This window comes from Marinihelvus fidelis (genome assembly GCF_008725655.1).
In the GTDB taxonomy this organism is placed as follows: domain Bacteria; phylum Pseudomonadota; class Gammaproteobacteria; order Xanthomonadales; family SZUA-36; genus Marinihelvus; species Marinihelvus fidelis.
In genome coordinates this window covers 195695-369848 of sequence record NZ_VYXP01000006.1, presented here as the reverse complement: position 1 = coordinate 369848, position 174154 = coordinate 195695, and the positions used below count along the sequence as shown (strand labels likewise).

The window sequence follows — 174154 nt, the reverse complement described above, 5'->3', positions numbered from 1 at the left end:
GGGGGTGGGGTGGGCTTGGTCCAGGACCTTCCGCGGCCATGGATGGCCGCGGAAGAGCGCCACATGGATGTGCTTGAGCGCGTCCTGGACCAAGCCCACCCCACCCCCACGTACGCGGCCTACGCCAGCGCGCGGTAGCGCAGGTTGCGGAATCGCACTTCGCCGTCGCCGGCCGCCATCAGGCCGGGGCGCAGGCTGAGGAAATCCCAGGCCACGTTGTGGTGGTAGCCGGAGACCTCCATCTGCACGTAGAACTTGGTCCAGTTCTTGCCGTCGGGGCTGTGGTGGATGGTGACGATGTTGTGGTCGTTGGTGATGCGCAGGTGCAGCTTGCGGCCCAGGTCTTCCGGGGCGCGGACATTGCGCTGCAGGCCGTAGCGTTGCATGACGAAACCGTCTTTCGAGAAGCTCAGGCCGCAGTACAGGCGGCGGTTGTAGAACAGCAGGATGCCGGCTTCGGCGTCATCAATCACCTCGCACTCCACTTCCACCTCGTAGGCCAGGTCGCCGCAGATAAAGCACAGCGGTGAAGAATCAGAGGGGGTGGAACCCTTGCCCTTGATCACCAGCGCCTTGTCCTCGTAGCGGACGCGGTCCATTTCGTTCTCGGCCGGGTCGTAAAAGCCCCACTGCGTGCCGAACTTGTTGGTGGAAAAATCATCCGACAATGCCGCGCCGTGCGGGACGGCTTCGCCGCCTTTGGGCATGGCGATGGGCGCCGACAGGTCGCCGCCACCAGCCTCGATCCAGCCGTCATCCGTCCACGTGATCGGCGCCAGCAGGCACTGCCGGCCCAGGGTCCAGTAGTTGTTCTCGTAACCGTGGTAGACCATCCACCAGTCGCCGTCCGGGCCTTCCACCGCGGTGGCATGGCCGCGCGACCACCATTTCTCGTTGCGGCTCTCGGTACGGACGATGGGGTTGTTGGGCGCGTCTTCCCAGGGGCCGTCCAGTGATTTCGAGCGCGCGACGATGACCATGTGACCGGTCGGCGGGCCGGCCGTGCCGCCCACGGCGGTGATCATGTAGAAGTAGTCGCCGCGGCGCAGCATTTTCGGGCCTTCCGGCGAGAAGCTTTCAACCACCCAGTCTTCGGGATAGCGCCACGGGTCGTAGACGTGCCGGACCGGGCCGGCAGTGGCCAGTCCGTCCGGGGTCAGCGGCACGATGTCGCCGCCGGACAGGCACAGGTAGCGGTCGCCGTTGGTGTCGACAATGTGGCCGGGGTCGATGTGGTCGGGCAGTTCCAGGTCGATCGGGTCGCTCCAGGGGCCTTCTATGTTGTCCGCCCAGATGACGTAGTTGGAGCGGTAATCCGGAAAGCGAGCGGGGATGTACATGTAGTAGCGCCCCTCGTGCTTGCACAGTTCCGGCGCCCAGACGGCGCCGATCGGCTTGGTCAGCGCAGCAGTGACCGGCTGCCAGTTGACCAGGTCTTTCGAGTGCCAGATGACCAGGCCGGGATAGGCGTCGAAAGACGAAAACGTCATGTAGTAGTCGTCGCCGTCCTTGATGATGGACGGGTCCGGGTGGTCGCCCGGCACGATGGGGTTCAGGAACGTGCCGTTGCCCAGGTCGGCCTTGCGCTGGCCTTCAATACCGCGCGCCCATTCCAGGCTGGACCAGTCACCGGGGGCGATACAGTCAGCGGCTGGCACGTTTTCGGCCAGGACGCGGGTGCCCGGCGCACCCAGCAATGGGATCGCTGGCAGGGTGGACAGCAGGGAACGGCGGCGGAATTTCATGTCATCAGTGCTCCATTCGAACGTTTAGCAGAAAAAAGAATCCCCGCCGAAGCGGGGATTCCTGGTCTTGCGAAAGTGCGTTTCCAGCATCAGAACTGGTAGCGCAGGCCCATCTTGTAGATGCGGCCGGTGTGGTCGTACTCGTAACGACGACGGGCGTCGATGTCGGTCCAGCGATCCTGGTACTCGTCGGTCAGGTTCTGGGCTTCCAGCAGGATGGTCAGGCTTTCGGTCATGTCCCACCCGGCCGAGAAATCGACGTATGTGGTGGCCGCGTAACCTTCGAAGCGGTTGCTGTTGCCAGAGGTGCCGGTCAGGTACTCGTCACGGTAGGACGCCGAGATACGGGCGTTGAACGTGTCACGCTCGTAGTAAAGCGTGGCGTTCCACGAGTCGTTCGACAGGCCGAACAGGCGTTCGGTGACAATGTCGCTGCCGAAGGTGTAGTCCACGCTCGAGTCGACGTAGGTGTAGTTGGCGATCACACCCAGGTCACTGAGGAACGGCACGTTCTCGGTCATCACGCTGAAAGGCATCTGGAAGGCGATTTCGAAGCCGTCCAGGTCGCCGCCCGGGCCGTTGTCGATGGACGAGATCGTCCAGGGCATGCACTCGGGGCACTGGCCCGCCGGAGAGGTCGGGTTCAGCAGGTCCAGCGGCAGACCGGTGGAGGCGTAGGTGCCTTCACGCTCGCTGCCAATCGGACGCGACTCGATGTCCTTGTAGAAGTATGCGAAGGACAGCACGGCCTCGTCGGCAAAGTACCATTCCAGCGAGGTGTCGAACGACGTGGCGCGGGTCGGGTCCAGGTACGGGTTGTCGTAGCTCACCCGGTAGTTGAACGGATCCACGCTGCCACCCGGTGACAGGTTGCCGAGGCCGGGACGTGTCATGACCTCGGCGGCCGAGAAGCGCCACACCAGGTCCGGCGTGATGTCCAGGGCCAGGTTCAGGGCCGGCAGTACGTCGTCATACGGGTCGCGGTCGACGGTGACCCACGTGCCGGAGTTGTAACCGGACGAAGACTGGTCGGTTTCAACGTAGCGTACACCTACGTCGAAGCGCAGGCGCATGCTGCCCAGGTCGACATCACCGTTCAGCTGAACGAAAGCGCCCAGGTTTTCCTCGGTCACTTCGCTGGTGCCACCCTGGTCCAGGTTGGCCGGCAGGTTGTACAGGTCGAAGTAGTCGATCCACGCGTCCAGGCTGGGGATCACCCAGCTCTGCGTCGAGCCCGGACCCATGGTGTCGTTGAACGTGTAGATCTCGCTCATTTCCGGGGTTGCCGGTACACCGACCAGGTCGTCGACGCCGTCGCCATCTGTATCACACTCGTACAGCCCGGCGGCACAGACGCCGGTATCACGACGGTAGCCGATGGTGTCGAAAGAAAATTCCTTCCAGCTCACACCCGCCTCGATGGAGAAGTTCTCGTGGAAGTCCCAGACAATGTCGCCGGCCACGGTGTCGAAGCCGTGCTTGGTGTTGGTCGGGCGATCACGCAACTCGGTCAACTGGAAGTTGGTGGCATCCGTCACATCAGGGCCGTTGAAGGCGATGGTCGGGAACTGGTCATCACGGTAGTCGACCAGGAAGTTGTTGTAGTCGCGGTCGTCGTACATGAACGTGATCTCGTGCTTGAAATCCAGTTCAGACTGGGACGTGCCGACCAGCAGGTTGCCACTGAAGTTGTCGGAGAAATGATGCTCCAGGTCCAGGCCCACCTGGTAAAAGTCCGTGGTCCACGCCTTTTCGAAGTTCTCGTTACGAACCCAGGCGTTGTCCATGGTCAGGTAGGGGATGTTGTTGGTGGCCGAATCGTAGATGTAGTCGGTCACCGTCATGAAGCGCTCGTTGCCGCGCATCAGCACCTCGCCCCACTTCTCGGCGCGGGATGCGTCGTACTGTGAGTAGAGCGCGTCCAGCGTGATGGTGGTGTCGTCGCTGGGTGCGAACTGCAGTGATCCCGTCAGGCCCAGGCGCTCGCGATCGTACTGGATCAGGCCGTAGCGCGGGATTCGGGTGTGGAACGCGTTGGCGACTTCGGCACAGTTGGCATCGGTCGGGTTGGCCGGGCAGTCGACGCCCATGACGTTGGCGAATTGCGCCTGCGCCCAGCGAACGGTGTTCTGGCCCAACTCGTCGGTGGTGTTGTCAGAGTAAGCGGCGGACAGGGAAAGGCCCCAGTTGCCGGCATTGTGTGACCACAGCGCGGCGGCGCGCGGGCCCCAGTCTTCGCTCAGTTCGTTGAACTGGGCTTCGCCGCTGACGACGAAGGTCGTGCCTTCTTCGTACTGCAGCGGGCGGCCCGTGTTCAGGTCGACCACGGCACCCAGGGAGCCTTCGTCCAGGTTGGCGGACGCGGTCTTGTGCACCACCAGCTGGTTGAACAGTTCGGAAGCGAAGACGTTGAAGTCGAATGAACGACCACGGTTCGGGCCGCCTTCACCACCGGTGGCGGCGACGGACTCGATGCCGTTGACGCGCACGCGGGTGAACTCGCCGGACAGACCGCGAACCGAGATCTCACGGCCTTCGCCGGAGTCACGGGTGATGGTCACACCGGGAATACGCTGCAGTGATTCGGCCAGGTTGGAATCCGGGAAGTCGGCAATGTCCTCGGCGAAAATCGCGTCGACGGCGCCGACACTGTCACGCTTCAGGTCTAGAGCGGCTTCAAGAGACTGCCGGAAGCCGGTGACGACGACTTCTTCAAGTACGTCTTCGCTGGCGTCGGAGTCCGGGGCGGTAACAGGCTGTGCCAGGGCGGCGCTGCTCATGGCGGCAACGTAAGATGCCGTCGCAAGCTGCAGTGCCCTTTTATTAAAAGTAGTTCTGAACATTTTGGGTCAGTCCTCCTCGACTATAGGTCATGGCGCGGACGACATCCTGAATAAATAGATACCGGTGTCATTTTTTGACCTGGTTCCTCGTCCAGGTCTTGGGGCACCGAATCCATGGGGCGAGCTCTACCCCGGATGTCTTGGTGACCCGCCCCGTCGCGAGGGTTTTCCCTCGTCATTCGGGCCTGGAGTCACCTAAGCGCCTGGTTTTATTGATAAACCATTATTCTCATGAGTGGCATGCCAATCCCGCGTTAAACATCAGATCTACGCGCCTCGATGGACCGGGTGCCTGGAAGAACGGGTCATTGCCGTTCATTTCTCACGGAGCCTCGTTATTCATACTGGAACAGATGAATCGGGAATTCAAGAAAAAATGACACCGGTTTCACTATTTCTTCACTTGGCGCGAGAAGCCCGGACAGAAAAAAGGCGCAGACACCAGGGCGTCTGCGCCAGTTCCGGAGCGGCGAGGACCGCTCCTGTGTCGGCTAGGTGAAGCTCCGCAAGATCAGAACTTGTACCTGAAGCCGAGGAGATAGTTGGTGCCGTAGGTCGAGTAGTCGAGGCGACGGCGGGCGTCGGTATCGACATAGTTGTCCAGTGGCTCGTCGGTGACGTTCAGGATCTCGAAGGTCACGTCGAAGTTTTCGTTGAAGCGATAGCGGGTGGACAGGTCGACGAAGGTCGCCGGATCCACGAACTGCCACAGGTTGCCACTGCGGTTCGGACCACTCTCCAGGTAGTCGTCGCGCTGGGAAATCGCCACACGGGCATCAAAGGTGCCGTTCTCGTAGTACATCGTGAAGTTGTACGACGTGTCCGACTGGCCAAGGATGCGCTCGGTGATGATGTTGCCGGAGTAGTTGTACTCCACGTCCGAGCTCACATCGGTGTAGTTGGCGACGACACCCATGTTACGAAGCACCGGGATGTCATCACCCAGGAACACGCTGAACGGCGTCTGCACGGCGATTTCGAAGCCGGACAGGTCCGCACCCGGGCCATTTACCAGCTGGCTGATTTCCCAGCAACCCGCCGGGTCACCACAGGTGCCTTCCAGGTCCTGTGAAGCCGGTGAGGTCGGGGAGATGACGCTCAGCGGCAGGCCGGTCGAGGCAAAGGTGCCGGTGGTCAGCTCGCGAATCGGGAACGACTCGATGTCCTTCGTGAAGTAGGCGAATGACAGTACGGCTTCGTCCGCGAAGTACCATTCCACCGACGCATCGAAGTTGGTCGAACGGGTCGGGTCGAGGTTAGGGTTCTGGAAGTTGATCGCGTAGTTGAAGCTGTCGACGCTACCACCCGGGCTCAGGTTACCCAGGGCCGGGCGGGTCAGGGTTTCGGCCCATGACCCACGGACCACCACGTTTTCGGTCAGCCACAGTGCCGCGTTCAGTGACGGCAGCGTGTCGTCGTACTTCGGACGCTCGACTTCCACCCACTGGCCGGAGTTGAAGCCGGCAGAGGTCTGGTCGGTTTCAACGTAACGGACGCCGACGTTGTACATGAAGCGCATGTCGTTGCTGAAGATGTGATCGCCGTTCAGCTGGATCCAGGCACCAGAGGTTTCCTCGGTCACATCCGCGTAGCGGCCCTGGTCGGGAGACAGCGGGTAGTTGTAGTAGTCCAGCAGGCTGGTCCAGCCTTCCAGTGAAGGCGCGGCCCAGACGCTGTCGGAACCTTCGCCGACGTTACCGCCGTAGGTGTAGAGGTCAGACAGGTCCGCCGTGCCCTGCGGGCCAAGGATGTCGTCAACGCCGTCACCATCGGTGTCACAGTTCCACAGGCCCAGTCCGCAGACCGTGCCGTCGCGGCGGTCCTGGCGGGTCTTGTAGTCAAACTTCTTGTAGGCGTAGCCACCGGCCAGTTCCAGTGAGTCGGTGAATTGCCAGCTCAGGTTCAGGTCCATGTTGTCGAAACCGGTGGTGGTCTTGTGCACCTGGTCACGCAGCTCGGTCAGCGTGAAGATGCTGCCATCGGTCACGTCGCCACCGTTGAACGCCAGCGTCGGGAACGGGTTGCCGCCGTCGCCGTGGTAGTCGTACACGTAGCCGTTGTAATCACGGTCGTCGTACATCAGCGTGGTCGTCACGGGGGACTCGCCGGTTGACTCGGTGGTGCCGAAGTGGCCAGCAAAGCTGAAGGTGTCGGTAAAGTCATGCGTGACCTGCAGTGTGAACTGCTCGAACACCGACTCGGTTTCCTGGTAGTAGGTCTCGGAGCGGACCCAGGCGTTGTCGACACCCATCGCGGTGATCGTGTTGTTGCCGGAGCCATAGCGGTCCGGGAATTCCTGGATGTCGTAGCTGGTGACATCCATGCCGCCTTCGTTACCGCGGAACAGTACTTCGATGGTGCGGAAGTCACGCGTGTAGTCGTAGTTGGCGTACATGCCGTCCAGGGTGATCTCGGTACGGTCGGACGGTGCCCACTGCAGGCCGGCGGTGATACCCAGGCGCTCGCGGTCGATCTTGGTGCCGCCGTAGCGCGGGATACGGGCGTGGTAGCCGTCAGACACCTCGGCGCAACCGGCATCGCCGGGGTTGGCCGAACAGTCGACGCCCAGCACCGAGTTAAAGCTGGCCTTCTGGAAGCGCACGGTGTTGCCGGACAGGGTCTCGTTCTTGGATTCCGAGTAGGCCACGGAACCGGAGAAGCCCCAGACGCCGTCGGGGTCGTGGTAAGCAAACAGGCCGGTCGCGCGCGGAGCGAATTCGCCGCGGTTCTCGTTGTAGATGGCCTGGCCGCCAACCAGCGCGGTGATACCTTCTTCGTAATCAAAGGCGTGCGCCGTGTTCAGGTCGACGATGGCGCCGAGTGAGCCTTCCTGCAGTTCGGCCGCCGCGGTCTTGTGCACCACGATCGAGTTGAACAGTTCGGAGGCGAACATGTTGAAGTCGAAGCCGCGGCCGGTGTTCGTGGCCACGCCGGCACGCGTTTCCATGCCGTTGATGCGGGTCAGCGTGTAGCGGCCGCCCAGGCCACGAACGGTGATGGCGTTGCCTTCACCCTCGAAGCGGTTAATGGCCACACCGGGAATACGCTGCAGCGATTCGGCCAGGTTGGTGTCCGGGAAGTCGGCAATGTCTTCGGCCATGATGGCGTCGACCGCGCCAACGGAGTCGCGCTTGACGTCCAGTGCGACCTGCAGGCTTCGACGGAAGCCGGTAACCACCACTTCCTCGAGCAGTGCGTCGACGTCTTCCTCTGCATCGGTATCTGATTGCTGTGCCAGTGCTGGCATGGATGCGCCGTAGATCATTGTGGCCAGGCCCAATGAAATCATGCGCGTGAGCCTTGAACGGCCCCGTGTCTCCAGTTCGGGTGTCATTTGGATTTCCCCATCGCTTTATGTTGAGTCTAAGTAGCCTTGGTGAGCCAAGATTTCCTGCGTGAGTTCGGTTTTTGGCAACCGTGATTAATCCACGCTTAATCCATACTAACTACTTGACCACCGGTGTCAAGAACTAAATTTACGAAAACTTACTATTTAAAAACTGAATATTAAAGTTATAAAACAGATATTTACAGTCTAAAAAGCGTCAGATAGTTGTATTATTCGTCTCGTCGTGTTTGGGAATTGTGCAGATATGAAAGAGATTGCAAGTGAAAGAGTGGGTAATCAACACGTCAACGAAGAGTAGTGATGGCTGTGTTAGGTATGTTATTGATATGTCGGTATATAACGACAAAATACGATTCACTTGCTGGCTTTCCATGCGGCCCGGGTGCGCCTCGTGATGACACCGGAAGCCATCAGCGCACTTCGCGATTCCCCGCGATACTGTTCAGAAAATTCTCCAGTTGGGTGTAGCCGCCAGCCGTGATCTCGTTTCGATCACTGGCGTCCCGTGGATCAAGACCATTCTCCCGTTCCCAATCATCCGGCATGCCATCGCGATCGCGGTCGGAAGGGGCGGGTGTCGATTGCAGTACCGGCCATCCTCCCACGTCGTCCTGGGAATCGATGATGCCGCTGTTCTTCTCCGGATCGGCCACCGCGTGATGCGTTTCGTAGGTCAGGCCCTCGAATGACGCAAAGCCGCCCCTGACCTCTTCGATAATGCGCAGGTCCACGGCATCGCGTTTTGGGACACTGGCACCGGCCCGGTCGAGAACCGCCTTGAATGCGGCCTCGGCGCTCTGCTGGTTAATGGGCATGGCGGGCCAGGGTTCATCAAGCCTCAGTGCGTCGAGGAACTCGGCGCCACCCTGCGGCTGGATGCCGCCCAGGACGTTGTTGGCCGAGACCCAGTCGTTGCCTTCGATGACGTTACCTTCGACGTACCATTTTCCGTAATCGCTGGCCCCGTCACGGGACCAGGGTGCGGTGATGCGATGCATGATGTCGCCCGGCAGGGTGGCGGGCCCGGCCTTCTGGTAGTTAGCCACCATGTTGATATTGCAATGATGGAACGCATCGTTGTTGGGTTGCTGCTGTTCGCCACCATAGGTGGCCTCGAAGCCCCAGTTGTAGATCACGTTGTTGCGATAGTCGGTATTGCCGCAGCCCGAAGCAAAGCGGGGATTGCGGCTGGAGTGATGGGCCAGGAGGTTGTGGTGGTACGTGCTGTAGTCCGAGCCCCAGATGCCACCGTAACCGTGGTTGGCGACGGCCTTGGTATGGTTCGATTCGTAGAGGCTTTCTGAAATGATGCTCCATTGCACGGTCAGGTTTCTGCCATGGTAAATGGACATCGTTTCATCCACTGACCAGCTGGCCGAAACATGATCCAGGATCAGGTTATTGGTGTAGCGGCTGGATATGGCGTCCTCGGCGCCACCGGACTCATCCCCGAGCCGGACCCGGATATATCGGATGATGACCTCGTCAGCGCTGATCACCAGCGGGTGCCGCTTCAGGGTGATGCCGTCGCCCGGGGCGGTCTGGCCGGCGATGGTGATGTAGGGATGGCTGATTTCCAGGCTGCTTTGCAGGTCGATGGTGCCGGAGACGCGGAAAATGACGGTCCGGGGTCCCCGGGCCTCGACCGCAGCGCGCAGGCTGCCTTCGCCGTTATCACCCAGGTGGGTAACGTGATAGACCTCGCCGCCACGACCGCCGACCGTGTACTTTCCGTAGCCTTCCGCGGTGGGAAACGCCAGTGTCCGGTCATCGGCCCCAGCGCCCGGTGCCAGCAGGGCCAGGAGACCGCCCAGTAATGTGTTGATATTGCGGTTCATCGAAGGCCTCCGGTTATTCGGGTCTGGGTGACTTTCAGAATGGCCGCCAGGGTGACAGCACGCTGTCCGGCAGGCCAGTGGCGCTGCCGTCGGCCGTGCAGGCACAGAAGTCGCTGGCGTGGCCCAGGTCGTTATGGCAGGCCAGCACGAATTCGGGGTCGGCCTGCGGGCCGCACTCCAGTTCCAGGTCCTCGGCGGCTGCGTGGCAGACCAGCCCGACCGATTTGCAGGCGGTCTCGCAGCCGGAGCTGTCGTGAAAGACGATGGTGGCCCAGCCATCGCCCGCCTGGCAGGTTTCCAGCGCGGGTTTTTCGCGGTCGCGTGGGTGCTCGTAATACAGCTTGCCCTGGAAAAAGGTTTCACTGGAGCAGGCGCAGAAATCCGTGCTCTGGGCGCTGAGCTGGCCGCAACCCAGTTCCCAGGGCTGCGGTTCGCACTCACCCGCTACGTCGTGGTAGCTGCGCCGGCAACTCATGCCCTGGCTGGCGCAGGCGGCGTCGCAGCCGATACCGTTCTGGGAGATCAGCGAGGTCCAGTTTTCGCCGGCTTCACAGATCCTGACATCGCTTTCAGCAACCGCGAGCGGTTCGGCGGGAGGTGACTTCATGCCGCCTTCGACGGGGGGCAGTGCGCGCGTGTGCGGCGAATCCGCGGCCAGGGCGCAGGACGCCGTGGCCAGCAGCGCGGTCAGCATGACCCGGCTAATGATGCTTTGGCGATACATGTCAGGGCTGCACATCGACGATGACGCGCTGGTAGCGGGTCAGGGCCGGCGTGCCGTTGTCGGTCACGGCCAGGATGATGTGCATGGTGCCGTTGCGGAGCACACGTGTCGTGGGCACCGTGAATTCCGCCTTGGCCTGGTCGGCGTTGTCGATGGTGAGCGGTTGGCCAGTGCGCGCGGTGCCGGTGGTGAACTCGCCGGGTTCCTTGTACAGGAACCAGGCGTACGAGAGACCGTCGCCATCCGGGTCGCTGGAGGCGGTGGCCGACAGCTCAACGCGGCCACCGGGTTTGGCGGTCAGCCGGTCGGTGTGGTCGAGTTTCGCCACCGGTGGGTGGTTGGCGTCTTCAGGAGATTGAATGGTCCAGTCCATGCGCGCGACGAAGTCGTTCTGGTAGGCCTGGCGCCAGCGCCAGATGGTTTCCTTGTTGCCGGTGTGCCATTTGCCGTCCACGCCCAAGACCTCGTCGCGGGCGTCCGACCAGAACGGCCGTGTTTCCGGTTCCAGCAGGCGCTTTTCAAAACGCGGCGTGTAGAACTCGTAGCGGCCGCCCCAGCCGCCCCAGTCCGGGTGGTCCGGGTGGCTCAGGCCGTTGTCGACCAGGTTCAGGTAACTGGGCGTGTCGCCCTCCATCATGTACTCGACCTGTGGGTACTGCGCGCCCAGCGGGCCCTTGCTGCGGATGTGCTCGTCCAGCCAGGGGTTGTCGACCAACTCGAAATCGGCGCCGACGAAGCGGCCGTGGAAATTGTCGCCGCCGATGCCGATCCACGTGGACATGTGGTACGCGCCGCCGGCATGGAAGCCGGGGCTGGCGATATAGAACAGGTCCGGGAACGTTTTACGCAGCCAGGGGCCGCTGTCGTCCTGGTCGGAGATGGTGTACACGCGCAGCTTGGCGACAAATTCGTTCAGCTCCGCCTCGCTGCGGGTCTCGCGGACCTTCCACAGCGCCTGCGCCAGCACGTTGGGGCCACCCCAGACGGTCACCCAGACGGGGCGCGGGTCGTCGCGGTCGACCACTTCGATCAGGAAGTCTGACCCGCTGGAGTCCATGCCTTCGCCGACGGCGTTCATGCCGTAGTCGGGGCGGCCTTCGCGGATCAGCGACAGCAGGTGATTGGCGGTGGGGAAGCCCGGCTCGTGTTTCTCCAGGTTGTCACGCACTTCGCCGTAGGCGCCGACAATTTCGCGGATGCGCCAGGCGGCGGTCTGGTCCGGCTGGTGCACGGAGGTCGTGGCGACCAGGCCCTCCACGTCCCACTGGTTGGCGTAGACCAGGAAGCGGACCATCGACATGGCGTCGTCCGGTTCGTTCTCGATGTCGGTCAGCACGAACACACGCGGTTTGTCTTCGCGGGCTTCTGCGAGTGCGGGTGTGCCGGCCAGGGCCAGCAGTGAAAGGATGAGCAGGAATCGGGTCATATCAATCACTCCGGTTGCGCGGGCTGGCCTTGTCGATCGCCACGGCGATGAGAATGACCATGCCCTTGATGACCTGCTGCCAGAACGGTGAGACATCCAGCAGGAACAGGCCGTTGTTGAGAACGCCGATGATCAGGCAGCCGAGCACGGTGCCCATGATCGAGCCGCGGCCACCGGACAGCGAGGTGCCGCCGATGACCACCGCGGCGATGGCGTCCAGTTCGTAGCCCATGCCGGCGTTGGGCTGGGCGGAATCCAGGCGCGCCGTGACCAGCACGCCGGCCACGCCCGCCAGCGCGCCACCCAGGGTGTACACCCAGATCTTGACGCGGTTGACGCGCAGGCCGGTGAGCAGCGCCGCGCGCTCATTGCCGCCGACCGCATACAGGTGGCGGCCGAAACGGGTCTTCTTCGTGATGACCACGAACGCTGTCACCAGCAGCGACGCGATCCATACCGGCATCGGGATACCCATGAACGTGCCGGTGCCGATAAACCCAAAGCCCTCGCCCAGGCCGGTGATCGGAAAACCACCCGTCCACAGCATGGTCAGGCCACGGGCGATGCTGAGCATGCCCAGCGTGGCAACAAATGGCGGGATTCGGAATTTCGTGATGACGAAGCCGTTGAACCAGCCCAGTACCATGCCGACGACAACCGCGCCGACGATCGCGCCGGCCAGCGTGAACTGCAGCAATACATCGATCGCCGGGATGCCGATGCCGTTTTTCATCAGCCCGGCGGCCACGGCCCCGGCCAGTGCCAGGATGGCGCCGCCAGACAGGTCGATGCCGCCCGACAGGATGATCAGCGTCATGCCGATCGACAGGCACAGGTTGACGGAAATCTGCCGCAGGATGTTCCAGCCGTTTTCGGGCGTCAGGAAGGCGTCGGAAGCCAGCGCCATGACGATGATCATCAGTACAAGCGCGATCAGCGGCTGGGACTTGGCGAGCAGGTCGCGTGTGGACAGGGTCGGGGTATTCAATGCAGCGATTCCATGGTGGTCGGCAGGGCCGCGTTCATCAGGTTGGCCTCGTTGGCCTCCGCGCGGCTGAACTCGGCGGTCTTGCGGCCTTCGCACAGCACCATCACGCGGTCGGCGATGGCCAGGACTTCGGGTAGTTCGGACGACACGACGATCACCGCCAGACCGGCATGGCTGAGCTCGTTGATCAGCGCGTAAATCTCTTCCTTGGCGTTGATGTCGATTCCGCGAGTCGGCTCATCCAGCAGCAGCACGCGCGGCTGCGTGGCCAGCCACTTGCCCAGGATCACCTTCTGCTGGTTACCACCGGAAAGGTTGCGGATGATCTCGTGGCTGGACGGCGTCTTGACGCGGAAACGGCGGTTGGACTCATCCACCATGGCCAGTTCCGCGCGCCGGTCGATAAAACCGCGCCGGGTGAAGCGGGGCAGGCTGGCCAGGCTGGTGTTGTCGGCCACGCTCATGCCCAGCACCAGGCCCTCGTGCTTGCGGTCTTCGGGGCCCAGCGCCAGGCCATGGGCGATGGCATCGGCGGGGGAGCGCACGCTGGCCGGCTCGCCATCGACGAGCAGCTGGCCGTCGCCCAGGCCCGGGTGCAGGCCGAAGACAGTCTCCAGCAGCTCGGTGCGGCCGGCGCCCATCAGGCCGAAAATGCCCAGCACTTCGCCTTCGCGGACATCGAAACTCACGCTGTCCAACAATCGCCGGCCCTGGTCGCCGGGTTTGCCCAGGCTGATGTTCTCGGCGCGCAGCACCTCGGCGCCCGGCGTCGGCCGGGGCAGGGCGTCGGGTTGGCGGGACTCGCGCCCGACCATCATTCGGACAATGCCGTCGCGGTCCAGGTCGGCCAGGGGCGCCGCGTCGATCAGCCGGCCGTCGCGCATGACCACGGCGTCATCGCCGATGCGGGTGAGTTCTTCCAGCTTGTGGGTGATGTAGGCAATCGCCACGCCCTGGCGCTTGAGCCGGTCGATGATGCCGAACAGCACCTCGATCTCGTGCTCGGTAATGGCCGAGGTCGGCTCATCCATGATCAGCACGCGGGCGTTGGTCGACAGCGCCTTGGCGATCTCGACCACCTGCTGCTGGCCCACGCGCAGCTGGCTGACCGGCGTGGTGGGCGGCACATCCAGGTCCAGGGTCTCCAGCAGGGCCGCAGCGTCGCGATTCATTTTCGCGGTGTCGATCAGGCCCAGGCGGGTCAGTGGTTCGCGACCCAGGAAGATGTTCTGCGCGATGGTCAGGTTGGCGACCAGGTTCAGTTCCTGGAAGATCATCGTGATGCCAGCTTCGCTGGCCTCGCGCGGGTTACCGAAGTCCACCGGCTCGCCACCCAGGTGAATAGTGCCGGTATCGCGGCGCAGCACGCCGGCGATGATGTTCATCAGCGTGGACTTGCCGGCGCCGTTTTCACCCAGCAGGGCCGTCAGGCGGCCGCTGCGCAGGGTCAGGCCAACGTCATCCAGCGCCTTTACGCCGGGGAAGGACTTCGAAATGCCCTGGGCCTGCAGAACGATGTCGCCCGGGGCGGTCATGGCAGTTCGATGTTCACCGGGACGACCAGCAATTCACCGGGCGCCTGACCGCTGTCGGCCACCTCGGTGCCGCCAGTGAAACGGATTCGCTGGCCCGGCGCGACGCCGGCCTCGAGCTGCGCCATCGCCCCGGCTTCCACGCGCCGGTTGATGGCCTCGGAAATGGCGTTGAACTCCTGCGCGTTGGCGAAGCGGCTCACGTCCAGCTGCCCTGAACCGTCGCGGATGGCGTTGCCGAACACCGGGCCGACCTCGATGATCACCTCCGGGGTGTCGTCGTCATCCAGGCTGATGCCCAGCCGGTACTCGCCGGCGTCGACCACGGTGCCCTCGCCGCTGACCAGGAACGCGGTGCGGCTGCTCAGTCCCAGGCGATGGCCGTAGCGCTCGCCGGCGGCCGCAAAATCGCGGCCCAGTTCATCAAGCAGGGTGCCGGCATCCACAGCGTCTTCGAGCGCGGTCGCCAGCGGGCCCGCCCAGAATTCGTCGACGAACGTCTCGGCATTGAACGCGCCAGCCTGCGCCTGCTGCCGGGTTTCTTCCAGCGGCAGCACATGGAACAGCGGCACGAACCAGATCAGCACGGCCAGCCCGGCGGCAAGGGCACCGCCCCAGGCCAGGCGCGGCACCCGGTTGGGAGCACTCTGGGTCATGGGCTTACTGGCGGCCGAAGTCGCCGTACTGGTCGACGTTCTCCGCCGTCACCAGTTCCACGGCCACCGGGGTCTTCTGCGGGAAGTCACGTTTGCCACCCAGGTACTCGTCGGCCGATTCGGCGGCGCGCCGGGCCATGACCTTGGGGAATTGCATGCCGGTGGCGGTGATGCCGCCCTCGGCGATCAGTCGGACCACGTCGTCGGCGCCGTCAAAACCAAACACCTTGACCTGGCCCGCCTTGCCCGCGGCGACCAGCGCCTGGTAGGCGCCCATGGCCATGGCGTCGTTGCCGGCGAACACGGCGTCGATGTCCGGGTTCGACTGCATGATGGACTCCATCACGTCCAGCGCCTTGGCGCGGTCGAAGTCAGCGCTCTGCTGCGCGACCATTTCCAGGCCCGGAAAGCGGTCGACCACGCTGTGGAAGCCCTTGGAGCGGTTCCAGGTGTTGTTGTCGCCCACCAGGCCCAGCAGTTCGACGTATTTTCCTTCGCGGCCCACGGTCTCGACGAAGTGCCGGCCGATGTCGACGGCGCCGGAGTAGTTGTCGGAGATGATTTGCGTGATTGCGGCGTCGGTGGCGTTAATCTCGCGGTCGATGCAGAACACCGGGATATCGGCGGCCTTCGCGCGGCGCACGTTGGCCACGGAACCGTCGGCATCGGTGGGGTTGAACAGGATGGCGCTGTAGCCGGAAGCCAGGATGTTCTCGTAATGGCTGGCTTCCTTGGCCGGGTCGTTCTGCGAGTCGAAGATCGTGGCTTCATAGCCCAGTTCGCGGGCGCGGTCGCGGGCGGCCTCGGCCAGCACCACGAACCAGGGGTTGTTCAGTGTCGAGACCACCACGGCGACTTTTTTTGGGCCGGTGGGTTCGGCCGGCGCCGAGGCGGTTGACGGGTCACCGCTCTCACCGGAGCAGGCCACCAGTGTGGCCAGCATCAATGCGAGCAATGGCAGCAGGGAAAATCGATTTCGGGTGTTCATGTCTGAGCCTATGACGATGAAGGTTGATGGGAATGTTTCAGCGCCTGGTCCACGGCCTGGCGCCAGCCGTCCAGCCGGAACCGCGCGGCGGCTTCCGACATCGACGGGGTGAGCACGGTGTCTTCGGGTGGGGACGCCGTGAGTTCTTCGGGTGATGAGTGGATGCCCAGCCCCAGCATGCCCATCAGGGCGGTGCCGAGGGCTGAGCAGTCCGGCGCGCGGGCCACCTGCAGTTCAGTTCGGGTGATGTCTGCGGTGAACTGCATGAGCATGCGGTTGGCCGTCGGGCCGCCGTCGGCGTGCAGCCGGCCCAGGGTGACGCCGGACTCGGCCTGCATGGCGGCCAGCACATCGTGCAACTGGTAGGCCATCGACTCGAGCGCGGCCCGGGCCACGTGGCGGCGGTCGCTGTAGCCGGACAGGCCAGTGATCAGCGCGCGGGCCTCCGGCGCCCAGTAGGGAAAACCCAGGCCGGAAAACGCGGGTACCAGGTAAACGCCGCCGGTGTCGTCGATCTCGCCGGCCAGTGCTTCGACGTCATCGACATTGTCCAGCAGACCCAGCTGGTCGCGCAGCCAGGTGAGCGTCGATGCCGAGTGAATGATGATGCCTTCGAAGGCATAGGTCGGTTGGCCGTCCAGTTCCCAGGCCAGCGCGGTGACCACGCCGTTGCCGGGGTTCAGGGGCTGGTCGCCGATATTGAGCATCACCGAGGAACCGGTGCCGAAAGTGGCCTTGGCCGAGCCGGGCTGGAAGCAGCGGTGTGCGAACAGGGCCGCCTGCGAGTCGCCCATGATGCCGGCGATGGGCAAGGGTTCTGGCAGCGCGCCGCCCAGCGTGGTCGCGCCGAATTGCGCGCCGCTTTCACGCACTTCCGGCAGCGCCTTCATGGGCACTTGCCACAGCGTGCAGAGCGTTTCGCTCCAGCCCCTCGTGTTGATGTCGTACAGCAGGGTGCGGCTGGCATTGGTCGAGTCGGTGGCGAACACGGCGCCGTCGGTCAGGCGGTAGACCAGGTAGGCGTCGATGGTGCCGACCAGGGCTTCGCCGCTGTCCAGTTTCGCTGCCAGTTCCGGGCGGTTGCGCACCAGCCATTGCAACTTCGAGGCGGAAAAATAGGCGTCCAGGTACAGGCCGCTGCGTGCGCGGACTTCGCCACCGGCGCCGGCGGCTTCATGCATGGAGCACAGGTCGTTGCCACGCCGGCACTGCCAGACCATGGCCGGGCACAGCGGCTTGCCGCTGCCGCGCTCAAACACGACCACCGTTTCGCGCTGGTTGGTGATGCTGATACCCGCCAGTTCACCGGCGATGCCGTCGTTGCGGTCCAGCAGCTCGCGGCTGACCGCCAGCGTGTTCTGCCAGATCTCTTCGGCATCATGTTCGACCCAGCCGGGCTGGGGGTAGTGCTGCCGGTGGTCACGGGAGACCTTGTCCAGGCAGCGGCCATCGGTATCAAACAGCAGGGCCTTCGTGGCCGAGGTGCTCTGGTCGATGGCGAGAATACGGGTCATGCAGCTCAGTGTCCCAGAATGGAGCGCATGGTGTCGGCCAGGCCCTCCATGGACAGACCGTAGTGACGGAAAATGTCGGCCTGGCTGCCGGTGACCGTGTACTCGTCGGGGATGCCGGCGATACGCAGGCGCGGTGCCAGTCCGGCCTGCAACAGCGACGCGGCGCAGGCTTCGCCAAGGCCGCCCGTGACCATGTGTTCCTCGACCGTGACCACGGCGCCCGTGACGGCCGCCGTGGCGACTTCATCGGTATCCAGTGGCTTGATTGACGGCAGGCTGGCCACGCGGCATTGCACACCGTGCTCACGGGCCAGGTGCTCCGCGGCCAGCAGGGCGTGGATCACGGTCTCGCCCGACGCCAGGAAAGCACCGTCGCCGCCTTCGCGCAACACACGCGCGCGCGCCGGCTGGACCGGGGCGTCACTGGGCAGGTCATACAGTGGCGCCTTGCCGAAGCGCAGGTAGACCGGCCGGTCCGCGGCCGCGGCATAACGCACGGCCTGTTCGGCTTCGAAGTTGTCGGCGGGCGCGCACACCTCGACATTATTAATGGCGCGCAAGGCGGCGAAATCGTGCAGTGAGTGATGGGTCGAGCCCAGCGCGCCGTAGCTGACGCCGGCGCTGATGCCGACCAGCGTCACCGGGTTGTCGGAATAGGCAACGTCGTTCTTTACCTGCTCCAGCGCCCGGGTGGCCAGGAAACAGGCCGGCGAGACGGCGAACACGATCTTGCCCGTGGAGGCCAGGCCGGCGGCCACGCCGACCAGGTTCTGCTCGGCAATACCCACCTCGACGATCTGCCGCGGCAACGCCTGGCCAAACGGGCCAAGTTTGCCGGAGCCGCGCGAGTCGCTGGTCACTGCCAGCACGTCGCGGTCGGCTTCGGCCAGGTCCTGGACGGCGGCGGCAAACACTTCCAGGTTCGCGCGGCCTTTCGACAGCCCCAGGTCGGTGGCCAGCGCCGTGGCCGCTTCGGAATACATGGACGGGGCCGGGGCGCTCATGCGGCGGCCTCCAGGCGGGCCATCGCGGCATCGATTTCCTCGATGGCGGCGGCGAACTCCTCGTCGTTGGGCACCCCGTGGTGCCAGCGACCGACATCTTCCATGAAGCTCACACCTTTGCCCTTGATTGTGCGGGCGATGATGGCGCTGGGTTTGCCTGCCGCCAGCGGCCGTGCCAGCGCATCTTCAAGCGCGGCCAGGTCATGGCCGTCCACTTCACGAACGGCCCAGCCGAAGGCGTCGAATTTGTTCGCCAGCGGCTCGCTGCTCATGACATCGCGGGTGCGGCCGGTGATCTGCAGGCTGTTGCAGTCGATGATCGCGGTCAGGTTGTCCAGCCGGTAATGCGCGGCCGCCATCGCGGCCTCCCAGTTGGAGCCCTCGGCGAGTTCGCCATCACCCAGCAGCGTGAACACGTGCCAGTCGGCTTCATCCAGCTTCGCGCCGATGGCCATGCCGGTGCAAATCGGCAGGCCGTGGCCCAGCGCGCCGGTGTTCTGCTCGATGCCCGGCACCTTGCGGGTGGGGTGGCCGACGAAGTGCGACTGGTAGCCGCACAGCGTGTCGAGGTCGCTGGCTGGGAAAAACCCCTGGTCCGCGAGCACGACAAACAACGCCTCTACGGAATGGCCCTTGCTCTGCACGTAGCGGTCGCGCGTGGGCGAGCCGAACGTGTCCGGGCTGACATTCAGTGTGCGGTTGTAGAGCACGTTGAGGATATCCGTGCAGGACAGGCTGCCGCCGGTATGGCCGGCGCCGGCATGCTTGATGGCGCGCAGGATATCCCGGCGGTACTGCCAGGATTTCAGGGCGAGTTCGTGGTCGTTCAGTTGAGTCAATCCGGGGGCCTCGGCGTTGCGTCCCGGCGGCCTGTACGGCTCTCCGGGCGACCATCGTCGTCGGTTCAGGTTTTTTGCCAAATCTTCAATAAAGCGAGCAATTGAATGCTAACACAAAGAAAACACTTTCGAAAAGTTTCGATTTCGATCAAAAAAAGGGGTCAGGCCAGCAGGGAAGCGTCCACCTGGTTGATGTGTGTGGCCCCGGTCAGGGCCATGGCGACGCGCAATTCGGCCTCGTACAGGCTCAGCAAATGGGTGATGCCGGCCTGCCCGCCGCCAGCCAGCGCGTAAACCCAGGGCCGACCGATCATGACGCCGTCGGCGCCCAGGGCCAGCATGCGCAGGACATCCAGGCCGGAACGGATACCGCCGTCGGCGAAAATCGTCGCGCGTCCGTCAACGGCCTTGGCCACCGCGGGCAGCGCGCGGGCGGAACTGACGGCGCCGTCCAGCTGACGGCCGCCGTGGTTGGACACGACCACGCCGTCGGCACCGTGAGCGACGGCCTCGCGGGCGTCTTCGGGGTCGAGGATGCCTTTCAGGATGATGGGGCCATCCCAGGCTTCGCGGACGAACTCGAGGTCGCGCCAGGTGACGGTGGGGTCGAAATTGCCGCGCATCCAGGCGAAGAAGTCTTCCAGGCCGGAGCCTTCTTCAAGAACGGGGGCGACATTGCCCAGTCCATGCGGGCGGCCGCGCACGCCGACATCCCAGGCCCAGCGCGGGTGCATCATGGCCTGGCCGACCCGCTTCAGGCTGCCGCGCAGGCCGGGCATACCGGCCAGGCCGGAGCGGTAGTCGCGGTAGCGGGTACCCGGCACGGGCATATCCAGCGTGAACACCAGCGCCGGGCAGCCGGCGGCTTTCGCACGCGCCAGCAAGTCACGCATGAAGCCACGGTCGCGAATCATGTAGAGCTGGAACCAGAAGGGCGCGCTGGCGGCCTGCTGCACTTCTTCGATGTCGCACAGGCCAACCGTGGACAGGCAGAACGGCACGCCGTGGGCATTGGCCGCGGCCACGGCCTGGGTCTCGCCACGGCGGGCGTTCATACCCGCAATGCCGATCGGCGCCAGGGCCAGGGGCATGGCGTGTTTCTGGCCGAACCACTCGGTGCCGATATCAATGCTCGAGACATCACGCATGACCCGCTGGCGCAATTCGATGGCCGAGAGGTCATCGCGGTTACGCCCCAGCGTGGTTTCGTAGTAGGCGCCACCGTCGATGTACTCAAACAGGAACGGCGGCAGGCGCCGGCGGGCGAGTTCGCGGTAATCGGTGGGTGCGGCGGGTTTCACGCGGAAAGCTTGCCGTAACCGGCGCGTTCGCGCCAGCGCCGGGCCAGCCCCGGCAGGTCGAGATCGGTGGCGGGCACGGCTTCAAGCGGCGCCGGCGCCGGCAGTCCCGGGGTGATCATGTTGAGCGCACCCCAGGCCACGTCCAGTTCGGCGCTGGACCGGAACAACCCCTGGTCCGGCCGCAGACTGGCCAGGGCCGCCATGAACACCGGGTTGGCGCCGAAGCGGCCTTCGACCAGGAGCTGACCCTTGCCATCGATCTGGTCCAGAATGCAGTCGGTGACCAGCGCCAGGTACAGGTCGGTGGCGACCCGCAGGTCGACCGGGCTGTCGGGGCGGTTCAGCCATTGGCCCGGTCCCTTGGGGAAGGGGCCGACGCCGGGAACGAAGCCGGGCAGCGCCAGTTGCCCCTTATCCATGACAACGGCCAGTCGGCTAAGCAGTTCATCCGGGGCCATGGATGCTGTTTCCCGGTAGCAGAATATGCCGGCGGCCAGCTCGGCTTCGCGGCCGCCCATGAAGCGTGCCGATGCGATGGGGCGGCCATGAATGTCGACATTGAACAGGCTGTCACGCTGGGCATCCAGGGCCGGTGGCTGCGATCGATGCCCGGCGGCCGGAGAGTGCATGGCGATAAACCAGGTGCCGGTCGACAGCACGGTCGCGTCCTGGTCGCGCAGCTCGGGTTGCCCCAGGGCGGCCTGCAGGGCGGCATTGCTGTCATGCAGGCCGCAAAAGACCTGGCATTCCGGTGAAAGGCCCGCGCGTTCCGCGAACGCCGGAGTGACGGGACCGAGAGCGTCCCAGGCGGCCCGGATGGGGGCCATGCGCCGGTCCCAGCCGCGCCGGCCGGCCAGTGCGCTGAACGTGCGTTCCCGCGGGTTCCACAGGTCGGTGTGACAGCCCAGGCTGGTGAGTTCCGCGCTGGCAACGCCGGAGAACAGCCAAGCCCAGTACTGTGGCCAGGGCAGGATGTCCACGTCATCCGGCAGCGGGCCCAGCCAGTGCTCCAGTGCGTGCAGTTGCCGCCCCAGGTTCAGGCCCTGGGGCAGGGCCGGTGACCCGGTGTCGATGAAGGCGTCGCGTGCGGTGTCGTATGACGACATCGGCACATCATCCAGTCCCTGCTCGTAATCCATCGGTTCGGCAAACAGTCGGCCGTCACGGACCAGCGCGGCGGCGGCGCCATGGGCGACCACGATGATCCGGCCGATGTCCCGTGGCGAGGGCAATGTACGGATGGCCTGGACGAGCCAGGTTTCGATGCCCTCGTGATCAAGGGCCAGGTAGCCGGCGGCGCAGCGCCTGGGCGTGTTGCCCCTGGATTCGCATTGCAGGCGCACGCCATTGGCGTCCCAGACGCTTGTTTTAGCGTAGGTTTTGCCGATATCGAGAACCAGGGTCAGGGTGCTGATAGTGGGAGCCTTTCAGATTGTTAATGATTGTAATTGATTGGTAATGATAACAAATTGCTCAGTTTGTGCTAGTATCAGTCAAACTCACGGGCGACACGAATCGCCCCGGCTCATTACCGATACCCAAGGACATCATACGTGGCCATACCTTTCGAGATACCTGAAAACCGCTGGTCAAACGAGGACGCGCAGGGGCGCTCGGAATCCGAGCTGTTGCTGTACCGTTCCAACCTGCTGGGCTCTGACCTGACGGTCACCAATTTTGGCGGCGGTAACACCTCGGCAAAGATCCAGGAGCGCGACCCGCTCAGTGGCGAGGCGGTAGAGGTGCTGTGGGTCAAGGGCTCCGGCGGCGATATCGGTTCGATGGACATCGGCGGGTTTTCAACGCTCTACCAGGACAAGCTGCTGGCACTGGAGTCGCTGTACCGCGGTGTGGAGCACGAGGACGAAATGGTCGGTTACCTGCCGCACTGCACGTTCAACCTGAACCCGCGTGCCGCGTCCATTGATACACCGCTGCACGCCTATCTCGAGTTTAGCCATATTGACCATGTACACCCGGACGCGATCATCGCACTGGCGGCCTCGTCGGGCGGTGAGGCAGCCACGCAGGCTATCTGGGGTGGGAAGATCGGCTGGCTGCCCTGGAAAAGGCCCGGTTTCGACCTGGCGCTGCGACTGCGTGACCTGGTCAAGAGCCAGCCCGGACTGCGCGGCGTGATGCTGGCCGGTCACGGCATTATCTGCTGGGGTGACAGTGCAAAGGCCTGTTACGACAACACGATCGAGCTGATCACCGACGCCGCGCGTTACCTGAACGCCAAGCTGGCCGAGCAGGCCTTCGGTGGCGAGAAGGTGCCGCCCCTGGCCCCGGAAGCCCGGCGTGAATCCGCCGCCGCGCTGATGCCGCGCCTGCGCGGCCTGATGACCGGCGACCGGCCCAAGGTCGGGCATTTCTCCGACGATGCCGAAACCCTGGAGTTCGTCGGTTCCGAAGACTTCGAACGGCTGGCGGCCATCGGCACCTCCTGCCCGGACCATTTCCTGCGCACCAAGATCGCGCCGCTGACCCTGGACCCCGCGCGCCTTGATGACATGGACTACCTGGGTGAAGCGCTGGAGGCCTACCGCCAGGGCTACGCAGCGTACTACGAGCGCTGCGCGGGTCCGGAAGACCCTGCCATGCGCGATGCCAACCCGGTGGTCGTGCTGGTGCCCGGCATCGGCCGGATCACCTTCGCGGCTGACCGCAAGACCGCACGCCTGGCCGGCGAGTTCTACGCCAATGCCATCAACGTGATGCGCGGCGCCGAGGCGATCGGCGAGTACATCGGCCTGGACGAACAGGAAGCCTTCGATATCGAGTACTGGGCACTGGAAGAGGCCAAGCTGCAGCGCATGCCGAAGCCGAAACCGTTGGTCGGGCAGGTCGCCCTGGTGACCGGCGCCGCCGGTGGCATCGGTGCGGCCTGCGCCGCCAGGCTGTTGGGCGACGGCGCCTGTGTCATGCTCACCGACCGCGATGAGAACGCGCTCGAAGAGGCGCGTGCGCGCCTGGCTTCACAGTTTGGCGCCGACCTCGTTGGCGCGGCGACCTGTGATGTCACCAGCGAGGACCAGGTTGCGGCCGCCTTCAGTGCCTGCGCACTGGCCTTCGGCGGCCTGGATATCCTGGTGGCCAATGCCGGCCTGGCATCGGCTGCCCCGATCGAGGAAACCACGGTCGAGCTGTGGCGCAAGAATCATGATGTGCTGGCCGAGGGGTATTTCCTGACCGCGCGCGCGGCCTTCCCGCTGCTGAAGCTGCAGGGCGAAGGCTCGATCGTGTTTATCGGTTCCAAGAACGCGCTGGCCGCGTCGAAGAACGCCTCGGCATATGCCTCGGCCAAGGCGGCATCACTGCACCTGGCGCGCTGCCTGGCGCTGGAGGGCGCCGGCCACGGCATCCGCGTCAACGTGGTCAACCCCGACGCCGTGATTCGCGGCTCGAAGATCTGGGACAGCAACTGGCGCGAGGAGCGCGCATCGGCCTACGGGGTCGATTCCGGCGAAGAGCTGGAGGCCTACTACCGCGACCGTTCCATGCTGGGCCGCAACGTGCTGCCCGAGGATGTCGCCGAGGCCGTGTGGTACTTTGCGGCACCGGTGTCGGCCAAGTCGACCGGCAACATCATCAACGTCGACGCGGGTAACGCCACGGCGTTTTCCCGCTAAGCAAGGAGCCCGCGCCCATGCCGCAGTTCAGCGAAATCACCACCGACCTGGCGCAGCTGGCCATCGAGCTGCCGTCCTGGGCCTTTGGCAATTCCGGCACGCGCTTCCGGGTGTTCGGCCAGCCGGGCGTGCCGCGTGACCCGTTCGAGAAGATCGCCGACGCCGCCCAAGTACATCGCCACACGGGCCTGGCGCCCAGCGTGGCGCTGCACATTCCCTGGGACCGCGTCGATGACTTTGACCGCCTGCGCGCGCACGCCGCGGACCTTGGCGTGGCGCTGGGCACGATCAATTCGAACACGTTCCAGGACGACGCCTACATGCTGGGCAGCCTGGCGCACCACGACCCGAAAGTCCGCCAGCAGGCCATCGACCATCACTTCGCGTGTATCGACATCATGGGCGCGACCGGCTCGCGTGACTTGAAGATCTGGCTGGCCGACGGTAGCAACTACCCCGGGCAGGCCGATATCCGTTCGCGCCAGGACTGGCTGGCCGAGTCGTTGGCCACCATCTACGAGCGCATCGGTGACGACCAGCGGCTGGTGTTGGAATACAAGTTCTTCGAGCCGGCGTTCTACCACACCGATGTGCCGGACTGGGGCACCGCGTTCGCGCAGGTGCAGGCGCTGGGTGATCGCGCCGTGGTCTGCCTGGACACCGGCCACCATGCGCCGGGAACCAATATCGAGTTCATCGTCGCCCAGTTGTTACGCCTGCGCAAACTGGGCTCGTTCGATTTCAATTCGCGGTTCTACGCCGATGATGACCTGATCGTGGGCGCCGCGGACCCGTTCCAGCTGTACCGGATCATGGTCGAGGTGATCCGCGGCGGCGGCCTGGACCCGACTTCCGGTGTCGCGTTCATGCTGGACCAGTGCCACAACATCGAGGCCAAGATTCCCGGCCAGATCCGCTCTGTGCTGAATGTGCAGGAGATGACGGCCAGGGCGTTACTGCTGGATCGCGATGCCCTTGCTGCCGCGCAGCAGTCCGGTGACGTTCTGGCCGCCAACGAGATCATGATGGACGCGTTCTACACCGATGTGCGGGGTGCGCTGGCCGCGTGGCGGTCGTCGCGCGGCCTGCCGGAAGACCCGATGGCCGCGTATGCCGCCAGCGGTTACGCCGACCAGATTGCGCAGGCGCGCCAGGGCGGTGCGCAGGCCGGCTGGGGCGCCTGACGCCTAGACCGGAACGGTGACCAGCCGGACACCGGCCGCCTTGACCATCTCGGCCTGGGCCGGCTCGATGCCGTCATCGGTGATGATGGTGCCCACCTGCGCCAGTTCGCAGACCACGTTGCCCGATGAATGCCGGAACTTGCTGCTGTCCACCAGCAGGATCAGTTCCTCGGCGCGCTCGATCAACCGACGCTCCGCCGCGACCAGCACCACGTCGGCCTGCATCACGCCCTGCGGCCCGATGGCGGCCGCGCCCATGAACAGCCGCGGCGCGTAGAACCGCGGCATGAGCTCATCCCCGGCCGCGGACAGGATGATGTTCTGCTCGCGAAAAACCGAGCCGCCGGGGACCAGCACGCGGGTGCCTTCCTGCGGCAGCAGCGCGCTGACGATATGCAGGGAATTGGTCAGGACCTGCAGTTCCAGGCCGGCCAGGTGCGGGCACATCTGCAGCGTCGTGGAGCCGCCGTCGATCATGATCGCCGAACCGCGCTCGCAGAGCTCGGCCGCGGCTTTGCCGATGGCCTCCTTCTGCTCGCGCATGCGATGGATGTTCTCGTGAAAGGGCACGCCCAGCAGCCGGTCCTGCTCGTTCATCCGGTCGTTTGCGATACGCTTCGCGCCGCCGCGCACTCGCTCAATTCGGCCATCTTCGGACAGGCGGGTCAGGTCTCTGCGCAGCGTAGCCGGAGACGCGTCCAGGCGCTTTTCGAGCTCACGGAAAGTGATAAAGCCGTTGCGGTTCAGCAGGTCCAGGATGGCCTGCTCGCGTTCGTTGGCATGCATTACGCGCTTACTCTGTGAGCGAAAACGAGCGATAAAGACGGAAAATTTATCATTTTGCGATCAATTTGGTTTAGGATTGCCGGGTTAGCCCGTTTGATTCTAGACCCAAACGGCCAGAATGACCAAAATTGATTAAACCTTACGTTTCATGTTGCGACCCACTGACAACCTAACCGTTTCTATTCCCGACGGCGTCTGGCCGGTGATGCTTACGCCATTCACTGCCTCGGGCCAGGTCGATTTCGCGGCCCTGGACCGCCTTGTGGACTGGTATATCGATGCCGGCAGTACCGGCCTGTTCGCCGTTTGCCAGTCGAGCGAAATGTTCGAGATGGACCATGAAGAACGCGCGGAAGTGGCACGCCGCGTGGTTGACCATACCGCCGGGCGAGTTCCCGTGGTCGCCAGCGGCACCTTCGGGGACGACCCCGGTGGCTGGGCTTCCGGTGTGCGTGACATGTACGCCACCGGCGTCGACGCCGTGGTCTGCCTGACCGGCGTGCTGGCCCGCAAGGATGAGGTCGACGCCATCTGGCAGCGCCGTGCCGCGCGGCTGGTGGACGACACCGCCGACATCCCGCTGGGCATCTACGAGTGCCCCCGGCCGTATCACCGGCTACTGGCACCGGAGACGCTGGCCTGGGCGGCTTCCACCGGCCGCTTTCATTTCCTCAAGGAGACGTCCGGCCGACCCGAGGTGGTCCGGGCCAAGCTGGATGCTGCCGCGGGTACCGGCATGCGGGTCTTTAACGCGGCTGCCGCCACAGCGCAGGAGAACCTGATTGACGGTGCCGCTGGCTTCAGCGGCATCTCCGCGAATTTTATACCCGAACTCTGGGTCTGGCTGTGCGCAAACTGGGCCAAAGAACCGGAACTGGCGGACGAATTACAGGCCTTCCTGCGCGAGGCGGAACACACCGTCGTGCGCGGCTACCCGGCCACCGCCAAGCACTTCCTGGTGATGAGCGGGTTCGACATGACCACCGCCTGCCGGGTCTGTACGGATGAGCTCGAGCCCGGCGTGACGGAGGCCCTGGCCGACATGCGGGCCGGCGCCGAAGCGTGGCGCCAGCGCCTGGGACTCGCCGGCTGACGGTTGGCCTGATGGAGCTGCCGACACTCGATATCCTGGTCCTGCTCGGCTACCTGGCCCTGATGGCTGGGATGGGGTTCTGGTTCTCCCGCAAGAATGTTAGCACCGAGGACTATTTCGTCGGCGGCCGCTCGTTCGCCGGCTGGGTGATCGGCCTGTCGATGGTGGGCACGTCGATCAGTTCCGTGACCTTCCTGGCGTATCCCGCCGACGCCTACAAGACGGCCTGGCTGCGTTTCCTGCCCAACCTGATGATGCCCCTGGCGGTGCTGATCGCGGCCTACGTGTTCCTGCCGTTCTTCCGCCGCGGCAAGATCACCTCGGCCTATGAGTACCTCGAAGGGCGCTTCGGGCCATCCATCCGGGTGTACGCGGCCGTGGCATTCATCGTCGCACAGCTGTTCAGGGTGAGCATCGTGCTGTTCCTGGTGTCGCTGGTGGTGCACGAGCTGACCGGCCTGGCGTCGACGCCGTGCATCCTGGTCAGCGGCCTGCTGGTGGCGCTGTACACCGTGGTCGGCGGTTTCCGAGCCGTGATCTGGACCGACGTCATCCAGACCATCGTGCTGATGGCCGGCGGCGTGATCTGCGTGGTGATGATCGCGCAGATGCTGCCCGGCGGACTGGGGCAGATCTTTTCCGTAGGCCTGGCCGAGGGTAAGTTCGCCATCGCCGAACTGGTCGGCGGCAACCTGGAGCCGGTGTCGTGGGAGCTGTCACTGAGCAGCAAGACGGCCACGATGATGTTGTTCCTGGGCCTGACCGTGTGGCTGACCGAGTACAGCAGCAACCAGAACGTGGTGCAGCGCTACTGCGCGGCGAAATCGACCCGCGAGGCGCGCAAGGCGATGTTTGTCTGCGTCAGCGTCAGCCTGCCGGTGTGGGCGTTCTTCATGTTCCTGGGCACCAGCCTGTACGTGTTTTACCAGCAGTTCCCTGCAGTGGAGGCGGCGGAAATGCTGGATGGCGCGCGCAAGGCTGAGCAGATCCTGCCGTATTTCATCATTAACGAGCTGCCGCCGGGTGTGACCGGCCTGCTGATCTCGGCGGCACTGGCGGCGGCCATGTCGTCGTTGGATTCCAGCATCAACGCCATTTCGACAGTCAGCATCGTCGACATCTACCGCCGGCACCTGGTGCCCGGGCGCAATGACAAGCACTACCTGCGCGTGGCCTGGCTGATTTCCGGGCTGGCGGCGGTGGCGATGATCGGCGGCGCGATCATCCTGGCCGAGAGCGAAACCAAGACCCTGCAGGACACCGGCAGCATCCTGATCTCGCTGCTGGGCGGGGGGCTGCTGGGGCTGTACCTGCTGGGCTTCCTGACCCGCCGCGGCGACGCGCGCGCGGTGGGCATGGGGATCGTCTGCACCATGGCATTTACGGCCTGGACGCTGCTGTCGACGCACGAGTTGCTGCCCGCGTTCCTGCATTTCCCATTTGACCTTTACTACACCGGGTTCATCGGCAACCTGGTGATGTTTGTCGTCGGCTTTTTGGCCGGAACCTGGCTGCCGAAACGGGAACGCAACCTGGAACACCTGACTGTCTGGGACTGACCCAGGGCTCAACAACAAGGAGAACCCCCGATGACCGGCATGGAAAAGACCGGCGCCGACCCCGCCGCGGAACTGAGTGAACGCGAACAGTGGCGCAATACCGTCCTCGCGGGCCTGGCCAACTACATCGACGCCGGCTCCATCGTCGCCAGCTCCATCGCGTTGGTGTTCTGGAAGGAAATGTTCGGCCTGACCGACACGTTTATCGGCATCCTGGGCGCGTTCAGCGCCAACGCGATCTCCGCTGGCGTCGGCGCCCTGGTCGGTGGCTGGCTGTGTGACCGCTTCGGCCGCAAGCGCATCTACCAGTGGGATATGGTGGTGTACGCGGTGGGGATGTCGCTGCTGGTGTTCGCCACCGCGCCGTGGATGATCGTCGTCGGCTTCATCATCGTCGGCCTGGCCGTGGGCGCAGACATCCCGGCCAGCTGGTCACTGATCGCCGAGCACGCGCCGACTGGCAAGCGCGGCAAGCACTCCGGCGTGGCGCAGTTGCTGTGGTATTTCGGCCCCGTCGTGGTGCTCGGATTGGCCTTCATTCTGAGCGATATGGATATCCTGGGCGCGCGGATCATCTTTGCCCACCTGGCCATCATCGCCATCGCGCTGACGCTGCTGCGCTCGCGTATGCGAGAGTCGGTACGCTGGGAGCAGGCGCGCGAGGAGGCCATGGTCGAGGGCCGCGCGCGGCCGAAGTTTTCCGACCTGTTCCAGCGCAAATACATCGGATCGCTGGCGGTGCTGATTGGCACCTACGGCTTCTGGAACCTGTTTGCGGGCACGAACGGCTTCTTCTTCCCGTACATCCTGCGGGTGCTGGGCGATGCCTCGCAGGCGACCTCGGTGGCGGTGCAGATCGTGCTGTTTGGCCTGGGCATCGCCTCGATCTACCTGGTGTTCATGCGCTACGCGGACAAGGTGAACCAGCGTTGGCTGTTCGCCCTGTCGTCCATCGTGCAGATCGCCGGCGTGGCGTTGCTGATCTTCCTGCCGTTCACCATACCGGTGGCGCTGCTGTACGTGATCCTGACCGGCGTGGGCGCGGGCTTCGGCGCGCAGCCGTTCTTCCAGCTGTGGAGTTCGGAGATGTTCCCGACGCTGCTGCGCAGCACCGCGCAGGGGTTCGCCTTCGCCGTGGTGCGCATCGCGCTGGGTTTCTTCAGTTTCTTCGTGCCCATGCTGACGGCCACCGGCTTCACGACGCTGGCCATCATCCTGACCGGCTTCCTGGTGATCAGCGGCCTGATCGGCACCATCTGGGGTCCCCGCAACGAGGGCAAGTCACTGGAGCAACTCGAAGCCGAACGCGGCGATTGACAGCCCGCTGCTGAGCACGATCATCTGCCCGTCACGCGTCACGCGTCACGCGTCACGCGTCACGCGTCACGCGTCACGCGTCACGCGTCACAGCGGCGCTCACCGCTCGAAGCGGTAGCGCCCCGCACCGGCCGTAATGCGCAGCAGGCCACCCTCGACTTCGTGCACCTGGAGCCCTGCTGCGGACCGCAGCGGCTGGCCGCTCTCTTGCCAGTCGAACCCTGCCGGCAATTCGATGTGCGCCGTCGTGTTGGCGGGCGTTTCCAGGTCCAGTTCGCGCAGCCCCTGGTGATCGCCGTCGACGCGCGTGGCGATGCGCCCGACCACCGAATCGTAGCGGGCGCTGACGGTGCCCACGCCGTCCAGCCAGGCGGGCCGGATGGCGATGTCACGGAAACCGGGGCTGGCCGGCGCGATGCCGCCCAGGCGGCGGTAGAAGAAGCCGACCACCGCGCCGAAGGCGTAATGGTTGTAGCTGTTCATGGCCAGGTCGCCGACGTCGCTGTTCCAGCGCTCCCACATGGTGGTGGCGCCCTTTTCCACCATGTAGCCCCATGACGGGTAGCCGGTCTGCAGCAGCAGGCCCTCGACCGTATCCCAGTGACCGGCGTCGGCCAGGACGTCGAGCAGGTAGGGCGTGCCCAGGAAGCCCGTCGACAGGTGCATGCCACGGCCGTGAATCTCGTCGGCCAGCACCTGAGCCGCGGCCGCACGCAGCGCCGCCGGCACCAGGGCGCAGTGCAGCGCCAGCACCTGGCTGGCCTGGCTGCCGTTGCCGGCCACGCCGGCGTCGTCGACCAGTTCGGCCGCGGCCGCGGCCTGGATTCTGGTCTGCAATGCTGAATACTGCTCCGCTTCAGCGGCGCGGCCAGTGACCTCGGCCATCTCCGCCATCATGCCGGCGCAGAGCGCCCAGTAGGCGGTCGCGCACAGCACGCGTGGCGTGGTCTCCTCGTCGGGGACACGGGCGTCGACGGCCAGCCAGTCGCCCAGGTCGATGCCGCGGTCATGGCGCCAGATGCCGTCCGGATTGTTGCGCGCCACGTAGTCCATCCAGCGCCGCATCGCGTCCCAGTTCTCATCGATCACCGCAGTGTCGCCGTAGCGCCACCACAGGCCGTGCGGCAGGATCACGCCGGCCTCGGACCAGCCGGCGGTGACCACTTCGGGAAAGGACTGCGGCTGCGGCACGACGATCGGGAAACCGCCATCGTCGAACTGCCCGGCGCGGACCTCGTCCATGTAGCGGCGCAGGAATGGCGCGACGTCCATGTTGAACGCGGCGGCGTCCAGGAACACCTGGATGTCACCCATCCAGCCCATGCGCTCATCACGTTGCGGGCAGTCCGTGGGCACACCGAAGAAGTTGGCGCGCTGGCTCCACAGGGCGTTGTTCCAGAAGGCCTGCAGCAGGGCGTTGTCGAACACCATCTCGCCGGTCTCCGGGCAGTCGTTGTAGACCACCATGGCGACCAGGTCCTCGGCCGTCGGTGTGCCCGGGAAACCCTCGACCTCGACATAACGGAAACCGTGGTAGGTGAAGGCGGGCTCGTAGGTTTCGCCGCCGGCGTCGCCGGCCAGCGTGTAGTGGTCGGCGGATTCCGCGTAGCGCAGGTTGGACTGGTCGGCGGTGCCGTCGGGGTTGAGCAGTTCGGCGAAGCGCAGGTGGACGGTCGTGCCCGCCGGCCCGCGGGCGCGCAGGCGGCACCAGCCGGACAGGTTCTGGCCGAAATCGAAGACGAAGCGCCCGGGCGCCGGCTCGGTCACCTCGAGCGCCTTGCGCTCGGCACGGCGCACCAGCGGCGGGCCGGCGTGCCCCGCCAGGCGGGCGCCTGGTGGGGCGCCGACCGTAGCCGGCCGCCAGCCGTCGGCGTCAAAGTCCGGCTGGTCCCAGCCGGGTTGATCGAGTTGCGCGTCGTAGCGCTCGCCGCCGTAGATGTCCGCGGTGATCACCGGCGAAGGCCCGGTCAGCCAGTCGTCGCTGCTGCATACCCAGCGGTGGCTGCCGTCGGCGAAATCCAGGCGCAGCTGCGCCAGCAGGCGGCGCGGGGCGGGGCCCAGCGAGTAGCGCTCCATGCGCCAGCCGAACGCGCTGGCGTAGAAACCATCGGCCACGGTAAAGGCCAGCGTGTTGCGGCCCAGGCGGACCTGGTCGGTCAAATCGATACAGCGATAGGGCACGTGGTCCTCGGCGACGCTGATTTCCGGCTGCAGCACGGCATCACCGGCCACCCGGCCATTGAGCCGCGCTTCGTACGCGCCCAGGGCCGTGACGTACAGTCGCGCACGGGCTACGGGCTGCTCCGTATCGAACTCCGTGCGCAGTCGAACGGCCGGCTCCGGCGGGCGTGGGTCACCCGTTGCCCGGGAGCCCGAGGCCACCGCGGCCGGCCAGTCGCTTCCGTCAAACTCGTCGTCATGCCAACGGTCCAAAGGGTCCGGCAGGACGCGCCAGTCGCCGTTGCTGACCAGGCGTTGCGTGGTGCCGTCCTGGCTACTAAGGCGCACCAGGGCGGCCATCGCGCCGCCGTCGACCGGGAAGAAGCCCTCGGTATCGGCGCTGGCCAGGATACACAGGCTGTTACGGCCCGGCCGGAAGACCGCGTCGAGGGCCCGGAGTGTGCCCCAGACATCGCCCTCGGGCAGGTCGACGGGTTCGCCGTTGACCCAGACGCCTTCCAGGTGATCCTTGGCGGTGACCAGCAGATCAGATGTCGCCAGGTCGGCCGGGGCTTCGAAGTCCAGGCGGAAGCCCTGCGGGTTAGGGTCCAGCGGGTCCTCGCTCCAGATCCACTCGAGGCCGGCCGCGCGGTCGGCGCTGGCATCCGGGTCCTCGGCCTCCAGCCAGTCAGCGATCCAGTCATCCTGGTCCAGCCCGGTTTCGAACCAGGTGGCAGGGGATCGCGTGCTCTTTCCATCGGCTTCGCGGATCTCCACGTCCCACCAGGCCCGCGTCATCGACGGCAGCGCAGGGCCGGGGCAGGCCAGGTTAAGCGTGGCATCCGATTCCACCCAGCCGCTGTCGGCGATCAGCGATTCGACGTCAGCCAGCGCTTCGGGCGACTCGGCGACCCGGATGCGGTACGCGCTTTGCCGGGTGTCCGCGGTGCCGCTTTCAATCCGCCAGGACAGGTGCGGGGCGCGGCTTTCCAGACCCAGCGGCGTGACCAGGCCGTCGGCGCGCAGGTCGGTGACGGCGAGGGAGGTGGAATTCTTTTCGGTGCTGGAACCCATTGGGGGTGAAACCTCTTCAGTATGAATTGACGATTTTTTGTGAATTTTTACTTTTGCCGAAATTGTGGCACGATTCGAAGACTGAAAACACCGGAACATCCGTGGAAGGGACCTGATGAGCCAGAGAAAACGTAATGGACGCCTGCTGGGTGAGGATCGCCGCCGCCGCATCCTGGAGTGGATGCGTGAAGAGGGCAGTGCGCGCGTCAGTGTGCTGGCCCGCGCGCTGGCCGTGTCCGAAGTCACGGTCCGCCAGGACCTTGAGAAGCTGGAGACCGACGGCCACGTCGTCCGCGTTCATGGCGGCGCCTACCTGAAATCGGTGCCGCAGCAGGTGCGTGCCATGACCCTGTTCCACGAAGAGAACAGCGAGGCGAAGGAAAAGATCGGCGCCAAGGCGGCGTCCATGGTCCACGACGGTGAAACCATCATCCTGGACTCCGGTTCCACGGGTACCGCCGTGGCCGCCGCCCTGCTGGGTCGCAGTGATGTCACGGTGATCACCAACGCGCTGAACATCGCTTTGATGCTGGGCGCGGAACCCGGCTTCGACGTGCATGTCACCGGCGGCCAGTTCAAGGCGCCGACCCTGTCGCTCAGTGGTGATCGCGCCGCAGGATTCTTCCAGGGCCTGTACGCGCAGAAGCTGTTCCTGGCCACGGCCGCCATCGACCTGACCAACGGCCTGACCTACCCGGCCCTGGGTGACATCCCGGTCAAGCGCGCGATGATCGACTCCGCCGAGGAGGTCTACCTGGTGGCCGATTCCACCAAGATCGGCCAGCGCTCGTTCTGCGTACTGGGCGGCCTGGAGAACGTCGACGCGATGATCACCGACAGCGGCATCCGTGCAGAGGACCGTAAGCGCATCGAAGCCGTCGGTGTCGAAATCATCATCGCTGACTGAGCGGTAAAGACACCGCTCCACATTAGATTCGCAGGCGCCCCCGTGCGCCGGCTCAATAACGAACGACTGCAAGGAATCCAAAGCATGAGTAATGCACAGAAATACGGTGCCGGTATCTGGCACTTCGCAACCTATGTCGACCGCTACGCCACCGATGGCTACGGCCCGCCCCGCACCCTGCTTGAGATGATCGACATGGCCGGCCAGGTGGAGGACCTGTCGGTAGTGGACATCAACTACCCGTTCGCCGACCCGTCCATCAGCCTGGACCAGGTGGAGGACGCGCTCAAGCGCAACGGCCTGGAAGTCATCGGCATCACGCCGGAGATCTACACCCGCAAGTTCGCCAAGGGCGCGTTCACCAACCCCGACGCCGGTGTGCGCCGCGCGGCCGCAGAGATGATCGACGATGCCGCCGACGTGGTGCGCCGCTTCGGCGCCAGTTACGTCAAACTGTGGCCGGGCCAGGATGGCTGGGATTACCCCTTCCAGGTGGATTACCAGCAGGTCTGGAAGCACAGCGTCGAGGGCATCGCCGAACTGGCCGAGAAGCACTCGGACCTGAAATTCGTCATCGAGTACAAGCCGCGCGAGCCGCGCGTGCACATGAGCTATGACAGCGTCGCACGCACGCTGCTGGGTATCGAGAAAATGGGCCTGCCGAATGTCGGCATCCTGCTGGACTTTGGCCACGCGCTGTACGGTGGCGAGTCGCCGGCCGACTCGGCCCAGCTGGCCATCGACTACGGCCGCCTGTTCGGCATGGACGTGAACGACAACCTGCGCGGCTGGGACGACGACCTGGTCGCCGGCACCGTGCACCCGATCGAGCTGTTCGAATTCTTCTACACGTTGCGCAAGAACAACTGGGAAGGCGTCTGGCAGCTGGACCAGTTCCCGTTCCGCGAGGACCCCATTGCTGCGGCCACCAGCGCGATCAATTTCCTAAAAACCATCGAGCGCGCACTGGACACCCTGGACTTCGCCGCGATGGCCGAGGCGCAGGCCAACCACGACGCGGTGACCGCCCTGGACATGGCCCGCGAGGCGCTGTTTACGGCCTACCGCAAGTGATGTTTGCCAGCCTGAAGCGGGTCGGCTGTCCGGCCTCGCTGCTGATACTGCTCGCGGCGTTCACCGCCACGCCGGCGCCGGCACAGGACACCGACATCGAGAAACAGCGCCTGTTCGTGCTCACGGACATCGGTGGTGATCCGGACGACAAGATGTCGTTAGTGCGGCTGCTGACCTACGCCAACCACTTCGACATCGAGGGCCTGGTGGCGACGGCCAACGCCAACGGCGTGTTCCCGGAATTCATCGCCACCTTCGTCGATGCCTACGGCCAGGTGCGCGATAACCTGGAGCTGCACGAGCCGGGCTTTCCGACCGCGCAGGCGCTGAAGGCCACCATCGCCGAGGGTCCTGCCGCCGATGGCATGCAAAGCGTTGGTGAGGGCCACGACACCAGTGGCTCGGACCTGTTGATCGCCGCCGTTGACCGCCAGGATGACCGCCCGCTGTGGGTTACCGTGTGGGGTGGCCCCGATGTGCTGGCCCAGGCGCTGTACAAAGTCCGCGCCACGCGCTCTGAAGCTGAACTGGCCGAGTTCGTGTCGAAGCTGCGCGTCTACGCGATCTCCGACCAGGACAACAGCGGGCCGTGGATCCGCAACGAGTTCCAGGACCTGTTCTACATCGTCACACCGGGCGTCAACGCCGGTGGTGGCTTCCACCACGCCACCTGGATCGCCATTGGTGGCGACAAGTTCCATGGCCGTTTCGGCGGCGCCGACTTCGAACTGGTCACCAACGAGTGGCTGGACCGGCACGTGCGCCGCAAGGGTCCGCTGGGCGCCCAGTACCCGCACTGGGAGTTCATGATGGAGGGCGACACGCCGTCGTTCCTGTACCTGGTCGACAATGGCCTGAACGCGCCCGAGCACCCCAACTGGGGCGGCTGGGGCGGTCGCTACGAGCTGTACCAGCCGCGCAAGGAAAAATGGTTCCTGGAAGAAGAGCAGCGCGCCATCTGGACCAACGTGCAGGACGAGGTGCTGGGTAACGACGGCGAATGGCACACCACCAACCACGCCACCATCTGGCGCTGGCGCGAAGCCTACCAGAACGATTTCTCGGCCCGCATGGACTGGACCATCAAGCCGTATGACGAGGCCAACCACCCGCCAGTGCCCGCGCTGGGGCACCCGGACCGGCTGACGGCGAGAAAGGGCGAGCGCGTCGACCTGAGCGCGGCTGGAACCACCGACCCGGATGGCGATGCGGTGTCCTACGAGTGGTTTGTCTACGAAGAGGCGGGCACCCGCGCGATGTCAAACTCGCGTTCCGGTTCCAAGCACGACATCCAGAACTTCGACCAGCGTGACGCCTGGCTGGAGGTCAAGACCAGCCGCGTCATGCCACCGGGCACCGGCACCATGCACGTGATCCTGGCGGTCACCGACCATGGCTCGCCACGGCTGACCCGGTATAAACGCGTCATCATCGACGTCGTCGAGTAACGCAATAAAAAAGGGGGCCGGTTGGCCCCCTTGTTCTTCTGGCTGCCAGGACCGTAATCAGTCCTTCGACTCCAGCACCGCACCGCCAAACTGCACCGGGGCGTTGAACTCTTCGGCCACGGTCAGTACGTAGTCCTGGAATTCCTCCGGGGTCTGGTTGACGACACCGTCGCTCCAGCCGGCCGCGATCAGATACTCAAATGTCCGCTCCGCGTTTGGCTCGATGCGGTAGGCGTGGTTCTCGCTGAAGCCCGGCACGTACACGTATTCCGGCGCGTAGCGCTTCGGCACCACCAGCGCCGTGCCCACGTAATCGACGAACAGGTCGTTTTCGCGCAGGCCTTCGTCATCCAGGTTGCGGATGGCCTCTGGCGCGCCGCTGATGACCACGCCGCCGTCCTGGTAGTGATGGTCCTCGCCCACGTGCTTGCGGATGCCGACGGCGAAGTCGGTGCCCGCGTTGTCCGGTTCGAAGGTCGAGTAGGTGACCCGCGAGGTCGCGAAGGAGTGGCCGGCGTAGGCCGTGTAGACCTGCTCGTACTCGTATTCGCCGGCGCCGGAGTCCCAGTTCATGGTCTTGGCCTGCACCATGGAGCGGATCGGGCCGTTGACCAGCACGGTGTAGGCGTAGCGGGAATCACCGGCGGGGCCGGCGTTGAAGCCGGTGTCGTCCGGGCCCTGCGGGGTGTAGCGCGAGCGCGACACGACATTCGGGTTGTCATCGTCCTCGAACACGCCGATGCCGCCGCCGCCGAAGGAGTTGTTCACCTGCATGATGTCCGAGCCCCAGGCCGGGTCGACCAGGCCAACGCCGTAGCCGTCCAGGTTGTCCATGTACAGGTGCTGTGACATCAGCACCGGCTCACGCTTGCCGAAGACGTCGATGTCGGTGGCGAACCACAGTTTCCAGCCGATGTTCTCCGACTCCCAGAACGGCACATTGTGGCGCACATAGGTGCCGATGCCGGCATGGGTGCGGTGCGCCTCCCATCCGTAATGCTGGTCGCCCAGGTAAAGGTACAGGTCCTTGCTCTCGCCGCCGTCCAGGTCGGTCATGAAGAACAGCTCGTCCCACAGGCCGTCCTTGTCCAGGTCGTCCAGCTGGTACGGAATCCAGCGGCCGTGGGTTTCCTTGCGGCTGGAGTGGCCACCCTGGCGGTTGAAATGCTCCGGCGTGGGCTCCGGCCGTGACTCGCCTTGCGGGTCGACCAGGGTGATCGACAGTTCGTGCACGTCCGGCAACGCGGCCAGTTGCTCACGGGTGATGATCACCGGGCTGTTCTCGCGGGCGCGGTCCAGCGGGTTGCTGATGGTCAGGCGGACACGCTGGGTGGGCGTGAAGTCGCCCTGGGTATACCAGCCGTTGGCGGTATCGTCCGCGGCCAGCGCGGTGCCGCCGATCAATGGCGCAAGGCAAAGGGGTGCAATTCGTTTCAGCACGATCAGTCTCCGTTGTCGTCTTCGAGTGTTGAAATCAGGGTGGCCAGTCGTTCCACGAACACCCGGGTGCTGTAACCCGTGACCACCTCGCGGAATTCGGGGTCGCGGGTGTCGGCATTCGGTTTGGTGACCTGGATATCGTCGGTGATCCAGGCGCCGCGGTCGTCCAGCGCGGCGATGATGGCCGCGGGGTCTTCGCCGGACAGGCGCTGGGTACGTTCGTGCTCGTGCTCGGCGGCCTGGCGTGCGACCAGCGCGGCCTGGCGGGCCGGCGCCGTGTCCAGCGACTGGATTTCGGCATAGCGGGCGCGTAGTGGTGCGACATCCACGAACGGCTCGCCATCGCCCTGGCAGGGTGCGCCGTCACAGTCCGTCTCCGACGGGTCGGTGCTCCACTTGTACAGGCCGTGACCCATGTCGTCCATGCCAGGGATACGGACGTTGTACAACGGCCGGTTGCTGCCGTGCTCCCAGTAACGGGGTCGCGGATAACGCTGCTCCGCGGACTCGCGGTTGATGCGCTCGAACCAGTCAAACGCGCTCGGTGCCGGCGCCAGGTAGCGCGCGTCGCCGGTGACCAGGTACAGGCGCTCCAGCGTGGCCAGCGCGCCCAGGCTCTCGCGCACGACATAGCCCGGCGGCTCGTGGGTGCGGGCCGCGGCGGGCGCCAGGTCAAAACCCGCCTGCTCGGGCCATGCGGCCTGGCCATCGGGGCCCTGCAGCGCGATCAGTGCGTCGCCACCGCGGCGGGCGGCTTCGAGATAGCGTGGGTCACCCAGCGTCGACCAGGCGTCCAGCAGCAGGTTGATGTTGGCGCGCATGGCGCCGTCGTTCAGCGTGTACAGGTCGGGGTAGTCGGGACGATCGTCATCCGGATCCTGGTGCAGCGGCCAGCGTTGCGGCCAGGCACCGTTGGGGTATTGAGACGCCAGCAGGAAATCCAGGGCCTCCAGCAACGGCGCGCGGTAGGCCGCTTCCAGTGTCAGGTTGTAGAACCGCAGCAAAAAGCCGGCGGCATCCTGCGAGACGCTGTCGTCGTAGGTGGCGTTGCCGTAGTAGTAGCGGTACTCCTCGTAGCCGTAGATGAAGCGCGAGGCCACGTCGCGGTACCAGTCCATCAGGCCCGGCGGGTCGAAGTCGATGAAGTAGTGCCAACCGCCCGTGGGCTGCTGGCCGTAGACGATGGCGTCGGCTGCCTTGCGGGCGACGTCCAGGTACAGCGGGTCACCGGTGGCCTCCCAGGCATCCAGCATGATGTCGCCGACGCTCTCGGTGCCGCCCTGCAGCCAGATCTGTGACGGCCGGGCCGGCACTTCGCCCCAGCGGCGGCTGAAGTCATCGCTGACCACCCAGACGTAGCCGCCGTTGAGTGACACGTTGTCGCTGAAGAACGTGGTGGCGCGTTGCATCGCGGCGCGTACTTCCTCATTCGATGGCGGGGCGGCCTGCGCCGTCGTGATGTTGCCTGCGCCGGCCGCCAGCAGAGCGGCGCAGGCCAGGGTGGTGAGCCTTTGTTTCATGAGCAGTTCCTTGTCGAGTGTTCTAGTTATGGTTTTCGAGTAGTTCATGCCAGGCCGGGTAGTCGTCGGCCAGCAATTCAGCGGGCCAGTGGCCGTGGTAGTTGTAGCCGCTGCGACGTTCATAGCCGATCTCGGAAAAGTCGTAGCGATAGACCGAATCGCGATCCAGGAACAGCGGCCGGTTGGTCTCCAGTTCGTAGAACCGGGCCCACAACAGTGGGGCATCCGGGTCGGGCGTGATGATGCGCTCCAGGCGGCCGTCGGGGTTGTGCACCAGGTCCAGGCGCTGGCCCTCGATGGCGACCTCCTGCAGCCAGGCGACACCGGCATCGACGGCCGCGATGACGTCCGGTGACGGGTCGTCGAGGCTCATCAGGAAGGCCAGGATGCCGACGGTTTCGTTACCGGACAGCGACGGCGGCTCGTAGGCCCTGGCCCAGGCCGGCGCCAGCGTGTTCTCATCATGCTGCGCGCCCCACGCGGTCAGGCGTCCGTCCTGGCGGACCTGCGTGCGCAGGATGCAATCGATGCCCCGCGCCACGGCCTCGGCGGCCTGTTGGCGACGCTTGTCGTCGACGAAGGCGTAGGGCGCTTCGCCGCTGGCGACGTCGCGAAGCAGGTTCAGCACGTTGACCATGGCATCGTCGTTGTAGGTGATACGCGAGTAGTAGCCGTCACGCAGCGGCCAGAACTGGGGCCAGCCGCCGTTGTCGTACTGGGCCGCGAACAGGTAATCCAGGCCGCGATTGAAGGCGGCGCGCCAGGCGAAGTCGCCAGTGGCGGTCGCGACGCGGGCCAGGTAGGCCATTGGCACGGTGGTCGCGTCGTTGTCCAGGCTGTTGGCACGGCCGTCGCCGGCCCTGGGCACGTCGCCCTCCGTCAACGGCGGCCGGGCCAGGTCGGTGCTTTTCGGCCAGCCGCCCTGGTAGGACTGGTAGCGAACCACCGCATCGGCGATGGCGATGGCTTCCTCGCTGCCATACCAGTCCGGGTCACGGTCCAGCAGCTCGCGGCCCCACAACCGGACCGGGCCGACGCCTGGCGTAAACGGGTCCGCCAGGTAGCCCTCGATCAGCGCCGCCATCTCGTTGTGGGTGCGCCCGGCGGACACGAAGCCGATGATGGCGACATGCTCGTTGCCGTTCATGCCATGGGTCTCGTAGCCGTGCTCGGCGCCCGTACGGCCAAAGCTGTAGAGGTCCATGTTGTGGACGTTGCCCGGCCGAAACTGGCGATGGTTTTCGTTCGGCGCGTCGTCATCCGGCGCCTTGGCGAAGAACATCACCTGGTCGACGTCCGGGTCGCCCAGGTACACCCATTCGGGCGTGAAGTCGTCCAGCTCGCCGGCTTCGGTGGGAATGCGCCTGCGGCCATCGGCGGTGACGTACCAGTCGCCCTCGGTGGCGCTGCCGCCGGCCACGGTTTCCAGCAGGAAATGGTAATCGCCGGTCGAACGCAGCACCTCGATGGCCACGCGATCGGCCAGGAAGTGGTAGCGGAACGTGAAATCGTCGTTGCTGGACTCCAGGATCACCACGTCGCCCTCGGTGATGCCATCGACGATGGTGGTGGTCGAGCCGCTGTCGCGACCGGCGTGGCCGAAATTGCCAACGCTGTTGGGAAAGCCGCGGAAGTCGCCATTGGGCCCGGGCGGAAGGTAGGACGCCACCCAGTCATTGCCGGCGCGGTCGATAAAGCTCTTGAAGCCCGAGACGCCGTTGTCCTTTTCGAAGTACACGGTGCCCACCCGCATCTCGATCTTGTAGGTGCCGACGCCGTGCCATTCGGTCTCGGTCAGCCTGACGGGCTGGGCCTGGGCATTGGCAGCGGCCAGGAGCGCGGTGATGGTGATTGCGGCGCCTGCGCGGAGGGGGAATGCGGTCATGGTTGTATCGAGCCTGCGGTTTCTATAATTTACGAATATATTTTGATTATCTTCGCATGGTTGCACCAACGTCAATGTTCATCGCTCGCAAAATCAAGCGCTTTCCGCCGGCACTCACCGCTGCTTTGTTCGCCCTGGTACTGATGGCGCCATGGTCGGGTGCATGGTCATCCGACGACCGGCCGGGGCTGGTGCTGGCCGAGTACGTCTTCGAGTCGGCGCCGTTTGAGTCCTGCCACGCGGCCACGTTGGCGGAACTGGATGACGGCACGTTGCTGACGGCCTTTTTCGGCGGCAGTTCCGAGGGTGCCGACGATGTCGAGATCTGGTCTTCGCGCAAGCCGCCGGGGGGGCGCCTGGTCCGCGCCGGTTTCCGTCGCGGACGGCGTGCAACCGGACGGCAGCCGCTCGGCCACCTGGAACCCGGTGCTGTTCCAGCCAGAAGGCGGGGACGTGGCGCTGTTCTACAAGGTCGCGCCGCGGATCGAGGCCTGGACCGCCATGGTGAAAACGTCGGCCGATGACGGACTGACCTGGAGTGAAGCGCGCGCGCTGGGTGACGGGCTGATCGGGCCGGTCAAGAACAAGCCGGTCCAGCTTGCCGATGGCACCATCGTCGCCGGGTCCAGCACCGAGGACGACGGCTGGCGCGTGCATGTCGAGCGCAGCGTTGACGGCGGGCTGACATGGCAGCGGAGTGCCTCACTCAACGACCCTGACGAGATCGGCGCCATCCAGCCAACCCTGCTCACGCACGCGGACGGGCGTATCCAGATGCTCTGCCGGACGCGTTCGGAACATGGTTTCATGGCCGAGAGCTGGTCTTCCGATGGCGGCGCCAGCTGGTCGCCGGTGACCGCGGGCGCCTTGCCCAACAACAACTCGGGCTTCGACGCCGTAACGTTGCACGATGGCCGCCAGTTGCTGGTCTATAACCACTCGACCCGCGAGCAGCCGGGCATGGGCCACAAGGGCCGGGGCATTCTCAACGTCGCGCTCAGCGACAATGGCCAGGACTGGGAGGCCGCGCTGGTGCTCGATTACATTGACGAGCCAGGCCGGCAGTTTTCCTACCCGGCGGTGATCCAGGCCCGCGATGGCCGGGTCCATATTGTCTATACCTGGCACCGTGAGCGGATCAAGCACGTGGTGCTGGACCCGGCGGCGCTCGTGACCACGCCGATGCCCGACGGCCGGTGGCCGCAGGACGGGCCGGCGGCGCTGGGCGCCTTCCTGTCCACCCGCTGACCCCGGATTTCCGCGCGAACCGGAAACCCGTAAGCTGTAGGCAGTTTTTCGGGGAGCGGAGTCTTGGCTGAATACCTGTTACTGGTTTTCATGTTCCTGTTCGCGGGCGTGGTTGCGGTGCCTATCGCGACCCGGCTGGGGCTGGGATCGGTGCTGGGATACCTGCTGGCGGGCATCGCGCTGTCGCCGTTGCTGGGCCTGCTGAAGGTCGATGTCATCACGCTGCAACATTTCGCCGAATTCGGCGTGGTAATGATGCTGTTTATCGTCGGCCTGGAGCTGGAACCGCAGCGCCTGTGGCGGCTTCGCGGGCAGTTGCTGGGCCTGGGTGGCCTGCAGGTTGTGGGCACGGCCGGCGTGGTGATGGCGGTGGCGCTGCTGTTCGAGCTGCCCTGGCAGGTCGCCCTGGCCACCGGCCTGGTGCTGGCGCTGTCGTCGACGGCCATCGTGCTGCAGACCCTGAACGAGAAGGGGCTGATGCGCAGTGATGGCGGCCGGGCCACGTTTTCCGTGCTGCTGTTCCAGGACATCGCGGTCATCCCGATGCTGGCCCTCATTCCGCTGTTGGCCCTGCCAGAGTTGATGACGGCGGCCCCGGCCGGGCACGACGACAGCGGTCATGGCTCGATGAGCCTGGTCGCCGGACTCGAGGCCTGGCAGGCCGTGGCGGTGACCGTGGGCGTGATCGCCGCGGTACTGGTGGGGGGCAGCCGCCTGACCGGACTGATGTTCAACTTCATCGCCGTCACACGCATGCGCGAATTGTTCACCGCGGCCGCGCTGATGCTGGTGGTCGGTATCGCGCTGCTGATGTCCCTGGTCGGGCTGTCGCCGGCGCTGGGGACCTTTATCGCCGGCGTGACGCTGGCCAACAGCCCGTACCGGCACGAGCTCGAGTCCGATATCGACCCGTTCAAGGGTCTGCTGCTGGGACTGTTCTTCATGACCGTCGGTGCGGGCATCGATTTCGGCCTGCTGTTCGACGAGTGGGGCCTGGTGCTGTCGCTGACGCTGGGGCTGATCGCGCTGAAGGTGATCATCCTGCTGGTGCTGGGGCGGGTGTTCGGGCTGGTGGGCGCCGACCGCTGGCTGCTGGCCCTGTCGCTGGCGCAGGCCGGTGAGTTCGGCTTCGTGCTGCTGGCGTTCTCGGTCGACAACGCGGTGTTGCCGCCCATGCTGGCCGACCAGTTGCTGCTGGTGGTGGCGCTGTCGATGCTGCTGACGCCGCTGCTGTTCATCGCCTATGACCGGTTCATCGCGCCACGATTCGCGTCACGGCAGAACCGCGAGGCGGATGATATCGACGAGACCAGCGACATCATCATCGCCGGCAATGGCCGCTTCGGCGGCATCATCAACCGCATGCTGCGTGGCATGGGCTTCCAGACCACGGTCATCGATTACAGCGCCGCGCACCTGGAAATCCTGCAGCGCTTCGGCGTCAAGGCCTACTACGGCGATGCCACGCGCCCGGATATGCTGCACGCCGCCGGTGTCGAGCATGCAAAGCTGTTCATCGTTGCTATCGATGGCCGCGAGCAGATCACCGCGCTGACCCGCTACCTGGTCGAAAACTATCCGCACCTGCATGTCATCGCCCGCGCCTGGGACCGCAACCACACCTACGAGCTGTGGTCGGTGGGCTGCCGCGACGTCATCCGCGAGACCTACGACAGCGCCATCCGCGCCGGCCGCTCGGCGCTGGAAGCGCTGGGCTTCCCTCACGACGAGGCCAGCCACCTGTCCGCCACTTTCGAGGAACTGGATCGGTCTTCCATGCAGGAAATCGCCAACCTGTACAAGATCGATGTGCCCGCGCACGAAAACCCCGAGTACGTGGCCCGCGTGAAGGAAATCAACGAGGAATGGGGCCGCCAGCTGCAGGGCAAGGTGGCCGAAGCGCGCGACCGGATGTCGACGGGCCAACCTGACTGAGGCGCCAAAAGAAAACGGGCCGCAACCTGGGGTTACGGCCCGTTTCGGAATGTGGTGGTGATGGGTGGACTTGAACCACCGACCTCAGCATTATGAGTGCCGCGCTCTAACCAGCTGAGCTACATCACCATAGGGTTTCCCGAGCCGGGAAGCACGGGGCCGGGAATTCTGCGCAAATGCCCTCTTAAAGTCAACCTTTTCCGCTTTCACTCGCTGAGTTGGTGGGCTTGCGACGTTGTTCGATATCACGCGCCTGCCTTGGCAGGCATAGAGACCAAAAAGGCTTAAAAATGTTTCTCATTGTTGACACATGCGGATAAAAGAACATAATGAGAAACACTATGCCTGCAAAGAGTCCAAAAATCTCTGCGACTAATGCAAAGGCGCTGCATGCACTTGGCGAACGCATCAGGGTGCGGCGCAAAGCGCTGAATCTGAGCGCGACGGTGGCGGCTGAGGCGGCGGGTATGTCGCGTATCACCTGGTACCGTATTGAAAAGGGTGAGCCATCGGTCACTATGGGCGCCTGGGCCAGCGCCGCGAAAGTGCTGGGGTTGAATCTTGGCCTATCGGACAACACATCGCAGTCGCGGGAAGCAAGCGGCGCCGTCGTGCCTGTCCGAATCAACCTGGCAGACTATCCCGCACTCAGGCGGCTTGCCTGGCATGTCCGCGATGGTGCCGCCGAGTTGACTGCGCGTGAAGTGCTCGACATCTTTGAGCGCAACCAGCGTCATCTGGAGCTGGGTGAGCTTTCGGCGGAGGAAGTTCAGCTGATTGATGGTCTGCGCGAACTGTTCGGCCAGGCTCACTCCGGGAATTGAGTCATGTTTGCGCGAAAGCATCACCAGGCAATCGCGCAGGTGCTCAGTGCTCTCGACGGTGACCTTCTGGCCCGGTGTCGTTGCTACTTCGGCGGAGGTACCGCCATCGCCATGCGTTATGGCGAGTTTCGCGAGTCCGTGGATATCGATTTTCTCGTGTCATCGAAACAGGGATACCGGCAACTGCGTCAACTGGCCAGTCCTGGACTGGCCAACCTGTTTGTTAGCAAGACGCATCCGTTCGGGCATATCGGGGACACGCGTGCCGACCAGTACGGTATCCGCACCATGCTGGAAGTTGTTGGCAGGCCGATCAAGTTCGAGATTGTCCTGGAAGGGCGGATTGCGCTCGAAACACAGGGATCCGAAGATTTCATTTGTGGGGTCGCCACGCTATCGCCCCTGGACATGGCCAGCAGCAAACTGTTGGCGAACTCGGATCGCTGGCTGGATGATGGCGCGTTTAACAGGGACGTGATCGACCTGGCGATGATGAACCCGGGAAAGGCACTGCTTGAAAAGGCAGTGGCTAAGTCCTCGGATGCCTACGGAGAAAGCGTCCAGGTTGATCTTGGGAAGGCGATCGACCGGTTGGAGAACCGTGACGGCTGGCTTGAGCGCTGTATGGAATCAATGGCGATCAATCTGCCGCAGGCCGTTGTGTGGAAGCACCTGCGACAGCTGAAAATGTGGGGTCAGAGTAAGGGGTCAGAGTAAGGGGTCAGAGTAAGGGGTCAGAGTAAGGGGTCAGAGTCACGACTCTGACCCCTTACTCTGACCCCAAAGCTTCAGGCGTCGAATCGGTAGCCGTAGGCGGCCTGGAAGCGTTCGGCGATTTCATCTTTCGTCGGCTCGTGGTGCTGCGGCGCCAGGTGTTCGATCTTGATCGCGCCCATGACCGAGCCCAGGCGGCAGGCGGTGGCCAGGTCCTTGCCTTCGAGGATGCCGTGGATGAAGCCGGCGCGGTAGGCGTCGCCGCAGCCCGTCGGGTCCTTGATCTCGCTGGCCGGTGCGGGCTCGATGACCAGGGTGTTGCCGCCTTCATGCAGCACTGAACCCTCGCCGCCGCGGGTGACCACCAGGGCCTTCACCTGGCCGGCGATCTCGCTTTCAGACAGGCCGGTGCGGTTCGACAGCAGCTTGAACTCGTAATCATTGGTGATGATCCAGTCGGCATTGGCGACAAACTCGCGCAGTTCTACGCCATTGAACTGCGGCATGGCCTGGCCCGGGTCGAAGATGTGCGGAATGCCGGCGGCCGGGAAATCGCGACTGTGCTGCAGCATGGCCTGCTTGCTGTCCGGCCCGACGATGCCAATGCGGATGCCATCGCTGTCGGCGACCTTGTTCAGGTGGCTGTGGGCCATGGCGCCGGGGTGGAAGGCGGTGATCTGGTTGTCTTCCAGGTCGGTGGTGATAAACGCCTGCGGTGTGAACTCACCTTCCATGTGGCGGATGTAGCGCGTCGAGATGCCCAGCTTGTCGAGCCGGCCCATGTACGGCCCGAAATCATCGCCCACCGTACCCATGGGGTAGGGTTTGCCGCCCAACAGTTTCAGGTTGTAGGCGATGTTGCCCGCCACGCCGCCGAACTCCCGCCGCAGCTGTGGAACCAGGAAGCTGACGTTAAGGATGTGCATCTGTTCGGGGAGGATGTGGTCGCGGAATTTTTCCGGGAAGACCATGATGGTGTCGTAGGCGAGCGAGCCGCAGATCAGCGCTGACATGAATTCTCTCTAAAAATGGGCCGAGTGGCGAATTGTAGCGGAATACGACAGTGCCGTTCGGCGCGTCTAAAAACCGCATGAACAAAGGGTTTGCGGCAGGGCGCCAGCTTGCCGGAAAAGGGCCGTGCTGATACCCTAGCCCACCCCCTGCGACGGTTTCTCCCCCCGGGACACATATAATGGTATTCAAAAGTCTCCGTGGTCTGTTTTCCAACGACCTTTCGATCGATCTTGGCACCGCCAATACGCTGGTGTACGTACGTGGCCAGGGCATTGTCCTGGACGAGCCGTCGGTGGTGGCGGTGCGCATGGACCGTGGCCCCGGTGGCCCGCAGTCCGTGGCCGCGGTGGGCGCTGCCGCCAAGAAAATGCTGGGCCGCACACCCGGCAACATCCGTACCGTTCGACCCCTGAAAGACGGCGTCATCGCCGACTTCAACATGACCGAGGCCATGCTGCAGCACTTCATCAAGAAGGTGCATGAATCGCGTTTCCTGCGGCCCAGTCCGCGCGTGCTGGTGTGCGTGCCGTGCTCGTCCACGCAGGTGGAGCGCAAGGCCATCAAGGAATCCGCCGAAGGCGCCGGCGCGCGCGAGGTCTACCTGGTCGAAGAGCCCATGGCAGCGGCCATCGGTGCCGGTATCCCGGTGCACGAGGCGCGTGGCGCCATGGTGCTCGACATCGGCGGCGGTACCTCGGAAGTGGCCGTGATTTCCCTCAACGGCCTGGTTTACTCGAACTCCGTGCGTGTGGGTGGCGACCAGTGCGACGAGGCGATCGTCAACTTCGTCCGCCGCAATTACGGCACGCTGATTGGTGAGACCACGGCCGAGCAGATCAAGATCGAGATCGGCTGCGCCTGGCCGGATGACGAGCCCACGGAGCTGACCGTGTCTGGCCGCAACCTGGCCGAAGGTGTGCCGCGCCGCATCACCATCAATTCCAATGAAGTGCTCGAGGCGCTGAGCGAAAGCCTGTCCAGCATGGTCGAGGCGGTCAAGGTGGCACTGGAACTGACGCCGCCGGAACTGTGCGCCGACGTGGTCGAGACCGGCATCGTGCTCACCGGCGGTGGCGCGCTGCTGCGCGGCATGGACAAACTGCTCAGCGAAGAAACCGGCCTGCCCGTGTTCCTGGCCGATGATCCCCTGACCTGTGTCGCCCGTGGTGGCGGCAAGGCGCTGGAGATGATCGACCAGAATCGCGGAGATTTCTTTGCCATCACCTGATCCCGCCTGAACCGCCCCGGTGCGAATCGATAACCCCGACGTCAACCGCGGTACCGGCCAGGGGCGGCTCAGCACTCCCCGCCTGATGCTCTACCTGTTGCTGTCCGTGTTGTTGATGGCGATGGACCAGAGTGGCCGCTTTATCCCCCGGATCAGGGCGGCGCTGGACTACGCGGTCGAGCCCGTCTACCTGCTTGCTGAGCTGCCGGCGCGCGCGCTGCGCGGTGTTGCCGGCTACTCCCGTTCATGGTCGCGACTGGCCGCGGAAAACGAGCGACTGGAAAGCCAGGTGCTCGGCCAGTCGGCTCAGATGCTGCAGATGGCTGCCCTGGTCGAGGAAAACCAGCGCCTGCGCGACCTGCTGCGGGCCACCGAGGGGCGGCAACTCGATTTTCGTTTCGCCGAACTGATATCCGTGAGCCTGGATCCCTATGCCCACCAGGTGGTGATCGACCGGGGCCAGGTCGATGGCGTTTCTGTCGGCCAGGCCGTGATCGATGGCCTGGGCGTGATGGGGCAGGTCGAATCCATCCAGTGGGGCCAGTCCCGGGTGCGGCTGATCTCCGATCCCGAGCACGCGCTCCCTGTGCAGATCCTTCGCACCGGCCAGCGCACCGTGGCCTACGGCACGGGCGACCCGGCGCGGCTGCGCCTGCCCAACCTGCCCATACAGGCCGATGTCCGGCCCGACGACATGCTGGTGACCTCCGGCCTGGGCGACCGCTTTCCCGCCGGATTCCCGGTCGCCGTGATTTCCGCGATCGACCGCGACACCGATGGTGCATTCGCGATGGTCGAGGCGCGCCCAACCGCGGCGCTGGATCGTGGTCGCGAAGTGCTGCTGGTGATCGCGCCCGAAGCCACTGAGGATGTCCAGTGATCCGCGGACAGGACAGCGCCCGCCTGCTGGCCCTGGCCCTGGCGATCGCCATGGTGCTGACGCTGCTGCCGTTGGCGCCGGCGGTGGAACCGTTGCGCCCCTACTGGGTGGCGCTGGTGTTGATCTACTGGAGCCTGGAGGTACCACGGCCCGTAAGCCTGGGCGCGGCCTTCGCCATCGGCCTGCTGCTGGACTTGCTAAGCGCCAGCCTGATGGGCATGCACGCGCTCAGCCTGGTTGTCATTGTTTACCTGGTCCGCCATTTCCGCGCGCGGATGCGCTTCTTTCCGCCCTGGCAGCAGGCGCTGGCGGTGCTGGCGCTGCTGGTCAATGACCGCATCATCCTGCTGTGGATCACCGCGCTGCTGGGTGAGCCCGTGCCGACCTGGCACTACTGGCTCGCGCCGTTGGTGGGCATGGCCATCTGGCCGTGGTTGTTCCTGGTGATGGATTTCATGAGACTGCGGCGTCGCCAGTCCCGGCACCCGTGAACGCCACGCCACTCAACCGGCCGCTGAAGGATGATGCCGCCGAGGCCTCGGTGTTCCGTGGCCGCGCCATCGTCGGTTTTATCGGCATCCTGGTGCTCACCACGGCGTTGCTGTCGCGCTACCTGTGGCTGCAGGTCATTCATCACCAGGATTTCACCACGCGCTCCGAGTCCAACCGCGTACAGGTGCGGACGGTGGCGCCCACCCGTGGACTGATCTACGACCGCCGCGGCCGCCCCGTGGCCGAGAACCGCCCGGCGTTCCGCCTGCAGTTGATCCCGGAAAAGGTGGGCGACCTGGAAGCCACGCTGGACGCATTGGCCGAGCTGGTGGAAATCGACGAGGAAGACCGTGCCCGCTTTCATCGTGCCCGCGGCCGTTACCGCGAGTTCGAGAGCGTGCCGCTGCGGTTTGCGCTCGACGAGGCGGAAATGGCCCGCTTCGCGGTCAATCGGCACCGGTTCGAGGGCGTCGAGGCCGTGCCCTACCTGTCCCGGCACTATCCCTACGGGGAGCTGCTGACCCACGTGCTGGGCTACGTCGGTCGTGTCGATGAGCGCGACCTGGCCAATGTCGATGTGGATGAGTATCGCGGCACCACCCACATCGGCAAGCTTGGTGTCGAGCGCTCGTGGGAAGGCGTGCTGCATGGTCACTCAGGCATGGAAAAGGTCGAAACCAACGCCGTTGGCCGCGTGCTGGACGTGCTCGAGCGCGAGGCGCCGGTGCCGGGCAGCGACCTGGTGCTGTCCATCGATATCGAGGTCCAGCGCGCCGCATGGGAGGCGCTGGGTGACCAGCCGGGTGCCGTGGTGGCCATCGACCCGCGCGACGGCGCGGTGATCGCGATGGTCAGCAAGCCGGCGTTCGATCCCAACCTGTTCGTCGACGGCATTCGCCAGGCCAGCTACGAGGCGATTCTCGCGCAGCCCGGTAAACCCTTGTTCAACCGCGCGCTGTCGGGTGGGTATGAGCCCGGCTCAACGCTGAAGCCATTCGTTGGCCTGGCCGGGCTGGAGCTGGGTGTCTATGGGCGCGAGCACCGCGTTTTTTCCAGCGGCGCCTATCGCCTGCCCAACTACGACCGTCCGTACCGTGACTGGAAACGCGGCGGTCATGGCTGGGTGGATATCCGCGGTGCGCTGGAAGAGTCGGTGAATACCTATTTCTACGACATGGCCGTGACCATGGGTATCGATGCCATGCACGACTACCTGGCGCAGTTCGGTTTCGGCCAGGCGACCGGGATCGACCTGCCGGGCGAGACCAGCGGCGTGCTGCCGTCAAGGGACTGGAAGCGCGGCCGTTACAACGAACCCTGGTACCCCGGTGAGACGGTCATTGCCGGCATCGGCCAGGGCTTCAATGTGACCTCGCCGTTGCAACTGTCGAATGCCGTGGCGGCGCTGGTCAATGGTGGCCAGCGCTGGGAACCCCGGGTGGTGTTTGCGGCCAAGCATGCCGACGATGATGAGGTGGAAGAGATCCGTGCGCCGCTGGCCTACGAGATTCCAGTGGTCAACGAGGGCAACTGGGAGTGGGTCCGGGAAGGCATGCGCCGGGTGGTGAACGGTACGCGTGGCACGGCGCGGGAGATCGGTGTCGACGCACCCTGGGAAATCGCCGGCAAGACCGGCACCGCGCAGGTCTTCACTCTGGCGCGCGGCCAGGAGTATGACAATGAGACCGTGGCCGCCGCGTTGCGGCACCACGCGCTGTTCGTCGCCTTTGCACCCTACGATTCGCCGCGCATCGCCGTGGCCGTGGTCGCCGAGCATGGTGGCGCCGGTTCGCTGGTGGCGGCACCCATGGCGCGCACGGTCATCGACGCCTGGCTGTCACAGGAAGCACTGCCATGAGGTGGTCTTTACCCGGCCTGTTCGGCCTGCCGCGGCTGGACCTGCCCTTGCTGCTGGCCCTGCTGACGGTCATGGGCGGTGGCCTGTTCGTGCTCTACAGCGCATCCGGTGAAGACCTGGGGCTGGTGTACCGGCAGGCGCTGCGGCTGGGTGTCGGTATCGCCATCCTGTTGGCAATCAGCCAGGTGCCGCCGCATGTACTGCGGCGATGGACGCCGTGGCTGTACGCGCTTGGGTTGGTCATGGTGGCCGCGACTGCCTGGCTGGGTGTGGGCCAGGGCGCTCAGCGATGGCTGGACTTTGGCGTGGTCCGGTTCCAGCCCTCGGAAATCATGAAGCTGGCCGTGCCAATGATGGTGGCCTGGTACCTGCACCCCCGGGTGCTGCCGCCCGGGTTTAAGGATGGCGCGATCGCCGGCGCGATCCTGGTCGTTCCCGCGCTGCTGATCGCGCGTCAGCCAGACCTGGGTACCGCGTTGCTGGTGGGCGTTAGCGGTTGTTTCACGCTGTTCCTGGCCGGCCTGCGATGGCGCGTGATCCTTGGCCTGGGCGCCACCGCCCTGGCCGCATTGCCGGCGCTGTGGCTGGTCATGCACGAGTACCAGCGCAACCGGGTCAGGACCTTCCTCAACCCGGAGTCCGACCCTTTGGGGCAGGGCTGGAATATCATCCAGTCGAAAATCGCCGTGGGTTCCGGCGGCCTGGCGGGCAAGGGCTGGCTGAACGGTACGCAGTCGCGACTGGAGTTCATCCCTGAGCGACACACGGATTTCATCCTCGCGGTACTGGCCGAGGAGTTTGGCCTGGTCGGTGTCATCGCGCTGATGGCGCTGTACCTGTACATTGCCGGGCGTGGCCTGTATATCGCCAGCGTGGGCCGTGACACGTGGTCGCGGCTGGTCGCCGGCAGCCTGGCCATGACACTTTTTGTCTATGTGCTGGTCAATGGGGGCATGGTTTCCGGCGTTCTGCCCGTCGTGGGTGTGCCGTTGCCGCTGATCAGTTACGGTGGCACGTCGGCGGTGACCTTGCTGGCCGGCTTTGGCATCATGATGTCCGTTTACGGGCACAGGAAATTTACCCGATGACACGAACACCCTTGCTATTCCTGCTGGTTTCCCTGGCCCCCATGGCGGTCGCGGAGACCCATCCGGGCGAAGACGCCTTTATCGAAAAGGCCGTCGCCGAGCATGGGCTGGATGCGGCCTCCGTGCGCGCCCTGCTGGGTGGCGCCGAGTTCAAGCAATCGATCGCCGACGCCATCGCCCGGCCGGCGGAAGGCAAGCCGTGGTACGACTACCGGCCGATTTTCATCACCGACCAGCGCATCGCCGAGGGCGTGGCGTTCTGGCGCGAGAACGAGGCGCTGATCAACCAGGTGTCGGAGCAGTTCGGCGTGGACCCGCAGTTCATCGTTTCGATTATCGGTGTGGAAACGTTCTATGGGCGCATCACCGGTAATTACCGCGTACTGGACTCGCTGGCGACGCTGTCATTTCATTACCCCAGCGACCGCACCCGTGACCGCTCCGAATTCTTTTCCTCCGAGCTGATGAACTACCTGCTGCTGGGCAGCGAGGAAGAGCTGCCGCTGGAAGAGGTCACCGGTTCCTACGCCGGCGCCATGGGCATGGGGCAGTTCATGCCCTCCAGCTACCGCGCCTACGCCGTTGATTTTGACGACGATGGTCGCCGTGACCTGTGGCGCTCGCGCCCGGATGCCATCGCCAGTGTCGCCAACTACCTGGCCGAGCACGGCTGGGAGGCCGGCGGCCCCGTGGCGCGCCGAGCGAAAGCCGGCGAGGGCGCCGACTTCAGCCTGCTCAAGGCCGGCTACAAGCCGGAGCTGACGGTGCTGGACCTGCACGAGAAGGGCTACCGCAGCGCCACCGACCTGGACCCGGAGCGCGAGGCGGCGCTGGTCAGCCTGGAGCAGCAGGACCGGGATGAATACTGGATGGTGTTCCACAATTTCTACGTCATCACCCGCTACAACCGCAGCAAGATGTACGCGATGGCCGTCTACCAGCTCAGCGAAGCGCTGCGTGAAGGCATGGCGCCGTGATGCACGCCTGGCGGGTACTCACCATCACCCTGCTGGTCGCCCTCGTGGCGGCCTGTGCCAGCCGCGACAAGGCGCCTTCCAGGCCGGACCGCGACGGCGCGCCGGGCAAACGTATCCACGCCTCCGATGTCAAAGACGCGGTGCCGGAGCCAGAGCCCAGGGCGCGGTACGGCAACGGGCCCACCTACGAGGTCTGGGGCAGGACCTACACGGTCATGCCCAGCGCTTCGGGTTATCGTGAGCGTGGCGTGGCGTCCTGGTACGGCACCAAGTTCCATGGCCGGCCGACTTCGAGCGGCGAGCCGTATGACCTGTACAAGGCCACGGCCGCCCACCGTAGCCTGCCGCTGCCGACCTACGCCGAGGTCACCAACCTGGACAACGGCAAGAAGGTAATCGTCAAGATCAATGACCGCGGGCCGTTTCATTCGGACCGGATTATCGACCTGTCCTACGGTGCCGCGCTACGGCTGGGCTACGTCGACCAGGGCACCGCCCGGGTCGAAGTGCGCGCCATCACCTTCGATGACCGCCGTGCCGACCGCAAGCTGCCGGACGATACCTACCTGCAGGCCGGCGCGTTCAAGAGCAAGGATTCCGCCCGGTCACTGGAAAAGGCGCTGGAGAAGGGGCGGGTGAAAAAGGTCGACGTGGACCGCGATAGCGGGTACTACAAAGTCTTTATCGGGCCGTTCAGGCAACTGGTCGATCTGGAGGACACGGCGGCGCGTGTCGTTGAACTGGGCTACGAACGCCCACATACAGTGAGGCGATGAGTGGCACAATGTCCATTGAACGAAATACCGGGTTTTACATGCTGAACACGATAACCAGAATGGTCGCCTTCGCGGCCCTTGCGCTGTCCTTCGCGGCCGGCGCGCAGACCCCCACCCTGAACCCGACGCCGAACCCGCCGGCGGCGATGCCGACCCCGGCTGCGCCGCAGCTGGGCGCCAGCAACTACATCCTGGTGGATTTCCACTCCGGCCGCACGCTGGTGGATCACAACGCCGATGAGCGTGCCGATATCGCCAGCATGACCAAGCTGATGACCACCTACGTGGTGTTCCAGGAGCTGGCACGCGGCAACATTGCGCTGGGTGATGTCGTGCCGGTGAGCGAAAAGGCCTGGCGCACGGGCGGCTCACGCATGTTCATCGAACCGGGCATGCAGGTCACCGTTGAAGACCTGATCCTGGGCATTGTCATCCAGTCGGGCAACGACGCCTGCGTGGCCATGGCCGAATTCCTGGCCGGTACCGAGGACGCGTTCGCGGGCGTGATGAACCACTACGCCGAACAGCTGGGCATGAATAACAGCCATTTCATGAACTCCACTGGCCTGCCGGACGAGAACCACTACAGTACGGCACGCGACATGGCGATCCTGAGCGCGGCCATCATCCGCGAGTTTCCGGAACAGTACGCCTGGTTCTCGCAGAAAGAATTCACCTTCAACGACATCCGCCAGCACAACCGCAACAACCTGTTGTGGCGCGACCCGGCTGTCGATGGCCTGAAGACCGGTCACACCGAGGCCGCCGGCTACTGCCTGGCCGCCAGCGCCAAGCGCGACGGCATGCGCCTGATCAGCGTGGTCATGGGCTCGGCCTCCGAGCAGTCGCGCGCCAGCGAGAGCCAGGGGCTGCTCAACTACGGTTTCCGTTTCTTCGAAACAGTGCAGCTGTACAAGGCTGGTGATGAACTGGCCCGCGCGCGGGTCTGGAAGGGCGAAGGCGAGGAAGTCGGAATCGGCATTGGCCAGGACCTGTTCGTCACCATACCGCGTGGACGCTACGACGACCTCGAGGCCCGCGTAGAATTGCCGCCGACACTGGAGGCCCCCATCGAGGCTGGTCAGTCACTGGGTCGCCTGACCGTGGCGCTCGACGGCGAGACCGTGGTCGACCAGGGCCTGCAGGCGCTCGCTGCCGTCGAGCAGGCGGGCTTTTTCGGCCGCAGCTGGGATTCGACCCGGCTGTGGGTGGGTGGCCTGTTTGGCGGCGACGACGAAGAAGACGCCGACGATGAGTGAAGAAACCACGCTGCTGGAGTTCCCGTGCATGTTCCCCATCAAGGCGATGGGCCGGGCCAGCGAAGACTTCGAGTCACTGGTGACGACCATCGTTTTCGCCCATGCGGAGCCGTACGCCGGTGAAGCCGTGGCGATCAACGAGAGTGCCGAGGGCAACTTCGTGTCGGTGACGGTCAAGATCGTCGCCACGTCGCGCGAGCAGCTCGACCGGATCTACATGGACCTGACCGACTGCGAGCAAGTCCTGATGGCGCTCTGAGCGCCTTCGAACATGAACCTTTCACCGCCGCTGGTTATCCGTCACCTGGGCCTGATGCCCTATGAACCGGTGTGGCGCGCCATGCAGCGCTTCACCGACCAGCGCGACGAGCACACGGCCGACCAGGTCTGGTGCGTGCAACACCCGCCGGTGTTCACCCAGGGCCAGGCCGGGCGCGCCGAGCACGTGCTGGCGCCGGGCGACATCCCGGTCGTGCAGGTCGATCGCGGCGGCCAGGTTACCTATCACGGCCCCGGGCAGATCGTCGTCTACCCGCTGCTGGACCTGCGCCGGCTGGGGCTGGGTGTGCGTGAGCTGGTGACGCGTATCGAAGGCGCCATCATCCAGGTGCTGGACGGCTATGGCATCGAGGCACAACGGCGTGAAGGCGCGCCCGGCGTCTATGTGGGCGAAGCGAAAATTGCCGCGCTGGGCCTGAGAGTCCGCCGCGGTTGCTCGTTCCATGGCCTGGCGTTCAACATCAACAACGACCTGGAGCCCTTCAGCCGCATCAACCCATGCGGTTACGAGGGGCTGGCCGTCACCCGGCTGACCGACCTGGCGGATACCAGCCTGGCACAGGCCGAAACGGCGCTATTGAGCTGCCTGGCCTATGCTTTGGGCTACAATAAGGGGTTCCGTCGCGCAGATGGCCTGCCCGCGACCGAAGGTTAAACCATGACTGATATTCACAAGATTCCAATTCGTCTCGACACCGCGGCCGGAAACGGCTCGCCACAAGCCGGCCAGAAGCAGGTGGGTGGTGACAAGATGGCGCGCAACACGGCGCAGTTTGACGCCGATTCACCGCGCCTGCGCAAGCCGCCCTGGATCCGCGTGCGCCTGCCCGTGGGCAACGCCGTAGAGCGGCTCAAGAGCCAGTTGCGCGAGCAGCACCTTGTCACCGTGTGCGAGGAAGCATCCTGCCCGAACATTCACGAGTGTTTCGGCAAGGGCACCGCGACCTTCATGGTGCTGGGCGACATCTGCACGCGCCGCTGCTCCTTCTGCGACGTGGCCCATGGTCGCCCCAAGCCGCCGGACGCCGATGAACCGCGCAAACTGGCCGAGACCATTGCCCAGATGCGCCTGCGCTACGTGGTGATCACCTCGGTCGATCGCGATGACCTCCGCGATGGCGGCGCGGCGCATTTTGCCGAGTGCATCCAGCGGGTACGTGCGGCCAATCCGGGCATCCAGCTGGAGATCCTGGTACCTGACTTCCGCGGCAAAGGCCGCGCCGAGCGCGCGCTGGACATCCTGTCCGCCGAGCCGCCGGACGTGTTCAACCACAACCTGGAAACCGTCGAGCCGCTGTACCGCGATGTGCGCCCCGGGGCCGACTACGGCTGGTCGCTGCGCCTGCTGCGCGACTTCAAGGCGCGCAACCCGCAGGTGCCGACCAAGTCCGGCATCATGCTGGGCCTGGGCGAGACCTGGGACCAGGTGGAAGTGGCGCTGGCCGACCTGCGCGAGCACGACGTCGACATGGTCACCCTGGGCCAGTACCTGCAGCCGACCGCGCATCACCACCCGGTGGTCCGCTACTGGACGCCGGACGAATTCGAACGCCTGGCAGAACTGGGTGATTCGATGGGCTTTACGCACGTGGCCTCCGGCCCGCTGGTGCGCTCGTCCTACCACGCGGACGAGATGGCCGAGCGTTCCGGGCTGGTCGGTGCGGCGGAAAAAGCCCACGTTTAGGCGCTGCCCCCTTGCCCTCGTGCTTGAATTGCTGGATAAAGGGAACAAAGTCATGCATGTATAGTCGGAACTGAACGGCGCTGGAATCCACCTGCCGGGCCGACGACACCGTTTCACGGAGATATTGCGTTGAGAATCATCAAGACACTGCTGCCACTGATGGTGGCGACCTCCACCGCCTGGGCCAGCCTGCCCGAAGGCGATGCCGTCCAGCTGCAACCGAGCATGGAACAGCGCTTCACCAGCAATATCGCCACCAAGCTACTCACCAACTGGCATTACAAGACCACCAAGCTGGATGACCAGCTCTCGGAGGCCATTCTCGACAGCTACATCGAGATGCTCGATCCCAATCGCAGCTATTTCGTGGCCACCGACATCAGCGAATTCCAGCGTTTCCGTCATGGCATGGATGACGCGCTGCGCCACTCCAACCTGACCCCGGCGTTCGATATCTACAACGTTTACTCCGATCGCGTGCGTGAGCGTGCCGAGCATGCCCGCGCGCGGCTGGAGCAGCCATTCGACTTCACCGTCGACGAGGATTACGAGTACGACCGCACCGAGGCGCCGTGGGCGCTGAACAGCCAGGAGCTGGACGAGATCTGGCGCAAGCGGGTCAAGAATGACTACCTGCGCCTGAAGCTGGCCGGCAAGGAGCACGACGACATTCTCAAGCTGCTCGATGAGCGCTACGAGAACATGGACCGTCGCGTTGCCGAACTGGAGTCGGACGACATCTTCAATTACTTCATGAACGCCTTCGCGCAGTCCATCGAGCCGCACACGGCCTACCTGTCGCCGCGTGGCTCCGAGAACTTCGAGATCTCGATGAAGCTGTCGCTGGAAGGCATTGGCGCGCTGCTGGGCCGTGAGTCCGAGTACACGCGTATCGAGCGCGTGGTGCCGGGCGGCCCTGCCGACCAGGACGGCCGCCTGAAGGCCGGCGACCGCGTGGTTGCGGTGGGCCAGGACGCCGACGGCAAGATGGTCGACGTTGTCGGCTGGCGCGTTGACGACGTGGTCGACCTGATCCGCGGCCCCAAGGACTCCGTGGTGCGGCTGGAAGTGCTGCCGGAAGACGTCGGCGTCGAAGGGCCCAGCACCGTTATCGATATCGTCCGCAACGAGGTCAAGCTCGAGGAGCAGGCCGCCAGCAGCCGGGTTATCGAGGTTGAGCAGGACAACGGCGAGCTGACGAAGATCGGCGTGATCGACCTGCCGGTGTTTTACCTGGACTTCAACGGCATGGCCCAGAACCTGCCGGACTATCGCTCCAGCACCCGTGACGTTCACCGCCTGATCGATGAACTGGAAGCCGAGGGCGTCGAAGGCCTGGTGATCGACCTGCGTAACAACGGTGGTGGTTCACTGCTGGAAGCGACCACGCTGACCGGCCTGTTTATTGACCGCGGGCCGGTGGTCCAGGTGAAGAGCTCGAACGGCCGCGTCAGCACCGAGGAAGATGACGACCCTGGCATGGCCTGGGAGGGCCCGCTGGCCGTGCTGGTGAACCGCTACAGCGCCTCCGCGTCGGAGATTTTCGCGGCGGCCATCCAGGACTACGGTCGCGGCATCGTTATCGGTGAGCCGACCTTCGGTAAGGGCACGGTGCAGTCGCTGATGGACCTGGACCAGTACAGCATGACCTCCGATTCACCGCAGATGGGTCAGCTGAAGATTACCCAGGCGCAGTTCTTCCGCGTCAATGGCGGTTCCACGCAGAACCGCGGCGTGTTGCCGGACATCCGGTTCCCGACCGCCGGCGATCCGCAGGAGTATGGCGAACGCTCGCTGGACAACGCCCTGCCGTGGACCGAGATCGATGCGGCCAGCTACCAGCCCGCCGGTGACCTGGAGCGCATGGTCGCGGTCGCCGATTTCCACTTCCAGGATCGTGTGACCAGCGAGCAGGAGTTCCGCTGGCTGCTGGATGACATCGAGGAATACAACGCCGAGTACGCAGAGCACCGCGTATCGCTGCTGGAAACCGAGCGTCGCGCCGATATGGATCGCCGCGAGGCCAAGCGGGAAGAGCGCAAGGCGCTGGAAGCCGGCCTGGCCGATGGCCCGCTGGTGGACGACACCGACCCGTTGGCGGCCGCGGAACAGGGTGAAGACATCGCCGGCCCCGAACTCGACGACGAGGACGCGGCCGAAGACGAAGAGGACGATCGTCCGGACCTGATGCTGCGCGAGTCCGCGCGGATCGTCGCGGATATGGTGGAACTGTCTGACAGCCAGTTGCTGACGCAGCAGTTCTCCCAGATGACCGACAAGACTTCCGGCGAAGGCATCAACTAGTTATTGCGGGATTGCCGGCCCGGGGCCGGCAGACAGGAGCGGCCGCCTGGCCGCCCCTGTTTGACCGTCAGCCGTTACTTCTTCAGGGCATCCCGGATTTCGGTCAGCAGGACTTCCTCTTTCGAAGGCTCGGGCGGTGCCGCAGGCGCTTCCTCTTCCTTGCGCTTCATTGAATTCATGGCCTTGATCACCAGGAAGATGGCGAAGGCGACAATCACGAAATCGACAACGGTCTGGATGAATGCGCCGTAGTTCAGCATCACCGCTTCTGTTTCACCGGCGGCCTCTTTCAGCGTAATGGCCAGGTCATTGAAACTGACGCCGCCAACGGCCAGCCCGATGGGTGGCATCAGCACATCGTTGACGAATGACGTGACGATCTTGCCAAAGGCCGCGCCGATGACAATGCCCACGGCCATGTCGACCACGTTTCCTCGCATCGCGAACTCGCGAAATTCTTTCATCATGCTCATTTTGGGTTCCTCCCCGTTCGTTGCTTTGATTGAGCCGGCGCACAGGCGCCTGCGGCCCATGTTAAGCCATTTTTCAAGGGCTGGTCAGGCCGGCGCCCGGGTCCCGTGAACGACGCGGGGCAAGGTTACAGCGGCGAAGTGCTGCGCGTGGCCGTTGCGGTGCCACTGCCGGGGCTGTTTGACTACTTACCACCGAAAAACGGCGGCGTTCCACAACGCGGCCAGCGTGTGCAGGTTCGATTCGGTCATCGACAGCTGGTTGGCCTGGTGATGGCGGTCGGCCATGGCAGCCGCTTCCCGCGGTCCAAACTGCAGCACGTCGGCGAAGCCATCGACCCGATTGAACAGCGCGTTGGCGAAGCGCTGCTGGCCTTGCTCGAGTGGTGCTCGCGGTACTACAAGCACGCCATCGGTGAGGTGGTTTTTGGCGCCCTGCCGCCGGATTTCCGCAAGCCGACATCGCGTTGGCCCGATCCCCCCACCGAGCTCTCCATCACGGGCGAGGGGTGTGAGCGTCTGGCGCAGCCCCCCGGGCGTGCCCGTGCCCAGCACCGGCTCCTGGCTGCGCTCGAGCACGGGCCGATGCCGGCGCCCGAACTGCTGGCCGCCGCAGAAACCGGCCGCCCCAGCCTGGCCGCGCTCATTGAAGCCGGTTGGGCGACCGAGCAGCCGGCCCGACCGCGCCGACGCGATCCGTCTGAAGGCCCGGTGCTCACGGCGGAGCAGGGACAGGTGCTCGACGCGATCAGGGCGGCCGGTGAGGGATTCGCCTGTCATTTGATTGATGGCGTGACCGGTAGCGGCAAGACCGAGGTATACCTGCGCCTGGTCCAGGATCACCTGGCGGCGGGTCAGCAGGTGCTGGTGCTGGTTCCGGAGATCGGCCTGACACCCCAGCTGTTGCGCCGCTTTGAGACTCGACTGGGCGTCGCGCCCAGGGTATTTCATTCCGGCCTGTCTGCCGGCGAGCGCATGGCCACATGGGCGGCCGCGGCGCGTAGGGAGGCACAACTGTTCGTGGGGACGCGCTCGGCATTGTTCCTGCCGTTGACCAAGGCGGGCCTGCTGGTCATGGACGAGTCCCATGACCCATCGTTCAAGCAACAGGACGGATTCCGCTACGCGGCTCGAGATGTCGCGGTCAAGCGCGCCCACGACCTGGATATTCCCATCGTGCTGGGCACGGCGACGCCGTCGCTGGAGACCCTGCATAACGCACGGGCAGGGCGTTACCACCAACATCGCCTGGTGACACGGGCCACCGGCGCCAGTCCGCCGGCCATCCGCGTGGTCGACCTGCGCACCCGGCGTACCGAGGCCGGGCTGTGCCCCGACGCCCTGGCCGCGATCGGCGAAACGCTGGCCCGTGGGGAGCAGGCCCTGGTGTTCCTGAACCGGCGCGGCTACGCGCCGGTGCTGCTGTGCCATGAGTGTGGCTGGCACGCGCGTTGCCGGCAATGCGACGCCAACCTGACCTGGCACCGGGCGGGTCGTGTGCTGGTCTGTCATCACTGCGAGGCGCGAGAGCGTGCCCCGGATGTGTGTCCCGATTGTCGCGCCGATGCCCTGCAGGGCGCCGGTGAGGGTACCGAGCAGCTGGAGCAGGCGTTGGGCCGGCTCTTTTCCGGCACACCGGTTTACCGCGTCGATCGCGACGCGGTGCGGCGCAAGGGCGAACTCGAGTCTTTGGTCGAGACGGTGCGTTCCGGTGAGCCCTGCCTGCTGGTGGGCACGCAGATGCTGGCGAAAGGCCACCACTTCCCCAAGGTCACGCTGGTGGTCGTGGTCAACATCGACCAGGCCCTCTATAGCGCCGATTTTCGGGCGCTGGAGCGCATGGGACAGATGCTGGTGCAGGTGGCCGGACGAGCCGGACGCGCGCAGGCGCCGGGCACGGTGATCCTGCAGACCCATCACCCGGATCACGACGCGCTCCGGACCCTGGTGGAGGAGGGCTATCCGGCTTTCGCCGGTAACCAGCTGGACGAGCGCCGGCTGGCCGGCCTGCCGCCTTTCGCCTTCCAGGCCGTGTTGCGGGCCGACGCGCCCGACCGTGAACCGGTGCGGGCCTTCCTGCAGGCGGCACGGCAGGCCTGGCAGGGCCGGGGCATGAGCCTGCACGGTCCGTTTCCGGCGATGATGGAGAAGCGGGCAGGACGGGTGCGCTGGTACCTGCTGGCCCAGTCCGAAGAGCGCCCCATATTGCAGCGTGCCCTGGACAACTGGCTGGACGCCGTTCGCCGCCTGCCCACCGCGCGCCAGGTTCGCTGGGCCATTGATGTTGACCCGCAGGAATTCTGACGCGCCGCTCGTGACCAATGACACGCCCGTCGCGTCACGTATTGATGGAAGATGGGGCAGACCCAACTTATGGAACCGGAACCGCTAGAATTCCGGTAGATTGAACCCGACCCGCAAGGACACTCGATGGAATCCGCTGAAACCCCAACGCCTGCCGAGGCCAACACGTCCACCGTCGCCTCGCCGGAGCGTGAGGCCTTCGCCCGGCTCAGTGAGGCTGCAAATGCCCTGATTATTGGCCAGGAGCGGCTGATGGAACGCCTGGTCATGGCCCTGTTGTGCCATGGTCACCTGTTGGTCGAAGGTGCGCCAGGCCTGGCCAAGACCACCGCGATCAAGGTGCTGGCCGACCGCATCGAGGGTGACTTCCACCGCATCCAGTTCACGCCCGACCTGCTGCCCGCCGACCTGACCGGTACCGAGATCTACCGGCCGCAGGAGGCCGTTTTCGAGTTCCAGCGCGGCCCGATTTTCCACAACCTGATCCTGGCCGACGAGGTCAACCGTGCGCCGGCAAAGGTGCAGTCGGCCTTGCTCGAGGCCATGGGTGAGCACCAGGTGACGGTGGGTCGGGTCACGTACCCCTTGCCGCAGCTGTTCCTGGTGATGGCCACCCAGAACCCGATTGAGCAGGAGGGCACCTATCCCCTGCCGGAAGCGCAGCTCGACCGCTTCCTGATGCACGTGGCGATCAACTACCCGGATGCCGAGGCCGAGCAGGCCATCCTTGAACTCGCCCGCAGCCAGGCCCGCGATGAACTGGGCGAAACCGGTGCCCCGCCGGTGCTGGTGACGCAGGCGCAGGTGTTCTCGGCGCAGCGCCAGGTGCTGGACCTGCACATGGCACCGGCGCTGCAGGCGTACATCGTGCAGCTTGTGCTGGCGACCCGCGAACCGGGCCGCTGGGACGACGAACTGGCCCGCATGGTCAGTTTCGGTGGCAGCCCGCGCGCCACCATCGCGCTGGATCGCTGCGCCCGTGCCCGGGCGTGGCTGGACGGCCGTGATTTTGTGTCCCCGGATGATATCCAGGCGGTCGCCCACGATGTGCTGCGCCACCGCGTCTTGCTGTCCTACGAGGCCGAGGCAGATGGCGTCACCGTCGACCAGTTGACCGACCGGCTGCTGGATCTCGTCCCGGTTCCCTGATTCACCGATGAGCGAGTCCCGCGACGGAATCGACGTCAGCGCCGAGGCCCTGATCGCGCTGCGCCCCCGCTGCCACGCGCTGATGCTGCCCATGCACCGCCCGGCCGCGTCGGCGCTGGCTGGCGCCTACCGTTCGCGTTTCCGCGGCCGTGGCGTCGACTTCGAGGAGTCGCGCAACTACCAGCCGGGTGACGACATCCGCAACATGGACTGGCGGGTCACGGCGCGCACCGGCCGACCGCATACCAAGGTGTTCCAGGAAGAACGCGAACGCCCCGTCCTGATTATCCTGGACGCCTCACCGAGCCTGTTTTTCGGCACCCGGGTCCGGCTCAAGTCCGTGGCCGCCGCACAGATGGCCGCGGCCATCGCCTGGACCGCGGTCAAGCGTGGGGACCGGGTCGGCGCCTTTCTTTCGGCCCCCGGCGAGCACCAGGAGTTACGCCCGGCCGGTGGCCGACGCGGCGCGATGCGCGTTGTCCAGGGGCTGGTCGACTGGCTCGACCCGGCGCGTATGGGCGACGGCCGCGAGCCGCTTTCGGCGACCCTGGAACGGGCGCGCCACACCCTGCGCCCCGGCAGCCTGGTCCTGGTCATCAGCGACTTCTTCGGGCTCGACGACGACTGCAATCGCCATCTCAGCCGTATCCGCCAGCACAACGACGTGATCGGCTGCCAGGTGCTCGATCCCGCCGAAGAGTCCCTGCCGCCCGGGCGCTATCCCATTACCGATGGCCGCCAGGTCAGCCTGCTCGACACGGTGGCCGATCGTGGCCGCCGCGAGTTCGAGGCCATGCGCTCGGCACATGAAGAGGCGCCGCGGCGGCTGTTCCAGCGGCACCAGTGTGGCTGGGTCACGCTGCGGACTACGGATGATCCCGTCGACGTACTCGGTCGTGAATTGCGGGTGTTGGTGGGGCGGTCGCGGTGAAACCGATGTCCCAGGCCCCAACGCCGACCCCGCCGTCGCCCCCGGCCCCGGCAGAGCCGGGCAGCGAATGGCTGTCGCAATTGCGGGATATCCACGCCGCGCCCGACGCGCCGTTCTGGCCGCCGGCGCCGGGTTGGTGGCTGCTGGCCGCGATCCTGCTGGCGGTGCTTGGCTGGCTGGGCTATCGCCTGTTCCGGCAATGGCGTGTGAAGCGCCGGCGCCAGGCCCTGGCGTTGCGACTGGATCGCCTGGCGCAGGCCCATGATCCGTCAGCCGAGCCGGCCGAGTGGCTGGCCGCGGTCAACCAGACCCTCAAGTGGGTGGCCATCCGCGCGTTTCCGGGAGAGTGCGAAGCGCTGCGGGGCGCGGACTGGGCAGCCTTTTTGCAGGCGCGATCCGGCGCCGGTGACGGGGCCTTCGGCCCACTCGCCACCGGCCCCTACCAGCCCATTCCCGATTTCGATGCCGGGGCGCTGCAACGGGCGGCGCGCCAGTGGGTCCTGGCCAATGGGTGAGGTCGTGAGCGGTGGCGGTTTCACCCTGGCCTGGCCATGGTTGCTGGCGCTCGCGCCGCTGCCGTGGCTGCTGCGCTGGGCATTGCCCAAGGCCGCTGCCGACGGCGTGCTGGCCCTGCGTGTGCCCTGGTATGGACAACTGGCGGGCGACGCCCGCGATGGATTCCGGCGCCCCCTGTGGCACCTGCTGGCGGCCCTGACCTGGTTGCTGCTCGTATTCGCCGCTGCGCGGCCGCAATGGGTGGGTGAAATCCAGAGCCTGCCGGTCACCGGTCGCGACCTGCTGCTGGCGGTTGATGTTTCCGGCAGCATGGACACGCAGGACATGGTCTGGGAGGGCCAGGCGGTGAACCGCCTGTCCGTGGTCAAGCGCGTAGCGGGCGATTTTATCGAGCGCCGCCGCGGCGACCGCGTCGGCCTGGTGCTGTTCGGCAGCCGGGCCTACCTGCAGACGCCGCTGACCTTCGACACCGAAACCACGGCCACCTTGCTGGGCGAGTCGGTGATTGGCCTGGCCGGCCGCGAGACCGCGATTGGTGACGCTATAGGCCTGGCCGTCAAGCGCCTGCGCGAGGACGCGGCCTCCGACCGGGTCCTGGTCTTGCTCACCGATGGGGCCAATACGTCCGGTGAGGTCCAGCCGCTGCAGGCCGCGGAATTCGCCGCCCGCGAGGGGCTGACGGTCTACACCGTCGGTGTGGGCGCCGATGAAATGATGGTGCAGGACTTCTTCGGTACACGCGTGGTCAATCCGTCTGCCGACCTGGATGAAGATACGCTTAAGGCGATCGCCGAGCGGACCGGCGGACGCTATTTCCGTGCCCGCGATGCCGCGGGCCTGGCGCGGATTTACGAGATCCTGGATGAACTCGAGCCGGTCGAGAGCGACGTCGAGGTCGTGCGACCGGTGGACGAGCTGTTTTTCTGGCCGCTGGGCCTGGCATTCGCGCTGGTGGTGCTGGCCGGCGGCGTCGGCGTGCGCCCGGGGCGTACCGGGACCGTGGCCGCCTGATGGATATCCTCGGCCTGCATTTCATCCGCCCCGCCTGGCTGCTGGCCTTGCCGCTTGCGGGCCTGTTGCCGTGGGCGTGGCGGCGCTGGCGACGCCCGTCCGGCGACTGGGCACGGGTCTGCGACCCCCACCTGCTGCGCTGGCTCGCGGTGGGTGAGACCAACGGATCGCGCCGGCGCGGGTTGGGTGCCTGGCTGGCGGGCCTGGCACTGGCTTTGTCGGTCCTGGCCCTGTCCGGGCCCAGTTGGCAGCGCTTGCCGGATATCGGTTTCAGCGCCACCGACGCGCGCGTCATCGTCGTCGACCTGTCGCAGTCCATGCTGGCGCAGGACCTTCGGCCCGACCGGCTGACGCGGGCGCGGTTCCGCCTTTCCGACCTGCTGGCGGCGATCGAGGAAGGCCAGGTGGGCCTGGTCGCCTACGCCGGCGACGCCTATGTCGTGTCGCCGCTGACCAGCGATACGAACACCGTGATCAACATGCTGCCGGCGCTGCGGCCCGACGTGGTGCCGGTGGCGGGCAGCCGCGCCGACCTGGCGCTGGAAATGGCGGCCGAACTGCTGCAACGCTCCGGCCTTGGCCAGGGTGAGGTGCTGCTGGTCACGGACTCGGCTGACGCACGTGCCGTCGACGCGGCCGGCGAATTGCGCGACCAGGGCATGATCACCTCGGTGCTGGCCGTGGGCACGCCGGAAGGCGCGCCCATCCCCAGCGGCAGCGGGTTCCTGGGCGACGCTTCGGGGAACATCGTCATCGCCACGCTGGAAGACGCCAACCTGCGCGCGCTCGCGCGGGCCGGCGGTGGCCGTTACAGCCTGGTGGGTGACGCGGTCGAAGGCTCGCCCTGGGCCCGCGATGAGGGCGAGGCCTTTGCCCGGCGTGACGATGGCGCCGGCGCCCGCTGGCGGGATTTCGGGCCTTGGCTGTTGCTGGGCCTGCTGCCACTGGCGGCGCTCGGGTTCCGCCGCGGCGCGCTGTTTTCGCATGCCACCGTGGCCGGCCTGGCGGGTAGCCTGGCGGTCGCGTCCCTGGCCGTGCCTTCGATCGCAGAAGCCGGGCTGTGGGACGACCTGTGGCAACGCCGCGACCAGCAGGCGCAGCAGGCGCTGGCGCAGGGTGAGTCTGACAGGGCGGCGGTGCTCGCGCGTGACCCCGCGATTGCCGCCGAGGCCCGCTACCGGGCCGGCGACCATGCCGCGGCGGCCACCGCCTGGTCATCGCTGGAAGACGCCGATGCCCAGTACAACCTGGGGAACGCACTGGCGCAGCAGGGCCGCCTTGACGAGGCCATCGCCGCCTATGACCGCGCCCTGGCCATGAACCCGGATCTGGACGACGCGCTGTACAACCGTGCGCTGGTCGAGCAGGCGGCCGAGCAACAAAAGCAGGACGCCGACCAGGGTGAAGGTGAGGGCGAGCAGGACCAGGGTGAGCCGCAGGCATCCGACGAAGACAGTGAGTCCGATCAGCAACAGTCCGGCGATGGCGAACAGGAAGCCGAGCAGGGCGAGAACAGCGAAAGCGAAAGCCAGGAGCCGGGGCAGTCCGAGCCGGGCCAGGAAGAGGCCATGGCCCAGGCCTGGTCGGAAGAGGACGAGCAGGCCATGGAGCAATGGCTGCGCCGCATTCCGGATGACCCGGGCGGGCTGTTGAGACGCAAATTCCAGATTGAGCACCAGCGCCGCGGTGCGCCACCGGACGAAGGAGATCCATGGTGAGACAGACGAACCGCAACCCTCGCTGGGCCCTGGCCAGCCTGCTGGTCTGGCTGTGTTGCTGGCCGGCGCTGGGCGCGCTCGCGGCCACCGTCGAGGCCGTACTCGATCGCGATCGCGCCGTGGTGGGTGAGACCGTCACGCTGGCACTGCAGACCGATGACTCGGCGCAGAGCCTGGATGCGGACCTGTCCGCCCTGGACGGAGATTTCATCCTGCTTGACCGGCGAACCGAGACCCGCATGTCGATCACCAATGGCCGGCAGGTCACGGTCAAGCGGCTGGTGGTGACGCTGGAACCGCAACGCGCCGGCACCCTGACCATCCCGGCAATGCAGTTCCCCGGGGGGGCGAGCACGGCGCCGGTGAGCCTGGAAGTCACACCGGCTCCCGAAGCCGCGCCGGGCGAAGCGCCGCCGGTGTTTATCGAACTGGAACTGGAGCCTGTCGAGGGCCCCTATTACGTGCACGCGCAGATTGCGCTGAAGGTTCGTATTTTCTACCAGCAGAACCTGACCGAGGCATCGGTCAGCCCGCCGGCGCCGGACCAGGCCTCGGTGCGACTGCTGGACGAGGTGCCCTACACCGCGGACCGTAACGGCGAGCGCTACCGGGTGCTGGAGCGCCGTTACGCGGTGTTCCCGGAGCGTTCCGGTGAACTGGTCATTCCGTCGATGCAGCTGACCGGGCGCCTGGTCGAGCGGTCCGGTGACCGGCTCTGGCAGCCGACGGTCCGCGGCCGCCGGGTCCGCGTCGAGAGCGAGCCGCTGGTGCTGGACATCCAGCCAAGGCCGCCGGCTTACAGTGGCGATCACTGGCTGCCGGCCCGGGCGCTGAGCGCCAGCCAGCAGATCACCGATGCTGACGAGGTGCACGTGGGCGAGCCGGTGACCCGCACCGTCATCATCGACGCCGTGGGCCTGGAAGAGCACATGCTGGAAGAGCCGGCATGGCCGGACATGCCGAATGCGCGGATCTACCCGGACCAGCCGCAGGGCATCAGTCGCGATGATGGCCAGTGGGTGCTGGGACACCGCGAGTTCCGCTATGCCGTCGTGCCCGAGCAGGCCGGCGAGTTGTTGCTGCCGGAACTGCGGATCAGCTGGTGGGATACCGCCAACAACCGCCAACGGGTCGCCGTGCTGCCGGAACAGCGTGTGACGGTCCTGCCGTCCGCCACCCCGGTCACCGCGCCGGCCGGGCCCGCGCCTGGAGCAGGCGAACGCCAGGTCGGCACCACCATCGGTGGCCACTGGCCGTGGATCGCGCTGGGCTTTGCAGTGTTGTGGCTGCTGACACTGGGGCTGTGGTGGCTGCGGCCGCGCGGGCGGTCCGCGGCATCAGCGCGGCCACGCGCTGCCGTTGAAGACCCTTCGCGGGCCATGAATGACTTCCAGGCCGCGTGCAGGGCCAATGATGCTGCGGCCGCACGACGGCACCTGTCACGGTGGCTGCGCCATGATGGCCCCCGCCAGGCGGGTGGGCGATTGCGCACGTTCGCGCGACGGCTTGACGAAGCCGGTGAGGCAAAGCTGGCAGGCCAGGTCAGGGCACTCGATGGAAGCGGGTTCCAGGTGGAGAGCGACGACACCTGGCAGGGCGAGTCCTTACGGAAGACGTTCGAACAATGGTATCGGTCCGGCCAGGCGCTGGGCAAAGCGCCGGCGGTGGCCGGTGAGGGCGCCGGCGCGCCGGACCTCTGGGATAGCGCGCGCCGGGATTAGAACAGGGCAGGCCGGGGCCGGGGCCGGGGCCGGTTCCGGATCAGTTCCGGTTTCTGACCACCATCACGTCCAGGCCGTTGTTCTGCAGTTGCTGGCGCACCTCTTCGGCCTGGCGGCGGCCGTTGACCGGGCCAACACGCACACGGTGCCAGGTCACGCCGTCAACGGTGACCGTCTGGATTGCGGCCTGGTTACCCAGCAGGGCCAGGCGCGCCTTCATCTCGTCGGCATCACCCGCGCTGCGGAACGAACCCACCTGCAGGTACATCTGCTCGCTGGTGTCCGTCGGAGTCGCCGTATCCTGGGGGCTGGCCGATGCCGCTTCGGGCTGCGCCAGTTCGCGCTCAGTCACCACCGTTTCCATTTCCGGCAGCACAGTAAAGAATTCGTACTCGGGCGATGAGCGGCGCTCACTGGTGTCGTCGAGAAGGGCATCGCCGCTGTCTGCCGGCGCCGGCTCGGCCACCGCCGCCGGCCGGTTCGGCATGGAAGGGATGATGCCGGTATAAAACAGCACCACGGCACCGCCCAGGCCCAGGGCCAGCCCGGTTATAAACCAGCCCAGCACCGGCGAAGAACTGCCGCGGCTGGATGTCTGTTTGCGCCCCCGGCGAGCCACTTACATTTCCTCCGGCGCCGAACAGCCCAGCAGCTCAAGGCCATTGACCAGCACGATGCGGGTGGCTTCGACCAGGTTCAGGCGGGCGTTGCGCAGGTTTTCGTCGTCGACCAGGAACTGGTGGGCGTTGTAGTAGCCATGGAACTCGGTCGCCAGGTCGCCCAGGAAGTGCGCGACCAGGTGCGGTGAGCGCAGGCGGGCGGCGGCCTCGATGGTTTCCGGGTAGCGGTTGATGGCCCGCATCAGGGCCAGCTCACGCGGTTCGGTGAGCTGGTCCAGCGCCGCCTCGCCGATGGCAGCGTTGTGGCGCATGTCATTCTGTTCCAGTTGCCGGAACACGCTGCAGATGCGCGCGTGCGCGTACTGCACGTAGTACACCGGGTTCTCGTTGGTGCGTGACTTGGCCAGGTCCAGGTCGAAGTCCAGGTGCTGGTCGTGCGAGCGCATGACATAGAAAAAGCGTGCGGCATCGGTGCCGACTTCCTCACGCAACTCCCGCAGCGTGATGAACTTGCCGGAGCGCGTCGACATCTGCACTTTCTTGCCGTCGCGGAACAGTACCGCGAACTGCACCAGCAGAATTTCCAGCTTCTCCGGATCTTCGCCCAGGCCCAGCGCGGCGGCCTTCAGCCGGGCGATATAGCCATGGTGGTCGGCGCCGAAGATGTACATGGCCTTGCCGAAGCCGCGCTCCAGCTTGTTCATGAAGTAGGCGATATCGGAGGCGAAGTACGTGGTCTTGCCGTTCTCACGCACCACCACGCGGTCCTTCTCATCACCCAGCTCGGACGCGCGGAACCAGGTCGCGCCGTCCTTTTCGTAAAGGTGGCCATTCGCGCGCAGGCGCTCGATGGCGTGCTCGATGGCGCCGCTTTCTTCCAGCTGCGCCTCGGAGAACCAGGTGTCGAACTCGACGCCGAACTCGCGCAGGTCGTCCTTGATGTCGCCCAGGATGGCGTCGATGGAGGCGCCGAAGAACACCAGGTAGCCCTCGTGCCCCATCAGTTCCGACGCCTTGGCGATCAACGCGTCGATATAGGCCTCGCTGTCGCCGCCGGCCTCGCCGTCCAGCGGCAGGCCGTCGAGCACATCGTGGCTGGAGAAGCGCCACTTGTCGCCGTCCTCGCTGCGCACCACGCGGGCGATATCGTAAATGTATTCACCCTGGTAGCCGTTGTCCGGAAAACGCACCTGTTCACCGCACAGCTCCAGGTAGCGGATCCAGACGCTGAGCGCCAGGATGTCCATCTGCCGGCCATTGTCGTTGACGTAGTACTCGCGCTGGACGTTCTTGCCCGCGGCCTGCAGCACGTTCGACAGGCTGGCCCCGTAGGCCGCGCCGCGCCCGTGGCCGACATGCAGCGGGCCGGTCGGGTTGGCGGACACGTACTCCACGGTCACGCGCTCCTCGCTGTGAACCGGCTGGGTACCGAACGCGTCACCGTGGCGCAGGGCGTCCTTGACCACGCCGGTGAGGGCGCAGTGATTGAGGAAGAAATTGACGAACCCCGGCCCGGCAATCTCGGTGCGTTCAACCTGTCGCGATCGTGGCAGCCGGTCGATAATCGCCTGTGCCAGTTCGCGCGGCGGCTTGCCGGCGGGCTTGGCCAGCGCCATGGCCAGGTTGGTCGCGTATTCGCCATGGTCGACCGAGCGGGTGCGCTCGAGTTGCGGCTGGACATCGACCGTGTCGGGGATGATGCCGTCACGTTTGAGGTGGATCAGTGACTGGATCAGGAGTTCTTCAATGTGATTCTTGAGCATGTCGTTCGTTTCCGTGTGCTCACGGACAGGGGCGCGAAAGCCGGCTATTGTACTCTTTCATGGCGAGGAAAACCCTGTGGATAACTCTGTGACTAACTGCGTTAAAGCCCGGTGCGGCGGGCGATTCTGTTTTGCAGTGTGGGTGCCGCCTGGCATGTTGCATTGTTATTAAATCAGAAAATACAAACAGATACATAACATTTTAATGCTGGTTTAATAAGAAAGCGCTCGAACCCCTGATTATTTGACCAGAGCCAGGGCTTGTGAATAAAAAACGGGCCCGGCTCGTCTTCATCCAGCCCGGGCCGGTGCTAAAATCGACGCTTCCGCGTGCTCGCAGCCCGTGGAAGCCGTTTCCGAGACGACAAACATAACAGCCGGGAACCCCTGAATGTCTGAATGGATGCCGTTCGTGCTTTTCGCCGTCGTTGCCGCCGCCCTGCTGGCTGGCTTCCCGGTGGCCTTCACCCTGGCCGGGGTAGCCCTGCTGTTCGCCGGTATCGGCGCCGTTGCCGGGTTCTTCGACCCCGTCTATCTCGAGGCCTTCCCCAACCGCGTCTTCGGCATCATGACCAACGAGACGCTCATCGCGGTGCCGGTGTTCGTGTTCATGGGCGTGGTGCTGGAACGGTCGCAGCTCGCGGACCAGCTATTGCGTTCCCTGGCGGTGATGATGCGGCGTGTGCCCGGTGGGCTGGGTATCGCGGTCATGGCCGTCGGCGCGCTGATGGCAGCCAGCACCGGCATCGTCGGGGCGACCGTCGTGACCATGGGCCTGCTGTCGCTGCCGGCTATGCTGCGTGCCGGGTATTCGCCGTCGCTGGCCACCGGTTCGATCTGCGCGGCCGGAACCCTGGGCCAGATCGTGCCGCCGTCGATCGTGCTCATCCTGCTCGCCGATGTGCTCTCCAACGCCTACCAGCAGGCCCAGTTACGCATGGGCAATTTCAGTCCGGACACGATTTCCGTCGGCGAGCTGTTTGCCGGCGCGCTGCTGCCCGGCCTGGCACTGGTCGGGTTATACATGCTCTACCTGGTGGTGATGGCGGTGTGGAAGCCGGCCAGCCTGCCGGCCGCGGGCACCACCGTGGACGAGGACATGGAAGGGGTCAGTGGCTGGCGGCTGCTGGGCCTGGCGGCGGGCCCGCTGTTCCTGGTGGTCGCGGTACTGGGCTCGATCATGGGTGGCATCGCCACGCCCACCGAGGCCGCTTCCGTGGGCGCCGTGGGGGCGCTGGTGCTGGCCGCCCTGCGCCGCTGCCTGGACAGGGAAACCCTGAAGGCCGCCGTGTACCGCACGGCGAAGATCAGTGCCATGGTGTTCATGATCCTGATCGGCGCTTCGCTGTTCAGCCTGGTTTTCCGTGGCCTGGGGGGTGACGAGCAGGTCGCCTCGCTGCTGGGTGCCATGCCCGGCGGCACCACGGCGGCGGTGCTGGTGGTGATGGTGGCGCTGTTCCTGCTGGGTTTCGTGCTCGACTTTATCGAAATCACGTATATCGTCATTCCCATCGTCGGTCCGGTGCTGCTGGCGATGGGGATCGATCCGGTCTGGCTGGGGGTCATGATTGCCGTGAACCTGCAGACGTCGTTCCTGACCCCGCCGTTCGGTTTTTCGCTGTTCTACCTGCGCGGGGTGACGCCGGACAGTGTCCCGACCACGGCGATGTATCGCGGCGTGGTACCGTTCATCGCCATCCAGTTGGGCATGCTGTTGCTGCTGGCGCTGTTCCCGATGATCGCCACCTGGCTGCCGGAAACGCTGTACTGATCCCGCTGTTCAGCCCGGCTCGCGCAGGTTCATCAGGTACTGTTCGGAGACCGCGCTGAACGGCCGCAGCATGTCCAGGCAATCGCGATAGGACGCGTGCACCCGGGCAAACATGGGATCGGCCGCGGACTGCTCGTCCAGGTACTCGCGGGTCAGTTGCTGGAAATGCGCCATGACCTCGTCCGGGAAGGCGCGCAGTTCCACGTCATGCTCTTCACGGAGCTGCTTCAGCGCCACGGCGTTATGCCAGGTGAACTCCGCGCACATGTCGGTGGTGACGGCCTGGCAAGCGACCTCGACTGCGGCCTGCAGGTGTGACGGCAATGCATCCCAGGCGGCCTTGTTGACCATCGCCTCCAGCGCCGAGCCGGGCTCCTGCCAGCCGGGAAAGTAGTAGTAACGGGCGGCGTTGAACAGTCCCAGCGCCAGGTCGTTCCAGGGGCCGACCCACTCGGTCGCGTCGATGGTGCCGGTCTGCAGTGCGGTGTAGATTTCCGAGGCGGGCAGGGTGACCGGCGTGCCGCCGGCGCGGCGGAGGATCTCGCCACCAATGCCCGGGATACGCATCTTCAGGCCCTTGATGTCCGCCAGCGAGCGAATTTCGCGGTTGAACCAGCCGCCCATCTGCGTACCCGAGTTGCCGGCCGGGAATGGCACCAGGCCATGCGGTGCATAGACCTCGCGCCACAGTTCCAGGCCACCGCCACGATAGAGCCACGCATTCATCTCCTGTGCGGTCAGCCCGAACGGCACCGAGCCGAAGAACTGGGCCGCGGGCGCCTTGCCTTTCCAGTAGTAGCTGGCGGAGTGCCCCATGTCCGCGGTGCCCCGGGACACGGCGTCGAATACTTCCAGCGGTGGCACCAGTTCGTTGCCGGCGAACAGCTTGACGGTCATCTGGCCACCGCTGAGGCGGCCGATGTAATCGGCGAGCCGGGCCGCGCCGGTACCGAGCCCCGGGAAGTCGCGCGGCCACGCGGTGACCATCTTCCACTCGATGGGCTCCGCGGCCACGCCGTCGGCGCAGTTGGCCGTCGCTGATTCATTGCCGCAGGCCGACAGCACGGCAGCGGCGCCGGCGAGGCCGGCGGTGGATACAAAGGCTCTGCGGTTGACGGGCTTGTCGCTCATGGTGTCTCCGGTTCAGGGCTGGACAAGGCGCATGATGATATAGTCCTTGGCCCGAGTCGAGAACGATCCAGTCCCGTCCCAACCGCCATGAACGCCCAAGATCCGGAAGATATCGCCGTACGGCTGGCGGCGTTGCGCGAAGAGCACCGCGACCTGGACCAGGCCATCTCGGGGCTGGCCGCCGACCTGGCGGTCGACCAGTTGCGATTGCGGCGCATGAAAAAGCGCAAGCTCAAGCTGAAGGACTGGATCGAACGGCTCGAGTCCGAGCTCATCCCCGACCTCGACGCCTGAAACTTCAGGGATTGCGCCCCAGTGCCTGCGGCGCCGCCTGGATGATGCCGTGACGGATACCTTTTTCCAGGAACAGCCGCGCGTCCTTGCTCATTCGGTCCAGCGCGTCACCAAACTCCAGCCTTTCCTGGTCGTTGACCACGAGAATGTCACGGCGACGCAGTTCGCCAATAAACTGGCGGAACAGCCCCTTGTCATAAAATTCCGGCGCCTCGAATTCCTGGATCAGTGAGATGCGCTGCGCGGTCATGATGCACAGCCGCTCCAGTTCCTGCCGGTTCAGCGTGCCGGAGCCGTTTTTCACTAGCACCGCCACGGCGATGAAGTAGCGTTCCAGCGTGGTCAGCAGGCTGCGCGCCAGCAGCAGTAACTGGCTGGCTTCGCCACTGCCACCCTCGGCCCGCTTGATGCGCCGCCCCTCGTCTTCGCGGAACAGCAGGCCGTGGGCTTCGAGTGCGCTGATGTACTGCTCCAGCACGTCGGGGAACGCCTCTTCGCTCCAGGGCAGGAACAGCTCCGCGCGCAGGAAGGGGTAGACCTGGCGGGCCACGCGCACCAGCTGTTCGGTGGCAATACCGCGTTGGCGCAGGAAACAGCAGGCGATCAGCGATGGGATGGCGAACAGGTGGGCCGTGTTATTGCGGTAGTAGGTCAGGTTGACGGCCTGCTCCGCCTGCAGGCGGATGATGTCACCCAGCGGGTGCTCAACGCGCTGCAGGTAGTCCAGTTCGAACCCGCGTGACACCATGTCAATGCCATCCAGCGGCGTGACGGTCACCTGCTCACCCAGTGGCGCGGCGGCCAGTATCGAGCGGTACAGCTCGACCTGGTCACGCAGCGCCTGCTCGCCCAGTGCGTGCCGGGGCGTGGCCAGCAGCACGGTCGACAGCAGGTTGATCGGGTTGACGTCGGCTGTCGTGTTGATCGCGCGCATGACACGGTCGCCCAGTCGATTGACGAACGGCGTCATCCACGCCGGTTTCTCGCCGGGCTCACCGGCGGCGCGCCAGTCCGGGTTCTCCTCGTCCAGCATGCGGTCGAGGAAAATGGGCTCGCCAAAGCTCACATGCGCCTCACCGTGCCGGCGTCTCAGGATGCGCCACGAGCCCAGCAGGTCCCACAGCGTCTCCTTTTTCTTCACCGCGCCGGCCAGTTCCTTGTTGTAGCCGGCGCCGTCCAGCAGCTTCTCGTAGCCGATATACAGGGGCTGGAACATGACCGGCCGGACCGGCGCGCGCAGGTAGCCACGAATGGTCATCGCCAGCATGCCGCCTTTCGGTGGCAGCAGTCGGCCGGTACGGCTGCGCGTGCCCTCGATGAAGTACTCGATGGGCGTGCCCTGGGCCAGGATGTGGCTGACGTACTCGGAGAACACGGCCGAGTACAGCTTCTGTGAACGGAAGGTGCGGCGCAGGAAGAAGGCGCCGCCCATGCGCAGGAACCGGCCGACCACGGGCAGGTTCAGGTTCACGCCGGCGGCGATATGTGGCACGGCAAAGCCGCGCACGTAGAGCAGGAACGAGATCAGGATGTAGTCGGCATGGCTGCGGTGGCACGGCACGTAGATGATTTCGTGGCCCGGTGCCTCGCGCTTGAAGCGGTCGAAATGGTAGACCCGCGTATCGCCATAGACTTTCTGCAGGAACCAGTTGAGGACAAAGAACATGACCCGCACGAAGGTGTACGAGTAGTTCGCCGCGATTTCCACCGCGTACTCGCGGGCAATGTCCGCGGCCTCGGCCTCGCTGATGTCGTCGCGTTCGGTTTTCTCGGCGATGGCCGCCCGTACCGCCGGCGCGTGAACGACGGTCTCGATCAGTGTCCGGCGGTGCGACAGGTCGGGGCCAATGACCGCAGACTTCACGCGGCGGAAGTGGGTGCGCAGAATGCGTGACACCTTGCGCTGGTCACGCGCCGCGCCGGCCCTTTCGTCGGCCAGTTGCCGAAGGGATATCGGTCGGCTGAACTGCACGACCGTATCGCGGCCGTTCACCAGGGTACTCATGAAGCGACGGATACGCCCACCCAGCGCCCAGTCCTCCGAGAACAGGGTCTTGTAAAAGCCCTCCGACTTGTCCGGTGCACGGCCCACCAGCACGGTGACCGGCACCAGCAGTACGTCCATCGAAGGGTCGTCATAACAGGCCTGGACCAGCCGCCCTAGCGTCTCCGATCCGCGCCGGGGAATGGTCCGGCGCACGAACAGGCCGCTGGCGCGGCGCAATGCCGCGTAAGCACGGGGCTCACTGGCTTCCATTGCGGCAATCGGGAACAGCGGCCGGTCCAGCCCCTGTTGCTCGCACACACGGTCCAGGATCAGCACCGATGACAGCGCGTAGTCGGCGATCACGTAACACACCGGGGGACCGGGCTGGACGCCGGTTTCACCCTCGGCATCGGGCAGTACCTGCGCCTTGACCCACCAGTGAAGGATGGCGCGCAGCAACAGCGTACCGCGCAGCTTCAGCCGCTCGCTAAAACCAAGATGTTCAAGGCTTTGAGGCATCGGGGGTTGAGCCAGTCTCCCGTAGTGATGCGGTGAATTATCGCTGATAGCGCGAAATTGAGCGAACAGGAGCAACGTGTTGTCGAAATAGGCTTGACGAATGCGTCAATAAATACATAAGTTGTCATTACTGCGTGATGATCGTCGTCACGTGCATTGCTGGAGGTGTTATGCGGCTGACGCGCCGTTTCGAGGAGTCCGAGGTCGCGATCATTGGTCGCGGCGTGGAAGCGGTGCTGCGGCGCCTGGTTCGCTTCCTGGCGGGGCGGATCTCCCTGACCAAGCTGCATGAGCTGATCGACACGCTGTATGTCGAGGAGCTCGAGGAGAAGCTGCGGCGTGACCATCCGGGTCGCCAGATTACGCTGGCGATGATGGCGCTGAATACCGGCCTGGATACCCGCGTCATCAACCGGATCCGCACCAGTCCGGGCTATCGGCGCAGCCTGGTGGGCGAGGCCGAGTTCTTCCGTAATTTCACCCCGGCGGCCAGCTTCCTGCACCTGTGGTCAACCGATACCCGGTTTACCGATGCCGAGACCGGCCAGCCGCAGCCGTTGGCGATCGAGGGCGGTGACGCCAGCATCGAGGCGCTGGTCAACACGCTCAAGCTGCCGCGGGGTGTTACCGTCAAGAGTGTGCTCGACCAGCTGGAGTTGAGCGGCCTGGTGGAGATCGACCACGATGCCGGCATCGTGTCGATGCGCATTGACCGCTACCTGCCCTCGCCGGACAAGGACCGAGAGGGTGCTTTGGAGATCGGTTTTGTCGCGGTCAGTCGGTTGATCGATACGGTGCTGGGCAATATGGATCCGGCGCTGAGCGACGAGGACCGGCTGTTCCAACGGGTTTACTGGATTTACCGGCTGCCGCCACACCGGCTGGCCGGGCTGCGGGAAAGCCTGGTCAGGGTGCTGGAGCGGGCGGAAAAGGAGGGGTACGAGACGCTCTCGGAATATGACCAGGACGTTGAAGCGGCCAATCATATCGCCGCGGGCTTCGGGCTCTACCTGTTCGAGGACTCGCCGTCCGGGGCGTCTTCAAAGTAGTACAGTCCAAACCCGGCCGTCACCTGGCTGGGTGATTCGATATCCATCTCGTATTCGCCAAGCAGCGCCAGCCCCTGGTCTTCGAACTCGGTCATCATCTGCGTGATCCGTGCCTGGAAGGCCTCGACCTGGTGCGGAGCGATCCTGTTCGACCAGTAGGCGCGCTGGTAGTCGCGGGGTTGGCCTTCGTCCAGGCGCTCCAGGTTTGTCAGTACCGTGTCGACCAGGTGGCCGATGGCATTGAAGCCCACCTCGACGGCACCGGCCAGGTCAGCATTGGTGGACGGCAGGAATTTCTCCGTGACCAGCGTCAGTACGCCGGTCTTGCGGTCCCACGTGGCGGCGCCACCCAGTTCCAGGCGCTCGGCCACCGAGCGGGCGGTGACGCCACGGATAAATCCGGCCGATTTCATCAGGCTCTCGATGCTGGGTGCCTGGCCCTGGATCGTGATGGGCAGCGGCCGGCCGGTGGACTCATCCAGGTAACCCGGGTCTGTCGACCACTTGTCCAGCAGCCGGGTCGTCGACGTGAAATTGCGCATGAAACTGGCTTCCGGACCACGCTCCTGTCCATAAGCCGGGTGACTGCGGATCTTTCCGAGCGGACGGGAGTCCAGGCCGGTGAGCAGGGCCAGTTGCGACATCGGTGGCGCCTTGTTGGGAAACTCGCGCCGTAGCTGCCGTTCCGATTCTTCGACGAAGACCAGCCTGACCAGTTCTTCAAGCTTGGTCAGTGACATATGTCCCACCAGCACCCGGATCAGCCGTCGAAGCAGTGATTCAACGCCGCTGCTGAGCGCGGCGACATCCTGGGGCTTCAGGGTTTTCTGCAATGACATCGAGGTCGGTCTGGCTTTGGGCTGGTGGGTGATCTGGGCCCATGATGTCACAAACGTGTAGATAATGACAAATATGTCAATGAACGCGCGTTTGGGTGGGTGAGAGAGGTGCCCCGGCTCAAAACGCGGGCATAAAAAATCCGGGCTGGCACGAAGCCCGCCCGGAAGTCCGGCGGAGCCGGAGAGGATCGGTTCTGGCAGCAGTCCCCCGTCCAGGAAATGCCTTTTTGTAAATCTTATTATTAAGTTATGGGCGTATCCTAATGTTGCGAATTAACTGCTGTCAACTACTTTTTTACTTAGGTTTTACACCCAAGCAATTGGAAATCCTCGAAAAGGGTATCAGCGTGCCAGCGTCGCGGCAATTTCGGCCTGGATGGCCAGGGCAGCGGCGCGTGGGTCGGCGGCATCGCGGATGGGTCGTCCCACCACCAGGTAGTCGGCGCCGCCGGCGATGGCGCTGCCCGGCGTCAGTACGCGCTGCTGGTCGCCATGGGCGCTTTCCTCGTCGTTGAGTACAGGCCGGATACCCGGACATACCGTCAGCAGGGCGTGGTCGACTTCCTCGCGCAGTTTCGGCACTTCGAGCCCGGAAGAGACCACGCCGTCGCAGCCCAGCGCGAGGGCGCGGCGCGCGCGTGACAGCACCAGTTGCTCGGCATCGCAGTCGAAGCCCAGGTCATCCAGGTCGCCCTGGTCCAGGCTGGTGAGCGCGGTGACGGCGAGGATGCCCATGTCACCCTTCTCGGCGGCGGCGGCCTGCAGCATGCGGTCGTTGCCGTGAATGGTGCAGAAATCGACGCCGTGCCGCGCCAGCTGCCGGACGGCCGCGGCCACCGTGGCCGGGATATCGAACAGTTTCAGGTCGGCGAAGACCTTCTTGCCGTTGTCCTTCAGCGTGTGGGCGAGCTCGAAATAATGGCCGGAGAGGAAAAACTCCAGGCCCAGCTTGTAGAACATCACCGCGTCGCCCAGGGTATCGATCAGTTCACGCGCGCGGTCGATGTCGGGCACGTCCAGGGCAAAGATCAGGCGGTCGGAATCGGGGATGTCGGGGCGTTCAATCATGGTCGGGTTCCAGGGTTTTCAGGAAATCGTTGATCGCGGACGCCACCGGTTCCGGGGCATCCATGTGGACATGGTGGCCGCCTTGCAGGCGAACGTCGTTGCCGCATTTCAAGCGGCCAAGACGGGAGGCGACGAGTTCGGCGCTGGTCCAGCGCTCGACGACGGGGGTGTGCACGGTCAGCACCGGGCATTCAATGGCGTCGAGGATGGCGTCGGACTGCGGCTCGGTCATGAACACCGGTGACGGCCACATCGCCCGGGCATCAGTTCGCCAGCGCCAGCCGTCATCGGCGGGGGCCAGGGCGCGCTCGGCCAGCAGCAGCGCCGCCGTGTCACTCATCGGGTTGTTGGCCTGGCGAATGGCCGCGGCGTCTTCCAGGGTGGCGAAACGACGCCGGTGTTCGCGCGGCTTGCGCGTCGCGCGCATGGCATTGCGCAGCCGCTCCGCGGCCTTCTCGGCCGGCTCGGTCACCAGCCCCAGGCCGTCAAGCATGACCAGCGCGTTGACGCGCTCCGGTGCCGCCGCCGCGAAGGCGGAGCCCAGTGCGGCGCCCAGTGAATGGCCAATCACCGTGCAGTCATCCCAGCCCAGTTCATCAAGCACCCGGTCGATATCGAACAGGTAGTCGGCGAAGTAGTAGCGCGAGGTTTCGGGGCGATGGGCGGAGCGGCCATGGCCGGCCAGGTCCAGCGCCACCATGTCGAGCGCATCATCGGCGCACAGGTATGGGGCCAGCGGAATGAACGATGCGGCATTGTCCATCCAGCCATGCAGGCACAGCGCTCTTCGCCCGGTGGGCGCGCCAAAACGCAGGGCGGCGAGCCGTCCCCATGGCAGCTCAATGCGGGTCTCGCGTCCCGCGGATGAGCCCGCCACTGCGGGCGTATCCGTTGCGACCTGGCTCACAGGCTGTCCAGGTTCGCGTAGGCCAGCACCAGCCACTTGGTGCCGGCGTGATTAAAGTTCACCTGCACTCGCGCGTGCTCGCCCGACCCCTCGAACGTGATCACCGTGCCTTCACCGAACTTGCGGTGATGCACGCGCTGGCCGTGCTTGAACGGCATGCCGTCGTCGTGGCCGGGAATCGGCGCGCGGGCCGGCTTCGCCGCGACCCAGGGCTGGCTGACCTGGGCACGCGGGCGGATCTCCTGCAGGTGTTCGGCGGGGATTTCGCCCAGGAAGCGCGATGGCCGGCTGTAGTTCTCCGATCCGAACATGCGCCGCACCTCGGCGTAGGTCATGTACAGCTGCTCCATGGCGCGGGTCATGCCCACATAGCACAGGCGCCGTTCCTCCTCGAGCTTGCCGCCCGATTCGGTGACCGAGCGCTGGTGCGGGAACAGGCCGTCTTCCATGCCGGCCATGAACACGAGCGGAAACTCCAGGCCCTTGGCCGAGTGCAGCGTCATCAGCTGCACGCAGTCATCCCATTCCTCACCCTGGGTTTCACCGGCTTCCAGGGCGGCGCGGCTGAGGAAGGACTGTAACGGCGTCATGCCGGCTTCTTCGTCGTCTGCCGGGATGACGAAGGCGTCGGCGGCGTTGACCAGTTCACGCAGGTTCTCCATGCGCGATTCCATCTTCTCGCGTGATTCCTTCTCGTAGTGGCTGGCCAGGTCGGACATGTCGATCACGCCCTGCACCTGGTTGCCCATGGTCCAGTCGCCCAGGCGCTCGCGCATGTCGGTGACCAGGCGCATGAAGGCCGCCACGGTGGTCCTGGCGCGGCCGGACAGCACGCCCTGCTCGATGGCCAGGCCCGCGGCCTGCCACAGCGGCAAGCCGGTCTCGCGCGACTGCATGCGCAGTGTTTCCACGGTCTTCTGGCCGATGCCGCGGTTGGGCGTGTTGATCACACGCTCCAGCGCCGCGTCGTCGTTGGGGTTTTGCACCAGGCGCAGGTAGGACAGCGCGTCCTTGATCTCGGCGCGCTCGAAGAATCGCAGGCCGCCGTAGACCCGGTAGGGCACCGACTCGCGCATCAGGAATTCTTCGAACAGCCGCGACTGCGCCGAGGTGCGGTAAACAATGGCGGCATCGCTGGCGCGCCGGCCCTCGTCGATCCACTGACGCAACTGGCTGACCACGAATCGCGCTTCCTCCTGCTCGTTGAAGGCAGCGTAGATGCGGATCGGCTGGCCCGGTTCGTCGTCGGTCCACAGGTTCTTGCCCATGCGCGACTCGTTGTGCGCGATCAGGCCATTGGCCGCCGACAGGATGTTGCCGGTGGAACGGTAGTTCTGCTCCAGGCGGACGGTTTTGACGTCGGGGAAATCGCGCGTGTAGGCGCGCACGTTCTCGACCCGGGCGCCGCGCCAGCCGTAGATGGACTGGTCGTCATCGCCCACCACGAAGGTCTGGCCGCTGCTGCCGGCCAGCATCCGGATCCACGCGTACTGGATGGTGTTGGTGTCCTGAAACTCGTCGACCAGGATATGGCGCAGGCGGTTGCGGTAGTGCGCCAGCAGTTCGTCGTTGTTGAGCCAGAGTTCGTGCGCGCACAGCAGCAACTCGGCGAAATCCACCAGGCCGGCGCGGTCGCAGTAGTCCTGGTAAAGCTGGTAGATCTGTGTCCAGCCGGCGGTGAGTGGGTGACCCTCGGTCTCGATGGCGTCCGGGCGCTGGCCCTCATCCTTGCGCTGGTTGATGAACCACTGCGCCTGCCGGGCCGGCCACTGGTTCTCGTCCATGCCCTCGTCGCGCATCAGCCGCTTGATCAGCCGCTGCTGGTCTTCCGAATCCAGGATCTGGAATTGCTCGGGCAGGCCCGCCTCGCGCCAGTGCATGCGCAGCAGGCGGTGGGCGATACCATGGAAGGTGCCGATCCACAACGGCCGCGTGGACACTTCCAGCAGGTCCTGGGCGCGCTCGCGCATCTCGCCGGCGGCCTTGTTGGTAAAGGTCACGGCCAGAATGCCCAGTGGCGAGACATGCTCGACCTGGATCAGCCAGGCCAGGCGGTGAATCAGGACGCGGGTCTTGCCGCTGCCGGCGCCGGCCAGCACCAGGTTGTGCGGGGCGGTGCTGGTGACGGCTTCACGCTGGGCCTCGTTCAGGCCATCGAGCAGGTGCGAGACATCCACGGGTCAGCGGTTCTCCCGCGCGATGGCGCGATGGCCGATGTCCGGCCGGCTCCAGGCGCCGTTCCAGTCAATCTTCTGCCGTGCCGTGTAGGCGGCCTGCTGGGCCGAGCCGACGCTGTCACCGAGTGCGGTGACGCACAGCACGCGCCCGCCAGAAGTAACGACGGCGTCGTCTTTCAGTGCGGTGCCAGCATGAAAGACTTTCACGTCGGCGCCGAAGTCGCTGTCCAGGCCGGTGATGGTGTCGCCCTTCGGGTAGCTGCCCGGGTAGCCATCGGCGGCCATGACCACGCCCAGGGCCGGGCGCGGGTCCCATTCGGCTTCCACGGTGTCCAGTTGGCCGGCACAGGCTGCCTTGCAGAGCGCAACCAGGTCGGAGCGCAGCCGCATCAGCACGGGCTGGGTCTCGGGGTCGCCGAAGCGGACATTGAATTCCAGCACCTTCGGCTCGCCCGCCGGCGAAATCATCAGTCCGGCGTACAGGAAGCCGGTAAACGGCGCGCCGTCCGCCGCCATGCCGCGGATAGTGGGCAGGATGACATCAGTCATGGCGCGCTGGTACATGTCCGGCGCGACAGCGGGGTCGATGACCGGGGCAGGGGAGTAGGCGCCCATGCCGCCGGTGTTAGGGCCGGTGTCGCCTTCATGTGCCGCCTTGTGGTCCTGGCTGGTGGCCAGCGGCAGCACGTTCACGCCGTCGGCCATGACGATGAAGCTGGCTTCCTCGCCTTCCAGGAATTCCTCGACCACCACGCGGTGGCCGGCATCGCCGAAGGCGTTCCCGGCCAGCATGTCGCGCACGGCGGCTTCGGCCTCGGCCTCGGTATCGGCCAGGATCACGCCCTTGCCGGCGGCCAGGCCGTCTGCCTTGACCACGATGGGCGCACCGCGCTCGCGGATGAAGGCGACGGCGGCGTCGATGTCGGTGAACTCGCCGTAGGCCGCCGTGGGAATGCCGTGGCGGGTCATGAAGTCTTTGGCGTAGGCCTTGGAGCCTTCCAGCTGCGCCGCGGCGGCGCTGGGGCCGAAACAGTCCAGCCCGGCCGCGTTGAAGCGGTCGACCACGCCGTTCGCCAGCGGGTCTTCCGGGCCGACGATGGTCAGACCGACGTCGTTGTCGCTGGCAAACGCCACCAGTGCGTCGTGGTCGCCGACGCCGATGGCGACGTTCTCGACGCCCGGCTCGGTCGCGGTGCCGGCATTGCCGGGCGCCACGTAAACGGTCTCAACCAGTGGCGATTTCGCCGCCGCCCAGGCCAGCGCATGCTCGCGCCCGCCACTGCCAATCACCAGCACATTCATCGCCTGCTCCTCAGTGCCGGAAGTGGCGCATGCCGGTGAAGACCATGGCGATGCCGTGCTCGTTGGCCGCGGCGATCACCTCGTCGTCACGCATCGAGCCACCCGGCTCGATGATGGCCTTGATGCCGGCTTCGGCCGCGGCGTCGATGGAGTCCCGGAACGGGAAGAAGGCATCCGAACCCATGGCCGAGCCTTCGAGAGACAGCCCCGCCTCTTTTGCCTTCCACGCGGCAATGCGGGACGAGTCGACACGGCTCATCTGCCCGGCGCCGACGCCCAGCGTGCGACCGCCGGAGGCGTAGACGATGGCGTTGGACTTGACCATGCGCACCATCTTCCAGGCGAACATCAGGTCGGTCCATTCCTGCTCGGTGGGCGCGCGATCGGTGACCACGCGGCAGTCGTCGCGGCCGACGCAGGTGGTGTCGGCCTGCTGCACCAGCAGCCCGCCGGACACGCGGTGATAGTTCAGCCGGCCAGTGGCGTCGGCCATGGAGGCCGCCAGCAGGCGGACGTTGGGCTTGGACTTGAACGCCGTCAGCGCGGTCCCGGTGTAGCCCGGCGCGATCACCACTTCGACAAACTGCCGTTCGATGATTTCGCTGGCCGTGTCGCCGTCGAGTTCTCCGTTGAAGGCGATAATGCCGCCGAAGGCGGACACCGGGTCGGTCTGGTGGGCCCGGTCGTAGGCTTCACCCAGCGAGCCGGCGACCGCCGCGCCGCATGGGTTGGCATGTTTGACGATGACGCAGGCCGGGCCCTCGTCGAACTGGCTGACGCATTCCAGCGCGGCATCGGCGTCGGCGATGTTGTTGTATGACAGTGCCTTGCCCTGGATCACCTCGGCGGCGGCCAGGCCGGCGTCTTCCACGCCGGCGGGCACGTAGAACGCGGCCTGCTGGTGCGGGTTTTCGCCGTAACGCATGCCCTGGCGGCGGCGGAACTGCGGGGTGTGGATCACCGGCAGCGGGTCGTCGGCACCGTCGCCTTCAGACCGGCGTGAAAGGTAGTCGGCGATCATGCCGTCGTAACGCGCGGTGTGCGCGTAGGCGGTGGCCGCCAGGCGGAAACGCGTGGTGTCGGACACCTCGCCGCGCTCCTCCAGCTCCGCCAGCACGATGGCGTAGTCGGCCGGCTCGGTGACAATCGCCACGCGGGCGTGGTTCTTGGCCGCGGCACGCACCATGGCCGGCCCGCCGATATCAATGTTCTCGATGGCGTCGGCCAGCGAACAGTCCGGATTGGCCGTGACCGCCTCGAACGGGTACAGGTTGACCACCACCACGTCGATGGGCGCGATGCCGTGTTCAGCCATCACCTCACCGTCCTGGTCGCGCCCCAGCAGGCCGCCATGGATGCGTGGGTGCAGGGTCTTTACGCGGCCGTCCATGATCTCCGGAAAACCGGTGTGCTCGCTGACGCCCTTGACGTCGACGCCGTGCTCGCGGAGCAGGCGGGCGGTGCCGCCGGTGCTGAGAATGGTGAAGCCCTGTTGGGCCAGGGCGGCGGCGAAATCGGCCACGCCTTCCTTGTCGGAAACGCTGATCAGCGCGTACCGCTCTTCGCGGTGGGCAGGTTGGTTCATCGTCTTGGTTCGGGTCCGTTTGTCGTGAGGCCCGGGGTCGGGCCGGGGCAAACCCCAATTATACGATGGTACGGCCCGGACTTCGGGTCGGCTTGTCGTCAGTCGACCGGTATGCGGTAACGGCGGATGCGCTCGCGCAGGGTATTACGGGTAATGCCGAGTATTTTCGCTGCCCGGGACTGGTTGCCGCCCGTGAATTTCAGGGTTTCCTCGATCAGCGGCGGCTCCACCTGCGATAACAGTGACTGGTAGAGGTTCTCAGGCTCGGTCGCTCCCATGTCTTTCAGGTAACGCCGGATGGTCTTCTTGACGTGAACCCGTAACGGCTTTTTCCTGCCCGCCACTACAGGAAGTCCAGTTCGAAGCCGACCGCCTTCTCGCCGGGGTCGGCGAACTCCAGCAGGATCGGCACATGCTGGTCGGGCTGCAGCCGCTGCGAGGCGTCCCAGTCGCTGGCCAGGTACTCCTCCGGGTCAAACTCTCGGGCCACCAGCGGGTGGTTGTCGGCATCCATCAGTGCCACGGACAACACGGGGTAGGGCTGTGGCTCGGCAGCCAGGTTGACGAAGGTCGCGCTGAGCACCAGCACACCGTCGCGGGTCGGGTGCGGGTGGATATCACGGGTAACCAGGTGGATGCGGCCCGGGTCGTGGAATTCCTGCTCCGCCTCGAAGCCTTGCACACCCTGGCGGGCCAGGAACTCGCCGATGGCGCCCTCTTTCGGAATGTGGTGGCGAAAGGTCCAGGCCACGTTGGCCGCCGTCACCAGCAGCAACAGCGGCAGCGCCACCTTCCAGGCCCAGTGGACGCCGGAACGCGTTTCCGGCTCGGCGAAGGCCGGCGTGGCATCGGCGGACTCGCGCCGGCTGGTCAGTTCTGGCGGCGACCACTGGCCGCCGGTGGGCGCGGGTTTCGCGTGGCTGTCAGGAAAATCGTCGTACAGCGCGTCCAGCGCGTTGAAGCGCTTGTCGCAATCGCCGCACTGCATCCAGCCGCCGGCCTGTGCCAGCAACGCCGCGGTCAACGGGTGGACAGTCTGGCAATGCGGGCAAAGCGTGTACACGAAGGGTCGGTTGCTCAGCCGGTGGGATGAGGCTGCGGCTTGTTGCGGTCGCGAATCTCGCGGAAACGCTCGAGTTCACGCGCGAACTGCTCACGAATGACGTCCTGGTGCTGCTCAAGCTCGCCGACGCGCACCCGGTTCGCGCTCATGCGCCCGCGCAGCACATCAATCTGCTCGAGCTGCGACGGGTCGACTTCAAGACCGGCCCGTTGCCGGTTCGCGGCCGCATGCACCTGTTGCTGCAGCGACTTGATCATGCTGGCGTATTCGTTATCCAGCAGGTGGAAGTCGTACTTCAGCTGGTCCAGTTCCAGTTGCATGGCCTCGTCGATCTGCGCCTCGTTGCGGTAACGCAGCATCAGCAGGCGCTCGGAGATCTGTTGCCGTTCCCGCTCGGTGTACAAGGGGATCGGCTTCTTGTCGACCGGCTCCACCGGTGGTGGCGCCGTGGTTTCGGGTTGGGTCACACGCTCGATGACCACGCCGGACGGCGACAGGATGTCGTAGGGTTTGTCGGCGGCTTCCGCGGGCAGCGCCGGGGTGTAGTGGACCTTGCCTTCGTCGTCGGTCCAGCGATAGACGTTCTGCGCGACGGCCGGCACGGCGATGCTGGCGACCAGCAATAGCACGCCCGCGCGCGCGAGCGGCGCGAGACAGCGGAACACCTTATTCCCCTTGGCTTCCATAACGTTCACGATACCGCCGCATGGCGTCGATGTCGATATTCGCGCCGGGGTTGCGGGCCAGGTAATCCATCAGGTCATCAAGCCCGGCGATGGAAACCACCGGGATGCCGTACTCGCGTTCAACCTCCATGGCCGCCGACAGCGTGCCTTGGCCGCGCTCCTGGCGGTCCAGCGCGATGGCCACGCCAGCGGGCTCCGCGCCCGCGTCGCGAATCCACTGCACCGACTCGCGCACCGATGTGCCGGCCGAGATGACGTCGTCGATGATCAGTACCTTCCCCGCCATGGGCGCGCCCACCAGCATGCCGCCCTCGCCATGGTCCTTGGCTTCCTTGCGGTTATACGCCCACGGCAGGTTGCGCCCGTGGCGCTGCTGCAGGGCCACGGCCGTGACCGCCGCCAGCGGAATGCCCTTGTAGGCCGGACCGAACAGCATGTCGAACGCCACGCCGGATGCGGCCAGCGCATCGGCGTAGCAGGCGCCCAGCGTATCCAGCGAAACGCCATCGTCAAAGCCGCCGGCATTGAAGAAGTAGGGACTGACCCGCCCGGATTTCAGCGTGAACTCGCCAAAGCGCAGGTTGCCTTTGGCCAGCGCCAGTTCAAAGAAGGTTGTTTTGTGCTGCAGCATCGTCCGCCCCCGGAATGACCGGCGCAGGATAGCATGGCCGCCCGCGAGCCGTTATGCTCCCCGCCCATGAAAATCATCTCGCTCAACGCCAATGGCATCCGCGCGGCCGCCCGCAAGGGCTTCTTCCCGTGGATGGCCCAACAGGACGCCGACATCGTCTGTATCCAGGAAACCAAGGCCCAGCATCACCAGCTGAAAGACCGCGAGTTCTTCCCGCCGGGTTACCACTGCTACTACCACGACGCCCTGAAGCCCGGCTACAGCGGCACCGCCATTTACGCCAAACACCAGCCCGACCGCGTTCATTACGGCCTCGGCTGGGACACCATGGACTGCGAAGGACGCTGGCTACAGGCCGACTTCGGTGACCTGTCTGTGGTCTCGCTGTACTTCCCGTCCGGTTCCAGCAGCGAGCTGCGCCAGGACGTGAAGTTCGCCTGCATGGACTGGATCAAGCCGAAACTGGTCGAAATGGCCGCCAGCGGCCGCGACTGGATCATCTGCGGCGACTGGAACATCGCCCACAAAAAAATCGACCTGAAAAACTGGCGCGGCAACCAGAAAAACTCCGGCTTCCTGCCCGAGGAACGCGCCTGGATGGACGAGGTCTTCGGCGACGTCGGCCTGGCCGACGCCTTCCGCCTGTTCGACCCGCGCGAAGAGCAATACACCTGGTGGTCCAACCGCGGCCAGGCCTGGGCCAACAACACCGGGTGGCGCATCGACTACCACGTCACCACCCCGGCGCTGGCCGACAAGGTCACCGGCGTGGAGATCTACAAGGACGAGCGATTTTCAGACCATGCGCCGCTGACGCTGGAGTATGACTATGCGTTGCCGGAGCGGGTGTTTGGCGGTTAGAGCGCACGTCGCGCGGTTTTCCTACAGCAGTTGGCGGGCATTTCGTGCATATAAAAATATGTATTAGAATACATATTCGAGATAATGCCGCGTCATGGTTGAGTCACATTTCGAATGGGATCCCGTTAAGGATCGAAGCAACCAGCGAAAGCATGGCGTTGCGTTCCAGAGCGCCCAATACGCATTCGCAGACCCTAATCGCGTCATAGCGCGTGACCCGCGTCACAGCAAAGAAGAAGATCGCTACTGCTGCTTTGGAAAGGTTGATGGCGGGGTGCTGACGGTTCGGTTTACGTATCGGGGCCGTGTTATCCGAATTTTTGGCGCAGGCTATTGGCGCCAGGGCAAAAGTATTTATGAGCAGGAAAATCGTTTACACCGATGAGCCAATCGGCAAAGTCGAGGTCGTGGCGGACACACTTCCGTCGCCAGAAGCGCTTGCGTTCAAAGAAGAGTCCGTAAAAGTGACGATCGCCCTCAGCCGCTCAAGCGTCGATTTCTTCAAGCGCGAGGCCAAAAAGCATGGCGCGCCTTACCAGAAGATGATTCGGCGTTTGCTTGATGAATACACTCGGGCGAACCAGGTAAAGGCTGGTTAGCGAGATCGGCGCTTAATCACGACGCACACTCGCTCGAGCCGTGGGTTCAGCGGGTAGTCCCGTTGGGCTGGCAATCCATGCCAGCTTGTTCCGCAACCTTAAACGCCAGGTCCAAACTGGTCACTGTTGTATCTGAAGAAATAATCCTTTTGTTCATCACTGGATTCGGCCAATCTCTTCAGGAGTTTTTCTGTAGGTGGGTGGACCAGGCCGCAATTGGCGGCCGCCATGAGCAGGCCCAAACCCAGCGCATTGTTTTGTGGGGTAAAGGTGCCGGAATTGTAAGAGCCTCCCAGGGCGACCAGCCCAAGCGGTTCACCGGACTCGATGTTCTGGAAAATGAAGTCTCTCGCCAGAAGCTCCCATTCGGTCTGGGCCAACAGGGGTGAATCTTCGTTCGCAAGCTCGGGCGGCCACAACGCATAGATATACCGCGCCACAACATCGCCGGACTGTGCCAGGCGTTTGATGTCTTCCCCGGCATTGCCGACCGTTTCCAGGATTTTGGCACAAGCATGGAACATCACTGTGGTGCCATGGATCGATGCTTCGAAGTTTCGGCGGGCCGAAACTGAGTCGGCCTGAGCCAGGCTTCGCTGGAAAGTATCAAGTGTGCGGTTCAGCGCTTCAGTGCTGCGAGGCGCATGGCGACAGCCCCGGTTGATATAGCTGGCCAACCGATCCGCCGCCTCGATATCCCCCTGCATCGCGAGATCAAGGTCTGTTTCACTCTTCGCGACCTGTTCCAGCGCATCGGCTATCGCGGGGTCATCAGGATCTTGTGGTTGTGCGACGGTCCCCCCGCTTGGCTGGCTGGGACCTGGTTCAACCGGCGCCGATTCAACGCCCCGTGGAGCAAGCGCAACCTCGTCTGCGTTGACGACTCCGGCTGATTCCACAAGGTCAGCTGGGCGGTCAATCGGTGATGGGGCAGCAGATACCGGGGCTGGCTCAGCGGAGCCGGTATTACGCTGCGACAGCAAGACAGCAACAGAAACGAGCGCAAATAGTGTTGCCGCGAATACAGCAAAACGCATCGACCGTTGCTGGTGACGGCCGGACATTTCAGTAACGCTCCACCACCCGGAACCCGAACGGCAGCAGCGCCAGGCGCGTCATCTTCAGGTGCTGGGCCGCGATGGGCAGGCCGATGATGGTGATGCCAAAGACCACTGCCAGGCACAGGTGGATGATGGCCAGTTCCAGGCCGGGCAGCAGGATCCAGATGATGTTCATGATGATCGAGAGCAGGCCGCCGGGCGGGTCGGTGTCGCGGATTTCCTTGCCGAACGGTGCCGCGGCCAGCATGGAGAGCTTGAAGCACTGGATGCCGAAAGGGATGCCGATGATGGTGATGCACAGGATCACGGCGCCCAGCAGGTAGCCGAAGAAAACGATGAAGCCGCCGAGGATGAACCAGATGATGTTGAGGAGCAGGTTCATGGTGTGGCCTCCGGTCAGTTCGTGGTTCAGGGTGTGGCGATGTCTCCGAGCAACACGGGCGCGTTCGCGCCGGTGATGCCCGTGGTGTCGACCTTGCGGTTGGCCAGGCGCTCCCTGGCCAGCCAGGCGAACAGGTTGGCTTCGACCCAGTCGGGGTGGGCGCCGCGCTCCGCGGTGGAGCGGACCGGCGTGTTGCCCAGCAGGGCGGCCATCCGCCGCATCAGGTCGACATTATGCACACCGCCGCCGCAGACCAGCAATTCGCTGGCGCCGCCGGCCAGCCGCAGGCTGTCGGTGACGGTGTTGGCGGTCAGTTCGGCCAGCGTGGCCTGGATGTCGACCGCGGTGGCGGAGGTGGCGTCGGCCTGGACGAGCTGTTTTTGCAGCCAGTCGGCGTTGAACAGTTCCAGGCCGGTGCTCTTGGGCGCGGGCAGGTGAAAGTAGGGCTCTTCGAGCATGCTGGCCAGCAGGCCCGGCAGCACGGTGCCACTCGCGCCCCAGGCGCCGCCGTCGTCGTACGCGCGGCCACGGTGCCGGTGGATCCACAGGTCCAGCAGGCAGCTGGCCGGGCCAGTGTCCCAGCCGCGCACGGGCTCACCCGGCGCGAGCAGGGTCAGGTTGGCGATGCCGCCCAGGTTCAGCACGGCTCGGGTTTCGTCATCAGACGCGAACAGTTCGCGGTGCAGCAATGGCGCCAGCGGCGCGCCCTGGCCGCCGGCCAGCAGGTCGGCGGTGCGGAAATTCGTGACGGTGGGCACGCGGGTGACGTTGGCGATGACATTGCCGCGACCCAGCTGCAGCGACATCGGCGGCTCATCGTCAGGGGCGTGCCAGGCGGTCTGGCCGTGCGAGCCAATGCCGCGAATATCGCGTGACTCCAGGCCGGTCGCCTGGATCAGGTCGTTGGCGATACGGGCGAAGAAATGCCCGAACTTGATGTCCAGGTCACCGCATTCAGGGTCGGAGAGGTCGGGCTTGCCGGCCGCCATGAAGCGGTCGAGCCGCTCACGCAGTGCGTCAGGGTAGGGTGTGCAGGATGCGTTCAGCAGTTCAGGCTTGCCGGTCTCGAAGTCCGCGATCACCGCGTCCACCCCGTCCCGACTCGTCCCGGAAATCATCCCGATAAACAGTTCACCCGTCACCCGTCACCCGTCACCCGTCACTCGTTGCCGCCGCGGTGGGCGTACATCGAGGCCGATTCCAGCCGTCCAAGCTGCTTCAGGTACGGTGCCGCCTGGCTGTGGAATGCCACCAGCTGCGTATCATCCAGCGGTTCGGCCTTGGGCAGTGGCACGGTGCGCGGGTTGCGGTGCACACCGTTGACCAGGAATTCGTAGTGCAGGTGCGGTGCCTGGGACATGCCGGTGCTTCCGACGTAGCCAATCACCTGGCCCTGCTTCACGCGCTGGCCGTTTTTCACCGCGCGCTTGTTGAAGTGCAGGTACTTGGTGACGATGCTGCCGGAGTGCTGGATAAACACGTGGTGGCCGTTGAAGCGGTTGTAGTCCGAGCGGATCACCTTGCCGGCGCCGGCGGCGTAGACCGGCGTGCCGGTGGGCGCGCGGTAGTCGATGCCGTTATGCGCCTTCACCCGCTTGAGGATGGGGTGGAAACGCTTCGGGTTGAAATTCGAGCTGATGTAGCTGAAGTTCAGCGGCGCGCGCAGGAAGGCTTTGCGCATCGGCCGTCCGTCCGGCGTGTAGTAATCAATGCCATCGTCGTCGGCAAAGCGAACGGCCTCGAAGCGCTCGCCCTGGTTGATGAACGTCGCGGCCAGGATGTCGCCGTCGCGCAGGTACTCGCCGTCGCGGTAGATCTTTTCGTAGACCATAAAGAAGCGGTCGCCGGCGCGGATATCGAGAATGAAATCGATGTCCCAGCCAAAGATCTCGGCCAGTTTCATAACCATGTTGTCCGACAGGCCGGCCTGCTTGCCGGCCAGGAACAGCGATGACTCGATGGTGCCCTCGGCTTCGCGGACCTCGCTGTTCAGTTCGCGGGCCAGGCGCTCCGCGTTGGGCCCCTGCTCGTCGATGCTGACCAGCAGGTAGGCGTCGTCGTCAATGGGGTAGCGCATGCGCTGGAGGTTGCCTGCGCCATCATCCTGGAAGCCGAAGACGTCGCCGGGGCGAATTTTAGTCAGGCTCTTGGTGTCGCCGTTGAGAGCGAGGATCTGGTGCAGCAGCGGGATCGAGTAGCCCTGCTGGCGGAAGATGCCGTCCAGGGTCTGGCCGTTACGGACCGGGACTTCGTTCCAGGTATCCAGCGCCGCCGCGATCTCGGCCTTCTCTTCCGCCTTCGCCACCGCGGCTTCCACTTCCGCGCGCGCGGCGGGTGCGGGTTCGCGGCTGGGCAGGGCGATGTCCAGGGTCTGGGTCAGTTCGGCCGTGGTCGCCGCAATGTCCTCGGCCACGGGGGCTTCCTGTTTGCCACCCATGGCCAGGCCCACGGCAATCAGCGTGACGGCAAACACCGCCACGCGGGCGCGGGTGATCCGAATTTGGGAGGGATGCCAACCCCTGGCCCGATCGATGAATTCGACGAAGGCCTTGTGAAGCAAGGTTCTGTTTTTCATTCCGTCTGTGGACAATCGGGGCTGTCCAGAGTTTCCGGCAACGCTCACAATAAGCGACAGCCCTATCGGCGGTCAATCGGCGCGTATGCCCGGTACCCTTGGCCCGGCGGGGTCGGTACAATGCCCGATTCCCCGCCAAGGTGGCGGAAACTGACGCCAGAACAACATCATGAACGACGTGCAAGCCGCCCTCGACCTGATCGCCCGGGGCACCGATGAAATCATCAAGACCGAGGAACTGGCCGAGCGCCTGGAGTCCGGTCGCCAGCTGAAAATCAAGGTCGGTTTCGACCCCACCGCGCCGGACCTGCACCTGGGCCACACGGTAATCATCAACAAGATGCGAGTGTTCCAGGACCTGGGCCACGAGGTCACCTTCCTGATTGGAGACTTCACCGGCATGATCGGTGACCCCACCGGCAAGAACGTCACCCGCAAGCCGCTGACGCCGGAGCAGATCAAGGCCAACGCCGAGACTTACGCGCAACAGGTGTTCAAGATTCTCGACCGCGAGAAGACAAAGGTGCGCTTCAACTCCGAGTGGTTCAACGAACTGGGCGCCGACGGCATGATCCGCCTGGCCGCGCAGTACACCGTGGCGCGCATGCTGGAGCGCGACGACTTCAACAAGCGTTACAAGGCCGAGCAGCCCATTTCCGTGCACGAGTTCCTGTACCCGCTGGCGCAGGGCTATGACTCCGTCGCGCTGGAGTGCGACGTCGAGATGGGCGGCACCGACCAGAAGTTCAACCTGCTCGTGGGCCGCCACCTGCAGGCGCAGGCCGGCCAGGCGCCGCAGGTGATCATCACCCTGCCGCTGCTGGAAGGCCTGGACGGTGTGCAGAAGATGTCCAAGTCGCTCGACAACTACATCGGCATCACCGAGGCGCCGGACGAGATGTTCGGCAAGGTCATGTCGATCTCCGACGAGCTGATGTGGCGCTGGTTTGACCTGCTCAGTTTCCGCTCCAACGAGGAGCTGGCGCAGCTGCGCGCCGATGTCGAGGGCGGGCGCAACCCGCGCGATGTGAAATTCCTGCTGGGCGAGGAGATCGTCGAGCGGTTCCACGACCGTGCTGCGGCCGAAGCCGCGCGCGAGACCTTTATCGCCCGCTTCAAGGGCGGCCAGATGCCGGACGACATTCCGGAGAAAACGCTGGATGCCGGCGCCGAGGGCATCGGCATTGCCGCCGCGCTCACGGCCTGCAGCCTGACGGCCAGCAACTCTGAGGCCTTCCGCATGATCAAGCAGGGCGGCGTGCGTATCGACGGTGAGAAGGTCGACGATCGCAACCTGCAGCTCGAACTGGGCTTCGAAGGCGTGCTGCAGGTCGGCAAACGGAAGTTCTGCAAGGCCCGTGTCCGCTGAGTTCGCCGGCGCGCGCCGGATCGCCGATATCGACTGGAGCCGGTGGACGCCGGTGGATCGCGCGACCCTCGTGTTCGTGCTTAGCGGTGACGACATCCTGCTGATCGAAAAGAAGCGCGGCCTGGGTGGCGGCAAGGTCAACGGCCCGGGCGGCAAGGTCGACCCCGGCGAGAGCGTTGAGCAGTGCGCCATCCGCGAATGCAAGGAAGAGCTGGGTATCGATGTCAGCGAGCTCGAGCAGCTGGGCGAACACCGCTTCCAGTTCGTCGACGGTTATTCCATCCACTGCTGGGTGTTCCGCACCAGCAAGTGGGGTGGCGAGCCGGTCGAGACCGACGAGGCCGTGCCGCTTTGGAGGCGCACCGACGCCATTCCCTACGAGCGGATGTGGGAAGATGACCACATCTGGCTGCCGCTCATTCTCGAAGGCAAGGCCTTCACCGCCGACTGGATTTTCGAAGACGACACGATGCTGGATCACCGCTTGACCCTGCTGGCGCAGGCCCCCGGCGCCCCCACGGAGTAACCCGAAATGCACAACTACACACGATCAAATGTGGCGCTTGGCGCGCTGGTGGCTGCCGCTGTCCTGGCCGCCGCGCCCGCGGCACTGGCCGCCGAGGCCTCCGAGCGCGCACGCGAACTGGCGCAGAAGTACCTGCTCGCCGACACGCACATCGATGTGCCGTACCGCCTGCACAACCACTGGGAAGACGTCACGGCAGCAACGGAGCAGGGTGAGTTCGATGAGCCGCGGGCGCGGGCCGGCGGCCTGGACCTGCCGTTCATGTCCATCTACACGCCGGCGAAGCTGGAAGCCGATGGAGGCGCCTGGGAACTGGCCAACCAGCTGATCGACGCCGTGGAGGCCATGGTGGCGCGCGCGCCGGAATCGTTCACCATCGTCGCGACCCCGGACGAGGCGGTCGCCGCCAAGGCGGCCGGCAAAATCGGCCTGGCGCTGGGCATGGAGAACGGCTCGCCGCTGGAGGGTAAGCTGGAGAACGTCGGGTTCTTCCGCGACCGCGGCATCAGCTACATCACGCTGGCGCATTCGCTGGCCAACCACCTGTCCGACTCCTCGTACGACAAGGCGCGACCGAACGACGGGCTCAGCGACTTCGGCCACCAGGTGGTGGCGGAGATGAACCGCCTGGGCGTGATGGTCGACGTCTCGCACCTGAGCGACAAGGCATTCTACGACGTGCTCGAGGCCAGCCAGGTGCCGGTCATTGCCTCGCATTCATCCGCGCGGCACTTTACGCCGGGCTTCGAGCGCAACATGGACGACGACATGATCCGTGCCCTGGCCAGTAACGGCGGCCTGGTGATGATCAACTTTGGCTCCTCGTTCCTGACCGCGGACGCCAGGGGCTGGTACGACGACTTCAACGCCGCGCGCGATGCCTGGACCGAGGCCGCCAGTGAGCCGCCCAGCCAGGAAGACACCCGGGCATTCTTCAATGATTACCGTGAGCGCAAGCCGTTCCCGTTTGCCAACGTCGAGCAGACGGTGGCCCATTTCGTGCACGTCATCGACCTGGTCGGCGTGGACTACGTGGGCATCGGCTCGGACTACGACGGCGTGGGTGACAGCCTGCCGGAAGGCCTGAAAGATGTGTCCACCTACCCGGTGCTGGTCGACGCGTTGCTGGAAAAGGGCTACAGCGAGGAAGACATCGCCAAGGTCCTGGGCGGCAACCTGATCCGTGTCTGGGGCGAAATCGTCGACGCGGCAAGCGCCTGAATTCAACCGGGGCAGGCTCTCCTGCCCCGGGACCTGACCTGGGCGTTCCTGCCCTATAATCGCTGCATGGATATCGACTGGGGGCAGATTTTCACGCACCTGGCGCACATGGCGCTGGCCTACCTGCTCGCGTTTCCCACGGCGATTAACCGCGAGGCCAATGCGTCACCCGCTGGCGTCCGCACCTTTCCGTTGGTCGCGGTCGCGACCTGCGGTTACATGCTGGTTGGCATGTCGATCATGCAATCGGAAGAGGCCCACGCCCGGTTAATGGAGGGGCTCGTGACTGGCATGGGATTTATCGGCGGCGGCGCCATCCTCAAGCATGGTGGCCGGGTCATGGGGCTGGCCACGGCGGCCGCGCTGTGGAGCACCGGCGCCATCGGCATCGCCGTGGCCTGGTCGCGCTACGAGATCGCCATCGCGCTGGCGCTGATCAATTTCCTGACCTTTTCATTCCTCGCCACGCCGGTCAAGAATGCCCTGAAGGGTAATGGTGAGGGCTCCGGCGACGAGGGCCAGTAAGTCGATAGCAGTTGACGATTCGGTGCCGAATGGTGCTTGATAGACTGCCAATGGCAATAACAGACCGGCACCAAGGCCGGCATGATGACCAGAGATGACATGGGAGGAAAGCCATAAATGAAGACGATGACCAAGCTGTTCGCCGTGATGCTGTGCGCTGCCGCACTGGCTGCTTGCCAGAAAGAAGACAGCGCGCAATCGGCGGGTGAACAACTCGACAGCGCGATCGAAAAAGCCAAGGCCACCGCCGAGGAAGCCGGCAGCGCCATGGGCGATGCCGCGGATTCTGCTGGGGACGCGATCAGTGATGCTGCTGACGCCACTGCTGACGCCGCCAGCGATGCCTACGACGCGACAGCCGCTGCCGCCAGTGACGCCTACGACGCCACCAAGGAAAAGGCGGACGAAATGATGGGTGATGCCAGCGACGCGATGGACGACGCGGCGGATTCCGTCAGCGATGCCATGGACGATGCCTCGGACAAGGCTGAGGATATGGCCGAGGATGCCGGCAATGCCATCGAGGATGCCTGTGAAGAAGTGAAAGAAGGCGCAGGCGCCGAGGATACGGACTGCTGATCATTCCGCAGCCCACGGAGTACGGAAACCCGGCCCAGCGCCGGGTTTCTTTTTGCCCGCGCTCAACGAATGGCCTGGGCCTTTGCTAACCTGTGGGAACGTTCCACAGCGATTCGGGTCGATTGGCCATGGATAGGAATTTTCTCATCGTCATCACGGTGTTTGGCGTGGCGCTGCTGGCCGCGGCCGCGGGTATGCGTTTTGGTGAAGATGCCTGGGTCGCCGAACTGGCCGTGCCCGCCTGGAGCCCGGGCCCTGTGGTCTTTGCGGAGGGCTGGGTGGCCTGGTACGCGGCCTGGTGCGCGCTGGCGATCATCGTCGTTCACGCGCGTGGCACCCTGCCCGCGGTTCCCGCGACGTTGTGGCTGGCCGGGCTTGGTGCCGTGCTGGCCTGGAACTGGCTGTTCTTCGGACTGCAGCGGCCCGGCTGGGCGTTGGGCGCTGCGAGCCTGGGGCTGGCCGTCGGCGCGCTCACGCTGGTCAGGAGTGGTCACTGGCACCGCCATGCGCCCATTCCCGCGCTCGTGGCGCTGGCTTGGCTGGCGATGACCTGGTGCTGGAACGCGGCGATCTGGCGCGCCAGCGGTGGCGGTGTCGATTCGCTACTGGGCTGACTCGCCCTCGCCGAAAGGCCGCCCGCAACTCGGGCAACGATCGCCGGAACCACTGACGTGGCGAACCTCGATCAGCGTGTTCATGGCCTCTTCGCTGTCGATGCCCAGCTTGTCCCTCAGTTCCTCGAGTTCTTCGGCATCCGATTCCTTGATCCTGCCCGCTTCCAGCGCCTTTTCGACAGCGCGGCGATACGTGGCGTTGCGGTCGTGGACTTCACGGTAGAACCCGGATGCCAGGATGGCGGCCGGCAGGGCCATCATGCCAATGCCAACCAGCGATACGACCCCGGCGAAGATGCGCCCGCCGTTGCTGACCGGTACGACATCGCCATAGCCCACCGTGGTAATGGTGATCACGGCCCACCACATGGCGGTGGGAATATCCTTGAACTCCTCGGGCTGGATGTCTTTTTCCAGCACGTAGATGCCCCATGAGGCCAGCACCAGCATGAACAGCAGCACCGAGGCCGCGGCCGCGAGCACGCCCGCTTCCTTGCGCAGCACGGAAATCATCAGGTTCAGTGCCGGCGAATAGCGGGTCAATTTGAACAGGCGCAGCAGGCGCAGGCCGCGGAACAGGCGCAGCATCAGCATCGAGTGGGTCGCGTCTGCGCCGATGAAATAGAACACGTAGAACGGCGCAATGGCCAACAGGTCGATCAGCCCCAGCGGCGACAGCATCCAGCGCAGCCGGGTCATGGGTGGCTGGCCTTCCCGGGTGGGCAGGTCAACGCAGGACCAGAGCCGGAGCAGGTATTCGAGCGTAAACACCGCGATGCTGAACACCTCGAACGACCAGAAGAAGCCGCCATAACGCGCCGCCAGCGGCTCGACCGTCGCCAGGATGATGGCGACCACGTTGGCCAGGATCAGGCCAATCAGGAAATAGTCGACCAGGCGCCCCCATGGGTCGTTGGGCTGGTGTGCTTCCAGCAGTTCAGCGACGCGTTGGCGAGCGCTCATGGCACAACCCTAGCTGACCAGCATCTGTCCGATACGACCGGTGAGGATGGCCAGGTAGTTGCCGGCGGCGTAGCCGATCAGGGCCATCAGGATGGAGGCCGGTACCAGTGATTCACGGTGATGCGCGGCGACGATCGGCGCCGACGCGGCGCCGCCGATGTTGGCGGCCGAGGCAATGGCGACGGTGTGCACATCGACGCGGAAAATCCACGCGCCCAGCAGGATGAACGCACCGTGCACGATGATCCAGGCATAGGCCATGACGATAAAGCCACCCAGCACGCCCCAGTCCATGCTGGTCAGGTCCATGGTTGCACCCACGCGCGCCACGTAGACATAGATGATGGCCAGGGCGATGGGCTGTGCGGCCGGCAGCTTGCGTGCCGGCGTCGCCGAGGCCACCAGCGCCAGCGTGGTCACGATCAGCACCAGCCAGGTGCCGGCGGACACGACGGTCGCGCCGCCCATCACCAGCGGCGGCAACTTGTCCGACAGCGTGATCGCGATAGCGGTAATGCCAATCGCCAGCAGCGCCAGGTAGACCAGGCTGACGAAATCGGGCGCCGACTCGGTGCTGTCGTGCTTCGCCGCGGCCCGTTCCATGGCGTCGATCCGCCCCTCGGGTACCCGCGCCCAGCGATTGAAGCGGTCGGCGAAGGCCTTCGAGCCCAGCAGGATGGGCAGCCAGACCAGGTAGATCATCTGGTCCGCGGCCGCGGCCATCGACATATGCTGCGATTCGCCATCAAGCGCCGCATAGGCCGCGGTCATGTTGCCGGTGCCGCCAATCCAGCTGCCCGCCAGCGTGCCAAAGGCCTTCCAGCTGTCTTCCGGCAACGGCAGCCAACTGCCCATTGAGAGGTGCTGGCTGAGCCAGAACGCGAGCACGCCGCCCACCACGACGCCGATGCTGCCCAACAGCATGACGAACACGCCCTTGCCCATGATGCGGACCGCGCCCAGTACGTCGACCTTCACCAGCATCAGCACGATGAACACCGGCAGGCCGTAATGACGCAGGAAGTCGTAGGCTTCGCTCTTGAACGGAATAAGGCCGGAATTCGACAGAAGCACCGGCGTGGCGTAGATGAAAATTAACGGCGGCAGGTAGCTGAACAGCTTCCATTGCGTCGCCTTCTCCAGCCAGAACCAGAACGCCACGACGGCGACCAGGACCGCCATGACGCCGGCGGGTGAGGTAATGAGGGCTTCGTTCATCGGGCTATCTTCCCTTGCCGGTTGGCGGCTTGTCTGCGCGAAAGTCGTCCAACAGCTTACAGGCCTGTCCCACGGCGTCCAACATTCGCGGCGTGGCCCGGTTGATCTCGTCGGCCGGCAGGTAGAGCAGGGCATCGTGGCTGACCGCCTGCAGGCGCGGCCACTCGCGCCAGTGCGCCAGTGGCTCGCCACTGCCCTCGAAGCGGCCGGCGAACATCACCGCGGGGTCGGCGGCGATCACGGCCTCGGCACTCACCTGCGGGGCGATATCGCCCAGGTCGGCAAAAATGTTGACGCCGCCGCACAGCGCCAGGGCCTGGCTGACCAGGTGCTTGCCGGTGAGCGTGTACAGCGGCTGCTCGGCCACCTGGTAGAAGTAGCTGACAGGCTTTCGGCCGGCGTAGCGGGCGGTCAGGTCCGCGAGGCGGGCGCGGAAGTCATCGGCCGCCGCGTCCGCGCTTTCGGTATTTCCGGTGGCCTTGCCCAGCGCCTCCATGACGGCGGCAATGTCCCTCGGTGTGCGGATCTCGACCCGCCATACCGGCAGGCCCAGTTCCTCGATGCCGGCCAGTGCCGGTGCCGGGTTGCCGGAGGCCCAGCCCAGCACCAGGTTGGGCCTGAGCGCCAGGATACGTTCCAGGTCGAACCGGAACGCGTCGCCGATTTCCGGCAGTTGTTTCACCGGCTCGGGGAAATCGGACCAGGCGACCGTGCCGACCAGCGTGTCACCGGCGCCGGCGGCCCAGGCGAGCTCGGCCAGGTGCGGCGCCAGCGTGATCACGCGTTGCGCCGGGGTGTCCAGTACCAGGGTGCTGCCGTCGGCCTGTGGCAGTGGGATGTGGTCCGCGGCCAGCAGCGTTGAGAACAGCGTGGCCAGCACGCCGGTCCAGCGCGCATGGCGCGCGAACCGGTTCAGCGACCGGGGCCGGGTCATGCGATGACGTCGACCAGCAGCAGGATCGCCAGCACGGTGAGCCACACGCCCAGCACCCGCCAGACCAGGTCCATGGCCTGGCGCAGGCTGGCCAGCGGGCCGTCGAGCAGGTCGGCGTAGCCGTCGCGGGCCGCGCGTCCGGTCAGGACGATCTCCTGCGCAGCGGCGTAAAGAAAGCCATTGTCGCCTTCGAACAGGCCATGGCCCTGCTCATCATGGTATTTGCGCCAGGCGCGGTAGACCGAGTCGAAGTCGGTGGCGATGGCCAGGGCGAAGGTCATCAGCTGCGCGACCGGCCAGTCGAGGACCTGGCGCAGGCGCCGGAACAGCTTTTTCTGGCCCTTCGGCAGGTCCAGGTCGCCCTCGGTGATGCGGTCGGCGATGCGATAGAGCACGGCGCCGTAGATGCCGAGCACGGCAAACCAGAAAATCGTGCCGAACCAGCGTTGCAGCGCCTCGCGGAACACCGAGCGCACGGCCAGCGCCTGGCAGGCCGTGTTGTCCACCGGGCAGTCGCCCAGCAGGTCACGGACCGCCTGCTCCTGGGTCTCGTCATCATCGGCATGGATGATGGCGTCGATGTCGGTATCCAGGTCGTGCGGGCCGAAGGTGTAGATCAGCACCGCCACGGCGACCAGGAAGGCGCCCAGGGTGCCCAGCAGGCCGACGGCGAGCGCGTTTACCAGCCCGACCGCAAGCAGCGGCAGCACGAAGAAAAACAGGAATCCGGCGATACCGGACCAGCCGGGCACGTCGCCCAGGCGCTGGTTGCAGAACGCGGTAAAGCCCTTGAGCCATTCGAAGCGGTGTAACCGGCCCAGTTCCCGGATGAAGTAGCACAGCGCGAACGCGGTCAGGATGGCGATAATGGTCATGACGAATCTCCCCCGGCCGCGTGCCCCGCGGCTGGTCAGAATTCTACCAGCTTGGAACGGGCGGGTTCAGCCTGGTCAGCGGCTGCCCGCGTCGCGCGCCTGCCGCGCGATGGCTTCCAGGTCGCCGCCGCCGGCCCGCGCGAACCAGTCGGCCAGCAGCTGGAAGGCGATGGAGACGGTGGGGGAGAGCAGCACTTCGCCATCGAGCACGGCCCGGGTGAGCTCATCGGTGGAGTACCAGCGAAGCTCCTCCAGCTCGTCCGAGACCTGGCAGTCGCGGCTGATGGCCTCGGCGTAGAAACCGCACATGGACGACGCCGGAAACGGCCACGGCTGTGACGAGACGTAGCGCACGTCCCGTAGCTGGACCCTGGCTTCCTCGTAGACTTCGCGGACCACCGCGTCTTCCAGGCTCTCGCCCGGCTCGACGAAGCCGGCCAGCGTGGAAAAGCGCTTCGCCGGCCAGCGGGCGTTGCGGCCCAGCAGGCAGGCATCGCCATGGGTGACCAGCACGATAATGGCGGGGTCGATGCGCGGAAAGGTCTCGCGTGCGCATTCGTCGTTGGTGCATCTCAGACGATGGCCGGCCGACAGCAGCCGGTTGGCGTTGCCGCACACACCGCAGAAACGATGGCGGTGCTGCCAGTAATGCAGCGCCTTGGCGTAGGCCAGGATGCCGGCGTGCTTGGCGTCCATGTCGATGGAGGCCATGCGCAGGTTGTCGAAGCGCGCGTCCGGCCGCGCCGCCAGCACGGCGTCTTTCTGCGCGTCGGTCAGCGACACGGCGAAATAGGTGCGTTTCTCGTCGGTACCCAGCAGCGTCGGCGGCTGGATGCGGTCGATCGCGTCGAGTTCACCCGGCCGCAGGTACACGGCAATGGTGCCTTCGTCACCACGCTCGAGCATGCTGCGGCTGCGCCACAGCGGTACAAAATGCACATCATCGGCGGCCAGCGCCGCGCTTACCCATTCAGGATCGTCACGCCGCTCGACCAGCCGGTCCAGGCGCACAGAGGTAAAGCGGTTACGGTACGAGCGGGAGTGGCGGTCGATGCTGAGCCGCACGGGACAGACCCGGGCCGCCTAGACGGAGAACGACGAGCCGCAACCGCAGGTGGTCGAGGCGTTCGGGTTCTTGATCACGAACTGCGCACCCTGCAGGCTCTCGGTGTAGTCCACCTCGGCGCCGGCCAGGTACTGGAAGCTGAGCGGGTCGACGAGCAAGGTCACACCGTCGCGCTCCACGCGAATATCATCCTCGGCCTTGTTCTCATCGAACATGAAACCATACTGGAAACCCGAACAGCCGCCCCCGGAGATGTACACCCTGAGGTTCAACTCCGGGTTCTTCTCGTCCAGGATCAGTTCCATGACCTTACGCGCGGCGGCTGCGGTAAAGACCAGGTCTTCACCACCCGCTACGGGCGTTTCGGTGCCGGGTGTTTCAATCGCGGTAGCCATGGGCAGAATATGACGCCGTGGGGGTGGTTTTTCAATGGTTCCGCAGAAGTGGGCGTGCCCGGATGATCTTTGTGCTTAGCAGTTCTCGGGTTCGGCCGTTTTGGCGCTTTCGGGTCTCGAGCCCTCTGCCCACCGGAACCAGCCAGCCTCGCCGCCGGGTTGCCTTCTGTGGTTCACCAGCCAGCGAAAATCCCAGTCGATGTAACAGCTGTCAACCGCAACCCTGAGCGTGGTACCGGGCGGAAAACCACCAATCACGTCGGTGTACTCGTTGCTTTCCAGCTTGATGAGCACCGGCTCGGCGACGGCCCTCAACGCCTCCGGGTCGAACGTCGCGGCCCGGGCCGTATAGTGCACAGGTACGTCTATGCTGATTTTCTCGAGCCCCGGGCGCTGGCTCGTTGTCACGCCGGGGTCCAGGCCCTGGTCGATGACCTGCAACTGACCGTTCCTGACAGCCTGGACCTTGACGCTGAACTGCACCGTGGCATCCGGGGCCATGGCGAACACGCGGTCAGCCTCCGCAATCATCACTTCGTAGAGCGACATGTCCTCCGGGTATAGGGGCGACCTGGTGTGCACCTGTTCCACGGCTTGAAGTGGAGCAGCAAGCAGCAGAAATGCAAGGAGACTCGTGTACCGGATCCCGTGAAGCAGCCTCAACATGACGTATTCCCCGTTGGTATCGGTATGCTCACACTGTAGCATGAGGCTTGTAGAGCAAGGTTCCGACGACTGACTTATACGAGGTGCTCAGCATGCTCTGGCTCAAAGCCTTCCACATCATCTTCATGGTTACCTGGTTCGCCGGGTTGTTCTACCTGCCGCGGCTGTTTGTTTACCACGCGCAGACCGAGGACGAGTCGACATCGGCCACGTTTAAGGTGATGGAACGCAAGTTAATGGTGATGACCCATATCGGCGGGGCGCTGACCTGGGCGTTCGGGCTGGCGTTGATCCACGCCTCGCCGTGGGTGATGGCGACAGGCTGGCTGCGGGTGAAACTGATGTTCGTGATCGCGCTGACGGCCTACCACGTGTGGTGCATCTACCTGGTGAAAGACTTCGCCGCCGACCGCAACACCCGCTCCCACAAGTGGTACAGATGGTTCAACGAGGCCCCCGCCCTCGCCCTCGTGGTTGTCATCATCCTCGCCGTCACCAAACCCTTCTGACGCGTGACGCGTGACGCGTAACCCGTCACCCGTCACCATTCAGAACCAGGCGCGCAGTCCGATCACCCAGCGCGTTTCCGAATCATCGCGGCCTTCGGCCCGGGCATAGTCGGCGGTGTCGCCGAACAGGCGCTCGTGGTGGATGCCGATGTAAGGGGCGAACTCGCGGCGGAACTCGTAGCGCAGGCGCAGGCCGGTTTCGATATTGCTCAGGCCGCTGCCGATGCCGCGCTCGGGGTCGTCCTTGCCGTGGGCGTTCAGTTCAAGCTTGGGGGCCAGGATCCAGCGCTGGGTGAGCAGGAATTCGTATTCGGCTTCCACGCGCGCGGCGGTGCGGCCGCCCTCGCCGACGAACAGGCTGGCGTCGACCTCGAAATGCCAGGGCGCCAGGCCCTGGATGCCGATGACGGCCCAGTCACGGTCATCGCCCGGCTCCAGTTCACGGCGCCAGCCGGCCTGGATGTCCCAGTAGGGCGCGATGGCGCGTGAGTACAGTGCCTGGATATCGGCGGCCTCGACGTCTTCGGTGTCATCCCACTCGCCCTCGGTCTTGAAGCGAAACTTGTTGATGTCGTAGCCCAGCCAGCCCTGGATGTCCCAGCCGGCGCCGGACTCGCTGCCGTTGGCGCGCCACTCCAGTTCCTCGACCAGCACGGAGCCGATGAGCGGGTCGCCGTTCTCCATGGCCAGTGCCGGCGCGCAGGCGGTGGCCAGCAGGGCGGCGAGCGTGCGCTTCACGAGACCACCACTTTCCGGAACATGCCGGGCATGTGGTAGAGCAGGTGGCAGTGGTAGGCCCAGGGCCCGGGCGCGTCGGCGGTGACCAGGTAGCTGAGCTTCGAGCCGGGCTGCACGATCACCGTGTGTTTGCGCGGGATGCGTTCGCCGTCACCGGTCTCAAGGTCGCTCCACATGCCGTGAAGGTGAATCGGGTGATTCATCATCGTGTCGTTAACCAGGGTGACGCGCAGGCGCTCGCCCAGGCGGAACTCGAGTGGTTCGGCGTCGGCGAAGGCGATGCCGTCCATCGACCACATGTAGCGGTGCATGTTGCCGGTCAGGTGAAGCTGGATCTCGCGTGACGGCTCGCGCGGGTCCGGGCTGGGGCCCAGGTGGCGCAGGTCCGCGTAGGTCAGCACGCGGCGGCCGTTGTTTCGCAGGCCGACGCCGGGGTCGTCCAGGCGCATTATCGGTTCCTCGGCGCGCATGTCGATGCCGGGCCCGTACTCGCTGTCGGCGTGGACGATCTCGGCGTTGCTGCCCATGCCGGCGTCTCCCGGTTGGGGGTGACGCGTGACGGGTGACGCGTGACCTGGGTGACGGGTGACGGGTGACGCGTGACTAGAGTGGTCCGTGCCGGACATGTTGTGGCCCGAGTGGTCGGTTGCCGGCATGTTGTGAGCGGAGTGGTCCATGGACGACATGTCGTGACCCGCGTGGTCCATGCCGCCCATGTCGTGGCCTGAGTGATCCATGCCTTCCATCGACATGCCCATGTCGCCGTGAGTGAGTACCGGTCGTGGGTCCAGCGGCGGTGGCTCGACAGTCAGCGCGGGGTCGGGGGTCAGGGTGCCGCGGGCGTAGCCACTGCGGTCGATGGCCTGGGCGAAAACGCAGTAGGCGGTGTCGGCCTTCGGCTCGACGACGACATCGTAGGTCTCCGCCACGCCGATACGGAACTCTTCCACGCTGACCGGTTCGATGTTCTGGCCGTCGCTGGCCACGACTTTCATGTCCAGGCCGGGGATGCGCAGGTCGAAAATCGTCATCGCCGCGGCGTTGATGATGCGCAGCCTCACCTTCTCGCCCGGCTTGAACAGGCCGGTCCAGCCGCCCGCTGGCGTCGCGCCGTTCATCAGGAAGGTGTAGGTGTAGCCGGTGACATCGGAGATGTCCCGGTCGGTCATGCGCATGCGGTTCCACATGGCGCGGTCACGCCAGGTGGCTGACACGCCTTTCGCCTCGATCTCGTCCAGCAGGTCGTCGGTGGTGCGCTGGTTGAAGTTGAAGTACTCGGGGTTCTTCTTCAGCGTGCGAAAGATGCCCGCCGGGTCGCGGTCGGTCCAGTCGGACAGCACGATGACGTGCTCGCGGTCGTAGCTCACCGGGTCCGGATCGTTCGGCTCGATGACGATGGCCCCGTAGTGCCCCAACTGCTCCTGGAAGCCGGAGTGGCTGTGATACCAGTAGGTGCCGTTCTGGACCACGTCGAACTGGTAGGTGAAGGTTTCGCCGGGGCGGATACCGGAGAAACCCCTGCTGATATGCGGTACGCCGTCCTGGCCGGACGGCAGGATCAGGCCGTGCCAGTGAATGGAGGTGTCCTCGGCCAGGGTATTGGTCACGTTGATAGTGACCCGCTCGCCTTCGCGCCAGCGCAATAGTGGCGCCGGTAAGCTGCCGTTGGTGGTCACCGCGCGGCGCGCCTGGCCGGTGAAATTGACGGTCGACTCGCCGATGCGCAGGCCAAAGCGCTGGCCGCTCAGCTCGGTGGTTGGTTTCAGGCCCGGGAAACCGGCCGTCAGGCCACGGCGTGGCGTCCCGGCAGATACCAGGGCACCGGCAGCAGCCGTGCCCAGCACGAACTGGCGCCGGGTGACGGGTGACGCGTGACGCGTGACGGGTAACGCGTTACGCGTCACGCGTCACCCGCCACCGAAAGGTTGAGCTTGTCGGTCCATCCGTGAGACGGGTCGCCCAGTACCAGGAACCACGGGTTCAGGTACTCGTCCTTGGCGTTGTAGGGCAGGGGGTCGCCTTCCAGGCCGACCACCACGCCGCCGGCGGCTTCCACCACCGCCTGCGCGGCGCCGGTATCCCACTCACTGGTGGGGCCCAGGCGCGGGTAAAGGTCGGCCGAGCCTTCGGCCACCAGGCAGAACTTCAGAGAGCTGCCCATGCTGGTCATCTCGTGCCCGCCCAGCGGTGCCAGCGCCTGTTCCAGCTTTGGGTTGGCGTGCGAGCGGCTGCCCACCACGACCGGCGTTTCGGCCGGCGGGCGGCGGGTGCTGATCACCTGCGGGTCGGCGTCGCCATCGCGGCGCCAGGCACCCTCACCGACGATGCCGTAGTAGGTCTGTCCGCGTACGGGCACGTGAACCACGCCGGCCACGGGGCGGCCTTCGCGGATCAGTGCGATGTTCACGGTGAATTCGCCGTTGCGGTTGATGAACTCCTTGGTGCCGTCCAGCGGGTCCACCAGCCAGTACTCGGCCCAGGTCTTCCGGGTGTCAAAGCCAATCTCGGCGGACTCCTCGGACAGCAGCGGGGTCTGCGGGGTCAGGGCCTTCAGCGCGTCACGGATCACCCGGTGGCTGGCCAGGTCGGCGCGGGTCAGCGGCGAGTCGTCGTCCTTGGTGACCACGCCCAGGTCATCCTGGTCGTAAATGTCGAGGATGGCGTCACCGGCCCGTCGGGCCACGGCGACCAGGTCGCCCATCAGGGTTTTCGGATCAATAAAGTTCATGCGTTCTCTTTTTCGTTCAGCAGGTAGTCGCGGGCGATATACAGCGCGGCGATGGTGCGGCCTTCCGTGCAGTCGGGCCGTGCGGTCAATTCACGCAGGTTGGCGATGGGCCAGGGCTCAACGTCCAGCGGCTCGGGTTCGTCGCCTTCCAGCGGGCTGTCGTAGAGGTCGCGGGCCAGCACCACGTGGGTCACGTGGGACATGTAACCCGGCGCCAGGCTCAGCTCGGTCAGTTCCACCAGGTCGCGCGCCGCCACGCCGGCTTCCTCGCGCAATTCTCGCTGGGCGGCCTCGAGGATGGACTCGCCCGCTTCCAGCCGTCCTTTGACCAGTCCGGTCTCATAATGATTCAGGCCGCAGGCGTACTCGCGCACCAGCAAAACGGTCTCATCATCACGCATGGGTACGACGATGACGGCGCCCAGGCCTTTTGACTCAAGCCGCTCGTAGGTGCGCTTCACGCCATTGGAGAACTCCAGGTCGAGCTGCTCGATGCGGAAGACGTGGCCGGGGTCGAGCTCGCGCCGGGCATGGATCTTGGGCAGGCGGCTCATCCGTCGGTACGGGTCGAAAAGCCTGGCTCGGCACCCGGGGCGGGGCTGGAAAATGCGCTCAGCAGCTGGGCGTGCAGCGCCGGTGGCGCGGCCAGCACCGACGTGGTCTCGAGCCGCACCGGGTCGCCTTCCAGGTCGGTGAACACGCCGCCGGCCTCGGTGACCAGCAGGCTGAGTGCGGCGATGTCGAGCACGTTGACGTCGGATTCGATGACCACGTCCAGCTGGCCGGCGGCCAGGCGGTGGTAATGGTAGTAGTCGCCGTAGGCGCGGAAACGGTTGCAGCCGATGACAATGCCGCGCAGCACTTCCCAGCGCGGTGAGCCGGCCATGGTGACCAGGTTGCCGCCGGACACGTGCGCGTCGGCCAGGTCGGTGACGGCGCTGATGGACAGGCGTTCATCGTTCAGCCAGGCGCCTTCACCCTCGGCCGCCCAGGCCAGTTCGTCGGCCGTGGGTGCCGACGAGACGGCGGCGATGATCCGGCCCTGGTGCATCAGCGCGATCTGCGTGGAGAACATGCCGGTGCCGCGGACGAAGCCCTTGGTGCCGTCGATGGGGTCCACCAGCCACAGGTACTCGGCATCGGGCTGGTCGGCGCCGAACTCCTCACCGTAGATGCCGTGGTCGGGAAAGGCCTCGGTCAGGACGGCGCGGATGGCCTGCTCGGCCTCGCGGTCGGCCACGGTGACCGGGGTCTGGTCGTCCTTGATCTCGATCTCGAATTCGCCGTGGTAGCGGGCCAGGATGCGTTCGCGGGCGGCGTGCGCGGCCCGGATGGCGGTTTCAACGTAGGGGTTCATGCCAGTGTCTGCTCGGTCTTTTTCGGGCGTTGGGATGGATGGCTTGCGCGGGCGGCAAGCGGCTACCATCATACCAGACGACCCCGGGATGCCGGGGGCGGATGAGCGCCATTCACTACTGAACAGGAAGCTGGTTGTCGACCATGAGAATTTCCCGCCTTTACACCGATGAGCGCCTTGAGCCTGGCCGCCCGATCACGCTGGAAGCAAAAACCGGGCACTACCTGATGCGGGTGCTCAAGCTACGTGCCGGGGACCCGCTGGTGCTGTTTAACGGTGACGGTGCCGACTACGCCGCCGAACTATTGAGTAACCGGCGGGACCGGGTCGAAGTGGCGGTCAGCGCGCGTCTGCCGGCACTGCGGCCATCGCCGTTGGCGGTTACGCTGGTGCAGGCCGTGGGCAAGGGTGACCGGATGGATTTCAGCCTGCAAAAAGCGACCGAGCTGGGCGTAGCGGCCGTGCGGCCGCTGTTTACCGAGCGCACCGGTGTGCGCCTGGAGGCGGAGCGACTGGAAAAGCGTGCGGAGCATTGGCGGCGAGTCATGATATCGGCCTGCGAACAATGCGGCCGGGCGGATATCCCCGAACTGCTAGCTGCCGCCGGCCTGGATGAGTGGCTGCCGGAACCGCCTCGCGGCCGGCGCCTGTGCCTGGCGCCCGGTGCGGAACAGCCGCTGGTCACGTTACCCGGGGCGGGTCATGGCTTTGAGCTGGTCATTGGGCCTGAAGGTGGGTTTTCTGACCTGGAGACACAGCAAATGACCAGGTCCGGAGTCGACATGGTGGCCCTGGGTCCCAGGGTTTTGCGTACTGAAACTGCCGGGCCGGTCGCGATCGCCGTGCTGCAGGCCCTGTTTGGAGACCTTGGGGCTTAGCTTGGCGCTGATTCAGCGCGTGTAGACGGCGGCCTCGATATCCGAAGCCAGCGTGTCCAGGTCCGGGATGATCGCGGCATTGTCGTCCACGGTCACGCGACTGAAAACACCGCCGACAGGCTCGTGCTGCGAGTCATCCTCCACCAGGTTGCCGGTGGTGATGTTGCGCATCCGCGGCAACCCGTTAATCAGGAAGCCGACCAGGTTGACGCTGGCGGTCTCGCTATGGGTCTTGACCACCACGACGCGGGCGCGGTCCAGGTTGGCGGTGGCATCGCCGGTGCCGGCGAGCTGCGCGAAGTCGACGACCGGCACCTGCCAGCCGTTCCATCGCAGCTCACCCAGCAGCCAGTCCGGGCCGCGGCTGAAGGCTTCCGGCTCGCTGAAATCGATGACCTCGGCCACCATGCTGCCGGGCAGGAGCACCCCGCCGCCCTCGATGGGCGCCAGCAGCGCGCGGATTTCATGAATCTCGGGCATCGTTGCCTCCGTGCTGTTCAAGCAGGCGACCGACCTCGCTGATCAGCTCGTCTTCGTGATAGGGCTTGGTCAGGTAGGCGTTGGCGCCCAGTCGCTCCGCGCGCTCACGGTGTTTCTTGCCGGCGCGCGAAGTAATCATGATGACCGGGATATCGCGCAGGCGGGTGTCGGCGCGAACGCGTTCCAGCAGTTCGTAACCATCCATGCGCGGCATCTCGATGTCGCAGAGCATGATGTCGGGCGTGCGCTCCTGTAACTGTTCCAGCGCGTCCATGCCATCGCGGGCGGTCAGCACCTCGAAGTGATTGCCCTCGAGCACGCGCGACGTGACCTTGCGCATGGTGATGGAGTCGTCGATCACCATGACCAGGCGGCGGCCAGCATCGGCATCCATGGATTCCATCGCCGGGACAGGGCTGACCCCGTGGAGCAGCGCGTGACGAATGAGTGGGCCCGGGTCGAGAATGACGATGACCCGGCCGTCGCCGGCAATTGCGCCACCCAGGATGCCCGGGACGCAGCTGATCTGCGGCCCCACCGGCTTGATGACCACTTCGCGGTGCGGCTGCAATTGCGGCACCCGCAGCGCGGCCTTTTGCTCGCCGGCATTGAGGATCAGCAAGGTGACGTTGTCGCGGCTGGCCTGTCGTGACGGCTCACCCAGCAGCGGCTCGATATCCAGCACAGGGTATTCCTGGCCGGCATAACGGTAGGTGGGCTGCTCCTGTTCGATCAGCGCCTGGTACTCCTCGGGCAGGATGCGTGAGACACCGGCGACGCTGGACAGCGGCAGCAGGTAGTCGTTGTCGCCGGCGGCCAGGCCAATGGCCTGCATGATCGCCAGCGTGAACGGGATACGAATGGTGAACTGCGTGCCGGCGCCGCGCTCGGAGTCGATCTCCAGCGAACCGCCGATCTGCTTGATGTCACTGCTAACAACATCCATGCCCACGCCACGGCCGGCCAGCTTGGTGACCTTGCTGGACGTGGAGAAGCCACTGTCCATCATGAACTCGTATAGCTGCTCGCGGCTGGGCTCGGTGGACGGGTCCAGCAGCCCGCGGTCAACGGCCCGGGCACGGATGGCGTCGACATCGATGCCGGCGCCATCGTCGGCAATGCGGATGACGAACTCCGTGGCTTCCGATTCCACCGTGATGGTGATCTCGCCGTCTGCCTTCTTGCCGGCGGACTTGCGCTCGGCCGGGGCTTCGATGCCATGCACGATGGCATTGCGCATCATGTGCTCCAGCGGCGCGGTGATGTGCTCCAGCACGTTGCGGTCGAGCTCGTCGCTGGTGCCCACCACGCGCATCTGCAGGTTGGCCTTTTTGCCGGTTTCCTTGGCCGCGGAGCGGACCAGGCGGCGCAGCCGGGTACCAATGGAGCCAAACGGCACCATGCGGGTCTTCATCAGGCCTTCCTGCAACTCGGTCGAGACGCGGGACTGGCGCTGCAGCAACTGCTCGGAGTTGCGGGCGCTTTCTTCCAGCATCTCCTGCAGGTTCAGCAGGTCGGAAACGGACTCGGACAGGCTGCGCGAGAGTTGCTGCAGCGTGGAAAACTGGTCCAGTTCCAGCGGGTCGAAATCGCTATCGCCCGAGGTGCTCGCGTCCGGATAGTTGGAGCGGATCTGCACCTCGGTTTCGATCTCCATCTTGCGGAACTGCTCGCGCAGGCGATCGAGGGTCTTGTCGAATTCGCCCAGGTTGCCGCGCAGGTTGGTGACCTGCTGCTCAATACGTGAGCGATAAATGCTGACCTCGCTGGCGGCGTTCACCAGCTTGTCCAGCAGCGCCGCGGATACGCGGATCTGGGCCTGCGACGGGTCGCTGCTGTCGCTTTCCGCGGCGGGCTGCGGCTCTTCCCGGGCCTCGCGCATCTCGCGGACCACGGGTTCGGCCTTTTCGGCCGTGGATTCGATCGTTGATTCGAGTTCGGCCAGTGCCTCGTCGAGCCCGGACAGGTCGTCGTCCAGGTCGGCCAGTGATGTGGCGGCCGTATCGACGGGCGGCTCCGGCTCTGGTGCCGGCGCTGGTGTCGGCGTCGGTGCCGCCGGAGGCGTCATGGCGATGGTCGGGCCCGGATCGCTGGCCTGGCCGCCGTGGTCGAGGGCCTCGATCCTGCCAATCAGCTCGGCCCGCTCAGACGTCGCGTCCGGCACCCTGCCGGCGGTGACCTCTTCCACCCAGGCGTGCAGGCGGTCGCAGGCTTCTTCGAGCAGTTGCACGGCGTCCAGTGTCGGCGGCGTTGCCCGCTCTGCGATACGCTCGAGCAGGGTTTCCATTTCATGGGTGTAGTCGCCCAGGCTGGTCAGGCCAGCCATGCGCGCGCCACCCTTGAAGGTGTGGATTTCACGCTGCAGGTTCTGCACCCAGCGCAGGCCGGTGACCTCGTTGCGCCACTGGTGCAGTGCGGCATCGCCACGCTCAAGGACTTCGTTGGCTTCTTCCAGGAAGATGCCGATGATTTCCTGGTCCAGCGACTCGGTCGTTGCCTGGGCTGGCTCGGGCGGGTTGAAGTCGATGCTGTCGTCGCCCGGGCCGCCGGCGAATACGGACCGGCCGGGGTCGAAGCCGCGGTTCTCTTCCGGCGCCTGGCCATGCGAGAACTGCGGTACCAGCTGCTGCAACTGGCGGACGACGTCGTCCTGGGTGTCGGTGTCGATATCGTCACCGAAGCCCTCGAGGCGCTCGAGCCGGTTCTGCAACTGCCCGACGGCGCTGACCAACGTGAACAGGGTGTCCGGGGCGAACTCCGTGCCGCTGGACGCCTGCGCGCCGACCAGGTCGGCGAGTGCGCGGGCGATGTCGGCGTCGCGGCCTTCGGGGTGGCGGGCAAGCAGGTCGGCGATGGCGCCGGCGGCCTGCTGCTGTTCGTCATCGGCCCGGGCGCTGCGGTCGCGCGACAGTGATTCGAGGTAGGACTGGATAAAACGCAGGTGCCCCGCCAGTTCGTCGCGCAGTGCGTGACCCTGGTCGCCAGCTTCTGGCCGGGCAGGGGCGGCTTCGGCTTCCGGGTCGAAACCACCGGGCAGCAGGGTCGCCAGGTAAGCCGGCAAATGGCGGCTGAGCGCGGCCCAGTCGGCATCGGCGCCCTGGCCCAGGCCCTGCGCGCTCTCACCCACCAGGCGAATGACATCGCGCTTCAGGCCGGTGGCCTGTTGCAGCATGCGCTGGCGCAATGCCGGCAACGAGGCCTGCGCCAGGCGCACCATCATCGAGATGTCGGCGAAATTGCTGACCCGGCCCTCGAGTAACGCGTTGAGCATGTCCTCGATCTGCCAGGCGAAGTCGCCGACTTCCTCGGCGCCTACCATGCGGCCGCTGCCTTTCAGTGTATGGAAGGCGCGGCGGATTTCGGTCAACGGCTTGGCGTTTTCGAGCTCGGCCATCCAGTCCGGGATGTTCTGCTGCAGGGTTTCCAGGACGGTTTCGTACTCTTCCAGGAAGATATCCCGAAGTTCCGGGTCAATGGCCGGCGGCAGGGCGTCGTCATGGGCCACGGTGTCCTGGGCCACCGGGGCGGGCGACGCGTCACGTTCTGTTGGGGCGTCCGCGGCCGTTTCGACCGGCGATTCGACAGCTGGCGGCTCGCGGTCATGTGCCGTTTCGTCAGGCTGGTCGAAGTGGGCGGCTTCAATCGTGGTCTCGGGCGCTTCGTGGTCCGGTTCCGGCGGCGGCTCGGCGGGCTTGAAGTCGGCCACGTTGATGACGGGGGCGCTGGTTTCGGCGGGCTGCGGCTCATCGCCGTTGATCGCTTCCAGGCGCGCCTTCAGCACCGCCAGGAAGCGGTCGGCGTCCTGCTGCAGGTCGCGGCTCGCGGCCAGGTACAGCTCCAGCGCCGCCATGGCGTCGGCCATGTTCTCGAGCCGTGTGCCTTCGCTGGGTGAGTCGTTGTGCAGGTTGTTGAACAGGCTGTCCACGGCACTGCGCAACTTGCCCGTATGTTCGGCGGCAACGCCCTCCTGCGCCAGGCGGAGTGCGCCGGTCACCTGTTCCAGGGGCTCAATGGCATCGGCAGTCCGGTCGCCATCAAGCAGCCTGCGGATCGCGTCCTGCGATAGCTGGGTGCTGGCGACACACTGGTCGAGCAGCTGGCACTTGATACGCCGCTGCTCGTGCGCGGACAGCGCAATGAACGACGCCTGGGCATGGCCGTTGACCGGCGCGCCCAGGGTCTCGATCTGTTCCTGCATGGAGGACTCCACCAGCAGGAGCTGTTCGGCAAGGCTGATCAGCGTTGCGTCCCGCGCTTCGCGCCCGGCGCTGGCCGAGGCCTCGAATGCGGGCACCAGCTGTGCCAGGGCTTCGCCGGCTTCCGAATGGCCGAGCATGGCCAGGGTGTCGGCCAGGCGGTTCAGCGCTTCCAGGCTCTGGCGCCGGCGGTCGGGGTCGACCTGGCCGGTGCGTAGCTCCAGGTCCAGCGCGTCCTTGACCATCACCAGTTCGTCTTCGACCGCGGCGCTCAGGGAACGGTACATGTCGCGGTCGCGTCCCGAGATCGTACCCTGGGCCTGCAGCATGGACGCCTCGTCCGGCGCCAGTTCGTCGAGCTTGAATCGCTCGCGTACCAGGTCGATACCGGCGTGCCCCGGTTTCGCCTTGCCGACATGGAACAGCAGCGCCTGGGTGACTGATGTCGAGGTATCGGCGTCGATGCCGTCCTCGCCCTTTTCGGACATGACCTTGACCAGCAGGCTGAGCCGGTTCAGCAGGCCACGCAGCTGGGAATCATTGTCGACGTGACCGTCCGCCAGGCCGCCGATGATTTCGGTGGCGACCCACCAGAGCCGCTTCAGGTCATAACGGTCGACGCGGTGGCGCAGGGTTTCAAAGATGCCCTGGATCGCGGTCAGCAGTTCTTCCTGTTCAGGGGATTGCTCCCACTCCGACAGGGCGGTTTCGGTCTGGCGATGCAGGCGGCCCGTCAGGTACTCGAAGGGTTCGTCGAAGCCGGGCTTCTGCACGTAGTCCAGTTCCGGCAACTCGACGTCGAGCAGCGGTGTGAACACCGTGCCCTCGGATAACGGCTCTTCGCCATGGGCCTGGCGCAGGCGGTTGATCAGCGGCAGCACCAGGATGGGCAGGTCGGAATGGCCGGCCTGCAGGCGGTCCAGGTAGGCGGGCAGCACGACCATGGCATCAAGCAGGTGCTCGCCGGCGCCCTGGCCGGAGCGGCCCTCTTCGCTGACGGCAGTCTGCAGCAGGTTGTTCATTGCCCGCGTCACCTGGCGGGCGCCGTCGATGCCCAGGGTCTGGAATATTTCCCCCAGCCGCTCGACGCTGTCGATGGCGCCTTCATAGACCACCGGGCCGGAGCGTGGGTTACCGGCGATGGTCTCGGCCTGCCGGCGGGTGGTTTCCAGCAGCCGGTCCAGGTCGTCCCGGATCCAGCCCAGGGCCGTGGGTGTCAGTGAGCGCGCGCGCATCAGGCGGACTCCCTGCGTGATTCGTCGGCCTTGTCTTCAGCGCCGTCGTTGTCAGAGTCAGAGTCGTATTCGACCACGTCCCAGTCCGGTGCCTCAACAACCGGTGCGGCGTCAGGGCTGGTGGCCTTCTCCGGCTTCTGGGGGACCAGCGACGGTGGCGGTTCGTCTGCGGCGGCGTGCTCGGCGTTGTCCAGGAACGCAGCCTTGTCGACGTTCGGCTTGTTGGTGGCCGCCTTGTCGACGGCGGGCTTGTCGGCCGCTGCCGGTTTCGGCGGCGGATCGTACTCAAGAACGTCCGGGTCCGGCTCCGCGCTGGCCTTGGCATCGGGCGGCGGCGCCAGGGCCGGGGTCGCCGTGGCTGCCGGTTTCTCGCTGGCCGTTTCCGGCAGCTTGAAGTCGGACACACTGGCCTGCAGTTGCATGACCCGGTCGGCCAGGTCGGATACGGCATCAGCGGTGAGCGTCGTGCCCTTGGAGGTCTTCACCGACACGTCGCGGATGCCGTCCATCAGTTCGGAGATGCGCTGCGCCTGGCCGGAATGGGCCTCGGCCTCGCGGGCGATGTCCTCGATCAGCGCCGACAGCTCGGTCGAGGCCAGTTCGATCTGTGACAGCGCGGCGCCGGCGTCCTGGGCCAGGCGTGCGCCGTTAACCACCTCGCTGGTCGTTTCTTCCATCGAGCGAACCGCTTCGGCGGTATCCGCCTGGATGGTCTGGACCAGGCCGGTAATCCGGCGAGTTGCGTTGGTGGCGCTTTCGGCCAGCTGCTGGACCTCGTCGGCCACCACGCCGAAGCCCTGGCCGGAGCCGCCGGCCGATGCCGCCTGGATGGCGGCATTCAGCGCCAGCACGTTGGTCTGCTCGGCAATGTCCTTGATCAGGCTGACGATGTCGCCGATCTCCTGGGTGGACTCGCCAAGGCGCTTGATGCGCTTGGATGTTTCCTGGATCTGGTCACGGATCGTGTCCATGCCGGATATGGTCTTGCGCACCTTGCCGGCGCCGGTATGGGCGATGGTGACCGAGTTCAGCGCGGTTTCGCTGGACTCCAGCGAGCGCTTCGCCATCGTGTTGAAGGCCGATGACATGTCCTGGATTTTCTCGGTGGCGCGGCCGACCTGGCCGGCCTGTTCATTGGCGGACTCGGCCAGGCGCGAGGTCGTCGTGCGCGTGGACTCGGCCGACTCGGCGACCTCCGAGGCAGTCTGGTTGATGCCGATGACCAGTTCACGCAGGCGCTCGATGGCGAAGTTGACCGCGTCGGCGATGGCGCCGGTGATCTCGTCGGTCACCGTGGCCCGTGTCGTCAGGTCGCCTTCGGCCAGTGCGCCGAGTTCGTCCAGCAGGCGGATGATGGCCTCCTGGGTGCGGCGGTTGGACTGCGTGGCCGTGTCCGCCTTGCGCGTCGCGTTCAGCAACACCGCGCCGACCAGGGCAATGGCCAGCACGATCAGCGCCACCAGCGCGGCGGTGTTCAGCTGCGCCGAGGGCCAGGCCCGCGTGCGCGGCAGCGCGGCGACGGCCTGTGACAGGTCGCCGGCCTGGCGGTAGACCGCCTCGCTGTCGAGGAAAATGTGATCGGCCGCGAGCCGCACCGAGCGCAGTCGTTCCGAGGCGCCCAGGATGGCTTCGAGCTGCGGCTCCATGACGTCAAAGGCCTGGCGCACGCGGCTCAGCGAGGCCAGCGCCTGCTGGTTGCGCACCGGGGTAATGCCCATGCGCTGGTTACCGGATTGCAGGGCGCGCTGGACCTGGGCGAATACGCCCATCTCGGCGCGCAGTTCTTCGGCCGCACCGGCCGCGTCGGCACCGTTACGGAGGATCTGGCTGACACGGCGCTGCATGCGGTCGGCCAGCACCAGTTGCCGGCTGCCGGCAAAGACCTGCTGGTTGGGGGCGCCGCTTTCGACCAGTTCCCGGACCATGCGGTCGGTGTCCGCCTGGATCTGCGGGATGGCGCTGTAGACGCTGGCGCCGGCCAAGGCCAGTTCGTTGACGGTGGTCTCGGCGTTGATGATTTCGTAGGCGTTGTCGCTGACCCGGGTCCAGGTGCTGTTCAGGGCCCGCATCTCGGTGCCGACCTCTTCCGGTGTCGGCGGCAGGCTGCCGGCCGGGGAACCGATGCGCAGGGCCTGCATGTTGCGATCGAGTTTCTCGTACGTCGACTCGAGTTCGCCAATGGCATCGATATTGCCCAGGGCGGCCTCGGCGGCCGCCTTGGAGAGTTTCTGTGAACCCACCTGGACTTCGGTCGCGAGCCGTGTCCAGGTGCGCTCGTGGCCCGCGTTTTTCATCAGCAGGGTGGTCGAAACACCTACCGCGATGCCGGCCAGCACGGTGAGCACCGCCAGCGCGATGACCAGTTTCGGCGAACCGAAACCGCGGCTGCGAGCCGAGGCGGCGACCTGGGCCTGTCCGAGCGTCTTCATGCCGCGGCCCCGTCGAGAAAGTCCGGGTTACGGAACAGGGTGTCCAGGTCCAGTTCCTGCCATGACTCCGATCCCGCGCGATGCGCGCGCCTGACCAGGCCATGCAGGGGAGAACTGTCCGGAACATCCGCTGGGTCGGCGTCGTTGTCGAGGAAGTTGCGCTGGCCGAAGACTTCGTCCACCACCAGCCCGACGGCGCGGCCACGCAGCGTGGACGACAGCACCCGTGTGGCCGGTGACGTGCGGGTGCGCTGGCCACTGAGGTAGCAACCCAGGTCCACAATGGTCACCAGGTCGCCGCGGACGTTGGCCAGCCCAAGAATGAAAGGCTTGGTGCCGGGCACGCGGGTCACCTGTGGCAAGGGCAATGATTCGGATACGCGTTCCATGCCGCAGACCATCTGCGCACCGCCCACTCGGAAGGCCAGGCCGGCCCAGTCGCCCTTGGCGGGGCCGCCGTCTTCGTCGCCATGCGCGGCACCACGGGCCCGAAGCTCGTATTCGAGTAACTTGGCGAATGAGGCGTTGACCGTGCTCATCATTGGATCCCCGGGTGCGCGTGTAACCTGTCCGGCGGCATTGGTGGCCGCCAGTCGCGTTGTCAGCCCGCGTGCTGTTCCACGGCGGAAAGCAGTTCTTCCCGCGTGAACGGCTTGGTCAGGTAGAGATCAGAGCCCACTACCCGGCCGCGCGCCTTGTCGAACAGGCCGTCCTTGCTGGTCAGCATGATGACCGGCGTGTTGCGGAATTCGGCGTTGTTCTTGATGATGGCCGTGGTCTGGTAGCCATCGAGTCGCGGCATCATGATGTCCACGAAAATCAGGTCCGGGCGATGCCGGGTGATCTTCGAGAGGGCTTCAAAACCGTTTTCCGCCGTGACGACGCGGCAGGCCTCGTTGGCCAGCATGGTCTCGGCAGAGCGCCGGATGGTGGCACTATCATCGACGAAGAGAATGCAGATCTCTCGCCGTGGTGCGACTTCTTCAGTGGCCATGTGATCAGCCACCTGAACGCTTTCCATGTTCATGTCTTCTTCCCTGTTGTTGGTTGCTCGCGCTTTTCCGCTGCACGATCTCCCCCATTTAGTGTCCCCTATCCCGGATTGGCAGTATCCGCTGCACGAACCCGGGGACCACTAAGTCTACTCCCGAAATTTACAGTATTCCAGCCTGCGGCAGTTTGCAAGAAATGTTGTATAGCTAATTGACCCCATGGGGAAAACCCCGGAATGGCATCTGGGTGGTTGGCAGCGTGGCCTGTCGCGGCGGATAATGAGGTCGCAATCGCAGGGAGCGAGACATGACCGAAACAGCTGCCGGGACGGCCGGCAAAATCCGGGTCGGGGTCGTCATGGACCCCATCGCCGGGATCAAAACCTACAAGGACTCGACGTTCGCGATGCTGCTCGAAGCACAGCGCCGCGGGCATGAACTCCAGTACATGGAGCCCGGTGCCCTTTACGTGGCCGATGGCCGCGCGCACGCGGCGATGCGGCCGCTGGCCGTACGCGACAACCAGGACGACTGGTTCACGCTGGGTGACGCGGTCGACGCACCGCTGGACGGGCTGGACACCGTGCTGATGCGCCGCGACCCGCCGTTTAACATGGACTATGTCTACCAGACCTACGCGCTGGACCTGGCCGAGGCCGCGGGTGTGCTGGTGGTGAATCGTCCCAATGCCCTGCGCGATGCCAACGAGAAATATTTCATCACACATTTTCCGCAATGCTGTGTGCCCTTCCTGATCACCCGCGAGTCGAAGCGTATCCAGGCCTTTGTCGAGGCCACCGGCCGCTCGGTGGTGAAGCCACTGGATGGCATGGGCGGCGAATCCATCTTCCAGCTCAACCCCGGTGACCCGAACCTGAAGGTCATCCTGGAGGCGATCACGGATCACGACCGCGAGCAGGTGATGGCGCAGGCCTACATCCCGGAGATCGACAAGGGGGACAAGCGCATCCTGGTCGTTGATGGCGAGCCGGTGCCCTACGCGCTGGCGCGGATTCCCGGCGCCGGTGACTTCCGCGGCAACCTGGCCAAGGGCGGAACCGGCAAGCCGGTGCCGCTCAGTGACCGTGACCGCTGGATTACCGCGCAGGTGGCGCCAGAGCTGAAAGCGCGGGGCATCCTGTTTGCCGGGCTGGACGTGATCGGCGACTGGCTCACCGAGATCAATGTCACCAGCCCCACCTGTATCCGTGAACTCGACGCGGCGCACGGCCTGAATATCGCCGGCCAGCTGTTCGACGCCATCGAGTCGCGGCTGGCCGCGCGGGAGGCGGCGGCCTGAGGCCGATGGCTGTGACCGGAAACCTGTTCAACGACCGCTTTTCCATCGCCTTTGCACTGGCGCTGGGCATACACGCGCTGGTGCTGCTGGGTGTGAGTTTCGTTCTCGACATCAACCCGTTGCGCAAGGCCGCCGAGACCCTCGACGTGGTGCTGGTGAACTGGCGCAGCGAAACCGCGCCCGACGAGGCGGAGTTCCTGGCGCAGGTATCGCAGCTGGGTGGCGGTGAGTCCGAGGAGGCAGAAAAGCCGTCGCAGGAGATCAGCCCCGACATCCCCAGCGTGGACGAGGGCATGATGCCGGTCAGCAGCGAAGAGGTCGTGCCGGAGGAATCGCCCGAGTCGCGCGAAACCGTGACCGCCGAAACCCCCGACGCGCGACCGGCGCAGCAGATTACTGATATCGAGCAGCCCTTGCCGGTGATGCCCAGCGCCGCCGAGCTGATGCAGCAAAGCATGCAGGTGGCGCAGATGCAGCCCGAGCATGATCGCGACACCGAGTGGCAGTCCAAGCTGCCACGTAGGCGCTTCATTTCCGCCAACACGCGTGAATACGAGTTTGCAACCTACATGGCGGCCTGGGTGGCCAAGGTGGAACGGGTCGGCAACCTGAACTACCCCACCGAGCTGAAGCAGCGCGGCATTGCCGGTGACCTGCTGATGACCGTAGGCATTGATTCCGCCGGCGGGGTCGAGAGCATCAGCGTGCAGCGCAGTTCCGGCATACCCGAATTGGACCGTGCGGCCGAGCGGATCGTCCGGCTGGCCGCGCCTTTCTCACCGCTGCCGGCGGACATCGCCGCCAAGGTGGACGTGCTGCACATTACCCGGACCTGGCGTTTCTCCGCCGGTCACCGCTTCGAATAGGAACTTGAACCCGCGCGCTGCGCGCCCGATATAGAGGGATATGAGCGACATCGACGCCACCAAGGGGTATCTCGACCAGCAGATGCTGATCGCGATGCCCGGTCTTGAGGATCCCCATTTCACCCGCACCGTGACCCTGGTCTGCCAGCACAACAGCGAGGGCGCGATCGGCATTACCGTCAACCGCGAGTCGGGCTTCAACCTGGGCGAAGTGTTTGAGCAGATGAAGCTGGACTGCGAGGACGACCAGGTGCGTGGGCGCATCGTGCTGGAAGGCGGCCCGGTGCACCGGGACCGCGGCTTCGTCCTGCACACGCCAGTTGATGGTTATGAATCCAGCATGCTAATCAATGACGACATCATGGTGACCACGTCACGCGACGTGCTGGCGGCCATTGCCGAAGGCGAAGGGCCGGAGCGGTACGTGCTGGCACTGGGTTACGCCGGCTGGGCCGACGGCCAGCTGGAAACCGAGATGCGCGAAAACGCCTGGCTGTCCGTGCCGGTCGACAGCGCCATCGTCTTCGACGCGCCGTTGCCGGAGCGATGGGGCAAGGCGGTGGGTAACCTGGGCGTGGACATCTCCCATCTTCACGACGTCGGCGGACATGCCTGAAACCGGCGAGGCGCCGCCACAGGGCACCCTGCTCGGGTTTGATTTCGGTTTCCGCCGCATTGGCGTGGCCGTGGGCCAGACCATGACCCGTACCGCCAGCCCGCTGGCCGTTGTCCGGCACACCGACGCGCCCGACTGGGCCGCCATCGACAAGCTGCTGAAAGAATGGCGTCCGGCCGGGCTGGTCGTTGGCCTGCCGCTGGGAATTGAAGGCGACGACACGGACATGTCGAAGGCCGCGCGCGCCTTTGGCGCAGCCCTGGGTGAGCGGGCCGGCAAACCCGTGTTTTACTGCGATGAGCGACTGACGTCCCAGGCCGCGGAAGCCGGTTTTGCCGCCCGCCGGGCCGACGGCAGGGCCCGCCGGCGCGATGCCGCCATGCTCGACGCCGTCGCCGCGGGTATCATTCTGGAAAACTGGCTGACCAGCCCCGCGGCCACCCGTGCGGGCAACGTTTCGGAAACTGACTGATGCAACACCTGATCGATATCACGTCCACGTCCGTGGACGACCTCGAGGCCATCCTGGCGCGGGCCTCGGACATTGCTGACGATCCGCAGCGCTACCAGCACGCCGGTCGCGACCGGGTCATGATCAACCTGTTCTACGAGCCCAGTACCCGCACCCGCGTGTCGTTCGAGCTGGCGGCCATGCGACTGGGCCTGCGCGTGATCAATGTCGCGGCCAGCGACAGTTCCGTGCGCAAGGGCGAGACGCTGCAGGACACCTTCCTTAGCCTGCAGGCGATGGGGCCGGATTGCATCGCCATCCGCCACCCGACCAACGGCGCCCTGGGTGAGCTGACGTCGGTGGCCGAGCCCCGCCTGCATATCGTCAATGCCGGTGATGGCAGCCGCGCGCACCCGACCCAGGCCCTGCTGGACCTGTTTACGCTGCGCCGGCACCTGCCGGACCTTGAGAATCGCGTGGTGCTGGTCGCGGGTGACCTGCATCACTCACGGGTCACCAGTTCTGACGTGGCACTGATGAAGAAATTGGGCGTGGGCGAAATCCGCCTGTGCGCGCCTCGTGAGTTGATGGCTGGCAGCCTGGTCACCGAAGGCGTTCGAGTGTTCGAGGATTTCGACGCCGCGCTCGAAGGCGTCGACGCCGTCATGATGCTGCGCATCCAGCACGAGCGCCTGGGCGCGATGGACGCGCCCGACGGCCAGGACTACCACCGCCACTGGGGCCTGACCAACAAAAGGCTGGCCCTGGCGGCGCCCGGGTGCATCGTCATGCATCCCGGCCCGATGAACCGCGGTGTCGAGATCGACTCGGAAGTCGCCGACGGCCCGCGTTCAGTCATCCGCGAGCAGGTCAGCAACGGCGTCTGGGTTCGGATGGCCGTGCTGTCACACCTGCTGGGGCTGCGCGGCGCCGATTAAAGCGCCGCCGCGGTTTACCACTCCCCGGTATTGGGCATCGATGCCCAGGGTTCGCTTTCCGGAAGCGGTTCACCGGCCTGCAGCAATTCAATCGAAATGCCATCCGGTGAGCGTACGAACGCCATCCGGCCTTCACGCGGCGGGCGGTTAATGGTCACGCCAGCATCCGCGAGTTTCTGGCACAGCGCGTAGATATCGTCGACCTCGTAGGCCAGGTGGCCGAAATTGCGGCCGCCGGTGTACTCCTCCGGGTCCCAGTTGTGCGTGAGCTCGACCTGGGATTCGGGGTTGCCGGGGGCACCCAGGAAAACCAGCGTGAAGCGGCCGCCGGGGAAGTCCTTGCGGCGTTGTTCTTCCAGGCCAAGCAGGTCGCAGTAAAACGCCAGTGAGGCACCCAGGTCACTGACCCGGACCATCGTGTGCAGGTATTTCATTCGGTGTGTTCCGTTGTTGCGCGAGCCGGGCATTCTACAACGCCGGCCCGGCCGGGGCAGGGTCCTGGCGGGTTTGCGCGAAGGAACAGGCGGGATTCAGTAGGAGCCGGCGATGTAATGACTGAGCTGGTCGATTTCCGCCTGCTTGTCGTCGAGCAGGGACTTGACCAGGTCGCCGATCGACAGGATGCCGAGCAGCTCACCGTTACCGACGACCGGCAGGTGACGGCAGCGACAGTTGGTCATGGTTTCCAGGCATTGCTGGATGGTGTCGTCCGGCGAGGCCGTGATGACCGGCGAGGTCATGACTTCAAGCAGGGCCGTATCGCGCGAGGCGCGTGACCTGAGCGCGACTTTCTGCAGGTAGTCGCGCTCGGTGAAGATGCCGGCAATGGCGTTCTGTTTCTTGACCAGCACGGCGCCGATATTGACGTCGGCCATCAGGCTGATGGCGTCGAACACGGATTCGTTCTGGTCCAGGCAGAGCACCATGGCGCCCTTCTGGTCAAGGATTTCGGCTACCGATTTCATCGTCACTTGAGCTTGGTTCGGCTTAATCCAAGTTTAGCCCGATGCGACGGAAAAACAACGCGGCTTCAATCGGCGTCGCCGCGCTCACCTTTCTCTCGCGAAACCACGGAGTACTCGGCGTCGATGACATCGGCCCGGGAACGCGACCCCGGCGCCTGGCCGGATGTGGATTTCGGGCTGGCCGGCGCGAAGAAACGCTGGCGCACCCACGCGACGATCCCAAGCACCAGGCCGACACCGACGACGATCACCAGGGCGACCAGCCCGACGAAGAAAAACGCGGCCAGGGCCAGCACGCCGATGATGACGGCGAGCACGCGGGTCAGGCCGTTGCCTGGCGGGGGTGTGATGTAAACTGGCATGCCCGCAAATGTGGGGGCAGACACCGGATAAGGCAAATGCAAAAGCTCTGCGACCTGGATGACATCGACCCGGCCATGGGGCTGGAGTGCAGCCTGCAGGCCGGGGATGTTCTGCGCCACGTTCTGGTGGTGATGGTCGATGGTGACGTCCGCGCCTGGGCGAATGTCTGCCCGCACATGGGCCGCAGCCTGAGCTGGGCGCCGGGTGAGTTCCTGTACGACAACCAGGGCCGACTGGTGTGTCCGCATCACGGCGCCCTGTTTATCACGGGGACCGGGGAGTGTGTCGAGGGGCCATGCCGTGGCGCGTCACTTACGCCGGTGGCCATTGACGTGCGCGGTGGCGAGGTCTTCGCGGCGCAGCCAGCGGCCTGACACCGCCCGCGCGGTCAGAACATAAGGTTCACGACCGTCAGCATCACCACCAGGAACACCACCGACATACCGGAGCCGGCGCGGACGAAATCCTTCACGCGGTAACCACCAGGGCCCATGATCAGCGCGTTCACCTGGTGCGTAGGCAGGATGAAGGCATTGGATGTGGAGAGCGCGATAATCAGCGCGTACATGACCGGGTTGGCGCCGGTGGCCAGCGCGATACTGATGGCGATGGGCACCAGGATGGTGGTGGCGCCGACATTCGACATCACCAGTGAGAACACCGTCGCCAGCAGCGCCAGCATCACCTGGATGGCGAGCGCCGGCATGTGGCCCAGCAGCCGCAGCGCCTCCTGGGCGATCCACGCGGCTGTCCCGGTCAGTTCCATGGCCTGGCCCAGCGGGATCAGGCTGGCGACCAGGAAAACCGTCTTCCAGCTGACCGAGCCATAGGCCTCGTCCATGCTGACCACGCCGGTCAACACCATGCCCAGCGCGCCGACCAGCAGGCAGATGGCCAGGCGGAAGTCGGTGAACACGATCATCGACATCGACAGCGCGAAGAACAGCAGGGCATGGGCAACTTTCTGCGGCCGCTGCTCCTCCTTGGGAATGTCCGTGGCGACGATGAAGTCCCGCTCCGAGGCCACCGCGGCCAGGTCGCGCCAGGTGCTGTGGCTGACCAGGCAGTCGCCGGTTTCCATGGTCTGTTCGCGCACATGGTCGGTGATGATCTCGCCGCGTCGGTTGATCGCCAGCACGCTGATGCCGTAGCGCTTGCGCAGCCGCGCCTCGCCTACCGACTGGCCGACCAGGCGTGAGCCGGGCGGGATCACGACCTCGGAAATGCCCGCGCGCGACGGGTTGAACAGGCCACCGAAGGTGCGCAGCGCCGGGTTGACCCGGCACTGGTTATCGAGCGCGAACTGGCCCACCTGCCCGCGTTTGCCCATGACCCCCAGCACCGTGCCCACCCAGATCATTTCGTCCACGGGCGGCGCCATGCGTGGTGCATCGGTGTTGCGGATGCCCAGCATGCGCGGCGCGCCGGGCAAGGCCTCGGCATCGCCCACCGACATGCCGACCATCGGGCTGTCGACAGTGACCAGCAGTTCGTAGACTTCGCCCTCGATGCCATAGGTCTCGGCGAAATAGGCGCTGGTCCGGGCCGGTGCGCCGTGGGACGGTATCTCGTGCACGGGCAGCAGCCAGCGGCCCAGCAGCAGGAAATACAGGATTCCCGAAGCCAGTAACGCCAGGCCTACCGGCGTGACATCGAACAGGTCGAAGGTGCGCAGTGATTCGGCCCCGGCCGGCAACGAGTCATTGGCGTTCTGGATCAGGTCATTCAGCAGGATCAGCGGTGATGAGCCGACCATGGTCATGGTGCCACCCATGATGGCGCAGAAGCCCATCGGCATCAGCAGCTTCGACAGCGGAATGGCGGTGCGCGACGAGATTTTCGATACCACCGGCATGAACAGCGCCGTTGCGCCGACATTCTGCATGACGCCGGAAATGATGCCGACGATGCCTGAGACCAGTGGAATGATCCGTGTGGCCGTTTTGCCGCCGACTTTCAGGATCCATTGCGCGACCAGGGTCATGACCCCGGTTCGGTCCAGCCCGGCGCCCAGGATCATCACCGCGATGATCGAGATCACGGCATTGGAGGCGAAGCCGTCGAAAAGTTGCGAGGCAGGAACCAGCCCCAGTACACCCAGCAGCACCATCACCGTGATGGCCACCACGTCGACGCGCAGCACTTCGAAGACGAACAGGCCGATGGTGGCGACCAGCACGGCCAGAACCAGCATCATGTCCGTGGTCAGCGTCAGGCCGGTTTCCATTGCCGCCGCGCCCCGGGGTCAGGTGTCCGTGCGCCGGAAGACCAGGTCGCGGGTCTCGTGGCCCAGGCGGTCGCCACGGCGCTCGTACTTGGTATTGGGGCGCCATTCGGGCTGGGGGCTGAAGCCGCCGTCCGGGTTTCTGTTCTCCAGCAGTGGCTCGGCGTCCAGTACCTCCAGCATGTGCTCGGAGTAGGGCACCCAGTCCGTGGCCAGGTGCAGGATGCCGCCTGGGGCCAGCTTGCGCGCCAGCAGGGCGGTGAACCCAGGCTGGATGATGCGGCGCTTGTGATGCCGTTTCTTGTGCCAGGGGTCGGGAAAATAGATCCGCACACCGGCCAGGCTGCCGTCGGCGACCCGGTCCTGGAGCAGGGCGACGGCATCGGTCATGGCCACGCGGATGTTGCCGATGTCGCGGGCCTGGACTTCCTGCAACAGGCGGCCGACGCCGGGCGGGTGGACCTCGATGGCCAGGAAGTTCTTTTCCGGTTCTGCCTCGGCCATGCGCCAGGTGGCATCGCCATTACCAAAGCCGATTTCAATCACCGTGGGTGCGTCACGACCAAACAGCGTGGCGAGGTCAAGCGCCGCGTCGCCGTCATCAACGCCAAACTCCGGGTAGAGCTCGTCGAGCGCGCGCTGCTGGCCCGTGGTCAGCCTGCCGGCGCGCAGTACGAAGCTGCGGATACCACGGCGTGGTTTATCTGGAAGGTCCCCCTGCATGGTTGAAATTGTATCTCAGCCTCCGCCGTGGGTGGCGATGTCAGTCAATGTTGTCGGGGGGGTGCAATTTACTGACGCGTGGACTAGAATATATCTCTTAATCTGCATAGAAAGATATATGCCCTGGAGAACATGCCCATGAGTGCTTACCAGTTCACTTCCGAATCCGTCTCTGAAGGCCACCCGGACAAGGTCGCTGACCAGATTTCCGACGCCATCCTGGACGAGATCCTGAAAGAGGATCCGCGTGCCCGTGTCGCCTGCGAGACCTTCATCAAGACCGGTGTCGCCATCGTCGGCGGCGAAATTTCCACCTCCGCCTGGGTGGACCTGGAAAAGCTGATCCGCGAAGTCATCGTCGAAATCGGCTACGACTCCTCGGACATCGGCTTCGACGGCCACACCTGTGGCGTTGTGAACATCATCGGCAAGCAGTCCTCCGACATCGCCCAGGGCGTTGACCGTGACGACCCGGAAAACCAGGGCGCCGGCGACCAGGGCCTGATGTTTGGCTACGCCACCAACGAAACCGACGTGCTGATGCCGGCGCCGATTCACTACTCGCACGAGCTGGTGAAGCGCCAGGCCTGGGTGCGCCGGAACAATGCTGACGGCCAGAAGTACCTGCGCCCGGACGCCAAGAGCCAGGTGACCTTCCGTTACGAAGACGGCCGCCCGGTGGGCATCGAGGCGGTGGTGCTGTCGACCCAGCATTCCCCGGACATCAGCGCGAAAGACCTGCACGAACTGGTGCGCACCGAGATCATCGACCCGGTGCTGCCGGCGGAATGGCTGACGGGTGACGTGAAGTACCACATCAACCCGACCGGCAACTTTGTCATCGGCGGCCCCGTGGGCGACGCCGGCCTGACCGGCCGCAAGATCATCGTCGATACCTACGGCGGCATGGCCCGTCACGGCGGTGGCGCGTTCTCCGGCAAGGACCCGTCCAAGGTGGACCGTTCCGCCGCCTACGCCAGCCGCTACGTGGCCAAGAACATCGTCGCCGCCGGCCTGGCCGACCGCTGTGAGATCCAGGTGTCCTACGCCATCGGTGTGGCCGAGCCGACCTCGATCACGGTCGAGACCTTCGGCACCGAGAAGATCGCGGTCGAGAAGATCGAGGCCATCGTGCGCGGCGAGTTCGACCTGCGCCCGTACGGCATCATCCAGTCTCTGGACCTGATCAAGCCCATTTACCGCCCGCTGGCCGCCTACGGCCACATGGGCCGCGAAGACCTGGACGTCAGCTGGGAGCGTACCGACCGCGCCGACGCCCTTCGCGAACTGGCCGGCCTCTGAGCCCCGGCCGCAACCAACGAATACAGGAGTACTGACATGAACGCAGTGATCGAAAACCTTCGCAGCGACGACTATTACGTTGCCGACTTGTCCCAGGCCGACTGGGGCCGTCGCGAAATCGCCATCGCCGAAACCGAAATGCCCGGCCTGGTGTCCATCCGCGACGAGTTCGCCGCCGAGCAGCCGCTGAAGGGCGCGCGCATCGCCGGCAGCCTGCACATGACCATCCAGACCGCGGTGCTGATCGAGACCCTGGTCGCGCTGGGCGCCGAGGTGCGCTGGGCATCGTGCAACATCTACTCCACCCAGGACCACGCGGCCGCTGCGATTGCCGCCGGCGGTACCCCGGTGTTCGCGTTCAAGGGCGAGACCCTCGACGAGTACTGGGAGTTCACCCACCGCATCTTCGAGTGGAAGGACGAAAACGGCGAGGAAACCTTCGCCAACATGATCCTGGACGACGGTGGCGACGCCACGCTGCTGCTGTACCTGGGCATGAAGGCCGAGTCCGACCCGTCGGTGCTGGATAACCCGGCCAGCGAGGAAGAGGTCTCGCTGTTCAACGCCATCCGCAAGCGCCTGGACACCAAGCCGGGCTGGTACACGAAGGCGCTGGCTGCCATCCAGGGTGTCACCGAGGAAACCACCACCGGCGTCAAGCGCCTGTACCAGATGGCCAAGACCGGCGAACTGCCGTTCCCGGCCATCAACGTCAATGACTCGGTGACCAAGTCCAAGTTTGACAACCTCTACGGCTGCCGCGAATCGCTGGTGGACGGCATCAAGCGCGCCACCGACGTGATGATCGCCGGCAAGATCGCCGTGGTCGCCGGCTACGGCGATGTCGGCAAGGGCTGCGCGCAGTCGCTGCGCGGCCTGGGCGCCACCGTGTGGGTGACCGAAATCGACCCGATCTGCGCGCTGCAGGCGGCGATGGAAGGTTACCGCGTGGTGACCATGGAAGACGCCGCCCCGCAGGCCGACATCTTCGTCACTGCGACGGGCAACTACAACGTCATCACCCATGACCACATGGCGGCGATGAAGAACGAAGCCATCGTCTGCAACATCGGCCACTTCGATAACGAGATTGATGTCGCCGGCATCAAGAAGTACGAGTGGGAGAACATCAAGCCGCAGGTGGATCACATCACCTTCCCGTCAGGCCGCCGCATCATCCTGCTGGCTGAGGGCCGGCTGGTGAACCTGGGCTGCGCCACCGGCCACCCCAGTTTCGTCATGTCCAACTCCTTCACCAACCAGGTGCTGGCGCAGATCGAACTGTGGCAGAAGGGCGACCAGTACGACAACCAGGTCTACGTGCTGCCCAAGCACCTGGATGAGAAAGTGGCGCAACTGCACCTGGACCGCATCGGCGCGAACCTGACCACGCTCAGCGATGACCAGGCGAAGTACATCGGCGTGGAAGTGGATGGGCCGTTCAAGCCCGATCACTACCGCTACTGATGGTGACGGGTGACGCGTGACGCGTGACTTCAAGACATCGCGGGCCGTGCGGGCGGGTGACTGCCCCGGCGGACCCGCTGTGAATACGTCCCTGTACGCTCCTCGGCGGCATCCCTGCCGCCGAGGGTCCGCCGGCGCGGTCACCCGCCCGCACGGCGGCGGTGTTACGCCGTCACGCGTCACGCGTCACGCGTCACCCCGATGAAGTGTTCATTCGAGTTTTTTCCGCCGCGTAACGCGGAGCAGGAGCTGGTGCTGCAGAGCACCTGGCAGAAGCTGGCCCGGCTGGAGCCGGGCTACCTGTCGGTGACGTTTGGTGCCGGTGGGTCCACGCAGGAAGCCACGCATCGCACGGTGCTGGACCTGATCGAGCGTTCGGGCGTGCCGGTGGCGCCGCATATTTCCTGCATGGCGCCCAGCCTGGATGTACTCGACAGGCTGCTGGACACCTACGCCGCCGATGGTGTGGACCGCCTGGTGGTGCTGCGCGGCGACTGGCCGGAAGACGCGGACTTCACGCCGCCGTTCCGCTACGCCAGCGAGCTGGTGGCGCATGTGCACGACCGCCACCCCGGCCGGTTCTCGGTGGAAGTGGGCTGCTATCCGGAGATCCACCCGGAATCGGAGTCCATGGACAGCGAAATTCGCTGGTTTAAAGAGAAGGTTGACGCGGGCGCGGACGCGGCCATCACGCAGTACTTCTTCAACGCCGACGCCTACTTTGAGTTTGTCGAGCGCTGCCGCGCTGCGGGCATCAGTATCCCGATCATCCCCGGCATCATGCCGATCACGAACTACACGCAGCTGGCGCGCTTTTCGGCCCGCTGCGGTGCGAAGATTCCGGCCGCGCTGGCGGAGAAACTGCAGTCATTCGGCGACGATGGCGCGGCCATCCGGGATTACGGCCTGGACGTGGTGACGAAGCTCTGCGAGGACCTGGTCGCCGGTGGCGCGCCCGGCCTGCATTTCTACACGCTCAACCGCGCCAACGCGACGATGAAGATCTGGCAGCGCCTGAACGGCGATCACTCGTCGCCGTAAATCCCCACGTACAGCTTGCCGTCGGTGTCGATGCTGGCGCGATACATGCCCTCGGTATTGAACGGCATGGCGATATCGCCGTTGGCATCCAGGCTGATCACGCCGCCGGTGCCGCCGGCCTCCACCAGCACGTCATTGATGACCGTCCCGGCCGCCTCGGTCATGGATGCGCCGTGCGCCACCCGCTGGCAGATATCGTAGGCCACCACCCAGCGGATGAAGAACTCGCCGTGCCCGGTCGCGCTGACGGCGCAGGACGCGTTGTCGGCGAAAGTGCCCGCGCCGATCACCGGTGAGTCGCCGATGCGGCCCCAGCGCTTGTTGGTCATGCCGCCCGTCGACGTGCCCGCGGCCAGGTCGCCGTTGGCGTCCAGCGCCACCGCGCCGACGGTGGAGAAGAAGGTCTGCTTCGGCGGCTCGGCCAGCGAGGCCGCGGCGTCACGTTCACCTTCACGTGCCTTTTCCAGCGCCTTCCAGCGGTGCTCGGTGTAGAAGTACGACGGGTCGATCATCTCGAAACCCTGCTCGCGGGCGAAGGCCTCGGCGCCGTCGCCGGAGAGCATCACGTGCTTGGAGTCGTTCATCACGCTGATAGCGAGATCAATGGGGTTGCGGATGTGTTTCACGCCCGCAACCGCGCCGGCGTTGCGGGTGGCGCCGTCCATCACCGAGGCGTCCAGTTCGTTAGTGCCCGCCGCCGTGAACACGGCGCCCTTGCCGGCGTTGAACAACGGCGAGTCTTCCAGGATGTTGATGGCCGTGCGCACCGCGTCGACGCCATCGCCGCCTTCAATCAGGACCTGGTGGCCGGCGGTCACGGCCTCGGTCAGCTTGGCCCGGAACGCGGCCTCACGCTCCGCAGTCATTTCCGCGCGGCTGATGGTGCCGGCGCCGCCGTGAATGGCGATCGCCACCCCATTGCCGGGGTTGGCGTGGGCACACAGGGCGGGCAAGAGCAGCAGGGAAAGCACCAGTTTTCGGGCCTGTCGCACGGTCGTCATTATTTGTTCTCCTGGTCCGTGAGGGCGGTGGCGCCCGGGTGAAGCGAAGAATAGCAACCGAGCGTGAGATTCGCACCGTCGCTGCTGTTAAGCTGGCGGCGGCTCTTTCTAGCGAGGAACATCGCCATGTCGTACCCCGTCACCAGCCTGTTCGCGGCCCTGCTGGGCCTGTTGTTGCTGGCGCTCTCCTACCGCGTTGTCCGCGTTCGTCGTCGTACCCGTGTGGGTATCGGTCATGGTGACCAGCCGGCGCTGGAGTCGGCGATGCGCGTGCAGGGGAACTTCGTCGAGTATGTGCCCATCGCCCTGTTGCTACTGTTGCTGGCCGAGGCGGGCTCGCCCGGTGCGTGGTGGCTCTATTTGCTGGGTGGGCTGCTGTTGCTGGGCCGGCTGTTGCACGCCTGGGGCCTGGCCGGTTCGTCCGGCATCAGCGTCGGGCGCTTCTGGGGCACCGGGCTGACCTGGCTGGTGATCCTGCTCGCGGCGCTGGTCAATCTCTGGCAGGTGCTGGCGTGGACGCTGCTGCGATGATGTTCACGCGGCGGCGGTCGCCCAGCCAGTACAGCGCGGCATAGAGTTTCGGGTCCAGCATCAGGCCCTGGCGCAGGCGCGCCGCCAGCCATTCGTCCATGTCCTCGAGAGGCACGACGTGGACGGTGATGTCCTCGGTCTCGTCACCACCACCTTCGGCGACCCGGGTCAGCCCGGTGGCCAGGAAGAAGGTGATGGCCTCGTCGGTCATGCCGGCGCTGCTGGGACAGTCCAGGAAGCGTTGCATGGTGGCGGCACGAAACCCGGTTTCTTCCAGCAGTTCGCGATGGGCGGCCGGCTCCAGGGGCTCGTCGGGGTCGGCGCCGTCACCGACTAGGCCGGCCGGCAACTCGATGGTGCGGCACTGCACCGGCACGCGAAACTGTTCGACCAGGACCAGTTCGTTGGCTTCCGTCACCGGCACGATCACCGCCACGGCATGGGCATTCACGCGGGTGGCGTATTCCCAGCTGCCGCGTTCGTCGAGGGCCAGGTATCGGCCGTGAAAGTGTCTGACCGGTGTGCTCATGCCGCGAGTGTAGCGGTGAAATGTGACAAGCCGCCACGATTTCATTGAAAATGGGGGTTTCGGGAACCAAATTCCGGGTTGCCGCTCAAAGCAGCGGAATCCATGGGAGTCGTTATGCCAGCCAGAATCAAATTCGTCGCCGCCATCGTCGCGGCCAGCCTCGTGTTGTCTTCAGCGCCCGCGTTCGCGCAGCCCTCGGCGGCGCAGCGGCCGGTCAGTGTCAGCGAACTGCGACAGCGTGCCGCGCAGGCCTACAGCAGCGGCGATGCCGCCACGTTCCGCAGCGTGGCCACGGCGCTGCACGAAATGCGCCCGTACAACGACGAGTACATGTCCTGGGTCGTCATCGGCGCGGCGCTTGAGGGCGACCGCCCGGCCGCTTACGAGATGATGCTGGCCATGCAGCAGCAGGGCCTGTCGTTCGATTTCAACTCCACTGAAGCCACCCAGGCCATCCGTGGCACCCAGGTCTACGATCACGTCAACGACCTGATGGTTCGTGCCGGCCAGCCCGCCGGCAGCGCCGAGGTGGAGTTCGCCCTGCCCGAAGACATCCTGCTGCCCACCGGCATCGCCTGGGACAGCAGCCGCGAACAGTGGCTGGTGAGCGATGTGCGCAAGGGTGCGGTGTTCGCGGTCGACAGCAACGGCAAGGCCAGCACGCTGGTATCCGCCGATGCCGACAACCAGCTGCAGGGCATCTACAGCCTGCTGGTTGACGAACAGGCCAATCGCCTTTGGCTGACCAGCAACCCGACCAAGCTGCGTGAAGGCCACGACGCCGACAACGCGCGCCCGGCGGAGATCGTCGAACTGGCGCTGGACACGCTCGAGATCGTCGCGCGCCATACCGTGCCCGTGGACAAGCAGCCGCGCCGCCTGGGCGGCATGGTGCGGACCCCCGGTGGTGACATCTATGCGGTCGACTCCGTGTTGCCCGTCATCTACCGCCTGTCACCGGGTGATGAAGAACTCAGCTCATTCCTGGCCGCGCACGGCATGACCAGCCTGCGTGGCATCGCGCTGTCGGATGACGGCAGCAAGCTCTACGTGGCCGATTATGAAATGGGCCTGCTGGGCCTCGACCTGGCCGACAAGAAGGCCTTCCAGGTGCAAGGCGCTGACAACCTGAACCTGGGTGGCATCGAGGGGCTGTTCTTCCGCGATGGTCACCTGGTTGTCATCCAGAATGGCATTACGCCGCAGCGCATCATGCGCCTGCAGCTGACCGAAGACGGCACCGCCATCGGCGATATCGCGCCGCTGGCCGTCGCCCTGGATATCTTCAACCTGCCGGATTTTGGCACCATGAAAGGCGCCGAGCTGGTGTTCTTCGCCAACTCCCACTGGGTGCCCAATGCCCGCGAGCAGGGGCCGGTCCAGGTGGCGAAAATCAATGTCGACAACGCGCCGTCACTGATCTCGAACGAGGTGCAGAAAATCATGGAAGAGCACCGCAAGCAGCAGGCCGACGCCGCCGGCGACTCCTGACGGCCGGTGCGCGGCCGACCCGGGCAGACCGGGTCAGCCGCAGGCCAGGCAGCGTTGCCTGAGCATGCCGCCAAACGCCAGGTCATCGAACAGCGTATTCAGGCGGTCTTCATCCAGTCCAACGCGGCGGACGTCCGGGTCCGCCAGCGCCGAAGGTACGGCCCGTTCGATGCCTGTGAGCCTGCGTGCCAGGTCGGCTGCTTCGCGGTGGGACTCCAGCTTGGGCGCCAGCGTCTTGGCGCCGCGAAAGCTCAGGTGCGGGATTTCACCCAGCCGTGACCATATGGCGTCCAGGCTGCCGAAGTGCGCCAGCAGCGCCGCGGCGGTCTTGGGGCCGATGCCGGGTACGCCCGGAATGTTGTCGACCGCATCCCCGGTGAGCGCCAGGTAGTCGGCGATCTGGTCCGGGCGCACGCCGAAGTGCTCGGCGATGGCGCTGGACCCCAGTTGGCGGTTGCGCGCGAAGTCCCACCAGGTGTCGCCATCTTCCACCAGTTGCGCCAGGTCCTTGTCACCAGTGACGACGTGAATGGCGTGGCCGCGTGACTTCCAGCAGCTGGCCAGCGTGCCGATGATGTCGTCGGCCTCGAATCGTTCATCCCCGTAGCATTTCAGGCCCATGGCTTCGGCCATGTCCCGCGCCCAGGCAAACTGGCGCTTCAGCGCGACCGGCGCCGGCTCGCGGTTGGCCTTGTACTCGGGATAGATTTCGTTGCGGAAGCTGGTGGTCAGCGAGACGTCGAAGGCGATGCCCACCAGCGGCGAATCCGTCTGTTCGAGCAGGCTGCACAGGAACCCGGTAAAGCCATAGACGGCATTCGTGGGCTCGCCACGGGCGTTCTCGAAACCATCGGGCATTGAGTACCAGGCGCGGAACAGGTAGATGCTGGCATCGACCAGGTAGACGGGTTCGGGGGTCATCGGCGAATCATAGCAATCCCGGCGGCGTGTTGCCGGGGCAGGGCAAGGCTTGCGGGTTCAGTCGAGCAGGGCCTCGCCGGCCTCGGCGCGCTTGCGAAGGACGCTGGTGCGCGGGAAGTGCGCCAGCAGGAACTCCATCTGGTCGGCCAGGATGCGCCGCCCCTGCAAATAGATGTATTCGGCGTGCGTGGGCGTGAACGGAATCGCCAGCAGCTCCATGCCGGCCTGTTCGGGCGTGCGTCCGGCCTTGTAGTTGTTGCAGCGCTTGCAGGCGGTGACCACGTTCTGCCAGGTGTCCTGGCCGCCCTGGGTGATGGGCGAGACGTGGTCGCGGGACAGCAGGTAGTTGGGGAATTTGTCGCCGCAGTACAGGCACAGGCTCTGGTCACGCCGGAACAGCGCCTTGTTGCTCAGGGGGGGGACGTAGCCGTCTTCGAACAGGTGCTTGTGAGGGTGCTGGCCAGTGGTGGCGATGATGGCGTTGACGTCGATGGTGCTCTGGCGGCCGCTGAGGGCATTGATGCCGCCGTGGATGGTGAACAGTTTTCGGCCCAGGCTGTAACTCACCTGGTCGAGGCTGATATGCCTCACTGCCTCCTGGTACCCGATCCATTCCAGCGGCATGCCGGAGACGTCGGTTCGCAGCACCTGCAGTTGGAGGTTCATGACATCATTCCCCAGATCCTCTTGATCCAACAAGCCGGTTAACACCCATGTTGCTGACACAACATATTGTGCTTTTGTTGCTGTTTTATGGCTATATATCGTTTTTTTCATGGTTTAGCAAGGATTCTCCGCTTTTGTCTTGTCGCTGGCGTACGGCCCGGACCGGCTTGAAAGCGTGGCTGAGGGCCTGAATATCTGCAGTACAGACAGGTCATCCGGAGCACTGCATCGTGAAGAAGATTTGGGTTGGACTGCTTACTCTCCTGGCGCCCTTCTGGGCACACGCGGCCCTGCCGGCCGCGGTTGACGGGCAACCCCTGCCATCGCTGGCGCCGGTCCTGGAGGAGGTCACGCCGTCGGTGGTCAACGTCTACACGCGAACCCGCGTGCGGGTCCGCAGCCCGCTGATGGACGACCCCTTCTTCCGCCGCTTCTTCAATATTCCCGATGTGCCGCGCGAACGGGTGTCGCAGAGCCTGGGTTCGGGTGTGATTGTCGATGCCGGGAACGGCTACGTGCTGACCAACAACCACGTCATCCAGGGCGCCGACGATATTGCCGTTACCCTGCAGGACGGCCGCAGCCTGGACGCGACCCTGGTGGGTGCCGACCCGGACACCGACCTGGCCGTGATCCAGGTGCCGGCGGAGAACCTGACGGCACTGCCACTGGCAGATTCGGAGCAGTTGAAGGTGGGCGACTTCGTCGTCGCCGTCGGTAACCCGTTCGGGCTTGGGCAGACGGTCACCTCGGGCATCGTCAGTGCACTGGGCCGGGCCGGCCTTCGTGGACTCGAATTCCAGAATTTCATCCAGACCGATGCCTCCATTAACCCGGGCAACTCCGGCGGCGCGCTGGTCAACCTCCGTGGTGAACTGGTGGGCATCAACAGCGCCATCTTCACGCCCAGCGGCGGCAATGTCGGAATCGGCTTCGCCATTCCCTCGGGCATGGCGCGCTATGTCCTGGAACAACTGGTGGAGCATGGCGAGGTTCGCCGCGGCTCGCTGGGGCTGGTGGTGCAGGACCTGACACCCGACCTGGCGCTGGCTTTCGGGCTGGAGGCTGGGCAGGGCGTGCTGGTGGCCGAGGTGATGCCGGGTTCCGCGGCGGAGACGGCTGGCCTGCAGGCTGGTGATGTCATTGCCTCGGTGGCGAAGCGGCCGGTGAGGTCCGCGCAGTCCTTCCTGAATGCCGAGGGCCAGGTGCCGGTAGGTGAGCGTGTTCCACTGACCTTCCTGCGTGAAGGCGGAGAGCGCAAGGCCACGCTGGTGATCGAGCCACCGCAGGTGCTGCTTGGCGAAGATATCGACGCGCGCCTGGCAGGCGCCCGGTTCATGGCGCTGCCGGCCCGTGCGCGGGCGCAGGGGCAGTCCGGCGTGGTGATCTCGGGCCTGGCCGAAGGTAGCCGGCTGGCCTACGAGGGCCTGCGCGAGGGAGACATCATCAACGCGGTTAACCGCGGTCGCGTCGACGACCTGGATGACCTGGCGTCCGGCGTGACCCAGGCCAGGGGCGCTTTGTTGCTGCAGATCCGTCGCAACGGCCGCGCCTACGTGGCCCGGATCGACTGAAGGGCGCTCGCCACCGGTAGGTCAAATTCACCACGTCCCGTTGGTAGTGCGGCCGGGGTCATGGCCTAAGGTGTTGAAATAGCGCAACAACATGGGGTGGCACGAAATCTGCATCTGTACGGTTGTACTTTTCAACCAGACAGGAGATTGCCTACATGGGTACGTTTTCAAGACTGCGTTACGTCATGGCTGCCAACTTCAACGCCTTGCTGGAAAAGGCCGAGAACCCCGAGAAGTTGCTGCGGGCCCTGATCCGTGAAATGGAAGAAGCCGGCGACGATGCCCGCCAGGCCACGGCCGAATTGCTGGCAGAGCAGCAGCAGCTCGAGCGTGCTGACCAGCGCATGGGCGAAGAAATCAATGAATGGAGCGAGCGTGCCGAGCGTGCCGTCACTGCCGGCCGGGATGACCTGGCGCGTGCGGCGATCAAGGCGCGTACGGAGTGCCAGGCCCGGCGCGACACGGTCAAGGCCGATCGCGAGGACCTGGCCGTTCGCGTGGCCCAGCTGGAAACCGACATGGGCACGCTGAAGTCCAAGCTCAACGAGGCGCGCGCCCGCCTGAAAGCCATGCAGGCCCGCCCGGTGCCCGCGGGTGCGCCCGCCGGCCCCGCGCCGCGGCAGATCAGCCGTAATGAGCGCCGTGTGCGTGACGCGCTGGGTCGCTTCGACCGGCTGCAGAACCAGGTCGACCGCCTGGAAGCGCGCGTGCGGTCTTACGAGATCGGCCACGAATCGGCGCCTGCCTGGGCCGCCGCCGACGCACCGGCCGACCCGGTGGTTGAGTCCGAACTCGAAGCGCTGAAGGCCCGCCTGAAACCCGCCAGGCCGGCGAACGCCGCGAAGGCGGCCGACGCACCGGTGGATGCCGGGGCGTGAGCGTGACGGCAGGACAACGCGTCAAGGGTGCGCTGCTGGCGGGGCTGTGCGCCGCCGCGGCGCGCCGCCTGGGCTGGAACGTCTGGGCCATCCGCCTGCTGGCGGTGGTGGGGCTGTTGCTGCAGCCACTGGTCGTGGGTGGTGGCTACCTGGCGCTCGCCGTCGGCTTCGGCTGGTGGCGTAACCGTGAAGGCGCCGCCACCGAAGCGGGCCCGGAGCAGCCGGAAGACTCACCCGATGATACCGGCGGCCTGGCGGCGGCCAACCTGGAGGCCCGGGGCCGGCGCATCGCCGACCTCGAGCGTCGCTTCAGGGCGCTGGAGCGGGAGTAACGGGCGGCGGCCGGCGGTGCCGGCTGCTGACCCTCATGAAACGCAACGACAGCAACACGGCGCCGGTGCTCAATCCGGCGATCATCCCGACCCACATGCCGGCGGGCCCCATGCCGCCGCCAAAGGTCAGCCAGTAGCCCAGTGACAGGCCGATGACCCAGTAGGCGATGACGTTGATGATCATCGGCACCATCGTGTCCTTGTAACCCCGGAGGATGCCGGCCGACACCACCTGGATACCGTCCGGGAACTGGAACACGGCGGCGTAGAACAGCAGGCCGGCGGCCGTCGCCGCGATGGCCGCATCGCCGGTGTAAATGGCGGCAATCGCGCCGGGGAACACGATCATCAGCGTGGCCGAAATGGCCTGCGTGCACAGCACGATACCCAGCCCAACCATGCCGGCGTGGCGCGCGGCATCGGGCTCGCCGCGCCCCAGGGCGTTGCCCACGCGGGTGGTCACGGCGCTGCCCAGCCCCAGCGGAATCATGAACAGCAACGCGGAAAAGTTGATCGCCACCAGGTGCGAGGCCGTCTGCACCGGCCCCAGCTGGCCGATGATCAGTGACGCCGCGATAAACAGGCTGCCTTCCACGAACAGCGTGCCGGCAATCGGCCAGCCCACCACCAGCAGCCTGCGGATCTCGGCCAGGTCCGGCCAGTCCCAGCGCTCGAACAGCGCAAATGGCCGGTAGTGCGAATGGCGGTAGACGTAGATGAACATCGCCACCGCCTGCAGTGTCAGCACGCTGGAGGTCGCAAAACCGGTGCCACGGGCACCCATGGCCGGAAAGCCCAGGTGGCCGAACATCAGCATCCAGTTGGCGGGGATGTTCAGCAGCGCGCCCAGCAGGCCGATATACATCGTTGGCCGGGTGTGACCCGAGCCTTCGCTGTAGAAGCGCAGCAGCAGCATCATCGTGATCATCGGCGCGCCCCAGGCCAGCGCGCGCAGGTAATCGATGGCGACCGGGATGATGCTGGCGTCGACCCGGAACAGGCTGAGCAGGCGGCCGCCGAAGAAGATCACCGCAAAGAACGGAATACTGATGACCAGCGCGATCCAGAAGCCCTGGCGGGTGACCGCGCCGGCCTCGCCCCGGCGCCCGGCGCCGTCGAGCTGCGCCACCGCCGGCTGTACGGCCATCAGCAGCCCCAGGACGATCATTAGCATGGCGGACCACAGCGCGCCGCCGGTGGCCAGCGCGGCCATCGCCACTTCACGCTCGGGCAGGCGCCCGGCCATCACCGTGTCGATAAAATTCATCGCGAAGCCGGCAAACAGGCCGATCATCACCGGCGCCGCCAGCTGCAACGTGCGCGCGACCTCGTAACGGAGGCCGGCAGGCTGGGTGCTATGATTCATGCCGTGATCCGGAGTCATGCCGAATTGTACCCGAGCCACCCGCGCCAATGAGACAACATGCCTTCCTGACCGGTGGCACCGGCTTCGTCGGTGGCCATCTCGCGCACGAGTTGCTGGCCGGTGGCTGGACCGTCACCGTGCTGGTGCGTGACCCCGACACCCGGGCGGCCCGCCAGCTGGCGGCGCAGGGCGCCGGGTTGCACACCGGCGACGTGACCGATCCGGCATCGTTGCTGGCCGGGATGAAGCCGGGCACCACTGCGGTCTTTCACGCCGCCGCGGACACCAGCGTCTGGTCACGGCATGACGCGCGGCAGACACGGGTCAATGTCGAAGGAACGCGTAACGTCGTCGAGGCCGCGATCTGCGCCCACGTAAAACGACTCGTTCATACCTCCAGCTTCTCCGCCTGGGGATTCGTCCACGGCGTGCTGGATGAAACCACGCCGCGCAGTGACGCCGGCACCTGGATTAACTACATCCGTAGCAAGCGCGCGGCCGAGGACATCGTCCTGGGCGCGGTCGGCCATGACCGCCTGGACGCCGTGGTGTGCAACCCGGCGCATATCCTGGGGCCGGGTGACCGGCACAACTGGTCGCGCATGATCCGCATGGTGTCGGACGGCAGCCTGCCGGGTGTGCCGCCCGGCGGCGGCGCCTTCGCCGATGTCCGCGAAGTGGCCCGCGCGCACGTGACAGCGTTCGACCGGGGCCGCCGCGGGCACCGCTACCTGCTGGGCGGCGAGGACCTGGCGTTTATCGACCTGGTGCGCGAAGTCGGCCGGCGGCTGGGCCGTGACGTGCCGCGACGGCCGAAACCGGCCTGGCTGCTCAAGGCGGTGGCACGGGCACGGGTGCTGGGCGCCGCATTCGGTGACCAGGCGCCGGACCTGACGCCGCAGGCCGCGGCGATGATCTGCCACCACGCCACCTGCGATTCATCACTGGCTCAATCGGAGCTCAATTACCGTTTCACGCCCATCGACACCCTGCTCGGCGATACCATTGCGTGGATGCGAAGAGAGGGGATGCTGACATGAGCGAGACCGCGGGCGAGTTGTCGAACGCACCGGCCGACCCGGACGGCCATTACACGCTGGCGCCGTCGCGCCGCGCGGGTTCCGCCGATTGCCTGAACTGCGGCACCGCGCTGGCCGGCCCGTTCTGCCACTACTGCGGCCAGCCGGACCGGCGCATCATGCGGTTCTTCCCGGTGTTACTCCGCGAGTTCCTTGAAGACTTCGTCGATTTCGATTCGCGCTTCACCCGCACGGTCAAGCCGCTGCTGTTGCGCCCCGGCCGGCTGACCCGCGATTTTCTCGAGGGCCGTCGCTACCGCTACACCCCGCCGTTGCGGCTGTACCTGTTCTCCAGCATCCTGTTCTTCCTGGTCGCCACGGCCCTGTCGTTCGTGCCGATCCAGATCACCACGAATGGTGATGATGACCCGGTCGCGGCCATCGAGGACAACGCCGTTGTCATGGCGGAAGGCATGGCCGGCAACATCACGCCCGACGCGCCGGACCCGCCCGATGAGTTTCCCAACCTGCAGTTCAATGACCGTCCCTGGGACCCGGAGACCAACCCGGTGGCGATTCCGTTGCTGCCCCAACGCCTGAATGACTGGATCAACGAGGAAATCGGCGAGTCACCGCGAAAGGCCAGGGACATCGCCGATGACCCGCGGGCGTTTGTCGGCGAGGTCATGGACCTGCTGCCCGGCACCATGTTCGTGCTGCTGCCGGTGTTCGCGCTGATCCTGAAGTTCTGGTACCTGTTTGCCCGGCGCTACTACGTCGAGCACCTGGTGCTGTCGTTGCACAACCACGCCTTCCTGTTCGTGGTCATGTCCATGGTGTTGTTGCTGGACACCATTTCCGACGCGCTGGGCTCCGGGGCCTGGGGTTCACATGCCGCGTCGGTGCTGGGCGCCGTGATGTTCTGCTGGATGCCGGTCTACCTGCTGATGTCGCTGAAGACCGTGTACCGGCAGTCGTGGCCCATGACCCTGCTCAAGGGCCTGCTGGTCTGGGTCACCTACACGGTGCTGGCCAGCACCGTGTCGCTGTTCATCGCGCTGTTGGGCTTCCTGATGTTCTAGGCCGTCGTGGCGTAACGCTGGCGCAGGAATTCGAACGTGGCCCTCAGGCCCAGCGCCTCGCCGCCGGCGGGGCGGCCGGCGCGGCCGGTGGGGTTCCAGGCGAAAGTGTCGATATGCGCCCAGGGAATATCCGGGTCGATGAACTTCTCCAGGAACAGGGCCGCGGTGATAGCGCCTGCGAAAGCGGTCTTGCCGGAGTTATTGACGTCGGCGATGTCGCTGGAGATCAGCTTGCGGTAGGGCTTGTACAGCGGCAGTTCCCACAACGGGTCCTCGGTGGTTTCCCCGGCGTCCACCAGGCCGCGCGCGACGTCCTTGCGATTGCTGAAGACGGGCGGGATATCGGGGCCCATGGCCACCCGCGCCGCGCCGGTCAGCGTGGCGAAGTCGATGACCAGGTCCGGTGCCTGCTCGCAGGCCAGTGCCAGTGCGTCGGACAGCACCACGCGGCCCTCGGCGTCGGTATTGCCGATCTCCACGCTCAGGCCCTTGCGGGTGGGAATCACGTCGCCCGGCCGGTAGGCGTTGCCGGAGATGGCGTTCTCGACCGCCGGCACCAGAACCCGCAACCGCACGGGCAGGCCCGCCTGCATGACCAGGCGCGCCAGCGCGATCACGTGCGCGGCGCCACCCATGTCCTTCTTCATCAGGATCATTCCGCTGGATGGCTTGATGTCCAGGCCGCCGGTATCGAAGCACACGCCCTTGCCAGCAAGTACCACCAGGGGATCGCCTTCGCGGCCCCACTCCAGTGACAGCAGCCGAGGTGCACGGGCGGCGGCGCGGCCGACGGCGTGGATGGCGGGGAAGTTCTGCTCCAGCAACTGCTCGCCTTCGATGACCGAGAAGCTGGCGCCGAATGCCTGGGCCTGGCTGGCCAGCGCGGCGCCCAGGTCGCCGGGACCCATGTCCTCGGTGGGCGTGTTGACCAGGTCGCGCACCAGGTTCTGCGCGTCGAGCATGGCCCGCGTTTGCCGCTCGAGTGCTTCACCCAGCACCAGTCGCGCCTCCGGCTCCGGCCGGTCCTTGTACTTCGTGAAGCGGTACTGCGCCAGGCCCCAGCCCAGGGCGGCCTGTCGTTTCTGTTCGTCGCTCCAGTCGCAGTCCAGCGCGTAGGCGCCGGCGGGCAGGCCGGTGGCGGCCCGCGCCAGGCGGTCGATCCAAGCGTCACCCGCGTCGGCAAAAATCACCTGCTCGATGCCGCCGTCAACTGACGGCAGCGCGGCCCACTTGCCGGCCTTGCAGCTAAAGTCGTGGGCGTCCAGCCAGGCGCGGTGATGGGCCGGGGCCTGGGCCAGCCACTGCTCGTATGTGTCCGGCGAAACGGCAGTCAGGCGAATCGGCAAGTCAATGGTCTCGGCAAGGTAGGGCATGGTCAGTTCCTGTTGGTGGACACCCAGTGTAGGTGAGCGCGTGAGGTGGAAAAAGGGGTCAGCGCGCGCGCGTCAGGGTGTCCCGGAAGAATGCGGCGGTCTCGCTCGCGCAGCGCGCCCAGGTGTAGTGGGCGGCATGGGCCAGGCCGTCACTGATGGCCTGGTCTCGGGCCTGGCCATCCAGGGCCACGTGGTCCATCGCCGCGGCGAAGGCTTCCGGGTCATCCTGGCCCGCGACCGGCCAGCAACCGCCGGAGACTTCCGGCAGGCAGGATGAATCCGAGACCACGCCAGGCGTGCCGCAGGCCATGGCCTCGAGGATGGGCAGGGCGAAGCCTTCATAGCGTGACGGTTGCAGCAGCGCACGGCTGGCCGAAAGCAGGCCAGGCAGGTCGGGGCCCGGCACATGCTCAACCCAGTGGATGTCGTTGCCCACGCCCAGGGTCGCCGCGAGCTCGCGCAAGCGGGCCAGGTAGGCATCGGGCGCACCGCCGCCCACGAAGGCCAGGCGCAGGCCGGCGCCACGGGCGCGGCTGGCCGCGAAGGCGCGGATGGACAGTTCCAGGTTCTTGTGCGGAAACCAGCTGCCCAGTTGCAGCAGGTAGGGTGCGTCCAGGCCATAGCGTCGCGTGGTGGCTTGGGCCTCGTCCACAGGGCGGGGGTTGAACACGCCGTGGTCAACGCCGTGCGGCACCACCGCGACATGCCGGTCGGCAAGCTCCGGATGATGGTGCAGAAGGCGATCACGGCCGTATTGCGTCAGGCACAGCACACCGTCCGCCCGCCCCAGGTTCCGGATCAGCCGCTCGCGCCCTTCGTAGCCGGCGGGCTGGTCCAGCGCGCGGACGTCGTGCACGGTGAAACTGAGCGGTACGCGGCCACGCCCGGGCAGGTGATTACCGAAGCCATGGAACAGGTCGAGTTCACGGCCCGCGCGGTTCAGCAGCAAGCAGTGTCGGGGCCAGTCCGGAGCCAGGTCGGCGACCAGTGCGCGCCGGGTCCAGCGGTGGGCGCGAATCTCCAGCCGGCCGTCCAGAGGCAACGCCGCCAGCGCCGGCACGACCTGTCGGATGTAGCGGGCGATCCCGCGGCCACGGCGCTTGACCGCCTGGCTGATGTCGAGGCCCACTCGCATGGAAATATAGTAATGTATCCGTGCCATGAAGGTCAGTGGATTCAGCTTCATCCGGGACGGTATCCGCCTGGGTTATCCCTTCGTCGAGAGCATCCGCTCGGCCCTGCCCGTTTGCGACGAATTTGTCGTCGCCGTGGGCCGCGGTGACGACGGTACCCTGCAGTGCCTGCGTGACATGAACGAGCCGAAACTGCGCCTGGTGGAGACCACCTGGAACGAGGCCTGCCGCAGCCACGGTTTTGTCTACGGCCAGCAGAAGATGATCGCGCAGTACAACTGCACCGGTGACTGGGCCTTCTACCTGGAGGGCGATGAAGTCCTGCACGAGGACGACACGGCGCGGCTGCGGGCCGCGATGGCGCACTACCTGGACGACCGCGAGGTGGAGGCGCTGGCGTTTGACTATATCCATTTCTACGGTGATGCAGGCCATGTACACCATGCCTCGCAGGCCTACCGCAAGGCCTGCCGGATCATTCGCAACAGCATTCGAACCATCGCACCGGACGGCCTGTACTGGGCGGTGATCCGTGATCGCACCTGGCACGGTGGCCGAAACAAGCGCCGTACCCGCTACCCCAGGGCGGCCGCGCTGAATATCCCCATCTATCACTATGGCAATGCGCGCCACGCGCGCTACGTGCAGGCCAAGGCCGACATTGGTAACCAGTACTGGTCGGAAAAACAGGCGTTTGGCGCCGGTTACGGCCGGATCGACCCGCAGCAGATCAGCGTGTTCGAGGGCGAGCACCCCGCGATCATGAGCGACTGGCTGGACGCGCATGCCAACCCGTCCTTCGAGTTCGACCCGGACCACCGGCTGACGTCGCGTGAGCGCAAACATCGCTGGCTGGCGCGCCTGGAAGCGATCACCGGCCGGGACTTTTCCAAGCGCCATTTCCAGCTCATCCGCTCCTGGGACGGCCAGCCCGGGGCATGACCTCCGCCGCATTGTCGCTACCCCGGCGCGACCCTACAATGGCGGCATACCTGTAATGGATCCGGCAACATGAGCAAGCCCGACTCGGGACTGAAGACCTTTTTCGTAGGCCTCTGGCGCGTCATCGATGGCGCGCGCAAGGTGTTCCTGAACCTGCTGTTCCTGCTGCTGCTGTTTATCGTGCTGCTGGTCTTCCTGGCGCCGGGCAGCCAGCCGGTACGGCTGCAAAACGACACCACGCTGGTGTTACGCCCCTTCGGCCAGGTGGTCGAAGAATTCACGACTACGCCGCTCGACCGCGCCCTGCAGCAGGCCAGCGACCAGCCACCCATGGAAACGCGCCTGCGCGACCTGCTGGACGCCGTGCGCAAGGCCTCGACGGACCCGCGCATCACCCAGATGGTCATCGATACCGACTATCTCACCGGCATCGGCATGCCGGCGTTGCTGGAACTCGAAGGCGCTGTCGAACGGTTCAAGGAAACCGGCAAGGGCGTGATCGGCAGCGGCGACTACATGACCCAGCACGGCTACTACCTGGCGTCCATGGCCGACGAAGTCTGGCTGCACCCCGAGGGCATGGTCTTTATCGATGGCTACTCGCGTGTACGGCACTACTACCGCGAGGGGCTGGAAAAGCTGGCCGTGGAAATCAACCTGTTCCGCGCCGGTGAGTTCAAGTCGGCGATGGAGCCGTACATCCGCGACGACATGTCACCGGAGGCGCGCGAGGCCAACCTGCACTGGCTGGGCAACCTGTGGAATCAGTACATCGAAGGGGTCTCCCGGCATCGCGGCATCCCCGAGGAGTCGCTGGCACCGATGTTGGCGGACCTGCCCACCGCGGCGCGGGCATGGGATGGTGACCTGGCCGAGTGGGCCCTGCGTTCTGGCCTGGTCGACCGCCTGGTGACCCGGCCGGTGGCCCGCCAGGAACTGGCGCTGCGTGGTGCCCCCGATGCCCAGGGTGACGGCTTCCGTCGCATCGGCCACCAGGACTACCTGGCCATGATGCGCCCGCCCATTCCGGCGCCGGGTGCGCCCGATGTCATGGTCGTGGTCGCCGCCGGCGACATTACCAGCGGCGACCCGGGTCCGGGACGAATTGGCGCGGATGCGCTCAGTCACCAGCTGCGGGATGTCGGCCGACGCGATGGCGTGCGCGCCGTGGTCCTGCGGCTGGACAGCCCCGGTGGCGAGGTGCTGGCCTCGGAGCAGATCCGCAACGAACTGCAACTGCTGCGCGACAGCGGCAAGACCGTCGTCATCAGCATGGGCGAACTGGCAGCATCGGGTGGCTACTGGATTGCCACGGCCGCCGACGAAATCTGGGCCAGCCCGGCCACGCTGACCGGCTCGATTGGCGTATTCGCGATGATCCCGACCTTTGGCGGCACGCTGGAGAAAATTGGTGTGCGCGCCGATGGCGTGGGGACAACCCCGATGGCCGGCAAGCTGCGTATCGACCAGCCGCTGGACGAGGGCGTGGGGCAGATCTTCCAGGCCAGCGTGCAGAACACCTATCGCAAGTTCCTGGAGCGCGTGGCCGAGGCGCGGGGCATGACCGTTGAAGAGGTCGACGCCATCGCCGGTGGTCGCGTCTGGAGTGGCGCGCAGGCGGCCAGGCACGGCCTGGTGGACCGGCTGGGCACGACCGCCGAAGCGGTGGATGCCGCGGCCCGCATGGCCGGGCTGGGCGAGGACTACCGTGTCGAGTGGTACCAGCAGGAGCTGACACCGTTCGAGGCTTTCGTGGAGGAGTTCACGCTGGGTGCGGTCACGCTCGTGGCCGGTGCCGCTGGCCCGGTCAGCGCGCTGCGCGCCGACTGGGCGCCGCTGACCCTGGCCAACCGGGTTTACGAGGACATGCGCTACCTGGCGTCCAGCGGTGAGCGCATCACGCTCGCCGCGCACTGCCTGTGCAGGATCCGCTGATCCTGCCAGGCGGCGTGTCGATCAGTAACGGCGGGTAACGTCCGGCAGGCCGGAGTGCAGCATCCAGCGCTCGCCGACGGCGTCCCAGCGCCATTCCTGCTGGTCCATGACGACCTGCTCGACGGCACGATTCTTGTTGTACATGCGGATTTCCACCACCTGCACGAAGCCTTCGCCACCATCAATCGGCGTGCCTGAGCGGACGGTGTAGTTGGTCACGCGGAACAGCCGCAGTCGATCGACATCGAGCCGCGTGATCGGGTGCTTTTCCAGGAAATCGGGTGCCACGAAGCCGACGGCGCCATCCCATTCACTCCAGCGAACCATCGATTCGTACTGGCTCAGGGTCTCATCCAGGCTCTTGTCCTGCTTCGGTGTGTGACAGCCAGCGGCCATTACGGCAACCAGCAGCAGGAGAAAGGCGGCTCTCAGGTTCAGGGTCATGGCGTGTCCAGGCAGTCGGTTTTCATCGCGGCAACTTAACCCGCGTGGGGCTGCCGCGTCCAGCACGGGTGGACGAGTGCTCAGTCCAGGCCGCTGCCGCAGGCTCCCGGGGTGAAACTCGGCACGCCCGCGCCGCGGGCCATGCAGGCGTTGCCATAGGTCTTGCCATCGCAGCCGCAGACCGGGTCGTACTGCTGGGTGCACATGACCGGTTCGCCCGGCGGGTCCAGGACACAGTCTTCGGCGACAGTCTCCGGCGCGGTGGCCGCGGCTTTCCCGGTGGCTTCGTTGTCGTCGTCCTGCCCGGCACAGGCCGCCAGCCAGGCGCACATGACGATGGCGACGAGAATTCGGGGCAGGGGGGTCGTCAGGGAAAATCTAGGCAAAACCATGGAAACGCTCCCAGGCAATGGCGCCCCACGAGGACGCGAGCAGGATGAGTGACAGCAGGACGGCCGCGGAGCCCATGTCCTTGGCGCGCCCGGACAGTTCGTGATGCGCGTCGCTAATGCGATCAACCACTGCCTCGACGGCGCTGTTGAGCAGTTCGACGATCAGCATCAGCATCAACGGGGCCACCAGGATCACCCATTGTACTGGGGTGGTCGCCAGCCAGAACGACAGCGGCAACAGGACCACGGCCAGCAGCACTTCCTGGCGGAACGCGGCCTCGCTGACCCAGGTGGCGCGTAGCCCCTTCATCGAATAGCCCGTGGCGTCAATGATCCGGCTGATGCCTGTCTTGCCCGGTTTCATGCATGTGCTCCTGCGGTGACTCGCGACATGGTCGGCTCCATTCACTGTGGCTGCGCGGGCGTCGGGCGCGGCGCCCATGCTAACATCCGCGGCTCGTTCAAGATGGCCCCGAGGACCGTTCGTCATGCTGAAAGTAGCATCCTGGAATGTCAATTCCTTGAATGTACGACTGCCCCATGTGCTGGCGTGGTGCGCCGACGCGCAGCCCGACATTCTCGCGCTGCAGGAAACCAAGCTCGTGGACGAAAAGTTCCCCGTCGAGGCGCTGGCGGAGGCCGGCTATCACAGTGTCTATTCCGGGCAGCCCACCTATAACGGCGTTGCCATCCTCAGCCGCGAGCCCGCGAGCGCGGACGGCATCATCATGGATATCCCGGGTTTCGACGACCCGCAGCGGCGCGTGCTGGCGGCAACCTACGGTGATGTCCGCGTGATCGACCTGTACGTGGTCAATGGCAAGGAAGTCGGTTCGGACAAGTACGAGTACAAGCTGGCGTGGCTTGCGGCGGTGACCGAGTGGGTCAGGGCCGAGATGCAGGCGCACGAGAAGGTCATCGTGCTGGGTGATTTCAATATCGCCCCGGATGACCGCGACGTTCACGACCCGGAGGCCTGGCACGAGCAGATCCTGTGCAGCACGCCGGAGCGCGATGCGCTGGCGAAGCTGTGCGCGCCGGGCCTGGCCGATACCTTCCGCCTGTTCGAGCAGGAAGAACGGACCTGGAGCTGGTGGGACTACCGAATGAACGCCTTCCGCCGCAAGATGGGCCTGCGAATCGACCTGGTGCTGGCGTCAAAGGCGCTCGCCGACCGCTGCACCGCGGCCTACGTCGATATCGAGCCCCGCCGCCAGGAACGCCCCTCCGACCACGCCCCCGCCATCGCCGAATTCTCGCTCTAACCCGTCACCCGTAACGCGTAACGCGTCAGTACGTCGGGATGGACGGGTCGATTTCCACCGACCAGGCATGGATACCGCCAGCCACGTTGGCCACCGCGGTAAAGCCCAGTTTGCGGAAGTGTTCGGCCGCCGCCTGGCTGCGGACACCGGTGTGGCAGATAAACGCGATGGGCGTATCCGTCGGCATCGCTTCGAGTTGCGACATGACCGTCGCGTCCATGCCCAGCGCACCCTCGATGGAGGCCTTTTCACGCTCGTCCATCGGGCGGACATCGACCAGCGTGATGGCGCCTGCGTCGAGCTTGTCTTTCAGCTCCGCGACCGGCATCTGCGGCACCGGTGCGGGCGCGCCGGGCAGGTCGATGGACAGGCCTTCGCCCTGCATGGTGCTGACCCAGTCGATCTTCGCGCCGCGGGCGCGCTGTGCGGAGGCCAGGTCCAGCAGGACCGTCAGGCCGCCGGCCTGTGTGGCGATTTCGCCGCCCTGCGCGGGTGCCAGGCTGAAGCGGGTCTGCCAGTCGGCATCGACCTGCAGGTGCAGGGCGACATCGTCATGATCGGCCATGGCCTCGGCAATCTTGGCGGCCGCCGCCTCGGTGATGATGATTTCCGGCGGCGTGCGGTCGGGCTTTTCCAGGCCCAGCATTTCATGCAGTTCGCCGTTGTTGAACATGCCGGTGACGATGTCGCAGCCGCCGACCAGTTCCTTGTCGATGTACAGCTGCGGAATGGTGGGCCACTGGCCGTAGACCTTGATGCCTTCGCGGATTTCCTCGTCCGCCAGCACGTCGACACTGGTGTACTCGCCGAGCAGGCTGTCGAGCATGCCCGCGGTCTTGGCGGAGAAGCCGCACATGGGCTGGCGCGGGGAGCCCTTCATGAACAGGACGACGCGGTCCTGGTCCAGGTAGTGCTCGATTTTCTCGCGGGTGGCATCGGAAAGGGACATGGTTGGGTTCCGTCGTTCGGGGTCAGTTCAGAAGATGGGGTGGGGCGGGGCCCGGTTCAAGCGCTGGCGCTGTCCGCCAGCGTATCCGGCGCCAGCCGGCGCGAGGCCGTGTCGATGACCATGGTGCCGGGGTAGGACAGCCCGCAGCCGCTGCTCGACGCGCGAATCCGCGCGTGCAGGGCGTCCACGCCGGCAGCCGCCAGCGGGTAATAGTTCAGCAGCCGGCCATCGTCGATGACCGACACGGCGATCATGCCGGTGTCGTCGCAACTGTGCTCGGTGATGCCCGCGATTTCGTCATCGCCGTGTACCGGCCCGGTATCCTCGAGCAGGAACTCGCCCGACAGCGGGGTCGTGCTGCCGGGCAAGTGTTGCTCCAATGGCACGTCATGCGCCCGCAGCGTGATCAGGAACTGGCGGTAGCCGCGAGTCCAGGCGCCGTAAGCACTCGCCAGCGCGGCCTCGTCGGCGGGCAGTTCTGCACCGCCGCCGTGGCTAGCCCAGTAATCAAAGGTTTCGAAACGCGCCAGCACCCGGTCGCCGGTCCACTGGAACTGCTGGCCCTGGGCCGCGCGGACCTCGAGTGGCTCGTCGTCCTGCTCCAGGGCCGCCTGCAACAACTCCCAGAGCGGCAGGAAGCCAAAATGCTCCAGTTGCAGGCGCAGCATGGCCTGCATGTCGGTCAGGGTCATGAACCGGGCATGCGCTGTCGCCAGGCGGAAATGCGCCTCGACGGCCTTGGCCGTGTGCGCAGACAACTGTCCTTCTTCAAGAAACCGGTATTCGGCCTCCTCTGCAATCAGTTCCAGTTCGTCCGCCGGGCCGGACAGCGACAGTGCGAGCAGCTGCAGCGCGCCCCGTGGCACCGCCGAGCCGGGCTGCAGGCCGTCCAGCGGCATGCGCTCGCCATCGGCGCCGACGCTGAGCAGTCGCGGCCCCTGGTCGCCGGCGTGCTTCTGCAACTGTGCCAGCGCGGCGAACACCGGGTAACCGGGGCGAAGGATTTCGGTGGGGTCATACAGCGCGCCGGAGAGCGCGAGTGAACAGTGACGGGCGCCCGGCGCCAGCGCGGCCAGGTCGGTGGCCAGGTGGGCGAGCAGCTGCTCGGCACTGTTCCGGTCGATGGTGGTCCGCGGCGCGCCTTCCGGCAGGCGCTCGGCATCGATCTCAACGCCGATGAGTATGGGAAGGTGGTCTGCAGCCACGGGCCTGGAACCGATGGCTCAGAAGAGCGAGAACGGCGACTTGCTGCCGCTCTTGTCGCCACCCCGGCGGCGCCGGCGGCGCATGCGTGAATGCAGTTGCTGGCGCCGTGACTCGAGCCAGTCGGCACGCTCGACATCTTCAGCCGACTCGCCCAGGCGGGCCTGCTCGGCGGAACGGAAGACGACGAAATCCCGGTAGGCCTGGATCTCGTGCTTGAGCTCCTCGGCGACGATCTCGATCATGATCGCGTCGTCCAGGTAGCCGAGCACCGGGATGTCATCGGGGATCAGGTCGTCGGCCTCGGCAAAGTAGGACAGCGCCTCGATCACACGCTGGCGGTCTTCGGCCACCAGGCCCCAGCCGGAATCCAGCACCATGCCGATCAGGGTTTCCAGCGTATGCATCCGGTCACGGATGAAATCCGAGGTTTCGGAACTGTTGATCTCGGTGATCAACGCGCGGGCGCTGTCGATCACCTGGTCGACGTCATGTTCCTTCGCCGCCTCGCGGGCGCGGGTCATGACTTCACGGAAATGTTCCAGGTCGGACTGGCTGAGGTCGAAGCTGATTCTCATGTGCGTACTCGCCGAAGAATGCGGTCCAGGCGAAGTAGCCTACCGCCCCTGCCGGTGCCGGCGCAATGCGGGCTCAGCGGAAGTTCCCGGGGCGGCCGGGGACCGTGTAGATATGACCATCACGATGAAAGGCCAGGCGCCCCTCGTCCGGGCTGATGACATCGCCCTCGATACGGGTGCGCAGGCTGCCGGTCTCGCCGCTGGAAAGTCGCTCCAGCGCGGCGACGCCGTCATCCTTGGCGGTCAGTTGCAGTTCCAGCGACTCCATGCCATTGGCCGCGATCTCGAACCGCTGCTGGGCGATATGGGTGGCCAGCGGCGTATCGTCCACTTCGATATCGAGGTGAATACTGTCAACGACCAGGGCTTCACTGTTGACGTTGCGCAGCCGCAAGCTCACCGCCAGCGCGTTTCCGTCGATGCGCCAGCTGGTGACCTGCACGAACGGCGCCTCGCCCTTGACACCACCGCCGCCGCAAGCCGTCAACAGCAACAGCAGGGCGGTGCAAAGGGCCGGCAGGCGCCAGGCGCGGGGTGAGGGCGGAACATCAGCCGTTTGATGGTTCATCAGCGGGTACCGTGATTGGAAAATGACATTCTATGCGAACGCCGTTCGCACCCGAAACGGCTTCGGGCGAGGACTCGGTGCAGAGCCCGGTGGCGCGCTCGCAGCGGTGCTGGTAGACGCAGCCGTGCGAGGGCGTCGCGTCCAGGCCGTCCAGTGCGCTGATCTCCGGCGCCGGGCCGGCGTGCGCCAGCCGGGGCGAGGCGGCGGCGAGTTTGCGCGTGTAGGGGTGGCGCGGGGCAGTGAACAGCGTGTTCACTGGCGCCTGTTCGACCAGGTGACCATTGAGCATGACGCCCGCGGTATCGGCCAGTTCAGCCACCACCGACAGGTCGTGGGAGATGAACATCAGCGCGATGCCGCGCTCTTCGCACAAGTGTTTCAGCAGCGCCAGGACCCGGGCCTGGGTGGTCATGTCCAGGGCCGAGACGGCTTCGTCGGCCACCAGCAGGTCGGGCTCGCAGACCAGGGCCCGCGCAATGGCGACCCGTTGGCGCTGGCCGCTGGACAGCTGCCGCGGCCGCCGCGGCAGGATGTCGTCTTCCAGGCCTACATCGGCCAGGGCCGCGCGAACCCGGTGTGCCTGTTCGGCAGCGGCGCCCAGGCCAAAATGCTGCAGCGGCTCAAGCAGGGCCTGTTCGATCGACCGGCGCGGGCTAAGGGCAGCATCCGGATCCTGGAACACCACCTGGATACGGCGAAGTTGCTCCGGGCTGCGGTCGGCCGGCCGTGTCGCCAGCTGCTCGCCGTTGAACAGGATCTCGCCGCCGGGATCGGGTGCCAGCCCCATGATGGCGCGCGCCAGGGAACTCTTGCCGGAGCCGGACTCGCCGGCCAGCCCATAGGCCTGGCCGCGTCGTAGCTGCAGGCTGACGTTGATGACCGCCTGCTTCGCCGGCCCCCGGCGACCGCCAAAAATCCCGGCGGCGTGGTAACGGATATCCAGGTGGTTGACCGACAGCAGGACGTCGTTCGCCTGCCCAGGGATGCCGGAAGTTGGTGATTCGCCGCGCCCGAACGGATCCGGTGGCACGGCGGCGACCAGTTGCCGGGTCCAGTCACTGGACGGTGACTGCAACACCTGCCGGGTCGGACCGGCGTCGACGATACGGCCGTCACGGATCACCAGGAGTTCGTCGGCAGTCTGCGCCAGGACACGCAGGTCATGACTGACCAGAAGGATCGCGATGTTGTCGCTCTGGGCCAGCTTACGAAGGTTTTCCAGCACCCTGGCCTGTGTGGTCACATCCAGCGCCGTGGTCGGCTCGTCCGCCAGCAGCACTGCCGGGCGGACCATTGCCGCCATCGCGATCATGACCAGCTGGCGCATGCCGCCCGAGAGCTCATGCGGAAAAGCGCCCATGATGTCCGATGGGCTGCGGAAGCCCTGTTCGGCCAACGCGGCCTGCGCGGCCGTACCTGGGTCGGCGGCCACACCATGGCGGCGCGCGACGGCCCGCATTTGCCGGCCGATGGTCAGCACCGGGTCCAGTGCGGTCGCAGGGTCCTGGAACACCATCGCCACATCACGTCCACGGATGGTCCGTGCCACCGGTTCCGACATGGCCAGGAGGTCGACGTCGCGATCGTGCAGCGTGGCCGTGCCGGAGCGCAGGTGCGCACCCGCCGGCAGCAGGCCCATCAGCGCCATCGCGACCGTGGTCTTGCCGCTGCCCGACTCACCGGCCAGGCCGGTGATGCGGCCGGGTTCAAGGTGAAAGGACACATCGCGCAGGACCGCCTGGACCGTGCCCCCAGCGGGCAGGTCAACAGCGAGCCCGGAGACCGTCAGCACTGTGCTCATGGGCTTCGCACCCCGTCCGGGCGGGCCTGGCTGTCGCGGTCCTGCAACGCGTCCGCCAGCAGGTTGAAGCCAAGCAGGAGGATGAACATCAGGAGGGACGCGGCAAGAAAGTTGCCGAAGTGGCCCGCGAGCACGTCCTGGGTTGCCTCGGACAGCATCAGCCCCCAGCTGACGCCGTCGCGCACGCCGATGCCCAGGAAACTGAGGATCACCTCCGTCTTGATGGCGGCCACGAAGGTCAGCACGGCCTGGACCAGCAGCAGGTGCCGGCAGTTGGGCAGCAGGTGCCGCCCGGCGATGCGCCATCCCGGCAGGCCGATGGCGCGGGCGGATGCCACGTAGTCCATCTGCCGCAGGCGCAGGACCTCGGCGCGCACCAGGCGGGCGGTGGCGGTCCAGAACGTCAGCACCATGGCCGCGTACATGGCCAGGGTGCCGGCGCCCAGGGCGAAGGCCAGGGCCGCGGCGAACAGGTAGAACGGAATGGCGTCGAGTACGCCCATCAGCCAGACCACCAGGGTGTCGACCCAGCCGCCCTGGCGCCAGCCCACCGCGGCGCCGGCCGCGGCGCCCAGCAGCAGTGACAGGGCCGTCACCAGCGTGCCCACCTTGATGGCCGTGGCCGCGCCGCCCATGGCGCGGGCGAAGACATCCTGGCCCAGCCGGTTGGTGCCGAACCAGTGCCGTGTGCTCGCCGGTTCCCACTGGCCGGCGCCGGAAGCCAGTGTGGCGTCGCCAGGCCCCGGCACCACGGCCATGACGAAAGCGACCAGCGTGAACAATGCGACGATCACGAGCCCGGCCTGGCCTGCCCGGCCCAGTGCGCTAATCCAATGGCGAAGATCTGTCATGACCGGGCAACCCTGGGGTCGGCCCAGCGGTAGCAGGCATCGGCGCAGGCCTGCAGCAGGACGAAGGCCACCGCGGTCAGCGAGACCACGGCCTTCAGCACCGGCTGGTCACCGCTGGTGATGGCATCGAAGGTCACCCGCCCTACGCCGGGAATTCCGAAGTAGGTTTCCAGCAGCAGGCTGCCGGAGACGACCACCAGCGGAATCGAGAACAGCACCCGGGTCAGGATCGCGATCGCGCCGTTGCGCAGTACATGCACGAACAAAATGGTCGCGGGTGAGGCGCCATAGGCGCGGGCGGTGCGGATGTGGTTGCGGTCCAGTTCCTCGGCGGCCACCGAGCGGTAGAAGCGGGCGTTGTAGCCCAGCGTGACCGTGACCAGCGCCAGCGTCGGCACGGTGACATACCACAGGTAACTGCCCAGGCCGTCGACGCGCCAGCCACGGGCAGGAAACAGGTCCAGGCCCCAGGGCGTGCACAGCAGGATCTGCAGGGCGATGATGATGACCAGGAAGCTCAGGCTCATGCCCGCCACCGAGCCGGCCATCACCCAGCGGTCCAGCCAGCGCCCGCGCTTCCAGGCAGCCGCCAGCCCCAGGATGATGCCCAGCACATTGCCGAGGATGAAACCCGGAATGACTAGCGCCAGCGTCACCGGCACCGTGCGCGAGAGCATGTCCGTGACCCGCTCGCCGGTGGTGTCGGAGTGACCGAAGTCCAGCGTGACCAGTTCACCCAGGAAATCGACGTAGCGGCTGGCCAGGGGGCGGTCGTAACCCAGTTCGTGACGCACCTCGGCCACCTGTTCGGCCGTGGGGTTCTTGCCCAACAGGCCCCAGGTGCGGTCCGGGGCGAAATGCACCATCAGCACAAAGCTGACCAGCGTAACGCCCAGTAATAACGCAGCACCCTGTAGCGCCGCCCGCGCCAGGTAGCGGGCGGTGCTCATTCGTCGGCGCTGGCCATGTCGACAAAGCGGAGGAAGTAGCCGCCGGTGAAGGACCGGTCGGGGAGCATGCGGGCGTCCTTCTGCCACATGAAGACCAGTGTCCGGCTCAGGCCACTGATGGTCGCGCAGTCATCGATGACCATCTGGTTCATGCGCCGGTACAGTTCGGTGCGTGCCGGCGACGGTGGCATCGGCGCCGCCTGCTCAAACAGGGCGTCGTACTCGGGGTTGCTGTAACTGGCCGAGTTGGCGCCCGGCGCGGCATGGGGGCCGTAGAACAGCTGCACCAGGTTCTCCGAATCCGGGTAGTCCATGGTCCAGCCGCTGGTGATCAGCATCACCTCGCCTTCGCTGTAGGCCCGCTGGTAGTCGCCGAAGCGGGCGTAGACCAGCGGCTTGATCCTGTCATGCGGGTAGCCGATATCGGCCATGAACGCGCGGAACTGTTCGAACATCTGCCGCTCGGTGACGCTGGATGGATAGCCGTAGGTGAGGGTCGGTAGTGACTCGGCAGTCCAGCCATTCTCTGCCAGCAGCGCGCGGGCGCCTTCGACGTCGCGCTGCACCGACGTCCTGTCCTGTGCCGGGTCATGCTCCGGCACGTCCGGCGGAATGATGCCGGGGAATACCGCGCCGATACCGGAGAAGAACCGCTCGTTTCGCTGCTCCCAGTCGAAGCCGCGGATGATGGCGCAACGCAGGGCGCGATTGCGTTCGTCCCTGTCCGGGTCGTCGCTGTGGCCGATCAGTGGGTTCGACATGTCGAAATTGGTGTAGACGAAGCCGGCCTCGCGGGCGGCAGCAACGGCGTATTCGTCGGCCAGGTCGGGCACCAGGGACAGGGGCTTCCGGGTGGCCAGGACCTGGTCGAACTGCGCCGCCGGCACCTTGATATAGTCGATTTCGCCGCCGCGCAGTGCGTTCCAGCGCGCCGCGTCCTCGGCGATGAACTCGACTTCCAGGCGGTCGATGAGCGGGAGTGTGCGCCCCTGCAACGGTTCCAGGCCCAGGCCGGACTGCGTGCCGGCGTCGTAGCCCTCGGCCGCCAGGTCGAAGGTCTCGGCACGAAAACCCGGGTTGCGATCCATGACCACCCGGGCGCTGTCGAAGCTCACCAGCCGGAACGGGCCGGAACCGACGGCTTTGGCGCCGAAGGCCCTGCCGTAGGCTTCCACGGCCTCGCGTGGCACGACCCCTGCGTAGCCCTGGGCCAGGGTGTGAACGAACTGGGGGTAGGGGCGGGTCAGGTGGACCTGCAGGGTATGCGAGTCGAGTGCGACCAGGCCGGCGACATCGGTGTCATAGTCGGCCCCTGCGTCCTTCCATTCATCCAGCCCGACAATGCGGTCGCGCCACAGCCAGGCACCGCGCGCCCGCGTGGCCGGGTCGAAATGGCGCTGGATCGAGTAGATGACATCGGCCGCCGTGACCTCGCGGCCTGCTCCACCGGGAAAAGCGGGGTCGTCGACGAAATGAACGCCCGGCTTGATGCGGATGGTGACGGTCAGGCCATCTTCCGAAGACTCCGGCATGGCCGCTGCCAGGTTGGGTGCCAGCGCGTAGGGGCGGGCGAGATACTGGTAACGGTAGAGCGTGTCGTAGAGGTTGACCACCACCGTGTTCGCGTAGATGGTGGAAGCCCACGCCGGGTCCAGCGAGTCGGGCGCGCCATCCATGGAGTGAACATAGGTACTGCCGTCAGGGCCGGTGGCCTGGTCGGAACAGGCGCACATCAGCAACAGGAGCGGGAGCAGTCTTTTCATTCCTCCAGGTCTTGCAGATAGGCGTCGTAGTCGGGTTCCGGCGGTTCGCCGTCGTAGATCAGGTAAGTGCGGTTCTGCAACCAGGCGTCACGGATCAGCACGTAGGGGTCGTAGGCCGAGGAGATCTGTTCATCCCGTGGCAACAGTTGTGCGCGAAACTGGATCACGTCGGCGACGGCCGGCCAGTAATTGCCCTGTTCACGGGCATAGATGCTGATCGGGTGGACCGTGCCGTAGACCGAGCGGCCGAACGTGTCGCGAATCGTCGATGGGCCGAAGATGGGCAGCACGAAATAGCGGCTGTCCTCCCAGCCCCAGGTGGCCATGGTCTGGCCAAAGTCCTCGTCGTGAAACGGCACGTCGGTCATCGTGGCCACGTCGATGAACCCGAGCAGGCCAAAGGTCGTGTTCTTGATAAAGCGGTCGGTGCTCTCACCCAACTCCACGAATTTGCCCTGGAAGATCTGGTTGAGCGCCGTGACTGGGTAGGACAGGTTACGGAAAAAGTTGCCGATACCGCGTTGCAACGGGTCCGGGGTGATCGTGTCGTAGCCTTTCGCAACCGGCCGCAGGACCGCGCGATCCAGCCCCATGTTGAAGGCGTGCATCTTGCGGTTATAGCCTTCCCAGGGGTCGTTGACCGGGTCGGTATGACGATTCTGGGTGCCGGCGCAGGCCGAAAGCAAAGCGCACAGCGCAATCGCCAGCCAGTGGCCGCGTCGTGAGAAACTCATGTGCCTGCGCCGTCCTCCCCGGTAGTGAATTATTCTTCCAGCGCCAGTTCGCCGCTGCGAAGTCGCGCCGTGACGGCCTCGATGCCCGATGCCTCCACCTGCGGCATGATCTGGCTGCGGAACGTCGTCACATAGGAAATGCCCTCGACAATCACGTCGAACGCTTTCCAGTCGCCTCCGTCGGTCTTGTGGAACACGTAGTCGACCGGAAGGTGCTTGCCGTCCGGTAATTGTACCCGTGTTCGCACGCGCGTCATCCGTGGGTTCGGATCGCCGCGCGTGGGCAGTACCTCCATCTGGTCGCCGTCGCGGTATTCGACGACACCGGTGGCGTAGCGGTCGATCAGCGATGTGCTCAGCGCCTCGGCAAAATCTTCCACCTGCTTATCGGTGGCGTTGCGACCGGCCCGGCCCAGGATCAGCCGCGCAGAGAACACCGTATCCATGATCGGCAACAGTTCGTCGCGAACCAGCCGGCGTGCGATGTCGGGGTTGGCTTTGAGCTGTTCGCGCTGGGCGTCGAGTTGCTCAATCAGGCGGTCGGCGGCGCCGCGGACAATATTGGCCGGGTCATCTTCGGCGTAAGCCGCGACAGGCACCATCATGAGTGCGAATAGCGCCAGTGCGGCAGCGATCCATGGCCGCCGTGTAGGTTCTGGCTGTGTCATTGCTCGTCCTTGTCGTCGCCGGCGTTGAACAGGAACTTGCTCACCAGCTGTTCCAGCACCACGGCGGATTGCGTCAACATCAATTCATCCCCATCGACCAGCGCCATCGGCGAGCCGCCGGGCTCGAGCCCGACATAGCGGTCGCCCAGCACGCCGCTGGTCAGGATGGATGCGCTGGTGTCGGTCGGTACTTCGTTGAAGCGGTTGTCGATGCGCAGCTGAACCACGGCCTCGAAGGTCACCGGGTCGACCTCGATGCCGTCCACAAGGCCCACGGGCACACCCGCGATCTTCACCGGCGCGCGCTCGCGCAGGTCGCCGACATTGGTGAACCGCGCGGATACCGTGTACGCCTCGCGGCCGATGTCACGGCCGTAGTCGGTGGCCTGCGTGGCGAGCCACAGCAGGGCCCCCAGTCCGATGACCAGGAACAGTCCCGCCGCCAGTTCCACCTTGTAATTCGCGCGCATGTCTCGTTATTCCGTGTTCAGGTGAAAAAAGAACTCATGATGAAATCAACCACCAGTACCAGTACCGAACTTATCACGACCGTGTTGGTGGTGGCCGTGGCGACGCCGGCGCCGGTGGGCCGGGCGCTGAAGCCGTACCAGGTGGCCGTGGCGCTGACGATACCGCCAAACACCACGCTCTTGCAGATGCCACCGACCAGGTCGTCACCAAAGCGCACGCCCGTCTGCAGCTTGCTCCAGAAAATGCCGGCATCCAGGCCCATCACACCGATGGCAAACACCATCGCACCCAGGATTGCCATTGCACAGAACATGGCGGTCAACAGCGGCACGGACAAGAGGCCGGCCAGGAAACGCGGCAGCGCCACCCGTTGGACGGGGTCGATGGCCATCAGTTCCATCGCGTCGACCTGGCTGGTGGCCTTCATCAGGCCGATCTCGGCGGCGATGGCCGTGCCGGCCCGGCCGGCGAACAGCAGCGCGGTCAATACCGGGCCCAGTTCGCGGAACAGGGACTTGCCGACCAGCAGGCTGACCTGGTCGGCCGCGCCGAACTGTGCCAGCGCGTTAATCGCCTGCAGCGACAGCACCATGCCGACGAAAAAGCCGCAGATCATGATGATGATCAGCGAGCGGGCGCCCACCAGGTACACCTGGCGCAGGGTCTCGCCCGCCAGCCTGGGTCCTGGGCGGATGGCCGCCAGCATGCGCAGCACGAACAGCGCGGCGCGGCCGGTCTCGGCGACCGGTGACAGCCAGCGCGCGCCCATCAGCCGCCGGCTCCCGCGTACCGGAACGGAATCGGGCCGTCCATCTGGCCATTCATGAACTGGCGGACGGCGGCGTCGGGGCTGTCGGCCAGTTCCGACGGCGGGCCCTCGCCGGCAATCCGGCCATCCACCAGGATGTAGCAGTAGTCAGCGAGCCGCGACATCTGCTCGACATCGTGGGTGACCACGACGCTGGTCAGGCCGCGTTCGTCGTTGGTACGGCGTATCAGTTCATTGATGGTTGAAACGGCAATCGGGTCCAGGCCGGCCATGGGCTCGTCGAAAAGCACGATCGACGGGTCCAGGGCGACGGCCCGCGCCAGTGCCACGCGCCGCGCCATGCCGCCGGACAGTTCATGCGGCATCAGCTGCCCGGTGCCTTCCAGGCCCACGGATGCCAGCCGCTCGCTGACGATCGCCTCGATGCGCTCATCGTCGTAATCGCGGTGCTCGCGCAACGGCGTGGCGACATTCTCAAACACCGTCAGGTCGGTAAACAGCGCACCGTTCTGGAGCAAAAACCCCAGGTTCTCCCGCATGCGAAACAGCGCCCGGCGGCCCATGGAGGAGACGTCCTCGCCGTTGACCAGCACGCGGCCTGAATCCGGCCTGAGTTGGCCTGAAACCAGCCGCAGCACCGTGGTCTTGCCCACGCCACTGGGGCCCATCACCGCGGCGATCGCACCCCTTGGGATGGTCAGGCTCACGTGGTCCAGGATCGCGCGGTCGCCGCGTCGGAAGACGACGTTCTCCAGGCGAATGGCGTGTTCGTGGTTGGAAGACATGTGGCCGGGCTCGGTGTGGTTACCGGTGAGATGTCTATTGTATTACGGATGGGGGCGCGAAACAGTGGCCCAAAATAAAGCCGGGGAAGCTTGCGCTTCCCCGGCCGTGAAGGTACTGGAACTCCGCTTAAGGTGAACTGCAGTTGCACCTGGGCCTTTCCAATTTCGCCTGGCTCCGCATCCGTTCTGCACTTCGGCTGCCTGGCGCGGGACTTCCTCCCGCCGTTCTTTATCGACGCATTTCGCGTCTATCTCCAGGGACCGCGAATCCCTTTCGAGCCACCCACATGGTACGACCGCATCAATGGCAGAACCCGGTCGGGGTAGCGCGCCCTGTACCACCGGGGCGCTGGCCGTCTCTTTCACCCTCCCAAGTGTTCGGCGGGTCGGCCGTTCGCTGGGTCGCCTTCCGTTCTGTCCCGGTCCGGAGACCGGTCCCGTCCTTCCGGCGTTTCCGACCTTGCGGCCGGTGGGTTTCAATCAACGGGGAGTTCAAATTACTCCTGTGGCAGAATTGTGTCAAAGCGCAAATTGTCCACATTGTCCACAAATGATGAACCAAAACCTGATGTAGCGTGTGCAAGTTTTTGAATCATGCTCGGATGGTTGTGGAACGGGGGAAAATCAGCTTGCGACAAAACGAATTTGGCCACAAGAAAGCCGCAATCCCGCCACCAAAAACGGCTTTGGCGGCATAATAGTCACCATGCCCCGTACCGAATCCAACGATGAGCCCAACCCGGGCCAGGCCGCACCGCTGGACGCGGTGGTCCTGTCAGGCACACACCAAAACCCCAAGCGCCTGATCGACGGGCGAAACAAGGCCTTCCTGGATATCGAGGGCCGGCCCCTGGTGCGGCACGTCGTCGACGCGCTGGGCGCGTCTACGCTCATCAAGCGGACCTATGTCGTCGGGCCGCAGGCGGAACTGGAGCAGGCGCTATCGGGGTGCGGGCAGACCGTTTGCGTGCCCCAGGAAGGCAAGATGCTGGACAACGCCTGGGCGGCCATTCGTGCCGTCGAAGCCAGCTACGCGGACGCCGGTACCGACGCCGCTGACCGTCGACCCATCCTGCTGGTGTCCTGTGACCTGCCGCTGGTCAGCGCGGCCGGCATTGACGACTTTGTCGCCCGCGCCGCGGCGCTTGAGCCCGCGCAGGGCGACCCGAATGCCATGGTCGTCGGCGTCTGTGACGAAAACGGGCTGACGCCGTTCCATGGCAGCACGGAGCATCCCGGCATCCAGCGGCCAATGGTCCAGCTGGCCGAAGGCCGCATGCGCCTGGCCAACATCTACGTGGTCCGCCCACGCCTGCTGGCGCACTCTGAATTCCTGCAGACCAGCTTCTCCTACCGAAAGGCGCAGGACTGGCGCAACGTCATGAAGCTGGTGATCTCGCTGTTCCGGCAACAGGGTGGCTGGACCGCGGCCTGGATGATCGGCCGGCTGCAACTCGCCGCCATGCTGGCGGCGGGCGATGGCGGCGTCTACCGCCGGGTCAGGGCCGGCAATACCATGGACCGGGTCGAAGCGGCGGTGAGCGCCGTCCTGGGTGGCCCCGTCAAGGTGGCCGTGACCCCGTTCGGCGGCCTGAGCCTGGATGTCGACGACGAAGACGACTACCGGGTGCTGTCCCGTCGCTACGCCGAGTGGATGGACATCACACGAGCCACAGCGACAGGCCCGGCCAGAACGCGATAATCACCACCGCCAGTAACAGGAAGGCGAAGAACGGCAGCGTCGACAGGTAAATGTCGACGATGGGCCGGTCGAACCGATAACCGGCGATAAACAGGTTCAAACCCACTGGTGGCGTGATGTAGCCCAGTTGCATGGCGGCCAGGAAGACGATGCCCAGGTGGATGGGGTCGACGCCAAACTGCACCGCCACCGGCAGCACCAGTGGCACAACCAGAACGATCGCCGAGAAGATATCCAGGATCGCGCCCAGCACCAGCAAAAACAGCAACAGCATCAGCATGAAGGCGAACGGGCTGGACACGAATCCGCTGACCCACTCAAGCAGCATCTGCGGAACGCCGGCGTCGATCATGAAGTTGGTCGACGCCCGCGAGACCCCCAGGATGATCATGATGCCGCCCACCAGGATCATCGATTCGCGGATGATCGACGGCAGCTGCCGGAATTTCACTTCCCGCAGGATCAGCAGGTCGACGATCAGGACATAGAGCGCGGTCACCGCCGCAGCCTCGGAGATGGCGAAGAAGCCGCTGTAGATACCGCCCAGCACGACCACCGGCAGGGGGATTTCCCAGGCGGCTTCACGTGCCGCCGCCGCCACCTCGCGCCAGGAAAAATCACCCAGCGGGACACGGATGGCGCGGTTTTTCCACATGCTGTAGCCGGACAGCATGGCCAGCATCAGTACACCGGGGATCACGCCGGCCAGGAACAGGTCCTCGATGGAGACCTCGGCAATGACGCCGTACAGGATCAGGGGCAGCGACGGCGCGAACAGCAGCCCCAGGCTGCCGGCCGTGGTCACCAGGCCCAGGTTGAATCGCTCGGGGTAGCCGGCCTGGCCCAGTGCCGGAACCAGCAGCGCGCCGAGTGCGACGATGGTCACGCCGGACGCGCCGGTGAAGGCGGTGAACAGCGCGCAGGCCACCAGTGCGACCACGGCCAGGCCGGCGGGCATCCAGCCCAGCATCGCGTTGGTCAGCCGCACCAGGCGCCGGGGCGCCTGCGATTCACTCAGCAGGTAGCCGGCGAAGGTAAACAGCGGGATAGCCAGTAACACCGGGGTCTCGGCGATGCCGAAAAACTCGATGGCGACCACCTGCAGGTCGATATCGGCGCCGTGGAAATTCCACAGCGCGTTGGCGCCGATGATGGCGAACAGTGGCGCGCCAAGCAGCACCAGCACCAGGATAAGCAGCCAGAACACCGTCAGCGCCCCAGGGCCCGGGCAATGGCGTGCAGCGCGTGCCGCCAGGCCATCAGGCCGAAGCCAATGGGCAGCGGCGCCTGCAGCCACCAGGCGGGAACGCCGCCCAGCAGCACATCCTCGAATTCGCGCGACATCATGACGAAGGCGTAGCTGTACCAGGCCAGCAGCGCGCAGACGATGGCCGTGAAGGCTTCCGTGACGGCCTTGGCGGCATCGAGCGCGCGGCCATCGAGCACCCGGTCGAGCAGGGCGATGGCGATATGGCGGTCGGCGCGGCTGGCGGCCAGCGCGCCGGCCAGGGTCAGCCACAACACCATCAGGCGTAACAATTCATCACCCAGGACCAGGGTCGAACCGAACAGGTTGCGGGCGAAAATCTGCCAGCAGGCAAGGCCGATCATCGCCAGCAGCAGGGCGCATAGCAGCGCGTTCTCGACCCAGGTGCCGGCCTTCTCAAGCCGGCCCGCGGTGCGCTCTATTGGCTGCATTCGCCCGCGTCCACCGTGCCCCGGATCGCACCCAGGGCGCACTCCATGCTGTCGAGCAGTTCCAGGTCAAACGCGCCGCGGTTGCCGGCTTCGCGGTTCGAGGCTTCCAGCAATTCCCGCCAGCGCGCCTTCTCCGCGTCGGTCAGGTCAACGCGCTGGATACCACCGGCGAACAGGGCGTCCAGGGCTTCGGCGTTGTCCTTCTCGCCGGCTTCATCGAAGCCGCGGTAGACGTCTCCCATGACTTCGTGAACGACGGCCTGGTCCTGCTCCGAGATCTTGCCGAAGTGGCGCTTGTCGATGATCACGCCGGCGTACACGTAGGCGATGGGGAAGTCGGTGATGTACTCGACCGTGCTGTGCCACTGCATGACGATCATGCCCACCGGTGGGCCCATGACCGTGTCGATGAGTTCGGTCTGCAGGCCGGTCAGGACATCGGTCAGCGGCAGCGTGACCGGCGCGATGCCCAGCGTGTCAGCGGCGGCGCGGGCCACCTGGTCGCCTTCCGGAATCCAGATTTTCAGGCCTTCCATGTCGTCGCGGTTGGCGATGCGGGTGTTCGAGGCCATGTAGGCAAAGCCGCCGCCGGCAAAGCCGAAGGTCACGTAGCCGGCGTCTTCCAGGCGCTGGTACAGGATCGGGTCGAACTGCTCACGCAACTGGCGGGCCTCGTCATAGCCGCGGAACAGCAGCGGCAGGCCGTAGATTTCCATGTCGGGGTGGAAGTCGCGCATCGCGCCGGAGGTGAACGCGCCGCCGTGCAACTGGCCAACGCGCATCTTACGGCGGACCTGGGCGTCATTGCCCTGCACGCCGCCGCCATAGAACTTGAATTTAACCCGCCCCTCGGTTCGCGCCTCGATGTCCTCGGCGCCGGCGCGCATGGCAGTCATCCAGCTGGAGCCTTCGGGCACGACCGTGGCGATTTTGAAGGTCATGTCGGCAGCGGCCATGGCCGGGGCCAGGCTGGCGCAGGCTACCAGGACCGTAAGGGCTTTCAGGATCGTTCGGTTCATGTCGGGTTCACCGGGTTCAGGTTCAGGTCAGTGTTCGGGTGCTCAGAAATAGTCATCGGCAGACGCGAGCAGTTCCGCGGCTTCGCGCTGGGCCAGCACGTTCAGCAGTGTCAGGCCTTCAGCGCGCGGGTCGGCGCTGATGACTTCGTTCAGTAACTGGTCGTGAAGTTCCCGCTCGTACAGCGTGCGCGCGTAATAGCGGGCGAAGTCGACGCGCGCGCCCAGGTCGCGACCGCCGGAGAGTTCGATGGCGCGCTCGAAATAGGCGCGGCCTTCGTCGAAACGGCCGCCCAGCGCGGGTGGGCGGATGGTGGCCAGCACGCCCAGGTAACGCTCGACCTCGGCTTCGCGATAATCGTGATCAAGCTCGCGGACGCGGTCCAGGGCGGCCTGCGCTTTCGGCAGCTCGGCGAGCGCGCCCATGTCACCGGCGCGGGCCTGGATCCATGCCAGCTTGGACAGGCTGTAGCTGTACAGGGTAGGGACGTCGTCCGCGCCCAGTGATTGCAGTACCGGGGCGTAGTCGCGGAAGCCGGTATCGGCGATGCCGCAGGCGGCGGCATCGGTGGCGCACAGCGCGCGGCGGCCATAGTCGAGTGAGCGGCCTGTCAGCCGTTCGGCGCGCGCCGGGTCGTCGACGAAAAGTACGCCATAGGCCGCGTACAGGTCGGCGGCGGCGCCCAGCATGGCCGGGTCATCGGGCGAACCTTCGACAAAGCTGTCCAGCATGATCAGGAACGCCGGGGCGCCGTCACGGACGGTCTCCGGGTCGTCCTGGTTCAGGATCGCCGCCGACAGGTTGGCGGCCATGCCACTGGTCGCCGATGACACCAGCGAACCGCAGCCCGCCAGCGCCAGCGCGCACAAGATGATTGTTCCGAGTTTTATCACGGCTGGATATCCAGTTCTCGAGGAATCGGGTGACCCCCTCACCCGCGCGAATTATAGCCTGTACAATGCCGTCTTTCTGAATTCCGGGCAGGCTGATGAAATCCCTTAATCCGATTGATCTTTACGATATCCGATCCGAGCTGGATGAAGAAGAAGCGATGGTGCAGGACACGGTCGCGCGTTTCGTTGATGAGCAGGTCCTGCCCATCATCGCCGATGCCTTCGAGAACAGCCGTTTCCCGGCCGAATTGGTCGCGCCTGTGGCCGAGTTGGGCCTGCTGGGCAGTTCCATCGATGGTTACGGCTGCGCCGGCCTGAACAGCGTGGCCTACGGGTTGATCTGCCAGGAACTCGAGCGCGGCGACAGCGGCCTGCGCAGTTTTGTTTCCGTGCAAAGCAGCCTGGTGATGTTCCCGATTCATGCCTATGGCTCGGAGGAGCAGAAGCAGCGCTGGTTGCCGGCACTGGCCAGCGGCGACGCCATTGGCTGTTTTGGCCTGACCGAGCCGCATGGCGGTTCCGACCCGTCCAACATGAAGACCCGGGCCCGCCGTGATGGTAGCGACTGGATCATCGATGGCGCCAAGATGTGGATCACCAACGGCAGCATTGCCGATGTCGCCGTGGTCTGGGCCCAGACTGACGAAGGTGTACGCGGATTCATCATCGAGAAGGGCACGCCGGGCTTCGAGGCGCCGGAGATCCACCACAAGTTCTCGCTGCGCGCGTCGGTCACCTCATCACTGTATTTCGATGGCGTGCGCGTGCCGGAGTCGAACCGCCTGCCGGGCGCAACCGGCCTGAAGGCACCGCTCAGCTGCCTGACCCAGGCGCGCTACGGCATCACCTGGGGCGCGATTGGTGCGGCCCAGGCCTGCCTTGCCGAGTTGCTGGAGTACACCGCCAGTCGCGAGTTGTTTGGCCGCCCGCTGAACCACACCCAGGCCATCCAGCTGCGCCTGGCCGACATGGCCCGCCGGATTACCGGCGCTCAGTTGATGAGCCTGCGCCTGGGGCGCCTGAAAGATGCCGGCAAGCTGCACCCGACGCAGGTCTCGGTGGCCAAGTGGAACAATGTACGCATGGCGCTGGATATCGCCCGCGACTGCCGTGACATGCTGGGCGGCGCCGGTATCAGCACCGAGTTTTCGCCCATACGGCATATGCTGAACCTGGAGAGCGTGATCACCTACGAGGGCACGGAGTCCGTGCACCAGCTGGTGGTCGGCAAGGAGCTGACCGGGGTCAACGCATTCTGAGGGTTTAGGCGCGTCAGCCGTTGGAAAACCGGCGGCTGATGTTGAGCCAGTCCTTCATGAACCCGGTCGCGGCGCCGGGGCGGCTGCCAAAGCCAAGTTTGGCGAACAGTGGTGAAGTTGCAGACTTTTTGCGTGGTTCTTCGGGGATATGCTTGAAGTCGTGAATCACGGGGATCCAGTTATCACCCTGCCGCCGGACGATCACGTCGGCCATGAACTGGTCGACACCCTTGATGCCTTTTTCCTCGCAGACCCGGGCGATGGTCTCGCCGGTGCGGATGACTGCGCCGGGCAGTCCCTTCTCGGTGCGGGCCACTTCTTCCAGGCTCACGCCGTCGATGTACTCCTGCAGGAAACACAGTGAGTGTTTACCGTCCTGGCCGATCACCCGGATGGGTTTGGCCGTGTAGTTCACCAGCTCGGGCTGGTGCCGGAAAGCCCGGTTCTGCAGCATTTCGAAGACACCGATGTTCTTGTCGAGCTTCTTGCGCCAGGCCGCGGCGGCCTTGTCGCTGTAAGCCTTGACGACCACGTCTTCACCCTGGTGGCGGGCGCGCCAGACCGTGGTCAGCTTTGAGCCGCCCAGTTTTTCCAGGAGTTCGATATCTGCGGGAAGGTTCAGGCCGGCCTCGGCGGCCGAGATGCCCGTTCCCTGAGCGTCTTGGGTGTTCGCGTCCATGGCCACAGCATAAAGCGTTTTTACAGGTACATCCATAGTGCGCAAAGGATGCGGACCCCGGATTCCTGCCGGTAGTTGGGGGGAGTAATTACCGGGGGAGGAAGCCGGGGTCCGTTAAGCGGATGACCCGCTGGTCACCGGGTATATAAAAAAGAAAGCCACCCCCACGGGTGGCTTTCCGATTGCGTATTGTTGTTGTCGTGCCTGGCGTAGACAGGGGCCATCAATGGTCCCTGTTCATGGTTCGCGCCCCGATTGAGGTATCTGCGGTTCACTGCCGTCCAATCCCTGTCGTTCGGTTGTCCTGACAAGGCCAGGGGGGAGGTCCTTGTTCGCGGTCCGGTAGACAAAAACTAACTTGCCGGCCAGCAGGATCCACATTCGCACCTGACACCTGTTTTCGGGGCTTCGACCGCCGGTCAAAGCGCACAGGTGAAATTTAGATGAAATAAAGGGGTCGAAAATGCCCGTCCGCATGAAATTTCATGGAAGTTTTATGGAAGAAAGGTGGATGACGTGGAATCCGAGCTGATGTAGCATGGTTTTTCGCTGGGGGGCGCTCAGGTTTTTTTCAAAGGGAGGTGCTGGCGTGTCGTCGGAGTGCTACCGGATCGGTGGTGTGATTTTGAACGCCGGCACGCAGGAGGTCAGGCGGGCCGGTGTCACCGTGCCATTGCCTCCCCTGTCATTCCAATTGCTGCTGATGTTGGCGCGAAATGCGCCCAACGTGGTGACAACACGCGAGCTCGAGGCCGAGGTCTGGAGTGGCGTCGTTGTCGATCGCGGCACCATCAACAAGCGTGTCGTGCTGGTTCGCAATGCATTGCGGGATGCGGGCTGTATCCAGGACTACATCGCGGTCGTTCGTGGTACCGGGTATCGGCTGGCCGTGCAGGTGGAAGCGGTGGACTGCTCAGCCATGGACACCACCGAGGCCATCGAGGAAATACCGGTGGCGGAGCCCGAAGTGGCGTTGCCCGCCCAGCCAAGTTCCGTCGACCGGCCGTTCTGGACCTGGGTGGCCGTGGCCGCAGTGGTGTTTGTGCTGGTGGTCATGGGTTATTGGTCCGTCATGCACTCCCACGATGATGTTGCGCCTGAGTCTGGCAGCCCCGTTGCGATCGAACTATCCGCGCCCTATTCAGTCGCCATCCTGCCTTTCGAGGTCCACGGCAGCGAGCCGGGTGGTGCGGAGCTTGCAGCCAGCGCGGCGATGGAGATCGAACAGCGCCTGTCAGCCGTTGAAGGTCTTGAAGTCCTGTTGCCGGAAGAAGGGGAATACGCGGCGGTAAGCAGTGCGCCCGCCATTGACCTGGGGGCGCGCCTGGGGGTCGATTCCATCATTCGCGGCGTCGTTCATCCCTACGACGACAGGCTGGTACTGGTGTTGAACCAGGAAGATGCTCGCACGGGGCAGGTGTTATGGGCACGCAGTTTTGACCGCCCGGTCGAGGCCTTACCGGCCCTGATGGAAGATGTCGTTCGCAACGTGGTCCAGCAGGGGGGCGCGTCCGAGAGCCATCATGGTGATGTGACCTCGGTGACGCAGAACATTCCGGCGTTTTCGCATTACCTTGCAGGGCGTGCGCTGATGAATGACCGCATGAACACCGGGCTCGACGGCATAAGCGAGGCACAGGCCAGGTTTGACGAGGCCATCAGGCTCGACCCCACTTACCTGCAGGCGCACGTCGCGCTTGCGGCGAGCCATTTCCTGCTGGCGGCCTACGATGACCCTGCCAACAAAAACGAGCACCTGGCCAGGGCCGAGAGCAGTGCCCGCTACGCGCTGGAAATGGAACCGGCTTCGTCCGATGCACTGGGCGTGCTGGCGGCCGTCATGGCCAGCCAGGGGGAAGCCAGCCAGGCCGCCAGCCTTTACGAACGCGCCTACGAGCTGGGCGGCCGCGATACCAACGTGCTGCACTGGCACGCCATGCTGTTCAACAGCATGGGCTACTTCGAACCCCTGGTGCCGATGCTGGAAACGGCCTGGCAGGATGATCCGCTAAGCCCGTTGCTGGCCTGCTCACTCGCGGGCACGCTGACACTGGCCGGTCACCCCGAGGATGCCATCCAGATTCTCATTGGCATGCCGCGGTTTGACCGTCGCGACC

At 65.4% G+C, this 174154-nt stretch carries 157 protein-coding genes and 1 tRNA gene (1 of these 158 only partly in view); 67 read left to right on the top strand and 91 right to left on the bottom strand.

Annotated elements, in window-relative coordinates; all coding sequences use genetic code 11:
- Nucleotides 1-119: 119 nt before the first annotated feature.
- The 15 genes from F3N42_RS11965 to F3N42_RS11895 form a co-directional block, all read right to left on the bottom strand.
- Complete coding sequence (locus tag F3N42_RS11965; protein WP_150864686.1) at nt 120-1745, bottom strand: family 43 glycosylhydrolase; 1626 nt, start codon at nt 1743-1745, stop codon at nt 120-122.
- An 89-nt stretch (nt 1746-1834) separates the two neighbouring features.
- Complete coding sequence (locus F3N42_RS11960; protein ID WP_224784893.1) at nt 1835-4525, bottom strand: TonB-dependent receptor; 2691 nt, start codon at nt 4523-4525, stop codon at nt 1835-1837.
- 574 nt (nt 4526-5099) lie between these two features.
- Nucleotides 5100-7922: a TonB-dependent receptor gene (locus tag F3N42_RS11955; protein ID WP_150864684.1), complete on the bottom strand. Its 2823-nt coding sequence runs from the start codon at nt 7920-7922 to the stop codon at nt 5100-5102.
- Between the two features lie 425 nt (nt 7923-8347).
- The gene (locus F3N42_RS11950) at nt 8348-9775 is read right to left on the bottom strand and encodes a pectate lyase family protein (protein WP_224784892.1); all 1428 of its coding nucleotides are present in this window, start codon (nt 9773-9775) and stop codon (nt 8348-8350) included.
- A gap of 34 nt (nt 9776-9809) precedes the next feature.
- Entirely contained in the window at nt 9810-10499 is a 690-nt protein-coding gene (locus tag F3N42_RS11945; RefSeq protein WP_150864683.1) for a hypothetical protein, read from the bottom strand.
- 1 nt (nt 10500) lies between these two features.
- On the bottom strand, nt 10501-11925 hold the full coding sequence (locus F3N42_RS11940) for a DUF1593 domain-containing protein (protein WP_150864682.1): 1425 nt from the start codon (nt 11923-11925) through the stop codon (nt 10501-10503).
- A 1-nt stretch (nt 11926) separates the two neighbouring features.
- Nucleotides 11927-12913: an ABC transporter permease gene (locus F3N42_RS11935; RefSeq protein WP_224784891.1), complete on the bottom strand. Its 987-nt coding sequence runs from the start codon at nt 12911-12913 to the stop codon at nt 11927-11929.
- On the bottom strand, nt 12910-14448 hold the full coding sequence (locus F3N42_RS11930) for a sugar ABC transporter ATP-binding protein (RefSeq protein ID WP_150864681.1): 1539 nt from the start codon (nt 14446-14448) through the stop codon (nt 12910-12912). Before F3N42_RS11930 ends, F3N42_RS11935 begins: the two co-directional genes overlap by 4 nt.
- Nucleotides 14445-15101 carry a DUF2291 family protein gene (locus tag F3N42_RS11925; RefSeq protein ID WP_150864680.1) on the bottom strand — a complete coding sequence of 219 codons (657 nt, stop codon included), beginning with the start codon at nt 15099-15101 and terminating at the stop codon, nt 14445-14447. The genes F3N42_RS11930 and F3N42_RS11925 overlap by 4 nt, the downstream gene beginning before the upstream one ends.
- Nucleotides 15102-15105: 4 nt before the next feature.
- Nucleotides 15106-16089 carry a D-ribose ABC transporter substrate-binding protein gene (locus F3N42_RS11920; protein ID WP_150864679.1) on the bottom strand — a complete coding sequence of 328 codons (984 nt, stop codon included), beginning with the start codon at nt 16087-16089 and terminating at the stop codon, nt 15106-15108.
- Between the two features lie 8 nt (nt 16090-16097).
- The gene (locus tag F3N42_RS11915) at nt 16098-17603 is read right to left on the bottom strand and encodes an FGGY family carbohydrate kinase (RefSeq protein ID WP_150864678.1); all 1506 of its coding nucleotides are present in this window, start codon (nt 17601-17603) and stop codon (nt 16098-16100) included.
- 5 nt (nt 17604-17608) lie between these two features.
- Nucleotides 17609-18607 carry a transketolase family protein gene (locus tag F3N42_RS11910; RefSeq protein ID WP_224784890.1) on the bottom strand — a complete coding sequence of 333 codons (999 nt, stop codon included), beginning with the start codon at nt 18605-18607 and terminating at the stop codon, nt 17609-17611.
- Nucleotides 18604-19446, bottom strand: coding sequence for a transketolase (locus F3N42_RS11905; RefSeq protein WP_224784889.1), 843 nt, complete (start codon nt 19444-19446; stop codon nt 18604-18606). The genes F3N42_RS11910 and F3N42_RS11905 overlap by 4 nt, the downstream gene beginning before the upstream one ends.
- A gap of 161 nt (nt 19447-19607) precedes the next feature.
- Nucleotides 19608-20747: an FMN-dependent L-lactate dehydrogenase LldD gene (gene lldD, locus F3N42_RS11900; protein ID WP_150864677.1), complete on the bottom strand. Its 1140-nt coding sequence runs from the start codon at nt 20745-20747 to the stop codon at nt 19608-19610.
- Nucleotides 20744-22090: an acetate and sugar kinases/Hsc70/actin family protein gene (locus tag F3N42_RS11895; protein ID WP_150864676.1), complete on the bottom strand. Its 1347-nt coding sequence runs from the start codon at nt 22088-22090 to the stop codon at nt 20744-20746. The genes lldD and F3N42_RS11895 overlap by 4 nt, the downstream gene beginning before the upstream one ends.
- Nucleotides 22091-22300: 210 nt before the next feature.
- Between F3N42_RS11895 and F3N42_RS11890 the strand changes: the two genes are divergently transcribed.
- Together F3N42_RS11890 and rhaI are read left to right on the top strand one after the other, a co-directional pair.
- Entirely contained in the window at nt 22301-24379 is a 2079-nt protein-coding gene (locus F3N42_RS11890) for a bifunctional rhamnulose-1-phosphate aldolase/short-chain dehydrogenase (protein WP_150864675.1), read from the top strand.
- Nucleotides 24380-24396: 17 nt separating this feature from the next.
- The gene (rhaI, locus tag F3N42_RS11885; protein ID WP_150864674.1) at nt 24397-25563 is read left to right on the top strand and encodes an L-rhamnose isomerase; all 1167 of its coding nucleotides are present in this window, start codon (nt 24397-24399) and stop codon (nt 25561-25563) included.
- 3 nt (nt 25564-25566) lie between these two features.
- Here the strand turns inward: rhaI and F3N42_RS11880 are convergent, their stop codons facing one another.
- Nucleotides 25567-26349 (bottom strand): DeoR/GlpR family DNA-binding transcription regulator, encoded by a 783-nt coding sequence (locus F3N42_RS11880; protein WP_150864673.1) that lies wholly within the window; start codon nt 26347-26349, stop codon nt 25567-25569.
- 202 nt (nt 26350-26551) lie between these two features.
- Between F3N42_RS11880 and F3N42_RS11875 the strand changes: the two genes are divergently transcribed.
- Genes F3N42_RS11875 through F3N42_RS11865 form a run of 3 tightly spaced genes read left to right on the top strand, consistent with a single transcriptional unit; the run spans nt 26552 to nt 30318 of the window.
- A complete protein-coding gene (locus F3N42_RS11875) occupies nt 26552-27442 on the top strand; it encodes a dihydrodipicolinate synthase family protein (protein ID WP_191621377.1) in 891 nt (296 codons plus the stop codon).
- An 11-nt stretch (nt 27443-27453) separates the two neighbouring features.
- Nucleotides 27454-29001 carry a sodium:solute symporter gene (locus F3N42_RS11870; RefSeq protein ID WP_150864671.1) on the top strand — a complete coding sequence of 516 codons (1548 nt, stop codon included), beginning with the start codon at nt 27454-27456 and terminating at the stop codon, nt 28999-29001.
- A 30-nt stretch (nt 29002-29031) separates the two neighbouring features.
- A complete protein-coding gene (locus F3N42_RS11865) occupies nt 29032-30318 on the top strand; it encodes an MFS transporter (protein ID WP_150864670.1) in 1287 nt (428 codons plus the stop codon).
- Between the two features lie 99 nt (nt 30319-30417).
- Here the strand turns inward: F3N42_RS11865 and F3N42_RS11860 are convergent, their stop codons facing one another.
- A complete protein-coding gene (locus F3N42_RS11860) occupies nt 30418-33552 on the bottom strand; it encodes an alpha-L-rhamnosidase (RefSeq protein ID WP_150864669.1) in 3135 nt (1044 codons plus the stop codon).
- Nucleotides 33553-33667: 115 nt separating this feature from the next.
- Here F3N42_RS11860 and F3N42_RS11855 point away from each other — a divergent pair, with 115 nt between their 5' ends.
- The 3 genes from F3N42_RS11855 (at nt 33668) to F3N42_RS11845 (ending at nt 36981) form a co-directional block, all read left to right on the top strand.
- Complete coding sequence (locus tag F3N42_RS11855; protein ID WP_191621376.1) at nt 33668-34459, top strand: DeoR/GlpR family DNA-binding transcription regulator; 792 nt, start codon at nt 33668-33670, stop codon at nt 34457-34459.
- A gap of 84 nt (nt 34460-34543) precedes the next feature.
- Entirely contained in the window at nt 34544-35533 is a 990-nt protein-coding gene (locus F3N42_RS11850; RefSeq protein WP_150864668.1) for a sugar phosphate isomerase/epimerase family protein, read from the top strand.
- Nucleotides 35533-36981, top strand: a complete 1449-nt coding sequence (locus F3N42_RS11845; RefSeq protein WP_150864667.1) for a nucleoside hydrolase-like domain-containing protein — start codon at nt 35533-35535, stop codon at nt 36979-36981. Before F3N42_RS11850 ends, F3N42_RS11845 begins: the two co-directional genes overlap by 1 nt.
- Before the next feature lie 57 nt (nt 36982-37038).
- Here the strand turns inward: F3N42_RS11845 and F3N42_RS11840 are convergent, their stop codons facing one another.
- Genes F3N42_RS11840 through pelA form a run of 3 tightly spaced genes read right to left on the bottom strand, consistent with a single transcriptional unit; the run spans nt 37039 to nt 41826 of the window.
- Nucleotides 37039-38421: a DUF4861 family protein gene (locus tag F3N42_RS11840; protein ID WP_191621375.1), complete on the bottom strand. Its 1383-nt coding sequence runs from the start codon at nt 38419-38421 to the stop codon at nt 37039-37041.
- A gap of 2 nt (nt 38422-38423) precedes the next feature.
- A complete protein-coding gene (locus tag F3N42_RS11835; protein WP_191621374.1) occupies nt 38424-39941 on the bottom strand; it encodes a pectate lyase in 1518 nt (505 codons plus the stop codon).
- A gap of 22 nt (nt 39942-39963) precedes the next feature.
- Nucleotides 39964-41826, bottom strand: a complete 1863-nt coding sequence (pelA, locus tag F3N42_RS15785; RefSeq protein ID WP_224784887.1) for a pectate lyase — start codon at nt 41824-41826, stop codon at nt 39964-39966.
- Nucleotides 41827-42213: 387 nt separating this feature from the next.
- On the opposite strand from pelA, the gene F3N42_RS11825 reads away from it, so the two are divergent.
- Together F3N42_RS11825 and F3N42_RS11820 are read left to right on the top strand one after the other, a co-directional pair.
- Nucleotides 42214-43074: a sialidase family protein gene (locus F3N42_RS11825; RefSeq protein WP_263595896.1), complete on the top strand. Its 861-nt coding sequence runs from the start codon at nt 42214-42216 to the stop codon at nt 43072-43074.
- A gap of 63 nt (nt 43075-43137) precedes the next feature.
- Nucleotides 43138-45009 (top strand): cation:proton antiporter domain-containing protein, encoded by a 1872-nt coding sequence (locus F3N42_RS11820; RefSeq protein ID WP_150864664.1) that lies wholly within the window; start codon nt 43138-43140, stop codon nt 45007-45009.
- Nucleotides 45010-45061: 52 nt separating this feature from the next.
- On the opposite strand, the gene F3N42_RS11815 is transcribed toward F3N42_RS11820, so the two are convergent.
- Nucleotides 45062-45138 (bottom strand) — tRNA-Met (locus F3N42_RS11815).
- A 212-nt stretch (nt 45139-45350) separates the two neighbouring features.
- On the opposite strand from F3N42_RS11815, the gene F3N42_RS11810 reads away from it, so the two are divergent.
- The gene (locus F3N42_RS11810; RefSeq protein ID WP_224784884.1) at nt 45351-45833 is read left to right on the top strand and encodes a helix-turn-helix domain-containing protein; all 483 of its coding nucleotides are present in this window, start codon (nt 45351-45353) and stop codon (nt 45831-45833) included.
- A gap of 3 nt (nt 45834-45836) precedes the next feature.
- Nucleotides 45837-46550, top strand: a complete 714-nt coding sequence (locus tag F3N42_RS11805; RefSeq protein ID WP_150864662.1) for a nucleotidyl transferase AbiEii/AbiGii toxin family protein — start codon at nt 45837-45839, stop codon at nt 46548-46550.
- A 71-nt stretch (nt 46551-46621) separates the two neighbouring features.
- On the opposite strand, the gene F3N42_RS11800 is transcribed toward F3N42_RS11805, so the two are convergent.
- Complete coding sequence (locus F3N42_RS11800) at nt 46622-47560, bottom strand: carbohydrate kinase family protein (protein ID WP_150864661.1); 939 nt, start codon at nt 47558-47560, stop codon at nt 46622-46624.
- 179 nt (nt 47561-47739) lie between these two features.
- Here F3N42_RS11800 and F3N42_RS11795 point away from each other — a divergent pair, with 179 nt between their 5' ends.
- From F3N42_RS11795 to F3N42_RS11740, 12 genes are all read left to right on the top strand, one after another.
- The gene (locus F3N42_RS11795) at nt 47740-48789 is read left to right on the top strand and encodes a rod shape-determining protein (protein WP_150864660.1); all 1050 of its coding nucleotides are present in this window, start codon (nt 47740-47742) and stop codon (nt 48787-48789) included.
- A gap of 19 nt (nt 48790-48808) precedes the next feature.
- Entirely contained in the window at nt 48809-49669 is an 861-nt protein-coding gene (gene mreC / locus F3N42_RS11790; protein ID WP_150864659.1) for a rod shape-determining protein MreC, read from the top strand.
- The gene (mreD, locus tag F3N42_RS11785) at nt 49666-50160 is read left to right on the top strand and encodes a rod shape-determining protein MreD (protein ID WP_150864658.1); all 495 of its coding nucleotides are present in this window, start codon (nt 49666-49668) and stop codon (nt 50158-50160) included. The genes mreC and mreD overlap by 4 nt, the downstream gene beginning before the upstream one ends.
- A complete protein-coding gene (gene mrdA / locus F3N42_RS11780) occupies nt 50157-52019 on the top strand; it encodes a penicillin-binding protein 2 (protein WP_150864657.1) in 1863 nt (620 codons plus the stop codon). The genes mreD and mrdA overlap by 4 nt, the downstream gene beginning before the upstream one ends.
- Nucleotides 52016-53107 carry a rod shape-determining protein RodA gene (gene rodA / locus F3N42_RS11775; protein WP_150864656.1) on the top strand — a complete coding sequence of 364 codons (1092 nt, stop codon included), beginning with the start codon at nt 52016-52018 and terminating at the stop codon, nt 53105-53107. Before mrdA ends, rodA begins: the two co-directional genes overlap by 4 nt.
- Entirely contained in the window at nt 53104-54084 is a 981-nt protein-coding gene (mltB, locus tag F3N42_RS11770) for a lytic murein transglycosylase B (protein WP_150864655.1), read from the top strand. The genes rodA and mltB overlap by 4 nt, the downstream gene beginning before the upstream one ends.
- Nucleotides 54084-54860: a septal ring lytic transglycosylase RlpA family protein gene (locus F3N42_RS15865; protein WP_191621380.1), complete on the top strand. Its 777-nt coding sequence runs from the start codon at nt 54084-54086 to the stop codon at nt 54858-54860. The genes mltB and F3N42_RS15865 overlap by 1 nt, the downstream gene beginning before the upstream one ends.
- Nucleotides 54861-54868: 8 nt before the next feature.
- Entirely contained in the window at nt 54869-56119 is a 1251-nt protein-coding gene (locus F3N42_RS11760) for a D-alanyl-D-alanine carboxypeptidase family protein (RefSeq protein WP_224784882.1), read from the top strand.
- On the top strand, nt 56112-56378 hold the full coding sequence (locus F3N42_RS11755; protein WP_150864653.1) for a YbeD family protein: 267 nt from the start codon (nt 56112-56114) through the stop codon (nt 56376-56378). Before F3N42_RS11760 ends, F3N42_RS11755 begins: the two co-directional genes overlap by 8 nt.
- Nucleotides 56379-56390: 12 nt before the next feature.
- Nucleotides 56391-57053, top strand: a complete 663-nt coding sequence (gene lipB / locus F3N42_RS11750) for a lipoyl(octanoyl) transferase LipB (protein ID WP_150864652.1) — start codon at nt 56391-56393, stop codon at nt 57051-57053.
- A 3-nt stretch (nt 57054-57056) separates the two neighbouring features.
- Complete coding sequence (gene lipA, locus F3N42_RS11745; RefSeq protein ID WP_150864651.1) at nt 57057-58082, top strand: lipoyl synthase; 1026 nt, start codon at nt 57057-57059, stop codon at nt 58080-58082.
- A gap of 129 nt (nt 58083-58211) precedes the next feature.
- Entirely contained in the window at nt 58212-60386 is a 2175-nt protein-coding gene (locus F3N42_RS11740) for a carboxy terminal-processing peptidase (RefSeq protein ID WP_224784880.1), read from the top strand.
- 74 nt (nt 60387-60460) lie between these two features.
- On the opposite strand, the gene mscL is transcribed toward F3N42_RS11740, so the two are convergent.
- Entirely contained in the window at nt 60461-60859 is a 399-nt protein-coding gene (mscL, locus tag F3N42_RS11735; RefSeq protein WP_150864650.1) for a large-conductance mechanosensitive channel protein MscL, read from the bottom strand.
- Nucleotides 60860-60964: 105 nt separating this feature from the next.
- Here mscL and F3N42_RS11730 point away from each other — a divergent pair, with 105 nt between their 5' ends.
- The 7 genes from F3N42_RS11730 to F3N42_RS11700 all read left to right on the top strand — a co-directional run bounded on the left by F3N42_RS11730 (nt 60965) and on the right by F3N42_RS11700 (nt 70206).
- Nucleotides 60965-63160 carry a primosomal protein N' gene (locus F3N42_RS11730; RefSeq protein ID WP_224784878.1) on the top strand — a complete coding sequence of 732 codons (2196 nt, stop codon included), beginning with the start codon at nt 60965-60967 and terminating at the stop codon, nt 63158-63160.
- A 126-nt stretch (nt 63161-63286) separates the two neighbouring features.
- Entirely contained in the window at nt 63287-64309 is a 1023-nt protein-coding gene (locus tag F3N42_RS11725; protein WP_150864649.1) for an AAA family ATPase, read from the top strand.
- Between the two features lie 7 nt (nt 64310-64316).
- Entirely contained in the window at nt 64317-65240 is a 924-nt protein-coding gene (locus F3N42_RS11720; protein WP_150864648.1) for a DUF58 domain-containing protein, read from the top strand.
- 5 nt (nt 65241-65245) lie between these two features.
- Complete coding sequence (locus tag F3N42_RS11715; protein WP_150864647.1) at nt 65246-65755, top strand: DUF4381 domain-containing protein; 510 nt, start codon at nt 65246-65248, stop codon at nt 65753-65755.
- On the top strand, nt 65748-66767 hold the full coding sequence (locus tag F3N42_RS11710) for a vWA domain-containing protein (RefSeq protein ID WP_150864646.1): 1020 nt from the start codon (nt 65748-65750) through the stop codon (nt 66765-66767). Before F3N42_RS11715 ends, F3N42_RS11710 begins: the two co-directional genes overlap by 8 nt.
- On the top strand, nt 66767-68485 hold the full coding sequence (locus F3N42_RS11705) for a VWA domain-containing protein (protein ID WP_150864645.1): 1719 nt from the start codon (nt 66767-66769) through the stop codon (nt 68483-68485). Before F3N42_RS11710 ends, F3N42_RS11705 begins: the two co-directional genes overlap by 1 nt.
- Complete coding sequence (locus tag F3N42_RS11700; protein WP_191621373.1) at nt 68482-70206, top strand: BatD family protein; 1725 nt, start codon at nt 68482-68484, stop codon at nt 70204-70206. Before F3N42_RS11705 ends, F3N42_RS11700 begins: the two co-directional genes overlap by 4 nt.
- Nucleotides 70207-70246: 40 nt before the next feature.
- Here F3N42_RS11700 and F3N42_RS11695 read toward each other — a convergent pair whose 3' ends face one another.
- Together F3N42_RS11695 and argS are read right to left on the bottom strand one after the other, a co-directional pair.
- Nucleotides 70247-70825, bottom strand: coding sequence for an SPOR domain-containing protein (locus F3N42_RS11695; RefSeq protein WP_150864643.1), 579 nt, complete (start codon nt 70823-70825; stop codon nt 70247-70249).
- Entirely contained in the window at nt 70826-72589 is a 1764-nt protein-coding gene (gene argS, locus F3N42_RS11690; protein WP_150864642.1) for an arginine--tRNA ligase, read from the bottom strand.
- 391 nt (nt 72590-72980) lie between these two features.
- Here argS and F3N42_RS11685 point away from each other — a divergent pair, with 391 nt between their 5' ends.
- Nucleotides 72981-74360, top strand: coding sequence for a TRAP transporter large permease (locus F3N42_RS11685; RefSeq protein WP_150864641.1), 1380 nt, complete (start codon nt 72981-72983; stop codon nt 74358-74360).
- 9 nt (nt 74361-74369) lie between these two features.
- Here the strand turns inward: F3N42_RS11685 and F3N42_RS11680 are convergent, their stop codons facing one another.
- Nucleotides 74370-75491 carry a TRAP transporter substrate-binding protein gene (locus F3N42_RS11680; RefSeq protein ID WP_150864640.1) on the bottom strand — a complete coding sequence of 374 codons (1122 nt, stop codon included), beginning with the start codon at nt 75489-75491 and terminating at the stop codon, nt 74370-74372.
- A gap of 87 nt (nt 75492-75578) precedes the next feature.
- Here F3N42_RS11680 and F3N42_RS11675 point away from each other — a divergent pair, with 87 nt between their 5' ends.
- Nucleotides 75579-75785 (top strand): YdcH family protein, encoded by a 207-nt coding sequence (locus F3N42_RS11675; protein WP_150864639.1) that lies wholly within the window; start codon nt 75579-75581, stop codon nt 75783-75785.
- Nucleotides 75786-75789: 4 nt separating this feature from the next.
- Here F3N42_RS11675 and plsB read toward each other — a convergent pair whose 3' ends face one another.
- Complete coding sequence (gene plsB / locus F3N42_RS11670; protein ID WP_150864638.1) at nt 75790-78291, bottom strand: glycerol-3-phosphate 1-O-acyltransferase PlsB; 2502 nt, start codon at nt 78289-78291, stop codon at nt 75790-75792.
- A gap of 170 nt (nt 78292-78461) precedes the next feature.
- Between plsB and F3N42_RS11665 the strand changes: the two genes are divergently transcribed.
- Nucleotides 78462-79340, top strand: a complete 879-nt coding sequence (locus F3N42_RS11665; RefSeq protein WP_150864637.1) for a DUF6502 family protein — start codon at nt 78462-78464, stop codon at nt 79338-79340.
- On the opposite strand, the gene F3N42_RS11660 is transcribed toward F3N42_RS11665, so the two are convergent.
- The 10 genes from F3N42_RS11660 to pyrE form a co-directional block, all read right to left on the bottom strand.
- Complete coding sequence (locus tag F3N42_RS11660; RefSeq protein WP_150864636.1) at nt 79298-80179, bottom strand: DUF6502 family protein; 882 nt, start codon at nt 80177-80179, stop codon at nt 79298-79300. The genes F3N42_RS11665 and F3N42_RS11660 overlap by 43 nt on opposite strands.
- A gap of 342 nt (nt 80180-80521) precedes the next feature.
- Nucleotides 80522-81247 carry an orotidine-5'-phosphate decarboxylase gene (pyrF, locus tag F3N42_RS11655; RefSeq protein ID WP_150864635.1) on the bottom strand — a complete coding sequence of 242 codons (726 nt, stop codon included), beginning with the start codon at nt 81245-81247 and terminating at the stop codon, nt 80522-80524.
- Nucleotides 81240-82154, bottom strand: coding sequence for an alpha/beta fold hydrolase (locus tag F3N42_RS11650; protein ID WP_150864634.1), 915 nt, complete (start codon nt 82152-82154; stop codon nt 81240-81242). Before F3N42_RS11650 ends, pyrF begins: the two co-directional genes overlap by 8 nt.
- On the bottom strand, nt 82151-84331 hold the full coding sequence (uvrD, locus tag F3N42_RS11645; RefSeq protein WP_150864633.1) for a DNA helicase II: 2181 nt from the start codon (nt 84329-84331) through the stop codon (nt 82151-82153). The genes F3N42_RS11650 and uvrD overlap by 4 nt, the downstream gene beginning before the upstream one ends.
- A gap of 3 nt (nt 84332-84334) precedes the next feature.
- Complete coding sequence (gene purD / locus F3N42_RS11640) at nt 84335-85633, bottom strand: phosphoribosylamine--glycine ligase (protein WP_150864632.1); 1299 nt, start codon at nt 85631-85633, stop codon at nt 84335-84337.
- 10 nt (nt 85634-85643) lie between these two features.
- The gene (gene purH, locus F3N42_RS11635) at nt 85644-87218 is read right to left on the bottom strand and encodes a bifunctional phosphoribosylaminoimidazolecarboxamide formyltransferase/IMP cyclohydrolase (protein ID WP_150864631.1); all 1575 of its coding nucleotides are present in this window, start codon (nt 87216-87218) and stop codon (nt 85644-85646) included.
- 98 nt (nt 87219-87316) lie between these two features.
- Entirely contained in the window at nt 87317-87562 is a 246-nt protein-coding gene (locus F3N42_RS11630) for a helix-turn-helix domain-containing protein (RefSeq protein WP_224784876.1), read from the bottom strand.
- Entirely contained in the window at nt 87562-88281 is a 720-nt protein-coding gene (locus F3N42_RS11625) for a zinc-ribbon and DUF3426 domain-containing protein (RefSeq protein ID WP_150864630.1), read from the bottom strand. The genes F3N42_RS11630 and F3N42_RS11625 overlap by 1 nt, the downstream gene beginning before the upstream one ends.
- Nucleotides 88282-88295: 14 nt before the next feature.
- Nucleotides 88296-88946, bottom strand: coding sequence for a DUF4124 domain-containing protein (locus tag F3N42_RS11620; RefSeq protein ID WP_191621372.1), 651 nt, complete (start codon nt 88944-88946; stop codon nt 88296-88298).
- A gap of 1 nt (nt 88947) precedes the next feature.
- Nucleotides 88948-89598 (bottom strand): orotate phosphoribosyltransferase, encoded by a 651-nt coding sequence (gene pyrE, locus F3N42_RS11615; RefSeq protein WP_150864628.1) that lies wholly within the window; start codon nt 89596-89598, stop codon nt 88948-88950.
- A gap of 66 nt (nt 89599-89664) precedes the next feature.
- Here pyrE and F3N42_RS11610 point away from each other — a divergent pair, with 66 nt between their 5' ends.
- From F3N42_RS11610 to F3N42_RS11600, 3 genes are all read left to right on the top strand, one after another.
- Nucleotides 89665-90459, top strand: a complete 795-nt coding sequence (locus tag F3N42_RS11610) for an exodeoxyribonuclease III (protein ID WP_150864627.1) — start codon at nt 89665-89667, stop codon at nt 90457-90459.
- Nucleotides 90460-90553: 94 nt separating this feature from the next.
- Nucleotides 90554-90844, top strand: coding sequence for a BrnT family toxin (locus F3N42_RS11605; RefSeq protein WP_150864626.1), 291 nt, complete (start codon nt 90554-90556; stop codon nt 90842-90844).
- Nucleotides 90765-91058, top strand: a complete 294-nt coding sequence (locus F3N42_RS11600) for a CopG family transcriptional regulator (RefSeq protein WP_224784875.1) — start codon at nt 90765-90767, stop codon at nt 91056-91058. The genes F3N42_RS11605 and F3N42_RS11600 overlap by 80 nt, the downstream gene beginning before the upstream one ends.
- A 98-nt stretch (nt 91059-91156) precedes the next feature.
- On the opposite strand, the gene F3N42_RS11595 is transcribed toward F3N42_RS11600, so the two are convergent.
- The 4 genes from F3N42_RS11595 to F3N42_RS11580 are packed head-to-tail and all read right to left on the bottom strand — an operon-like array spanning nt 91157 to nt 95076.
- Nucleotides 91157-92122, bottom strand: coding sequence for a hypothetical protein (locus F3N42_RS11595; RefSeq protein WP_150864624.1), 966 nt, complete (start codon nt 92120-92122; stop codon nt 91157-91159).
- A 1-nt stretch (nt 92123) separates the two neighbouring features.
- Entirely contained in the window at nt 92124-92501 is a 378-nt protein-coding gene (locus F3N42_RS11590) for a YccF domain-containing protein (protein WP_150864623.1), read from the bottom strand.
- A gap of 26 nt (nt 92502-92527) precedes the next feature.
- On the bottom strand, nt 92528-93643 hold the full coding sequence (locus F3N42_RS11585) for an anhydro-N-acetylmuramic acid kinase (protein ID WP_263595895.1): 1116 nt from the start codon (nt 93641-93643) through the stop codon (nt 92528-92530).
- A 17-nt stretch (nt 93644-93660) separates the two neighbouring features.
- The gene (locus F3N42_RS11580) at nt 93661-95076 is read right to left on the bottom strand and encodes an OapA family protein (protein ID WP_150864621.1); all 1416 of its coding nucleotides are present in this window, start codon (nt 95074-95076) and stop codon (nt 93661-93663) included.
- Between the two features lie 169 nt (nt 95077-95245).
- Between F3N42_RS11580 and tyrS the strand changes: the two genes are divergently transcribed.
- The 6 genes from tyrS to F3N42_RS11550 all read left to right on the top strand — a co-directional run bounded on the left by tyrS (nt 95246) and on the right by F3N42_RS11550 (nt 99910).
- Nucleotides 95246-96445 (top strand): tyrosine--tRNA ligase, encoded by a 1200-nt coding sequence (tyrS, locus tag F3N42_RS11575; RefSeq protein WP_150864620.1) that lies wholly within the window; start codon nt 95246-95248, stop codon nt 96443-96445.
- Nucleotides 96435-96971, top strand: a complete 537-nt coding sequence (locus F3N42_RS11570) for an 8-oxo-dGTP diphosphatase (RefSeq protein WP_224784874.1) — start codon at nt 96435-96437, stop codon at nt 96969-96971. The genes tyrS and F3N42_RS11570 overlap by 11 nt, the downstream gene beginning before the upstream one ends.
- Before the next feature lie 6 nt (nt 96972-96977).
- Nucleotides 96978-98192 carry a dipeptidase gene (locus F3N42_RS11565; protein ID WP_150864619.1) on the top strand — a complete coding sequence of 405 codons (1215 nt, stop codon included), beginning with the start codon at nt 96978-96980 and terminating at the stop codon, nt 98190-98192.
- Nucleotides 98193-98258: 66 nt separating this feature from the next.
- Nucleotides 98259-98717, top strand: a complete 459-nt coding sequence (locus tag F3N42_RS11560; RefSeq protein ID WP_150864618.1) for an MgtC/SapB family protein — start codon at nt 98259-98261, stop codon at nt 98715-98717.
- Between the two features lie 117 nt (nt 98718-98834).
- Nucleotides 98835-99296: a hypothetical protein gene (locus F3N42_RS11555; protein ID WP_150864617.1), complete on the top strand. Its 462-nt coding sequence runs from the start codon at nt 98835-98837 to the stop codon at nt 99294-99296.
- A 128-nt stretch (nt 99297-99424) separates the two neighbouring features.
- A complete protein-coding gene (locus F3N42_RS11550) occupies nt 99425-99910 on the top strand; it encodes a tryptophan-rich sensory protein (protein ID WP_150864616.1) in 486 nt (161 codons plus the stop codon).
- Here F3N42_RS11550 and F3N42_RS11545 read toward each other — a convergent pair.
- From F3N42_RS11545 to F3N42_RS11515, 7 genes are all read right to left on the bottom strand, one after another.
- Nucleotides 99899-100873 (bottom strand): ion transporter, encoded by a 975-nt coding sequence (locus tag F3N42_RS11545; RefSeq protein ID WP_150864615.1) that lies wholly within the window; start codon nt 100871-100873, stop codon nt 99899-99901. The genes F3N42_RS11550 and F3N42_RS11545 overlap by 12 nt on opposite strands.
- Nucleotides 100874-100882: 9 nt before the next feature.
- Nucleotides 100883-102091: a DUF819 family protein gene (locus tag F3N42_RS11540; protein ID WP_191621371.1), complete on the bottom strand. Its 1209-nt coding sequence runs from the start codon at nt 102089-102091 to the stop codon at nt 100883-100885.
- Between the two features lie 4 nt (nt 102092-102095).
- On the bottom strand, nt 102096-103025 hold the full coding sequence (locus F3N42_RS11535; protein WP_150864613.1) for a cobalamin-binding protein: 930 nt from the start codon (nt 103023-103025) through the stop codon (nt 102096-102098).
- Nucleotides 103022-103900, bottom strand: coding sequence for a cobalamin biosynthesis protein (locus F3N42_RS11530; protein WP_150864612.1), 879 nt, complete (start codon nt 103898-103900; stop codon nt 103022-103024). Before F3N42_RS11530 ends, F3N42_RS11535 begins: the two co-directional genes overlap by 4 nt.
- A 75-nt stretch (nt 103901-103975) precedes the next feature.
- Nucleotides 103976-104965, bottom strand: coding sequence for an NAD(+) diphosphatase (gene nudC / locus F3N42_RS11525; protein WP_150864611.1), 990 nt, complete (start codon nt 104963-104965; stop codon nt 103976-103978).
- An 18-nt stretch (nt 104966-104983) separates the two neighbouring features.
- Entirely contained in the window at nt 104984-105361 is a 378-nt protein-coding gene (gene erpA / locus F3N42_RS11520; protein WP_150864610.1) for an iron-sulfur cluster insertion protein ErpA, read from the bottom strand.
- A gap of 75 nt (nt 105362-105436) precedes the next feature.
- Nucleotides 105437-105910 (bottom strand): hypothetical protein, encoded by a 474-nt coding sequence (locus tag F3N42_RS11515; protein ID WP_150864609.1) that lies wholly within the window; start codon nt 105908-105910, stop codon nt 105437-105439.
- A gap of 209 nt (nt 105911-106119) precedes the next feature.
- Here F3N42_RS11515 and hemJ point away from each other — a divergent pair, with 209 nt between their 5' ends.
- Nucleotides 106120-106536: a protoporphyrinogen oxidase HemJ gene (hemJ, locus tag F3N42_RS11510; RefSeq protein ID WP_150864608.1), complete on the top strand. Its 417-nt coding sequence runs from the start codon at nt 106120-106122 to the stop codon at nt 106534-106536.
- A gap of 39 nt (nt 106537-106575) precedes the next feature.
- Here hemJ and F3N42_RS11505 read toward each other — a convergent pair whose 3' ends face one another.
- The 5 genes from F3N42_RS11505 to F3N42_RS11485 are packed head-to-tail and all read right to left on the bottom strand — an operon-like array spanning nt 106576 to nt 111359.
- Nucleotides 106576-107274 (bottom strand): copper resistance protein B, encoded by a 699-nt coding sequence (locus F3N42_RS11505; RefSeq protein ID WP_224784873.1) that lies wholly within the window; start codon nt 107272-107274, stop codon nt 106576-106578.
- Nucleotides 107271-109178 carry a copper resistance system multicopper oxidase gene (locus tag F3N42_RS11500; RefSeq protein ID WP_150864607.1) on the bottom strand — a complete coding sequence of 636 codons (1908 nt, stop codon included), beginning with the start codon at nt 109176-109178 and terminating at the stop codon, nt 107271-107273. Before F3N42_RS11500 ends, F3N42_RS11505 begins: the two co-directional genes overlap by 4 nt.
- Nucleotides 109175-110002, bottom strand: a complete 828-nt coding sequence (cysQ, locus tag F3N42_RS11495) for a 3'(2'),5'-bisphosphate nucleotidase CysQ (protein ID WP_150864606.1) — start codon at nt 110000-110002, stop codon at nt 109175-109177. Before cysQ ends, F3N42_RS11500 begins: the two co-directional genes overlap by 4 nt.
- Entirely contained in the window at nt 109999-110556 is a 558-nt protein-coding gene (gene nudE / locus F3N42_RS11490; protein WP_150864605.1) for an ADP compounds hydrolase NudE, read from the bottom strand. The genes cysQ and nudE overlap by 4 nt, the downstream gene beginning before the upstream one ends.
- On the bottom strand, nt 110553-111359 hold the full coding sequence (locus F3N42_RS11485; protein ID WP_150864604.1) for an inositol monophosphatase family protein: 807 nt from the start codon (nt 111357-111359) through the stop codon (nt 110553-110555). Before F3N42_RS11485 ends, nudE begins: the two co-directional genes overlap by 4 nt.
- 143 nt (nt 111360-111502) lie before the next feature.
- Here F3N42_RS11485 and F3N42_RS11480 point away from each other — a divergent pair, with 143 nt between their 5' ends.
- The gene (locus F3N42_RS11480; RefSeq protein WP_150864603.1) at nt 111503-112237 is read left to right on the top strand and encodes a 16S rRNA (uracil(1498)-N(3))-methyltransferase; all 735 of its coding nucleotides are present in this window, start codon (nt 111503-111505) and stop codon (nt 112235-112237) included.
- A gap of 12 nt (nt 112238-112249) precedes the next feature.
- On the opposite strand, the gene F3N42_RS11475 is transcribed toward F3N42_RS11480, so the two are convergent.
- The 5 genes from F3N42_RS11475 to F3N42_RS11455 form a co-directional block, all read right to left on the bottom strand.
- Complete coding sequence (locus F3N42_RS11475; RefSeq protein WP_150864602.1) at nt 112250-112717, bottom strand: chemotaxis protein CheW; 468 nt, start codon at nt 112715-112717, stop codon at nt 112250-112252.
- Entirely contained in the window at nt 112701-118148 is a 5448-nt protein-coding gene (locus F3N42_RS11470; protein ID WP_150864601.1) for a response regulator, read from the bottom strand. Before F3N42_RS11470 ends, F3N42_RS11475 begins: the two co-directional genes overlap by 17 nt.
- Complete coding sequence (locus F3N42_RS11465; protein ID WP_150864600.1) at nt 118148-120577, bottom strand: methyl-accepting chemotaxis protein; 2430 nt, start codon at nt 120575-120577, stop codon at nt 118148-118150. Before F3N42_RS11465 ends, F3N42_RS11470 begins: the two co-directional genes overlap by 1 nt.
- Nucleotides 120574-121116 (bottom strand): chemotaxis protein CheW, encoded by a 543-nt coding sequence (locus F3N42_RS11460; protein ID WP_191621370.1) that lies wholly within the window; start codon nt 121114-121116, stop codon nt 120574-120576. Before F3N42_RS11460 ends, F3N42_RS11465 begins: the two co-directional genes overlap by 4 nt.
- Nucleotides 121117-121178: 62 nt before the next feature.
- Nucleotides 121179-121571, bottom strand: coding sequence for a response regulator (locus F3N42_RS11455; RefSeq protein ID WP_150864710.1), 393 nt, complete (start codon nt 121569-121571; stop codon nt 121179-121181).
- 305 nt (nt 121572-121876) lie between these two features.
- Here F3N42_RS11455 and gshB point away from each other — a divergent pair, with 305 nt between their 5' ends.
- Genes gshB through F3N42_RS11430 form a run of 5 tightly spaced genes read left to right on the top strand, consistent with a single transcriptional unit; the run spans nt 121877 to nt 125740 of the window.
- The gene (gene gshB, locus F3N42_RS11450; protein WP_150864598.1) at nt 121877-122869 is read left to right on the top strand and encodes a glutathione synthase; all 993 of its coding nucleotides are present in this window, start codon (nt 121877-121879) and stop codon (nt 122867-122869) included.
- Between the two features lie 5 nt (nt 122870-122874).
- Nucleotides 122875-123735, top strand: a complete 861-nt coding sequence (locus tag F3N42_RS11445; RefSeq protein WP_150864597.1) for an energy transducer TonB — start codon at nt 122875-122877, stop codon at nt 123733-123735.
- Between the two features lie 40 nt (nt 123736-123775).
- Nucleotides 123776-124351, top strand: a complete 576-nt coding sequence (locus F3N42_RS11440) for a YqgE/AlgH family protein (protein WP_150864596.1) — start codon at nt 123776-123778, stop codon at nt 124349-124351.
- Nucleotides 124344-124823 carry a Holliday junction resolvase RuvX gene (gene ruvX / locus F3N42_RS11435; RefSeq protein WP_150864595.1) on the top strand — a complete coding sequence of 160 codons (480 nt, stop codon included), beginning with the start codon at nt 124344-124346 and terminating at the stop codon, nt 124821-124823. The genes F3N42_RS11440 and ruvX overlap by 8 nt, the downstream gene beginning before the upstream one ends.
- Nucleotides 124823-125740, top strand: a complete 918-nt coding sequence (locus F3N42_RS11430) for an aspartate carbamoyltransferase catalytic subunit (protein WP_150864594.1) — start codon at nt 124823-124825, stop codon at nt 125738-125740. The genes ruvX and F3N42_RS11430 overlap by 1 nt, the downstream gene beginning before the upstream one ends.
- A 14-nt stretch (nt 125741-125754) precedes the next feature.
- Here F3N42_RS11430 and F3N42_RS11425 read toward each other — a convergent pair whose 3' ends face one another.
- The 3 genes from F3N42_RS11425 to F3N42_RS15635 all read right to left on the bottom strand — a co-directional run bounded on the left by F3N42_RS11425 (nt 125755) and on the right by F3N42_RS15635 (nt 127067).
- A complete protein-coding gene (locus F3N42_RS11425; protein ID WP_150864593.1) occupies nt 125755-126174 on the bottom strand; it encodes a VOC family protein in 420 nt (139 codons plus the stop codon).
- 96 nt (nt 126175-126270) lie between these two features.
- A complete protein-coding gene (locus tag F3N42_RS11420) occupies nt 126271-126705 on the bottom strand; it encodes a CBS domain-containing protein (RefSeq protein WP_191621369.1) in 435 nt (144 codons plus the stop codon).
- Nucleotides 126706-126770: 65 nt separating this feature from the next.
- Nucleotides 126771-127067, bottom strand: coding sequence for a hypothetical protein (locus F3N42_RS15635; protein ID WP_191621368.1), 297 nt, complete (start codon nt 127065-127067; stop codon nt 126771-126773).
- A 36-nt stretch (nt 127068-127103) separates the two neighbouring features.
- Here F3N42_RS15635 and F3N42_RS11415 point away from each other — a divergent pair, with 36 nt between their 5' ends.
- On the top strand, nt 127104-127442 hold the full coding sequence (locus tag F3N42_RS11415) for a Rieske (2Fe-2S) protein (RefSeq protein WP_150864592.1): 339 nt from the start codon (nt 127104-127106) through the stop codon (nt 127440-127442).
- Nucleotides 127443-127456: 14 nt separating this feature from the next.
- Here the strand turns inward: F3N42_RS11415 and F3N42_RS11410 are convergent, their stop codons facing one another.
- Both F3N42_RS11410 and trmB read right to left on the bottom strand, forming a co-directional pair.
- The gene (locus tag F3N42_RS11410; RefSeq protein WP_191621367.1) at nt 127457-129295 is read right to left on the bottom strand and encodes an SLC13 family permease; all 1839 of its coding nucleotides are present in this window, start codon (nt 129293-129295) and stop codon (nt 127457-127459) included.
- Between the two features lie 18 nt (nt 129296-129313).
- A complete protein-coding gene (gene trmB, locus F3N42_RS11405; protein ID WP_150864591.1) occupies nt 129314-130015 on the bottom strand; it encodes a tRNA (guanosine(46)-N7)-methyltransferase TrmB in 702 nt (233 codons plus the stop codon).
- Between the two features lie 138 nt (nt 130016-130153).
- Here trmB and metK point away from each other — a divergent pair, with 138 nt between their 5' ends.
- The 3 genes from metK (at nt 130154) to metF (ending at nt 133825) form a co-directional block, all read left to right on the top strand.
- The gene (metK, locus tag F3N42_RS11400; RefSeq protein ID WP_150864590.1) at nt 130154-131317 is read left to right on the top strand and encodes a methionine adenosyltransferase; all 1164 of its coding nucleotides are present in this window, start codon (nt 130154-130156) and stop codon (nt 131315-131317) included.
- 36 nt (nt 131318-131353) lie between these two features.
- Nucleotides 131354-132784, top strand: coding sequence for an adenosylhomocysteinase (gene ahcY / locus F3N42_RS11395; RefSeq protein ID WP_150864589.1), 1431 nt, complete (start codon nt 131354-131356; stop codon nt 132782-132784).
- Between the two features lie 201 nt (nt 132785-132985).
- A complete protein-coding gene (gene metF, locus F3N42_RS11390) occupies nt 132986-133825 on the top strand; it encodes a methylenetetrahydrofolate reductase [NAD(P)H] (protein WP_150864588.1) in 840 nt (279 codons plus the stop codon).
- Here the strand turns inward: metF and F3N42_RS11385 are convergent.
- Entirely contained in the window at nt 133810-134826 is a 1017-nt protein-coding gene (locus F3N42_RS11385; protein ID WP_150864587.1) for an isoaspartyl peptidase/L-asparaginase family protein, read from the bottom strand. The two genes, metF and F3N42_RS11385, sit on opposite strands and share 16 nt — an antisense overlap.
- A gap of 126 nt (nt 134827-134952) precedes the next feature.
- Between F3N42_RS11385 and F3N42_RS11380 the strand changes: the two genes are divergently transcribed.
- Nucleotides 134953-135357: an MAPEG family protein gene (locus F3N42_RS11380; protein WP_150864586.1), complete on the top strand. Its 405-nt coding sequence runs from the start codon at nt 134953-134955 to the stop codon at nt 135355-135357.
- On the opposite strand, the gene F3N42_RS11375 is transcribed toward F3N42_RS11380, so the two are convergent.
- Complete coding sequence (locus F3N42_RS11375; protein ID WP_150864585.1) at nt 135317-135886, bottom strand: NUDIX hydrolase; 570 nt, start codon at nt 135884-135886, stop codon at nt 135317-135319. The genes F3N42_RS11380 and F3N42_RS11375 overlap by 41 nt on opposite strands.
- Nucleotides 135887-136000: 114 nt before the next feature.
- Between F3N42_RS11375 and F3N42_RS11370 the strand changes: the two genes are divergently transcribed.
- The gene (locus tag F3N42_RS11370; protein WP_150864584.1) at nt 136001-137377 is read left to right on the top strand and encodes an SMP-30/gluconolactonase/LRE family protein; all 1377 of its coding nucleotides are present in this window, start codon (nt 136001-136003) and stop codon (nt 137375-137377) included.
- Nucleotides 137378-137410: 33 nt separating this feature from the next.
- On the opposite strand, the gene F3N42_RS11365 is transcribed toward F3N42_RS11370, so the two are convergent.
- Both F3N42_RS11365 and F3N42_RS11360 read right to left on the bottom strand, forming a co-directional pair.
- Nucleotides 137411-138298 carry a 5'-3' exonuclease gene (locus F3N42_RS11365; RefSeq protein ID WP_150864583.1) on the bottom strand — a complete coding sequence of 296 codons (888 nt, stop codon included), beginning with the start codon at nt 138296-138298 and terminating at the stop codon, nt 137411-137413.
- Between the two features lie 57 nt (nt 138299-138355).
- Entirely contained in the window at nt 138356-138964 is a 609-nt protein-coding gene (locus F3N42_RS11360) for an HNH endonuclease (RefSeq protein ID WP_150864582.1), read from the bottom strand.
- A gap of 227 nt (nt 138965-139191) precedes the next feature.
- Between F3N42_RS11360 and F3N42_RS11355 the strand changes: the two genes are divergently transcribed.
- The 3 genes from F3N42_RS11355 (at nt 139192) to F3N42_RS15770 (ending at nt 141748) form a co-directional block, all read left to right on the top strand.
- Entirely contained in the window at nt 139192-140538 is a 1347-nt protein-coding gene (locus F3N42_RS11355; protein ID WP_150864581.1) for a Do family serine endopeptidase, read from the top strand.
- A gap of 155 nt (nt 140539-140693) precedes the next feature.
- On the top strand, nt 140694-141416 hold the full coding sequence (locus F3N42_RS11350; protein WP_150864580.1) for a PspA/IM30 family protein: 723 nt from the start codon (nt 140694-140696) through the stop codon (nt 141414-141416).
- A complete protein-coding gene (locus tag F3N42_RS15770) occupies nt 141413-141748 on the top strand; it encodes a PspC domain-containing protein (RefSeq protein ID WP_150864579.1) in 336 nt (111 codons plus the stop codon). The genes F3N42_RS11350 and F3N42_RS15770 overlap by 4 nt, the downstream gene beginning before the upstream one ends.
- On the opposite strand, the gene F3N42_RS11340 is transcribed toward F3N42_RS15770, so the two are convergent.
- Entirely contained in the window at nt 141726-143114 is a 1389-nt protein-coding gene (locus tag F3N42_RS11340) for an MATE family efflux transporter (protein ID WP_191621366.1), read from the bottom strand. The genes F3N42_RS15770 and F3N42_RS11340 overlap by 23 nt on opposite strands.
- Before the next feature lie 47 nt (nt 143115-143161).
- Between F3N42_RS11340 and F3N42_RS11335 the strand changes: the two genes are divergently transcribed.
- Nucleotides 143162-144154 (top strand): NAD-dependent epimerase/dehydratase family protein, encoded by a 993-nt coding sequence (locus tag F3N42_RS11335; protein ID WP_150864577.1) that lies wholly within the window; start codon nt 143162-143164, stop codon nt 144152-144154.
- Entirely contained in the window at nt 144151-145215 is a 1065-nt protein-coding gene (locus F3N42_RS11330) for a DUF3667 domain-containing protein (protein WP_150864576.1), read from the top strand. Before F3N42_RS11335 ends, F3N42_RS11330 begins: the two co-directional genes overlap by 4 nt.
- Here F3N42_RS11330 and F3N42_RS11325 read toward each other — a convergent pair.
- Both F3N42_RS11325 and F3N42_RS11320 read right to left on the bottom strand, forming a co-directional pair.
- Nucleotides 145212-146588 (bottom strand): leucyl aminopeptidase family protein, encoded by a 1377-nt coding sequence (locus tag F3N42_RS11325; protein WP_150864575.1) that lies wholly within the window; start codon nt 146586-146588, stop codon nt 145212-145214. The genes F3N42_RS11330 and F3N42_RS11325 overlap by 4 nt on opposite strands.
- A 58-nt stretch (nt 146589-146646) precedes the next feature.
- A complete protein-coding gene (locus F3N42_RS11320) occupies nt 146647-147774 on the bottom strand; it encodes a glycosyltransferase family 4 protein (RefSeq protein ID WP_150864574.1) in 1128 nt (375 codons plus the stop codon).
- On the opposite strand from F3N42_RS11320, the gene F3N42_RS11315 reads away from it, so the two are divergent.
- Nucleotides 147749-148663, top strand: coding sequence for a glycosyltransferase family protein (locus F3N42_RS11315; RefSeq protein WP_150864573.1), 915 nt, complete (start codon nt 147749-147751; stop codon nt 148661-148663). The two genes, F3N42_RS11320 and F3N42_RS11315, sit on opposite strands and share 26 nt — an antisense overlap.
- A 69-nt stretch (nt 148664-148732) precedes the next feature.
- Entirely contained in the window at nt 148733-150598 is a 1866-nt protein-coding gene (gene sppA, locus F3N42_RS11310; RefSeq protein WP_150864572.1) for a signal peptide peptidase SppA, read from the top strand.
- 21 nt (nt 150599-150619) lie between these two features.
- Here the strand turns inward: sppA and F3N42_RS11305 are convergent, their stop codons facing one another.
- The 3 genes from F3N42_RS11305 to F3N42_RS11295 form a co-directional block, all read right to left on the bottom strand.
- Nucleotides 150620-151042: a hypothetical protein gene (locus F3N42_RS11305; RefSeq protein WP_150864571.1), complete on the bottom strand. Its 423-nt coding sequence runs from the start codon at nt 151040-151042 to the stop codon at nt 150620-150622.
- A gap of 80 nt (nt 151043-151122) precedes the next feature.
- Nucleotides 151123-151434: a Kazal-type serine protease inhibitor family protein gene (locus F3N42_RS11300; protein ID WP_224784871.1), complete on the bottom strand. Its 312-nt coding sequence runs from the start codon at nt 151432-151434 to the stop codon at nt 151123-151125.
- Entirely contained in the window at nt 151421-151798 is a 378-nt protein-coding gene (locus F3N42_RS11295; protein WP_150864570.1) for a diacylglycerol kinase, read from the bottom strand. The genes F3N42_RS11300 and F3N42_RS11295 overlap by 14 nt, the downstream gene beginning before the upstream one ends.
- 127 nt (nt 151799-151925) lie before the next feature.
- Between F3N42_RS11295 and xth the strand changes: the two genes are divergently transcribed.
- Nucleotides 151926-152699 carry an exodeoxyribonuclease III gene (xth, locus tag F3N42_RS11290; protein WP_150864706.1) on the top strand — a complete coding sequence of 258 codons (774 nt, stop codon included), beginning with the start codon at nt 151926-151928 and terminating at the stop codon, nt 152697-152699.
- A gap of 25 nt (nt 152700-152724) precedes the next feature.
- Here the strand turns inward: xth and grxD are convergent, their stop codons facing one another.
- The 13 genes from grxD to F3N42_RS11225 all read right to left on the bottom strand — a co-directional run bounded on the left by grxD (nt 152725) and on the right by F3N42_RS11225 (nt 164789).
- Nucleotides 152725-153648: a Grx4 family monothiol glutaredoxin gene (gene grxD, locus F3N42_RS11285; protein WP_150864569.1), complete on the bottom strand. Its 924-nt coding sequence runs from the start codon at nt 153646-153648 to the stop codon at nt 152725-152727.
- A 56-nt stretch (nt 153649-153704) separates the two neighbouring features.
- Nucleotides 153705-154853: a hypothetical protein gene (locus F3N42_RS11280; protein WP_150864568.1), complete on the bottom strand. Its 1149-nt coding sequence runs from the start codon at nt 154851-154853 to the stop codon at nt 153705-153707.
- A gap of 18 nt (nt 154854-154871) precedes the next feature.
- The gene (locus F3N42_RS11275; RefSeq protein WP_150864567.1) at nt 154872-155429 is read right to left on the bottom strand and encodes a YkvA family protein; all 558 of its coding nucleotides are present in this window, start codon (nt 155427-155429) and stop codon (nt 154872-154874) included.
- Nucleotides 155430-155502: 73 nt separating this feature from the next.
- Nucleotides 155503-155997, bottom strand: a complete 495-nt coding sequence (locus tag F3N42_RS11270) for an NDR1/HIN1-like protein (protein ID WP_150864566.1) — start codon at nt 155995-155997, stop codon at nt 155503-155505.
- On the bottom strand, nt 155978-157798 hold the full coding sequence (locus tag F3N42_RS11265; protein WP_150864565.1) for an oligopeptide/dipeptide ABC transporter ATP-binding protein: 1821 nt from the start codon (nt 157796-157798) through the stop codon (nt 155978-155980). Before F3N42_RS11265 ends, F3N42_RS11270 begins: the two co-directional genes overlap by 20 nt.
- Nucleotides 157795-158649, bottom strand: coding sequence for an ABC transporter permease (locus F3N42_RS11260; RefSeq protein ID WP_150864564.1), 855 nt, complete (start codon nt 158647-158649; stop codon nt 157795-157797). The genes F3N42_RS11265 and F3N42_RS11260 overlap by 4 nt, the downstream gene beginning before the upstream one ends.
- Nucleotides 158646-159599, bottom strand: coding sequence for an ABC transporter permease (locus F3N42_RS11255; RefSeq protein ID WP_150864563.1), 954 nt, complete (start codon nt 159597-159599; stop codon nt 158646-158648). The genes F3N42_RS11260 and F3N42_RS11255 overlap by 4 nt, the downstream gene beginning before the upstream one ends.
- Nucleotides 159596-161362 carry an ABC transporter substrate-binding protein gene (locus F3N42_RS11250; RefSeq protein WP_150864562.1) on the bottom strand — a complete coding sequence of 589 codons (1767 nt, stop codon included), beginning with the start codon at nt 161360-161362 and terminating at the stop codon, nt 159596-159598. Before F3N42_RS11250 ends, F3N42_RS11255 begins: the two co-directional genes overlap by 4 nt.
- Complete coding sequence (locus F3N42_RS11245) at nt 161359-162096, bottom strand: MlaA family lipoprotein (protein WP_150864561.1); 738 nt, start codon at nt 162094-162096, stop codon at nt 161359-161361. Before F3N42_RS11245 ends, F3N42_RS11250 begins: the two co-directional genes overlap by 4 nt.
- A gap of 29 nt (nt 162097-162125) precedes the next feature.
- Entirely contained in the window at nt 162126-162764 is a 639-nt protein-coding gene (locus tag F3N42_RS11240) for an MlaC/ttg2D family ABC transporter substrate-binding protein (protein WP_150864560.1), read from the bottom strand.
- Nucleotides 162761-163234, bottom strand: coding sequence for an outer membrane lipid asymmetry maintenance protein MlaD (mlaD, locus tag F3N42_RS11235; protein ID WP_150864559.1), 474 nt, complete (start codon nt 163232-163234; stop codon nt 162761-162763). Before mlaD ends, F3N42_RS11240 begins: the two co-directional genes overlap by 4 nt.
- A gap of 17 nt (nt 163235-163251) precedes the next feature.
- Nucleotides 163252-164004 carry an MlaE family lipid ABC transporter permease subunit gene (locus F3N42_RS11230; protein WP_150864558.1) on the bottom strand — a complete coding sequence of 251 codons (753 nt, stop codon included), beginning with the start codon at nt 164002-164004 and terminating at the stop codon, nt 163252-163254.
- Complete coding sequence (locus tag F3N42_RS11225) at nt 164004-164789, bottom strand: ABC transporter ATP-binding protein (RefSeq protein ID WP_150864557.1); 786 nt, start codon at nt 164787-164789, stop codon at nt 164004-164006. Before F3N42_RS11225 ends, F3N42_RS11230 begins: the two co-directional genes overlap by 1 nt.
- Nucleotides 164790-165495: 706 nt before the next feature.
- Between F3N42_RS11225 and mobA the strand changes: the two genes are divergently transcribed.
- Nucleotides 165496-166491: a molybdenum cofactor guanylyltransferase gene (gene mobA, locus F3N42_RS11220; protein ID WP_150864556.1), complete on the top strand. Its 996-nt coding sequence runs from the start codon at nt 165496-165498 to the stop codon at nt 166489-166491.
- Here mobA and F3N42_RS11215 read toward each other — a convergent pair.
- From F3N42_RS11215 to F3N42_RS11200, 4 genes are read right to left on the bottom strand one after another with little or no spacing between them, the layout of a single operon-like run.
- Nucleotides 166451-167698 (bottom strand): TRAP transporter large permease, encoded by a 1248-nt coding sequence (locus F3N42_RS11215; protein WP_224784870.1) that lies wholly within the window; start codon nt 167696-167698, stop codon nt 166451-166453. The two genes, mobA and F3N42_RS11215, sit on opposite strands and share 41 nt — an antisense overlap.
- A gap of 2 nt (nt 167699-167700) precedes the next feature.
- The gene (locus F3N42_RS11210) at nt 167701-168189 is read right to left on the bottom strand and encodes a TRAP transporter small permease (protein ID WP_150864555.1); all 489 of its coding nucleotides are present in this window, start codon (nt 168187-168189) and stop codon (nt 167701-167703) included.
- Nucleotides 168177-169208: a TRAP transporter substrate-binding protein gene (locus F3N42_RS11205; RefSeq protein WP_150864554.1), complete on the bottom strand. Its 1032-nt coding sequence runs from the start codon at nt 169206-169208 to the stop codon at nt 168177-168179. Before F3N42_RS11205 ends, F3N42_RS11210 begins: the two co-directional genes overlap by 13 nt.
- 42 nt (nt 169209-169250) lie before the next feature.
- Nucleotides 169251-170099, bottom strand: a complete 849-nt coding sequence (locus tag F3N42_RS11200; protein WP_224784869.1) for a TRAP transporter TatT component family protein — start codon at nt 170097-170099, stop codon at nt 169251-169253.
- Between the two features lie 95 nt (nt 170100-170194).
- Here F3N42_RS11200 and F3N42_RS11195 point away from each other — a divergent pair, with 95 nt between their 5' ends.
- On the top strand, nt 170195-171358 hold the full coding sequence (locus tag F3N42_RS11195; RefSeq protein ID WP_150864553.1) for an acyl-CoA dehydrogenase family protein: 1164 nt from the start codon (nt 170195-170197) through the stop codon (nt 171356-171358).
- 13 nt (nt 171359-171371) lie between these two features.
- Here the strand turns inward: F3N42_RS11195 and F3N42_RS11190 are convergent, their stop codons facing one another.
- Nucleotides 171372-172037 carry a serine/threonine-protein kinase gene (locus tag F3N42_RS11190; protein WP_150864552.1) on the bottom strand — a complete coding sequence of 222 codons (666 nt, stop codon included), beginning with the start codon at nt 172035-172037 and terminating at the stop codon, nt 171372-171374.
- Nucleotides 172038-172626: 589 nt separating this feature from the next.
- Between F3N42_RS11190 and F3N42_RS11185 the strand changes: the two genes are divergently transcribed.
- Nucleotides 172627-174154, top strand: the 5' portion of a protein-coding gene (locus F3N42_RS11185; protein ID WP_191621365.1) for a winged helix-turn-helix domain-containing tetratricopeptide repeat protein. The gene runs 446 nt beyond the window's last position; the window shows 1528 of its 1974 coding nt (coding positions 1-1528); the start codon lies at nt 172627-172629; its stop codon lies beyond the right edge, outside the window.

Bases quoted from the DNA above. Each gene is read 5' to 3' on its own strand.
- F3N42_RS11190 (WP_150864552.1), bottom strand. From the start codon at position 172,037: ATGGACGCGAACACCCAAGACGCTCAGGGAACGGGCATCTCGGCCGCC.
- F3N42_RS11300 (WP_224784871.1), bottom strand. From the start codon at position 151,434: ATGGTTTTGCCTAGATTTTCCCTGACGACCCCCCTGCCCCGAATTCTC.
- F3N42_RS11920 (WP_150864679.1), bottom strand. From the start codon at position 16,089: ATGAACACCCGAAATCGATTTTCCCTGCTGCCATTGCTCGCATTGATG.
- lipB (WP_150864652.1), top strand. From the start codon at position 56,391: ATGAACCTTTCACCGCCGCTGGTTATCCGTCACCTGGGCCTGATGCCC.
- F3N42_RS11360 (WP_150864582.1), bottom strand. From the start codon at position 138,964: ATGAACCTCCAACTGCAGGTGCTGCGAACCGACGTCTCCGGCATGCCG.
- argS (WP_150864642.1), bottom strand. From the start codon at position 72,589: ATGCTCAAGAATCACATTGAAGAACTCCTGATCCAGTCACTGATCCAC.
- F3N42_RS11230 (WP_150864558.1), bottom strand. From the start codon at position 164,004: ATGGGCGCGCGCTGGCTGTCACCGGTCGCCGAGACCGGCCGCGCCGCG.
- F3N42_RS11270 (WP_150864566.1), bottom strand. From the start codon at position 155,997: ATGAACCATCAAACGGCTGATGTTCCGCCCTCACCCCGCGCCTGGCGC.
- purH (WP_150864631.1), bottom strand. From the start codon at position 87,218: ATGAACCAACCTGCCCACCGCGAAGAGCGGTACGCGCTGATCAGCGTT.
- F3N42_RS11210 (WP_150864555.1), bottom strand. From the start codon at position 168,189: ATGCAGCCAATAGAGCGCACCGCGGGCCGGCTTGAGAAGGCCGGCACC.
- F3N42_RS11660 (WP_150864636.1), bottom strand. From the start codon at position 80,179: ATGTCATTGCAGAAAACCCTGAAGCCCCAGGATGTCGCCGCGCTCAGC.
- F3N42_RS11295 (WP_150864570.1), bottom strand. From the start codon at position 151,798: ATGAAACCGGGCAAGACAGGCATCAGCCGGATCATTGACGCCACGGGC.
- F3N42_RS11480 (WP_150864603.1), top strand. From the start codon at position 111,503: ATGAGAATTTCCCGCCTTTACACCGATGAGCGCCTTGAGCCTGGCCGC.
- F3N42_RS11930 (WP_150864681.1), bottom strand. From the start codon at position 14,448: ATGACCGCCCCGGGCGACATCGTTCTGCAGGCCCAGGGCATTTCGAAG.
- F3N42_RS11710 (WP_150864646.1), top strand. From the start codon at position 65,748: ATGGGTGAGGTCGTGAGCGGTGGCGGTTTCACCCTGGCCTGGCCATGG.
- rodA (WP_150864656.1), top strand. From the start codon at position 52,016: ATGAGGTGGTCTTTACCCGGCCTGTTCGGCCTGCCGCGGCTGGACCTG.
- erpA (WP_150864610.1), bottom strand. From the start codon at position 105,361: ATGGCTACCGCGATTGAAACACCCGGCACCGAAACGCCCGTAGCGGGT.
- F3N42_RS11335 (WP_150864577.1), top strand. From the start codon at position 143,162: ATGAGACAACATGCCTTCCTGACCGGTGGCACCGGCTTCGTCGGTGGC.
- F3N42_RS11805 (WP_150864662.1), top strand. From the start codon at position 45,837: ATGTTTGCGCGAAAGCATCACCAGGCAATCGCGCAGGTGCTCAGTGCT.
- F3N42_RS11535 (WP_150864613.1), bottom strand. From the start codon at position 103,025: ATGACCCGGCCCCGGTCGCTGAACCGGTTCGCGCGCCATGCGCGCTGG.
- F3N42_RS11555 (WP_150864617.1), top strand. From the start codon at position 98,835: ATGAAGACGATGACCAAGCTGTTCGCCGTGATGCTGTGCGCTGCCGCA.
- F3N42_RS11680 (WP_150864640.1), bottom strand. From the start codon at position 75,491: ATGAGCGACAAGCCCGTCAACCGCAGAGCCTTTGTATCCACCGCCGGC.
- F3N42_RS11865 (WP_150864670.1), top strand. From the start codon at position 29,032: ATGACCGGCATGGAAAAGACCGGCGCCGACCCCGCCGCGGAACTGAGT.
- F3N42_RS11425 (WP_150864593.1), bottom strand. From the start codon at position 126,174: ATGAAATACCTGCACACGATGGTCCGGGTCAGTGACCTGGGTGCCTCA.
- plsB (WP_150864638.1), bottom strand. From the start codon at position 78,291: ATGCCTCAAAGCCTTGAACATCTTGGTTTTAGCGAGCGGCTGAAGCTG.
- metF (WP_150864588.1), top strand. From the start codon at position 132,986: ATGAAGTGTTCATTCGAGTTTTTTCCGCCGCGTAACGCGGAGCAGGAG.
- F3N42_RS11340 (WP_191621366.1), bottom strand. From the start codon at position 143,114: ATGAATCATAGCACCCAGCCTGCCGGCCTCCGTTACGAGGTCGCGCGC.
- F3N42_RS11715 (WP_150864647.1), top strand. From the start codon at position 65,246: ATGTCCCAGGCCCCAACGCCGACCCCGCCGTCGCCCCCGGCCCCGGCA.
- mscL (WP_150864650.1), bottom strand. From the start codon at position 60,859: ATGAGCATGATGAAAGAATTTCGCGAGTTCGCGATGCGAGGAAACGTG.
- F3N42_RS11530 (WP_150864612.1), bottom strand. From the start codon at position 103,900: ATGACCATTATCGCCATCCTGACCGCGTTCGCGCTGTGCTACTTCATC.
- F3N42_RS11580 (WP_150864621.1), bottom strand. From the start codon at position 95,076: ATGAAAAACAGAACCTTGCTTCACAAGGCCTTCGTCGAATTCATCGAT.
- F3N42_RS11755 (WP_150864653.1), top strand. From the start codon at position 56,112: ATGAGTGAAGAAACCACGCTGCTGGAGTTCCCGTGCATGTTCCCCATC.
- F3N42_RS11240 (WP_150864560.1), bottom strand. From the start codon at position 162,764: ATGACACAGCCAGAACCTACACGGCGGCCATGGATCGCTGCCGCACTG.
- F3N42_RS11325 (WP_150864575.1), bottom strand. From the start codon at position 146,588: ATGCCCTACCTTGCCGAGACCATTGACTTGCCGATTCGCCTGACTGCC.
- F3N42_RS11835 (WP_191621374.1), bottom strand. From the start codon at position 39,941: ATGAAACAAAGGCTCACCACCCTGGCCTGCGCCGCTCTGCTGGCGGCC.
- F3N42_RS11260 (WP_150864564.1), bottom strand. From the start codon at position 158,649: ATGACAGATCTTCGCCATTGGATTAGCGCACTGGGCCGGGCAGGCCAG.
- F3N42_RS11560 (WP_150864618.1), top strand. From the start codon at position 98,259: ATGGATATCGACTGGGGGCAGATTTTCACGCACCTGGCGCACATGGCG.
- F3N42_RS11845 (WP_150864667.1), top strand. From the start codon at position 35,533: ATGTTTGCCAGCCTGAAGCGGGTCGGCTGTCCGGCCTCGCTGCTGATA.
- F3N42_RS11225 (WP_150864557.1), bottom strand. From the start codon at position 164,789: ATGTCTTCCAACCACGAACACGCCATTCGCCTGGAGAACGTCGTCTTC.
- F3N42_RS11545 (WP_150864615.1), bottom strand. From the start codon at position 100,873: ATGAGCGCTCGCCAACGCGTCGCTGAACTGCTGGAAGCACACCAGCCC.
- nudE (WP_150864605.1), bottom strand. From the start codon at position 110,556: ATGAGCCGCCTGCCCAAGATCCATGCCCGGCGCGAGCTCGACCCCGGC.
- grxD (WP_150864569.1), bottom strand. From the start codon at position 153,648: ATGTCCCTTTCCGATGCCACCCGCGAGAAAATCGAGCACTACCTGGAC.
- F3N42_RS11610 (WP_150864627.1), top strand. From the start codon at position 89,665: ATGAAAATCATCTCGCTCAACGCCAATGGCATCCGCGCGGCCGCCCGC.
- F3N42_RS11320 (WP_150864574.1), bottom strand. From the start codon at position 147,774: ATGAAGCTGAATCCACTGACCTTCATGGCACGGATACATTACTATATT.
- F3N42_RS11255 (WP_150864563.1), bottom strand. From the start codon at position 159,599: ATGAGCACCGCCCGCTACCTGGCGCGGGCGGCGCTACAGGGTGCTGCG.
- purD (WP_150864632.1), bottom strand. From the start codon at position 85,633: ATGAATGTGCTGGTGATTGGCAGTGGCGGGCGCGAGCATGCGCTGGCC.
- F3N42_RS11415 (WP_150864592.1), top strand. From the start codon at position 127,104: ATGCAAAAGCTCTGCGACCTGGATGACATCGACCCGGCCATGGGGCTG.
- F3N42_RS11440 (WP_150864596.1), top strand. From the start codon at position 123,776: ATGAGCGACATCGACGCCACCAAGGGGTATCTCGACCAGCAGATGCTG.
- pyrF (WP_150864635.1), bottom strand. From the start codon at position 81,247: ATGATTGAACGCCCCGACATCCCCGATTCCGACCGCCTGATCTTTGCC.
- F3N42_RS11685 (WP_150864641.1), top strand. From the start codon at position 72,981: ATGTCTGAATGGATGCCGTTCGTGCTTTTCGCCGTCGTTGCCGCCGCC.
- F3N42_RS11275 (WP_150864567.1), bottom strand. From the start codon at position 155,429: ATGAGAATCAGCTTCGACCTCAGCCAGTCCGACCTGGAACATTTCCGT.
- F3N42_RS11460 (WP_191621370.1), bottom strand. From the start codon at position 121,116: ATGAGCACGGTCAACGCCTCATTCGCCAAGTTACTCGAATACGAGCTT.
- mlaD (WP_150864559.1), bottom strand. From the start codon at position 163,234: ATGCGCGCGAATTACAAGGTGGAACTGGCGGCGGGACTGTTCCTGGTC.
- F3N42_RS11420 (WP_191621369.1), bottom strand. From the start codon at position 126,705: ATGAAATCGGTAGCCGAAATCCTTGACCAGAAGGGCGCCATGGTGCTC.
- hemJ (WP_150864608.1), top strand. From the start codon at position 106,120: ATGCTCTGGCTCAAAGCCTTCCACATCATCTTCATGGTTACCTGGTTC.
- F3N42_RS11720 (WP_150864648.1), top strand. From the start codon at position 64,317: ATGAGCGAGTCCCGCGACGGAATCGACGTCAGCGCCGAGGCCCTGATC.
- rhaI (WP_150864674.1), top strand. From the start codon at position 24,397: ATGCCGCAGTTCAGCGAAATCACCACCGACCTGGCGCAGCTGGCCATC.
- F3N42_RS11705 (WP_150864645.1), top strand. From the start codon at position 66,767: ATGGATATCCTCGGCCTGCATTTCATCCGCCCCGCCTGGCTGCTGGCC.
- F3N42_RS11665 (WP_150864637.1), top strand. From the start codon at position 78,462: ATGCGGCTGACGCGCCGTTTCGAGGAGTCCGAGGTCGCGATCATTGGT.
- F3N42_RS11380 (WP_150864586.1), top strand. From the start codon at position 134,953: ATGTCGTACCCCGTCACCAGCCTGTTCGCGGCCCTGCTGGGCCTGTTG.
- F3N42_RS11305 (WP_150864571.1), bottom strand. From the start codon at position 151,042: ATGACCCTGAACCTGAGAGCCGCCTTTCTCCTGCTGCTGGTTGCCGTA.
- F3N42_RS11470 (WP_150864601.1), bottom strand. From the start codon at position 118,148: ATGCGCGCGCGCTCACTGACACCCACGGCCCTGGGCTGGATCCGGGAC.
- gshB (WP_150864598.1), top strand. From the start codon at position 121,877: ATGACCGAAACAGCTGCCGGGACGGCCGGCAAAATCCGGGTCGGGGTC.
- F3N42_RS11860 (WP_150864669.1), bottom strand. From the start codon at position 33,552: ATGGGTTCCAGCACCGAAAAGAATTCCACCTCCCTCGCCGTCACCGAC.
- F3N42_RS11550 (WP_150864616.1), top strand. From the start codon at position 99,425: ATGGATAGGAATTTTCTCATCGTCATCACGGTGTTTGGCGTGGCGCTG.
- F3N42_RS11410 (WP_191621367.1), bottom strand. From the start codon at position 129,295: ATGGAAACCGGCCTGACGCTGACCACGGACATGATGCTGGTTCTGGCC.
- F3N42_RS11945 (WP_150864683.1), bottom strand. From the start codon at position 10,499: ATGTATCGCCAAAGCATCATTAGCCGGGTCATGCTGACCGCGCTGCTG.
- F3N42_RS11910 (WP_224784890.1), bottom strand. From the start codon at position 18,607: ATGAGCGCCCCGGCCCCGTCCATGTATTCCGAAGCGGCCACGGCGCTG.
- F3N42_RS11375 (WP_150864585.1), bottom strand. From the start codon at position 135,886: ATGAGCACACCGGTCAGACACTTTCACGGCCGATACCTGGCCCTCGAC.
- F3N42_RS11675 (WP_150864639.1), top strand. From the start codon at position 75,579: ATGAACGCCCAAGATCCGGAAGATATCGCCGTACGGCTGGCGGCGTTG.
- F3N42_RS11485 (WP_150864604.1), bottom strand. From the start codon at position 111,359: ATGAACCCCTACGTTGAAACCGCCATCCGGGCCGCGCACGCCGCCCGC.
- F3N42_RS11330 (WP_150864576.1), top strand. From the start codon at position 144,151: ATGAGCGAGACCGCGGGCGAGTTGTCGAACGCACCGGCCGACCCGGAC.
- sppA (WP_150864572.1), top strand. From the start codon at position 148,733: ATGAGCAAGCCCGACTCGGGACTGAAGACCTTTTTCGTAGGCCTCTGG.
- cysQ (WP_150864606.1), bottom strand. From the start codon at position 110,002: ATGAACTTTATTGATCCGAAAACCCTGATGGGCGACCTGGTCGCCGTG.
- F3N42_RS11605 (WP_150864626.1), top strand. From the start codon at position 90,554: ATGGTTGAGTCACATTTCGAATGGGATCCCGTTAAGGATCGAAGCAAC.
- pyrE (WP_150864628.1), bottom strand. From the start codon at position 89,598: ATGCTGCAGCACAAAACAACCTTCTTTGAACTGGCGCTGGCCAAAGGC.
- F3N42_RS11445 (WP_150864597.1), top strand. From the start codon at position 122,875: ATGGCTGTGACCGGAAACCTGTTCAACGACCGCTTTTCCATCGCCTTT.
- F3N42_RS11590 (WP_150864623.1), bottom strand. From the start codon at position 92,501: ATGAACCTGCTCCTCAACATCATCTGGTTCATCCTCGGCGGCTTCATC.
- F3N42_RS11455 (WP_150864710.1), bottom strand. From the start codon at position 121,571: ATGGCCACTGAAGAAGTCGCACCACGGCGAGAGATCTGCATTCTCTTC.
- F3N42_RS11725 (WP_150864649.1), top strand. From the start codon at position 63,287: ATGGAATCCGCTGAAACCCCAACGCCTGCCGAGGCCAACACGTCCACC.
- F3N42_RS11960 (WP_224784893.1), bottom strand. From the start codon at position 4,525: ATGAGCAGCGCCGCCCTGGCACAGCCTGTTACCGCCCCGGACTCCGAC.
- F3N42_RS11370 (WP_150864584.1), top strand. From the start codon at position 136,001: ATGCCAGCCAGAATCAAATTCGTCGCCGCCATCGTCGCGGCCAGCCTC.
- F3N42_RS11350 (WP_150864580.1), top strand. From the start codon at position 140,694: ATGGGTACGTTTTCAAGACTGCGTTACGTCATGGCTGCCAACTTCAAC.
- trmB (WP_150864591.1), bottom strand. From the start codon at position 130,015: ATGCAGGGGGACCTTCCAGATAAACCACGCCGTGGTATCCGCAGCTTC.
- F3N42_RS11940 (WP_150864682.1), bottom strand. From the start codon at position 11,925: ATGACCCGATTCCTGCTCATCCTTTCACTGCTGGCCCTGGCCGGCACA.
- F3N42_RS11965 (WP_150864686.1), bottom strand. From the start codon at position 1,745: ATGAAATTCCGCCGCCGTTCCCTGCTGTCCACCCTGCCAGCGATCCCA.
- F3N42_RS11800 (WP_150864661.1), bottom strand. From the start codon at position 47,560: ATGTCAGCGCTGATCTGCGGCTCGCTCGCCTACGACACCATCATGGTC.
- F3N42_RS11465 (WP_150864600.1), bottom strand. From the start codon at position 120,577: ATGAAGACGCTCGGACAGGCCCAGGTCGCCGCCTCGGCTCGCAGCCGC.
- F3N42_RS15865 (WP_191621380.1), top strand. From the start codon at position 54,084: ATGCACGCCTGGCGGGTACTCACCATCACCCTGCTGGTCGCCCTCGTG.
- ruvX (WP_150864595.1), top strand. From the start codon at position 124,344: ATGCCTGAAACCGGCGAGGCGCCGCCACAGGGCACCCTGCTCGGGTTT.
- F3N42_RS11850 (WP_150864668.1), top strand. From the start codon at position 34,544: ATGAGTAATGCACAGAAATACGGTGCCGGTATCTGGCACTTCGCAACC.
- F3N42_RS11795 (WP_150864660.1), top strand. From the start codon at position 47,740: ATGGTATTCAAAAGTCTCCGTGGTCTGTTTTCCAACGACCTTTCGATC.
- metK (WP_150864590.1), top strand. From the start codon at position 130,154: ATGAGTGCTTACCAGTTCACTTCCGAATCCGTCTCTGAAGGCCACCCG.
- F3N42_RS15635 (WP_191621368.1), bottom strand. From the start codon at position 127,067: ATGCCAGTTTACATCACACCCCCGCCAGGCAACGGCCTGACCCGCGTG.
- F3N42_RS11565 (WP_150864619.1), top strand. From the start codon at position 96,978: ATGCACAACTACACACGATCAAATGTGGCGCTTGGCGCGCTGGTGGCT.
- F3N42_RS11315 (WP_150864573.1), top strand. From the start codon at position 147,749: ATGAAGGTCAGTGGATTCAGCTTCATCCGGGACGGTATCCGCCTGGGT.
- F3N42_RS11955 (WP_150864684.1), bottom strand. From the start codon at position 7,922: ATGACACCCGAACTGGAGACACGGGGCCGTTCAAGGCTCACGCGCATG.
- F3N42_RS11475 (WP_150864602.1), bottom strand. From the start codon at position 112,717: ATGCCCGAGATTCATGAAATCCGCGCGCTGCTGGCGCCCATCGAGGGC.
- F3N42_RS11245 (WP_150864561.1), bottom strand. From the start codon at position 162,096: ATGAGTTTCTCACGACGCGGCCACTGGCTGGCGATTGCGCTGTGCGCT.
- tyrS (WP_150864620.1), top strand. From the start codon at position 95,246: ATGAACGACGTGCAAGCCGCCCTCGACCTGATCGCCCGGGGCACCGAT.
- F3N42_RS11515 (WP_150864609.1), bottom strand. From the start codon at position 105,910: ATGTCGCTCTACGAAGTGATGATTGCGGAGGCTGACCGCGTGTTCGCC.
- mltB (WP_150864655.1), top strand. From the start codon at position 53,104: ATGACACGAACACCCTTGCTATTCCTGCTGGTTTCCCTGGCCCCCATG.
- F3N42_RS11925 (WP_150864680.1), bottom strand. From the start codon at position 15,101: ATGACCCAGAGTGCTCCCAACCGGGTGCCGCGCCTGGCCTGGGGCGGT.
- lipA (WP_150864651.1), top strand. From the start codon at position 57,057: ATGACTGATATTCACAAGATTCCAATTCGTCTCGACACCGCGGCCGGA.
- F3N42_RS11430 (WP_150864594.1), top strand. From the start codon at position 124,823: ATGCAACACCTGATCGATATCACGTCCACGTCCGTGGACGACCTCGAG.
- pelA (WP_224784887.1), bottom strand. From the start codon at position 41,826: ATGACCGCATTCCCCCTCCGCGCAGGCGCCGCAATCACCATCACCGCG.
- F3N42_RS11880 (WP_150864673.1), bottom strand. From the start codon at position 26,349: ATGCATGCCAACGAACGCGAGCAGGCCATCCTGGACCTGCTGAACCGC.
- F3N42_RS11250 (WP_150864562.1), bottom strand. From the start codon at position 161,362: ATGAAAAGACTGCTCCCGCTCCTGTTGCTGATGTGCGCCTGTTCCGAC.
- F3N42_RS11205 (WP_150864554.1), bottom strand. From the start codon at position 169,208: ATGAACCGAACGATCCTGAAAGCCCTTACGGTCCTGGTAGCCTGCGCC.
- F3N42_RS11870 (WP_150864671.1), top strand. From the start codon at position 27,454: ATGGAGCTGCCGACACTCGATATCCTGGTCCTGCTCGGCTACCTGGCC.
- F3N42_RS11265 (WP_150864565.1), bottom strand. From the start codon at position 157,798: ATGAGCACAGTGCTGACGGTCTCCGGGCTCGCTGTTGACCTGCCCGCT.
- F3N42_RS11810 (WP_224784884.1), top strand. From the start codon at position 45,351: ATGCCTGCAAAGAGTCCAAAAATCTCTGCGACTAATGCAAAGGCGCTG.
- F3N42_RS11915 (WP_150864678.1), bottom strand. From the start codon at position 17,603: ATGACCCGTATTCTCGCCATCGACCAGAGCACCTCGGCCACGAAGGCC.
- F3N42_RS11385 (WP_150864587.1), bottom strand. From the start codon at position 134,826: ATGACGACCGTGCGACAGGCCCGAAAACTGGTGCTTTCCCTGCTGCTC.
- F3N42_RS11365 (WP_150864583.1), bottom strand. From the start codon at position 138,298: ATGACCCCCGAACCCGTCTACCTGGTCGATGCCAGCATCTACCTGTTC.
- F3N42_RS11595 (WP_150864624.1), bottom strand. From the start codon at position 92,122: ATGTCCGGCCGTCACCAGCAACGGTCGATGCGTTTTGCTGTATTCGCG.
- ahcY (WP_150864589.1), top strand. From the start codon at position 131,354: ATGAACGCAGTGATCGAAAACCTTCGCAGCGACGACTATTACGTTGCC.
- F3N42_RS11760 (WP_224784882.1), top strand. From the start codon at position 54,869: ATGTCCATTGAACGAAATACCGGGTTTTACATGCTGAACACGATAACC.
- F3N42_RS11855 (WP_191621376.1), top strand. From the start codon at position 33,668: ATGAGCCAGAGAAAACGTAATGGACGCCTGCTGGGTGAGGATCGCCGC.
- F3N42_RS11950 (WP_224784892.1), bottom strand. From the start codon at position 9,775: ATGAACCGCAATATCAACACATTACTGGGCGGTCTCCTGGCCCTGCTG.
- mobA (WP_150864556.1), top strand. From the start codon at position 165,496: ATGCCCCGTACCGAATCCAACGATGAGCCCAACCCGGGCCAGGCCGCA.
- F3N42_RS11195 (WP_150864553.1), top strand. From the start codon at position 170,195: ATGAAATCCCTTAATCCGATTGATCTTTACGATATCCGATCCGAGCTG.
- F3N42_RS11540 (WP_191621371.1), bottom strand. From the start codon at position 102,091: ATGAACGAAGCCCTCATTACCTCACCCGCCGGCGTCATGGCGGTCCTG.